At 63.7% G+C, this 193,819-nt stretch carries 184 protein-coding genes, 1 tRNA gene and 3 pseudogenes (1 of these 188 only partly in view); 87 read left to right on the plus strand and 101 right to left on the minus strand.

Annotated features, from left to right (window positions below):
- The 17 genes and pseudogenes from tssE to KUW17_RS14120 form a co-directional block, all read left to right on the plus strand.
- Positions 1-85 carry the 3' end of a type VI secretion system baseplate subunit TssE gene (gene tssE / locus KUW17_RS14045; RefSeq protein WP_222480169.1) on the plus strand. Its footprint begins 413 nt before the window's first position, so only the last 85 of its 498 coding nucleotides appear in the window; its start codon lies beyond the left edge, outside the window; it ends in the stop codon at positions 83-85.
- On the plus strand, positions 85-1,962 hold the full coding sequence (tssF, locus tag KUW17_RS14050) for a type VI secretion system baseplate subunit TssF (RefSeq protein ID WP_222480171.1): 1,878 nt from the start codon (positions 85-87) through the stop codon (positions 1,960-1,962). Before tssE ends, tssF begins: the two co-directional genes overlap by 1 nt.
- Positions 1,926-2,981 (plus strand): type VI secretion system baseplate subunit TssG, encoded by a 1,056-nt coding sequence (tssG, locus tag KUW17_RS14055; RefSeq protein WP_222480173.1) that lies wholly within the window; start codon positions 1,926-1,928, stop codon positions 2,979-2,981. Before tssF ends, tssG begins: the two co-directional genes overlap by 37 nt.
- A 1-nt stretch (position 2,982) precedes the next feature.
- Positions 2,983-5,706 (plus strand): type VI secretion system ATPase TssH, encoded by a 2,724-nt coding sequence (gene tssH, locus KUW17_RS14060; protein WP_222480175.1) that lies wholly within the window; start codon positions 2,983-2,985, stop codon positions 5,704-5,706.
- A gap of 36 nt (positions 5,707-5,742) precedes the next feature.
- Positions 5,743-6,990 carry a hypothetical protein gene (locus KUW17_RS14065; RefSeq protein ID WP_226431468.1) on the plus strand — a complete coding sequence of 416 codons (1,248 nt, stop codon included), beginning with the start codon at positions 5,743-5,745 and terminating at the stop codon, positions 6,988-6,990.
- 66 nt (positions 6,991-7,056) lie between these two features.
- Positions 7,057-7,911 carry an ion transporter gene (locus tag KUW17_RS14070; RefSeq protein WP_222480177.1) on the plus strand — a complete coding sequence of 285 codons (855 nt, stop codon included), beginning with the start codon at positions 7,057-7,059 and terminating at the stop codon, positions 7,909-7,911.
- Positions 7,904-8,401, plus strand: a pseudogene (gene tssB, locus KUW17_RS23355) (type VI secretion system contractile sheath small subunit); the annotation flags it as partial. The gene KUW17_RS14070 and the pseudogene tssB, both read left to right, overlap by 8 nt.
- 1,026 nt (positions 8,402-9,427) lie before the next feature.
- The gene (locus tag KUW17_RS23520) at positions 9,428-13,153 is read left to right on the plus strand and encodes a type VI secretion system contractile sheath domain-containing protein (RefSeq protein WP_409996779.1); all 3,726 of its coding nucleotides are present in this window, start codon (positions 9,428-9,430) and stop codon (positions 13,151-13,153) included.
- Between the two features lie 64 nt (positions 13,154-13,217).
- The gene (locus KUW17_RS14080; protein WP_222480181.1) at positions 13,218-15,329 is read left to right on the plus strand and encodes a type VI secretion system Vgr family protein; all 2,112 of its coding nucleotides are present in this window, start codon (positions 13,218-13,220) and stop codon (positions 15,327-15,329) included.
- 10 nt (positions 15,330-15,339) lie between these two features.
- Complete coding sequence (locus KUW17_RS14085) at positions 15,340-15,948, plus strand: DUF6931 family protein (protein WP_222480183.1); 609 nt, start codon at positions 15,340-15,342, stop codon at positions 15,946-15,948.
- A gap of 17 nt (positions 15,949-15,965) precedes the next feature.
- Entirely contained in the window at positions 15,966-16,268 is a 303-nt protein-coding gene (locus KUW17_RS14090) for a PAAR domain-containing protein (RefSeq protein WP_222480185.1), read from the plus strand.
- A 7-nt stretch (positions 16,269-16,275) separates the two neighbouring features.
- Positions 16,276-17,742, plus strand: coding sequence for a type VI secretion system-associated FHA domain protein TagH (gene tagH, locus KUW17_RS14095; RefSeq protein ID WP_222480187.1), 1,467 nt, complete (start codon positions 16,276-16,278; stop codon positions 17,740-17,742).
- A gap of 47 nt (positions 17,743-17,789) precedes the next feature.
- Positions 17,790-19,130: a type VI secretion system baseplate subunit TssK gene (gene tssK, locus KUW17_RS14100; protein ID WP_222480190.1), complete on the plus strand. Its 1,341-nt coding sequence runs from the start codon at positions 17,790-17,792 to the stop codon at positions 19,128-19,130.
- 14 nt (positions 19,131-19,144) lie between these two features.
- Positions 19,145-20,572 carry a type VI secretion system protein TssL, long form gene (tssL, locus tag KUW17_RS14105; RefSeq protein WP_222480192.1) on the plus strand — a complete coding sequence of 476 codons (1,428 nt, stop codon included), beginning with the start codon at positions 19,145-19,147 and terminating at the stop codon, positions 20,570-20,572.
- Complete coding sequence (tssM, locus tag KUW17_RS14110) at positions 20,569-24,141, plus strand: type VI secretion system membrane subunit TssM (RefSeq protein ID WP_222480194.1); 3,573 nt, start codon at positions 20,569-20,571, stop codon at positions 24,139-24,141. Before tssL ends, tssM begins: the two co-directional genes overlap by 4 nt.
- Positions 24,141-24,824, plus strand: coding sequence for a type VI secretion system-associated protein TagF (tagF, locus tag KUW17_RS14115; protein WP_222480196.1), 684 nt, complete (start codon positions 24,141-24,143; stop codon positions 24,822-24,824). The genes tssM and tagF overlap by 1 nt, the downstream gene beginning before the upstream one ends.
- On the plus strand, positions 24,821-25,543 hold the full coding sequence (locus KUW17_RS14120; protein WP_222480198.1) for a PP2C family protein-serine/threonine phosphatase: 723 nt from the start codon (positions 24,821-24,823) through the stop codon (positions 25,541-25,543). Before tagF ends, KUW17_RS14120 begins: the two co-directional genes overlap by 4 nt.
- Before the next feature lie 85 nt (positions 25,544-25,628).
- Here KUW17_RS14120 and KUW17_RS14125 read toward each other — a convergent pair whose 3' ends face one another.
- Both KUW17_RS14125 and KUW17_RS14130 read right to left on the minus strand, forming a co-directional pair.
- Positions 25,629-27,785 (minus strand): serine/threonine protein kinase, encoded by a 2,157-nt coding sequence (locus KUW17_RS14125; RefSeq protein ID WP_222480200.1) that lies wholly within the window; start codon positions 27,783-27,785, stop codon positions 25,629-25,631.
- A gap of 44 nt (positions 27,786-27,829) precedes the next feature.
- Entirely contained in the window at positions 27,830-28,405 is a 576-nt protein-coding gene (locus tag KUW17_RS14130) for an OmpA family protein (RefSeq protein ID WP_222480202.1), read from the minus strand.
- Between KUW17_RS14130 and KUW17_RS14135 the strand changes: the two genes are divergently transcribed.
- Positions 28,404-28,559, plus strand: a complete 156-nt coding sequence (locus KUW17_RS14135; protein ID WP_222480203.1) for a hypothetical protein — start codon at positions 28,404-28,406, stop codon at positions 28,557-28,559. The two genes, KUW17_RS14130 and KUW17_RS14135, sit on opposite strands and share 2 nt — an antisense overlap.
- A 30-nt stretch (positions 28,560-28,589) precedes the next feature.
- The gene (locus KUW17_RS14140) at positions 28,590-29,432 is read left to right on the plus strand and encodes a M15 family metallopeptidase (protein WP_222480205.1); all 843 of its coding nucleotides are present in this window, start codon (positions 28,590-28,592) and stop codon (positions 29,430-29,432) included.
- 19 nt (positions 29,433-29,451) lie between these two features.
- Here the strand turns inward: KUW17_RS14140 and KUW17_RS14145 are convergent, their stop codons facing one another.
- From KUW17_RS14145 to KUW17_RS14185, 9 genes are all read right to left on the minus strand, one after another.
- The gene (locus KUW17_RS14145) at positions 29,452-30,393 is read right to left on the minus strand and encodes a hypothetical protein (protein WP_222480207.1); all 942 of its coding nucleotides are present in this window, start codon (positions 30,391-30,393) and stop codon (positions 29,452-29,454) included.
- A 72-nt stretch (positions 30,394-30,465) separates the two neighbouring features.
- Positions 30,466-31,965, minus strand: a complete 1,500-nt coding sequence (locus KUW17_RS14150) for a caspase family protein (RefSeq protein WP_222480209.1) — start codon at positions 31,963-31,965, stop codon at positions 30,466-30,468.
- Between the two features lie 127 nt (positions 31,966-32,092).
- Positions 32,093-32,419, minus strand: coding sequence for a hypothetical protein (locus KUW17_RS14155; protein WP_222480211.1), 327 nt, complete (start codon positions 32,417-32,419; stop codon positions 32,093-32,095).
- A 2-nt stretch (positions 32,420-32,421) separates the two neighbouring features.
- Positions 32,422-32,808: a response regulator gene (locus KUW17_RS14160; protein ID WP_222480213.1), complete on the minus strand. Its 387-nt coding sequence runs from the start codon at positions 32,806-32,808 to the stop codon at positions 32,422-32,424.
- 39 nt (positions 32,809-32,847) lie between these two features.
- Positions 32,848-33,705 carry a CheR family methyltransferase gene (locus KUW17_RS14165; protein ID WP_222480215.1) on the minus strand — a complete coding sequence of 286 codons (858 nt, stop codon included), beginning with the start codon at positions 33,703-33,705 and terminating at the stop codon, positions 32,848-32,850.
- The gene (locus tag KUW17_RS14170) at positions 33,702-34,184 is read right to left on the minus strand and encodes a chemotaxis protein CheW (protein WP_222480217.1); all 483 of its coding nucleotides are present in this window, start codon (positions 34,182-34,184) and stop codon (positions 33,702-33,704) included. Before KUW17_RS14170 ends, KUW17_RS14165 begins: the two co-directional genes overlap by 4 nt.
- Positions 34,174-36,333, minus strand: a complete 2,160-nt coding sequence (locus tag KUW17_RS14175; RefSeq protein WP_222480219.1) for a chemotaxis protein CheA — start codon at positions 36,331-36,333, stop codon at positions 34,174-34,176. The genes KUW17_RS14170 and KUW17_RS14175 overlap by 11 nt, the downstream gene beginning before the upstream one ends.
- A gap of 1 nt (position 36,334) precedes the next feature.
- A complete protein-coding gene (locus KUW17_RS14180) occupies positions 36,335-36,709 on the minus strand; it encodes a response regulator (protein ID WP_222480221.1) in 375 nt (124 codons plus the stop codon).
- Positions 36,706-36,993 carry an STAS domain-containing protein gene (locus KUW17_RS14185; RefSeq protein WP_222480223.1) on the minus strand — a complete coding sequence of 96 codons (288 nt, stop codon included), beginning with the start codon at positions 36,991-36,993 and terminating at the stop codon, positions 36,706-36,708. Before KUW17_RS14185 ends, KUW17_RS14180 begins: the two co-directional genes overlap by 4 nt.
- A gap of 415 nt (positions 36,994-37,408) precedes the next feature.
- On the opposite strand from KUW17_RS14185, the gene KUW17_RS14190 reads away from it, so the two are divergent.
- The 4 genes from KUW17_RS14190 to KUW17_RS14205 all read left to right on the plus strand — a co-directional run bounded on the left by KUW17_RS14190 (position 37,409) and on the right by KUW17_RS14205 (position 42,643).
- Complete coding sequence (locus tag KUW17_RS14190) at positions 37,409-39,769, plus strand: methyl-accepting chemotaxis protein (RefSeq protein WP_222480225.1); 2,361 nt, start codon at positions 37,409-37,411, stop codon at positions 39,767-39,769.
- Positions 39,770-40,247: 478 nt separating this feature from the next.
- Positions 40,248-40,979, plus strand: a complete 732-nt coding sequence (locus KUW17_RS14195; protein WP_261397212.1) for a response regulator — start codon at positions 40,248-40,250, stop codon at positions 40,977-40,979.
- Between the two features lie 109 nt (positions 40,980-41,088).
- Positions 41,089-41,580: a response regulator gene (locus KUW17_RS14200; RefSeq protein ID WP_222480228.1), complete on the plus strand. Its 492-nt coding sequence runs from the start codon at positions 41,089-41,091 to the stop codon at positions 41,578-41,580.
- Positions 41,552-42,643, plus strand: coding sequence for a sensor histidine kinase (locus KUW17_RS14205; RefSeq protein WP_222480230.1), 1,092 nt, complete (start codon positions 41,552-41,554; stop codon positions 42,641-42,643). Before KUW17_RS14200 ends, KUW17_RS14205 begins: the two co-directional genes overlap by 29 nt.
- Positions 42,644-42,723: 80 nt before the next feature.
- Here KUW17_RS14205 and KUW17_RS14210 read toward each other — a convergent pair whose 3' ends face one another.
- On the minus strand, positions 42,724-43,338 hold the full coding sequence (locus tag KUW17_RS14210; RefSeq protein WP_222480232.1) for a helix-turn-helix domain-containing protein: 615 nt from the start codon (positions 43,336-43,338) through the stop codon (positions 42,724-42,726).
- 173 nt (positions 43,339-43,511) lie between these two features.
- Here KUW17_RS14210 and lpdA point away from each other — a divergent pair, with 173 nt between their 5' ends.
- The 7 genes from lpdA to KUW17_RS14245 all read left to right on the plus strand — a co-directional run bounded on the left by lpdA (position 43,512) and on the right by KUW17_RS14245 (position 52,829).
- Positions 43,512-44,894 carry a dihydrolipoyl dehydrogenase gene (gene lpdA / locus KUW17_RS14215; RefSeq protein WP_222480234.1) on the plus strand — a complete coding sequence of 461 codons (1,383 nt, stop codon included), beginning with the start codon at positions 43,512-43,514 and terminating at the stop codon, positions 44,892-44,894.
- Between the two features lie 16 nt (positions 44,895-44,910).
- Positions 44,911-45,855, plus strand: a complete 945-nt coding sequence (lipA, locus tag KUW17_RS14220; RefSeq protein WP_222480236.1) for a lipoyl synthase — start codon at positions 44,911-44,913, stop codon at positions 45,853-45,855.
- 25 nt (positions 45,856-45,880) lie between these two features.
- Positions 45,881-47,251 carry an alanine/glycine:cation symporter family protein gene (locus KUW17_RS14225; RefSeq protein ID WP_222480238.1) on the plus strand — a complete coding sequence of 457 codons (1,371 nt, stop codon included), beginning with the start codon at positions 45,881-45,883 and terminating at the stop codon, positions 47,249-47,251.
- 68 nt (positions 47,252-47,319) lie between these two features.
- Positions 47,320-48,417: a glycine cleavage system aminomethyltransferase GcvT gene (gene gcvT, locus KUW17_RS14230; RefSeq protein WP_222480240.1), complete on the plus strand. Its 1,098-nt coding sequence runs from the start codon at positions 47,320-47,322 to the stop codon at positions 48,415-48,417.
- A gap of 21 nt (positions 48,418-48,438) precedes the next feature.
- On the plus strand, positions 48,439-48,804 hold the full coding sequence (gene gcvH / locus KUW17_RS14235) for a glycine cleavage system protein GcvH (RefSeq protein WP_222480243.1): 366 nt from the start codon (positions 48,439-48,441) through the stop codon (positions 48,802-48,804).
- A 61-nt stretch (positions 48,805-48,865) separates the two neighbouring features.
- A complete protein-coding gene (gene gcvP, locus KUW17_RS14240; RefSeq protein ID WP_222480245.1) occupies positions 48,866-51,718 on the plus strand; it encodes an aminomethyl-transferring glycine dehydrogenase in 2,853 nt (950 codons plus the stop codon).
- A gap of 106 nt (positions 51,719-51,824) precedes the next feature.
- Complete coding sequence (locus KUW17_RS14245; protein ID WP_261397213.1) at positions 51,825-52,829, plus strand: helix-turn-helix domain-containing protein; 1,005 nt, start codon at positions 51,825-51,827, stop codon at positions 52,827-52,829.
- A 71-nt stretch (positions 52,830-52,900) separates the two neighbouring features.
- Here the strand turns inward: KUW17_RS14245 and KUW17_RS14250 are convergent, their stop codons facing one another.
- The 4 genes from KUW17_RS14250 to KUW17_RS14265 all read right to left on the minus strand — a co-directional run bounded on the left by KUW17_RS14250 (position 52,901) and on the right by KUW17_RS14265 (position 57,516).
- Positions 52,901-54,196: an ABC transporter permease gene (locus KUW17_RS14250; protein ID WP_222480249.1), complete on the minus strand. Its 1,296-nt coding sequence runs from the start codon at positions 54,194-54,196 to the stop codon at positions 52,901-52,903.
- Positions 54,193-55,113, minus strand: a complete 921-nt coding sequence (locus tag KUW17_RS14255) for an ABC transporter permease (RefSeq protein ID WP_222480251.1) — start codon at positions 55,111-55,113, stop codon at positions 54,193-54,195. Before KUW17_RS14255 ends, KUW17_RS14250 begins: the two co-directional genes overlap by 4 nt.
- 12 nt (positions 55,114-55,125) lie before the next feature.
- The gene (locus tag KUW17_RS14260; RefSeq protein ID WP_222480254.1) at positions 55,126-56,238 is read right to left on the minus strand and encodes an ABC transporter ATP-binding protein; all 1,113 of its coding nucleotides are present in this window, start codon (positions 56,236-56,238) and stop codon (positions 55,126-55,128) included.
- Positions 56,239-56,391: 153 nt separating this feature from the next.
- On the minus strand, positions 56,392-57,516 hold the full coding sequence (locus KUW17_RS14265) for an extracellular solute-binding protein (RefSeq protein WP_222480256.1): 1,125 nt from the start codon (positions 57,514-57,516) through the stop codon (positions 56,392-56,394).
- Positions 57,517-58,185: 669 nt separating this feature from the next.
- Between KUW17_RS14265 and KUW17_RS14270 the strand changes: the two genes are divergently transcribed.
- A complete protein-coding gene (locus KUW17_RS14270; RefSeq protein ID WP_222480258.1) occupies positions 58,186-60,621 on the plus strand; it encodes an FAD-dependent oxidoreductase in 2,436 nt (811 codons plus the stop codon).
- A 69-nt stretch (positions 60,622-60,690) separates the two neighbouring features.
- On the opposite strand, the gene KUW17_RS14275 is transcribed toward KUW17_RS14270, so the two are convergent.
- The 3 genes from KUW17_RS14275 to KUW17_RS14285 all read right to left on the minus strand — a co-directional run bounded on the left by KUW17_RS14275 (position 60,691) and on the right by KUW17_RS14285 (position 63,855).
- A complete protein-coding gene (locus KUW17_RS14275) occupies positions 60,691-61,956 on the minus strand; it encodes an ABC transporter permease (RefSeq protein ID WP_222480260.1) in 1,266 nt (421 codons plus the stop codon).
- A complete protein-coding gene (locus KUW17_RS14280; RefSeq protein ID WP_019294822.1) occupies positions 61,953-62,759 on the minus strand; it encodes a taurine ABC transporter ATP-binding protein in 807 nt (268 codons plus the stop codon). The genes KUW17_RS14275 and KUW17_RS14280 overlap by 4 nt, the downstream gene beginning before the upstream one ends.
- Before the next feature lie 100 nt (positions 62,760-62,859).
- A complete protein-coding gene (locus KUW17_RS14285; protein WP_222480262.1) occupies positions 62,860-63,855 on the minus strand; it encodes an ABC transporter substrate-binding protein in 996 nt (331 codons plus the stop codon).
- 207 nt (positions 63,856-64,062) lie between these two features.
- Here KUW17_RS14285 and KUW17_RS14290 point away from each other — a divergent pair, with 207 nt between their 5' ends.
- Together KUW17_RS14290 and hisD are read left to right on the plus strand one after the other, a co-directional pair.
- A complete protein-coding gene (locus tag KUW17_RS14290) occupies positions 64,063-65,034 on the plus strand; it encodes a LysR family transcriptional regulator (RefSeq protein WP_222480265.1) in 972 nt (323 codons plus the stop codon).
- A 154-nt stretch (positions 65,035-65,188) separates the two neighbouring features.
- Entirely contained in the window at positions 65,189-66,466 is a 1,278-nt protein-coding gene (gene hisD, locus KUW17_RS14295; protein WP_222480267.1) for a histidinol dehydrogenase, read from the plus strand.
- A 13-nt stretch (positions 66,467-66,479) separates the two neighbouring features.
- Here hisD and KUW17_RS14300 read toward each other — a convergent pair whose 3' ends face one another.
- Genes KUW17_RS14300 through KUW17_RS14325 form a run of 6 tightly spaced genes read right to left on the minus strand, consistent with a single transcriptional unit; the run spans position 66,480 to position 74,087 of the window.
- Positions 66,480-66,998 (minus strand): nitrous oxide reductase accessory protein NosL, encoded by a 519-nt coding sequence (locus KUW17_RS14300; protein WP_222480269.1) that lies wholly within the window; start codon positions 66,996-66,998, stop codon positions 66,480-66,482.
- Positions 66,995-67,816, minus strand: a complete 822-nt coding sequence (locus tag KUW17_RS14305) for an ABC transporter permease (RefSeq protein ID WP_222480271.1) — start codon at positions 67,814-67,816, stop codon at positions 66,995-66,997. Before KUW17_RS14305 ends, KUW17_RS14300 begins: the two co-directional genes overlap by 4 nt.
- Positions 67,813-68,715 carry an ABC transporter ATP-binding protein gene (locus KUW17_RS14310; RefSeq protein WP_222480273.1) on the minus strand — a complete coding sequence of 301 codons (903 nt, stop codon included), beginning with the start codon at positions 68,713-68,715 and terminating at the stop codon, positions 67,813-67,815. The genes KUW17_RS14305 and KUW17_RS14310 overlap by 4 nt, the downstream gene beginning before the upstream one ends.
- Positions 68,708-69,976, minus strand: a complete 1,269-nt coding sequence (locus KUW17_RS14315; protein WP_222480276.1) for a nitrous oxide reductase family maturation protein NosD — start codon at positions 69,974-69,976, stop codon at positions 68,708-68,710. The genes KUW17_RS14310 and KUW17_RS14315 overlap by 8 nt, the downstream gene beginning before the upstream one ends.
- Before the next feature lie 2 nt (positions 69,977-69,978).
- Positions 69,979-71,886, minus strand: a complete 1,908-nt coding sequence (gene nosZ / locus KUW17_RS14320; RefSeq protein ID WP_019294814.1) for a TAT-dependent nitrous-oxide reductase — start codon at positions 71,884-71,886, stop codon at positions 69,979-69,981.
- A gap of 11 nt (positions 71,887-71,897) precedes the next feature.
- A complete protein-coding gene (locus tag KUW17_RS14325) occupies positions 71,898-74,087 on the minus strand; it encodes a NosR/NirI family protein (RefSeq protein WP_222480278.1) in 2,190 nt (729 codons plus the stop codon).
- Positions 74,088-74,266: 179 nt separating this feature from the next.
- On the opposite strand from KUW17_RS14325, the gene KUW17_RS14330 reads away from it, so the two are divergent.
- Positions 74,267-74,608: a hypothetical protein gene (locus KUW17_RS14330; protein ID WP_222480280.1), complete on the plus strand. Its 342-nt coding sequence runs from the start codon at positions 74,267-74,269 to the stop codon at positions 74,606-74,608.
- Between the two features lie 72 nt (positions 74,609-74,680).
- Here the strand turns inward: KUW17_RS14330 and KUW17_RS14335 are convergent, their stop codons facing one another.
- Genes KUW17_RS14335 through KUW17_RS14350 form a run of 4 tightly spaced genes read right to left on the minus strand, consistent with a single transcriptional unit; the run spans position 74,681 to position 77,796 of the window.
- Positions 74,681-75,442: an ABC transporter permease gene (locus tag KUW17_RS14335; protein WP_222480282.1), complete on the minus strand. Its 762-nt coding sequence runs from the start codon at positions 75,440-75,442 to the stop codon at positions 74,681-74,683.
- The gene (locus KUW17_RS14340) at positions 75,439-76,185 is read right to left on the minus strand and encodes an ABC transporter permease (RefSeq protein WP_222480284.1); all 747 of its coding nucleotides are present in this window, start codon (positions 76,183-76,185) and stop codon (positions 75,439-75,441) included. Before KUW17_RS14340 ends, KUW17_RS14335 begins: the two co-directional genes overlap by 4 nt.
- Positions 76,186-76,194: 9 nt before the next feature.
- Complete coding sequence (locus KUW17_RS14345) at positions 76,195-76,959, minus strand: transporter substrate-binding domain-containing protein (protein ID WP_222480286.1); 765 nt, start codon at positions 76,957-76,959, stop codon at positions 76,195-76,197.
- Between the two features lie 39 nt (positions 76,960-76,998).
- Positions 76,999-77,796 (minus strand): ABC transporter ATP-binding protein, encoded by a 798-nt coding sequence (locus KUW17_RS14350; protein WP_222480288.1) that lies wholly within the window; start codon positions 77,794-77,796, stop codon positions 76,999-77,001.
- A 97-nt stretch (positions 77,797-77,893) separates the two neighbouring features.
- Between KUW17_RS14350 and KUW17_RS14355 the strand changes: the two genes are divergently transcribed.
- The 8 genes from KUW17_RS14355 (at position 77,894) to KUW17_RS14390 (ending at position 86,193) form a co-directional block, all read left to right on the plus strand.
- Entirely contained in the window at positions 77,894-78,535 is a 642-nt protein-coding gene (locus tag KUW17_RS14355; RefSeq protein ID WP_315899401.1) for a TetR/AcrR family transcriptional regulator, read from the plus strand.
- Positions 78,535-79,719, plus strand: coding sequence for a pyridoxal phosphate-dependent aminotransferase (locus KUW17_RS14360; protein ID WP_222480292.1), 1,185 nt, complete (start codon positions 78,535-78,537; stop codon positions 79,717-79,719). Before KUW17_RS14355 ends, KUW17_RS14360 begins: the two co-directional genes overlap by 1 nt.
- Positions 79,716-81,320: a 5-guanidino-2-oxopentanoate decarboxylase gene (locus KUW17_RS14365; protein ID WP_222480294.1), complete on the plus strand. Its 1,605-nt coding sequence runs from the start codon at positions 79,716-79,718 to the stop codon at positions 81,318-81,320. Before KUW17_RS14360 ends, KUW17_RS14365 begins: the two co-directional genes overlap by 4 nt.
- Before the next feature lie 4 nt (positions 81,321-81,324).
- Positions 81,325-82,107, plus strand: a complete 783-nt coding sequence (locus KUW17_RS14370; RefSeq protein WP_222480296.1) for an arginine deiminase family protein — start codon at positions 81,325-81,327, stop codon at positions 82,105-82,107.
- 227 nt (positions 82,108-82,334) lie between these two features.
- Positions 82,335-82,952 (plus strand): paraquat-inducible protein A, encoded by a 618-nt coding sequence (locus tag KUW17_RS14375; RefSeq protein ID WP_222480298.1) that lies wholly within the window; start codon positions 82,335-82,337, stop codon positions 82,950-82,952.
- Positions 82,919-83,563, plus strand: coding sequence for a paraquat-inducible protein A (locus KUW17_RS14380; protein WP_222480300.1), 645 nt, complete (start codon positions 82,919-82,921; stop codon positions 83,561-83,563). The genes KUW17_RS14375 and KUW17_RS14380 overlap by 34 nt, the downstream gene beginning before the upstream one ends.
- Positions 83,550-85,634: an MlaD family protein gene (locus tag KUW17_RS14385; protein ID WP_222480302.1), complete on the plus strand. Its 2,085-nt coding sequence runs from the start codon at positions 83,550-83,552 to the stop codon at positions 85,632-85,634. Before KUW17_RS14380 ends, KUW17_RS14385 begins: the two co-directional genes overlap by 14 nt.
- Position 85,635: 1 nt before the next feature.
- Complete coding sequence (locus KUW17_RS14390; protein ID WP_222480304.1) at positions 85,636-86,193, plus strand: membrane integrity-associated transporter subunit PqiC; 558 nt, start codon at positions 85,636-85,638, stop codon at positions 86,191-86,193.
- Between the two features lie 137 nt (positions 86,194-86,330).
- Here KUW17_RS14390 and KUW17_RS14395 read toward each other — a convergent pair whose 3' ends face one another.
- The 7 genes from KUW17_RS14395 to KUW17_RS14425 form a co-directional block, all read right to left on the minus strand.
- The gene (locus KUW17_RS14395) at positions 86,331-86,669 is read right to left on the minus strand and encodes a RidA family protein (RefSeq protein WP_222480307.1); all 339 of its coding nucleotides are present in this window, start codon (positions 86,667-86,669) and stop codon (positions 86,331-86,333) included.
- Positions 86,670-86,678: 9 nt separating this feature from the next.
- Positions 86,679-88,073 carry an NAD(P)/FAD-dependent oxidoreductase gene (locus tag KUW17_RS14400; protein WP_222480309.1) on the minus strand — a complete coding sequence of 465 codons (1,395 nt, stop codon included), beginning with the start codon at positions 88,071-88,073 and terminating at the stop codon, positions 86,679-86,681.
- The gene (locus tag KUW17_RS14405; RefSeq protein WP_222480311.1) at positions 88,060-88,371 is read right to left on the minus strand and encodes a (2Fe-2S)-binding protein; all 312 of its coding nucleotides are present in this window, start codon (positions 88,369-88,371) and stop codon (positions 88,060-88,062) included. Before KUW17_RS14405 ends, KUW17_RS14400 begins: the two co-directional genes overlap by 14 nt.
- A complete protein-coding gene (locus KUW17_RS14410; RefSeq protein ID WP_222480313.1) occupies positions 88,346-89,446 on the minus strand; it encodes an NAD(P)/FAD-dependent oxidoreductase in 1,101 nt (366 codons plus the stop codon). The genes KUW17_RS14405 and KUW17_RS14410 overlap by 26 nt, the downstream gene beginning before the upstream one ends.
- 69 nt (positions 89,447-89,515) lie before the next feature.
- The gene (gene dctP / locus KUW17_RS14415) at positions 89,516-90,508 is read right to left on the minus strand and encodes a TRAP transporter substrate-binding protein DctP (protein ID WP_222480315.1); all 993 of its coding nucleotides are present in this window, start codon (positions 90,506-90,508) and stop codon (positions 89,516-89,518) included.
- Between the two features lie 45 nt (positions 90,509-90,553).
- Positions 90,554-91,852, minus strand: coding sequence for a TRAP transporter large permease (locus KUW17_RS14420; protein ID WP_222480317.1), 1,299 nt, complete (start codon positions 91,850-91,852; stop codon positions 90,554-90,556).
- Positions 91,849-92,319: a TRAP transporter small permease gene (locus KUW17_RS14425; RefSeq protein WP_222480319.1), complete on the minus strand. Its 471-nt coding sequence runs from the start codon at positions 92,317-92,319 to the stop codon at positions 91,849-91,851. Before KUW17_RS14425 ends, KUW17_RS14420 begins: the two co-directional genes overlap by 4 nt.
- A gap of 112 nt (positions 92,320-92,431) precedes the next feature.
- Here KUW17_RS14425 and KUW17_RS14430 point away from each other — a divergent pair, with 112 nt between their 5' ends.
- The 9 genes from KUW17_RS14430 to KUW17_RS14470 all read left to right on the plus strand — a co-directional run bounded on the left by KUW17_RS14430 (position 92,432) and on the right by KUW17_RS14470 (position 105,163).
- Positions 92,432-93,394, plus strand: a complete 963-nt coding sequence (locus KUW17_RS14430) for a LysR family transcriptional regulator (protein WP_222480321.1) — start codon at positions 92,432-92,434, stop codon at positions 93,392-93,394.
- 125 nt (positions 93,395-93,519) lie between these two features.
- Complete coding sequence (locus KUW17_RS14435; protein WP_222480323.1) at positions 93,520-94,104, plus strand: ANTAR domain-containing response regulator; 585 nt, start codon at positions 93,520-93,522, stop codon at positions 94,102-94,104.
- A complete protein-coding gene (locus KUW17_RS14440) occupies positions 94,101-95,279 on the plus strand; it encodes a CmpA/NrtA family ABC transporter substrate-binding protein (RefSeq protein ID WP_222480325.1) in 1,179 nt (392 codons plus the stop codon). Before KUW17_RS14435 ends, KUW17_RS14440 begins: the two co-directional genes overlap by 4 nt.
- A gap of 266 nt (positions 95,280-95,545) precedes the next feature.
- Positions 95,546-96,913 (plus strand): CmpA/NrtA family ABC transporter substrate-binding protein, encoded by a 1,368-nt coding sequence (locus KUW17_RS14445; protein WP_222480327.1) that lies wholly within the window; start codon positions 95,546-95,548, stop codon positions 96,911-96,913.
- An 82-nt stretch (positions 96,914-96,995) separates the two neighbouring features.
- Positions 96,996-98,069: an ABC transporter permease gene (locus KUW17_RS14450; protein WP_222480330.1), complete on the plus strand. Its 1,074-nt coding sequence runs from the start codon at positions 96,996-96,998 to the stop codon at positions 98,067-98,069.
- Positions 98,070-98,075: 6 nt separating this feature from the next.
- On the plus strand, positions 98,076-99,758 hold the full coding sequence (locus KUW17_RS14455; protein ID WP_222480332.1) for an ABC transporter ATP-binding protein: 1,683 nt from the start codon (positions 98,076-98,078) through the stop codon (positions 99,756-99,758).
- Positions 99,759-99,762: 4 nt separating this feature from the next.
- Entirely contained in the window at positions 99,763-102,204 is a 2,442-nt protein-coding gene (gene nirB, locus KUW17_RS14460; RefSeq protein ID WP_222480334.1) for a nitrite reductase large subunit NirB, read from the plus strand.
- A complete protein-coding gene (gene nirD / locus KUW17_RS14465; RefSeq protein ID WP_222480337.1) occupies positions 102,201-102,533 on the plus strand; it encodes a nitrite reductase small subunit NirD in 333 nt (110 codons plus the stop codon). The genes nirB and nirD overlap by 4 nt, the downstream gene beginning before the upstream one ends.
- Complete coding sequence (locus KUW17_RS14470) at positions 102,533-105,163, plus strand: nitrate reductase (protein WP_222480339.1); 2,631 nt, start codon at positions 102,533-102,535, stop codon at positions 105,161-105,163. The genes nirD and KUW17_RS14470 overlap by 1 nt, the downstream gene beginning before the upstream one ends.
- A 44-nt stretch (positions 105,164-105,207) precedes the next feature.
- Here the strand turns inward: KUW17_RS14470 and KUW17_RS14475 are convergent, their stop codons facing one another.
- The 3 genes from KUW17_RS14475 to KUW17_RS14485 form a co-directional block, all read right to left on the minus strand.
- Complete coding sequence (locus KUW17_RS14475; protein ID WP_222480341.1) at positions 105,208-106,758, minus strand: TRAP transporter large permease subunit; 1,551 nt, start codon at positions 106,756-106,758, stop codon at positions 105,208-105,210.
- On the minus strand, positions 106,758-107,252 hold the full coding sequence (locus KUW17_RS14480; protein ID WP_222480343.1) for a TRAP transporter small permease subunit: 495 nt from the start codon (positions 107,250-107,252) through the stop codon (positions 106,758-106,760). Before KUW17_RS14480 ends, KUW17_RS14475 begins: the two co-directional genes overlap by 1 nt.
- 63 nt (positions 107,253-107,315) lie before the next feature.
- Positions 107,316-108,401: a TRAP transporter substrate-binding protein gene (locus tag KUW17_RS14485; protein WP_222480345.1), complete on the minus strand. Its 1,086-nt coding sequence runs from the start codon at positions 108,399-108,401 to the stop codon at positions 107,316-107,318.
- A 198-nt stretch (positions 108,402-108,599) separates the two neighbouring features.
- Between KUW17_RS14485 and KUW17_RS14490 the strand changes: the two genes are divergently transcribed.
- From KUW17_RS14490 to KUW17_RS14520, 7 genes are all read left to right on the plus strand, one after another.
- Positions 108,600-109,301, plus strand: a complete 702-nt coding sequence (locus KUW17_RS14490; protein ID WP_222480347.1) for a GntR family transcriptional regulator — start codon at positions 108,600-108,602, stop codon at positions 109,299-109,301.
- Between the two features lie 272 nt (positions 109,302-109,573).
- A complete protein-coding gene (locus KUW17_RS14495) occupies positions 109,574-109,963 on the plus strand; it encodes a hypothetical protein (RefSeq protein ID WP_222480350.1) in 390 nt (129 codons plus the stop codon).
- Between the two features lie 304 nt (positions 109,964-110,267).
- Positions 110,268-111,728, plus strand: coding sequence for a TolC family protein (locus tag KUW17_RS14500; RefSeq protein ID WP_222480352.1), 1,461 nt, complete (start codon positions 110,268-110,270; stop codon positions 111,726-111,728).
- Between the two features lie 14 nt (positions 111,729-111,742).
- Entirely contained in the window at positions 111,743-113,101 is a 1,359-nt protein-coding gene (locus KUW17_RS14505; RefSeq protein ID WP_222480354.1) for a multicopper oxidase family protein, read from the plus strand.
- Positions 113,102-113,142: 41 nt separating this feature from the next.
- Positions 113,143-113,841 carry a copper-binding protein gene (locus KUW17_RS14510; RefSeq protein ID WP_222480357.1) on the plus strand — a complete coding sequence of 233 codons (699 nt, stop codon included), beginning with the start codon at positions 113,143-113,145 and terminating at the stop codon, positions 113,839-113,841.
- Positions 113,842-113,899: 58 nt separating this feature from the next.
- Complete coding sequence (locus KUW17_RS14515; RefSeq protein WP_261397214.1) at positions 113,900-115,162, plus strand: ABC transporter ATP-binding protein; 1,263 nt, start codon at positions 113,900-113,902, stop codon at positions 115,160-115,162.
- On the plus strand, positions 115,159-115,599 hold the full coding sequence (locus KUW17_RS14520) for a c-type cytochrome (protein WP_222480359.1): 441 nt from the start codon (positions 115,159-115,161) through the stop codon (positions 115,597-115,599). The genes KUW17_RS14515 and KUW17_RS14520 overlap by 4 nt, the downstream gene beginning before the upstream one ends.
- Positions 115,600-115,701: 102 nt before the next feature.
- Here KUW17_RS14520 and betI read toward each other — a convergent pair whose 3' ends face one another.
- The gene (gene betI / locus KUW17_RS14525) at positions 115,702-116,343 is read right to left on the minus strand and encodes a transcriptional regulator BetI (RefSeq protein WP_222480361.1); all 642 of its coding nucleotides are present in this window, start codon (positions 116,341-116,343) and stop codon (positions 115,702-115,704) included.
- 109 nt (positions 116,344-116,452) lie between these two features.
- Between betI and choX the strand changes: the two genes are divergently transcribed.
- The 8 genes and pseudogenes from choX to KUW17_RS14565 all read left to right on the plus strand — a co-directional run.
- Positions 116,453-117,379, plus strand: coding sequence for a choline ABC transporter substrate-binding protein (gene choX / locus KUW17_RS14530; protein ID WP_222480363.1), 927 nt, complete (start codon positions 116,453-116,455; stop codon positions 117,377-117,379).
- A gap of 5 nt (positions 117,380-117,384) precedes the next feature.
- The gene (locus KUW17_RS14535) at positions 117,385-118,317 is read left to right on the plus strand and encodes an alpha/beta fold hydrolase (protein ID WP_222480366.1); all 933 of its coding nucleotides are present in this window, start codon (positions 117,385-117,387) and stop codon (positions 118,315-118,317) included.
- Positions 118,304-119,137, plus strand: a complete 834-nt coding sequence (gene choW / locus KUW17_RS14540; protein WP_222480367.1) for a choline ABC transporter permease subunit — start codon at positions 118,304-118,306, stop codon at positions 119,135-119,137. The genes KUW17_RS14535 and choW overlap by 14 nt, the downstream gene beginning before the upstream one ends.
- 1 nt (position 119,138) lies before the next feature.
- A complete protein-coding gene (gene choV / locus KUW17_RS14545) occupies positions 119,139-120,170 on the plus strand; it encodes a choline ABC transporter ATP-binding protein (RefSeq protein WP_222480369.1) in 1,032 nt (343 codons plus the stop codon).
- Between the two features lie 125 nt (positions 120,171-120,295).
- The gene (locus KUW17_RS14550; RefSeq protein ID WP_222480371.1) at positions 120,296-120,760 is read left to right on the plus strand and encodes a MarR family winged helix-turn-helix transcriptional regulator; all 465 of its coding nucleotides are present in this window, start codon (positions 120,296-120,298) and stop codon (positions 120,758-120,760) included.
- Positions 120,753-121,127 carry a hypothetical protein gene (locus tag KUW17_RS14555; RefSeq protein WP_222480373.1) on the plus strand — a complete coding sequence of 125 codons (375 nt, stop codon included), beginning with the start codon at positions 120,753-120,755 and terminating at the stop codon, positions 121,125-121,127. The genes KUW17_RS14550 and KUW17_RS14555 overlap by 8 nt, the downstream gene beginning before the upstream one ends.
- Before the next feature lie 59 nt (positions 121,128-121,186).
- Positions 121,187-121,507, plus strand: coding sequence for a monooxygenase (locus KUW17_RS14560; protein WP_222480375.1), 321 nt, complete (start codon positions 121,187-121,189; stop codon positions 121,505-121,507).
- 284 nt (positions 121,508-121,791) lie between these two features.
- Positions 121,792-121,881 (plus strand): annotated as a pseudogene (locus tag KUW17_RS14565) (IS5/IS1182 family transposase); the annotation flags it as partial.
- Positions 121,882-121,900: 19 nt separating this feature from the next.
- Here KUW17_RS14565 and KUW17_RS14570 read toward each other — a convergent pair.
- From KUW17_RS14570 to gcvA, 6 genes are all read right to left on the minus strand, one after another.
- On the minus strand, positions 121,901-122,560 hold the full coding sequence (locus KUW17_RS14570; RefSeq protein WP_222480377.1) for an FMN-dependent NADH-azoreductase: 660 nt from the start codon (positions 122,558-122,560) through the stop codon (positions 121,901-121,903).
- A 95-nt stretch (positions 122,561-122,655) separates the two neighbouring features.
- A complete protein-coding gene (locus tag KUW17_RS14575) occupies positions 122,656-123,927 on the minus strand; it encodes an amidase family protein (protein ID WP_222480380.1) in 1,272 nt (423 codons plus the stop codon).
- Positions 123,924-124,811, minus strand: a complete 888-nt coding sequence (locus tag KUW17_RS14580; protein WP_222480382.1) for a polysaccharide deacetylase family protein — start codon at positions 124,809-124,811, stop codon at positions 123,924-123,926. The genes KUW17_RS14575 and KUW17_RS14580 overlap by 4 nt, the downstream gene beginning before the upstream one ends.
- Before the next feature lie 15 nt (positions 124,812-124,826).
- A complete protein-coding gene (locus KUW17_RS14585) occupies positions 124,827-126,338 on the minus strand; it encodes an amidohydrolase family protein (protein WP_222480384.1) in 1,512 nt (503 codons plus the stop codon).
- A complete protein-coding gene (locus KUW17_RS14590; protein ID WP_222480385.1) occupies positions 126,328-127,011 on the minus strand; it encodes a DUF1989 domain-containing protein in 684 nt (227 codons plus the stop codon). The genes KUW17_RS14585 and KUW17_RS14590 overlap by 11 nt, the downstream gene beginning before the upstream one ends.
- Positions 127,012-127,108: 97 nt before the next feature.
- Positions 127,109-128,035 carry a transcriptional regulator GcvA gene (gene gcvA / locus KUW17_RS14595; protein ID WP_222480387.1) on the minus strand — a complete coding sequence of 309 codons (927 nt, stop codon included), beginning with the start codon at positions 128,033-128,035 and terminating at the stop codon, positions 127,109-127,111.
- A gap of 163 nt (positions 128,036-128,198) precedes the next feature.
- On the opposite strand from gcvA, the gene KUW17_RS14600 reads away from it, so the two are divergent.
- The 4 genes from KUW17_RS14600 (at position 128,199) to KUW17_RS14615 (ending at position 132,789) form a co-directional block, all read left to right on the plus strand.
- Positions 128,199-129,728 carry an ABC transporter ATP-binding protein gene (locus tag KUW17_RS14600; RefSeq protein ID WP_222480389.1) on the plus strand — a complete coding sequence of 510 codons (1,530 nt, stop codon included), beginning with the start codon at positions 128,199-128,201 and terminating at the stop codon, positions 129,726-129,728.
- Complete coding sequence (locus KUW17_RS14605; protein ID WP_222480391.1) at positions 129,725-130,810, plus strand: ABC transporter permease; 1,086 nt, start codon at positions 129,725-129,727, stop codon at positions 130,808-130,810. The genes KUW17_RS14600 and KUW17_RS14605 overlap by 4 nt, the downstream gene beginning before the upstream one ends.
- Before the next feature lie 3 nt (positions 130,811-130,813).
- On the plus strand, positions 130,814-131,746 hold the full coding sequence (locus KUW17_RS14610) for an ABC transporter permease (protein WP_222480393.1): 933 nt from the start codon (positions 130,814-130,816) through the stop codon (positions 131,744-131,746).
- 89 nt (positions 131,747-131,835) lie between these two features.
- Positions 131,836-132,789 carry a BMP family protein gene (locus tag KUW17_RS14615; protein ID WP_222480395.1) on the plus strand — a complete coding sequence of 318 codons (954 nt, stop codon included), beginning with the start codon at positions 131,836-131,838 and terminating at the stop codon, positions 132,787-132,789.
- Positions 132,790-132,899: 110 nt separating this feature from the next.
- On the opposite strand, the pseudogene KUW17_RS14620 reads toward KUW17_RS14615, so the two are convergent.
- The 5 genes and pseudogenes from KUW17_RS14620 to KUW17_RS14640 form a co-directional block, all read right to left on the minus strand.
- Positions 132,900-134,121, minus strand: a pseudogene (locus KUW17_RS14620) (IS3 family transposase).
- Between the two features lie 277 nt (positions 134,122-134,398).
- Positions 134,399-134,475, minus strand: a tRNA-Arg gene (locus tag KUW17_RS14625).
- 100 nt (positions 134,476-134,575) lie between these two features.
- Positions 134,576-135,961 carry a sensor histidine kinase gene (locus KUW17_RS14630; protein WP_222480396.1) on the minus strand — a complete coding sequence of 462 codons (1,386 nt, stop codon included), beginning with the start codon at positions 135,959-135,961 and terminating at the stop codon, positions 134,576-134,578.
- 15 nt (positions 135,962-135,976) lie between these two features.
- Positions 135,977-137,395: a dihydrolipoyl dehydrogenase family protein gene (locus KUW17_RS14635; RefSeq protein ID WP_222480398.1), complete on the minus strand. Its 1,419-nt coding sequence runs from the start codon at positions 137,393-137,395 to the stop codon at positions 135,977-135,979.
- Positions 137,396-137,397: 2 nt separating this feature from the next.
- Entirely contained in the window at positions 137,398-138,174 is a 777-nt protein-coding gene (locus tag KUW17_RS14640) for a TVP38/TMEM64 family protein (protein ID WP_261397215.1), read from the minus strand.
- A gap of 331 nt (positions 138,175-138,505) precedes the next feature.
- On the opposite strand from KUW17_RS14640, the gene rpmH reads away from it, so the two are divergent.
- From rpmH to yidD, 3 genes are all read left to right on the plus strand, one after another.
- Entirely contained in the window at positions 138,506-138,640 is a 135-nt protein-coding gene (gene rpmH / locus KUW17_RS14645) for a 50S ribosomal protein L34 (protein ID WP_008554144.1), read from the plus strand.
- Between the two features lie 23 nt (positions 138,641-138,663).
- On the plus strand, positions 138,664-139,089 hold the full coding sequence (gene rnpA, locus KUW17_RS14650) for a ribonuclease P protein component (protein ID WP_222480402.1): 426 nt from the start codon (positions 138,664-138,666) through the stop codon (positions 139,087-139,089).
- Positions 139,090-139,152: 63 nt separating this feature from the next.
- Positions 139,153-139,389 carry a membrane protein insertion efficiency factor YidD gene (gene yidD / locus KUW17_RS14655; protein ID WP_222480404.1) on the plus strand — a complete coding sequence of 79 codons (237 nt, stop codon included), beginning with the start codon at positions 139,153-139,155 and terminating at the stop codon, positions 139,387-139,389.
- 6 nt (positions 139,390-139,395) lie between these two features.
- Here the strand turns inward: yidD and KUW17_RS14660 are convergent, their stop codons facing one another.
- Positions 139,396-140,349, minus strand: a complete 954-nt coding sequence (locus KUW17_RS14660) for an alpha/beta fold hydrolase (RefSeq protein ID WP_222480406.1) — start codon at positions 140,347-140,349, stop codon at positions 139,396-139,398.
- Between the two features lie 151 nt (positions 140,350-140,500).
- Here KUW17_RS14660 and ttcA point away from each other — a divergent pair, with 151 nt between their 5' ends.
- The 7 genes from ttcA (at position 140,501) to KUW17_RS14695 (ending at position 148,174) form a co-directional block, all read left to right on the plus strand.
- A complete protein-coding gene (ttcA, locus tag KUW17_RS14665) occupies positions 140,501-141,388 on the plus strand; it encodes a tRNA 2-thiocytidine(32) synthetase TtcA (RefSeq protein WP_222480408.1) in 888 nt (295 codons plus the stop codon).
- A 66-nt stretch (positions 141,389-141,454) separates the two neighbouring features.
- Positions 141,455-142,996 (plus strand): putative bifunctional diguanylate cyclase/phosphodiesterase, encoded by a 1,542-nt coding sequence (locus KUW17_RS14670; protein ID WP_222480410.1) that lies wholly within the window; start codon positions 141,455-141,457, stop codon positions 142,994-142,996.
- A 133-nt stretch (positions 142,997-143,129) separates the two neighbouring features.
- Positions 143,130-144,935 carry a membrane protein insertase YidC gene (gene yidC / locus KUW17_RS14675; protein ID WP_222480412.1) on the plus strand — a complete coding sequence of 602 codons (1,806 nt, stop codon included), beginning with the start codon at positions 143,130-143,132 and terminating at the stop codon, positions 144,933-144,935.
- A complete protein-coding gene (locus KUW17_RS14680) occupies positions 144,935-145,687 on the plus strand; it encodes an MOSC domain-containing protein (protein ID WP_222480414.1) in 753 nt (250 codons plus the stop codon). The genes yidC and KUW17_RS14680 overlap by 1 nt, the downstream gene beginning before the upstream one ends.
- The gene (gene yihA / locus KUW17_RS14685; RefSeq protein ID WP_039151083.1) at positions 145,687-146,334 is read left to right on the plus strand and encodes a ribosome biogenesis GTP-binding protein YihA/YsxC; all 648 of its coding nucleotides are present in this window, start codon (positions 145,687-145,689) and stop codon (positions 146,332-146,334) included. Before KUW17_RS14680 ends, yihA begins: the two co-directional genes overlap by 1 nt.
- Positions 146,335-146,339: 5 nt before the next feature.
- Positions 146,340-146,705: a DUF2946 family protein gene (locus KUW17_RS14690; RefSeq protein ID WP_222480416.1), complete on the plus strand. Its 366-nt coding sequence runs from the start codon at positions 146,340-146,342 to the stop codon at positions 146,703-146,705.
- Positions 146,706-146,776: 71 nt separating this feature from the next.
- Positions 146,777-148,174 (plus strand): PepSY-associated TM helix domain-containing protein, encoded by a 1,398-nt coding sequence (locus tag KUW17_RS14695; protein ID WP_222480418.1) that lies wholly within the window; start codon positions 146,777-146,779, stop codon positions 148,172-148,174.
- A gap of 101 nt (positions 148,175-148,275) precedes the next feature.
- Here KUW17_RS14695 and KUW17_RS14700 read toward each other — a convergent pair whose 3' ends face one another.
- Complete coding sequence (locus KUW17_RS14700; RefSeq protein ID WP_222480420.1) at positions 148,276-149,004, minus strand: SDR family NAD(P)-dependent oxidoreductase; 729 nt, start codon at positions 149,002-149,004, stop codon at positions 148,276-148,278.
- A 134-nt stretch (positions 149,005-149,138) separates the two neighbouring features.
- Between KUW17_RS14700 and argB the strand changes: the two genes are divergently transcribed.
- Positions 149,139-149,999 carry an acetylglutamate kinase gene (gene argB, locus KUW17_RS14705; RefSeq protein WP_222480422.1) on the plus strand — a complete coding sequence of 287 codons (861 nt, stop codon included), beginning with the start codon at positions 149,139-149,141 and terminating at the stop codon, positions 149,997-149,999.
- Between the two features lie 101 nt (positions 150,000-150,100).
- On the opposite strand, the gene KUW17_RS14710 is transcribed toward argB, so the two are convergent.
- Positions 150,101-150,433 (minus strand): GYD domain-containing protein, encoded by a 333-nt coding sequence (locus tag KUW17_RS14710; RefSeq protein WP_222480424.1) that lies wholly within the window; start codon positions 150,431-150,433, stop codon positions 150,101-150,103.
- Positions 150,434-150,606: 173 nt separating this feature from the next.
- On the opposite strand from KUW17_RS14710, the gene KUW17_RS14715 reads away from it, so the two are divergent.
- The 4 genes from KUW17_RS14715 to KUW17_RS14730 all read left to right on the plus strand — a co-directional run bounded on the left by KUW17_RS14715 (position 150,607) and on the right by KUW17_RS14730 (position 153,267).
- Complete coding sequence (locus KUW17_RS14715; protein WP_222480426.1) at positions 150,607-151,401, plus strand: sterol desaturase family protein; 795 nt, start codon at positions 150,607-150,609, stop codon at positions 151,399-151,401.
- Positions 151,402-151,513: 112 nt separating this feature from the next.
- Positions 151,514-152,215: a ferredoxin gene (locus tag KUW17_RS14720; RefSeq protein WP_222480428.1), complete on the plus strand. Its 702-nt coding sequence runs from the start codon at positions 151,514-151,516 to the stop codon at positions 152,213-152,215.
- Positions 152,212-152,709, plus strand: a complete 498-nt coding sequence (locus KUW17_RS14725) for a SixA phosphatase family protein (RefSeq protein ID WP_222480430.1) — start codon at positions 152,212-152,214, stop codon at positions 152,707-152,709. Before KUW17_RS14720 ends, KUW17_RS14725 begins: the two co-directional genes overlap by 4 nt.
- A gap of 105 nt (positions 152,710-152,814) precedes the next feature.
- The gene (locus tag KUW17_RS14730; protein WP_222480432.1) at positions 152,815-153,267 is read left to right on the plus strand and encodes a DUF411 domain-containing protein; all 453 of its coding nucleotides are present in this window, start codon (positions 152,815-152,817) and stop codon (positions 153,265-153,267) included.
- Between the two features lie 115 nt (positions 153,268-153,382).
- On the opposite strand, the gene KUW17_RS14735 is transcribed toward KUW17_RS14730, so the two are convergent.
- The 36 genes from KUW17_RS14735 to KUW17_RS14910 form a co-directional block, all read right to left on the minus strand.
- Complete coding sequence (locus tag KUW17_RS14735; RefSeq protein ID WP_039173494.1) at positions 153,383-154,174, minus strand: amino acid ABC transporter ATP-binding protein; 792 nt, start codon at positions 154,172-154,174, stop codon at positions 153,383-153,385.
- A 12-nt stretch (positions 154,175-154,186) separates the two neighbouring features.
- Positions 154,187-155,491, minus strand: coding sequence for an amino acid ABC transporter permease (locus KUW17_RS14740; protein WP_222480434.1), 1,305 nt, complete (start codon positions 155,489-155,491; stop codon positions 154,187-154,189).
- 1 nt (position 155,492) lies between these two features.
- Positions 155,493-156,740 (minus strand): amino acid ABC transporter permease, encoded by a 1,248-nt coding sequence (locus KUW17_RS14745; protein ID WP_222480436.1) that lies wholly within the window; start codon positions 156,738-156,740, stop codon positions 155,493-155,495.
- A gap of 126 nt (positions 156,741-156,866) precedes the next feature.
- Complete coding sequence (locus tag KUW17_RS14750; RefSeq protein ID WP_222480438.1) at positions 156,867-157,883, minus strand: amino acid ABC transporter substrate-binding protein; 1,017 nt, start codon at positions 157,881-157,883, stop codon at positions 156,867-156,869.
- 232 nt (positions 157,884-158,115) lie between these two features.
- Positions 158,116-158,820, minus strand: a complete 705-nt coding sequence (locus tag KUW17_RS14755) for an ATP12 family chaperone protein (protein WP_222480440.1) — start codon at positions 158,818-158,820, stop codon at positions 158,116-158,118.
- Positions 158,821-158,823: 3 nt separating this feature from the next.
- The gene (locus tag KUW17_RS14760) at positions 158,824-159,492 is read right to left on the minus strand and encodes an HAD family hydrolase (protein WP_222480442.1); all 669 of its coding nucleotides are present in this window, start codon (positions 159,490-159,492) and stop codon (positions 158,824-158,826) included.
- Positions 159,489-160,535, minus strand: coding sequence for an RluA family pseudouridine synthase (locus tag KUW17_RS14765; protein ID WP_222480443.1), 1,047 nt, complete (start codon positions 160,533-160,535; stop codon positions 159,489-159,491). Before KUW17_RS14765 ends, KUW17_RS14760 begins: the two co-directional genes overlap by 4 nt.
- On the minus strand, positions 160,532-160,912 hold the full coding sequence (gene crcB / locus KUW17_RS14770) for a fluoride efflux transporter CrcB (protein WP_222480445.1): 381 nt from the start codon (positions 160,910-160,912) through the stop codon (positions 160,532-160,534). The genes KUW17_RS14765 and crcB overlap by 4 nt, the downstream gene beginning before the upstream one ends.
- Positions 160,913-161,059: 147 nt before the next feature.
- Complete coding sequence (locus tag KUW17_RS14775) at positions 161,060-162,382, minus strand: replication-associated recombination protein A (protein WP_222480447.1); 1,323 nt, start codon at positions 162,380-162,382, stop codon at positions 161,060-161,062.
- Positions 162,382-163,788 carry a trypsin-like peptidase domain-containing protein gene (locus tag KUW17_RS14780; protein ID WP_222480449.1) on the minus strand — a complete coding sequence of 469 codons (1,407 nt, stop codon included), beginning with the start codon at positions 163,786-163,788 and terminating at the stop codon, positions 162,382-162,384. Before KUW17_RS14780 ends, KUW17_RS14775 begins: the two co-directional genes overlap by 1 nt.
- A gap of 197 nt (positions 163,789-163,985) precedes the next feature.
- The gene (locus tag KUW17_RS14785; RefSeq protein ID WP_222480451.1) at positions 163,986-165,065 is read right to left on the minus strand and encodes a 3-deoxy-7-phosphoheptulonate synthase; all 1,080 of its coding nucleotides are present in this window, start codon (positions 165,063-165,065) and stop codon (positions 163,986-163,988) included.
- Between the two features lie 295 nt (positions 165,066-165,360).
- Positions 165,361-167,784: a CHASE3 domain-containing protein gene (locus KUW17_RS14790; protein ID WP_222480453.1), complete on the minus strand. Its 2,424-nt coding sequence runs from the start codon at positions 167,782-167,784 to the stop codon at positions 165,361-165,363.
- A 171-nt stretch (positions 167,785-167,955) separates the two neighbouring features.
- A complete protein-coding gene (gene rplQ, locus KUW17_RS14795) occupies positions 167,956-168,384 on the minus strand; it encodes a 50S ribosomal protein L17 (protein WP_222480455.1) in 429 nt (142 codons plus the stop codon).
- A gap of 136 nt (positions 168,385-168,520) precedes the next feature.
- Positions 168,521-169,537 (minus strand): DNA-directed RNA polymerase subunit alpha, encoded by a 1,017-nt coding sequence (locus tag KUW17_RS14800; RefSeq protein ID WP_019298014.1) that lies wholly within the window; start codon positions 169,535-169,537, stop codon positions 168,521-168,523.
- Positions 169,538-169,650: 113 nt separating this feature from the next.
- Positions 169,651-170,040: a 30S ribosomal protein S11 gene (gene rpsK / locus KUW17_RS14805; protein WP_019298013.1), complete on the minus strand. Its 390-nt coding sequence runs from the start codon at positions 170,038-170,040 to the stop codon at positions 169,651-169,653.
- Positions 170,041-170,054: 14 nt separating this feature from the next.
- Entirely contained in the window at positions 170,055-170,423 is a 369-nt protein-coding gene (gene rpsM / locus KUW17_RS14810) for a 30S ribosomal protein S13 (RefSeq protein WP_222480457.1), read from the minus strand.
- Between the two features lie 223 nt (positions 170,424-170,646).
- On the minus strand, positions 170,647-171,042 hold the full coding sequence (locus KUW17_RS14815) for a hypothetical protein (RefSeq protein WP_222480459.1): 396 nt from the start codon (positions 171,040-171,042) through the stop codon (positions 170,647-170,649).
- Between the two features lie 72 nt (positions 171,043-171,114).
- Positions 171,115-171,762, minus strand: a complete 648-nt coding sequence (locus KUW17_RS14820; RefSeq protein ID WP_222480460.1) for an adenylate kinase — start codon at positions 171,760-171,762, stop codon at positions 171,115-171,117.
- Entirely contained in the window at positions 171,759-173,123 is a 1,365-nt protein-coding gene (gene secY, locus KUW17_RS14825; RefSeq protein WP_222480462.1) for a preprotein translocase subunit SecY, read from the minus strand. The genes KUW17_RS14820 and secY overlap by 4 nt, the downstream gene beginning before the upstream one ends.
- A 111-nt stretch (positions 173,124-173,234) precedes the next feature.
- On the minus strand, positions 173,235-173,705 hold the full coding sequence (rplO, locus tag KUW17_RS14830; RefSeq protein WP_222480464.1) for a 50S ribosomal protein L15: 471 nt from the start codon (positions 173,703-173,705) through the stop codon (positions 173,235-173,237).
- Between the two features lie 726 nt (positions 173,706-174,431).
- Positions 174,432-174,647 carry a DUF1127 domain-containing protein gene (locus KUW17_RS14835; protein WP_222480466.1) on the minus strand — a complete coding sequence of 72 codons (216 nt, stop codon included), beginning with the start codon at positions 174,645-174,647 and terminating at the stop codon, positions 174,432-174,434.
- Positions 174,648-174,912: 265 nt separating this feature from the next.
- Positions 174,913-175,125 (minus strand): DUF1127 domain-containing protein, encoded by a 213-nt coding sequence (locus KUW17_RS14840; protein ID WP_222480468.1) that lies wholly within the window; start codon positions 175,123-175,125, stop codon positions 174,913-174,915.
- A 263-nt stretch (positions 175,126-175,388) separates the two neighbouring features.
- A complete protein-coding gene (locus KUW17_RS14845; protein ID WP_222480470.1) occupies positions 175,389-176,315 on the minus strand; it encodes a hypothetical protein in 927 nt (308 codons plus the stop codon).
- Positions 176,316-176,494: 179 nt separating this feature from the next.
- Positions 176,495-176,683, minus strand: a complete 189-nt coding sequence (rpmD, locus tag KUW17_RS14850) for a 50S ribosomal protein L30 (RefSeq protein ID WP_019298002.1) — start codon at positions 176,681-176,683, stop codon at positions 176,495-176,497.
- 13 nt (positions 176,684-176,696) lie between these two features.
- Positions 176,697-177,266, minus strand: coding sequence for a 30S ribosomal protein S5 (rpsE, locus tag KUW17_RS14855; RefSeq protein ID WP_222480472.1), 570 nt, complete (start codon positions 177,264-177,266; stop codon positions 176,697-176,699).
- Between the two features lie 113 nt (positions 177,267-177,379).
- Positions 177,380-177,739, minus strand: a complete 360-nt coding sequence (gene rplR / locus KUW17_RS14860; protein WP_222480474.1) for a 50S ribosomal protein L18 — start codon at positions 177,737-177,739, stop codon at positions 177,380-177,382.
- Positions 177,740-177,750: 11 nt separating this feature from the next.
- Positions 177,751-178,284: a 50S ribosomal protein L6 gene (gene rplF / locus KUW17_RS14865; RefSeq protein ID WP_039191295.1), complete on the minus strand. Its 534-nt coding sequence runs from the start codon at positions 178,282-178,284 to the stop codon at positions 177,751-177,753.
- Positions 178,285-178,296: 12 nt separating this feature from the next.
- The gene (rpsH, locus tag KUW17_RS14870; protein ID WP_008554600.1) at positions 178,297-178,689 is read right to left on the minus strand and encodes a 30S ribosomal protein S8; all 393 of its coding nucleotides are present in this window, start codon (positions 178,687-178,689) and stop codon (positions 178,297-178,299) included.
- A 13-nt stretch (positions 178,690-178,702) separates the two neighbouring features.
- Positions 178,703-179,008 (minus strand): 30S ribosomal protein S14, encoded by a 306-nt coding sequence (gene rpsN, locus KUW17_RS14875; RefSeq protein ID WP_222480476.1) that lies wholly within the window; start codon positions 179,006-179,008, stop codon positions 178,703-178,705.
- Positions 179,009-179,028: 20 nt separating this feature from the next.
- On the minus strand, positions 179,029-179,592 hold the full coding sequence (gene rplE, locus KUW17_RS14880; protein ID WP_222480479.1) for a 50S ribosomal protein L5: 564 nt from the start codon (positions 179,590-179,592) through the stop codon (positions 179,029-179,031).
- The gene (gene rplX, locus KUW17_RS14885) at positions 179,592-179,897 is read right to left on the minus strand and encodes a 50S ribosomal protein L24 (protein WP_019297995.1); all 306 of its coding nucleotides are present in this window, start codon (positions 179,895-179,897) and stop codon (positions 179,592-179,594) included. The genes rplE and rplX overlap by 1 nt, the downstream gene beginning before the upstream one ends.
- Before the next feature lie 2 nt (positions 179,898-179,899).
- A complete protein-coding gene (gene rplN / locus KUW17_RS14890; protein ID WP_005621870.1) occupies positions 179,900-180,268 on the minus strand; it encodes a 50S ribosomal protein L14 in 369 nt (122 codons plus the stop codon).
- 98 nt (positions 180,269-180,366) lie between these two features.
- A complete protein-coding gene (rpsQ, locus tag KUW17_RS14895) occupies positions 180,367-180,597 on the minus strand; it encodes a 30S ribosomal protein S17 (protein ID WP_174148064.1) in 231 nt (76 codons plus the stop codon).
- An 11-nt stretch (positions 180,598-180,608) separates the two neighbouring features.
- Positions 180,609-180,809 (minus strand): 50S ribosomal protein L29, encoded by a 201-nt coding sequence (gene rpmC / locus KUW17_RS14900; protein WP_039125973.1) that lies wholly within the window; start codon positions 180,807-180,809, stop codon positions 180,609-180,611.
- Positions 180,810-181,011: 202 nt separating this feature from the next.
- On the minus strand, positions 181,012-182,055 hold the full coding sequence (locus tag KUW17_RS14905; RefSeq protein WP_222480481.1) for a succinylglutamate desuccinylase/aspartoacylase family protein: 1,044 nt from the start codon (positions 182,053-182,055) through the stop codon (positions 181,012-181,014).
- A gap of 65 nt (positions 182,056-182,120) precedes the next feature.
- Complete coding sequence (locus KUW17_RS14910) at positions 182,121-182,741, minus strand: 2OG-Fe(II) oxygenase family protein (RefSeq protein WP_222480483.1); 621 nt, start codon at positions 182,739-182,741, stop codon at positions 182,121-182,123.
- A 207-nt stretch (positions 182,742-182,948) separates the two neighbouring features.
- Between KUW17_RS14910 and KUW17_RS14915 the strand changes: the two genes are divergently transcribed.
- Together KUW17_RS14915 and KUW17_RS14920 are read left to right on the plus strand one after the other, a co-directional pair.
- Entirely contained in the window at positions 182,949-185,105 is a 2,157-nt protein-coding gene (locus KUW17_RS14915; protein WP_222480485.1) for a methyl-accepting chemotaxis protein, read from the plus strand.
- Between the two features lie 98 nt (positions 185,106-185,203).
- Positions 185,204-186,436, plus strand: coding sequence for an adenylate/guanylate cyclase domain-containing protein (locus KUW17_RS14920; RefSeq protein ID WP_222480487.1), 1,233 nt, complete (start codon positions 185,204-185,206; stop codon positions 186,434-186,436).
- Positions 186,437-186,525: 89 nt separating this feature from the next.
- On the opposite strand, the gene rplP is transcribed toward KUW17_RS14920, so the two are convergent.
- The 11 genes from rplP to KUW17_RS14975 all read right to left on the minus strand — a co-directional run bounded on the left by rplP (position 186,526) and on the right by KUW17_RS14975 (position 193,590).
- Complete coding sequence (gene rplP / locus KUW17_RS14925) at positions 186,526-186,939, minus strand: 50S ribosomal protein L16 (protein WP_019297988.1); 414 nt, start codon at positions 186,937-186,939, stop codon at positions 186,526-186,528.
- A 12-nt stretch (positions 186,940-186,951) separates the two neighbouring features.
- The gene (rpsC, locus tag KUW17_RS14930) at positions 186,952-187,662 is read right to left on the minus strand and encodes a 30S ribosomal protein S3 (RefSeq protein WP_222480490.1); all 711 of its coding nucleotides are present in this window, start codon (positions 187,660-187,662) and stop codon (positions 186,952-186,954) included.
- Positions 187,662-188,042: a 50S ribosomal protein L22 gene (gene rplV, locus KUW17_RS14935; protein WP_008557868.1), complete on the minus strand. Its 381-nt coding sequence runs from the start codon at positions 188,040-188,042 to the stop codon at positions 187,662-187,664. The genes rpsC and rplV overlap by 1 nt, the downstream gene beginning before the upstream one ends.
- A gap of 3 nt (positions 188,043-188,045) precedes the next feature.
- Entirely contained in the window at positions 188,046-188,324 is a 279-nt protein-coding gene (gene rpsS, locus KUW17_RS14940) for a 30S ribosomal protein S19 (protein ID WP_008554066.1), read from the minus strand.
- 3 nt (positions 188,325-188,327) lie between these two features.
- On the minus strand, positions 188,328-189,170 hold the full coding sequence (rplB, locus tag KUW17_RS14945; RefSeq protein ID WP_058285584.1) for a 50S ribosomal protein L2: 843 nt from the start codon (positions 189,168-189,170) through the stop codon (positions 188,328-188,330).
- Positions 189,171-189,423: 253 nt separating this feature from the next.
- A complete protein-coding gene (locus KUW17_RS14950; protein WP_222480492.1) occupies positions 189,424-190,344 on the minus strand; it encodes a hypothetical protein in 921 nt (306 codons plus the stop codon).
- 396 nt (positions 190,345-190,740) lie between these two features.
- Positions 190,741-191,037, minus strand: a complete 297-nt coding sequence (locus tag KUW17_RS14955) for a 50S ribosomal protein L23 (protein WP_039188990.1) — start codon at positions 191,035-191,037, stop codon at positions 190,741-190,743.
- Positions 191,034-191,651 carry a 50S ribosomal protein L4 gene (rplD, locus tag KUW17_RS14960; protein WP_222480494.1) on the minus strand — a complete coding sequence of 206 codons (618 nt, stop codon included), beginning with the start codon at positions 191,649-191,651 and terminating at the stop codon, positions 191,034-191,036. The genes KUW17_RS14955 and rplD overlap by 4 nt, the downstream gene beginning before the upstream one ends.
- The gene (gene rplC, locus KUW17_RS14965) at positions 191,648-192,373 is read right to left on the minus strand and encodes a 50S ribosomal protein L3 (protein WP_222480496.1); all 726 of its coding nucleotides are present in this window, start codon (positions 192,371-192,373) and stop codon (positions 191,648-191,650) included. The genes rplD and rplC overlap by 4 nt, the downstream gene beginning before the upstream one ends.
- An 18-nt stretch (positions 192,374-192,391) precedes the next feature.
- Positions 192,392-192,706, minus strand: a complete 315-nt coding sequence (gene rpsJ / locus KUW17_RS14970; protein WP_019298501.1) for a 30S ribosomal protein S10 — start codon at positions 192,704-192,706, stop codon at positions 192,392-192,394.
- Between the two features lie 302 nt (positions 192,707-193,008).
- Complete coding sequence (locus KUW17_RS14975) at positions 193,009-193,590, minus strand: hypothetical protein (RefSeq protein ID WP_222480498.1); 582 nt, start codon at positions 193,588-193,590, stop codon at positions 193,009-193,011.
- Between the last annotated feature and the right edge of the window lie 229 nt (positions 193,591-193,819).

Genomic DNA, 193,819 nt, shown 5'->3' on the forward strand with positions numbered 1-193,819 from the left:
GGCGCAGCCGATGCCGCTGGAGCTGTATCTGCGCAGCAAGGTCGATCTGACCACCGGCGAAGTGGAAATGGAAAGGGCCATGTGATGGATACACGGCTGCTGACCCATTACGAGAACGAGCTGAACTACCTGCGCGACATGGGCGCGGAGTTTGCCGCCGCCTATCCCAAGATCGCCGCCCGGCTGGGCATGGAAGGGGTTGAGGTTCTTGATCCTTATGTGGAGCGGCTGCTGGAGGGGGCTGCCTTTCTGACCGCGCGGGTGCAGCTGGAACTGGAACTGCAGTATCCGAATTTCACCTCCAACCTCTTGGAGATCATCTATCCGCATTACCTGGCGCCGACGCCGTCGATGATGATCGCGGCGTTTGAGCCGGATGTGGCGAACTCGGCGGTCAAAAGCGGCTATGTGCTGAAGCGCGGCTCCACCCTGCGGTCGCGGCTGACCGAAGGCGAGCAGACCCCTTGCGAGTTCCGCACCTGCGCCGATCTGACCATGTGGCCGATCCAGATCACCGAGGCGCAGTATATCGACGGGCGCGGCGAGCTGGTGGCGGCAGGGGTTGCCACCGGGTATGACGCCCGCGCCGGCATCCGGCTGCGGATCAAGCGGATCGACGGCGACCCGATCAGCAAGCTGGAGATGGACAAGCTGACGCTGTACCTGACTGGCGAGGCGGGCAACAGCTGGCCGCTGCTGGAACTGCTTTGCACCCAGGTGCAGGGGATCGTTGCGCGCTCCACCGACCGGCGGGCGGACTGGCAGCTGCCGCTGCGCGGAGCCCGGGTGGTGCAGAAGGGGTTCAGCCCCGAGGAGGCACTGCTGCCGCTGCCGCGCCGGGTCTATGACGGCTACCGGCTGCTGCAGGAATATTTCGCGATGCCGGAGCGGTTCCGCTTTGTCGAGCTGCAGGGGCTGCAGGCGGGCTTGCAGAAGTCCGAGGGCAATGAGGTCGACCTTTATATCCTGCTGCGCGAGGGGATGCCGGAAGTCGCGCCGATCGTGGTGCCGGAGGTGTTCAAGCTGAACGCGGTGCCGGCCGTGAACCTGTTCGAGAAACGCTGCGACCGGGTGCGGATCGCGCCGATTGATACCGAACACCATGTGATCCCGAACCGCACCGCGGGTCTCGATTTCGAAATTTACGGGCTGCAGAGCGTGACCGGCATCAGCGGCGAGGGCGAGGACGACGTGATCTTCCGCCCGTTCTACTCCGCCAACGATTTCACCGCCGCGGGTGAAAGCCACCCGGCCTATTACACCGTCAAGCGGCGGATGCGGCAGCGCTCGGAGAAGGAGCGGCTGCGCGGGGTGCGCAGCTCCTACCTCGGCTCGGAGGTCTATCTGACGCTGGTCGACCGGGCGCAGGCGCCGTACTCGGCCGGGCTGGAGCAGCTGGCGGTCAATGCGCTGTGCACCAACCGCGACCTGCCGATGCTGCTCGCGACCGGCAATGACAATGTGTTCCACCTGCCGGAGGGCGGACCGGTGCAGAAGGTGACGCTGCCGGTGTCGCCGACCCGCCCGCATCCGACGCTGGCGCAGGGCGATACCGCCTGGCGGCTGATCTCGCACCTGAGCCTGAACTACGCGTCGATTGCCGAAACCGGCAAGGGCCAGTCGGCGGAGGCGCTGCGCGAGCTGGTCGGGCTGTATGCGCCGCTGGGCGACCGGGTGACGGAAAAGCAGCTGGAGGGCATCCTGTCCGTCGGTGCCCGGCCCATCGTGCGCCGGATGAGCGACGAGGTGCTGTCCACCGCGGTGCGGGGGCTGGAGATCACCCTGGGCTTTGACGAGAGCTTCTTCGAGGGCAGCAACATCTATGCGCTGGGGGCCGTGCTGGAGCGGTTCTTCCGCGGCTATGCCAGCATCAACTCATTCACGGAGACAGTCCTAAAGACTGAAAAACGCGGGGAAATTGCCAGATGGCGACCGGAAAAGGGCCTTGGCCGGATGATCTGAGCCTGTATGGCCGACTGGCCATTGAGCCTGAAAAGCACCACGTTTTTCAGGCTCTGAGGGTATTGGAGGCGCATTTCGATGACGCCCCGCGCCTTGGCGAAAGCCGCCGCCCGCGCCAGGACATGCTGCGTCTGGGGCAGGAGGCGGAGCTGGCGTTTCCGCCCTCGACCATTGCGGCCTTCAAGCCGGCCGAGGGCGGCAAGCCCGCGGTGCTGACAAACCGGTTCTTCGGGCTGTTCGGCCCGCAGGGCCCGCTGCCGCTGCATCTGACCGAATACGCCCGCGACCGGAAGCGCAACCACCGCGACCCGACGATGGTGGCCTTTGCCGACATGCTGACGCACCGGTTGATGAGCCTGTTGTACCGGGCCTGGACGCAAGGCTCGCCCGCGGTGAGCTTTGACCGGGCCGATGACCCGATGTCGCGCAAGGTGGCGTCGCTGATCGGCTACAACGGCTTCAAGTTCCGCGACCGGGACGACATGCCGGATCTGGCCAAGCTGCATTTCGCGGGCCACCTGGCGAAGGGGGCCAAGAACGCCGAGGGGCTTGTGTCGATCCTGTCGGCGTTTTTCGAGGTGCCGGTCTCCCTGGAGGAATATGTCGGCAGCTGGCTGGAGCTGGAGCCGGACGACCGCTGGCAGCTGGGCTACGGCGGGCTGGGGCAGGCCACCAGCATCGGCGACAAGGTCTGGAGCCGGTCTGCCAAGTTCCGCATCCGCATCGGGCCGCTGACGCTGAAGGATTACGAGCGGCTGCTGCCGGGCGGCGCAGCCTTGAACCGGCTGCGGGCGATTGTGCGGTCCTACGCCGGCGACGTGCTGGACTGGGACGTGAACCTGGTGCTGGCGGGCGACGAGGTGCCGCGGGCGTCCTTGGGCGGCACCACCCGGCTGGGCCACACCAGCTGGGTGCGGTCGCGCCCGGACCCGGATGCCGACCAGCCGGACGTGAATGATTTGTACCTGTACCCGGGATTAGGCGCCGGGGCTGAAGAGCGAGTAGAGGGAGGGATTTGAGATGACCGAGATCAGCCGCGTGGCGCTGTTTGGCAAATTGAACAAGCTGGGGTACCAGGCCGTCGAAAGCGCAACCGTGTTCTGCAAGATGCGCGGGAACCCCTATGTCGAGCTGGTGCATTGGATGCACCAGCTGTTGGCGCAGCAGGACAGCGACCTGCACCGGATCATCCAGCATTACGACCTGGATGCGGGCAAGATTGCCACTGAACTGACCCGGGCGCTGGACATGCTGCCGCGCGGGGCCTCGACGATCTCCGACCTGTCGGACCACCTGATGGACGCGATGGAGCGCGGCTGGGTCTGGGGCTCGCTGCTTTATTCCTCGGGCCAGGTGCGCAGCGGCCATCTGCTCTTGGGGATGCTGAAGACGCCGGCGCTGCGCAACATCCTGTCTTCCATGTCGCCCGAGCTGGCGAAGATCGGCGCCGATGATCTGGCGGACCATTTCAACGAGGCCACCGACGGCTCGCCGGAGGAGCGGCAGGGGGCGCAGGACGGCTCCAACGTGACCGGCGGCGGGGCGGAGCCGGGCGAGGCGTCCGGCTCGATGGCGCCGGGCGCGATGGGCAAGGGCGAGGCGCTGGAGCAGTTCTGCACCGACCTGACCGAACAGGCCAGGAATGGCGAGATCGACCCGATCGTGGGCCGGGACGAGGAAATCCGCCAGATCGTCGACATCCTGATGCGGCGGCGGCAGAACAACCCGATCCTGACCGGCGAGGCGGGTGTCGGGAAAACCGCGGTGGTCGAAGGCTTCGCCCTGCGGATCGCCCGCGGCGACGTGCCGCCCAGCCTGAAGGATGTGCGGCTGATGGTGCTGGATGTGGGCCTGCTGCAGGCCGGTGCCAGCATGAAGGGCGAGTTCGAGAACCGTCTGCGGCAGGTGATCGACGAGGTGCAGGCGAGCCCGGTGCCGATTGTGATGTTCGTCGATGAGACCCACACGCTGGTCGGGGCAGGGGGCGCGGCCGGCACCGGCGATGCGGCGAACCTGCTGAAACCGGCGCTGGCGCGCGGGACGCTCAGGACCATCGGCGCCACCACCTGGGCCGAGTACAAGAAATACATCGAGAAGGACCCGGCGCTGACCCGCCGCTTCCAGGTGGTCAAGGTCGACGAGCCGGGCATCCCGAAGGCGATCCTGATGATGCGCGGCATCGCCTCGATGCTGGAGAAGCACCACCGGGTGCAGGTTCTGGACGAGGGGATCGAGGCGGCAGTAAGCCTGTCGGCGCGCTATATCCCGGCGCGGCAGCTGCCGGACAAGTCGGTGAGCCTGCTGGACACGGCCTGCGCCCGGGTGGCCGTCAGCCAGCACGCGGTGCCGGCCGAGGTCGATGACAGCCAGCGCCGGATCGAGGCGCTGACCACCGAGCTGGAGATTATCGGCCGCGACGAGACCGCAGGCTACGAGGTTGCCGACCGGCGCGAGGCGGTGGAAGCCGCCAAGGCCGCCGAGGAGGAGCGGCTGGCCGGGCTGACCGAGCGCTGGGACAAGGAAAAGGCGGTGGTCGAAGGCATTCTGGAATTGCGCGCCAAGCTCCGGGAGGGGGCCGCGCCCGTGGACGCTCCGGCGGATGCCGGGGATGACGCGGCGGAGGGCGCCGCCGATAGCCCGCTGTCGGACGAAGAACGCGCCAAGCTGATGCAGGAGCTGAAGGACAAGAACGCGGAGCTGGAGGCGCTGCAGGGTGATTCCGCGCTGATCCTGCCGATTGTCGACCATCAGGCAGTGGCCTCCGTGGTGGGCGATTGGACCGGTATCCCGGTGGGCCGCATGGTCAAGGATGAGATCGAGACCATCCTGAACCTGGAAGAGCGGCTGGCCCAGCGGGTGATCGGCCAGGACCACGCGATGAAGATGATCGCCAAGCGCATTCAGACCAGCCGCGCAGGCCTCGACAACCCGAACAAGCCGATCGGGGTGTTCATGCTGGCGGGGACCTCTGGTGTCGGCAAGACCGAAACCGCGCTGGCGCTGGCCGAGGTGCTGTACGGCGGCGAGCAGAACGTCATCACCATCAACATGTCGGAATACCAGGAGGCCCACACCGTCAGCTCGCTGAAAGGCGCGCCGCCGGGCTATGTCGGCTATGGCGAGGGCGGGGTGCTGACCGAGGCGGTGCGGCGCAAGCCCTATTCCGTGGTGCTGCTGGACGAGGTCGAGAAGGCGCACCCGGATGTGCATGAGATCTTCTTTCAGGTGTTCGACAAGGGCGTCATGGAGGACGGCGAGGGGCGCGTGATCGACTTCAAGAACACGCTGATCCTGCTGACCTCTAACGTGGGCACCGAGACGATCATGGATCTGTGCTCCGATCCGGAGCTGATGCCGGACCCGGAAGGCATGGCGAAAGCCCTGCGCGATCCGCTGCTGAAGGTGTTCCCGCCGGCGCTCTTGGGGCGTCTGGTGACGATCCCCTATTATCCGCTCAGCCCGGAAATGATCGGCGAGATCACCAAGCTGCAGCTGGGCCGCATCCAGAAACGGGTGCAGGAAGCGCACGGGGTGCCGTTCGAATACACCGATGCGGTGGTCGGGGAAATCGTCAACCGCTGCCAGGAGCTGGACTCGGGCGGGCGGATGATCGACGCGATTGTCACCAACACCATGCTGCCGGAGATTTCCAACGAGTTCCTGCGCCGCCTGATGGAAGGCGCGGAAGTCGAGAAAGTGGCCATCGGCGTCAAGGACGGAGAATTCACCTACGCATTCGATTGATCACGCCCAAGGGTATTCAGTGGGGAAGGAGTTCCTATGGTTAAACACATTGTCATGGACATGAAGAACGTCGATGTCGGCGCTTCGGGGCTGGAGATGGTCAAGCCGCCCCAATTGTCCTTCAAGGTCGTGGTCGAACTGGACAAGAAAATGGAGAAGGGGGTCGAGAAGGACCCGCTTCTGCAGCAGGAGTTCCATGCCGGTGCCAGCGAAGTCTTTGAGCAGACCCGCGACACCATCGCGAAGAAGTGCAAGGTGTTCGACAAGGCCTTTGTCGAGATGGCCAACAAGGGCGCTGACAAGAAAACGATGGAAAAGCAGCTGAAGGGGCTGAACGACGCCATCAAGAACGACATCAAGGTCGGCGAAAAGGCGGCAGAGCTGGCGGCGCAGAAGGCCTGGACCAATCTGCAGAAGAAGAAAAAGGAATGGTCCAAGTTCAAGATCAAGGTTGGCGTGTCCATCGCGGGCACCCTGGCCGGGCTGGCGGTGAGCATCGCGGCAATGGCGTCCTCGCCGTTTTCCGGCGGCGCGGGCGCGGCCTTTGGCATCATCGGGCTGATCAAGTCCGGGGTGTCGCTGGCCAAGGACATCGGCAAGCTGGCGATCAATATCGATCAGTCCAAGACCATCCTGGTGAAGAACCTGGTGGTGGTGGAAAAGGCGGCCTCCAACAAGGCGCTGAACGCGGCAAACGAGGTGTCGGCGGCGGTGTTCCAGGAGTTCCTCGGCATCTCCCAGCCCTCGGTCAAGACGGTGGAGGATGCGGCTGATACCCTGAAGGCGAAATACGCCCAGATGGTCGTCAAGATGCATGACCTGTCGAAGACCCTGAACAAGATCCTGAAGCAGCAGGAGAAGCTGAAGAAGGAGTTTCTGGGTGAGGTCGGCAAGAAGCTGAAGAAGCACCCGGTGCAGGACAAGAAGGCGCAGCTGGTGATGATCAGCAAGGCGCTGGATACGGCTTTGGCGAATAACTATGCCGAAGTTCAGAAGGCGATCGACAAAATCCAGATCATGTATGCCGATGCGCGCGGCTGGGCCAACAACATCAAGGACCTGATGAAGCGGGTGAAGGCGCTGACGATCAAGGACCCGAAGGCGCTGAAGGTGTTCCGCGAAGGGCTGAAGTTCGCGGCCCTGGCGCTGGCGCCGCTTGATGGCAACTCGATTGCCACCGGCGCCAAGGATCTGGCCCTGGGCGTGGGCGGCGCGGTGGGCGGCTATGCCTATGACAAGATCACCAGCAAGGTGCTGGACGGGACCGTGTTCGACGCGGCCTGAGACCGAAGGAAAGACACCGGGCGCTGCGCGCGCCCGGCCAATGGAAAGACCGGCTGGAGAAAGACCGTGGACAGCAGCGCGCAGACCGCAGATACGCTTCGGGACCGGGCCCGCGAATTTGTCGAGCGCCCGTGGGTGACCAATGCCATTCTGGGCGTCATCATCTTTAACGCCATCACGCTGGGCCTTGGCACTTCGGCGGCGGTGCGGGCGCATGCGGGCGGGCTGCTGGATGTGATCGACACCACGGTGCTGACCATCTTCGTGCTGGAGCTGGCGCTGAAGCTGTTTGCCTATGGCTGGCGGTTCTTCTCCTCGGCCTGGAATATCTTCGACCTCGTCGTTGTCTCCTTCGGCCTGTTCCCGGACAGCCAGGGCCTGTCGGCGCTGCGCGGCCTGCGGGTGGTGCGCGCCTTGCGCCTGCTGTCCGTCATTCCGCAGATGCGCGCGGTGGTGCAGGCACTGTTGGACGCGCTGCCGGGCATGGGCGCGGTGATCGTGATGATCTCCATCGTGTTCTACGTCTTCGGGGTGATGGCGACGATGATGTACGGTGCCGTCTTTGACGAATGGTTCGGCACCCTGGGGCGGTCGCTGTATTCGCTGTTCCAGATCATGACGCTGGAAAGCTGGTCGATGGGCATCGTGCGCCCGGTGATGGAAGAGTTTCCCCTGGCCTGGTCGTTCTTCGTGCCGTTCATCGTGATCACCGCCTTTTCGGTGCTGAACCTGTTCATCGGCCTCCTGGTCAACACGATGCAGTCGGCGGTGGAGGCCGAAGCCGAGGCGGAATTCGAGAAACTGCGCGACCTGGTGAAATCGGAGACCGATGTGGTGGACGCGCATGTGCTGGAGCTGCACGAGGAGATCAAGGCGCTCAGGGCGGAGATTGCCCAGCTGAAGGGGCAGGGCAATGGCTGACAGCTCGCAGAAGTTCATCGCAAGGAACCGGGCGCCCAGGGTTCAGATCGAATATGACGTGGAGCTGTATGGCGCCGAGAAGAAGGTGCAGCTGCCGTTCGTGATGGGCGTGATGAGCGACCTGGTGGGCAAATCCGAAGTGGAGCAGCCTGCGGTGGCGGACCGCAAGTTCCTGGAGATCGACGTAGACAATTTCGACGAGCGCATGAAAGGCCTGGCGCCGCGCGCGGCTTTCACCGTGCCCAACACGCTGACCGGCGAGGGCAATCTGGCGGTGGATCTGACGTTCGAGAGCATGGAGGATTTCTCGCCCGGCGCAATTGCCGCCAAGGTCGACGCGCTGCGCCCGCTGCTGGAGGCGCGCACCCAGCTGCAGAACCTGATGGCCTATATGGACGGCAAGACCGGTGCCGAGGCGCTGATCGAGACGATCCTGAACGACCCGTCGCTGCTGGCCGCGGTGTCGGCGCCGGCTGCAAATGCGGAGAGCGCCGCGGCGCTGGACAGTTTGCGCGATCTGGAGCTGCCGGAGGATGAAGCGGACACCACGGGTGACGTGCTGGCCGGTCTCGCCGCGCAGGCGCCTGAGGATGCAGCGCCTGAGGATGCCTCAGGCGGCGTTCTGGATGCATTGCGCGAAGCGGCGCCTGAGGAGCAGGCCGAGGAGGATGCGTCGGCAGGTGTGCTGGAAGGGCTGCGCTCTGCAGCGCCAGAGACTGCGGAGCCGGAAGACACCTCCGCGGATGTGCTGGCGGGCCTGAGCGCGGCGGCCCCTGTGGAAACGGAACAGCAGGACGAGGCCGCGGATGCCTTGGCGTCGCTGGCAGCGGCTGAGGTTCAGGAAACTGTTGAGGAAGACACATCTGCTGCGGTCCTGGAAGGGCTGGCCCAGGCTGACGTTCCGGAGCCGGAAGCCGAGGATGCCTCAGCCGGGGTGCTGGAAGGGCTTGCGGCCCAGGTGCCGGAGGAGACCGAAGCGGAAGATGCCTCCGGCAGCGTGTTGGACGAGCTGCGGGCGGCGGAACCTGCCGAGGCGGTGGCGGATGATGGTTCTGCGGAGGTGCTGGCGGGCTTGAGCGCCGCAGCGCCGGACGAGGAAGACCAGGGCGATGAAGCCGGCGAGACGCTGGCGTCGCTGGCTGCGGCGGAGGTCCCGGAAACCGAAGCGGACGATCAGACCGGATCCGTTCTGGAAGGATTGGCGCAGGCGGAAATCCCTGCGCAGGAAGAAGACACCTCGGGCGATGTGCTCGCCGGGCTGGCGGCGCAAGAGCCGGAGGAAGCTGCCGAAGAGGATGCCGCAGGCGCGGCGCTGGAAAGCCTGACGGCGGTTGAGGTGGCTGAGGCCGAGGACGAGGATCACTCCGGCGTGCTGGATGCGCTGGCGGATCTGGATGTTGCCGAGGAGGCCGATACCGCCGCTGACGACGCGCTGGAAAGCCTGGCGTCTGTCGAGATTTCCGAGGACGAGGAGGAAGATCCTTCCGGCGTCTTGGACGCGCTGGCGGATATTGCAGTGGATGAAGCCGAGGACACCGCGGCCGATGACGCGCTCGAAAGCCTGGCTGCGATAGAGACTGAGGAAGAGGCTGCGGAAGACCAAGCGGGTGTTCTGGAGAACCTTTCCGGTCAGGCGCCCGGAGACGCTCCGGAAGAGGACACAGCCGGCGCGGCCCTGGAGAGCCTGGCGGCCTTGGATGTGCCGGAGGCGGAGGCGGAAGAGGATACCTCCTCGGTTCTGGATGAGCTGGCCTCGGTCGAGGTGGAGGATGAGGCAGAGGACGCCGCGGGTGCGGCGCTGGAAAGCCTTGCCGCCGCTGAGGTGGAGGAGCCGGACGCCGAGGATCATTCGGATATTCTGGAGGGGCTGGCAGAGCTGGAGCCGCAAGCGGCTGAAGATGAAGACGACTCTGGCGCGGCTTTGGAAAGCCTGGCTGCGGTGGAGGTCTCCGAAGAGGCGGATGAGGATGTTTCCGGCGTTCTGAGCGGGTTGGCGGATCTGGAACAGGACGAGGAGGACGGCGGCGAAGAGGCCGCGGCAGCCTTGGAGAGCCTGGCGGAGGCGGCCGTTCCGGAGTTGGAGGAAGACGAGGGCTTGGACGATGTGCTGGGCGGCCTGCTGGAGGATGCGCCCGAAGAGGAAGAGGCCGCCGGTGAAACAGAGGATGCGCTGGAGAGCCTGGCCGCTGTTGAGGTGGAGGGCGCTGAAGACGATGGCGCCGACGGCATTCTGGACGGGCTGCTGGACGCCGCGCCGGAAGCGGAAGAGGTGGCGGGTGAAGACCTGAGCGCCGTTCTGGACAGCCTGGATGCGCCGGAAGAGACCGAAGCGGCGGATGCCGCTGCGGATGTGCTGGCCGGGCTGGCGGATGATCTGCCGGAGGACGAACCGGACAGCGGCGCGGATCTGGACGGTATTCTTGGCAGCCTTGATGAACCGGACGAGGACACCGGTGAAGAGGACCTGAGCGCTGTGCTTGATACGCTGGAGGCTTCTGAGGAAACGGAGGCCGGGGACAGCGGGCTGGATGATCTGCTGTCGGACCTCGGAGGCGATGAACCGGAGGAGAGCACGGCACACGAGGCTGCTGATGTGCTGGAAGGCTTGGGAGCTGATGCCGTCGGCGCAGACCCGGAAGAGGCTTCAGATCCGGACCTGGATTCGCTTCTGGCGGATGCGGACGATGCCGGTGACTCCGAGCCGGACGACGATCTCGACAGTCTGCTTGGGGATCTGGAGGAGGATGAAGAGCCTGCGCTTTCGGATGATCTGGATGCGCTTTTGGGGGACGCCGCAGACGAACCGGCTGCAGCGGCTGAGGAAGACGAGAGCGGTTTGGATGATCTGCTCGGCGATCTGGATGCCGCGGAGGATGAAGACGGGGACAATGCCGGCCTGGATGCGCTGCTGGCTGGCGGTGAAGGCTCCGAAGAAGACGGCGGCGATGATCTGGACGCCTTGCTGGGCGGCCTTGATGAGGCGGAAGACGATGCCGATGAGGCATTGGATGACCTGCTTGGCGGTTTGGAAGACGACGCCAGCGCCGGGCCTGAGGATGCGGCAGAGGAAGACCTGGACGCGCTGCTGGGCGGGCTGGACGGCGAGGATGCTGAGGACGACGCCAGCCTGGATGACCTGCTGGGCGATCTCGGGGCTGATGAGGATGAGGACGGCGATCTGGACGGTCTGCTGGCCGGGCTTGGTGAAGAAGCGGAGGCCGAAGAGGCGGCGGATGCGGAGAGCGCCGAGGACGATCTGGATGCGTTGCTCGGCGGTCTGGAAGAGGACGGCGACCTGACCGAAGACGACGGGGACATGGACCTGGACGATCTGCTTGGCGATCTTGGCGGTGAAGATGAGGACGCCGCGGAGGACGGCGGCGATGATCTGGATGCGCTGCTGGGGGATCTGGACGAAGGCAGCGATGCGGCGGCGCCGGAGGCAGCCGCGGCAGAGGTCTCGGAGGAGCCGGAGTTTGCCTATGGCACCATGAGCGCGGAACGTCCCGCGGCGCAGAAGCTGGAGCGCAAGCGGTTCCGGCTGGCTATCCTGGGCGATTTTTCCGGCAGGGCCGCCAAGGGGCAGCTGGAGACCGGCGATACCTTGGCTGCGCGCAAGGCGATCCTCTTGGACCCGGATACGGTCGAGGATGTGATCGAAAGCTTCGCCACCGAGCTGGTGCTGCCGATCGGTAAGGAGGGCGCGGGCATTGCGGTCAAGCTGGAGGATCTCGACGGGCTGCACCCGGATGAGCTTTATGAAAACGCCGAGCTGTTTTCCGAGCTGGTGGGCTTGCGCAAGCAGCTGCAAAGCGGCGCGACGGCGGATCACGCCGCCAAGATGCTGAAGGCCTGGGCGGAGAAATACGGCACCAAGGCACGGGCGCCGAAGCGGACATCGGCAGGGAACGCGGTGCCTGCGGACAAGCGGTTGAGCGCCTTTCAGCAGCTGATCAAGGACACCGGCATTAGCCCGCGCCCGGCGACGCCGGTTGAGGAATTGCTGGCGCGGGTGGTGGGCCCGCATATCCGGGCGCTGCCGGACCCGGATGTGGCGGCAATGCAGAAGGCGGTGGATGAGGCGCTGTCTGACGCCATGCGGCTGGTGCTGCATCACCCGGAGTTCCAGTCGGTCGAGGCGCAGTGGCGGTCGCTGGATCTGATGGCGCGCTCGATTGAGGCGGACGATACGCTGGATGTGATGCTCTATGACATCTCGGCGGAGGAGCTGGCGGCGGATCTGGCGGCGGAGGACGATCTGTCGAAAACCGGCTTTGTGCGGCTCTTGACCGAGGAGCCGCTGGACGAGGAGAACGGGCGCGGCGGCTATTCGGCGCTGATCGGAATGTACCAGTTCGAGGAAACCCCGCCGCATGCGGAACTGCTGGGCCGGATCGCGCGGGTGGCGGCGCATGTCGATGCGCCCTTCTTTGCGTCGATATCGCCGGAGTTCCTGAAAACGCCCAAGGCGGAGCGGCCCAAGCTGGTGGCAGAGGCCTGGGACACCCTGCAGGGCATGGCGGAAGCCGGGCATCTGGGGCTGGCCAGCCCGCGGTTCCTGCTGCGCCGCCCCTATGGGGAAAAAACCGAGCCCTGTTATGAGTTCGATTTCGAGGAGTTCACCGAAGCGGAAGGCCTGCGCGGCATGCTCTGGGCCAATCCGGTGGTGCTGGTGGCGATCCTGCTGGCGCGGTCGTTCAAGGAGAACGGGCCGTCGCTGCAGCTGGGAAAGATTATGTCTCTGGGCGGGATGCCCTATCATTATGTGAACGACAAGTTCGGCGATCAGGTGGCGCTGCCCTGCACCGAGCGCAACATCGACCTGGACAAGATCGCGCTGGCGCAGGAGCGCGGCTTTATGGCGGTGAGCGCAGTCAAGGGGCGGGACGAGGTGCGGCTGACCTCCTTCAACTCGCTGAAGGGCAATGAGATCCTGGGGCCCTGGACCGGCTTGCCGGCGCCGGAGCCGTCGCCGCCGGACCCGCGCGGACTGCCCGCGGCCAAGCCGCCTGCGGACGGCGGCGATGAAGATGATGACCTGGATCTTGATTTGGATTTGGGCGGGGATGACGACGATGATCTCGGCCTGGATGACCTGGATTTCGGAGGCGGCGACGGGGATGACGACGGCCTCGGGGATCTGGACGATTTGTTGTCGTCGTTTGGGGACGGCGATGATGACGATGACGGGGATGACGACGGAATGGATGCGGACCTCGCCGCGCTTTTGGATGATTTGTGATGCGAATGTTTGAGAACACCGCCGGCAATTTCCGGCCCGGTTCCCTTCGCGGAAAGGAGGAGTCATGGTTGTAAGCAAGGGCCATGAAAACGACCTCGCCTGGATGTCGGGGACATACTCCACCGACGGGCTGATGATGAGCCGGGCGATTGTGCGCGAGGGGCTGAGCAAGCTCACCGAAACCACCATCGAATTTGCCGCAACCAAGGCCCAGCCCAAGCTGGAGGATCTGGTCGGCAAGCAGATGAACGTGCATGTGATGCGCCAGGAGACGGAGCATCAGTTCAACGGATTTTGCGTTTCGGTCGAGCATCTCGGGTTCCGCAACGGCTATGAGATGTATGTGGCCGAAGTGCGCCCCTGGTTCTGGATGCTGACGCGGACCTGCGACCTGCGGGTGTTTCAGGAACTGACCACGGTTGAGATTATCAAACAGCTGTTCGGCGAATACGGTTTCAGCGATTTCACAGACAAGCTGAGCGAGAGCTACGAGAAGCGGGAGTATTGCCTGCAGTACCGCGAGAGCGACTTTGATTTCCTGTGCCGCCTGATGGAGGAGGAGGGGATCTATTACTATTTCGAAAGCCCGGTCGGCGAGACCACGCGGGAAAAGCTGATACTGTGCGATGGGGTCAGTGGCCATTCCCCGATCAGCGGCGGCTCAACCGTCGAGTTCCATTCCCGCGATGACAGCGACCGGCGGCGGGAGGAGCATATCTCCGAGTGGACCAAGGATGAGCGCGTCACCCGCGGCAAGGTCACGCTGAACGACTTCGATTTCCTGACACCTTCGGCGGATCTCAAGGCAACCTCTGCGATCGCCAAGGGCAAGCATTCCTACAAGGACTATGAGGTCTACGACTACCAGGGCCATTACCGTAAGAATTCCAGCCTCGGCAACAAACTGGCGCGGGTGCGGATGGAAGCGGAGGCGATCAAGCACATCCGCTGGCGCGGCGCCTCCAGCGTGCCGACGCTGGTGACCGGCTGCACCTTCACCATGTCGGAGCACCCGGTGCAGGAGCACAACAAGGAATACTTGGTGATTGATGCCGAGCATCACATCAAGGTGGCCTGGGATTACGGCGAGAGGGAAAGCCAGAGGCAGAAGAAGATAGCTGACCAAGGGTCGATGCGCCGCGATCTGAAGCCGAAGAACATGGATGTGCCCGAGGAGATGGAGCACGACGTTTACGCTTCGACCTTTAGTGCGATCCTGAAGTCCGACCAGTTCCGGGCGCCGCTGGTGACACCCTGGCCCGAAGTGCAGGGCCTGCAGACCGCAACCGTGGTCGGGCAGAGCGGCGAGGAAATCTGGACCGATGAGCACGGCCGCATCAAGATCCAGTTCCATTGGGACCGCGAGGGCAAGGAGAACGAAACCTCGTCCTGCTTTGTGCGGGTGATGACGCCGTGGTCCGGCAAGAACTGGGGCATGGTGGCGATCCCGCGGATGGGCCAGGAGGTTGTGATCCAGTTCGAGGACGGCAACCCGGACCGGCCGATCTGCACCGGCATGCTTTACAATGCGGAAACAATGCCGCCCTATACCTATCCTGACGACCAGACCCAGCTGGGCATCAAGACCAATTCGTCAAAGGGCGGGGGCGGCTATAACGAGCTGATGTTCGACGACAAGAAAGACAGCGAACTGATGCGGGTGCAGGCCGAGAAAGATCACCAGATGCTGGTCAAGGACCGCTCGACGGTGACGGTGGGCATGGATGCGCCCGACCCTGAAGTCACCTCGGCGGACGAGAAGAGTTATGTGTTCACGGTTCAGCAGCACATGACGGAAACCGTGCATCAGGGCGACAGGACCGAAGTGGTGGAGACCGGAGACAAGTCGGAGAACATCCAGACCGGCAACATGACCCTGGACATCGACACCGGCAACCTGACCGAAACCATTGCCCAGGGCAACCACTCGGAAACCGTGTCGCTGGGCAATCTGACCGTGGATGTGACCGCGGGCAAGATCGCCATGAGCGCGGGCCAGGAAATCAAGCTGACCGTGGGCGCGTCTTCGGTCAAGATCGACAACTCGGGCGTCACCATCAAGGGGCCGATGATCAAGATCGAAGGCACCGGCATGGTTGAGGCAAAAGCGCCGATGACCACCGTCAAAGGCGACGCGATGCTGACCCTGAAGGGCGGCCTCACGATGATCAACTAGGTGGGCGCAGATGTCGGCAAGATTTGAAAAGCTGGTGAAAATGCCTGCTGACCCGGTGGCAAAGCTGCTGTCGCGGGCAAATGTCATCCTGAAAACCCCGCTGGAGGCGCCGCCGACGGCGCAGGCGGGGGTTGTGCTGGAGGAGCTGGAGCGCAAGGGCGCCCTGGTCGATCTCCTGCGCACGCTGGCGGTGCTGCTGCCCCCGCGCGAGCGGGTGTGGTGGGCCTGTCTGGCGGCGCGCGATTACATCGGGCCGCGCTCGGACCAGGACCCGGCCTCGCTGACCGCGTCCGAGGCTTGGGTGTTCGACCCCAGCGAGGAGAACCGCGACAAGGCGCGGATCACACTGGATCATGCCTATGTGGACGATGACACGGTGAATTGCGCGCTGGCGGTGCTTTATGCGGCGGGAACGCTGGGACCCGGAGAATTGAATCAATATCCTGCCCCGGCAGGGGCCTCTGAGGCGGCCGCCTTTGCCATGAATATGGTGGCCTTGGGTCAATTGTCTGATAAGTTTGAAGAACACGGCGGCGTTCTGGTGGAGCGCGCGCTGGATATCGCGCGCGGCGGCAAGGGGCAGGTGATCGAAGTCCCGCAGCACGCGGCGCAGGACTGACAGGGAGGATGTAACAGATGGGAATGCCACAGGCCCGGGTGACGGATCTGCATGCCTGCATGCTGCCCTCCACCCCGCCGCCGCCGGTGCTGCCGGTGCCGACGCCGATCCTGCCGCCCTGCGCGGTGACCGTGCTGGTGGGCAAGCTGCCGGCCGCGCGGCTGACCGACATGTGCACCGCGGCGCCCGCGCCGCACCCGATCATCAAGGGTTCGGCAACGGTGCTGATCAGCAACCTGCCGGCCGCGCGGATCCTGGACAACACCGCCTGCGGCGGCATGGTCGTCAAAGGGGAATTCACTGTGCTGGTGGGAGGATAAGCCCAGCATGGGAGTGACACTGAAATTCCAGAGCTCGGGCGCGATGCCCGGCGATGCGGCCCCTGTTCCGATGCGGGGGCCAAGCCTCACCGTGGGGCGCGGCGCCAGCAATGACCTGGTGCTGCCGGACCCGGACCAGATGCTGTCGCGCAATCACTGTGTGATCGAGGATCACAACGGCAATGTAGTGGTGGTCGATCTCAGCTCCAACGGCACCTTTCTGAACTATTCCAAGATCCCGCTGGGCCGCACCCCGACGCCGCTGAACAACGGCGACGTGCTGTGTGTCGGCAATTACGAGCTGGTGGTGGAAATCCGTGACGACTTGGCCGATGTGGGCGGCATGATCGCGGCGCCTGCGGCGCAGGCGCCGGCCTCGCACGGCAATGCCGCCAATGCGCCCGACCCTTTGCAGCTGCTGGAGGATGCCGGGCCGGGCGGCGATTTTCTCGATGATCTCCTGGGCGAGGGGCCGAAAGGCCCTGCGCAGTTCAACCCGGTGGACCCGATCGACGAGCTGCTGCCGCCGCTGGGCGAGGAGGAGGATCCGTTCTTCCAGAAGGCCAGCGACGGGCGCGAAGGCGAGGGGGCAAGCCTGCCCAACCACAACCCGACCGCCTCGGACGGGTTTGCCGCACCTGCGTCCCAGCCGAACATGATCCCGGACGACTGGGACGATGAGTTCCTGTCGGGCATCGGCGAGCCTGAAGTCCCGGTGCCCCAGCCCGACCCGCAGCCTGCCACGCCGCCGCGCGAGATGCCGCAGCCGCCGACGGAGGTGCCGCCGGTGGCGCCGCCGCAAGAGGCCCCGCCGCCGCCGCCTCAGGAAATCCCGCCGCAGCAGGATACCGGAGAGAAGACAGTGGCGCCGGCAGCCGCGCCCTCGCAAGAGGCGCAGGAGGCTGTTGCCGCCTTCCTCAATGGGGTTGGTGCGGAGCTCAGCATTGATCCGGCAGAGCACGCCAGCACCATGGCGCGGATGGGCCGGGTGATGAAGACGCTGGTCACGGGTCTGCGCGAAATCCTGATGACGCGGACCTCGATCAAGTCGGAGTTCCGCATCGAGCAGACGATGATTTCCGCCGGCGGGAACAACCCGCTGAAATTCTCGATCACCCCGGAACAGGCGGTGGAGGCGATGGTGCGCCCGGCCACCCGCGGCTACCTCAGCCCGGAAACCGCTGCCGAGGAGGCGCTGCGGGACATCAAGGCGCATGAGGTGGCGATGGTCACCGGCATGGAGGCGGCGCTGAAGGGCGTGCTCAAGCGGCTCGACCCCAAGGCGCTGGAGGCGCAGATCGAGGACAAGGGCGGCTTCACCGGCCTCTTGCGCGGCAAGAAGGCGCGGTACTGGGATGTTTATGAACAGCTCTATGCGGAGATTTCCGACCAGGCTGAGAATGATTTTCACGACCTGTTCAGCCGCGAATTTGCGCGGGCCTACAAAGACCAGCTGGACAGGCTGAAGGAATGACCGGCACCGCGCCCCGGGCGCGTGCCCGCAAGTAAGAGGAGATCCCGGTGTCCTGGGACAGCAAGGTACTTTGGACGGAGGGGCTGTTTCTGCAGCCGCACCATTTCCAGCAGTCCGACCGCTACAACGAGGCGCTGGTCAGCGGCCTGGCGCGGCGGCTCAACCCCTATGCCTGGGGCGTGAACGGGCTGGAGATCGACCATGAGGCGCTGAAAATCGGCCAGTTCGCGGTCAAGTCCTGCGAGGGGCTGACCCATGACGGCACCGTGTTCCGGGTGCCGATGGCAGACCCGCATCCGCCCGCGATGGAAGTGCCGACCACCGTCAAGGACTGCATCGTCTATCTGACCGTGCCGCAGCGCCGCCAGGGCGCCACCGAAGTCGACCTGAGCGGCGCCGAACGCTCTGCCAGCCGGCTGCGCCCGGACAAGGTGGAAGTGACCGACGTGACCTCCACCGAGCGCAAGCCGGTGGAGCTGGACGTGGGCAAGATGCGCCTGCAGTTCGCGCTGGAGGTGGATGATCTGGCCGACCTGCTGGCGATCCCGGTGGCGCGCATCATCGAGGTGCGCCCGGACAAGGAGATCGTGCTGGACCAGGCCTTTATCCCGTCCTGCCTGGATGTGCGGGCGGCACCGGCGCTGAGCGGTTTCCTGCGGGAGCTGGAGGGGCTGTTGGCGCACCGGATGGAGGCGCTGGCGGGCCGCCTGTCGGAAGCGGGCGGCGCCCGCGGGGTGGCGGATGTGTCGGACTTCATGCTGCTGGCGGTGGTGAACCGGCTGCTGCCGCAGGTGCGCCACCTGCGCAACATCGAGAACCTGCACCCCGAACGGCTGTTCACCGCCTGCGCCGGCCTGGCGGGGGAGCTGTCGGTGTTCATGTCGACCGAAAAGCAGGCGCCGGAATTTCCGCCCTATACCCATGACAACCTGGTGGCCTGCTTTGCGCCGGTGATCCGGGTGCTGCGGCAGTATCTGAGCTCGGTGCTGGAGCAGACCGCAATTCCGATCAAGCTGGAGGCGCGCAAATACGGCATCTCGGTCGGGGTCATCGCCGACCGCAAACTGCTGGGCAACGCGGGCTTTGTGCTGGCGGTCAGCGCCGACATCCCGGCCGAGGACGTGCGCAAGCATTTCTCCGGCCAGGCCAAGATCGGCCCGGTGGAGGAAATCCGCCAGCTGGTGAACTCGGCCCTGCCGGGGATCACCCTGCGCCCCTTGCCGGTGGCGCCGCGGCAGATTCCCTATCACTCCGGCGTGGTCTATTTCGAGATGGATGCGGACAGCCCCTATTGGCGCAAGATGACCACTTCGGGCGGCATCGCGGTGCATGTGTCGGGCCAGTATCCGGGGCTCAAGATGGAGCTTTGGGCGATCCGTAATGCATAAGGGAAGGCGCTGAGATGGCTGATTATGACGATCCCTTTGCTGAACCCGGGGATACCGACAAGACGGTGATCAAGCCGAACCCGGGCGGGCGGCGCACGGCCACGCCGATGCAGCAGCCGGAGGTGCCGCAGCAGGCCCAGCCGGTGCCGGAACAGCCGGCGGAGCCGGATCTGGATGCCTATGGGGTGCCGCAGGCGGCAGCGCCGAAACCGCAGGCCGCGGCCGGCGGCGCCAAGGCGCCGAAAATGGCGCTGACGGGGATGAACCAGCTGACGGCCTGCGCCTCGACCCTGTTTGCGCTGATTTCCCGCATCCGCAACCGGGCGCAGCACATGGACCCGGACGGGCTGCGCAAGAATGTGGTGGCCGAGGTGCGCGCGTTTGAAAACCGCGCCCTGCAGGCTGGCATTGCCGCGCAGACGGTGAAGGTTGCGCGCTATGCGCTGTGCGCGACGCTGGACGATGTGGTGCTGAACACGCCCTGGGGCGGGCAGTCCTCCTGGGGGCTGCAGTCGATGGTGGCGACCTTCCACCGCGAGGTGGTGGGCGGCGACCGCTTCTATGACCTCCTGGCGCGGCTGGAGAAAGAGCCGGGCAACAATATCGACATGCTCGAGTTCCTCTATATGTGCCTGTCGCTGGGGTTCGAGGGCCGCCTGCGGGTTGAGCAGGGCGGTTCCGAGAAGCATTTGCAGATCCGCGGCGCGCTGGCCCGGATCATCCGCAACCAGCGCGGCCCCGTCGAGCGCGATCTGTCGCCGCATTGGGAAGGCATCGTCAAACCGTTCAAGGCGCTGTCGGTCTGGCGGCTGGTGTGGATCACCATGGCCGCCACCTGCGCCATTCTGGCACTGCAGTTCCTCGGCCTCAACTGGATGCTGTCGAACCAGACCGAAAATGTGGTCGGGCAGCTGACCATTGTGGATTCCGGCCCCAAGCCGGAGCTGGAACGGCGCGCGCCGCCACCGCCGCCGCCGCCGCTGGCGCCGACCACCGAGGAGCAGGTTGCCAAGGTTGCGGGCTTCCTGGAGCCGGAAATCAAGGAAGGCATCGTGCAGGTCTTCCAGAAGGGCAATACGCTGATCATCCGGCTGGCCGGCTCCGGCATGTTCGGCTCCGGCTCTGACCAGCTGAGCAAGGCGTTCCGCAACCCGGTGAACCGGGTGGCCGAGGCGCTGAATGACGAAAAGGGCAAGATCATCGTGGCAGGGCATTCCGACAACGTGCCGATCCGCTCCTCCCGCTTCCCCTCGAACATGGCGCTGTCGCTGGCGCGGGCGAAATCGGTGATGGCCGGTATGGCCAGGGTGATGACCGATCCGGACCGGCTGTCGGCCGAGGGCCGCGCCGATAAAGAACCGATTGCAGACAACAGCACCCGCGCCGGGCGGGCCAAGAACCGCAGAATCGAAATCCTGCTGGTTCAGGAGGTTGAAGGATGATCCGCCGTTATATCATTCCCCTGTTCCGGTCGATCTACACCGTTCTGCTGATCCTGGCGGCGGTGCTGTCGGCCTGCGTGTGGTTTTTCGCGCCCTTCATCGGCAGCGATGACTGGCGCCCGTTCGACGGCGTGATGGCGCGGCTGATCACCATCGGGGTGATCTTCCTGCTGTATTTCATCACCATCGGCATCATCTTCTGGCGGCGCCGCCGCAAGGACAAGGAGATGACCGAGGAGATGGCGGAAACCGTCGACACCTCGGAAGATGACGTGCTGTCGGAGGAAATCGGCGAGCTGCGCGGCAAGTTCAAGGACGCGATGAAGGAGCTGCGCAAGTCCAAGGGCGGGCGGCGCCACCTGAACGACCTGCCGTGGTACATCATGATCGGCCCGCCCGGCGCCGGTAAGACCACCGCGATCGTGAACTCCGGCCTGCAGTTTCCGCTGGCCGAGAAGATGGGCAAGGCGGCGATTGGCGGTGTCGGCGGCACCCGCAACTGCGACTGGTGGTTCACCAATGACGCAGTGCTGATCGACACCGCCGGGCGCTACACCACGCAGGAGAGCGATGCCGAGGCCGACAATGCTGCCTGGCTGGGGTTCCTGGGCCTGTTGAAGAAGTACCGCAAGCGGCAGCCGATCAACGGCGCGATCATTGCGATCTCGCTGTCGGACCTCAGCTTGCAGGACGAGATCACCCAGAAAAGCCACGCTGCCGCCGTGCGCCGCCGCCTGGCGGAACTGCGCGAGAAGCTGGGTGTGCGCTTCCCGGTCTATGTGCTGTTCACCAAGGCGGACCTGATTGCCGGCTTCCAGGAGTTCCACGACGCCTTGGGCAAGGAGGACCGCGAACAGGTCTGGGGCTTCACCCTGCCGCTGCCCAAGGGCAAGAAGGAGCAGCCGCCGATTGCCGGGTTTGACGAGGAGTTCGGCCTGCTGCTGGGGCAGCTCAACGCGCAGCTTCTGGAGAAGATGCAGACCGAGACCGACCATCAGCGCCGGGCGCTGATCGCGGGCTTCCCGGCGCAGGTGGCCTCGATGCGCGCGGTGGCGCGCGAGTTCCTGATGGAGGTGTTCCAGGACAACCGCTATGAGCAGCGCCAGATGCTGCGCGGTGTCTATTTTACCTCCGGCACCCAGGAAGGCACGCCGATCGACCGGCTGATGCTGGGCATGGCGCAGACCTTCGGCATCGGGCGCCAGGCGATCGGCTCGGGGCAGGGCACCGGGCGCAGCTTCTTCCTGACCCGGCTGTTCGAAGGCGTGATGTTCCCCGAGGCCGGACTGGTGTCGGCTGACGACAAGGTCGAGCGCCGCTACCGCTGGACCCGGCGGATTGCGATTGCGGCCACCGTGCTGGTGGCCATTGCGATGGGCACGCTGTGGGTGCGGTCTTACTTCAAGAACACCGACCTGATCGCCCAGGCGGACGGGCAGGTCGCGGCCTACCAGGCGGCGGCGGCGCAGCTGCCGCCGAGCCCGGTCGGCGATACCGATCTGGTTCCGGTGGCCGCGGCGCTGAACAACCTGCGCGACATGCCGGGCAATCCGGTGCTGTCCGACCCGGATCCGGACCGGGCGATGACCTATGGCCTGTACCAGGGCGAGGTGATCGGCACCCAGGCGGCGCAGACCTACCGCGGCGCGCTGAACCGGCGCCTGCTGCCGCGGCTGCTGGTGCGGCTGGAGCAGCAGATCGAGGGCAATATCAACAACCCCGATACGCTGTATGAGGCGCTGAAGATCTATCTGATGCTGGGTCTGCAGGGGCCTATGAACCAGGATCTGGTCAAGGAATGGATGCGGCTCGACTGGGAAAACATTGCCTATCCCGGCATTGCCCGCAATCAGCTGCGCGCTGATTTGATGGACCACCTGACCGCGCTGCTGTCGCAGCCGATGGAGGAAATCGCCCTCAACGGCCCGCTGATCGCCCAGGCACAGAATATCCTGTCGGAAATGCCGCTGGCGCAGCGGGTCTATAACGGCATCCTGAACTCGCAGCAGGCCACGGCGCTGCCGAAATGGCGGATCACCGACGTTGGCGGCCCCTCGGTCAGGCGGGTGCTGGTGCGCAGCTCCGGCAAGCAGCTGAACGACGGGATCGAGGGCATCTTCACCTATGACGGCTTCCACAACGTGTTCCTGCCGGAGGCGGTCAGCGTCGCCGAACGGGTCCACCGCGAGGCCTGGGTGCTGGGCGAGCAGAACGAGGCGGCCCAGAACCAGGCGGTGCTCTTGAAGCTCAGCCGCGATGTGCTGGACCTCTATTACAATGACTACATCAGCCGCTATGACCAGTTGCTGGGGGATATCGACATCATCCCGCTGGAATCGCTCTCGCACGCGGTGGAAGTGACCAATGTGCTGTCCGGGCCGACCTCGCCCATCGTCAACATCCTGACCGAGGTCAGCAATGAGACCCGGCTGAACGAGGACAAGTCGGTGCTGGACTCCGGCTCACTGGCAGAGGGCGCGCAGCAGGTCGCGGCGATCGAGTCGCGGTCAAACCTGTCCATTCAGGGCCAGATCCTGCTGGAGGCGCTGGTCAATTCCGCCGCCAATGCGCCGGGGCAGGCCGCCAAGCCGCCGGGAGCCTATGTGCAGGAGCGGTTCCAGTGGCTTTATGATCTGGTGAACCGGCCCGAAGGCCAGCCGTCGCAGCTGGACGATCTGATGGGGCAGTTGCAGCTGGTCTATCAGGAGCTGAACAAGATGTCCTTCTCCGGCGTGGCAACCGGCGGCCAAAGCGGCCAGGCGCTGCTGCAGTTCCAGCAGACCGCCAGCCGGATGGGCGGGCCGCTGCCCCGCTGGGCGACGCAGATTTCTGCGGGTTCGTCGGGCATCACGTCTGAGGGTACCCGGGCCTCGATCAATGCGCGCTGGCAATCGGCGGTGCTGCCGTTCTGCGAAAAGGCGCTGGCGAACCGGTACCCGTTCAACCGCTCGGCGCGCGCCGACGTTGCGATGGCGGATTTTGCCAAGCTGTTTTCGCCCGACGGCATGATCGACAGCTTCTTCAATGAGCATCTGCTGAAATATGTCGATACCCGCAGCCGCCCCTGGACCTGGAAACGGGTCAACGACGTGGATCTGGGGATCAGCCCTGCGGTGCTGCAGCAGATGCAATATGCGTCAGAGATCAAGGAGGCTTTCTTTGCGGGCGGCGCGCAGCCGGCGGTGAGCTTCCAGATCACCGTCAATGCGCTGGACCCCAAGGCCAAGGAAGTGCTTTTGGAGATCGACGGCACCAAGGTGGCCTATAATCACCGTTCCGGCGCGCCGACGCCGGTGGCTGTGACCTGGCCCGGCTCGGTCGGGCTGGCGCGGCTGACCCTGCTGCCGCAAAAGCGCGATGCTGAGAACGTGCTGTCGCGGGACGGGCCCTGGGCCTGGTTCCGGCTGCTGGATGCGGCAGAGGTGCGGCGCACCAATGTCTCCGACCGGCGGCGGGTGAATTTCCGGGTCGGCGGCCGGCTGGCGCTGTTCGAGTTGCAGTCCGGGTCGGTCATCAATCCCTTCGCCCTGCCGGCGATGGCAAAGTTCAGCTGCCCGAAGTCGATGTGATGGCGGGGTTCGGCGCATTCGGCAAGATGCCTTCGGCCGGGGATTTCTTCCGGCTGAACACGCCGGGCGGGTTTGTGCGGGTCTGGGACGCCTGGCTGCAGCGGGTTCTGCTCGACGGCAGGACCGCCTATGGGTTCGGATTCGACGCGCATTACATGACCGCGCCGATCTGGCGGTTCACCCTGCCTGCGGGCCTTGCCGGGGCTGCCAGAACCGCGGGGGTGATGATGCCCTCGGTCGACCGGGTGGGGCGGCGGTTTCCGCTGACGCTGATGGCGGCGCTGCCCGGGACGGACCCGGCGGGGCTGGGCCATCTGGGCGCGGAACGGGTGTTTGAGCGGCTGGAGGACCTGGCACTGGATGCATTGGAGGACACGATGACCAAGGACAGCCTGGCAGAACGGCTTGCAGCCATTCCGGTGCCCGATGCGGCAGTGGCCGCGGCACCTTTGGCCGATGCCATGGAAGTGGTGCTGGCCGGGCCGCAGGGTTCCGAGCGGCTGGGTGCAGCAGGGGCGGAAGGACAGCTGAACCCGCGGCTGTCCGGCTGCAGCCTGTGGACGGCGCTGCTGGATGGCGGGCCGCGGACGCTGGCCTGCAAGGGCCTGCCGGCGGGGGCTGCAGCGCTGGCGCTGTTCGATCTGGGGGCGCCGGTCTGGACCGGCGCTGAGGTGGCGGGATGAACCAGCTGCGCAAATACCGCTACGTCGCAAAGACCCATGTGGGATTGAAACGCAAGGTCAACGAGGACGCGGTGCTGGCGCTGCCGGAGCACGACATCTGGCTGGTTGCCGATGGCATGGGCGGCCATGATGCAGGCGATTTCGCCAGCCGGCTGATCGCCGATGCGGTGGCGATGATCCCGCTGGGCCTGGATCCCGCGGCGCGGATGCACGGTCTGCGCGAGGCGATCCAGAATGCCCACAAGGCGATCCGGGCTGAGGCCGAGGCGCGCGGCGGCGGCACCATCGGCTCAACCGTTGCGGCGCTGATCATGGCGAACCAGCATTTTGTCGGCCTCTGGGCCGGCGACAGCCGCATCTACCGGCTGCGCGATGGCCATATCGAGATGCTGACCGAGGATCACTCCGCGGTGGCGGAATATGTTCTGGCCGGCAAGATGACCTGGGACGAGGCAGAGCAGCACCCGCATTCCAATGCCATCACCCGCGCGGTCGGGGTAGGGGAGGAGCTGGAGATCGACAAGATCCGCGGCAGCACCGAACCCGGCGACCGGTTCCTGGTCTGCTCTGACGGGCTGACCAAATACGCCACCTTCCAGATCCTCGAGGACGTGCTGGGCAGCACGCCGCTGGAAACCGTGGGGGACCGGCTGATCCAGCTCGCCCTGACCGGCGGCGGGGCGGACAACATCACCGTTATCGTGGTGGACGTGCTGTAGCGGGACCGTGTCCCGGCCAAAGAAGGGGCTCCGGAGGACAGATGTTTCCCGGGCCGGAATTCCCGCAAACCTCCGATGCTCCGGGTCAGGGCTTGGCAGTGACCAGGATACGGCTGTCGAGGGAACGGATGCGGCTGGAATCCGCCTCGTAACTGGCTTTCAGGGCTTCGGCGAACCCCACTGCGCTTTCCGACGTCGGCCGCATGCCGTCAAACAGCGGCTCTGCCGAATGCAGCACCAGAACCTTGCTTTTGCCCAGCGTGCTGTCATCGACCTTGAACGCGATGCCGCCATTGGCCGCGGATTCCTCCAGGCTGTAGGCGACCCGTACCGGAACCTCCCCCTCGGTGCCGCCGCGCAGGCTGGCAACCGCGTTGTCCCCGCGCGAGATATTGGGCAGCAGGTGGAACACGTTGCCGGAGACATCGAGGATCGAGACGGTCAGGTAGCCGTCTGTCACGTCATCCGGCAGCACCACGTCGATCACCGGGTTTTCGCCGACAAAGAAGCGGCCCGAGGGGTTCGGCTCCTCGGTATCGCCGCCGACCGCAAACTCTACCTCGGCACCGCCGGAGGGGGCCTTGGGCAGGTGCTGTTCCACCACGCATAGCGCGTCGTTCAGCACCTCGACATCCAGTACCACCTGCCGTTCATGAGCCAGCGCGCGCAGCGCATCGAACAGCTCGAGCCGGGTGGCGGTGCTGGCGACCCGGCCGCTGATCAGGATCGGATCACTGGGGCCGTAACCCTCGAAATGGCCGTTGCCCTGCCGCACCAGCGGGCCGCAGTCGGCAAAGGACTCCATGATCGCCTTGACCTCTGCCACCGGCAGCATCGGTAATTCGAACCGGATCTCGGCCATGCCTTCCAGGGCGCCGGGCAGGCCGTTGCGGAACCTCTCGTTGAGCATTTCCGCGACATTGGGGTCATCGGTGCTGCCGCTGAGCCGGGCCTTGTTGTTGCTGATGACCAGGCGCCATTCGCGGAGACCCTCCAGCGGCTGCACGGTGTCCAGCACATCGGCCCCCCAGGTCTCTGCGATGGCGCCGGAGGCCAGTGTCAGGTCGGCGTCTTGCGACAGCGCCAGCAGCCCGTCGCGCACCGTTTCGGACGGCACGTTGCCGACGATCTGCACCGGGCCGTCTGGCTGTTTTTCGGCAATCAGCGAATAGGGGCGGACCTCTGGGTAGCTGGGTCCGAGGAAACTGTCGAGGAAGCCGCCGAAATAGGCACCGGCCCCGCCGCCGCCAAGCAGCAGCAGAACCGCCAGCGCCGCCCAGAGCCCGCCGCCTTTTTTCGGCTTTTCCGGCGCCGGTTTCGAGGCGGGCGGCGGCGGCGGTGCGGGTTTGCTGGTCTTCGGCACGATGATGGTTGCGTCTTCGGCCGGGGCATCCGGCACCTCCCGCTGGCTGCCGCCGTCGGGATTGTCGAGGAACGCCAGGACCTCGCCCGCGCTCTGGAACCGGTCGGCCGGATCCGGTGCGCACATCCGGTCGATCAGGGTCTTGAGCGGTTCCGGCACTCCGCTAGTGTCCACTGGTTTCTGCTTGTTTTCAACCACTTCCATCGGGTTGGCCCCAAGCTTGGGCGCTGCACCGCGAAAGTTGGCCAGCAGCAATGCCCCCAGCGAATAGATGTCGGAGCGGGCATCGGTGTCGCCGCTCATCTGCTCCGGCGCGGCATAGGAGTACTTGCCGGCGAATTCATTGCCGACAATGGTCTGGGCGCCCGGGTTGGTGTCCTTGGCAATGCCGAAGTCGATGATCACCGCCTCTGCCGGATCGCCGCCGCGCAGGATGATGTTGTCGGGGCTGAGATCGCGGTGGACGATATTGCGGGCATGGGCCGCCTGCAGCCCTTCGGCCACGCGGCGGCAGATCACCAGCAGATCCTCGGCCGCCATCGGCCCCTGTTTCAGGCGCTTGTCGAGGCCGGGGCCGTCGACATAGTCCATCAGCAGATAGATATGGCCGTCGGGCGTGCGGTGGTTCTCCGAGTAGCGCACCACGGCGGCATGGCGGATTTCGCGGATGTTTTCCTCGCGCGCCATCAGGACGGTGAAATCCTCGTTGGCGGCGAGCTCCTGCTTCAGCACTTTCAGGGCCACAAGGTTGCCGGAAATTTCCGAGCGCGCCTTGTAGACGTCGGAGGTGCCGCCGCGGCCCAGCAGGCATTCGATCCTGTAGGTGTTGTTGAGCAGGTCACCCGGCTGGAACAAGTCGCCAGGGCGCGATTCAAGCATGGAGGTCTCCCTGGCCTTGGATCCGGCGCGGGCCTGGGCTGTTGTCAGCCCAGAGCCTGGAATTCGACGCGCCGATTTTCATCGGCACGGGTGTTTTCCTGATTGAAGGGTGCAGTTTCGCCCATGCCGATGGCCTTGAGCATATCCTCGGGCACGCCGCAGGAGCTGATCAGGTGGCGGCGCACTTCCTGCGCGCGCAGCAGCGACAGGCGCTCGTTGTAAGCCGCCGAACCGGAGCTGTCGGTGTGGCCGATGATCTGGAACACGGTGCCGTCAAGCGCTTTCATCGATGCGCACATGTTGGCCAGCTTCGGTTCCTGGTCCGCGCGCAGGGCAGCGCTGTCGAAATCAAAGGAGATCTGGACGTTGATCTGGGTCTGGCGGTCGACTGGATTGTATTCCTCCGCCGCGGCGGCAACGGTCGCGGTTTCCTCTGCCGTGTTCTCAGCCGCGCCCGCGCTGCTGGGCACGATCACCAGGCCGCGGGTTTTCTGCTTCTTGAAGGCTTCGGTGATTTCCTCGACCGAAAGTTCGCCGCTGTTCGACTGCGCCTGCGCCAATGGAGCGAAAATCAGCCCGGCCCCCAGAACACTTGCAAAAATTCCTTTCAGGCGGATCATGCTCGGCGCCCTCCCCTACCGTTTCAACATTGCGGGCAGTTTATACCAGCACCTGCAGCCTGCCAATGGCGGGCGGCGGCCAGCCCGGGAAAAAAACACGGTGTTTCCGGCAAGTTGTAAACAGGGGCTTTACTGGCGGCAGGTGAAAGTTTGAAAATAGGCGCGAAACCGGATGGGAGGAAAGATGCGGGTTCTGCCAGCTGTGATTATCGCCATTGGCCTGGTGCTGGCCCCGGCCATCTGGTTCGGGCTCAGCTGGCTGCTGAGCGAAGAGGACTACCAGGGGGCCGGCGGGGTGGATTCTACTGCCCGGATCGAGATCGAGATGCTGCGCCAGCAGGTCGAGGATCTGCAGGCCAGGATGACGGATTTGCAGAACGAAGTCGCCAGCCTGCCCGCGGGAGGGGCAGGCGCCGGCGGCCCTTTCACTGATGATGCGGCCGGCGAGGCCGCGATCTGGAACCAGACCGGCGGCGCCGACCTGGACTATGCCCAGGTGGTGCTGATTGCCGACCGGCTGAACGTGAACCGGGGCCTGCGGGTGACCGGCGGCTCTTATCTGACCGAGAAACTGGGCCGCCCGCGGGAAGATCTGAACGACACCTGCCAGCCGATGACCAACCCGGAGCTGAAGGACAAGCTGGTGACAGAACAGGTCGGGCCGATCCGGGTCAGCATGCTGCGCCCGGCGATCGAAAGCCTGAAAGTGGTGTTCGAGAACATCCGCCAGGCTGATCCGGACCTTTACGCCCGCATCAATACAGCGGGTGCGCTATGTGTGCGCCGGATTCGCGGCACCGCAAATTCGCTGTCCACCCACAGCTATGGCCTGGCGGTGGATCTCAACATCGACGGCAAGCTGGACAATTTCACCGACGGCAAGACCCAGCTGGGCCTCACCATCATGGCTGATTTCTTCTACGATCAGGGCTGGGTCTGGGGCGCCGGGTTCCGGCGCGAGGACAGCATGCATTTTGAAATCAGCCGCCGCCAGCTGGATGAATGGCTGGCGAACGGGCTTCTGTAAGCCGCTTTGCAGCCTGCGGTCAGGCCGACCGCAGCAAGACCTTGCTGGAGTCGATTGCCGCCGCAATCCGCTGGTAGCGCACCACCGACCTGGTGGGCGAGCTTTCAGCCGAACGCAGCAGTTTGGTCTGGGTTTCTTCCAGCACGGCCAGCGCCTGGGCAACCGCGGTTGCCTGCCGTTCCGGTGCCACCGCCACAATCGGACGGTGTGACCGGTCTGTGCTGTTCAGGGACCGTGCCTTGCCTCGCGGCCGCGACGGGTCGCGGTTCTCCCGCGCGATCTGCCGCAGATCCCGGGCTGTCTCCTGCAGGATTGCGCGCAGGGGCTCATGCCCGGGCAGGCCTGCCAGGTCTTTCTCCAAGGCTTCAAAGCGTTCCGCCAGGCAGTCGATCAGATAGGGGCCCACGATGCCGCACAGGTCCTGGAACCCAGCGACGCGGTCCACCACTTCATCGGCTGACCGGACGCGGTCAATAAAGTGCCGTCCGCTGCCAGTGGAACCTCCGAAGGTACTGCCTTCGCCTTCACCGCCGCCATCGCGGCCGCCATTGCCGCCATTACCGCCGCTGCCACCGCGTGAGCCGACTCCGCTAGCGCCGCCGTCACCGCCGCCGTCACCGCCGCCGTCACCGCCGCCGCCGTCACCGCCGCCGCCGTCACCGCCGCCATCGCCGCCGCCGCCGTCACCGCCGCCATCGCCGCCGCCATCGCCGCCGTCACCGCCGCCATCGCCGCCGCCGCCATCACCGCCGCCATCGCCGCCGTCACCGCCGCCATCGCCGCCGCCGCCATCACCGCCGCCATCGCCGCCGCCATCGCCGCCGCCGTCACCGCCGCCATCGCCGCCGCCGTCACCGCCGCCATCGCCGCCGCCGTCGCCGCCGCCGTCACCGCCGCCGTCACCGCCGCCATCACCAGCGCCGCCTCCTCCGCCATAGCCGCCGGCGGCTTGGCTATCCAAGGGTGTGTTCAGGAAACAGGTGAGCAGGACGAGGAACAAAGCACGATGTAACATCGGCTTGAAGTAGCCCGGTTATCCCTCCAGTCCATAGGCTTGGCGGATTCCGCGCTGGGTTCCTGGGCCGAAATCCCCGTCAATCGCGCCGGCGTAAAAGTTGTTCTCCTTCAGCTTCTGCTGCAAGGCGCGACGAGTTTCGGGCGTGAACATCTTCGGCCGTTCGCTGAGCAGGTTCAGCACGTCGGAACTCCCGCTGCGCAGCGCTGCGTAAAGGTAATGCGCTGAATCTGCAGGACCTTTCGACGGTATCAGACCATCGTCGATCAGCGCTGCAAAATTGAACTGCGCCTGCGGATGACGCAGGTCGGCAGCCCGCTCAAAGAAGGTCAGCGCCTTTTTCGGGTTGGAAGGCAGGCCCAGCCCGCCCTGATAGTGCAGGAAACCGAGATCGTTGATTGCATCGGCAAAATCCTGGGCCGCGGCGGCCTGGTACAGTTCCAGCGCCCTGGGCTGATCGACTTCCACGCCGGTGCCGCGCTCATACAGCTTGGCCAGCTCGAACTGGGCCTCGGGCGAGCCCGCATCGGCGGCCCGCTGCAGGAAATCCACTGCCGCCTTGGGGTCGAACCGGCCTTCATTCGGGTTCAAGCGGATATAGGCAAGACCCAGCATCGAGCGGGTGTCGCCCAGTTCGGCCAGTGCCAGCAGCTGCTCCTCCTGGTCGGGCTTTAGCGCTGCCCATGCAGCAGAGGCATCGGCAACCGCCACCGGGGCGTCATTCTCGCCGGGGCCGGCCAGATAGAACGGCACGCCGGTCAGCGAGCCGTAAGTATGCGGCTCCTGCAGGTTGGCGGTGCTCTGCAGCACCTGGTCGCGCACCTGGCGGAACATCAGGCTGATCTCCAAACCCGGCTGCACCATTTTCTCCATCAGCGCGGTGGCATAGGGCGAGTTGCTGCCGCTGCCGTCCAGCGCCACCTGGCCGTCCTTGGCGGCAAAGGCCACAAGAGTGCCGCGGTCCGGATCGGCAGGCGCCATGCCGCCGCCGCCGCGGGTTGCTTGCCCGGTATCGGCGGTCTGGCCGCTGCTCTGATCAAGGGCAATAGAGTCGCCCAGCGGGTTGTCGCGGCAGCTGTCGAGGATCACGATCCGCATCTTGCGGGCCCGGTCCACCGCATCCAGCAGCTGTTTCAGCGACAGCGACTGGCGCTGCACATCGCGGTTGCTGGCCACTTTGGCGTCAGCGGGGATCAGGAAATTCTCGCCCTGCACCTCGATCCCGTGGCCGGCGAAATAGACCAGCGCCAGATCGGCGACCTCGGAGCGGAAGGCGAAATCATCCAGCAGCTGTTCCATTTCAGAGGTGCCCGGATCCAGCGCCAGGCTGACGTCGAAGCCGATCCCTTCCAGCGTGTCCGCCATCGCAACCGCATCGTTGCGGGTATTCTCCAGTGGCGGCAGGTGCTGGTATTCCGCCACCCCGATAACCAGAGCAATGCGGTCGCTGGCAGCCTGCGCCCCTGCCGCAAGCAGAAGGCAGGTTGTGAAAATCAAGGGTTTGAAAAGAAAAGACATGCGGATACCCGGGGTGGCAGTTTCTGCTGGACCCAATGTAATCCGCCGCGGCGTCAAAGAAAAAGGAAATTCGCCGCGCCCGCGGCGCAGCAGGGCCCCGCCCCCGAAGGGGCGGAGCCTTGTGATATCAGGTGCTGGCCATGCTGCTGGCCGAACGCAGCCGGTCGCGCAGCTTTTCCAGAGTGACCCCGGCCGCAGCGGCCGGCAGGTCCGCGGGGCCGGCCTCGTCAACCTGGGCCTGAACCCGCCGGTAGAACCCGGAGAGCCCCGACAGGGTCTGGATCACCAGGTCGAAGTCCTGCAGCGATCGCAGCTCCTGGCTGGTCGGGGCGGTGCCCCGCTCCAGCACATCCAGGACGACGTCCTCCAGCGCTTGCATCTGGCTGCGCAGCTGCTCCATTTCCCAGGCCGATGCGGCGCACAGTTCGCCCAGGGCTTTGTCGGGACGTTCCATGATCAGAGCCGCCCGACGACCTGTTCGATGGCCTGCTTCATGGTTGCCACCGTGAACGGCTTGCGGATGATGTTGTTCAGGCCAAGCTGCTTGCCCACCTGGATGATTTCCGGTGTCGGCTTGCCGGTGACCAGGATGAAGCCGACGCGCTGCGTCACCTGGTGGCTGCGCAGCGCCTTCAGCAGTCCCAGCCCGTCCATGCCCGGCATGTTGTAGTCCGACAGCACCAGGTGCACCGGGGTCTGGGTCAGCTTCTGGTAGGCGGACTGGCCGGCGTTTTCGACCATGTAGTTCTTGATGCCGATCTCATCCAGGCTTTGTGTGATGATCCCCCGGCTCGTCGACATGTCATCGACAACCATGACGCGGAGAGAGTCTTTCAAGCTCATTTTTGTTTCCTTCTGCTCTGCTTGCAGCCGTGGACAGGGTTACCTGCCAGCGGGTGAGTTGACATAAGTGGTGATCCCGGCCGTCTTCAGGTGCTGCGCAGCCGGGCCAGACATGCGCTCGGAGTGACCGATGAAGAGGGTGCCGCCCGGGTTCAGGGCATTCTGGAAGGCGCTCCAGACTTTCTGCTGGGTCGGGTTGTCGAAATAGATTGCGACATTCCGGCAGAAGATCGCATCGAATTTGCCCCGGAACGGGAACGGTTCGATCAGGTTCAGCACCCCGAAGGTGATCAGCTGGCGCAGGCTCTCCGGCAGCCGCCCGTCCGGATCGCGCTTGGGCACCAGCTTGCTGTATTTCGCATCGATCTGGGCCAGCTCGTCCTCGGGGTATTTGGCCGCCTGGGCATGGCGCACCACCACCGGGTCGATGTCCGTGCCCAGGATCTTGATGTCCAGCTTGGCCGCTTCCGGACAGACATCCAGCAGCGTCATCGCGATCGAATAGGGCTCCTGCCCGTTGGAGCAGCCCGCCGACCACAGCCGCACCCGGCCGCCGCGCCGGGCCTGTTCCACCAGCGGCGGCAGCACCTCGTTGCGCAGGGTTTCGAAATGATGCGGCTCCCGGAAGAAATGGGTCACATTGGTGGTCAGCAGCGACAGCAGCCCGCTGCGCTCCTGGTCGGCATTGGGGCCGTCCAGGCTGGCGAGGTAGTCCTTGAAATTGGTGATGTTGCGCTGGCGCAGCTTGCGGGCCAGGCGCGACGACACCAGCGGCTTCTTGCTTTTCGCCATCGCCAGGCCGAAGTGCTTGTGCGCGAACTGCGCAATCGCTTCGAATTCCTGGTCGCTGAGCGTGAAGCTGCCGGCCGGGGCAGTGATGGTTCCTTCTGCGCTCACGGCATCACCTGCTCCGGCGCTGAGATCACCGCATCCAGGTTGATGATGCGCACCATGGTGTCATCATGCGAGATGATGCCCTGGATGTACTCCATCGTGTTGCGGCTATCCACCGGCGGGGTGTCCTGGATGTCGTCCGGGTTGATCGAGATGATCTCGGAGACCGACTCGGCCAGCAGGCCGACCGGCTTGCCGTGCACCGAGACGACAATGACCACGTTGCGCTCGCTGGCTTCGGTCTGCTGCAGGCCGAACCGGGCGGAGAGGTCGTAGATCGGGATCACCGCGCCGCGCAGGTTCATCACCCCCAAAACGTCGGCCGGGGCATGCGGCAGGATGGTCACCGGCGACCAGCGCCGGATCTCCCGGATCTGGGTGATCTTCAGGCAGAAGGCCTGCCCGGCCACAGTGAAGCTGACAAACTCGCTGTGTTCAGCGTGTTTCACTTCCTGATCAGATTGCTTCACTTCAGCTTGCATTGCTCATTCTCCGCTCGGTGTCAAAGGCGGCCGCAGTGGGCGAGGCCGCAATGATGCTTTCAGGGTCCAGGATCATGGCAATCTTGCCGTCGCCCAGGATGGTGGCCGCGGCGACGCCGGGGATTTCCCCGCAGACGCCGTCCAGGCTCTTGATCACCACCTGGCGCTGATCGTGGATGTCATCGACTGCCAGCGCGCAGCGCTGGCCGGTTTCGGTTTCCACCAGCAGGTAGACGCCGGCCTGCTGATCGCTTTCGCGGTAGAGGCCCAAAGCGCCGGCGACATCGCAGATCGGCACGAAGTTGCCGCGGATCGACAGCAGGGTACCATCGGCGCCCAGGCTGTTGATCATGTCGTCGCTGCCGCGCATGGTTTCGACGATCGAGGTGATCGGCACCACCATGGTCTGATCGGCCACCGACACCACCATGCCGTCCATCACCGCCAGGGTCAGCGGCAGGATGATGGTGAAGGTGGAACCCTTGCCCGGGGCGGAAGAGATGTTGATGCGCCCGCCAAGGCCGGTCACCGCATTCTTGACAACATCCATGCCGACGCCGCGGCCGGACAGGTTGGAAATCTCCTTGGCCGTCGAGAAACCCGGTGCAAACAGCAGGTTGTCGATTTCGCCGTCGGTCAGCTCTGCGTTCTCCGGGATCAGCCCTTTTTCGATCGCGATCTGCTTGACCCGCGGGCGGTTCACGCCGGCGCCGTCGTCCTTGATCTCGATGCAGACACTGCCGGAGCGGTGCGATGCCGACAGCCGGATTTCACCGGTTTTCGACTTGCCAGCCGCCTCGCGGTCATCGGGATTTTCGACGCCGTGGTCGACCGCGTTGCGCAGGATGTGCGTCAGCGGGTCGGACAGCCGTTCGATCACCGTCTTGTCGACCTCGGTGTTCTCGCCTTCGGTGACCAGCTTGCAGGTCTTGCCAGTGGCGGCAGAGGCCTCGCGGACGATCCGCGCCATGCGCTGGAACAGCGGCTTCACCGGCTGCGCACGGATGGCCATGACGCCTTCCTGGATGTCGCGCGCCAGGTTCTTGAAGCCTTCCAGCTCGGTCTCGACGTCCCGGGTGTCGGGCACGTTGAGATTGGCGATCTGCTGGGCCAGCATCGAATGGTTGATGATAAGCTCCCCGACTGCGTTGATCAGCCGGTCCACCCGCTCAAGCTCGACACGGAGCGTGGGCTTGGGACCGCCGCGCTGCTCCTGTTTGCCGCTCTCGGCTTTCGGGGCCGATGCCTTTTCCTCGGCGGCTGCCGGCTTGGCTTCGGGTTCAGGTGCGGGGACCGGCGCTTCAAAAGGGGCGGCAGGGGTGTCCCCGTCTGCAGCCTCAGCGGCGGGCGGCGCGGCGAACATCGCATCGAGCGCGGCCAGCGCATTGGCTTCCGCCTCTGCATCGCCGTCGCCTGCGATCGACAGCTCGCACAGGCCTTCGACAAATTCGAACACCGCTTCGACCACCGAGCGCGGCTCCTTGGTGACCAGCACTAGGTCCCAGGCCAGATAGCTTTCGCCCATGTCCATCGCGTCGAAACCGGGCAGCTCGTTCTCGTCCAACTGGACGGTCAGCTCCCCCATGTCCTTCAGCGCTTGGAACAGGAAGAACGGCTCGTTTCCGGTGCCGTACATTTCCTTCAGCGGCTGGAAGCGGATCCGGTAGGTCTCCTCCTGCGGCACTGCCGGGGCGGCGCCGAGATCGCCGAGGTCCATCATCGGCGCCGGGCCGCCAAGGCCCATCGGCTCGAAGGTGAGGTCTTCCTCTTCTTCGGGGATGTATTCATCCAGCGCAGCCAGCAGGGTGTCGTGATGCGCCTCGTCGATCTGGCCGCCGTCGCGGGCGGCTTCGACCAGCGCCGACAGATGGTCGCTGGCGCGCAGCAGCAGCTGGATCAGCTTCTCGTCCAGATCCAGCCGGTTCGAGCGCACCTCGTCAAACACGGTCTCGAACCGGTGGGCAAAGGCCACCAGGTCATCGAGGCCGAAGGCCCCGGCGCCGCCCTTGATCGAGTGCACGGCCCGGAAGATCGCGTTGACAACCTCAGGGTCGTGATCGCCTCCTTCGATGGCGGTCAGCCCCTCATCCGTTGCTTCGAGGAGCTCTTCGCACTCCTCAAAGAAGGTATCCTGAATCGACCCCGACATCTTAGGCCGCGGCTCCGGTCACGCGCTTGAGGGCAAAGATCAGCGACGCGTCGTCGAACGGCTTGGTGATCCAGCCGGTGGCGCCGGCGCCGCGGGCGCGGGCCTTCAGCTCCGGTGCGCTTTCAGTGGTCAGCACCAGGATCGGCACCTTGGAGTTGATGCCGTCGCCGCGCAGCTCCTCGATCACGCCGAAGCCGTCGAGGTTGGGCATGTTGATGTCGGTGATCACCACATCCGGCGCCACGTCGGGGTACATGTCCACGCCTTCGCGGCCGTCGACCGCGCAGTGGTATTCAAAGCCGGCTTCTTCCAGGGTTGCGGCCAGCAGATTCCTGATGGTGCGGGAATCGTCGATTGCCAGAACTTTGGTCTTCATGCTGTTTCCTCGTCTTCAAAACGGTTGGGCTCCAGCCCCAGAAGCGTCAGGGACTTGCGGCAGGTTTCGGTGATGTTGGTGACTGAGAAGCCTACCCCCTCGGACCGCCACTGCTGCTCCGCGCCGAGCAGAAGCTGCAGGCAGCGCGACGGCATCAGGGCAACGCCGCGGCAGTCGATTTCAACTGCCTGGGCGCGGGCGCCTTGCAGAAAGGCGATCAGCGGATCCAGCTCCGCGAAAGCGTTTGGCAGGTCCAAAATGTGCTTTTGCGTTTCCGTAGTCATTTTCGGCGATTCGCACCCCCCGTTGTCGGCGATCAGTTCGAGTTCGATGAGGCAATTCTTATGCGGCGGGCCTTAACATTTGATTGCCGCAGCCTGCGCCCGGGCGGGGATTCATAAGGAGGCCCGCGGCAAATCCGCGGCAGAAATAGCGTCAATTTTTATCAGTGGTTTTACGGCCGGCAGAATCACCTGCCGACGCGGCGGCAGGCGTGTTTTTGGCACCGCGCACAGCCTGCGGATGCATCTTTACCGGACCTTCAGAAAGTGACGCCGGAGCGCGGCAGAATCCGGCGGTTTTCTGCACCGAAATGCGGCAGGCAGCCTGCCCCGTAAGCGGCAAATTAACATATGCGCCGCAATCTGGCTGGCATCACTTTTGCGGTGGCCTAGACCGCATTGCTCTTAGGAGGACGGAATGAAAGCGTTCAAATCGCTCAAGCTGGCACATAAATTGCCGCTGTTTGTTGTTGGGTTCGGTGTGCTTGTGACGGCGATTCTCGTCACCATCAGCACCATCAGTTTCCAGCGCAGCGCCGAACAAAATGCCGAGGACCAGTTCCGGTCCATGGTGGCGGACCGGAAATACTCGGTCCAGACTCTGCTGACAGGGATCCGTGCGGATGTGCAGACCCTGGCCGCGGTGCCCTCCACGGCGACTGCCATCGAATGGCTGACGATGACCTGGAATGACCTCGACGGGAACCCGGGCCAGATCCTGCGCCAGGCCTATATCGGCGACAACCCGAACCCGGTCGGGCAGAAGCATCTGCTGCTGCGCGGCAAGGGTGAGTCGCCGTACCACATGCATCACGAGACCTTTCATCCGGCCTACAAGACCCTGATCGAAAGCAAGGGCTACTATGACGCCTTCCTGATCAACCTCGCGGGCGACATCGTCTACTCGGTGTTCAAGGAAAACGACTTCGGCACCAACATGATGACCGGCCCGTTCAAGGATTCAGGCCTGGCCGATGTTTACCGCAGCGCGCTGGAAGGCAGCCGCGGCGAGGTGTTCTTTGCCGACATGATGCCTTATGCGCCCTCTGGCGGTGCAGCAGCGGCTTTTGCGGCCTCGCCGGTTGTGAATGACGCCAACCTCACCGTCGGTGTGCTGGCAGTGCAGATCCCGGTGGACCTGCTGGGCGCCATCGTCAACAACGAGCAGGGCATGGGCGGCACCACCCAGATCTATCTGGCGGGTGAGGACATGCTGGCGCGGACCAACTCCCGGTTTGAAGGCGGCTTTGACGTGCTGTCGCAGCTGCCGGACACTGAGCAGGTGCAGAAAGCCTTTGACGGAGAATCCCATGTTCTGCGCGGCGTAAGCGGTCTCAACGGTCAAAAAGTTCTGGCCTATTCCGAGCCGCTGCCGCTGGCCTTCGCCAACTGGGCAATCATTGCCGAACAGGACTGGGCGGAACTGATGGCGCCGGCGGCCGAGAAGCGCAACATGCTGCTGCTGGCATCGCTGATCTGCGCCGGCGGCATGTCGATCTTCGGCTGGCTGTTCGCGCGGTCTGTGACCAAACCGATCGACCGGATCTGCGCCGATATGGAGGCGGTGTCCTCCGGCGAGCTGGACATTGAGGTCGCGGCAGCCGGGCGCGGCGACGAGATCGGCAAGATCGGCAAGACGCTGGTGTCGATGCAGGACGACCTGAAGCTGGCCCGCGCCGCCGAGGAGGAGCGCGCCGAGATGCAGCGCCAGCAGCAGCAGGTGGTCGAAAGCCTGAGCAGCGGCCTGGTGCAGCTCGCCGGCGGCGATTTCTCGCAGCCGATCACCTCTGCCTTCCCGGCGGAATACGAGCAGCTGCGGCAGAACTTCAACAGCACCGTCAGCAACCTCAGCGCCACCGTGCAGCAGGTGATCGAGGCCTCCGGCAGCATCCGCAACGGCGCCGCCGAGATCAGCCAGGCCTCCGACGACCTGTCGCACCGCACCGAAAGCCAGGCGGCGACGCTGGAGCAGACCGCGGCGGCGCTGGACGAGCTGACGGCCTCGGTGAAATCCGCCGCCGACGGCGCCCGCAGCGTCGAGGCGACCATGGCCGAGGCCCGCACCGAGGCGGAGAACAACCGCGAAGTGGTGCAGAGCGCGGTCTCGGCGATGACCGAGATCGAGCAGTCCTCGAACCACATCAGCCAGATCATCTCGGTGATCGACGACATCGCCTTCCAGACCAACCTGCTGGCGCTCAATGCGGGCGTCGAGGCGGCGCGGGCGGGCGAGGCCGGCAAGGGCTTTGCGGTGGTGGCCAGCGAAGTGCGCGCCCTGGCGCAGCGCTCCTCGGATGCGGCGATGGAGATCAAGACGCTGATTTCCGACAGCTCCAAGCAGGTGGAGCGCGGCGTCGACCTGGTCGGCAAGGCCGGCGAGGCGCTGCAGAGCATCGTCGAGCAGGTAACCCATATCTCGCAGCTGGTCTCCGGCATTGCCGAAGGCGCCGCGGAGCAGTCCACCGGCCTCAACGAGATCAACACCGGCGTCACCCAGCTCGATCAGGTCACCCAGCAGAACGCGGCGATGGTGGAAGAGGCCACCGCGGCGGGCCACATGCTGAACACCGATGCCGCCAAGCTGGCCGAGCTGGTGGCGCATTTCCGGGTCTCCGGCGGGACCCTGACGGCCCGCCCGGCGGCGGCCGCCAAGCCTGCCCCCGCCGCCAGGCCGGCGCCCTCGGCGCACGGCGAGGACGACTGGCAGATCGAGGCCAGCCCGGCCCCCGCCGCCGCCGCGAACGGCAACGCCGCCCGCGATCTCTGGCAGGACTTCTAAGGCCAGCCGCTGTTGGGCGCCGGTCCGCCGGCGCCAAACCGCTGCCCCTGCAGGTTTCGCACGGGGCGATGGATGTTGCGGCAATTCCTGCAGCGGGAGAACCGGCCAGCGGGCAGCTAAACTGCCGTACACCGCCCCAAATGGCAAAGCTGCAGAAAACCCGGGCCGGGCCCCCGTCTGGTCCTGCACCAGCAGCCGCTCCGCCCCTTCATTTAGTACAAATTTTCAACAGTCTGGCGGCGCCAGAACCGGTGGCGACCGGCGGCCTCCCGCCACATAAAGTTTTCGCAAATTCCTGCGGACCACCGCATAGGCACCGCAAAATAAGGCAAGCATCTGCAATTACTTAGTTTTCTTTAAGTAAATCCCCTCAGATAATAAACCTTAAAGAGATGCGTATGGCTAAACACTACCTATGGGTGTAGATCTCTGTCTAATCCCGGATCCGGGAACAGTGCAAATTTAAAGGGGTATCTGGATGAACAACAACCATTTTACGGACGTGGCCGCACCGCCGTTCATGCAGCCCGTCGTCCTGAACATCCTGTCGGTTGATGACGACGAGATTGACAGGCTGCGCCTGAAGAAGCTGTGCCGGAAGGCCGGGATGGAGGCTGAATTCTTTGAAGCTGCCAATCTGGATGAAATGAGCCTGCTGCTTGACCGGGAGCAGTTCGACCTGGTGTTCCTGGACCATAACCTGGGCATGGACACCGGCCTGGACGCGCTGAAGCTGCTGCTGACCCATGAAGAGCAGGTTCAAGCGGTTCCCATCATGCTGACCAGCGTCACCAGCTATTCCATTGCTGTCGAGGCGATGCGGCGGGGCTGCGCGGATTACATCGTCAAGGAAGAACTGTCCACGGACGCCCTGATCAAATCCATTGCCTCGGCCATCGAACGGCGGGCGCTTTACGGCCAACTGTCCAGCGCGCGGGCATCGGAAAAGGAGCTGAAACGGATCTTCCAGCGCTTCATCGTTGGCTGCGGCCCCGACCTCAGGCTGCTGCTGAGCCGGACACTTGCGGGGGTCCGTGTGGTCAAGTCGCAGGCACGGCAGGATGACAGCGTGCCGCCATCAGTACTGTCGGATGTCTCGATGCTTGAGCGCAGCTGCAAGGACCTGGTGGCGTTCATGGACGATCTGGACAGCGTGATCGAGGACACCCGGCACGTTACCGCCCGCGTTTCACCGAACCTGCTTCAATAGCGGCCTGCGGCTGCCGGCAGCCTGTCAGGCCGCAGCACCGCAGGATTTGCCCGGAGCCCCCTGCCGGGCCAGGCCGCTGAAGCGGCCTGCAACAAGCAATGGAAAAGAGATGCAGCGTTCGCCCACCGCCACCCGTCCCGCCCTTAACATCATCCTGGTGGAGGATGACGACGGCGACGCAAAGGCCCTGCGCCGGGCTTTCGAGCGGGCGAAAATCGCCAATCCGATCACCCGGTTTGTGGACGGGGTCGAGGCACTGGCCTTCCTGCGCGGAGAGATGAGCCAGGTTCCACCGCCGCATTTCGTGGTGCTGAGCGACATCAACATGCCGCGCAAGAACGGTATCGAACTGCTGCGGGAAATCCGTGCCGACCCGGTTCTGCACGACATTCTGTTCATTGTGCTGACGACCTCGGACGACCAGCGCGATATCTCTGACGCCTACGCCAACAATGTCGCCGGCTACATTCTCAAGTCCAAGGCTGGCGAGATGTTTTCCGACCTCATGACAACACTCGACAGCTACTGGCGCATTGTCGAACTGCCAGAAATTCACATTAAGAAGGTATCCGATGACGGCTCTCAACATCCTGATCGTTGACGATGACGCCGGTGACCGGAAACTGATGCGCAGGCTGCTGAAGCAGGTGCACCAGGACGCAAGGATCACCGAAGCTGAAAGCGGGGAACGGGCGCTGAGCCATGCCGGGCGCCCGGCTGATGTGATCTTCCTGGACTACCTCCTGCCGGACGGCACCGGGCTTGATCTGATTTCCCGGCTCAATGAAACCTGGCCGCGGGCGGTTCTGTTCATGACCACCGGCCACGGAGACGAGGAGATTGCAAAAAGCGTCATCCTGGCCGGGGCCAGCGATTACATCCCCAAATCGGCTCTCAGCGCGGAAGCGCTCAAGCGGATGATCGCAAACGGGCTGAATGTCGCGGACATGCGGTGGCGGATCCAGGAACAGCAAAATGAGCTGCGGCTGTTCTCCGACGTGCTGGTTCACGACATGCGGGCGCCGCTGCGGGCGATCAAGTTCCTGAGCGATCAGATCCAGGAGGAGTACCTTGAAGGCGACCTGGACGAGGTTGCCCGGCAGTTCGACCTGATGAAGAAATCCGTGAACAAGACCTCAGAACTGATCGAACGCCTGGCCAGCCATATCAACCCGCACAGCGAAGGCCGGGCAGAGCGTGTCACAGTCGACAGCCTGTTCGACAGCCTGCGTGCGGTTCTGGCGCAGGACCTGGCGGCATCCGGCGCCCGGATCGACTGGCAATCTGGCGGGCTGAGCGTGTTGTGCTTTCCGCCGGAAATCGTCCAGCTGCTGCAGAACCTGATCGGCAACGCCATCAAGTACAGCGGCGGCAGGACACCTGAAATCACCGTGACCGCCGAACCGGCCCATCCGGGCGTGATGATCTCTGTCGCAGACAACGGGATCGGCGTGCCGCCGGAGTACCGGGAAAGGATCTTTGAGCCGTTCAAACGCTTGCAGCGCGGCAGCGAGCAGCCCGGCACCGGCCTCGGTCTGGCAACTTGCGCCAAGATCGCCAAGCGCCACAAGGGGCTGATCTGGTGCGACCTGCAAAGGGAAAACGGCACGACAATCCGTTTCACGATCAGCCTGGACACCAGTCAGGCCCGTGAGCCTGCCTGACTGCGGCGGCGTGTCTTGGCCGACCGAGGCCCGCTGCGGCCCGCTGCCTCTGGCGCACCCGCACCTCAGGGACCAGCCGCCTACCCTTCCAGCGACACCCAGAGGACCCTGGCGTCTTCCTTGCTGACCGAGACACAGCCATGGCCCATGCCGCTGTCGTAATAGACCGAGTCGCCCGGCCCCATGCGCAGCGGCCGGTAGTGTTCGGTGTAGAGGATCAGCTCGCCGCTCAGTACGAACATGAACTCCTCCCCCTGGTGGCGCACCCAATTGTCAAACTCGGTCACATCCCGCGCCTTGATGGTGCTGATATAGGGCACCATGCGTTTGCTGGTCAGCTCGCTGCACAAGAGCTCGTGGTCGTAGGTGGTGGTTTCCTTGTGCTCACCCTCGCCGGTGCGGGTGAAATCCCGGCGCCCGGTGACACCGCTCTGGCTGGACTGCACAAACAGCTGCGGCGTTTCCAGCTCCAGGGTCTGCATCAGGCGGCGGATGATCTCGAAACTTGGGCGGGTCTGGTTATTCTCGATCTTCGACAAGGTGGACCTTCCGATGGCCGCAGCCTTGGCCGCTTCCTCCAGCGTCAGCCCCTTCTCCTTGCGGGCGTCGCGAATCATTTTGCCGAGAATTTCCCCGTCCGGGGCCTCGGCAGTGTCGGGACCCAGTCCTGTTTCTTCAGAGGGAATTGGTTCCATTTATGCGAAATCTCCTGATCCGCAAATACCTTAGCTTTGATGCATCTGCGGGTCAAAATTTCCGTGATCATACTTTTCGTTTGCAAAAGGGAAAAAGTTTCCTATAGGGAACACAGCGTCGCATACGACGGGACACGTGCCGGTCCTGGACCGCTTTTCGGAGGAGAAACCACATGAGTGCATATGATCTGATCGTGATCGGAGCCGGTCCGGGCGGTTATGTCGCAGCGATCCGCGCAGCGCAGCTGGGCCTTAAGGTTGCCTGCGTCGAAGGCCGCGGTTCTCTGGGCGGCACCTGCCTGAACGTCGGCTGCATTCCCTCCAAGGCGCTGCTGACCTCCTCGGGCAAATATGCCGAACTGTCCCACCTTGCCGCGCATGGCATTGCCGTTGAGGGCGCCAGCCTGGATCTGGGCGTGCTGATGGCCCGCAAGGACAAGATTGTCGGTGACCTGACCAAGGGCATCGCCTTCCTGTTCAAGAAGAACGGCGTCGACCACATCGAAGGCTGGGCCAGCATTCCGGCCCCCGGCCAGGTGCAAGTGGGCGACGATACCTACACAGCCAAGAACATTCTGATTGCCACCGGTTCGGAACCCAGCCCCCTCCCTGGCGTGGAGATCGACGAGGTGGACGTGCTGAGCAGCACCGGAGCGCTGGCGCTGGAAGCCGCGCCGGAGCATCTGGTGGTAATCGGCGCCGGCGTGATCGGGCTTGAACTCGGTCAGGTCTGGTCACGCCTTGGTTCCAAGGTGACGGTGGTGGAATACCTTGACCGCATTCTGCCCGGCATTGATGGCGAGATCGCCAAACTGTCCCAGCGCGCACTGAGCAAGCGCGGTCTGAAGTTCCAGCTGGGCCGCGCGCTGAAAGCTGTCGAAAAAGGCGAAAACGGCCTGACCCTGACCGTGGACCGCGTCGGTAAGGACAGCCAGGAGCAGATCGAGGCGGACAAGGTTCTGGTTGCCATCGGCCGCCGCCCGGTGACCCGCGGCCTCGGCCTGGAAGGCCTGGGGGTCTCGATCAACGCACGCGGCTTCATCGAGGTGGATGAAACCTTCCAGACCTCGGTTCCCGGTGTCTATGCCATCGGCGACTGCGTGCCCGGCCCGATGCTGGCGCACAAGGCCGAGGAAGACGGCGTTGCCTGTGTCGAGATGCTGGCAGGCGAACACGGCCATGTGGATTACAACACCGTCCCAGGTGTGGTTTACACCGATCCGGAGGTTGCCTCCGTCGGCCAGACCGAGGAAGCGCTGAAAGAGGCGGGCACCGAGTACATCTCCGGCAAGTTTGCCTTCATGGCCAACTCCCGCGCCCGCTCGACCGGTGAAACTGACGGTGCGGTGAAGGTGCTGGCAACGCCGGAGGGCAAGATCCTCGGCGCCCATATCTGCGGCGCGCATGGCGGCGACCTGATTGCCGAGCTGGTGCTGGCAATGACCAAAGGCGCTACCATCGAGGAAGTTGCACGAACCTGCCACGCGCACCCTGCGATGGGCGAAGCGGTGAAGGAAGCCTGCCTCGACGCGCTTGGCCGCGCCATTCACGCCTAATCCGGAGGTCCGCCAGATGACAATCCAGCTGCGCCCCCGCCACCCCGAAAAGGCCCACAGGGCCGACAGCGCCATCCCGCGCAAACCCCAGTGGATCCGCACGAAAAAGATCGAAAGCGCGGAATACTATGAGACCCGCAAACTGATGCGGGAACATGATCTGGCCACTGTCTGCGAAGAGGCCGCCTGCCCCAACATCGGCGAGTGCTGGTCGAAGCGCCACGCCACCATGATGATCATGGGCGAGATCTGCACCCGCGGCTGCTCTTTCTGCAACGTGACCACCGGCAAGCCGGACACTCTGGATGCGTTCGAGCCGGGCCGGGTGGCAGCGGCGGTCAAGAAGCTGGGCCTGCGCCATGTTGTGATCACCTCCGTAGACCGCGATGATCTGGCGGACGGCGGGGCGGAGCATATCGCCCAGACGATCCGCGCCACCCGCCACCAGAATCCGGGCACCACCATCGAGGTGCTGACCCCGGATTTCCTGGGCAAGGGCGAGGCGGCGCAGACGGTGTTCGAGGCGGCGCCGGATGTGTTCAACCACAACCTGGAAACCGTGCCGCGGCTGTATCCCCGCGTGCGCCCCGGCGCGCGCTATTACACCTCGCTGCGGCTCTTGGATGACGCCAAGCGCGCCAACCCGCAGCTGTTCACCAAGTCCGGCATCATGGTCGGCCTCGGCGAAACACTGGAAGACGTGCGCCAGGTGATGGACGACCTGCGCGCGGCCCAGGTCGATTTCCTGACCGTCGGCCAGTATTTGCAGCCCACCCCCAAACACCACCCGATCGACCGTTTCTGGTCGCCGGAGGAATTTGCGCAACTGGAACAGATCGCGCGCTCCAAGGGCTTTTTGCATGTGTCAGCCACACCGCTGACCCGCTCTTCGTTCCACGCGGATGAAGATTTTACCGCCCTGAAAGAGGCCCGTCAGATGGCCTTGGCAAAGGGCAAATAACCTTAACGCAAGCGGGAGGAGACCCATGGAAGCGTTAAATTCAATCGTAGGAGCCGTAAACGGCGTGGTTTGGGGGCCGATGATGCTGGTCCTCATTCTGGGCGTCGGCTTCTTCCTTCAGGTCGGCCTGAAGTTCATGCCGATCCGGAAACTGGGCATGGGCTTTGGCCTGATGTTCAAGGGCCGTGAAGGCACCGGCGAAGGCCAGATCACCCCGTTCAACGCGCTGATGACCGCGCTGTCGGCCACCATCGGCACCGGCAACATTGCAGGCGTCGCCACCGCCGTGTTCCTCGGCGGCCCCGGCGCGCTGTTCTGGATGTGGATGACCGCGCTGGTCGGCATGGCCACCAAGTATTCCGAGGCCGTCTGCGCCGTGAAATACCGCGAGCGCGACGAAGAGGGCAACTATGTCGGCGGCCCGATGTACTACATCAAGAACGGCCTCGGCGCGAAATGGGCCTGGCTGGGCGTTGCCTTTGCCGTGTTCGGCTCCATCGCGGCCTTCGGCATCGGCAACGGTGTGCAGGCCAACGGCGTGGCGCAAGTGCTGGAAACCAACTTCGGCTTCAACACCTCTGTCACCGGCGTGGTGCTGATGGTGCTGACCGGCGCCGTGATCCTGGGCGGCATCACCCGCATCGGCGCGGTGGCAGGCAAGCTGGTTCCGTTCATGGCGGTCAGCTACATCATTGCAGGCCTGATCGTGCTGGTCGTCAACGCTGACGCCATCGGCTCCGCGTTCGGCCTGGTCTTCACCCATGCCTTCACCCCGTCGGCAGCCGAAGGCGGTTTTGCCGGTGCGGCAGTCTGGGCGGCAATCCGTTTTGGTGTGGCCCGTGGCGTCTTCTCCAACGAAGCAGGCCTGGGTTCCGCCCCGATCGCCCACGCAGCGGCTGAGACCAAAGGTCCGGTCAACCAGGGCCTGATCGCAATGCTGGGCACCTTCATCGACACCATCATCGTCTGCTCGATCACCGGCCTGGCGATCATCGCCTCCGGCGCCTGGACCTCGGGTGAATCCGGTGCGGCGCTGACCTCGCTGGCGTTCGAGACTTCGCTGCCCGGCTTTGGCGGCTACCTGATCGCCATCGCGCTGTCGATCTTTGCCTTCACCACCATCCTGGGTTGGTCCTATTATGGCGAGAAGTGCATGGAGTTCCTGTTCGGTGTGAAGGTCATGCTGCCCTACCGCATCCTGTGGATCGTCGCGATCTACTTCGGTGCCACCGCCGACCTGGGCTTCATCTGGCTGCTGGCTGACACGCTGAACGCGATGATGGCCATCCCGAACCTGATCGCCCTGGCCCTGCTGAGCCCGATCGTCTTCAAGGTGACGAAAGAGTTCTTTGCCACCGGCGGGAAATCGGAAGAAGCCAGCCACGCTGCTGAATAACCTCTCCGGGAGGGCGCGTCCTGCGCCCTCCTCCACCCCGAAACCATACAATTCAAAGGCTGCACAGGATGACCGACGCACCCAAACGCACCCCGCTTTATGACCTGCACGTCGAGCTTGGCGGCAAGATGGTCGACTTCGCCGGCTGGGAAATGCCGGTCCAGTATCCCATGGGCATCATGGGCGAGCACAAGCAGTGCCGCGAAAAGGCCGCGCTGTTCGATGTCTCCCACATGGGCCAGGTGATCCTGCGCGGTGAAAACGTGGGCGAGAAGCTGGAAACGCTCTGCCCGCAGGCCTATGCCGGTCTTAAAGAAGGCAAGGCGCGCTACGGCTTCTTCACCAACGAGGACGGCGGCATCATGGACGACCTGATCGTCTCCAACGCCGGCGACCACTACTTTGTCGTGGTGAACGCCGCCCTGCGCCACCAGGACATTCCGCACATGCGGGCCAACCTGGACGGCGTCGAAGTGACCGAGATCTTCGACCGCGCGCTGGTTGCCGTGCAAGGCCCCAAGGCCGAGGACGTTGTGGGCGAGCTGTGTCCCGCCGCCCGTGAGCTGAAGTTCATGGAAACCACCATTGCCGAGATCGGCGGCGTCGAATGCCGCATCTCGCGCCTGGGCTACACCGGCGAGGACGGCTACGAGATCTCGATCCCGGAAGCCGACGCGATCCGCGTGTCGAAACTGTTCCTGGCCCATGACGACTGCGAGCCCGCAGGCCTGGGCGCCCGCGACAGCCTGCGCCTGGAAGCCGGCCTCTGCCTCTATGGCAACGACATCGACCAGTCGACCTCGCCGATCGAGGCGTCGCTGTCCTGGGCGATCCAGAAGCGCCGCAAGGAAGAAGGCGGCTTCCCCGGGGCTGCCCGCATCCAGAAGGAACTGGCCGAAGGCGCCGCCAAAAAACTCGTCGGCATCAAGCCCGAAGGCCGCGCTCCCGCCCGCCAGGGCGTGGAAATCCAAAGCGAAAGCGGCGATACTCTGGGCGCCATCACCTCTGGCAGCTTCGGCCCCACCGTCGGCGGCCCGGTTGCCATGGGCTACGTTGCGGCAGATCAAAGCGCCGCAGGCACCAAGGTGAACCTCATCATCCGCGGCAAGGCGCAGCCGGCAGAAATCGTCGCCCTGCCATTCGTTACTCAGAACTACAAACGCTAAGACATCATCAGGAGAGTCAACATGGCCACCTATTACTCTGAAGAGCATGAATGGATCACCGTCGAAGGTGACGTGGCAACCCTGGGCATCACCCAGCACGCCGCCGACCAGCTGGGCGAAGTTGTCTTCGTCGAGCAGCGCGAAGCGGGTGAGGAGTTCGAAAAGGGCGGCGAGATCGGCGTCATCGAGTCGGTGAAGGCCGCCTCCGAGATCTATGCGCCGCTGGACGGCGAAGTGATCGAGGTGAACGAAGCCCTGGCCGACAACCCCGGCGCCCTGAACGAAAGCCCGGAAGGCGATGCCTGGATCTACAAGATCAAGCTGTCGGACGCGTCCCAGCTGGACGATCTGATGGATCTGGACGGCTACAAGGCCCTGATCGGCTAAGCTCCCCTTCCCCGCCGGACCGCCCGGCGGGGTCCATTGCCCCTCACAAGGACCCATAGACATGGCCTTCAAACTTACCGATTACGAAGCCTATGACTTCGCCAACCGGCGCCATATCGGCCCGTCTCCGACCGAGATGCGCGATATGCTGCAGGTGATCGGCTTTAAAACCCTGGACGAGCTGATCGACGCCACCGTGCCGCCCGCCATCCGCCAGAAAGAGGCGCTGGACTGGGGTCCGGCAATGACCGAGCGCGACGCCCTCTTCCACATGAAGCAGGTGGCCTCCAAGAACAAGGTGCTGACCTCGCTGATCGGCCAGGGCTACTACGGCACCACCACCCCGGCGCCGATCCTGCGCAACATCCTGGAAAACCCGGCCTGGTACACCGCCTACACCCCCTACCAGCCGGAAATTTCCCAGGGCCGTCTCGAGGCGCTGCTGAACTTCCAGACCATGGTCAGCGACCTGACCGGCCTGGACATCGCCAACGCATCGCTGCTGGACGAAGCCACCGCTGCAGCCGAAGCCATGGCAATGGCGCACCGCGGCTCGCGCTCCAAGGCGAACAACGCGGCCTTCTTCGTCGACAAGAACTGCCACCCGCAGACCGTCGCCGTGATCCAGACCCGCGCCGAGCCCCTGGGCATCGACGTTGTGGTTGCCGATCCGGACGAACTGGACCCGGGCGCGGTCTTTGGCGCGATCTTCCAGTATCCCGGCACCTACGGCCATGTGCGCGATTTCACTCAGGAAATCGAAGCCATCCACGAGCACAAGGGCATCGCCGTTGTTGCTGCTGACATCCTGGCGCTGGCGCTGCTGAAGTCGCCCGGCGAGATGGGCGCTGACATTGCCATCGGCTCCACCCAGCGTTTTGGCGTTCCGATGGGCTATGGCGGCCCGCACGCCGCCTATATGGCAACCACCGACAAGCTGAAGCGCGCCATGCCCGGCCGCATCATCGGCGTGTCGGTCGATGCGCGCGGCAACAAGGCCTACCGCCTGGCGCTGCAGACCCGCGAACAGCACATCCGCCGCGAAAAGGCCAACTCCAACGTCTGTACCGCACAGGCGCTGCTGGCTGTCATCGCGTCGATGTACGCGGTCTACCACGGCCCTGACGGCATCAAGGCAATTGCCCAGTCGGTGCACCGCAAGACCTCGCGCCTGGCCGCAGGCCTCGAGGAGCATGGCTTCAAGGTGCAGCCGGAAGTCTTCTTCGACACCATCACCGTCGAGGTCGGCCCGCTGCAGAAGACTGTCATGGAAGCAGCGGTTGCCCGCGGCGTGAACCTGCGCAAGATAGGCGACAGCCACATCGGCATCTCGCTGGACGAGCAGACCCGCCCGGAAACCATCGAAGCGGTCTGGGGTGCCTTTGGCATCGAGAAGAAAGACGACAGCGTCAAGAACCGCGCCTACCGCCTGCCCGACTATGCGCTGCGTGAAAGCGAATATCTGACCCACCCGATTTTCCACAAGAACCGGGCCGAGGCAGAGATCACCCGCTACATGCGCCGCCTGGCCGACCGCGACCTGGCGCTGGACCGTGCAATGATCCCGCTGGGGTCCTGCACCATGAAGCTGAACGCGACCATCGAAATGATCCCGGTCACCTGGCCGGAATTCGGCAACCTGCACCCCTTCTGCCCGGAAGACCAGGCGCAGGGCTACCACCAGATGATCGCCGATCTGAACGACAAGCTTTGCCAGATCACCGGCTATGACGCGATCTCCCAGCAGCCGAACTCCGGTGCGCAGGGCGAATACGCGGGCCTGCTGACCATCCGCAACTACCACGCGGCCCGGGGCGAAGCGCACCGCAACATCTGCCTTATCCCGACCTCCGCGCACGGCACCAACCCGGCGTCGGCACAGATGGTGGGCTACAGGGTGGTTCCGGTGAAATCGGACGACAGCGGCAATATCGACGTCGCCGACTTCCGCGCCAAAGCCGACGAGCATTCCGCGAACCTGGCGGCCTGCATGATTACCTACCCGTCGACCCACGGCGTGTTTGAAGAAACCGTGCAGGAAGTCTGCCAGATCACCCACGATCACGGCGGCCAGGTCTATATCGACGGCGCCAACATGAACGCCATGGTGGGCCTGGCCCAGCCGGGCAAGATCGGCGGCGACGTTTCGCACCTGAACCTGCACAAGACCTTCTGCATTCCGCATGGCGGCGGCGGCCCCGGCATGGGTCCGATCGGCGTCAAGGCGCACCTGGAAGAGCACCTGCCGGGCCATCCGGAATACGGCACTGCAGTGGGTCCGGTTTCGGCGGCTCCGTTCGGCTCGCCCTCGATCCTGCCGGTCAGCTGGGCCTATTGCCTGCTGATGGGCGGCGCGGGGCTGACTCAGGCGACCAAGGTTGCGATCCTGAACGCGAACTACATCGCAGCCCGTCTCAAGGATGCCTACAAGATCCTCTACACCTCGGAAACGGGCCGTGTGGCGCATGAGTGCATCCTGGACACCCGTCCGCTGGACGAAGAAGGCAAAGTCACCGTTGACGACATCGCCAAGCGTCTGGTCGACTCGGGCTTCCACGCCCCGACCATGTCCTGGCCGGTGGCCGGCACGCTGATGGTGGAGCCGACCGAGTCCGAGCCCAAGGATGAGCTGGACCGCTTCTGCGATGCCATGCTGTCGATCCGGCAAGAGGCGCAGGACATCATCGACGGCAAGATTGACGCCGACAACAACCCGCTCAAGCACGCGCCGCACACGGTGCGCGACCTGGTCGGCGAATGGGACCGCCCCTACAGCCGCGAGCAGGCTTGCTTCCCGCCGGGCAACCTCGGTGTCGACAAATACTGGCCGGTGGTGAACCGGGTGGACAACGCCTATGGCGACCGTCACCTGGTCTGCACCTGCCCGCCGATGTCGGACTACGAAGAAGAGTAAGCCCAGGACGTCCTGGCTTGCTGCCCCGCCGGTGCGTCCGGCGGGGCATCCCTGCAGCCTAACTTTACCGCTGCATCCCTGCATGTCCCGCTCAGAGGAGAGAATGATGTCCCGTCTCGAACCGCTGACCGTGCCAGCTTCCCGGCAAACCGCTGACAGCGCGGCCCTGGCCCGTTTTCACGATGTCGAAATCATTCTGCCGCAGCCGGATTCGCCCGCCGCGGCCCAGATGATCTGCGAAGTCTTCCGCGCCGCCAACGATCTGTTTCCCGACAGCGGCTACCGCACCGCCGTGCGTAATCTGGCATCGCAGATGCGTACCGTGCCGGACGGCTGGAAGCCGCAGACTGTCATTTTCCTCGGCGGCATCTCCAGCCGCTGGCCGCTGAACTCAGGCGAGAAAGCCAGCCTGCAGCGGATCTGCCGCCAGGCGCAGCGCTGCCTGTTTGCTGGCAGCGCCATTTTCCTGCTGCCGGAAACCGGCCTGAATGCCGCGGTCGAGACCGCGGTGCATACGAATTTTGCCGCCGCGGCGGAAGAGGAGCAGATGATCTGCGCCCCGGCTGGCACCCTGACCACCACGTCAGGCCGCATCAGCACCGCCGTCAGCAGCTTTGCCGCGCTGCGGCTGCTGGCCAATTTCCTGCGCACCGACCGCGGCGCCTTCATTGCAGATGCGGTCTGCGATTACCTGGGCCTCGCCTTTGGCCCGGCCTCGGAACAGTCGAAGGTCTCCTTGCAACTGCGCCAGACCGCCGGCGGCGATGCGCTGGTGGTCAAGATCCTCGACCTGATGCAGCAGAACCTGGAAGAACCGCTTCTGATCCGCGACATCGCCCAGCAGGCCGGGGTGTCGCCGCGCAAGCTGGAGCGCCGGTTCCAGCAGAAGGCGCAGACCAGCCCGCTGGCGGCCTACCGCAAGCTGCGCATTGAAAAGGCGCGCCAGCTCCTGCTGCACACCACTCTGCCGCTGGCCGAGATCGTCGCCGCCACCGGCTTCGGCTCACGCAGCAGCCTGACGGAATGGTTCAAGCGCGAGTACAAGACCAGCCCGCAGGCCTTCCGCAAACAATATTATGCCGACCGCCACCCCGCGGGTTCCCTGGCCTGACAGCAGCCGGTCCCGGCAACGTAAAAAGGCGGCCCCGTAGGGCCGCCTTTGGTGTTTCAGGGCGGAGGAGGTCAGTTTCCGGAACCGCTGTCCTCGCCGTCGCCCGACAGGGCATTCGGGTCAAAGATATTGCCGAAGCCGGAGCTGTTGCCTTGCGGCTCTTGCTCTGCTTCAGGCGCCGCCTCGCCGTCGCCCGACAGGCTGCCCGGGGCAAACACGCCGCCAAAGCCGGAGTTGTTGCCGGAGCCGGTGGAGGGCGCGGTTTGGGCCGGGGCGGCGTCGCCCTGCTCTTCCAGCTGCTGCTGACGGCGCAGTTCGCGCTGTCGGCGCAGCTCCTGGATGCGCTCCTCAGTCTCCAGGCGTTTCTGCTCCTGAACATCGGCAATGCACTGCGCCGGGCTGTACACCGTCGCGGTGCCAACGACCGCCACCGTCGCACAGGCCACAACCACCAGCGCCACCGCCGCCGCATTGGAGCTGAGGAAGCCAGGCAGCCGCAGCTTGCCGCTTTCCAGCTCTTCCACGGTTGCCTTCTTGCGTGCCTCGGCCACCAGCTGCTTGCGGCGGATGCTGGCCTCATTGAACAGCGCTGCAAACACCGTCAGCACCACGATGATGAAGGCCAGCGCCGAAATCGCCGGCGTGATGCCATAGCGGACCTTCTGCGCCAGCTCGATGGTCAGCGTCGGGTATTCGCCGAAGGTGAAGGTGGTGGTGTTGTAGTTCTCGAAGCTTGCCAGGAACGCCAGCACCGCAGCGCTCGCAAGGGCCGGCCGCATGAACGGCAAGAGCACCTTGCGGAAGGCCTGGGCATGGGTGGCACCCAGATCCAGAGCCGCCTCGGTCAGCGCGATGTCATAGCGCTGCAGACGCGCCACCAGCACCAGCATGCAGTAGCTGGCGATAAAGGTGGACTGGCCGATGATGGTCAGGAACAGCCCGTTCGACAGGAAGCTATCGGCGCCAAGTCCCAGCATCCGGTTGATCCGGTCCCAGAACACCAGGGTCGAGATACCGAGCACGACGCCGGGGATCAGGATCGGTGCGATGATAACGGTATAGTAGGTCGCCCGAAGCTTAGGCCAGATCTGGGTGAGCATCAGCGCCCCCGCCAGGCCCATCGCCACCGACAGCACCACCGTGCCCGCCCCCACCAGGATCGAGTTCCAGATGCCGTTCAAAATCCGCTCATCCTGGAACAGCGCCGAAAACCATTCAAATGTCAAGCACTCCCAAGGTGTCATCCGCGGGAACGAAGGCGAGTTGAAGGCGGTCGCCGACATGATCACCAGGGGGCCCAGCAGATAGGCAAAGAAGATCGCCAGGTAGACCCAGAGGCTCAGGCGCATAAAGGTGAAGTTCTTCATTTGCCGATATCCCCCATGTTCACCTTGAACAGGCGCATGACGGCCAGCACCAGCAGAATACAGGTGACCAGCAGCACCACCGCATAGGCGGCACCCTGCGGCCAGTCTGAGTTGTCATTGAACTGCTGATAGATCAGCTGCGTAAACCACAAGGACGATGGCCCGCCCAGGATCTGGGGTGCCGCCAGGGCACCGGCCGATAGCATGAACACCATGGTGCAGCCCGAGGAGATGCCCGGCTTGGCGTAGGGGATGACCACCCGGCGGTGGATCTTGGTCCAACTCGCCCCCATGTCCCGCGCCGCCTCAATCTGGTTGCGGTCCAGGCTCTCGATCACGTTGTAGATCGGGAAGATCATCAGCAGGATGTAGGCGTAGCCCAGGCCCGCATAGAGCGCGATGTCATTGCGGATGAAGTCGAAGGGCGTATCGAAGATCCCCAGCCCCACCAGCATGTTGTTCAGAACCCCGGTCTCGCCGAAGATGATGCGCAGCGCAAAGGCACGCAGAATCTCGTTGATCCAGTAGGGGATGATCAGCATCAGCGCGAAGATGCGGATGTGGTTGCCCTTGGTCTGGGCCAGGTAATAGGCAATCGGGTAGCACAGGATCAGGTTGAAGACGGTGACGCAGACCGCTGCCACCAAGGTGCGGAAGAACACCTTGAGGTCCACCGCGTTATAGTCCTGGCTGCCGCCCTCGGGGCCGTAGATCAGATATTTGTAGTTCTCCAGCGTGTAGACGTCCTTGGGCCCGCCGATTTCTGGCGGCGGCAGGTTGGGACGGAACGAAAAGTCGAGCATCGACAGCTGTGGCAGGATGATGAGGCCAATGGTCCAGAACAGGACCAGGCCCAGCATCAAGCTGCCCATGCCGGTGCCGTTGCGTTTGAAGAATTCCTTCAGGAAGCTTGGCATGGCGTGGCCTCCTTATTCCGCGGCCAGCTCACCCGCGGGCACGATGACGGCGTTTTTCGTCTCGTATTCCAGGGTGATGTTCTGGCCGGTGTGATCCTCAAAGGACTGGCCGAGGTTGGGGATCGAGACTTTCAGCTCCTTGCCGCCGTCGCCTTCCATGAAGATGTTGAAGACATTGCCTTCGAATTCCTCGTGATTGACCTTGGCCGTCACGAAATGGTCGCCCGATGCCCCCGCTGGCGCCAGTGCAAAGGCTTCGGGGCGGATGAACATCATGGCCGCGTCGCCTTCCTTCATCCGGCCCTGATTGGCAGAGGAAATCCGTGCCACCAGCTCGCCGGAGCGGTTGGTCTGGATCAGCGCCTCCTCTCCCATGATCCGCTTGACCTTGCCGCGGAAGACGTTGTTTTCGCCCACAAAGGACGCCGCAAACGCGGTGGACGGGTCATTGTAGATGGTCTTGCCGTCGCCGATCTGGTCGATCACGCCCGCCTTCATCACCGCAATGTTGTCGGACATGGTCAGCGCCTCGCCCTGGTCGTGAGTGATATAGATGAAGGTGATGCCGACCCGTTGCTGGATCTCGCGCAGCTCGGTGCGCATGTGCTGGCGCAGCTTCAGGTCCAGGGCCGACAGCGGCTCGTCAAGCAGCAGCACATCCGGTTCGGCGCACAAGGCGCGCGCAATGGCCACCCGCTGGCGCTGGCCGCCTGACAGTTCGGAAGGCAGCTTGTCGCCCTGCCCCGGCAGCGCGATCATGTCCAGAAGCTCGTCAGCACGCTTGCGCCGCTCCTTGGCGGAGGCGCCCTTGATCTCCATCGAGAAGGTGATGTTCTCCCAGATCTTCATAAGCGGGAACAGCGCCAGATTCTGGAAGATCAGCGCGGTGGGGCGCTTGTTCGGCCCGATCCCCTTCATGTCGTTGCCGCCGATCAGCACCTTACCGTCGCTGGGCTCCAGGAAACCCGAGACCGCGCGCAGAATGGTGGTCTTACCGCAGCCCGAAGGCCCCAGGAAGGAGAAGAAGTCCCCCCCATTGATGTTCACATTGGCATCGCGCACGGCGACAAAGTCACCGAAGCGGATCCAGAGGTTCTCGAGATTAACGCCGACCCCTGCACTCATTTGGCTTCTCCCTGGGATGCAAACCTCCATTCCGGTGGCACGCCACCGGCCCCGCAAGACCTGCTATCCGTATCTGTTCGTATGTAATGGTGCCGCAAGATGCGCGGCTGGCCCCCGGTGTGCCCCGGGGGCCAGGTTACTCAAGCGCGCTGCTTAGGCGCTCTTGAACTTGTTGACGAATTCGGTGCGCACATCGGCGTACCACGGCGCCTCGGCCGGCCAGGGGTTCAGGTTGGCCAGCGAGTCGCCCGGATAGGCTTCGGCAAAGTTCTTCTTGTAGACATCGCCCGAGAAGCTGTCCGCGCCGAGAACCGGCGAGTTGTAGCCGTGGCTGTCAATCGCCTTGCCTGCCGGCTCTTGCTTGTAGGCATAGTCGATGAAGGCGTAGACCTGCTCTTCGTTCTGGGCACCGACCGGCATCGACATGCCGTCGACCCAGGCCATCGCACCTTCGACAGGCGCCTGGTAGTGCACCGGCTCGCCCGCGGACTTCAGCGCCAGCGGCGGGCCGTCCCAGGTCTGGCCAACCACCACGCCTTCGTTCAGGAGACCGTTTTTCTGGGTGTCGGCGTCGTTCCAGATCAGCTTGATCCGGTCCTTGCGCGCGACGCACCAGTCGGTGACCTGGCCCCAGACCTTGCGCATGGTTTCCTCGTCGTCGTAGGCCGCCCAGATAGAGCCCGGCTCCATCTCGCCCGTGCGCTCCATGTAGAGGCCCGCGCCCAGCATCATCGAATGCGCACGGCCCATGGTCTTGCCGGCATTCTCTTCCGACCAGACGTCGCCGTAGGAAGGCGCGTCACCTTCCGGCAGCCACAGGTCTGTGCGGTAGGCGATGCCCTCGGTGCCCCAGATGTGCGGCAGCCAGTGCACGCCTTCACCGCCAAAGTTCCAGGCGTCGGTGCCGATCTTGGCCATCGCCGGGTTCACTGCGTCGATGTTGACCTTGTTCATGTCGAAAGGCCGCAGCAGTTCCAGCGGCCCCCACTGCAGCGAACGGTTGTTGGTCGGCGACACGATGTCGAAGCCCTGGCCCTTGGTGGCCTTCATCTTGTTGATGATTTCTTCGTTCGACCCGATGCCGGTGTAATTCACCTTGATGCCGGTCGCGGCTTCAAAGCCCGAAATGAATTCCGGCGGCAGGTAGTCCGACCACATCAGAATGTTGACTTCGCCCGAAGACGCCAGTGCGCTTTTGGAATAAAGCGGTGCCGCCAGGGCTGCAGCGCCTGCGCTTTTCAGCAAAGTGCGGCGGGTAACCGTGTTCTTTCCAGTCATTCTTAAACTTCTCCCATTGGACTGTTGATTGTTCTTGTTGTTTCAACTGTGAAACCTTGCAAAGGCTTGCCTGCCTTCGACAGTGACAGTTTTGGATATTGATAAGACCAGTTTACTTGCCAATCCGCTTCACATGGCGCCAGTTTCGGCGCGTATAGAGATCCTCCACGGCATCTGCACCTTTACCTGAAACCATCGCTGTGGGCGCAGTTTGCGCGCCGAGGCGCAAGCCGTCAACGCTCCTGCGCCTCATGCCAGCAGAAAGCTGTATCCTACAGGCAGGTAAAAACATCGTGACACGGGCAGGGGTTAACGAAACCGGGCCTCTGGCAAAGGGCTATCCACCAGGGCCAGAGCGCCCTGGCAAATGGACAGGTGCAAGCCGAGCGCGGTCCCTGCCGCAGCGGAAACCGCCGCCGGATTTCACGCGCTATCTGACTTCTTCGGCCTTACCCGCGACCGAGTGCCAGTTGCGCTAATGACGAGCCGCACCGCAGCCTGCCACGGTGTTTTTTGCCGCCGCTTGCGCCCGAAGCCGGATCGTTGCGGCTCCATCTTCGCAATTCGCTCAAGCTTGCTTTCTATTTTCTGCAAAATGCGCCTGCCTGGCTTGCCGCCGCAGCCGCCACGCCGCTTAGTCATTTTGGATCTATGCGGGAGGGACCATCCATGAAATCGCGCACCAAGGTTGTGGTGATCGGCGGCGGCATCGCCGGCTGCTCCACCCTCTACCACCTCACCCAGGAAGGCTGGAGCGATGTTGTTCTGGTCGAACGCAACGAATTGACCAGCGGCACCACCTGGCACTCGGCAGCGCAGGTGACGAATTTCGGCATGAACCAGACCATGGTCGGGCTGAAAAGCCATTCCATCGCGCTCTACAAGAAACTGGCCGAAGACCCGGGGTATCCGATCAACTACCACCACGGCGACGGCGGCATAAGGCTTGCCAACACCGAGGCGCAGATGCAGGGCTACCGCCACTTCGCCTCCATGGCGCGCGGCATGGACGTGCATCTCGAAGTGATCGACGCGGAGGAATGCGCCCGCCGCCACCCGCTGATCTCGACTGACAACATGATCGGGGGTCTCTGGGACCCGCTGGACGGCGACATCGACCCGGCGCAGCTGTGCCAGGCGCTGGCCTATCACGCCCGAAAAGCAGGCGCCGAGGTCTACCGCAACACGCCGGTCACCGCCCTTACCCAGCACCAGGACGACACCTGGACCGTGCATACGGAACATGGCGACATCGACTGCGATGTCGTGGTCAATGCCTGCGGATACCGGGTGAATGAGGTCGGCGCTATGATGGGTGTGCACCATCCGGTCGCCTCGATGGAGCATCAGTATTTCCTGACCGAAGACATCCAAGGCATCATCGACGCAGGCCACCGGATGCCGCTGATCCGCTGCCCGATCTCAGACTACTACTGCCGCCAGGAAAAGAACGGCCTGCTGATCGGGTTCTACGAACAGGACTGCAAGACCTGGGGCATGGACGGTATCGACCCGAATTTCGTCAACGCCCTTTGCCCCGATGACCTCGAAAGGGTGATGGACGTGCTGGAGGGTGCGTTCGAGCGGATGCCCGCGCTGCGCGAAACCGGCATCCGGTCCATCGTGAACGGCCCGATCACCTATACCATCGACGGCGCGCCGCTGATCGGCCCGATCCCGGGCAAGCGCAACGCGTTCTGCGCCATCGGTTTGCGCGCAGGCCTGGGTGAAGGGGGCGGCCACGGCTGGCTTCTGGCACAGATGATCGTGCATGGCGAAGCCTGCTATGACACCTGGTGCATCGACCCGCGCCGCTTTACCACCCACACCAATGTGGAGCTGACCGCGCTGAAGGCGATTGAGGATTACCAGAACGAATTCCGCTTCCACTTCCCGCATGAGCACCGCCCGGCCGGCCGCCCCGCCAAGACCACGCCGCTCACTCCTGCGCTGGCAGCCGAGGGGGCGGAGTTCACCGTGGTAAACGGCTGGGAAAGGATGGACTACATCAAGCCCGCGCCGGACTTCCACCCCTCGCTCAGCTTCAATTTCGACGAAGCCTTTGATGTTATCGAAGCCGAAGTGAAGAACGTGCAAGAGAATGCCGGCCTGTGCGAGGTCAATGGCTTCAACCGGTTTGAGATCACCGGCGCGGACCGCCACATCTTCCTTGACCGGATGTTCTGCGGTGCCGTCGCCAAGCGCGGCGGCCGCGTCGGCCTTGGCTATTTGCTGAACCACCAAGGTATGGTCAAAGGCGAGGCCACTGTGGCCAACCTGCCTGCCTCGGACCGCGGTCCTGCGCGGGTCTGGTACGGCTCAGCGGCGGCCAGTGAATACCACGACATGGACTGGCTGACCCAGCACATCCGCGCGGATGAGGACGTGCAGATCCGCTCGCTGACCAATGAGCAGACCATTCTGGTTCTGGCTGGCCCCAAGGCGCGCGATGTGCTTTCGGCCTGTTCCCGCGGCGACTGGTCCAAGGATGCGTTCCCTTGGCTGTCGGTGCGCGAATGCTTCATCGGGTTCTCGCCGGCGACCGTCCTGGGCGTCAGCTTCTCGGGCGAGCTGGCCTATGAGATCCACGTGCCCAATGCCTCGCTCTACGCGGCTTATCTCGCATTGCGCGAGGCAGGGAAAGCCCATGGCCTCAAACTGTTCGGTGCGAGGGCGGTGGACTCGATGCGCATGGAAAAAGGTTTCCTGCATTGGAAGGCCGACATTCTCACCGAATTCGACCCCTATGAAACCTCACTGGATCGTTTTGTGAAAACCGGCAAGGGTGATTTCATTGGCAAGGAAGCCCTGCTGAGGCGCAGGGAAGAGGGCCTTCGCAAGAAGCTGGTCACTTTGAAAGTGGACGCGACCCATGCGCCGGCCCACGGCGGCGCCTCGCTGATGCAAGGCAGCAAGGTCGTGGGCACCGTGACCTCTGGCGACTGGGGGCACCGGGTGGGCATGAACCTGGCCTATGCCTTTGTCGATCCGGATCAAGCAGCGGAGGGCAGCACCATGCAGCTTGATCTCTGCGGAACAATGGTTTCGGCCACCGTCATTGCGCCGTCCCCATACGATCCGGGCTTTGCACGCATCCGCGGCTGAACCGTTTTCCAAAAAATAAAACGCCCAGGGAAATCCCTGGGCGTCTTCCTTGCCAAAGCCAATGTCAGATCAACTGCGGCCTTTCCACGGCACCAGCAAATTCTCCGCTTTGCGCATCAGGATGTCGATGCCGTATCCGATGATACCGATCAGCACGATGCCCATGATCACGATATCGGTCAGCTGGAACTTGGACGCGGCGATGATCATCATGCCCGCACCCTTTTGCGCGGCAACCAGTTCGGCGGCCACAACCGTGCCCCAGCAAACCCCCATCGCCACCCGGGCGCCGGTGAAGATCTCCGGCAGCGAGTTCGGCACAATCACATGGCGCATGATCTGCCATTTGGAGGCACCCAAGGAATAGGCTGCGTGGATCTTTGAGATGTTCACGCCTGACACCCCGGCCCGCGCCGCAATGGTCATGATCCAAAGCGCCGCAAGGAACAGCAGAACAATCTTGCCGGTTTCCCAGATGCCGAACCAGATGATCACCAGAGGGATCAGCGCCAGCGGAGGCACTGGCCGCATGAATTCGACAATCGGGTCGAACCAGCCGCGGAACCAGCCGGAAAGGCCCATCGCGTAGCCCAGCGGGATGCCAACAATAGCGCCGGTCACAAAACCCGCCACAACCCGCAGAAGCGACCATCCCAGGTGCTGCCACAGCGAGAAGTTCTGATAGCCCTCATTGGCGATCTCAAAGAACCGCGACACCACGGTTTCCGGGGCCGGCAGCCAAATCGGGTTCATCTGCATGCCGCTGTCCGGGGTAAAGCTGATTGCGCCCTTTCCAGTCAGCGTCACGGTGCCGTCTCCGGTGTCAACTGCGCCGCCAATCGCAATCGGCTCGCCGTTGATCGCCACGATCTTTGCGCCGTCCCGGCGCTTGGCCTCGTCGTTCTTGTCAAACAGCAGCGTGGTCGAACGCCCTGCTTGCGCCGCCAGCGCGTCATTCGCGGCAAAGCCGCCGCCGCCCTCGACCTCGAACTTCTGGACGTCCTCGCCAAACCCGAAGACCCGCACGGTGACATCGGCGTCATCCGTGGCGCCATCGGCGTTTTCCAGCGTGTAGGTGAAGGTGGTCTCACCGGTGAATGGCCCTGGGACGTGGATCGGAAACAGTTTGGAGCCGGTGAACGCCGCCCAGATCACGAAAATCACCAGAACCGATATGATCGACGCCGCCCGGTCCGGCGTGACCGCGCTTTCGTCGCCGAAGGTCACGGTCTTGAGGCTGGTGAAGTCCTGCCGCGACTGCATCCCTTTGCGGATAACCTGGACCAGGAAAAAGGCTCCGGCAAACAGCGCGATATAAAACAGAAGTACGCTCATGCCACTTGCTCCGTCCGGCCCATGATCTCCTCTTCCATCTCCCAGATCATCGAGAGGATCTCATCGCGGGTCTCGGCAAAGCCTTCGGATTTCTTGACGTCGCGCAGGTCCGCATTCACGCCGCGCTCAGCAAAGGGCAGCTGGTATTCGCGGTGAATGCGGCCCGGACGCGGCGCCATCACGATCAGCCGCTCGCCCAACAGCAGCGCTTCCTCCACCGAGTGGGTGATCAGGATGATGGTCTTGCCGGTCTCCTTCCACAGCTTCAGCACCAGGCCTTGCATCTTCTCCCGTGTCAGCGCGTCAAGCGCGCCCAGCGGCTCGTCCATCAGGATCACGTCCGGCTCATTCGCCAGGCAGCGAGCCAGCGCCACACGCTGCTGCATGCCGCCCGACAGTTCATAAACCGCCTTTTCCTTAAAGTCCTGCAATCCGACGATTTCCAGCAAGTGGTCCGAGATTTTTTCCCGCTCCGCCTTGCCCATACCCTTCATCCGGGGGCCGAATTCCACATTGTCGCGGACGTTCATCCATTCAAACAAGGCGCCCTTCTGGAACACCATACCGCGTTCGGCATCGGGGCCGGTCACTACGTGGCCGTTCAGTTCCACCTCGCCCTCGGTAGGGGCCAGGAACCCGGCCAGAATATTCAGCAGCGTGGTCTTGCCGCAGCCCGACGGGCCCAGCACCGACAGCAGCTCCCCCGCCTGCAAATTCAATGAAACGTCTTTCAGCGCCTGAACCGAACTGCCGTTGGGCAGGTCAAAACGCATGGAGACACTCTTGATGTCCAGTCCCGACATCGCTTCCCCTTCCTGTTAGCGCCAGTATGCAGCCGCGCTGCAACCGCGGGAGCGGACGCCCCGGCAGGCGGGCCGTCCGGTATCGCCGGTTTCTTCCAGCTCAGTTCAGCGCAGCTTCCAGCGGCGCGCTGTTCACCGCACCGTCATAGGAGTCGAGCGCGGCCTCGATGCTGCCCGCGTTCACGAACACATCCGCCACGCCCTTCATGAAGCTCTGGGCGCCGCCGCCCAGCCACTTCCCGGACAGCTGGTCCTCAGCTGAGGGGAAGCTGAAGGTCGCGATGGTGGCCTCGGCATCGGCCAGGTCCATACCTGCGTCCTTGGCAATCACCGGCAGCATCTCATCCTTGCTGTCGCCCGCATTCCACATTGCATTGGCATCTGCGGTCACTTTCAGGAACTTGCTCAGAAGCGCACCCTCCTCCGCGATGAAGCCCGCAGGCGCGCTGGTCACGTCAAACACCAGAATGCCCAGCTCTTCCTTCTCGGCACCGGTCAGCAGAACGTTGCCGTGCTCCAGCATCCGCCGCAGCGCGCCGCCCCAGCCGCAGACCATGTCCAGATTGCCCTGGGCAAAGGCCGCCGCACCGTCGGCGGGGGCCATGTCGACGATTTCCATCGACCCGACATCAACCCCGAAATGCGCCATCTGCGACAGGAAGCCATAATGCGCAGCGGTGCCGATGGGCACGCCCACCTTCTTGCCGTTCAATTCACCGGCGTTTTCCTTGTCGATCTCCAGCGCCTCGGCGACAACGCAGTTGTCATTGTCCGAATAGCTGACCGCCACATCCACGGTCTGGATGTCCTGCCCGGCAGAGGTCGCAACCACGAACGGCGGCACGCCCTGGCTGACGGCAATCTGCACGTCGCCCGAGGCCATCGCCGCCGACATCGCGGTGCCGGTATCGAAGGAGACCCAGTTGATCTTGACGCCCATCTCTTCTTCATAGGTGCCATTGGCCTTGGCGAACTGGAACGGCATCGGCCACTCAAGAAAATAGGCCACGGTAATTTCGTCGAGTGCCGAAGCCTGGGTCGCCGGAATCGCGGCCGCGGCTGCACAGGCTGTTGAAAGCAGATACTTTTTGATCATATTAATGGTTCTCCCAGTTGATACACCGGACCCGTTCTCCGCGGGCCTTCAGGTTTGGATTTTTGCACGGCAAACCATATCCGGGAAGCAATTTGGCAGTAGAATAAAGTTACTCTTCCGGCGAATGTAAAACTTAGTTTCGTTTTTTACGGATGTAATGGCGTGCAGCTGCTGATAGCATATGCAAACCACAAGGGAGGAAGGCATATGCAAAAGACGCTGAGTCTGCGCTGGCTGGAGGTATTCCAGCTGATCTCCAAGTCGGGATCAATCCAGAAGGCCGCTGCGGAAACCGGCCTTTCGATCAGCACCGTGTCAAATCACTTGCGCAGTCTGGAAAACGCCCTTGGCGTAGAACTGGTGGACCATACCCGCCGCCCGATGGGGCTGACGCCGGCCGGGGTGGTCTTTGCCCGCTATGTCTACGACGGGCTGATGACGCTGAGGCGCGGCGAGGCGGAAATCCGCTCCGGCAGCTGGCAGCACGCCACCGATCTGCGGATGGCGCTGCTGGATGATTTCGACAATGAGGTCGGCCCGGAGCTGTTCCAGTTCCTCTCCACCGCGCTGCCCCGGTGCAGCTTCCGCCACTACACCCGCCCCAGCCACGAGATCATTGAGAAGCTGCAGGCCCAGAAGCTGGATGCAGGCGTTGCCACCCGCCCGTCCGGGCTGTTGCCCGATCTGATCGAGTACCCGCTGATGCGCGATCCGTTCATCCTGGTGGTGCCGGCAGGCTACACCGGCAGCATCGAAGAGCTGACCAAGGCAGACGCGCCCCTGCCTTTCCTGCGCTATTCCCGCGACCACACCATCGGCAAGCAGATCGAAACCCAGCTGAGCCGCCTCAAGATCGCCCTGCCCAACCGGTTTGAGCTGGAATGCAACCAGTCGATCATCGGCCTGGTGTCCGAGGGCAGCGGCTGGACTGTCACCACCGCTGCCAGCTACCACCGCGCCCAGCGTTTCCATGAGAAGATCAAAGTGGTGCGTTTTCCAGGCAAAAGCTTTGCCAGAACGGTCTCGCTGTTCACCACCAGCGTCTATCCCGCTGCCACTTCGCAACTGATCCACGAGGCGCTGCAGAAATCCCTGCGCCTCCACTTCACCGACCCGATCAGCCAGCGCTTCCCGTGGTTGGGGGAAGAATTCCGGACGCTGCCCGCCAAAGACGCCTAGGCCCCCCGGCAATTAGAAACAAACATCCGTGTTTTTCGAAATCTGCCGGCCATAGCTTGACGGTTTGGCCGCTGGGGCGCTGTTTTAGGCGCATCCCGCGCCGTGCCCTTGCAGCACATCCGGCGGCCCGCAAACGGAAAATGAGCTGACCCAAATGGCAATCACCTATCTGAAACAGGCCCAGCCCCGCCCCGCCGCCGAGAACAGCGGCATCCGCGACACCGTCGCCGTGATGCTTGCCAGTATCGAGCGGGAGGGTGAGGAAGCGGCCCGCCGTTATGCCGAAAAGCTCGACGGCTGGACCGGCCCGGCTGTGGTGAGCGATGCCCAGCGCCGCGCCGCCTGCAACCGGGTGCCGGATCAGCTCAAGGAGGACATCCGGTTCGGGCACGCCAACATCCGCCGCTTTGCCGAGGCGCAGAAGGCCACGATGGGCGAATGCGAGGTGGAAGTGATCCCTGGCCTGATTGCGGGCCAGAAGCAGATCCCGGTGTCCAGCGCCGGCTGCTATGTGCCGGGCGGGCGCTACAGCCATATCGCCAGCGCGCTGATGACGATCACCACCGCCAAGGTGGCTGGCGTGCCCCATATCACCGCCGTCTCACCGCCGCGCCCCGGCACCGGCATCCCCGATGCGATCATCTATGCGATGGACCTCAGCGGTGCCGACCTGATCCTGAACCTGGGCGGGGTGCAGGGCATTGCAGCCATGGCGCAGGGCCTGTTCGGATCGCAGCCCGCCGACATCCTGGTCGGCCCCGGCAACTCCTACGTGGCGGAGGCCAAGCGGATGCTGTTCGGCCCGGTCGGCATCGACATGTTTGCAGGCCCAACCGATTCACTTGTAATCGCCGATCACACGGCTGACATTGAAACGGTCGCCTGGGACCTGGTCAGCCAGGCGGAACACGGTGCCGACAGCCCGGTCTGGCTGGTCACCACCAGCGAGCCGCTGGCCAAGGGCGTGATGGCCCGCGCACAGGCGCTGATTGAAAAGTTGCCCGAGCCCAATCTCTCTGCCGCTCATCGCGCCTGGCACGAACGCGCCGAGGTCGTCCTGTGCGGCAGCCGTGAAGAGGCCGCGCAGGTGGCTGACCGTTACGCGCCGGAACATCTGCAGGTGCAGGCAGAGGGTCTGGACTGGTGGCTGGAACGCCTCACTGCCTATGGTTCGCTGTTTCTGGGCAAGGAAACCACGGTGTCCTTCGGCGACAAGACTTCAGGCCCGAACCACGTGCTGCCGACCAGCGGTGCCGCGCGTTATACCGGCGGGCTGTCGGTGCACAAGTTCACCAAGACCGTGACTTGGCAGCGCTGCAATGCCGCCGCCTCGCATGAACTGGCCCAGCGCACCGCCCGCATCAGCCGGATGGAAGGGATGGAAGGCCACGCCATCGCCGCCGAGATGCGGCTGCAGCCCGAAACTGTCTGAAGCTGCTTCGCGCTCAGGACGGGGATTCCAGCTGCTGGTCCAGATCAACCGGCCCCAGCACCGCCTCGTCAGGGATACCCTCGAACCCGGCGACGGTGCCGCCATAGCGCTGCGTAAACCGCGTGGCCGCCTCAGGCGAGGCGAACGGCACAACCTCCGGCGCGCCCATGCCGCCCGCGACGTTGGAGCCGACCACGAAATGCGCTTCATTTGCGTTAATCCAGTTGTCGGTGCCGGGATGTTCCCAGCTCGCCGCTGCGCCCATGTCGCTCACATAGATCGCGGTGATCTCCGCATCCCGTTCCGGGCTTTTCACATAGGCCGCCAGATCGCGCACCTGGGCAAAGAACAGGGGTGCCGGAAAACCGTCCAGATGGATCTGCCCCTTGGGTCCGCCGTGCTCCGCGACATTCATCTGGCAGAAGTAGCTGAGCGCCGCCTCCGTCAGCTCCACCGGCGCAGGCGGCGCCTTGGCCTCCTCCTCCTGGCAGGCGGACAGGACCAGAGCAGCCGCAAGGATAAGGCGTTTCATGGCTCCACCCTCCGGAATGCGGCACAGGCCAGCAAAAAGCCCAGCGCGGGCCACAGCAGCAGCGACAGCGGTGCGGCCCAGCCGGGCAGCGCACTGGCTGCGCCTGCCATGCCGCTGGACAGGGCCACGCTTTCCGAGGCCGCCACGTTCCACAACCGGAACGCATCTGCCGGATTGGCAACCATCACCCAGGGGAAAATCTTCTGGGTAAAGACCCCGCCGCTGTCCATCACCACGGCCCCCAGCAGTCCCAAGTCATAAAGAACCACAAACACCAGCCAGACTCCCGCAGACAGACCCGCGGCAGCTGTTGCACCGCTGCTGAGCGCCGACAGCGCATAGCCCAGCACCAGGAACACGGCCCCCAGCAGGATCGATGTCAGCACCAGCCGCCCCAGCGCCATTAGGCTCTCTGTGCCTGCACCGCCGAACCATGCGGCAACGGCCCCCGCCGCGCCAAATCCGATGCACATGGCGACAGCCAGGGCGGCCAGATGCGCCATCAGCTTGCCCAGCAGAATCTCGGCCCGCCCCGCGGGGTAGGCCAGGAGCAGGGCAAGACTGCCCCGGTCGCGGTCGCCTGCCACCGCGTCAAATCCCATCATCAGCGCCAGGAGCGGCGCCAGGTAGACCGACAGGGTGGTCATCGAGGCGACCGAAACGGTCAGCATGTCCACCCCCAGCGTTCCCGTCGGCGCCGATCCGGCAAAGGACAGCGCCAGCGCAAAGGCCAGCATGATCAGCGTCGCCATGAACAGCCAGCGGTTGCGGCGCAGGATCAGCATCTCGGCGCGGGCAATGGCAAAGGCACGTCTCATTTGCGGTCCTCCCCGGAGTAATGGCGATAGAGGTCTTCCAGCCGCGGCGGCACCATGTCGATATCGGCCACCGCATCGCCCATGGCGGCGATCTTGCGCAGCTCGGCCATCTTTTGCTGCGGCGAGCACAGGATCTCGACCGAGGCGCCGTTGATCCGCCGCCCGCCGGTCTCTGTTGCGATCCGGTCGGTGTGCGCGCCGCTGGCCTGCACCCGCAGTTTGACCGGCAGCCCGGCCTGGGCCGACAGGCCCGCCAGCGTGTCATCCGCGACCTTCACGCCCTTGCGCAGAATGGCAATACGGTCGGTGCGCGCCTCCACTTCTGTCAGCGCGTGGGAGGCGATCAGCACCGCCGCCCCCTGCTCCGCCAGCTCGTTGATGATGGCATAGAGGTCCTGGCGCGAGATCGGGTCCAGGCCGCTGGTGGGTTCATCCAGCAGCGCCAGCTTCGGGCGGCCCAGCAGGACCTGTGCCAGCCCCAGCCGCTGCCGCATCCCCTTGGAATAAGCGCCGATGCGGCGGTGCATTGCCTCGCCCAGCCCGACCCGTTCCAAGAGGCCCTCGATGTCAGCGCGTTCACCGGAAAGGCGGGCAAACAGCGCCAGCTGTTCATGCCCGGTCAGCGCCGGGTGGAAACTGACCGCCTCTGGCAGAAAGGCAGTGGCCGCCCGCGCCGCGGCGCTGCCGGGCGCCGCACCGCAAATGCGGATGCTGCCGCCCTCATGCCGGATCAGGCCCAGCACCGCCTTGATCATCGTCGACTTGCCCGCGCCGTTGTGGCCCAAGAGCGCCAGCCGCTCGCCCGGCGCGATGTCCAGGTCGATGCCATGCAGCACCTGGGTCCTGCCGCGGAACTTGTCCAGCGCGCGAATTTGCAGCGGGCTGTTTGCGTTATCCATCTTGTTCAACCTTTCTGGCGGCCCCGGGCCGCTCTGGCCGCATCAGCGGGTGGCTGTCGATCACCCCGCCGGGCAGCAGCGCCGGGAACGCCGACTGCGACCAGCGCACCAGCTGCACCGCGGGCGATCCCATCAGCAGTTTCGCCGCCGGCTGGGTCCACAGAACGTGGTCCATGCTGTCATTCGGACGGTAGGGCGCATCGGCGATGCCATCCCCGTCCACATCAAAACCTGCGAAATCGGACCAGTAGTTGCCCTGGCCTTCCTCGCTCCACTCCACCCATTTGGTGGAGACAAATTTCACCTGATGCCGGTTGCCGACAAAGGCGTTCCCGACCATCCGGTTGCCGTCGCTGCCCGCGGTGAAGTGGATGCCGATGCCGCAGCCCTCGAACCAGTTGCCGGAGAAATCATTCTTGTGCGCGTTGTAGAGGAAAGTGCATTTGTCCTTGGCGCCCTTCACATAGTTGCCGCGCACCTCGCCCTGGTTGGCATAGTTCAGCATCACCCCGTGATCGCGGTCGTTCAGCGACACATTCCCGGTCACCTTGACCCGCTTTGAGAACATCACCGCATAGCCCAGGTGATTGCCGATCGAGACGTTGCCCGATACTTCGGAATTGTCGGCATACATGTAATGCACGGCAAACCGCAGGTCGCGGAATGTGTTGTTGGTGAAGGCGTTTTTTTTGGAACTGTTCACAAAGATCCCGTCGCGGCCAAATCGGATGTCGTTGCCGTCCACGACCGCGCCCGGCGCGTTCCAGACATAGACCCCGTTGCCGCGGGCATTCATGTGCCGGTCGAGACGCCCCTCGATCCGGTTTCCTTGCACTAGGCTGTCCCGGGCGCCGTGAATATCCACGCCGTAAAGGTTGCCTAGCAGCACATTGTTCAGAATCTGCGGCGCCTTAGCGGTCTTGGTCAGTTTGATGCCGCTGTCGATCTCCTGATGCGAGGAACCGGAGCCAACAACGGTTAGGTTCTGAACGGTCACGCCCGGCCCGGTCACGGTGATCACCGATCCCTTGCCCTGCCCGTCCAATGTGGCCTGGCCCTGCCCGTCCAGAATGACAGGCCGGTCCAGCACCAGGGTTTCGGCGTATTCGCCGGGGGCGAGGCGGAGGGTGTCGCCATCCGCCGCCTGCGCCAGTGTTTCAGCGATGGCCCCTGCCCGGTTGGGCACATCCCAATCCGCCGCCCAGACGGGCGCCAGGCCGGCAAGGGCCGCAACCAGGGATATGGGCAGGAGCCGTTTCATGGTTACGCGCTCCGCGGCTCGACCAGCATCCGGCCGCGCATTTCCATGTGCAGCGCGTGGCAGAACCACTGGCAGTAGTACCAGTGCACGCCCGGACGCTCCGCCTTGAAGGTGACAGAGGCAGTTGCCAGCGGGCCGACCTCCATCGCGATGCCGAAGTTCGACAGGCAGAAGCCGTGGGTCAGGTCGTCGATGTCGTCCAGGTTGGTGACATAGACGGTGACCTCATCGCCTTGCTTCACCGTGAACTTCTCCAGGCTGAAGTTCGGCGCCTGGCTCGACATGTAGACGCGCACCTTGTCGCCGTCGCGGATGATGGTGTCCTGATAGTCGTCCAGATCGACACCATCCGCCTCGGCCTGCTTGCGCGCGTCTTCCCACATCGGGTCGTTGCGCTGCCAGGTGCTGGCCGGGTTCACCTTGGAACGGTGAACAAGGATCGAGTCATGCGGCTCGGCAAATGTCGGGCCATCGTGCACCACCTTCATCTTGTCGCCGGAGATATCGATCAGCTGCTCGTTCTCGGGCTTCAAGGGGCCCACGTTGAGGAACCGGTCCTTGGAGAACTTGTTCATCGAGATCAGCCACTTGCCGTCCGCCTCGGCAGTTTCACCCATGGAAGTGGAGTTGTGGCCCGGCTGATACTGCACATCGACCTTGTCCATGATCGGGTCCACATCGGCGCCCGCATAGGCCTCGATTGCCTTGGCGATGTCCCATTTCACCACCTGGCTGTCCAGGAACAGGGTGGTGTAGGCATAGCCGCGGTTGTCGAAGGCGGTGTGAAGCGGGCCAAGGCCCAGCTGCGGTTCTGCCACAATGGCAGAGCGCGGATCGGCGTTGTCGCTGAACAGCGCGTCGACCTTCTCCACATCAATGACCGAAACCGTCGGCGACAGCTTGCCGTTGATCATGATGTGCTTCTTGTCGGGTGCAGCGTTCACACCGTGCGGCGAGTTCGGGATCGGGATGTAGCGGGTGAAGTTCTTGCCGGACTCCTTGCGCCCGTCCACGACTTTGGCCCCGTTCAGCTCCTGATAGTCGCCTGCCGCAATTGCCTCTTCAATCGCCTTGATGTTGAAGACAACAACGTGGTCCAGCTCGCTCTCGGTCATCTCGGCTAGGTTCATGCCCATTTCCGAGTTGTAAGAGGTCGAGAAGGCGTATTTGCCCTGATAATCGCAGTCGGTGTTGTCCAGGTTGCCCGAGACGATCACCTGCCAGGCGACTTCCATGGTGTCGCCGTCGATGGCAGAGAAGATGTTCACATATTGCGACGGATCATCCAGGATCTGGCCATCGTTGATCAGCGGCGCTTCGTGCTCGCCGTTGGCAAAGACATAGCCGGTGCGCGGGAACTTCTGCGGACGCAGGCCGTGGATGTCCTTGGCATTCGGGATCTCGATGATCTTGTCGCACTTCATCACGTCGCAGCGTACGCGGGCGACGCGGGTGTTGGCCTTATCGTTCATAAACAGGTAGCGGCCGTCATAGGTACCGTCAGTGAACGACATATGCGGGTGGTGCAGGTCGCCGTTGTCATAGGTGACCTTGCCGTTGGCGGCCAGGAATTCCTTGGTCTCCGGCAGCAGGCCTTCGGTCAGGATTTTCAGGGACTCATTGGTCTGGCCCCAGCCGGTGGCAGAGCAGCGGTTGAACACCGGCACCCGCATCAGCTCGCGCATGGACGGAACGCCCATGATGCGCAGTTCGCCGGTCTGGCCCGACGACCAGAAGCCGTAGTATTCATCCAGTTCGCCCGGCTCCAGGCCGAAACCAGCAGCCTGCGCGGGCTTCGCGCCCAGCAGTGCGGAACCGGCGCCAGTGGCCGCCAGAACGGCACCGGAGGCAGTGGCCCCCAGAAGGCCGCGGCGGGTGACGGGCAGTTTGTTTTTCAGTTCTTCAGACATAACGTCCTCCTTCAGGAAACTTTTGTCCTGTTCGCGTTGGGGTGATTGGCAGGCGGCCTGCCCAGAGCAATCTCCGGACCCGGGCTGCCGGTCTTGGCCCGGCGTTTCAGCTGTTTGATCACAACCGGGCATTTGGCTTCGGATTGGTACAGAACCTGGCAATGCAGGCAGTCAACACATTCGTTCGGGTTGATCTCACCGGTTGGGTGGATAGCCTGAACGGGGCACTCGTTGGCACAAGTCTGGCAGGGGCTGCCGCATTCCTTGTAGCGGCGCAGCCAGTCGAACATCCGCACCCGCGCCGGGATCGCCAGCGCCGCGCCCAGCGGGCACAAGTAGCGGCAGTAGAACCGTTCGATGAACAGGCCCGCCAGCAGCAGCGCCAAGGCAAAGACCACGAAAGGCCAGTCGCGCACGAACTTCAGGATGATCGCGGTCTTGAACGGCTCAACCTCGGCATAGGTTTCGGCCAGCGGGATCGAGATCATCGAGATTCCGAACAAGCCAAGGAAGATCATGTATTTCGCAGGCCAAAGGCGCTCATGCAGGCCCCAAGGCAGGGTGATCTGCGGCACCTTGAACGCTCGGGCGATCTTGTTGGTCAGCTCCTGCAGCGCGCCGAACGGGCACAACCAGCCGCAATAGGCGCCGCGGCCCCAGAACAACAGCGCTGCAGCAACCGCAAACCACTGGATGAAGACCAGCGGGTCCAGAAGGAAGGCGTCCCAGGAAAAGCCGCCGCGCAAGCTGCCCGCCAGGGCCATCAGGTTCACCACGCTAAGCTGCGCATTGGCGTACCAGCCCAGGAACACCAGGGTGACGGTCAGGTATCCGATGCGGAACCAGTAAAAGGTGCGCGCGTTCACGGTCGCGTGGAACTGGAAGAAGAACACCCCCGTCAGCACCAGCAGCATTACGCCCAGCACACCGATCTCGAGGGTGCGGTCCTTCCAGATCCGTTGCCACAGCGCGGCCTTGGCGGCTGCCTCGCCGGTGTCGTCCTCAACCACTTTGGGCGCAGGCGCAGCGGGAAGCAGGTACTGCTCGGGCAGATTGTAACCCAAGTCAAAGGTCAGGAATGCCCGCTCCAGCGCTCCGACGGACCGCTGCACCAGCAATTGCAGGCGGAACGGTTCAGCCGGGTCAAACTCCGCATCTGCCGGGATCTTGAACAGGTCCAACTCGCCGAAACTGGGGCTATCCGCCGTCGCCAGTTCGCCCAGCCGCTTGTGCTGGTGGTCAAAGAACCGCACCGAGGCATCGCCCTGGATCAGCTGGATGCGGTCGAAGATACCGCCGCGCACATAGCCGGACCCCTTGAAGCTGTAGCTGCCACGCCCGAGCACCAGGATGGCCTGCTCGCCTTCCTTCAGCCAGGACCGCAGGTTTTGATACTCCGCCTCGCCCAGCAGCGACTTGCCGATGGAGGGCACGGAAACCAGCGCCATGTGCATGTCGATGAAAGTGTCGTCCGGGGCACCCGGCTCCGGCCGCTTGATCGCGCGCTGATCGCCGGTGGCCTCAAAGGCCGCGTTGATCTGGCCCACGTCCAGCGTCATCCGGCGCACGGACCCGTCGCCCGCCAGCGTGGTCCAGTCCGCGACTTCCTCGCGGGCCATGTCGACCTCGCGCTTCGGCCCGTCCGGCTGCACCGGCGACAGCCCGCCCAGCCCCAGCGCTCGGGCCACCTTGATACCCGCCCGCACCAGGCTGTCGTCGATCACCATGATCGTCACCGTCGCACCCGAGATGATGTCGAGGTCATGGGCATCGCCGCCCGCCGCCGCCTCGGCCTTCAGGTCGAGACCCGCATAGCTCTCGGTCAGCTTGACCATCTTGGAATTGGGTATCCCGATCAGCACGATCGGCTCTGAATGCTTGACCAGCTTCACGCCTGTCAGCACCGCATCGGTGTCAATTGCTGCCACCACATGGATCGGCTTGCCGCTGTAGCCGGTGGTGCCGACGAAATCGGAGGTCAGGAAAGCATAGGCAACTGTCTCGCCCGCCTTCAGCACCGGTGCCACCGGCACATCCGTGCGCACCGGGCCAAACGCCTCGGCGCCGGGCACCAGGTCTGCAGGTGTCAATTCTGTCAGGAAGCTGTCGAGGCTGTCGGCCTCAGCCGCCGCGGCAATTACGGCGGCGATCGTTATCACAAGGGCTGTCAGCCAGCCCCGGAAGGCGCGTGTCAGGACCATGGCGCCTCTCCCTTATTTTGAGTGGCTGCCACGGACGCGCGGAATGCGCGTTCGGATTCTATCTCAGTGACCAGCGGAGGCCCACGGCCATCGTGCCAGTATTGTGCCGGGTTAGGCTGCACCGCAGTGCCCGCAGGCAGCAGCACAGTGCAGCCCGCCGCCCGGCTCATGCCAGTTGTATGAATGCCTGCCGGCCCGGCCCCGGTCTCAGCCGCGCAGAGAGCGCAGGTGCTGCATTTGGGGCAATCCTGCCCCTCTTCGCTGTCTTCGCCAGCGATCTGGATTTCTACTACGCCAAACTCGCCGCAGATCTCTATCCATTCACCACCGCTCGCCGCCTGCCCCGCACCGGGAAAGGCCACTTGCAGTACCAGCATGAAAACCGCGCACAGCCCCGCCAGCCGCCGGAACAGGCCGGCGCGGCAAGCAGAGGATATGAAAAGTGTGCGCGGCATCTGTTACAAGAATCTCTTGATGCATTCGCCGCCGACACTAGAGGGAACTTCAGTGCCGTTATTTGATGTATGTCACATTAATCAGAAATTTCGGGCCATTTCCCAGCGGCCCGAAAAACGCGTTAAATGTCTGCCACTTCAGCCTTTCTCAAGCCGGCGGAAGGCCAGGGCAATCACGCCGGCAATCGCCATATAGACCAGCGCCAGCAGCAACAGCGGCTCATAAACGATGAAAGTATCGGCCCGCACGCGCGAGGAAACCGCATAAATTTCCATCACCGTGATTGTCGCCACCAGCGGTGTTGCCTTCAGCTGCAGGATGGTCTCCCCGCCCAAGGTCGGCAGCACATTGCGCACTGCCTGCGGCAGCCAGATCCGGCGGAACATGGTGAAGCGCGGCATGCCAAAGGACTTCGCAGCCTCCAGCTGCCCCTTGGCAACGCCGGAAAACGCCCCGCGCATCACCTCCCCCTCATAGCCCGCATAAGACAGGGTCAGCGCCAGCACCGCATAGGGCCAGGCCTGCCGCAAGTAGGGCCACAGCTCGGAGGAGCGGATCCAGGGAAACTGCGGGAACAGCGACCCCAACCCGTAATAAAGCAGCCAGATCTGCAAAAGTAGCGGCGTGCCACGGATGATGGTGCAGAAGGTGCGCGCCGGGATCGACAGGTACCAGGGTCCCACCGCCTGCGCCAATCCCAGCGGCACCGCCAGCATGAAGCCGAAGAAAGTCGAGACGGCCAGGATCCACACCGTGGCCCACAGCCCCTCCAGCGCCAGCGGCGCGTATTTCGGGATCCAGTCCCAGCGCAGCGCAATGGCGCACCAGATCACGATACCCGCAAACACCAGCATCATCACGATGCGGTGCGGCTGCATCAGGTCCTTCAGGCTGATCATCGCGCGCCCCCCTTCAGCGAGGGCTGGCCGCGCCGAGCCCATTTCTCAACCCGGGCAAAGACCGCGCCGGAGCACAGCGTCACCATCAGATAAAGGAAGCCGGCCGCGAGGAAGAAAGTGAAATAGGCCCGCGTGCTGCTCGCCGCCTGCCGGGTTTCCAGCGTCAGCTCGTTGAAGCCGACCACCGCCAGCAGCGCCGTGTCCTTGGTGGCGATCAGCCACAGATTCGCCAGCCCCGGCACCGCAAAGCTCATCATTGCCGGGATCGTCACCCGCCGCATGATCATAAAGGCCGGCATGCCATAGGATTTCGCCGCCTCGATCTGCCCCACCGGCACTGCCTTGATGGCGCCGCGCAGCACTTCGGTGGCATAAGCCCCCTGCACCACGCCCAAGACCCAGATTCCGGCCGCAACGCCGTTGATCTCGACCCGGCCGCCGCCCATCGCCTCGGAGATCTTGTTGATGATATCGCTGCCCACATAATAGAGGATCAGGATCAGCACCAGTTCCGGCACCGCCCGGATCACCGTGGTGTAGATGGCGAGAAGATCACGTGTGACCTTTCCGCCGTAGAGTTTGCCATAGGCCCCGAACAGCCCGATCACCAGCCCCAGCCCAAAAGCGCCAAAGGCGATCTGCAGGGAGTTGGCAAGCCCGCGCAACAGGTTGCCTCCCCAGCCTGACAGCGACAGCAGCTCTGCGCTGGCGCCGAGGCCCAGTAGTTCGAACAGTCCGGTCACGGCAGCACCTTAGTAGATGCTGGTGGTGAAGTATTTGGCAGTGATCTTCTCGTGGGTGCCGTCGGCCAGGATCGCCGCGATGCCCTTGTTCAGCGCCTCGCGCAGCGCGTCGTCGCCCTTGCGCACGCCTGCACCTACACCACGGCCCAAAATCGCCGGGTCATCCGCCACCGCGCCCTTGATCTCGCAGCAGCTGCCGGTATCGGACCCGACAAAATCCGCCATCGCGATGCTGTCTGCCTGGGTCGCGTCGATGCGGCCCGCAAACAGATCTTGGTTGGCTTCATCCTGAGTCTGGTAAACCTTCAGCTCGGCATCCTTGAAGTATTCCTGCGCATAGGCCTGGTGGATGGTCGAGGCCTGGATGCCGACAATCTTGCCCGCCAGCGATTCCGGCGTCGGCGCGATGTCCATCGACTTGTCTGCCACGATCACCGCCGGGGTGTTGTAATAGGGATCGGAGAAATCGATTGTCTTCATCCGCTCCTCGGTGATCGACATGGAAGCCATGATGGCGTCGATCTGCTGGCCGGTCAGCGACGGAATGATGCCGTCCCAGGCCACCGGCGTGATCACGCAGTCCAGTTCAGCCGCGCCGCAGACCGCACCGATCACCTCGACTTCCCAGCCGACCCAGTTGCCCGAGCTGTCGAGCGAGGCAAACGGCGGGTAGGGTTCCGCGGCGATGCCAATTTTCACCTGTTCGGCAGCAGCCGCACCAGCGGACAGAGCGGCAGCCGCGGTTGCCGCGGCAAGCAATGCTTTCAGTTTCATGTTATTCTCCCAGTTGGTTTTTATTTTGGTGGTAGTGGATCAGGCGACCGAGCTCAGAAATTGCTTCAGACGGTCTGATTGCGGATTGCCAAAGACCTCGGCAGGCGGCCCCTGCTCTTCGATGCGGCCCTGGTACAGATAGACAACGTGGTTTGCGACTTCGCGGGCGAATTTCATCTCGTGGGTCACCAGCAGCATGGTGCGCCCCTCGGCGGCCAGGTCGCGGATCACTGTCAGCACCTCGCCCACCAGTTCCGGGTCCAGCGCTGAGGTCGGTTCGTCAAACAGCATCGCCGACGGGTCCACCGCCAGCGCCCGCGCAATCGCCGCCCGCTGCTGCTGCCCGCCGGACAGATAGGCGGGATAGGTGTCCTCCTTGCCGCCCAGCCCCACCCGGTTCAGCAGCTCGTGCGCCCGCGCGATGGCCTCGGCCTTTGGCACCTTCAGCACATGCACCGGCACCTCGATCACGTTTTCCAGCAGCGTCCGATGGGTCCACAGGTTGAACTGCTGAAACACCATCGCCAGCTTGGTCCGGATTCGTTCGATCTGCTTCTGATTGGCCGGGCTGCCGTCGCCCCGCATTACCACTTCCTCGCCGCCGATCACGATTTTTCCTGAGCTCGGCGTCTCCAGGAAATTGATGCAGCGCAGCATGGTGGATTTGCCGGAGCCGGAGCCGCCGATGATCGCCACCACATCCCCCTGATGCGCGGTCAGATCCACACCCTTCAGCACTTCCAGATTGCCGAAGGACTTGTGCAGATCCTCGACCCGGATTGCCTCCCGGCGCGTGTCTGTCTCCGGCGAGGATGCGGCTGCTGCGGCTGTGTCCATCTTTGCGTCTTCCCGAATTTTCCGATTGCAGTAAGCCGCGACTCGAGTAATTATGCAAGTGTATAATTTCTCCGCCAGCACAAAAACAGGAGCTGAGGTGACCGACGAGCGCCGCAAATTCAAACGCGAATCCGCCGAAGCCCGGAAGGAAGCGCTGATTCTCGCCACGCTGGAACTGGTGGCGGAGAACGGTGTGCGCGGCGCCACGGTGCGGGGCATTGCCGAGCGTGCCGACGTCACCCAGGGGCTGATCCGGCATTACTTCAGCTCCAAGGAAGAGCTGATCATCGCGGCCTATGAACACCATATGAACCAGATGACGGACTTGACCTTTGCACCCGGGGCAGCGGCAGGCAGCGCCCGGGCGCGTCTCAGGGCTTTTGTCGACGGCTCGCTGACCCCGCCGGTGGTCGATCCGCGCGCGCTGGCGCTCTGGGCCAGCTTCCTCAACAAGGTGCAGAACGATCCGCAGATGAAGGAAACCCACCAGCGCACCTATGCCTACTTCCGCGACCGGCTGGAGGCGCTGATCGCCGCCGCGCTGGAAGAGGCCGGGCACCCCGCCCCGGCGGCGCGGCTGCGCCAGCTGGCGATTGCCTGCAACGCGGTGATCGACGGGCTGTGGCTGGAGGGCGGCGCCCTGCCGGATGCCTTCGCAGCTGGCGAACTGGTTGAAATCGGACGGCAATCGGTTGCCGCCATTACTGGATTGGATTTGGAGCAGGAGGCTGAAACCTGATGAGGCTGACAGCAATCACTGAACGGCTGGCCGGGCTTGGCGGCGGCAAATGGGAAGTGCACGCAAGGGCACGGCAACTGGCAGCAGCCGGCGCCGACCTGGTGGAGATGACCATCGGCGAACCCGACGTGCCAACCCCGCCGGAACTGGTCGAGGCCGCCGCGCAATCCATGCACGCGGGCCGCACCGGGTATTCCGACGGCCGCGGCGAGGCGCATCTGCGCGCTGCTCTGGCCGAGGCCTATACCGCCACCCGCGGGCGGGATTTCGGGCCGGAAAACATCCTCTGCTTTCCCGGCACCCAGACCGCGCTTTATGCTGTGCTGCAAGGCGTGGCCGAACCCGGCACCGAGGTGCTGGTCGGCGACCCGATGTATGCCACCTACGAAGGCGTGATCCGCGCGTCCGGCGCCGGCATGGTGCCGGTGCCGCTGCGGCCCGAGGCCGGCTTCCGGATGCAGGCCAGCGACATCGCCGCCCGCATCACCCCGCGCAGCCGCGCCATCCTGCTGACGACCCCGCACAACCCGACCGGCGCCATCCTGACACCGCAGGACCTGCGGGAAATCGGCGAGCTGGCGGTGAAACACGATCTCTGGATCATCTCCGACGAAGTTTATGAGCACCTGGTCTTTGAGGGCGCGGAATTTGTCTCCCCTCTCTCCGATCCGGCCCTGGCGGAGCGGGTGATCGCAGTCTCCTCGATTTCCAAGTCGCACGCCGCGCCGGGCTTCCGCAGCGGCTGGTGCGCCGGGCCTGCCAACTTCTGTGCAGCCCTGCTGCCGGTCTCGGAAACCATGCTGTTCGGCAACCAGCCCTTTATCGCCGACATGACCGAAAAGGCGGTGCGCGAGGGCTCTTCCGTCGCCGCAGGGATGGCCGCCCGCTTTGCCGCCCGCGCCGCCCTGCTGGAACAACGCCTGCACGCTGAGACCCGCCTGCGCGTCCACCGGCCCGAAGCCGGCATGTTTGCTCTGATCGACGTCTCCGCCACCGGGATGGACGGCGACGCCTATTCCTGGGACCTGCTGGACAGCGGCGTCGCGGTAATGCCAGGTTCCGCCTTCGGCGACGGCCTTCGCAACTGGGTGCGGGTTGCCCTCACCATCGACGACAACAGTTTTGCCACCGCGCTCGACCGGATCGCCGCCCACGCAAACCGCAATGCAAGAGGCGCCGCATGACCACGAAAACCGTTGGCGAAGCCCTGGTTGCCGGGCTGAAGGCACGCGGCGTCACCTGCGTGTTCGGCATCCCTGGCGTGCACACCGTGGAGCTCTATCGCGGCCTGGCCGCCTCTGGCATCCGTCATGTCACCCCCCGCCACGAACAAGGCGCGGGCTTCATGGCTGACGGTTTTGCACGGGTCTCCGGCCAGCCGGGCGTGGCCTTTGTCATCACCGGCCCCGGCCTGACGAACACGCTGACCCCGATGGCCCAGGCCCGCGCGGATTCAGTGCCGGTGCTGGTGGTTTCCGGCGTTAACACCAGCACCACGCTCGGCAAGGGCCACGGCCACCTGCACGAGCTGCCGGATCAGCACGCGCTGGCCAAGACCGTGGCGCTGGCCTCTGAACACGTTGCCCGGCCCGATGAGCTGGAGGCCTCGCTGGACCGCGCCTTTGCCCCCTTTGCCGCTGGCCGCTCCGGCCCCACCCACATCCAGATCCCGCTGGACGTGGCAGGCACAGCATCGCAGGAAGGCTTTCCCGCCCCGGCTTCCACTCAGCCGCCGCTCGACAGCGGCCAAATTGCCAAGGCAGCGGCCCGCCTGTCCAAAGCAGGCAAAGTTGTGATCCTTGCTGGCGGGGGTGCCAAGTGCGCAGGCGCAGGCTTGCAGGCCCTGGCCGAACGCCTCGACGCGCCTGTGGTGCAAACCGTCAACGCCCGCGGGCTGATGCACGGCCATCCGCTGACCATTCCTGCAAGCCCCAGCCTGCAAGCGGTCCGGGAGCTGATCCAAGATGCCGATTGCGTGCTGGCACTAGGAACCGAACTGGGGCCGACCGATTACGACATGTATGCCACCGGCGGCATGGCTGACATGGCCGGGCTGATCCGGGTCGACATCTGCGCCGAACAGCTGGCCCGACACGAGACAGACCTCGCCATCCACGCCCGCGCCGGCGAGGCTACTGCCGCGCTGCTCGCAGCCCTGCCTGCTGCGCCCAAGCAAAGCCAGGGCGCCCAGCGCGCGAACCAAACCCGAGCCGCCGCGTATGAGGAGATCGGCCCGGACTACCGCGAGCAGGTCGAGGTGCTGAACGCCATGCGCGACGCAGTGCCGAACGCCCTGATGATCGGCGATTCCACCCAGCCGATCTATGCCGGCAATCTCTACTATGATCACGAACGCGCCGGCGGCTGGTTCAATGCCGCTACCGGCTATGGCGCACTCGGCTACGGTATCCCCGCCGCGATCGGCGCCTCGATTGCCGATCCATCCGCACATGTCATCTGCATCGCCGGCGACGGCGGCGCCCAGTTCTCGCTGCCGGAGATCATGGCCGCCGTGGACGAAAACCTGCCCATCACCTTCGTGATCTGGAACAACCGCGGCTATGGCGAGATCGCAACCTCGATGGAGGCCGTGGACGTCCCCGTGGTCGGCTGCGACCCCACACCGCCGGAGTTCGGTCCCGCCGCCGCCTCTTTCGGCATCCCTTACACCCGCGTGCCGATGGAACCGCAGGCAATTGCCGCCGCGCTCCGGGAAGCCAGCAAACGCGGCACCCCATCCATCCTCGAAATCGACGTCACCGGAACCGTTCCGGGCCAGGAGTAACCCCATGCGAAACCCAACCTTTGAGTTCACCCGCGCCATCACCCGCCGCCCCGCCTCCACCATTGCCAAGGGCCTGCGCGCCGAGGATATCGGCAACCCCAGCCTCGACAGCATGCTGGCTGCCCACGCTGCCTATGTCGCTGCGCTGCGCAGCACCGGCGCCGAGGTGATTGAACTGGATCCGCTGGAGGCTTTCCCCGATGCCCAGTTCGTCGAGGACACTGCCCTTTGCTTGCCGCAAGGGGCGATCCTGATGCGCCCCGGCGCGCCGTCTCGGCTGGGTGAGGTGGCGGAAATGGCCCCCACCCTGCGCGCCTGCTACGATGACGTCCGCGAAATCGCCGGCCCCGGCCATATCGAGGGCGGCGACATTCTGGTGACCGGCAAGGAGATCCTGGTCGGCCGCTCCGACCGCACCGACGCCGAAGGCGTGGCCGAACTGGCAGAAATTGCCGCCGAATGGGGCCATTCGCTGCGCGAAGTTTTCACCCCCGAGGGCGTGCTGCATTTCAAGACCGACTGCTCGCTGATGGATGCCGAGACGATTCTGTCGACAAAGCGCCTCGATGCTTCCGGCTGTTTCGAAGGCTACCGGGTGCTGCATGTGGCCGACGGCGAGGAAGCGGCCGCCAACGCCATCCGTTTTAACAACCTTGTCCTTATGGCGGCGGGTTTCCCACGCACGGTGGAATTGCTGGACAAGGCCGGATACGAGATCGTCGAGATCGACAACACCGACTGCGCCAAGCTGGACGGCGGCATGTCCTGCCTGTCGCTGCGGTTCTGACCCTGGCTCTGCCGCGCAGCCGCACCACAGCTGCGCAGCCCCCTAGCCCTGCGTGCTGACGCTGCCCGCCCAGCGCCGCCTGCCCCCTATCCTTGATCGCCGCGGCCTGTCCCGCTGCACGAAGGCCATGTTCCGATTGCCATGATCCGCATTATCGTGATCATGAGCGCCAGCGGTTGCGCCCTCGCGCCGCAGCGCTCCAAGCGGTGAAACCGGACTTCAGAATCATGGATTCAGATCAGCTTATTGCCTGCCCGACCTGCGACGTTCTGAACCGCGACCAGGAAGTAAAGGCCCATACAGTGGCCCGCTGCGCCCGCTGTGGCACGGTGCTGGCGGCACCGAAATCGGGCGCCATGACCCGGATCGCAATGCTGTCGCTGACCGCGCTGATCCTGCTCGCCGCAGCGGCCGGCTTCCCGTTTCTTGAACTGAAGGCCCAGGGACTGTCGCACCAGGCCTCGGTGCTGGATGCGGTGCTTGCCTTTTCACGCGGACCGATGGCACCGTTGTCGCTGGCAACCGGCCTGCTGATCGTGCTGCTGCCTGCGGCGCGCTTTTGCGCGTTGATCTACACTCTGGCGCCGATGGCCCTGGGCTGGCACCCGGCGCCGCACGCCGCTACGGCCTACCGCTGGGCAGAGCGGCTGAAGCCCTGGGCGATGGCCGAGATCTTCATCATCGGCGTGGCGGTGGCCCTGGTCAAAGTCTCCGGCCTGGCCCGGGTCGGGCTGGGGCCGGCCTTCTGGGCCTTTGCCGCGCTGCTGATTGTGACCATCCTGACCGACAATTCCATTTGCAGGCTGACCGTATGGAAGACGCTGAAAACCCGCGGCCGTTCCTGACTGCCGCAGCCGCCGGGCTGACCGGCTGCCGCGCCTGCGGCACCGCCAATCCCGGCGGCGCCCGGGCCTGCGCCTGCTGCGGCAGCCCGCTGGAGCCCGCCGGCCCCGCCAGCCTGCAGCGCGTCTGGGCCTGGCTGGCGGCGGGGATGATCGCCTATGTTCCGGCAAATCTCTACCCGATGCTGCGCACGACAACTTTTGGCCGTTCTTCCGAAAACACGCTGATCGGCGGCATTGCCGAACTGTTCAGCCACGGCTCATACGGCGTTGCGCTGATTGTTTTCTTTGCCAGTATCGTGATCCCGGTGGCCAAATTCCTGGCCATCGCCTATCTCGCGATCTCCGTCCGCCAGCCTGCAGCCCTTGGCAGCCATAGCCGCCTGGTGCTTTATGAGGTGGTTGAATTTATCGGACGCTGGTCGATGATAGATGTCTTTGTGGTGGCGATCCTGACCGCCCTCGTCCAGCTTGATTTTGCCGCCGCCGTGGCGCCGGGCGCTGCTGCGGTCAGTTTTGCCTTGTCGGTTGCCTTCACCATGCTGGCAGCCCAGAGTTTTGATCCGCGCCTGATCTGGAACGCGGAAAGCGAGAATTTGAATGACCACGCCTGACCCCGCCCCGATGAAAATCTCCGCCCGGCGGCCCTCGCCCTGGCGCAATCTGTCGCTGGTCTGGCTGGTGCCGCTGGTGGCACTGGCGGTTTCCCTAGGGGTAGCCTGGAAAGCCTATTCCGACCGCGGCGTGCTGATCACCATCAGCTTTGAAAACGCCTCCGGCATCGCCGCCAATGAAACCGCTGTGCGCTACCGCGACGTGGTGATCGGCCGGGTGGAAAAAGTCGGCTTTGCCGGCGACCTGAGCAAGGTCTCCGTTCAGGCCCGCATCGACAAGGACATCGCCCCCTACCTGGATGCGGATGCCGCCTTCTGGGTGGTGCGGCCGGAAGTGTCAGCGCGCGGCATTTCGGGACTCAGCACGGTGCTGTCCGGCGTCTACATCGAAGGCAACTGGGACCAGAACCCCGGTCTTGCGCAAACCAGTTTTGAAGGCGCCGACCGGCCGCCGCTGGCGCAGCCCGGCCGTGGCGGCCGGCGGATTACCCTGCGCACCGATGACGGACGGATGATTTCCGAAGGGGCGCCGGTGCTGTTCCGCGGCATTGAGGTCGGCCGGCTGGAAAAGCCGCGCTTGACCGTCAGCGGCGACAGCATCGTCGTCGATGCCTTCATCGACGCGCCCCACGACCGGCGCATCAATTCCGCCACCCGGTTCTGGGACAGCTCCGGCTTCTCGGTCTCGATCGGCCCCAGCGGGCTGTCGCTGGACGTTGACAGCATCGCCTCCCTGGTGGCTGGCGGGATCGAGTTCGACTCCGTATTCGACGGTGGGCAGGCGGTTGGTCTCGGCACCGTCTTCGACATCCACGCCGACGAGGCCGCGGCCCGCCGCACTGCCTTTGCCCGCACCTTGTCCGGCGGGGTTGCCGTCTCAGTCGCCTTTGACGAGTCGGTGGCGGGTCTGGCCAGCGGCGCCGCGGTCAAGCTGCGCGGCGTCCGGGTCGGCGAGGTCAGCAGCCTCAACGCCGCCATCCAGAGCGGCAGCGACGAGGCTGAGGTGCGGCTGATCGCCAAACTGCTGCTTGAGCCCGCGCTGATGGGCCTGCCGCCCGGCTCCGGCGAGGCCGAGGCCCTCGATTTCCTGGAACAGGCGGTCGCAGGCGGCCTGCGTGCCCGGCTGGCCTCTGCCAGCCTGTTCAGCTCCGAGCTGATCGTCGAGCTGGTGACGCTGGAAGACGCGGCGCCCGCGCAATTTGCCCGTAACGCCGAACCGTTCCCGCAGCTGCCCAGCGCGCCCTCGAACCTGCCGGATTTCACCGCGACCGCCGAAGGCATGCTGGAACGCATCAACGCGCTGCCGGTCGAAGAGCTGATGGCGCAGGTCATTGCGACGCTGGCCAGCATCGAAAACCTGGCCTCTGCCGACAGCACCCGCCAGACCCCGGCGGCCGCCGTCGCCTTGCTGGAAGACGCCCGCGCCCTAGTGACCGACCCCGGCACCCGCGCCCTGCCCGGCGAATTGCACGCCGCGGTCGCTGACCTGCGCGCAATGCTGACGGAGCTGCAGCAGGGCAAGGCCGCGGCCAAACTGACCGCTGCCCTGGACCAGGGCAGCCAGGCCGCCGCCAGTCTTGCCGCGGCGTCGGATGAACTGCCCGCGCTGGTCGCCGACTTCCGGGCGCTGGCGGCCAAGGCGAATTCGCTGGAGGCCGAGGAGCTGATCCGTTCCGCCAGCCAGCTGATGGACAGCGCCGATGCGGTGATCGGCACAGAGGGCGCCCGCGCCCTGCCCCCGGCCCTGACCGCTGCGCTGGAGGAGATGCAGGCCACGCTGGAAGACATGCGCCAGGGCGGGTTGGTCGAGAACGCCAATGCCACCATGTCCTCTGCCCGCGGCGCGGCTGACGCGGTGGCCGCCGCCGCCGAAGGCCTGCCTGCGCTGTCCGCCCGGCTGGAGCGTCTCGTGGCCCAGTCTGAGGCGCTGATCGCCTCCTACGGCGCCCGCTCCAGCTTCAACTCCGAAACGCTGGACGCGCTGCGCGAGATCAGGACTGCCGCCCGTGCGGTTTCCCAGCTGGCGCGCAAGATTGAACGCGACCCGAATTCCCTGCTGTTTGGAAAATAAGATGATTAAAGCCCTGAAATTGCTGCTCCCCATTACCCTTCTGGCGGCCTGCGCCGGGAGCAACGATCCCCGCTATCTGATTTCCTCTGCCCCCGGCGAGACCGTCGCCAACCTGCGTTCCCGCACGATCGAAGTACGGCTGGTCTCCCTGCCCGCCTACGCCGCGGCATCGGACATCGTCGCGGAGGGTGAAGGCGGCGCACTTTTTTCGCTGAACGGCGCGCAATGGGCGGATGACCCGGCCCGCGGCATGACCGCTGCCCTGGCCCGCGGGTTGAACGAGCGCACCGGCGCAGCCGCAGCCATTGAACCCTGGCCGCTGAACACCGGCCCGGATGCGCGGCTGGATGTGCGAGTGGATCAGGTCTATGCCCGCGCCGACGGCATCTTTGAGCTGTCCGGCCAGTTCGCGGTTTCCTCGCCAGAGGGCACAGTGCGGGAGCTTGTGAAGCGGTTTGATATCAACACGCCCGTCACCGGGACGGGCCCGTCTGCCACCGCCGATGCGCTGGCCAATGCGCTGGCAGAACTGGCCCGGCAGGTCTCCCTGTCCCTTTAGAGCCCGCTGCCGCACAGGTTCAGGCGCTGGGGCTCCCCTAAAGGGCGGCCGCGCGCCCAGCAGGCGCCCCTATCCGGTTTCCGGACCGCGGGGGCGCCTGCCGCAAGGCTGATCAATACAGCATTGGAAATCCCGTATCAGCAGGCCGCTGTCACGATGATTTCCACCTTCAGTTCCTGCCGCGCCAGCTTGGCCTCGCCGCAGGCGCGGGCCGGGGCGTGGCCTTCGGGCACCCAGGCATCCCAGACCGCGTTCATTTCGGCAAAGTCCTCCATGTCGGCGAGCCAGACAATCGCCTGCAAGATCTGCTTCGGCGAGGACCCGGCCTTTTCCAGCAACGCCTCGACGCGGGACAGGCAGTCGCGGGTCTGCGCGGCCACATCTGCCCCGTCACCGACCTGGCCGCACAAATAGGCTACGCCGTTGTGCTTCACGATCTTGCTCATGCGGGTGCCGGTGTCGATCCGTTCGATCATTATTTTCTCCTATTCAGCGGCATTGGCGGATGGGTCTTCCATCGCAGCCAGTTCACCCAGTGTCACGGGTTTAATCGGCGGCCGGATCCGGTAATAGCCAGTTTCATCCGGCGTCTGCCCGTTGGCCTCGGCCAGCAGTGCGGTTACCGTCAGCCCGCAATAGCGGCCCTGGCACGGCCCCATCCCGGCGCGGCCGAAGGCCTTGGCCTGGTTCGGACCCAGGCAGCCAAGCTTGGCATAGCTGCGGATATCGCCCGCAGTGACTTCCTCGCAGCGGCAGACAATGGTGCTGTCCGCAGGCCGCAGGGCGCCTGAATAGGGCGGGTAGGCCGCATCCAGAAACGGCCGGACTGCGGTTTCCCGGCTGCGCTGGCTGAACAGCGGGGCAGCCCGGCGGTCGCGCTCCTGCGCGGTGATCCGGCCCAGCTCTTCCGCCGCTTTCAGCGCCGCGATCCGCCCGGCAAATTCGGCGGCCATGGCGCCGCCGATGCCGGCACCGTCACCGGCAATCAGGACGCCGTCTTTGCCCGTCTCGCCCCAGGTGCCGGTTTCCGGCACAAAGCACTGCTGCGCTTCGGACCAGGCATGCGGCACCCCGATGGAGCGCGCGGCCTGGGTGTTCGGCACCACCCCGTGATGCAGCAGGACGGTATCGCACGCGATGCTGTGCTCCTGCCCCTTGCTGCGGAAGGACACGGCTTCGGCCCGGGTGCTGCCCGTTACCGCGATGTTTGCCGCACCGGTAAAGCGCGGCACGTCGGCTCGTTTGATCTCCGCCAGCATTTTCAGGCCCTTGGCCAGATAGCGCCAGCCGCGCAGCGCACCCGGCAGGTGGCGGGTGGATGCCATCAGGCTGGCCGCGGTCTGGGTCTCCACCAGGGCCAGCGGCGGCGTGTCGGCACGCACCATCTGCGCTGCAATCAGATAGAGCAGCGGCCCGCTGCCGGTCAGCACGGCGCGGCGCGGCAGGACGCCGGATTGCTTCAGAAGAATCTGTGCGGCGCCTGCGGTCATCACGCCCGGCAGGGTCCAGCCGGAGACGGGCATCGGGCGTTCCAGCGCGCCGGTAGCAAGGATTACCCGTTCCGCCTCCACCTGCCCCGCCCGGCCATGCCGGGTGAAGGAAATGCGGAAACCGTCCTCGATGGCCCAGACAACAGCGCCAGACAAATGGCTGACACCCGATTGGCCCAGACCCGCAGTCAGGGTTGCGCCGTGCAGATACTCCTGCCCCAAAATGGCACCGCGCGGTCCGGCCGCGCGGTCCACGTCGCGGTAGATCTGCCCGCCGGGGCGGTTCTGCTCATCCAGAAGGGTGACGCTCAGGCCCGTTTGCGCGGCCTCGGCTGCGGCGGCCATGCCAGCCGGACCGGCGCCAATGATCGCCAAGTCATACTGTTGCATTGCCAGCCTCCGCTTCATGCGGGCGGGCAATCCGCATGCCCTCTTCCACTTCCAGCATACAGGCCTGCTGCACACGGCCGCCGGTCTCCACCAAGCATTCAAAACAGGCGCCCATCATGCAGAACGGCGCCCGCGGCGCGCCGGAGACCGGCGTATGGCGGAACACCTGCACGCCAGCGGCCAGCAGGGCGGCAGCCAGGTTGGCGCCTGCGGGCAGCTCAAGCGGCTGCCCGTCGAACCAGACCCGCACCCGGGGCGCGTCGCCTGCCAGCTCAAGAAACGGGGAATCGGTCTTCACTGAACACCTCCAGATCAGGGGCGGCCGCAGTGCCTTCGAGCCAGTCGGGCAGGAACAGCGCATGGGCCGCGGCCAGGGTGATGCCGCTGTGGCAGGTGACAAGGTAGGCGCCCGGCAGTTCGGGGCTTTCCTGATAGATCGGCAGCCCGTCGGGCGACAGGATTCGCAAGGCGCCCCAGCTGCGCACCAGCTGCGCGCGGGCCAGCGCCGGATAGGCCGCGATCGCCTCGGCGGCCAAACCGGACAGGCCCGGCTGCGTCACCCCGTCATCCAGCCCCACCTCTTCGTTGGTGGCGCCGATCTGGATGCCGCCCTCGTCCACCTGGCGGGCAATCAGCGAGGGGCGGTTGATCATCTTCGGCAGCTTCTCGGTGATCAGCACCTGGCCGCGCTGCGGCCGCACCGGCGCCTTGAAGCCCAGCTTGGGGCCAAGCTCCATCGCGCCGAGGCCTGCCGAGAGCACAACCTTTCCGGCCGTGACGGTGGTGCCATCGCTGCACTGGACCTTGAATGCATCCGGCTTGGAGACAGACGTCACAGTCTTGCCGTTCAGAACCGTGCCGCCCAGCCGCCGGACGTCCTCTGCCAGTGACACCAGCAGCCGCAGCGGGTTTGCGTGGCCGTCCTGGTGATGCAGGATCGCGCCTGCCACCTTGGGGCCGATGTGCGGCTCCTCGCGGCTGAGCGCATTACGGCCCAGCACCTCGTAGGGGTAGTTGCCGCCCAGCTTGTCCTTCAGCGTGTCATATTGCGCGACGGTCGCGTAAAGCGTTTCCTCGGAGAAATGCAGGTCATAGCCGCCGTTCTGCTGCAACCCGACAGAGCGGCCGGTGCCGTCTTCCAGTTCCGCCGCAAACCCGCCCCAGGCGGCGGCAGACTGCTGGCTCCAGCTGGCATAGCGCGGCTGCTTCATCCCCTTTGACTGGACCCAGACCAGGCCGAAGTTGCCGCGGCTGGCCCGGAAGGCGCCGTCATCGCCATCCAGCACCGTGATGCGCTTGCCGCGCCTCAGCAGCCCCCAGGCCACCGACAGGCCGACAACGCCGCCGCCGATCACTGCATAATCTGCTTCCATCCTGCCGATTCTCCGGGGATTGCTTTGTGTGCGGGGCGGCGCGCGGCCGCCCCGGTCCTTGATACGGGATTACTTGCCGATCTGGTCAAGAATGCCCTGACCCCAGTCGGCGCCAACGTCTTCCAGAACCACCGGCCAGACGTCCTCGCGCACCTTGGCAGCCATCGCGGCCAGTTCGTCGTCGCTGAGGTCCACTACCTTGGCACCCAGCTCATCGGCCAGACGCTGCTCCCATTTGCCCTGGTCCTCTTCGGCGACAGTCCAGCGCTGCGCTTCAAACTCCGCCGCGGCGGCTTTCAGCGCCTCCTGATCTTCTGCGTCCAGCTCAGCCAGCGAGCCGTTGGAGATGATCATGTACCAGACCTCAAAGTGGGTGTTGGCGGGCACATAAGCCTTGGTCACGTCGCGGAACGAGGCATAGTAGCCTTCGGCACCAGAGCCGATCACGCCGTCAACCACGCCGGTCTGGATCGCGGTAAAGGCCTCGGAGAACGGGATCGGCGACGGGATGTAGCCCAGGGCCTCGCCGGTCAGCTGGAAGCTCTTGATGCCGGGCACCCGCACCTTGATGCCGTTGGACTGCGACGGGTCGCCCGGGTTGACCGCGTCGGTGTTCAGCGCAATGCCGCCGAAATAGACCGGATAGGCCGCCAGCATGGTGATGTCCTGCTTGGCGTAAAGCTCTGCCATCACGTTGCGCACCGCGCCGCCGGGGCCGTAGATCTTGCGTGCCTCATCCCAGTTGTTGGCCAGATAGGGGAACGAGCTGATCTGCATCCGGCGGTCCGCCGCGGCGGCTGCGGGCTGGGTCGCCATGTCGATGGCGCCGACGCTGATGCGTTCCTGAACGGTGGTGTAATCGCCGAGCGCTGAGGCCGGGAAGATGTTGATCGACACGTCGCCGCCGGTAGCCTCATCCACCTGGGCTGCAAAGGCGCGCAGCTCCTTGTCGATGGTGGTGTCCTGGGGGCGCACGTGGCTCATCTTCAGGTCCGCGGCCGAGGCGAGGCCCGCCAGCGACATCAGGGCAGCAGCAGCGGTGCCGGTCAGAAAATGTTTCATGGGTAGTCTCCTCCGTAGGGTGTCAGGTGTTTGTCAGGGGTGGGGTCAGTAGCCGAAGAAACGCGGCAGAAAGAGCGACAGGTCGGGCCACAGCGAGGTCAGGAAGACCACCGGCACATAGCCCGTCAGGATCAGGATCATCGCGGGCGGGATCACCTTGGTGACCTTCACATTGCCGATCCGCGCGCCGAGGTAGAGGATCGAGGCATAGGGCGGGGTGACGCCGCCCATCGCGGTGTTGACGCCCATGATCGCGGCAAACTGCACCGGGGTGACACCGATCGCCTGCATCAGCGGCAGCAGCAGCGGTGCGATCAGGATGATGGCGGTGACGTCGTTCACGACCATGCCGACCAGGAACAGCAGGATATTGATGAAGATCAGCAGCAGCACCTTGTTCTCGGTGACCTCGAAGATCGCGCTGACCATTTTCTGCGGGATCGCCTCGTAGACGAACATCTGGCTCAGGATCATTGAGAACAGGATCATCACCATGATCGCACCCACGGCGGTGGCGGCCTCCTTGCCGGCCTCCAGGAAGCTGTCCCATTTCAGGCCCTTGTAGATGAAGAAGCCGACCGGCAGCGCATAGATCACCGACAGCGCGGCGGCTTCGGTCGGGGTCATGATGCCGCCGTAAATGCCGCCCAGGATGATCACCGGCATCAGCAGCGCCGGGGTGGCGTTGAAACCCTTCTTCGCCACATCGCCTGCCAGCTCCGAGAAGCTCGGCGCGTCATCCAGCACCAGGTCGAACTTGCGGCTCATCCACAGGTTCATGGCCGAAAAGTTGAACATGATCAGCAGGCCCGGCCCCAGGGTCGCCAGGAAGCAGGCGAGGATCGAGGTATCGGTCACCCAGCCATAGACGATCATGGTGACAGACGGCGGGATCAGCAGCCCCAGGATGGAGGAGTTGGCAATCAGCGCGGTTGCATATTCCCGCGGATAGCCGCGCTTTTCCATCTCGGGGATCAGCAGCGGGCCGATGGCAGCGATGCCGGTCAGTCCGGAGCCGGAGATCGCGCCGATGATGGCGCAGCTAACCGCGGCCACAACGCCCAGGCCGCCGCGGACATGGCCGATGAAGGCGTTGACGAAGTTCAAAAGCGAGGCAGCAATGCCGCTGGCCGACATGATGGTGCCAGCCAGCACGAACAGCGGAATGGCCAGCAGCACCGGGTTGCCCAGCTGCTGGGAACCCCACAGCATCATGCCTTTCATGGTCACATCGCCCAGGAAATACATGATCATCAGGGCGGCCCCGAAGCAGTAGGGCAGCGGCACGCCAAGGGTCAGGGTCAGCACCAGGACGGCGATGGCAAGAAGGGCAATCTCGATCATTTTGCGGCTCCGGCGCGCAGGGAATTGATATGGCGCAGCAGGTGCACCGCGGTGTAGAGCATCATCAGCGCCAGTCCGGCCGCCAGAGCCACTTCGGAATAGAATGTCGGCAGGTAGAGCGTCGGGCTCTCTTTCCAGACCCGCCAGGCGTACTGGGTGTACTCCCAGGCCCAGCTCAGCAGCCACAGGCCGACGGCCAGGCTGATGATTTCACCGATGATCGCCAGCACGGTGTGGCCGCGCTCTGTCTTGATGGCGATTTCCAGCACGTTGGCGCGGATGTGGGTGTCCTCGCGCGAGGCGTTCACGGCGCCAAGGATGTAGAGCCAGATGGTCGGGTAGAGCATGGTCTCCTCCAGCCCCATCACCGGGATCTGCAGCAGATAGCGTGTGACCACCTGGACGAACTGGCCCAGGGCCACCAGGCAGATCAGCCCTGTCAGCAGATATTTTGAGAATTTGTCCATCTGTCCTCCTTCCGGCGTCCCCTCGCCGGGTTTGGTGGATTTGGCTGGACAAGCCCCATAAGATCAATTTCAAAATATCTGTGACTCCATAAGCTGAATTGATACCCCTGCCATGAACTTCTCAATCCGCCAAATCTTCACCTTCCGCGAGGTCATGCGCAGCGGCTCCATTTCCCAGGCCGCGCGCACTGTCGGGCGCACCCAGCCGGCGGTCAGCACGATGATCTCGACACTGGAGGGCGAACTGGGCTTCAGCCTGTTCGTCCGTGAGCAGGGCAAACTCATCCCAACCCCGGAGGCCCGGTTCTTTCTCGAAGAGTGCGAAACCGTGCTGGAGCGCATCGAGCGGATCGAGCGCACGGTGAGCAAGATCCGCAGCCACGAGGCCGGCAAGCTGCGTGTCGCCTGCCACCCGGCGGCGTCCGGGCTGTTCATGCCGCGGATTCTAACGGATTTTCTGCAAGGCAAGGATGAGCTTGAGGTCTCTCTCATCATGCGGTCCTCGGACGTGATCGAGGACTTGATTGCCTCGCAGCAATTCGACATCGGCTTTGCTGAAACCCCGGCTCCGCGCCCCTCCGTCCGGCAGATGGATTTCGATCTCGAATGCGTCTGCGTGGTCCCGGCCAGCGACCCGCTTGCGCAGGCCGCGGAAATCACGCCGCAGGATCTGGACGGCAAGCCGATGGCGGTGCTGTTCGAAAAGCACCCCTTGACGGTCCAGACAGAGGCCGCTTTCCACAGAAGCGGCTGCCGGTTCCACAAGCGGCTGGAGCTGCGCACCTGGGCACCCGGCCTGCAGTTTGTTGCTGCGGGCATGTGCTACATGATTTGCGACATGATCACCGCCTACAGCAGTCTTCAGCAGCGCCAGACCAAAACTGAACTGGCGATTCGCCGGTTCCGTCCGCGAATCGGCACGGGCGTGTCGATTCTGACTCCGGGCTACGCAACACAGTCGCTGACCTCCAAGGCGTTCACGGCGCAGCTGTGCAGCTCCATCGAAAACATGCAGGCGGAAATGGAAACCTGCCTCGGCCAGCAGGCCGGGGTTCCCCTAGTGCCGCCGCATTAGCACCCTCGCCCAGTGCAAAAGAATTGGACGGAGCGCTCATTTTCTGTGCACTGCGAGCTTTCCTTCCGGCCGCGCCTGCCTGCCGGGCTTTACAGGTTTTGCCAGCACAGATCATGCTCTGCCGCATGCCAGATGCCCTGTCCATAATCGTCGTCGAACCCGACCGTGAGCGTGCATTCATGATCGTGGACGGGCTGCGCGGTGCCGGAAACTTCGACATTCAGGTCATCTCCGAGCCTTCGGGCCTTGCCCGCCAGATACAGGTGCGCGACCCGGACGTCGTCCTGATCGACATCGCCAACCCCTCCCGCGACGTGCTGGAGGAACTGACGCTGGCATCCGGACCCAAGGAACGGCCGGTGGCGATGTTCACCGACCGCAGCGGGGCCGGGCTGTCCGCCGCCGCTGTGGAGGCGGGTGTCTCGGCCTATGTGGTCGACGGGCTGCAGCCCGCCCGGCTGAAACCGGTTCTGGACGCCGCCATTGCCCGGTTCCGGCTGTTTCAGCGCATGCGCACGGAGCTCGCCGAAGCCAAACGCGCCCTGGAAGAGCGCAAGGTCATCGACCGTGCCAAGGGGATGGTCATGAAAGCCCGGGGCATTGGCGAGGATGAAGCCTATGCGCTGCTGCGCAAAGCCGCGATGGACCAGAACAAGCGCGTCGCCGAGGTTGCGCAGGCGCTGGTCACCGCTGCGGGGTTGCTGGCATGAGCATGACACGCATTCCTGCCGGCTATCTCCCGCTGACAGATGCGGCGCCGCTGATTGCCGCCCAGGAAATGGGCTTTGTCGCCGAGGAGCGGCTGACGCTGGATCTGCACCGCGCGCCCTCCTGGTCGTCGCTGCGGGACATGCTGGCCTTTGGCAAGGTGGACGCTGCACAGATGCTTGCACCGGTTCCGGTTGCCGCGGCGCTTGGCCTGGGCGGCGCCAGTGCGCCGTTTTCAGTTCTGTCCGTGCTCTCCGTCAATGGAACCGTCATTGTTGTCAGTAACAGCCTGTCTCGCAAAATGGCGGAAGCGGGGCACAGGTTTTCCTTTGATGATGCCGTGACAGCGGGCAAGGCCCTGATCGCCGCAGCCGGCCCGGACCTGCGGATCGGCGTCCCGTTTCCCTTCTCCATGCATACCGAACTGCTGACATACTGGCTGCGCGGGCTGGGGCCGGAAACGCCCCGGGGCATCAACATCCTGACGGTGCCGCCGCCGCGGATGGCAGAGGCGATCAAACGCGGTGAAATCGACGCCTTCTGCGTCGGAGAGCCTTGGGGGTCGATTGCCGTCGAGCAAGGCTCAGGCACGCTTCTGCTTCCCGGCAGGGCGATCTGGTCCTTTGCACCTGAAAAGGTGCTGGCCGTCCGCAGCGGCTGGGCAGAAACAGAACCCGGCCTGTCCGGCCGCCTGATCCGGGCACTGTGGCGCGCTGGGCGCTGGCTGGCCGACCCCGCCTCCCGCGGGCTGGCAGCGGAAATCCTGTCGTCCCGGCGGTATCTCGATCTGCCCGCCGAAATCATCGAACGCACGCTTTCCGGGAAGTTCACGGTTTCCGCTCAGGGCCTGCAGCGGGACGCGCCTGACTTCATCGAGTTTCACAACGGCGCGGCAGGCTTCCCCTGGCGCAGCCAGGCCCAATGGATCGCCCTGCAGCTTGCCGAGCGGAACGGCCTGGACCGCCAAGCGGCGCTGGAAACTGCCGGGTCCGTCTTCCGCAGCGACCTTTACCGTGCCGCCCTGCGGGGAACCGGGGCGAAGCTGCCGGGCGCCTCTTCGAAACTGGAAGGTGCGAACACCGCCAGCCTGCAGGCCGCAGGGGAATCGGAAACTGTCAGCTTGCTGCAGAACCGGTTTTTCGATGGCCGCGTTTTTGATCCCCTGGCCGCGGACTGATGAAAAATCAGGCAGCTTTCCGCGCAGCAACGCTGCAATGCAGAATTCTTTGCTGCACCCGCAAAGAAACCGTTGGCGCGGGACGGGCCTTCCGGCAGTCTGGGATCAGACAGGCAACGGAGCCTGACTGAGAGTTTTCCCGAAGACCGGGTTTCACTGAGCAAAGCCGCTCGACCCACCGCCACTCCTCCCGGCGGTGCGTGTCAGCGGCTTTTTTCTGTTCCGGCGCCCGCCGCCGGACACAGCTAGGAAAAGGAACCAACCCGATGAAACGACTGATGATGGCTCTTGCGGCCTCAACTGCCCTGACCGGACCGGCACTGGCCGCCACCCTGGAGCTGGAAAAGGATGTGCTGACCTTCGGCTTCATCAAGCTGACGGACATGGCACCGCTAGCAGTGGCCTATGAACAGGGATTCTTCGATGACGAGGGGCTGTTCGTCACCCTGGAAGCCCAGGCCAACTGGAAAGTTCTGCTGGATGGGGTGATCGACGGCACCCTGGACGGCGCCCACATGCTGGCAGGCCAGCCGCTGGCCGCAACCATCGGCTATGGCACCGAGGCGCATATCGTCACCCCGTTTTCCATGGACCTGAACGGCAACGGCATCACGCTTTCGAACGAAGTATGGGAGATGATGAAGCCGAACCTGCCCACAGACGCAGACGGCAAGATCGCCCATCCGATCTCCGCCTCCCATCTGAAGCCGGTGATCGAGGACTTCAACGCCAAGGGCAAGCCCTTCAACATGGGCATGGTGTTCCCGGTCTCCACCCACAACTATGAACTGCGCTACTGGCTGGCGGCCGGCGGCATCAACCCCGGCTACTACTCGCCCGAAAACGTGACCGGCCAAATCGGCGCCGAGGCGTTCCTGTCGGTGACACCGCCGCCGCAGATGCCCGCGACGCTGGAGGCCGGCACGATCTCCGGCTACTGCGTGGGGGAGCCGTGGAACCAGCAGGCCGTGTTCAAGGGCATCGGCGTTCCGGTCATCACCGATTACGAGCTGTGGAAGAACAACCCGGAAAAGGTCTTCGGCATCACTGCTGAATTCGCCGAGGAAAACCCGAACACCACGCTGGCAGTAGTCAAGGCACTGATCCGCGCCGCCATGTGGCTGGATGAAAACGACAACGCCAACCGCCCCGAAGCGGTCGAGATCCTGTCGCGCCCCGATTACGTCGGCGCCGACTATGACGTGATCGCCAACTCGATGACCGGCACCTTCGAGTACGAGAAAGGCGACAAGCGCGACGTCCCGGATTTCAACGTGTTCTTCCGCTACAACGCCACCTACCCGTTTTATTCGGATGCGGTCTGGTATCTCACGCAGATGCGCCGCTGGGGGCAGATAGCCGAGCCCAAGCCCGACAGCTGGTATGACGAGGTCGCCCGCTCGGTCTACAAGCCTGAAATCTACCTGGAAGCCGCACAGATGCTGGTGGATGAGGGCCTCGCCAACCCCGGCGACTTCCCCTGGGACAGCGACGGCTACAAGGCCCCGACGCCCGCAGAGGATATCATCGACGCCATTCCCTTCGATGGCAAAGCGCCCAACGCCTATATCGACAGCCTGCCGATCGGCCTGAAATCCAGCCAGACAGTTGTCGGCAGCACCGTGCAGGGCTGACCCCGGACGGGAGGGCGGGCGGGTCGATGCTCCCGCAGAAGCAAGCGCCGCTCCCCCCCAGAAATCCCCAGAGGACTACACTATGACCATCGCCGACCCCGACACGCTCAGTTCCGAGGCCCGCCAAGCGCGGCTGTTCACCCGGATCAACAAGCTGGACGCCTGGTTCCAGGTCTTCGGCCTGGCCTGGATCACCCCCGTCTTGAAGGCCGCCGCCGGAGACAACCCCAAGGCGCAGATGAAGGAAATCTGGCGCCTGCTTGCGGTTCCCGTTATCGCGATTGCCGCCTTCCTCATGCTCTGGGGCACACTGGCACCCAAGGTGCAGACCTCGCTCGGTGCGATCCCCGGTCCTGCTGCGGTCTGGACCGAAGCCGTGAACCTGCACCGCGACGCGCAGGCCAAGGCCGCCAAGGAACAGGCCCACTACGAGAAGGTGGAGGCCCGCAACCAGCGCTTCATCGACCGCGGCCAGCCGGAGCGGGTCAAGGACATCCCCTTTACGGGCGCGCCCTCCTACTACCAGCAAATCTGGACTTCGATCCAAACTGTCTTCTTCGGCTTCCTGATCGCCTCGGCCGTGGCCATTCCGCTGGGCATCCTTGCCGGGCTTTCACCGGCTGCGAATTCCGCCATCAATCCGCTGGTGCAGATTTTCAAACCGGTGTCGCCGCTCGCCTGGCTGCCGATCGTCACGATGATCGTCTCCGCCCTATATGCCAGCAACGACGGCTTGTTCACCAAGTCATTCCTGGTCTCCGCAGTCACCGTGACCCTGTGCTCGCTGTGGCCGACGCTGATCAATACCGCGCTGGGTGTGGCCTCCATCGACAAGGACCTGGTGAATGTCTCCAAGGTTCTGAAAATGAACACATATACCAAGATCACCAAGCTGGTGCTGCCGTCGGCGCTGCCGCTGATCTTCACCGGGCTGCGCCTGTCTCTCGGGGTCGGCTGGATGGTGCTGATCGCCGCCGAAATGCTGGCGCAGAACCCCGGCCTCGGCAAATTCGTCTGGGATGAATTCCAGAACGGCTCCTCCCAGTCACTGGCCAAGATCATCGTCGCAGTGCTGACCATTGGCATCATCGGCTTTCTCCTGGACCGGGTGATGTACGCGCTGCAGTCGCTCTTCACCTTCACAAACAACCGGTGAGCCGCCATGAGCATTCTTGAGTTCAAAAATGTCTCCAAGAGCTTCGGCGAGGGCACCAGCCGCACGCAAGTTCTGAAAAACATCAATCTCAGCGTTCAAGAGGGCGAGTTTCTGGTGCTTCTGGGCTTCTCCGGCACCGGCAAGACAACCCTGATCAACCTGATGGCCGGGCTGGAGAAGCCCGCACAGGGGTCGGTTACTTACCGGGGCAGAGAGATCACCGGCCCCGGTCCTGAGCGCGGGGTGGTCTTCCAAAATTATTCGCTGATGCCGTGGCTGACGGTGAACGGCAATGTGGCGCTGGCGGTGGACACCGTGTTTCCCGGCCTGCCCAAGGCGGACAAACAGGCGAAGTTGGATCATTACGTGAAAATGGTCGGCCTCAGCCACGCTGCGAACCACCGCCCGGCGGAGCTGTCGGGTGGCATGCGCCAGCGGGTCAACGTGGCCCGCGCGCTGGCGATGGATCCGGAGATGCTCTTGCTGGATGAGCCGCTGTCGGCGCTGGATGCGCTGACACGGGCCAATCTGGCGGATGAAATCGAAGCAATCTGGGAGGCGGACAAGAAGACCTGTGTGCTGATCACCAACGACGTGGATGAGGCCATTCTGCTGGCCGACCGCATCATCGTCCTGAACCCGGACGGCAGCCTGGGGGAAGAGTTCAAGGTCACCATTCCCCGCCCGCGCGACCGTTCCGCGATGAACACGAACGAGAGTTTCAAGCGCCTGCGGGCGGCGGTCACATCTTGCCTGATGGATGCGGGCATCAAGGCGCGGGCCGAGGGTTCGAAGATCCTTCCGGATGTGACACCGATCCACGGGCTTCCCTCGGCTGTGGCTGAGGCCGCGAAGTCGATGACCGAAGAGCGGTTTCTGGATTTCTCGCAGCTGCACAAGATCTATCCCACCCCCAAGGGGCCGCTGACGGTGGTCGAGGATTTCAACCTCAAGATCAACAAGGGCGAGTTCATCTCGCTGATCGGCCACTCGGGCTGCGGCAAATCCACGGTGCTGACCATGGCCGCAGGGCTGAACCCGATCTCCAAGGGGGCGATCAAGCTGGACCGCCGCCATGTAGAGGGTGCCGACCCGGAACGCGCGGTGGTGTTCCAATCACCCAACCTGTTTCCCTGGCTGACCGCACGGGAGAACTGCGCCATCGGCGTCGACAAGGTTTATCCCAAGGCGTCCCAGGCGGAGCGGCAGGACGTGGTCGAATACTACCTGGAGCGCGTCGGCCTGGCGGATGCGATGGACAAGCCTGCGCACGCTATGTCGAACGGCATGCAGCAGCGGGTCGGCATCGCCCGCGCCTTTGCCCTGTCGCCCAAGCTTCTGTTGCTCGATGAACCCTTCGGCATGCTCGACAGCCTGACCCGCTGGGAGCTGCAGGAGGTGCTGATGGAGGTCTGGTCCCGTACCAAGGTGACCGCCATCTGCGTCACCCATGATGTCGATGAGGCGATCCTGCTGGCCGACCGGGTGGTGATGATGACCAACGGACCCCAGGCCACCATCGGCAAGATCACCGACGTGAAGCTGCCGCGCCCGCGCACCCGCAAGGCGCTGCTGGAACACCCGGATTACTACACCTACCGGCAGGAGGTGCTCGATTTCCTGGAGGAATACGAGCACGGGGCGAAACCCAAGCCCAAACCGGCGGCAGACAAGATTGCAGCGGAGTAAGACCATGACCCAGAAACTCGTCATCATCGGGGCCGGCATGGCCTCTGGCCGGGTGATCGAGCATCTGCTCGACGCGGACCCCGGCGCCTTTGACATCACCCTGTTCAACGCCGAGCCGCGCGGCAACTACAACCGCATCATGCTGAGCCCGGTGCTGTCGGGTGAAAAGACCTATGAGGAGATCGTAACCCACAGCGACGAGTGGTACGCGGAGCGCGGCATCACCTGCAGGTTCGGCGAGCATGTGGTACGAGTGGACCCGGAGATGAAAGTGGTGGAGGGCGAAAACGGCCATGTGCCGTATGACAAGCTGGTGATCGCCACCGGCTCAGCCCCCTTTATCATCCCGGTGCCGGGGCACGACCTGCCGGGGGTGATTTCCTACCGCGACCTGGACGATACCAACGCGATGATCGACGCTGCCGCCAGCGGGGGCAAGGCGGTGGTGATCGGCGGCGGCCTCCTCGGGCTGGAGGCCGCCGCAGGTCTCAAGGAGCGCGGCATGGATGTGACCGTGCTGCACCTGATGGGCCACCTGATGGAGCGCCAGCTGGATGAGGCCGCGGGCTATCTGTTGCGCAAGGATCTGGAGGCGCGCGGCATCACCGTGAAAACCCAGGCCTCGACCAAGGCGATCCTGGGCGAAGACCGGGCGCAAGCGGTACTGCTGGAAAGCGGCGAAACGCTGGGGGCCGATCTGGTGGTGATGGCGGTGGGCATCCGACCGGAAACCCGGCTTGCCAATGACGCGCATCTGGATGTGGCGCGCGGCATCGAGGTGAACGCGCAGATGCAGACGTCCGACCCGGATATCTATGCCGTGGGGGAATGCGTGGAGTTTGACGGCCATCTGTTCGGCCTGGTGGCGCCGCTCTATGATCAGGCCAAGGTGCTGGCAGACAGCCTGCTGGACCAGCCCAACGCCTTTGCGGTCAAGGAACTGGCCACCAAGCTCAAGGTCACCGGCTGCGACCTGTTCAGCGCCGGGGATTTTGCCGAGGGCGAGGGGCGCGAGGACATTGTCTTCCGCGATCCCTCCCGCGGCATCTACAAGCGGCTGGTGATCGAAGGCGACCGGCTGGTCGGCGCGGTGATGTACGGCGATACCGCCGACGGCAGCTGGTTCTTCGGGCTGATCAAGGACGGCACTGATATCGAGGAGATGCGCGAGACGCTGATCTTCGGCCCGGCCTTCCAGGGGGGCGCCTCCGCGGACCCTCTGTCAGCCGTTGCAGCCTTGCCGCCTGAGGCGGAGATCTGCGGCTGCAACGGCGTCTGCAAGGGACAGATCACCAGCGCCATCGAAGGCGGCGCAACCGACCTCGGCGCGATCCGCGCCACGACCAAGGCCAGCGCCTCTTGCGGCACCTGCACCGGGCTGGTGGAACAGCTGCTGGCGGTGACGCTGGGCGATGGCTATGCCGCGCCGCAGGCGCAGCCCGTCTGCGGCTGCACCCATCACACCCACGAGGACGTGCGCCGCCTGATCAAGGCCCAAGAGCTGAAAAGCCAGGCGGCGGTCTGGCAGGAGCTGGGCTGGACCACCCCCAACGGCTGCCATGTCTGCCGCCCGGCGGTGAACTACTACCTGCTGGCGGACTGGCCGCTGGAATACCGCGACGATCCGCAAAGCCGCTTCGTCAACGAGCGCAAGCACGCCAACATCCAGAAAGACGGCACCTTTTCCGTGGTGCCGCGGATGTGGGGCGGCATCACCACCCCGGACGAACTGCGTGCGATTGCCGATGCTGCCGACAAATACGCGGTGCCAACGGTCAAGGTAACTGGCGGCCAGCGTATCGACCTTTTGGGCGTCAGGGGCGAGGACCTGCCTGCGATCTGGGGTGATCTGAACCGTGCCGGGCTGGTTTCGGGCCATGCCTATTCCAAGGGGCTGCGCACGGTGAAGACCTGCGTCGGCACCGACCATTGCCGGTTCGGCACCCAGGACTCGACCGGGCTGGGCATCAAGCTGGAAAAGCACCTGTGGGGGTCCTGGACGCCGCACAAGCTGAAACTGGCGGTCTCCGGCTGCCCGCGCAACTGCGCCGAGGCAACCTGCAAGGACATTGGCGTGGTCTGCGTCGAAAGCGGTTATGAAATCCACGTCGGCGGTGCCGCGGGCATGGAGATCAAGGGCACCGAGCTGCTGTGTAAGGTGGCAACCGAGGACGAGGCGATCGAGGTGATCTCGGCGATGACCCAGATCTACCGCGAGAACGCCCGGTACCTGGACCGGATCTACAAATGGCTGGCCAGGGTCGGGCTCGACTGGGTCAAGGCGCAAGTCGTCGAGGACGCGGAGAACCGCAAGGTGCTGGCGGAGCGGTTTCAGCTGTCGCAGTCCGTTTATCGCAAGGACCCCTGGGCGGAGCACGCGCAGGACAGCACCACCCGGGCGCAATACGCCCCCCTTGCCAATCTCACACTGGAGGCTGCGGAATGAACTGGATCGACATCGGCCATATCGACGATATCCCGCTGCATGGCGCGCGGGTGGTGAAAACCCCCGCGGGCTGCGTTGCCTTGTTCCGCACCGGCGCGGCAGAGGTCTTTGCCGCCGACGACCGCTGCCCGCACAAGGGCGGGCCGCTGTCTGAGGGCATCGTGCACGGCCAAAGCGTGACCTGCCCGCTGCACAACTGGGTGTTCGATCTGAACACCGGCGCGGCGCAGGGGGCGGATGAGGGCCGGATCGGCACCTATCCGGTCCGGGTGGACGGCGGCCGCCTGCTGATCGATGGCAATGCCATCGGCAAGCGGAGCGCTGCGTGATGGCAGGAGCGGCTTGCCAGGAGGTCCGGTCTACTTGCCCCTATTGCGGCACCGGCTGCGGCGTGCTGCTGCGCCCGGACGGCGCGGGCGGGCTGGCGGTGCGCGGCGACCCGGACCACCCGGCCAACCGCGGGCGGCTCTGCTCCAAGGGACTGGCACTGGGGGAAACCCTGGGGCTGGAGGGCCGCCTGCTGGCGCCGCAAGTGAACGGGCAGCAGACCGATTGGGACAGCGCGCTGGACCTGGTCGCCGCCAGGTTCCGGCAGGCGGTGGAGCAGCACGGCCCGGACAGCGTCGGTTTCTACCTGTCGGGCCAGATGCTGACCGAAGATTACTATGTCGCCAACAAGCTGATGAAGGGCTTTCTCGGCTCCGCCAATATCGACACCAACTCGCGCCTCTGCATGGCCTCCACCGTCGCGGGCCACAAACGTGCCTTTGGCACCGATACGGTGCCCGGCACCTATGAGGATCTGGACGAGGCCGATCTGATCGTGCTGGTGGGCTCCAACTTGGCCTGGTGCCACCCGGTGCTGCATCAACGCATTCTGGCAGCGCGCGAGGCACGCGGCACCAGGCTGGTGGTAATCGACCCGCGCCGCACCGCCAGCTGCGATCAAGCGGACATGCATCTGAAACTGCGGGCAGGCAGCGATGTGGCGCTGTTCAACCGCCTGCTGGCGGCGCTTCACGAAGGCGGCGCGCTGGATGCGGAATATCTGCGGCATGTGAACGGGCTGGGTGAGGCGCTGGACGCCGCCTTTGCTGCCGATGCCGCGGTGACCGGGCTGGAGAGTTCCGAGATCGCAGCCTTCTGCGAACTGTGGATGCGCACCGACAAGGTGGTGACGATCTTCAGCCAGGGGGTGAACCAGTCCACTTCCGGCACCGACAAGGTAAACGCGATCCTGAACTGCCATCTGGCCTCCGGCCGGATCGGCAAACCTGGCTGCGGCCCCTTCTCGGTGACCGGCCAGCCCAACGCCATGGGCGGGCGCGAAGTTGGCGGGCTGGCCAATATGCTGGCCTGCCACATGGACCTGGAAAACAGCGGCCACCGGGCCGCCGTGCAGGAGTTCTGGGACGCCCCCGCGATGCCCGAACGCGCAGGCCTGAAGGCGGTCGACCTGTTCCGTGCCGCGGGCGACGGACGGCTCAAGGCGCTGTGGATCATCCACACCAACCCCGCCGTCACCATGCCGGAGGCCGATGCTGTTGCCGCGGCCATCAAGACCTGCGAGTTCACTGTGGTCAGCGACATCACAGCCGCAACCGACACCGCCCGTCTGGCGGATGTGCTGCTGCCCGCTGCCGGTTGGGCGGAAAAGGACGGCACCGTCACCAATTCGGACCGCACCATCAGCCGCCAGCGCGCCGCCCTGCCGCCGCCGGGTGAGGCCCGCGCCGACTGGGACATCCTGGCCGATGCGGGCCGGCGCATGGGCTGGGGCGCTGCGTTTGATTATCAGTCTCCGGCGCAGATCTTCCGTGAACATGCGGCCTTGTCCGGGCTGGCTGGCAGCTTCGGGCTGGACTTCGATATCTCCGGCCTCAGCGGCCTGTCCGACTCTGACTACGAAGGGTTGCGCCCGGTCCGCTGGCCGGTCAGCCGCAGCCGCCAGGGCGGGCGCTTCTTTGCGGACGGGCAGTTCTTTCACCCGGACGGCAAGGCCCGCATGCTGCCCGTCCGCTGCCGACCGCCTGCCGCCTCACAAGACCGCCAGTATCCGTTCCGCCTGAACACCGGCCGCATCCGCGACCAGTGGCACACGATGACCCGCACCGGCAAAGCGCCGCGCCTGTCGGCCCACCTGGCGGAACCCTTTGCCGATATCCATCCGGAGGACGCCCGGCGGCTGGGGGTCCAGCCTGCGGACCTGCTGCGGCTCAGCAGTCCGCACGGGCAGGCCATCCTGCGCGCCCGTATCACAGCGGACGTGCAGCCCGGCGACCTGTTTGTGCCGATCCACTGGACCGGCGAAACCGCCCCTTCGGCGCGCATCGATACGCTTGTCGCTGCGGCGGTTGATCCGGTTTCGGGGCAGCCCGAAAGCAAGGCCGCCGTCGTCGCGGCGGAGCGCTGGCAGGCCGCCTGGTACGGCTTTGCAGTCTCGCGCCGACCGATGGCGCCCCGGACGGACTACTGGGCCATGACCCGCACCAAAACCGGATACCGGGCCGAATTGGCCGGATCGCCGCCCCTCGGCGACGCCGAAGCCGCGGCCCGGACCTTGTTCGCGATGCCGGACGCGGAGCTGCAGATGATGACGGACAGCAGCAGGGGCATTACCCGGCTGGCCCTGTGCCGGGACGGCAGGGTCCAGGCAGCGCTGTTCACCGCGCCGGAGCCAGTGGCCGTCAGCCGGGATTACCTGGCCGGGCTGCCAGGCACCTGCGCAAGCGGCATCCTGACTGGAGTTCCGGCGGCGGACCAGCCGGATCCCGGCCCGCTGGTTTGCGCCTGCTTCAACGTCGGCGCCAGCAGCATTCTTCAGGCCATCGAAACAGGCGGTTTGCTGAGTGTCGCAGATGTCGGCGCAGCCCTTCAGGCCGGCACAAATTGCGGCTCCTGCCGTTCCGATATCGCAGCCCTGCTGGCCCGGGCTGCCGTCCCGCATGCCGCAGAATAGAAGGCCGCGGCATGACAGCAGTCTCAAAAAATGGGCGCCCGCTGTCAGAAAATCGCGGCGGGCAGCCAGGTTGCAAGGCCGGGGATCAGCCAGACCAGCAGAACACCCAGCGCCTGCAGCCCGATGAACGGCACCACCCCCTGATAGATCTGGCGGGTGGTAACCTCCTTCGGGGCGGCGCCGCGCAGGTAGAACAGCGAAAAGCCAAAGGGCGGTGTCAGGAAGCTGGTCTGAAGGTTGATCGCGATCAGGATGCCCAGCCAGACCGGGTCATGTCCCATCAGGATCAGGGCCGGCGTCACCAGCGGCAGCACGATGACAGAGATTTCGACAAAATCGAGGAAGAAACCCAGCACAAAGATGAACAGCATGCAGAACAGCAGCGCGCCGGTCGGCCCGCCGGGCATGCTGCCCAGGAAGTGCGCCACCCGCTCCTCGCCGCCCAGGCCAATGAACACCAGGGAAAACATGCCCGCCGCCAGGATGGTGGCAAAGATCATCGCCGTCATCGTCGCGGTTGAGGTGACGGCATCATGCAGAATGCGCTTCTGCAAGCCGCTGCGCAGGGCGGCCAGGATGGCAAAGGCCCCTGCCCCGGCCAGCAGCGCATAGAAGACCCCTGCCGCCAGATCGCCGCCGCCCAGGTCGCTGCGCTGCAGCCGGACAGGATGGACCCCGGCGAGGATGCCCAGCAGGATCAGCGCCGCCGCTCCGAACAGGATCAGCCGGGCCGGGCCGCCCGCTCGCGCGCCCGCCATCAGCAGGGCACCGATGCCGCCTACTGACGCGGCCTCAGTCGGGGTGGCAACACCGCCCAGGATGGCGCCGAGCACGGCAAAGATCAGCAGGATCGGCGGCACCACCGCGCGCACAACTTCGCCGCCGTTCGGGCGGGCCACCCCGGCCGGAGCCGACGGCATGTCCTGCGGCCGCAGCAGGCCTCGGATCAGGATATACAGAAGATAAAGCACCACCAGCACCAGCCCCGGCACCAGCGCCGCGGCAAAGAACTGGCCCACCGACAGGGCCTCGACCGAGAACTTGCCCTGCTCGTACTGGGCCTGCTGGTAGGCGTTCGACATCACGTCGGCCAGGATGATCAAAAGCGTCGAAGGCGGAATAATCTGCCCCAGCGTGCCTGCAGTGCACACGATGCCCGAGGCCACCCGCGGATCATAGCCCGCGCGCAGCATGGCTGGCAGGGCGATCATGCCCATCGCCACCACTGTCGCGCCGACAATGCCGGTTGAGGCCGCCAGCAGCGCCCCCACCAGTACAACCGAAATGCCCAGACCGCCCTTCAGCTGGCCGAACAGCCGCCCCATGGTGTCCAAGAGCTCTTCTGCGATGCGGCTTTTCTCAAGGATCGCCCCCATCAGCACAAACAGCGGAATGGCGATCAGCACCTCGTTGCTCAGCAGGCCGAATGCCCGCTGGCCCAGCGCCCCCAGCAACGAGACGTCCATCACCCCCAGCACCCAGCCGAGGTAGGCAAAAACCACCGCAACCCCGGCAATGGAGAAGGCGACCGGAAACCCCATGAGGATCGCCGCCATCAGCGCGGCAAACATGATCAGGTCAAGGTAGGCGGTCATCAGGTGTCACTTTCGAAAAACAGGCGGATCAGCAGCGCCAGGGACTGCAGCATCACCAGTACGCAGAACGCCGGGATCAGCGATTTCAGCAGGAACACAGCCTCGATGCCGCCAACAGCCAGCGGGCCTTCAAGAATGGACCAGGAATTGCGCACCGACGGCCAGGACCAGTAGAGCAGCGCCGCCATCGAGGGCAGCAGCAGGAACAGGTGGCCGAAGATGTCGATGCGGCGCTGCGCCCTGCGGCTGAGGCCGGCATAGAACACATCCACCCGCACGTGCTTGTCGACCAGCAGCGTGTAGCCCGCAGCCAGCATGAACAGGGCGGAGTGCATGTAAAGGACACTTTCCTGCGCGGCGATCGAGTTCACACCGAATACATAGCGCCCGACCACGATGGCAAACTGCGCCAGCACCATGGTCAGCGCCAGCCATCGCACCACATGCGCCAGCCCCCGGTTCACCCCGTCCAGCGCATCTGCAACCCGTTGCATCCTGCTTTCTCCCCATCAAAAAACCGGCGCCCGCTGCGGCGGGCGCCGGCTGTCTTTCCGGTCTCAGTAGCCCATCACCGAGGCACGGGCGTTCATCTGGCCATTGTCGGCATAGCTCATGTAGCCGCCGACGCTGTCGCGGTAGGCCAGGAAGCTTTCGGTGATACGGCGCACCAGCTCATCCTCGTCCTCCTGCAGCTCTGCGACCACCTCCTTGGCGGCGGCGCCCATTGCGGCGATCACATCCTCCGGGAACATCTTCACCTGCACACCATCCTCGTCGACCATCTTCTTGAGGGCCAGCGCGTGTTTGGTGGTGTATTCGGTCCAGACCGGATTGTAGAGGCTCTCGCAGGCCAGCGACACCACCTGCTGCAGGTCCTCGGGCAGCTCGGCAAAGACATTGGCGTTGACGCCGCATTCCTCAGCCGAGGACGGCTCACCCACGCCGGGCCAGTAGTAGTTCTTGGCCACCTGGTAGTAGCCAAGCGCGCTGTCGGTCCAGGGGCCGATGAACTCACCGGCATCCAGCGCGCCGGTCTGCAGGCCCTGGAACATCGCCGGGCCGCTGGTGGCCTCTGCCGCCATGCCCAGTTTCGAGGCCATCTCCGACGCGAGGCCGGTGGTGCGGAATTTCAGACCCTTCAGGTCTTCGGCAGAGTTGATCTCGGTCTTGAACCAGCCGCCCCACTGCGGGCCGGAGTTGCCGCACAGGAACGGCTTGATGCCAAAGCGGCCGTACATCTCGTCATAGAGCGCCTGGCCGCCGCCGTGGTACATCCAGCCGAACTGCTCGTCCGCACGCAGGCCGAACGGCTGCGAGCCGAACAGCAGGATGCCCTTGGACTTGGACCCCCAGTAGGCCGGCACCGCGTGGTAGAGCTCAGCCGTGCCTTCGGACACCGCGTCGAACACGCCGCGGCCCGGCACCAGTTCGCCCGCGGCAAACAGCTTCACCTCGATCCGGCCGCCCGACAGGGTGGTGATCCGGTCGGCCAGCATCTGCGCCGCCACACCCGGTCCCGGCAGGTTCTTGGGCCAGGCCGTGACCATTTTCCACTGCATCTTGCCCTGGGCAATGGCCGGGCTCGCCAGCGTCGCCGCTGCCGCGCCCATTGCGCCGGCTTTCAAGAATGCGCGTCTTTCCATATCTCCAGTCCTCCGTCTGTCGGTGCATCTGCAGCAGGCCGGTGGCGGCAGTGCAGACTCATTTTTTGTACGCGCTTTACATTAATATGTAGCTACATATTATTGTCAATCACGGTTGCGCGGTTCCAAGTCGCCTTTCCGCGCAGGATGCAATATGGAGCGGCGAAGCGCATTTTCCCGTTTGGCCTGGGGAGGACGATGACGGATAAGCAGCGGCATTCCTGGGTGAGCATCCGGGACAGCATCCGGGAGATGATCCTGAACTCCACCTACGGGCCGGGGGACAAGCTGCCGCGGGACGAGGAGTTCGCCGCCCGCTTCGGCTGCGCCCGATCCACCGTTCACCGGGCGATGCGCGACCTGGCCCAGAGCGGTCTGGTGGAACGGCGCCGCAAGGGCGGCACCATGGTGCGGCGCGATCCGGTGACCCGCGCAACGCTCGATATCCCGATCACCCGGCTTGAGGTCGAGCAGAAGGGCAGCACCTACGGTTACCAGCTGATCCGGCAGTCTGTGCAGCCTTCCAGCCCGGCCATTATGGCCAATTTCGGCCTGCCGGAGGCCCGCCCGATGCTGCGCGTCGAAGCTTTGCACCTGGCCGACAGCCGCCCCTATATTTTCGAGGACCGCTGGATCTGTCTGGAAACCGTGCCGGAGATCACCTCGGTGGACCTGACCCGCGAAAGCGCCAACGAATGGCTGGTCCGCAACCGCCCTTACAGCCGCTGCGACCTGCGCCTCTACGCCCGTCCCGGCACCCCCAGCGATAGCGAAATCCTCCAGAGCTCCCCCGGTGATGCGCTTTTCGTAATGGAGCGCACCACCTGGATCGGCGACGCGCCGATTACCAGCCTCTGTGCCGTTGCCCACCCGGGCTACCAGCTTTTCACCCGGGGCTGACGGAAAGCACCGCGCCAGAGGCCGGATCCGGACTGCCGGTGCCATTGCCGCGCGCACCTCACGGCTGGCAGCCGTGCCCAGCCATTCAGCTTCCGAATCACTGCACCGCGCCCGCCGCGACCCTCCCGCGCGGGAGGGTTTGCACGGCAGTGCGGGCGTTAGCGGCCGCTGCGAAAAAAGCAGGGATAACAGGTCCGGAACACGCAAATTCGAGCTCCGAATGCATGATTACCGTCTTGACGCCGGTCGGACCGGTCAGGAGAAATAGCCCCATGGCGTTTCCGGCACATATCCTCCGGCTCATCAGGGTGGCTGCTGCATTTGCAGTGATCCTTGTACTGGGGTTTTCACTGCCATCCGCCGCGCATTCCATTGCGGGTCATCACGGCGATGCCGCGGTCTCGCATACCGGCGACAACCATGCCGGTGCAGCCATGCCCGGTGCGGCGCATGACGCTGCCGGCACCGGCGCGCAGGATGGCCAGGATGCGCCCCGGAATGCCGACGGCGCGAACTGCTGTGCGGGCGCCTGCATGGCAGTTGCTGTGCTGTCTTTGCAGCCGGAAGAAATCTCCGTGACCCAGTCTGTGCGCTGGAAGCAGGAGAATTCGCAGCTGCCGTCCAGGGAACAGCTCGCACTGCTGCGCCCGCCAAGAGCCTGAGACATCTGAACCGTTTCAACGGTCTCTAAAACCCTCCTGCACGCAGATGCAGGAGCCGTGCAGACATACCTCAGGAAAACCACATGAAATCTCTCTTTCTGGCCGGGGCGGGCGCCCTGCTGCTGGGGGCGTGCGCAAGGACACCGGCGGCACTGCCCGATACGGCAGCCTTGCAAACTGCCGCCGCACCTTCCGGCCCATACCGTTCCTTAAAGTACCAGTCTCCGCTCAAGGGGTTTGAAACATACCAGCCCAGCGGCCCCGCGTCCTGGCGCGGTGTCAACAAGCAGCAGGAGAGCCAATGATGACAGCGAAAACTTGGAGCGTCCTTCTGGCGCCGCCCCTGGTGCTGGCCGCCTGCTCGGCCGCGGTGCCGGAAAAATTCACCAGCCCGCAGGCCGGGTATCAGGAGGTCGCCAGCCAGACCTCGGCCGCCATCGGCAAGCGCACGGCCTTTGCCCAGACACAGGCGCAGAACGAGGCGCTGGCAAGGGAAGTCCGGCAACTGGTCCATGGCAAGACGATCTCCGCCGATACTGCGGTGCAGGCCGCGCTTTTGAACAACAAGGGCTTGCAGGCGTCGTATGCCGCGGTCGGCCTTTCGGCGGCAGAGGCCTGGCAGCAGATGACGCCGGAAAACCCTGTGGTCTCGATCGGCCTGATGGGGATCGGCGCGCCGGAACTGGGCCTGTACCGGGCGCTGGAATCGACCATCGCCGTGAACCTGCTGGACGTGAAGACCCGCAAGCAGCGCGTCGCCGTGGCTGAGGCGCAGTTCCAGCAGGCGCAGCTGAACGCGGTGAACGACACGCTGGCGCTGGCCGGGCAGACCCGGGCGGCCTGGATCAATGCCGTGGCCGCGTTTGAACGGCTGAGCTACTTGCGCCAGGCCAGCGGGACAGCGGCAGCGGGGGCCGAGCTGGCCAGCCAGCTGGGCAAGACCGGTGCGTTGAACAAGGCGGGCCAGGCGCGCGAGTTTGCCTTCAATGCCGAACTGGCCGGCCAGGTCGCCCGTGCCCGGCTGGAAGCGCAGCTCGCCAAGGAGGAGCTGACGCGGCTGATGGGCCTTTGGGGCAGCGACGCCAACTACTATGTGCCGGATGCGCTGCCGCCACTGCCAAAGTCCCTGCCGCGGGTCGCTTCGATCGAAGCGGCGGCATTGCGGAACCGGGTTGATCTGAAGGTCGCCAAGCTCGGGCTGGAGGCGCAGGCCCGCGCCTTTGGCCTGACTGACCGGACCCGGCTGGTCACCGATCTGGAACTGATTGCCGGGGCCGAGGCCGAGCGCGAGCGGGAAGACGGGGCGACGAACACCGAAACCCTGCCGCAGCTGGAGCTGGAGTTTGCCATTCCGGTGTTCGACACCGGCAAGGCGCGGATGCGCAAGGCGGAGCTCACCTACCTGCAAGCGGCCAACGTTCTGGCCGAACGGGCGGTCAGTGTCCGATCTGAGGCCCGCAGCGCAGAGCTGGCCTATCACTCATCTTACGAGATCGCGCGCCACTACCGCGACGTGCTGGTGCCGCTGCGCCGGACAATCGAGGAGGAAGGGCTTCTCAGCTATAATGGCATGATCACCAGCACCTTCGAACTGCTCACCGGCGTGCGCGACAAGCTGGCGGGCTCGCTGGAGGCGGCCAATGCCAAGCGCGATTTCTGGCTGGCCCAGGCCAATGTCAGCGCCGCGATCTATGGCGGCGGCACGGGTTCCGCACCGCAGAACGGCAGCGAACAGATTGCCGCCGCCGGCGGTGCAGGCCATTGAAAGGATCACATGACATGATGAACAGACGTCAACTGATTGGGGCCGGCGCCGCGGGTGCTGCGCTGGTGTCCAGCCAGGCCTGGGGCAAGACCCTAAACATGGGCCTGCCCGAAGCCGCCAGCATGGCCAGCGCCGCCACCCAGCCGCCGCTGGCTCCCACGACAGGGCCGGACTACAACCCTGTGGTCACCCTGAACGGCTGGACCCTGCCGTTCCGGATGAACAACGGGGTGAAGGAGTTCCATTTGGTCGCCGAGCCGGTCGAGCGCGAGCTGGCCGACGGCATGATCGCGCATCTGTGGGGCTACAACGGCCAGTCCACCGGCCCCACGATTGAGGCGGTAGAAGGCGACCGGGTCCGCATCTTTGTCACCAACAAACTGCCGGAACATACCTCCGTGCATTGGCACGGGATGATCCTGCCTTCGGGCATGGACGGGGTGAGCGGCCTCAGCCATCCGGGCATCCCGCCAGGCAAGACCTTTGTCTATGAGTTCGACCTGATCAAATCCGGCACCTTCATGTACCACCCGCACGCGGATGAGATGGTGCAGATGGCGATGGGCATGATGGGCATGTTCATCGTGCACCCCAAGGACCCGGCCTTCATGCCCGTCGACCGGGATTTCCTGATCATGCTCAACGCCTTCGATATTGATCCCGGGTCCTATGTGCCGCGGGTGATGGAAATGACGGACTTCAACCTGTGGTGCTGGAACAGCCGGATCTTCCCGGACATCGACCCGCTGGTGGTCAATCAGGGCGACCGTGTGCGCGTCAGGACCGGCAACCTGACCATGACCAACCACCCGATCCACATGCACGGCTACGACTTCGAGGTCACCTGCACCGACGGCGGCTGGGTGCCCGAAAGCGCCCGCTGGCCGGAAGTCTCGATCGACATTCCTGTCGGCGCCATGCGCGCCTATGAGTTCGATGCGGTGCATCCGGGCGACTGGGCGATCCACTGCCACAAGTCGCACCACACGATGAACGCCATGGGCCATGACATTCCGACTTTCATCGGCACCGACAAGCGCAAGCTGACCGGCCAGATCCGCAATCTGCAGCCCGAATACATGCCGATGGGCACCGCCGGCATGGCCGACATGGGCGAGATGTCGATGCCGCTGCCCGACAACACCGTTCCGATGATGGCCGGCTGGGGCCCGCACGGGCCGCTGGAAATGGGCGGCATGTTCTCGGTCGTGAAGGTGCGCGAAGGCATCGACGCAAACGACTACAGCGATCCCGGCTGGTACGAGAATCCGCCCGGCACCCAGGCCTATGAGTGGACCGGTGAACTGCCGGACTTTGCCCGCGCCGAAAACGCGCAGACCCGCATTACACCAAAACCAACCGCCAAGGGCTGAACGGCCCCTGGAACAAATCCAAACCTGACGAGGAGACAGACATGAACAAAATTCTTTCCGCAGCCCTTATTGGCGCTCTTTCCACCGCTCCGGCCTTTGCCGCCGGCACTCACGGCGGCGGCCACCATGATGAGATGGACGTCGGCAAGCCCGGCGAGGCCGCCCATGCGGACCGCGAAGTCGCTGTCACCATGAGGGAGACAGACGACGGCGAAATGCTGTTCGAGCCGTCCAGCTTTTCCTTTGCCAAGGGCGAGACGGTTAAATTCGTGATCACCAACGCGGGCGAGCTGGAGCATGAGTTCGTGCTGGATACGGCGGAACGCAATGTCCACCACAAGGCGATGATGGCCAAGATGGAGATGGAGCATGACGACCCGAACTCTGTGCGCCTGGACCCGGGCGCCAGCGGCGAAGTGGTCTGGACCTTCACCAACGCCGGCACCTTTGAGTTCGCCTGCCTGATCCCCGGCCACTACGAATCCGGCATGCACGGCCCGGTGGCGGTGCTGGACGGCAGCGGCGGCACCTTCACCGCGGGTACGGTCAAGAAGATCGACGCCAAGTCCGGCAAGGTCACGATCATTCACGAGGAGCTGGTTGATCTGGAGATGCCTGCGATGACCATGGTGTTCCGGGTCGCCGATGACGCGATGCTGGATCAGCTGAAAGCCGGCGACGCCATCGAATTCGTTGCCGAGCGGATCAAGGGCAAGCTGACCCTCACCGCGCTAAAGTAAGCCCCGGGGGCGGAAGGCAGGCCTGCCTGCCTTCCCCTAAGCGCAACAGAGTTCACCAATGCCGGAATTCCACACTCTCGCCCACGACGCGGCAGCGGCGCTGGGGTTCAGCTACGACAGCACGGCGCCCGCCTGGCTGCATCCGATGATGCACTTGGTGCTGGTCCTCGCCCCTGCTCTGCTGGCGTCGACACTGGCGGTTCAGGCGGCCTTGCTGCTGCGCAGGCGCTTTCAGGCTCCGGCAGCTGATCCCGCGGCACAAGAGCAAGCGGCGGGCATCTGGGCCAGCCTGCCGCGCTGTATCCTGCGCGCAACGGGACGGCAGCAGGCAGCCCTGGTCGTGCTCAGCCTGACCGCGATGCCGATCCTTTACCTGACTCTCGAATTGCCCAAGCAGATCGTGAACCGTGTCTTTGAGAGCCAGGACGGTGCGGGGCCAGTTCTGGGATTCGACCTGCCGCAAGTCTCGCTGCTGTTTCTGCTCTGCGGCGCCTACCTGGCGGCCATTTCGCTCAACGGTCTCAACAAATACTGCCTGAACATCCGCAAGGGCCGGGTTGCCGAAAGCTTTGTGCGCCGGCTCCGCCTTGCCGTCTACCGCCAGTGGAGGCGCGACCAGCCTGCACATCGCCAGCCTGCCATCATGCCCGTTCTCGGCCCCGAGGTGGAGCCGGTCGGCGGCTTTGCCTCTGAACTGCTGACCGTCCCGCTGCTGCAGGGCGGGACGCTGGCGACGATCCTTTTGTTCATGTTCGTGCAGGACCCGATCCTCGCCGCGGCTGCTCTGACGGTCCTGCCTTTGCAGTTGATCATCGTGCCGCGGCTGCAGCGGCGGGTGAATGCGGTCTCGCGCAAGCGGATCCGCGAGATGCGCCTGCTCGGCGGCCTTCTGGACCGGCAAATGCGGGCGGGCGGCCCGGGCGCGCTGCCGGTTGCGCGCAGCTTCCGGCAGCTGCAGGAACACCGCCTGCAGATCCACCGGCTGAAATTCCTGGCAAAGGCAATCAACAACTTCCTGACCGCCCTGACCCCGTTCCTGTTCTATTCCCTGGGCGGCTACTTCGTGCTGCAGGAGCGGGTTTCGCTGGGCGCACTTGTGGCGATGCTGTCGGCGCACAAGGAATTCTCATCCCCGCTGAAGGATCTGTTCCGTTTCTACCAGCAAAGCGAGGACGTGCGGATCCGGTACCAGGAGATCTGCGCTTTCGCGTTCCGCCCCGGCGGGCTGCCAGGAGCGGCCTCCGGTGCTGGCCGCCACCCGTATCAGCCCGCCCCGCGCGCGGCATTTCAGCCCCTCAATAAGAGAAAGCAAACCTCATGAACAAAAATATAGCCATCTCAGCAGCCGCGGCCTTGGCAGCGGCGGCAGCCTACTTCGTCTACAGCAGCACCGGCGGAAAGGATGCAACTTCGCCGCGCGCCGTTCTGGAACCCGGCGCCCCGCTTGCCGAAGTTCAGCTGCCGCCGGAACTGAGTGAAACCGCGATGACCGGGAAACGCGCCTTTGACGCGGTCTGCGCCGACTGCCACGGAGACAACGCAGCGGGCCGCAACGGCATGGGACCGCCGCTGGTTCACAAGATCTATGAACCTTCGCACCACGGCGACGCCGCCTTCCTGCTTGCGGTCCGCAACGGCGTGCGGGCGCATCACTGGAAATTCGGCAACATGCCCGCCCAGCAGGGTCTGACCGATGGCGACGTCAAAGGCATCACTCAATATGTGCGGGAACTGCAGCGCGCGAACGGGATCAATTAGCCGGCAAGTGAAAGCCGGGCAGGAAACAGCCCGGCTTCCGCCACCTGAGATGCCTTGCGCCCAGCAGCCGGACCGGATGGGTGAGATCCGAGAACACGTTGTTCAGCCCGGGTTCAGGATCGACTGGATCTCATCTATGCGGGCCTTTGCAGCCAACCGCTCGGGGCTGTTGGGGAACAGGGACTCCATAAGCAATTCCATTTGCTGCAGGGCGGTCTCGCGGCCGATGCCGCCTTCATGCAGCCCGCACCGCAGCCACAGCCCGTCAATCATTACCGAAATCGCCAAGGCGACCTCCTCAGCCCGTTCCCGCTCTGCCAGCTGTTCCAGCGCATGCATCAGGTTTGAGCGCATCCGCTGGTGAATGGCGGTCTGTATCCTCTGGTAGCTTGGATTGTACGGGATCTCCGCGAGCAGCGACAGCCAGGCATGCGCGATCTTGGGAGTGAAAAACTGGCGCGAGAAGTTGGCTTCGATCACTGAATAGACCCTCTCCCACGGCGTGTTTGAGCGAATCAAGAGCGCGCTGACTTCGCGGGCCAGGTCCGCGTTGCCGTAACGCATGGCCATTTCCAGCAGCCGGGCCTTGTTTCCGAAATAGTGCAGGACGTTGGTCTTGGAGACGCCTGCGCGCTTGGCGACCTTCTCCACGGTGGTTCCGGAAAGCCCTTCTTCACTAAGGGTTTCGAAGGCAGCCTTGGAATATTCCTCGGTCCGTAGCCTCCACAGTTTGTTCCGCTTCATCCGTCTCTCCCAGAGCTGGCCGGAGTAAATATTTCGTTGACTCGAGTGTCAATGTGTACCTATCAGACTATTTATAGACCAGTGAGTCTATAAAAATTGGGAGGAAAAAATGAAGGCATTCTCGATTTCAGCTGCCCTTGGCATTTCGCTTCTGGGGGCGGGTTTGGCTGAAGCATCCTGCGAAAAAGTCCGGATGGCGGAGCCGGGCTGGACGGACCTGGCGCTCACTTCAGGCGTGGCATCCGTGCTGCTGAAGGGGCTGGGGTATGAGGCGGAAACAAAGGTGCTCGGCACCACGGTCACCTATGAGGCGATGGTCAACGGCGATCTGGATCTGTTCCTGGGATACTGGGACCCTGCCATGGCAACCTATTTCGCGCCCTATATCGAGGGCGATGCCATCGAGACGGTGAACCAGAACCTGGAAGGGGCGAAGTACACCTTTGCCGTGCCGAAGTACGTGTATGAGGCGGGCGTCACCAGCTTTGCCGACCTGGCCGCCCACTCAGAAAAGTTCGGCAGCCGCTTCTACGGCATCGAACCCGGCTCAAACACGCAGATGATGGATATCATCGACACGAATGCCTTCGGGCTGGGCGGCTGGAATGTCGTTGAAAGCTCGGAGCAGGGCATGCTGGCGCAGGTGCGCAGGGCCGTATCGCGGGAGGATTGGGTCGTGTTCCTCGGGTGGGCCCCGCATCCGATGAACGTGGAATTCGACATCGAGTACCTGAGCGGCGGAGACGACTATTTCGGTCCGGACTTCGGGGCCGCGACAGTACATACCCAGACCCGCGCGGGCTATACCGAGGAATGCCCGAACATCGGGCGCCTGATCGCCCAGCTGGACTTTACCGTGCCGATGGAAAGCGAGGGCATGGGGTACATCATCAACGATGGCGAAGATCCCGAAGAGGCTGCGATGCGGCTGATCAAACAGCACCCGGACATGCTGGACGGTTGGCTGGACGGAGTGTCCACCCTTGCAGGCGGCCCGGGACTGCCCGCAGTCCGCACCTATGCCGGGCTGGAGTGACCATCATGGAGTGGCTCATTCCTCACACCGCCAAGGCAAATGGCCAGCCGGTGCAGCTTAGCTACTGGGAGGCCGGTGATCCGGCTGCCCATCCCGTTGTCCTCTTGGTCGGGCTAGGCATGCAGGCGATCGAGTGGCCCGCGGATTTTATCCGGCAGCTGTCGGAAACCCGCCGGGTCATCTGCATTGACAACCGCGATGCTGGAAAGTCGCCGTGCTGCGGTGAAGACAGCGAGCCGCTTGCTGCCGGGATCTGGATGCAGGGCGATACCGCGGCCGCCCAGGATCTGGCCCCTTACTCCCTCTTTGACATGCGGGATGATGTCCTGGCGCTGCTGGACCGCCTGCAGGTCGGCACCTTCGACATCATCGGGTTCTCCATGGGCGGCATGATCAGCCAGCTGGTTGCTGCCGCCGCGGGCCCGCGGGCCGGACGCTTTGTGCAGCTGGCCAGCAACGACGGAACCGCCGAAGTCGATGGCGACGCGGATTCCAGGTGCCGGATGGCGCGTTTGTTCACCCGGCCTTCGGATCCGGAACTGATCCGGACATACCTGCTGGAAGACGCTTTGGCCTATGGCGCGGGCCGCCTCACCGACACGCCGGAGCTTCGGAGCGAAGTCAACGCCGCTTTCTCCGCGGGGTATTCTTGCGGCGGTGCAGCCCGCCACGCACTTGCGGTTCTGACCACACCGGACCGGCGGCCGCTGCTCAAGTCAATCCAAAGCCGGACATTGGTTCTGCACGGCGACCGCGACAGCTGCATTTCCCCGCAACGGGGCGCGGCAGCGGCTGCGCTGATCCCGGAGGCCCGCTTCGAGCTGCTGCCGGGCGTCGGGCATGTTCTGGATCCCATGATGTGCGATGCCGCCCTCAACTGGCTGGAGCCGGCTGCAGGCACAAGGACAAGAATTGGAGAAAGCCATGGAGTGGCTTGAAACACATAAGATCCCGGTCGGCCATTGGGCAAAGCTGATGGTCGACTGGCTGACCGGCAACATGGCCTGGTTCTTTGACGGGCTGTCAGAGGTGATCGGAGCCATCGTCGCAGGCACTCTTTGGCTGCTGCAGATGCCGCATCCGCTGGTGCTGGTCGGCCTGGTTTCAGGGCTGGCCTGGTATTTGCACCGCTCGCTGGCCTTGACTGCCTTTGCGGCACTCGGCCTGCTTCTGATCATCAACCAAGGGTACTGGATCGAGACCACAGAAACACTTTCTCTGGTGCTCGCGGCAACCACTATGTCGATGCTGATCGGCGTGCCTGTCGGGGTTCTGGCTGCCGGGCGGCCTTGGCTCTACCGGCTTCTGCAGCCGCTTCTGGATCTGATGCAGACGATCCCCACCTTCGTTTACCTGATCCCGGCGCTGGTGCTGTTTGGTCTCGGTGCCGTTCCGGCCCTGATTGCAACAGTTGTGTTTGCCGTCCCCGCCCCGATCCGGCTGACTTACCTTGGCATCTCCTCAACGCCGCATGCGCTGGTGGAAACTGCGGATGCCTTTGGCGCCACCCCGGCGATGGTGCTGTGGAAGGTGAAGCTGCCCTGGGCCATGCCTCAGATCCTGGCCGGATTGACCCAGACCATCATGCTGTCGCTGTCGATGGTCGTTGTGGCTGCGCTTGTCGGCGCCAGCGGGCTGGGCGTTCCCACCCTGCGCGCGCTCAACCAGGTCAATGTCGGCAAGGGCTTCGAAGTTGGCATTGTAATTGTTATCGTTGCGATCCTTCTGGACCGCCTGCTGAAAGCCGGGAGGAGCTAATATGGAACAGCCGGTCATCAAGTTCGAATACGCCAGCATCGTGTTCGGCGACAATCCGAAATCCGCACTGCCGCTGATGGACGCGGGCCTGAGCCGGGAAGAGGTCCGGGCCGAAAGCGGGCAGATCCTGGGGGTCCACAACTGTTCGCTCGAGGTGCAGGAAGGTGAGATCGTGGTGCTGATGGGCCTGTCCGGCTCCGGCAAGTCGACCCTGCTGCGCGCCTCCAACCGGCTCAATCCGCTGGCTGCCGGCACCGTGCATCTGCGCAGCAAAGGCGGGCTTGTGGACCTGGCCGCCGCCTCTGCCGCAGAATTGCGGAGCCTCCGCCGCCATGACGTGTCGATGGTGTTTCAGCAGTTTGGCCTGCTGCCTTGGCGCAGCGTGCTGGAAAATGCGGCCTTCGGGTTAGAGGCTGCCGGTGTGCCACGGGAGGAGCGGCTTCAGCGGGCCATGCGGCAGCTGGAGAAGGTGCATCTTGGGCAATGGGCCAATACCAATGTCTCTGAGCTTTCGGGCGGTATGCAGCAGCGGGTGGGCTTGGCCCGCGCCTTTGCCACCGACGCGCCTCTCCTGCTGATGGATGAGCCGTTCTCGGCGCTGGACCCGCTGATCCGCAACGAGCTGCAGGACGAACTGCTGGAGCTTCAAGCAGACCTGAAAAAGACGATCCTTTTCGTCAGCCACGATCTGGACGAGGCGATCAAACTTGGCAACCGGATTGCGATCATGGAAGGCGGCCGCATCGTGCAGCTGGGCACACCGCAGGAAATCGTGCTGAAGCCGGCCACGGACTATGTGCGGAACTTCGTGTCCCACATGAATCCGATGAATGTGCTTCATGCAGCCGAAATCATGAAGCCGGTCAACGGTACCATCCCCTCCGGCGCGCGGGTGCGCGATGCCGGCACGACGGTAAAGGACCTGATGCGGGCGCAGCTGAACGACGGCGGAGAGTACTTCGTGTCCAATGGCCGCGACATCATTGGCAGGCTGGATCATTCCGATATCTTCAAGGCACTGCTGCGCGAATAGCGCAGCAGGGTTCCCCGGCGCAAATGCAACTTATTGCTTAGAAAAAACAAAGGTGTGGCGACCCGCTCCCATTTTCCTTAAAGGCGCAGCTTGAAATACCCCTACATAGGGATAAATACCAAAGCATGAAACGAAACACACATGACCGCGAAAACATGGCCCTGGTTCTGGCCCTCCTGCGCAGTGCCCAGCAGTTCCATCGGGCGATCGGCCCGGTGTTCCGGGCCGCAGGCCTGACCGCGTCGCAATGGGACGTGCTGGAAACCCTCAGCAACAAAGGCCCGATGACCGTGAATGCGCTGCTGGAAAGGGCACTTGGAACCTCCGGCAACTTGGATGTGGTGATCAAGAACCTGATCCGCTCCGGGCTTGTCGAAAAAACGGTCAGCGGTACGGACCGGCGCAGCCGCGTCCTGTCCCTGACAACCGAAGGCAGGGCAAAGGTCGAAACCTTCCTGCCCGCCCACAACGCCGCTCTGGCGGAGATCTTTGAAGGCCTGCCCGCCGACGGCAAGCGCCAGGCCATCCGGATGCTGAACCGGCTCCGCCGCAGCATGCACCACCCCCGAAAGGACCAACCCGATGAGTAACCGCACCTTCCTGACAGCGCACAGCGTGATCTACGCTTTCTTCGCGCTGGCGCTGTTCTTTGCGCCCGGCCTGTTGTGGCCGAACTACGGCGTCGAGCTGAACGACCGCTACGCCTGGTTCCTGTCGCAGCACAACAGCATCTTTCTGGGCGGCATCGCGGTCATCAGCTTTCTGTTCCGTGATGCGCCCTCCGGCAGCGGCGAGGGCCGCAAGATCCTGACCGGCCTGATGTGGACCAACCTTCTGGGCCTCGCTGTCACCTTCTACGCCGGTGCCGCAGGCATCTTCACCGGCTTCGGCTGGTCGGATCCGGCTTTCTTCGCCCTGCTCTCGCTTCTGTGCTTCCTGCAGCTCCGCAAGGGCTGACCCGCTACAACGCAAACACCGCAACACGTTTTCCCTCAACTCCTCAAAAGGACCCACGCATGAGCACTCAGAAAATCTGGGACATCCACCTCACCTATGATGGCCCCGTCACCGAAGAATTCCTTCAAGGCGCCAAACAGCTTGCCGAGAGCATTGCCCAGGAACCGGGCGTTGTCTGGAAAATCTGGACCCATGAGGCCGGCACCAATCACTTTGGTTCCACCTATCTGTTCAAGGATCTGGAGCATCTGGAGGCCTACAAGGCCATGCATATCCCGCGCCTGAACGCGATCGGCATCGAGGTCGTCAGCGACCACGTGTTCGACGTGATGGAAGAGCTCAGCCAGATCAACCGCGCGCCAGTTGGGACAAGTTCGTAGACTGGGCCGTTTCGTGTTCACGCCTCTCCTGAGCTCCACAGGAGAGGCGTCCTCTACCAGTAGATCAATGCCTGCACTGGAGAAGCCGCAATGCAGTATCGGTCCCACAAGTTGACGGCAGCTGTCGGCCAGGCCTGTCTCTCACAATTTCGCTGCGGCTGCGAAATGCTGCAACTGCTCGCTCGGCAAATTTGTCTCCTCGGTAGCTTTCGCTGCATTTCTGAAGACCAGCTGAAATGGTGGCAGGATGAGACTGCCGCCTTTTTTGTTAGGCCAGCGGGATTTGGGCTAGGCTCGCCACCCGTTACGACAGGTGCCCGAAGGTCTTTCTCTCAGCCGTCGCGCTAGCCGCCGCCGTCATCTTCTGGCTCTGAAACTTTATGAGTCTGGAGCCTAGGCAAGCTCACGCGCAATGTGACGTGCCTGGGCCTGAGCTGAGGCGACCGAAGCTTTGTGACGCTCATCGGCGAATTCCTGATACTCGGCCGCAGCTTCGAACATGCGTTCTGCGCCCAGGTACTTGCGCAATGTGCTGATATGCGCAGAAAGGTGACCCGAGTCATTGCGAATTCCACCCTCCTCAAAGCCGAATTCGCCAGCCGATGTCAGCAGCACCAGGGTTTTGCCGGACATGATCGGTTCCAGAGGGAAGTCGCCGCGCGCCAAATCAAACGTAAATGTCTTGTTGATCCGGATGATCTGATCAAACCAAGCCTTTAGGGCTGCGGGCATGCCGTAGTTGTACATGGGCGTCGAAATCAGAAGGATGTCGGAGCGGTCGAGCTCGTCAATCAGCGTATCAGACAAGCTGACCAAAGCGCTCTGTTCAGGAGTGCGTTCCTCTTCTGCTGTAAAGACGGACGCAATCCAATCGTTGGAAATAAAATCCGGCGGGGTCATTCCGACGTCACGCAGAATAATTTCGACGTCCGGATCAACCGTTTTCCATTCTTCCACGAAACTGTCCGCCAAAGCGCGGGAAATGGAGTTATAGGCCGCAACAGGGTTGTCGGTGCGGCGCACGCTGGCGTCAATTCTCAGGATTGTGGTCATCTTGTCACCTAGTCAGTTTGCAATGAACCATTCAAAGGTGAAGCCAGTGACGCGCAGGTACAAATGAAGAGAATTCTGAATAGAGTGAACTGACTTCACCCATCTCTAATCGCCGAAAAAATCTTCTCCAGATGAGACGCCGTCGCAAGTACATCCGCGTCCCTGTTTGCGCCGCCGCTCAAGGATAGGCTGCTCCCCGGTCTCCGTTCTCCAAATGGAATGGAAATTGTTGGGGCATTGAGGAAAGCGGCTTTCATCGATACCGACAGGATAAGGGCGTTTTCCCGTGCAAAGACCCCCTTATCGCGGGTCACGGCCTGAACAGACGGCGGGTACGACGGCAATGTCGGGTAAAGCAGCATCTTCCCTGCCAGTTCCCTGTCAAAGTCCGGGATGAGGGCCCGCCGGATTTCCAGCAATGCCTGCAGATCTGTGCCAAGGATTGAAGCCGCCTGAGCAAGGCGATCCTGCACATTTGGGTCCAGTCTGGCCTGCTGGTCTCCGACCAAACTTGGCAGAAGACGAAAGGCTTCGGCACTCACCAGCGTTCCATAGGTTTGGAAGATCTCCGTGACACAAGTGAAACTTCGGATGTCAACCCTTTCCAATTCGATGCCATGACCGGACAAATGCTGCAGGACATGTTCGTACATTGCTTTGATTTCCGGGGTAAATCCCGCTAGGGCATCTTCCCTCAGGCACAGAATTTGACGGCAGGCGTGCCCGGTTTCTTTGCAATCCGACAAAACGCGATCCACAGCGCAAATCTGACTGACGTTTAAAGCGAGTGAGCCTGGCGTATCCAGAGAAGGCGCCAGAGGTAAAATCCCGGCGCTTTCATAGCGGTCCATAGTTGGGCGAAACCCCACCAGGCCCTGACAGGCGGCCGGAATGCGCACGGAGCCGGAGGTATCTGTGCCCAAGGCGATGTCGGCCAAGCCCAAGGCAACGGCTGACGCCGATCCGCTCGAGGACCCTCCAGGCACCATTGTGCTATCCAACGCATTCAGAGGGGTGCCGAAATGCGGATTGACTCCGAGCCCGGAGAAGGCGAACTCCGACATGTTCACATGGCCCAGAATGATCGCGCCCGCAGAACGGAGCCTGGCCACGATCGGGGCGTCATTGTCTGCTGGCTGAGGATCGATGGCCAAAGATCCCGCATGGCTTCGGAGCGCTTGCACGTCGATATTGGCCTTCACCGCAAGAAACTGGCCGTCCAACGGGCCAAGCAGCTTCCCTGCGGCCTGCCGCGCGGCGGCGGATCGGGCATCCTGCAACAGTCTATCTGGCGCAACGCCAAGGAATACCTCGCGCTGCGCGTCGAGCGAAGCCAGGAAGTCGCGCGCTCGTTGAAGGATATTCATGTCGTCAGGACCGGAGCCTGATAATAGGGCAGCTCTTCAACCCGTACGCTTTGCCGGTCTGCCTCATATTGCGTGCGCACGTGCTGCGCGATCTCTCCGAGAGTGGCGAACCAGACGTCGCCCCTGTTCAAGATAGTTTCCATCCAGTCTTCCACCTGCCGCCACCGCGCCAAACGCCCGGTCAGGAAGGGATGCCAGATGCCAATCCAGAAGCCACCTTCTTCGTATTGGGCTTCGAATTCCTCCCAAAATGGGGTCAGCCCGGCGCGTGGCCCGGCGACGGGCATCATGTAGCCAATCTCCTCAAAATGGGCGAATTGCGGCCAGTCGTCGGTCCCCCAATGCGATGGAAGTTCGACCAAAGTCCGCCCGCCGGATCGCATGAGATATGGCACATCATCCGCCATCAGCGAACTGTCATAGTCGAATTCATGCTTGTTCAGCAAGTCGATGACGGCTTGCGTCACATTGTAAACCGGCGCGCGATAGCCTTTTGGCACATTGCCCAGAACCCGCTTATGCGACTCCAGCGCGCGTTCAAACCAATAGGCTTGTTCAGACGCGCTATGGTTTGTTGGATCTTCGTGCAAATAGCCATGATGGCCGATTTCATGACCATCATTCAGGATGGCTTGCATAGCATCTGGATATTGCTCCACGACCCATCCGGGGGCGAAGAAGGACTGTTTCAGCCCGAGACGTTTGTAGGTTTCCAGAATCCGAGGGATGGCAACCGTCGGCCCGTAGCGCCCCATGGAGATCGGATAGAGACGATCATGCCCGTCGACCGGCTTTGCGATATGGATCAGGCTGTCCGCATCGATATCAAAGGTGATCGCACAGGCGCATCGCGCGCCGTTCGGCCAGATAATTTTCTTCTGCATGGTCTTGCTCCTCTGTCACAATTGCGGGGCGTTGTTCGTCAGCCAATCGTCATACCAGCGCTGCAATGCGGATTTGACGGCGCCATATTCACTGGCGCTCAGCCTTTGATCCGCAGCGCGCTGCATGCCGTCGGTGATGTTCTGAAGAATTTTCCTTTCGTCGCACTTTTTGGCTTCGCCATGCGAAACGGCCAGTTGTCCGCCGGTGAAGACGCTCTGGATATCCGTGGATTTTGCCGAGCTGACCAACAGCTCAACCGGATCAATGCCGGGGTCCAACCAGGGCCCTTCAAGACGGCCCAGGCGCAGGATCACAAAGTCGGCGCGTTTGCCGACGGACAGGCTTCCGATGCTGTGATCCATACCCATCAAACGCGCGCCACCCATAGTGGCCATGTCGAAAACATCCTTCGCGGTCAGGCTGGGGTTCGCCCGATCACTTGACCAATAAAGGCTTTGCGCCAGACGCATTTCGGCGAACATATCGTCATCGCCTGCCAGGCTGGTCCCATCCATCCCCAGTGCGAGGTTAATGCCCATCCGCTTCATCAATGGCGCGGGTGCAATGCCGGACCGCAGCCGCAAATTGGAGCTGGGATTGCACACGATATGCGCGCGCGCCTCGGCCACTCGCGCCAGATCTTTTTCGTCCGCCCAGACCATATGCGCCAAGGATAAGCCGTCAGAGAGCAGGCCAGCTTTGCTCAGTTCTGCGATAGCACCCTGAAAACTCCAGGCCGTAGCGGACAGGTGTTGCAGCCGAGACTCCTCGGCATGGGTGTGAATGCGCTGGCCGCTTTCGCGAACCTCCCTGGCGATGTCGCGCAGGGTGTCTTGGCCCGTCCAATGCGGTGCCGTGGGGCCAAACCACACATCAGCGCATTCAGAAGCCCTGTATTCGGCATGCATCCGGGACAGAAGCCGCACAAAGCATTGCGGATCAATACGTGCGCGCGCAACGTGCTGGCGCTGCAGTTTGCATCGCAGAACCTCGGGCAAGGTGGTCAGAAACGACTGGCTTTGCCCGTATGGATGCACAAGCTGGTTGTGCCATCTCTCGCCCGGCGCGATGGCACAGGACAGGCCAAGCCCATTATATACCGCGATTTTGTCCCTTATCTTCGCTTCGGCAAAGGCCGCTGTGTGACCCGCGGTGCAGGCATCCACAACAGCTATTACCCCATTCTTCAGCAAGCGCATTGCCGCGTATTCGGTGGCGAGGCGCGGCGCAACGTCAGCTGCGCCAGCGGAGGCGAAAATCCAAGGCTCTAACAGGTCATCCCGTATCCCTTGGTTGATCAGGTTCACCCCATAGCAATGGTGATGCGCATTCACAAACCCGGGCTGGATCGCAGTGTTTGTGCCCGAGTGCACCCTTGCGCCGGGATAACGTGACTTTAATTCGGCCAGAGGCGCCAAGCCAGCTATTCTGCCGTCTAGAACATAAAGCGCGTAGTCGTTGTGACTGTGAAAGGCATCTTCGATGATCCAGCGGGCGGAAAATATGTCGCCGCCATCAGCCGTCATGAACAACAAATTCCAGCGCGCTCGGCTTGCCTTCGTCCCCGTTGACTGGAGTGATATCCTGCGGGCAGGCCGACATCACGGCGTAGACTGGCATCTCAGCTTTGAAGGTCATGCTGTCCCCCGGCTTTGACACTGGCGCAGCCCAGGCAAGGCTGCCATCAGGGTGAACCGGGACGTTCATCCACAGATTGAAGGGCGCAGGCACATGCGGTGCTTTTTTCCCGATAGCAAGCAAGGCCTGCCTCAAGTTGTCGGCGCAATTGTCGTGGTAATCAGTGACGCCCAATTGCTTGTACCGGTTGGCATCGCAAGCGGCGATCGTTGTGTCATGAACTCCCGGCGATGTGTCTTGGGTCAGCGTCAAGAGAGGATTGCGCAGATTGCTGACCAACCTGTCACCGACCTTTGGGAAAACAGACAGAAGATCCGTATGCACGTGCGGCATTGACATATATTCATGCAGCTCTGCCGCATTGAACGCCCAGAAATCGCAGACTTGCCAGCCGGTCGGATTGGTGATGGTCAAAGTCTGCCCGGCTGTCAAACGCACCGCGACACCGCAACGTGCTGGCACTGTATACCGTTCTGCAATGACCGGGACGCCGTCGGCAGAGACCGTGCTGTCCAGTGTTTGATTGAAACCATCGGGTTGGGAAGGGTCAAAACTTTGCATGCGCAAGAACTCCTGATTAGGGGTTCAGAAACGCATGCTTCTCGGCAATTTAGAAATGACAAAAATTCAAGCGACGGATTAGATCGTTGCCGACGCGCTAATCTTCAAAAAACCTTTGACCGACGGCGCTGTCGCGAAACTCATCTGCTTGGTCCAATAGCCATTCCCGGAACACACGAACGCGTGCACGATTGGCGTAAGTTTCCGGGCAGACGAGAAAATAGCTCTTGTTCTTCAATGCCGTGTCAAAGGGAGCGACCAGCATATTGCGTTCCAGAAAACGCGCGGCGGCCAAAAGACTGACCAGGGCCACACCATGACCATCGCTTGCCGTCAGCAAGCAGATGTGTTCCTCGGAATAGGTGACATAGGGCTCGACATCACCAGTCTGCAAGCCAGCCGCGTCCATCCAGCGCTCCCAACTCGGATCCGCATCGGAAAACCCGCTCCATCGGTATTCGATCAGACGAGACTTCAGAAGATCTTCGGGGGAGCTCAGTGACTTCGCCTTTTCCACGCTGCAGACAGGGGCCACCCAGTCATTCAAGACCCAAGCCACATTGCTGTCAGGATAATCGCCAAAGCCATACCGAATGGCCACATCCACATCGCTGGATTTGAAGTCCACCAGTTGATCGCTTGACAGAACCCTTACCGAAATCTCTGGGTATTTCTCGTAAAAGCCTCGCAGCCGCGGGCTAAGCCAATTGGCGGCAAAAGACCCGGTTGTGGAGATTGTCAATGTGCCCGCAAGGTCGTCTTCCTCCAGCGCGAGAGAGGCGGCTTCGATGTTCTTGAAGGCCTCGATGATGTGGGGCGCGTAATTGGCCCCATCCTCCGTCAGTTTCAAGGCGCGGGTCAGCCGGTGGAACAGGGGCACCCCAAGTTGATCCTCCAGCGACTTGATCTGATGGGAAATGGCAGTCGGAGTAACGCATAATTCTTCGGCGGCATCCTTGAAACTCAGATGCCGGCAGGCCGCTTCGAAGGCCTGAATGCTTTTCAACGACGGAATCTTCGCCATGACGCGCGGCTTTGCTCTCCTGATGCGACGCTATTTCGTCGCTCTACTCTAACCCGATTGCCAGTTCACATGTGGGCGAAATTCTCAGCTGTGAGGTGAAAACATCTAATTTGAGAAGATAGGGCATTCTCTCTTGAATTTGCGTGGAAGTTGGGAGGTTGTCTTGGATCCATTTTTGAAAGTCACCGGCATCTGCAAGTCGTTTGGCGCCGTTCGTGCATTGCACAACGTCAATCTGCTGGCCTCGAAGGGCGAGTGCATTGCGATTTTGGGCGAGAACGGAGCGGGGAAAACCACGTTCGCAAGCGTTCTGATCGGTTTGTATCAGCCCGATAACGGCGAAATCAAACTGGGCGGAACACCTGTTTCGGTGACCAGCCCGGCAAGAGCAATTGAGCATGGGATCGGCATGATCCACCAGCATTTCAGTCTGGTCGGCGCGATGACCGCCGAAGAGAACATTCTGATCGGCTTGCCCAGCACAAAGAGGGGTGCCGAAGCGCGGGCGCGCATTCGGCAGCTTTGCAGCGACTTTGACTTTAACATCGATTTCGACATCCGCGTCACGGAAATGCCTGTGGGCATGAAGCAAAGGGTGGAAATCCTTAAGGCGCTGTTTCGCGATGTATCGATCCTGATCCTGGATGAACCCACCAGCGTTCTTGCCCCGACCGAAGTCGCGCCGTTTCTCAAAGGGGTGCGCAAGCTGGTCGCCAACGGCTGCCTTGTTTTTTTCATCAGCCACAAGCTCGATGAAATCCGCGAAATTGCCGATCGCGTCATGATAATGCGCCATGGGCGTGTCGAGGGAGTTCTTCCGGTTGCGACCACGCCCATGGCCCATATGTCAGCGCTTATGATGGGAGAAAAGTCGACCGGCGAAACGGTCGATACGCCCAAGGCCAAAAAGGCGCGCAACGACACCAGCTCAGCACCGGACGCTCTGGTTGTCTCTGATGTCTGCCTGACCGATCCAGGCGGCGCGGAAATCCTGCAAGATGTGACCCTCTCCGTGAAAGCTGGCGAAATCCTTGGAATCGCCGGGATCGACGGCAATGGCCAGACGGAGTTGAGCGAGGTGATCACCGGCCTCAAAAGGCAAACCAGCGGCACCATCCACCTAAATGGCACGGAGATATCAAGCGCCTCCATCGCTTCGCGCATTGCAGATGGCATAGGCTTCGTGCCCGAGGACCGCCATGCCGAGGGCTTGGTCCTGTCGCTCAGTGTCGAAGAAAATATGGCATTTCGATCCATTGGCGAAGACAGGTTCATGTCTGGCGGTCTGATTTCCCGGCGCGCGATGCACGAGATCGCAAGCGACGTGGTCGCGGCCTTTGACATTAGGCCCCCAGACCCGAAATTGAACGCCTCGGCTTTATCCGGCGGCAATCAACAAAAAATCGTTCTGGCCCGTGAAGTGGCCCGGGCGCGCAATCTCTTGGTCGTCGTACAGCCGACTAAAGGGCTTGATGTCGGCGCAACGGAATTTGTTCAGAACCAGATCCGTGCTGTCGCCCAAAGCGGCGTGGGGGTTCTCTATATCTCCACTGAACTTGAACATGTGCTCGACATCTCTGACCGCGTCGCCGTGATGGCCTTTGGCCGGATCACGGGTGTTGTCGATCCAGAAAACACAACTCTTCAAGACATCGGGCTCTTGATGACTGCAGCGCCGGAGGAGGTACAATGAACAGATTTACCATGCAACGCCGGATTGCGATTGCTTTGCTTTTAGCACTGAGTGCTGGCGGGGTGCTGATCCTGCTGGACGGGCACAACCCGTTTGAGGCCTATAAGGTTCTGTTTCTGGAATCCTTCCTGAATTACTGGGGTTTCTCCAATACTTTGGTCAAAGCCTCGCCGATGCTTCTGGCGGGGCTGGCCGTGATCATTCCGATGCGCGCCGGTGTGTTCAACATCGGTGGCGAGGGACAGATCTATATTGGCGGGTTGTTCGGCGCCGTCTTTGCTTTGGCGGTCCCCGATCTGCCCGGTCTATTGGGCGTGCCGCTGATATTTTTCGCCGCCGCCGTCGGCGGGGCGTTCTGGGCGGCAATTCCTGCTTATCTCAAAGCCTATCGGGGCACGAATGAGGTCATTGTCACGCTGCTGATGAACTTCATTGCGATCCACATCGTCAGCTACGCCGTGGCCGGGCCGCTATTGGCCGAAGGCGCGCCATATCCTTATTCGGAGGAAGTCTCAGAAGCCTATCGCCTGCCTATTCTGATGCCGCGATCTGATACCCATGTGGGCTTTGTGTTCGGGCTGGCCATGACGGTCATCTTGTATTTCTGGCTGCGCTTCACGCCATCGGGTTTCCAGCTGGACCTTGTGGGGCGTAATGCGCGCGCTGCGGCCTATGCCGGTGTGGACCAGAAAAAGACCGTCATCCGCGCCATGTTGATTGGCGGCAGCCTTGCAGGCATGGCCGGCGCAATCGAGGTGATCGGGTTGAAGTACCGCCTGTTCCACCTGTTTAGCGATGGCTACGGCTATGACGGAATTGTCGTCGCATTCCTTGCGGCTCTTAACCCAATTGTCGCGCCTTTGACCGCGCTGTTCCTTGCCGGGCTCTCTGCCGGCGCGGGAACGATGCAACGTGCCGTCGGGGTCGACAGTTCCGTCATCGAAGTGGTCGAGGGGCTCGTCGTGGTTCTTGTCGCCGCCGCCCTCGTGACACCGCGAACCAGGTCAACATCCATTCTGAAACCCCTGGCAAGAAACCTGCGGCTGCGCCGCCAAACACAGCGCCAAAAGAAAGAGGCATAGGCTATGATTGATCTTGTTTTGCTGGGCGACGTCCTTGCCGGAACCGCCCGATTGGGTACGCCAATTGCTTTTGCTGCCCTTGGCGGGGTGATTGCGGAACGTGGCGGGCTGTACAACATCGGCCTCGAAGGTCAGATCCTAGCCGGAGCGCTTGGTGCTGCTGCTGGTTCTTTCGCAACGGGCTCCGCCGTGATCGGGCTCGGATGCGGGATCATTTGCGGCCTGATCTCTGGCCTGCTGCTTGGGTATATGTCGGTCCGGCTGCGCATCAACCAGCTGGTTGGCGGTATCGCGCTCAACCTGCTGCTGGCCGGTCTCACAGCTTTTCTGTCCCGTCAGATATTCGGGGCTCAGGCCGGAGGGGCGCGGGTAAAGGGGTTCTCGCAGATCGATATTCCCTTCTTGTCAGATCTTCCCGTCGTTGGCCCGTCCCTGTTTTCCCAGGATCCGCTGTTCTACCTTTTGATCGGATTGGCAATAGCAGCCTGGTTCTGGCTGATGAAATCCCACAAGGGTCTGGACCTGCGCGCCGTTGGCGAAAACCCGAAGGCTGCGGACTTGGCCGGGGTGCCTGTCTTTCGCATGCAATATCTCGCAATTGCAGTCAGCGGAGCCCTCGCGGCGCTGGCCGGGGTGCATCTGGTCTTGTCGCAAGTCTATGTGTTTGCGGAAGGCATGAGCGCGGGCAAAGGCTTCATAGCGCTTGCGGCAATCATCTTGGGACGTTGGTCGCCCATTGGCGCGATTTGCGCGGCGCTTTTCTTCGGCTTCTGTGATGCGGTGCAGTTCAAACTGCAATTCACCTCGCCAGAGATTCCCTATCAGCTCTTCCTGATCTTGCCTTACCTCGCATCGCTCATCGCACTCGTAGTCCTCGGCGCCAAGGCCAGCGCACCTGCAAGCGTCGGACTGCCCTACGACCGGGAGCATCGATAAATCTCAGCCGTGACGTGAGAAACCATCGTTTTTCACGTCGCGATCCTCCCGTCACCCTGACAACACATATCCAATATGGGAGAACAACAATGCAATTGATGTCCAAACTATTGGCGGGGCTTGCGGCACTGATGTTGGCCGGGCCTGCGGCCGCTGACGGGATCGAACGCGCCGCGATCGTTATGCCCGGATCGATTTCTGATAATGGCTGGAACCAAGCCGGATTCGAAGGTCTCACCAAGGCAGGTGAAGCGCTTGGCTTTGAAGCCGCCTTTTCCGAAAGCGTGCATCAGCCGGAACAAATCGAAGTCCTGAGTGACTACGCACGCCGGGGATATGACCTTGTGATCGGTCACGGCGGAGAATTCCAGGACGCAGTGGAACGTGTCGCAGCCCGCTTCCCGGAAACCATGTTTATGGTGAACAACGGACTGGGCACAAAAGACAACATTGCCAACGCGGATTTCTATTTCAGCCAAATCGCTTATCTGATGGGCTACGTTGCAGGCTCCATGTCAGACACAGGCACCATCGGCATCATCGCGGCGCAGCAGTTCAAGTTCACGACCGACACGGTTGCTGGCTACGAAGCGGGCGCCAAAGCGGCCAATCCGGACGTCAGAGTTCTGGTTACCTGGACCGGCGACTGGGATGACATCGCCAAGGGCAAAGAAGCTGCCTTGAACCAAATTTCCCAAGGCGCCGATGTCGTCTGGCCGACAATGGACAGTGCGACGCTGGGCTCCATGCAGGCCGTTCAGGAAAAAGGCGTGTATGGCATCGGCATCTATCGTGATGCGATCAACGAATGGCCGGAAATCCTGCAGTCCGCTATTCTGGATGTCCGAGGCAACATGCGGTCCTACCTGGAACTGGCAGCTGCCGGCAAACTGGAAGGTGCGCTCTACCGGGCGGATATGGGCAATGAATTGGCCATGCGGATCGGGTCGTTCCACCCAGATATCCCGGTGGGCGTTGTGGATGAAGTCAACAAACTGATCGACGCCATGAAGTCCGGCACTTTGGTTGTAAATCCACAATAATGCATCCCTAATAATCGCTCCTCCTTTTACCCTCGCCCCCAAGTCTGGGGGCTTTTTTATAGCTAGAGAAGTCAATTGATCAGCCCCACCTGAGTGGTCCGGTTTGATTGTTAGTGCATGACCGGCCTTTGATCCATCAGAACGATGGTTTCCGGCGCGGGTGGGCGATACCCCAGAGCACTGTGTGGTCGCTTGGTGTTGTAGTGTTTCCTCCACTTTTCGATCAGGATTTGAGCCTCGCGGAGGCTGTAGAATATCTCACCGTTGAGCAGTTCATCCATTGCCCGGCAGGCGCATGCAAAGCATGCTGCCGAAAGGGGCGGAGCCGGGCGTTGAAGCTTTCCCAGTACCCGTTCTCCCAGGGTGATCCAGGCTCGATGTAAGCGGTTTTGGCACCAACGGCTGCAATCCAGTCCCGGACAGCCTGGGCGACGAACTCAGGCCCGTTGTCAGACCGGATACAGGCCGGGATACCGCGCAGGATGAACAGGTCGCTCAAGGCGTCGATCACGTCACCTGAGTTCAGCTTGCGCTTCACCCGGATCGCCAGGCATTCCCGACTGAACTCATCGAGGATGTTCAGCGTGCGGAAGACCTTGCCATCCTCCGTCCGGCAATGGACAAAGTCATAGCTCCAGACGTGATGCCGGTATTCTGGCCGCAGCCGGACACAGGAGCCGTCATTCAGCCACAGACGCCCCTTCTTAGGTTGTTTCATTGGCACTTTCAGCCCCTCCCGCCGCCATAGTCGTTCGCCCCGTTTGTCGTTGACCTGCCAGCCTGCCCCTCTCAGCAATGCTGCGATCCGCCGATAGCCGTAGCGGCCATACTGGCGGGCAAGCACGATCATGTCCGCAACCAGGCGTGCTTCGTCCGCCCGGCTCTTGGGCGGCTTGCGCTGCGTGGATCTGTGTTGCTTCAGGGCGCGGCAGGCGCGCCGCTCAGACACCCTGAACAGGCTGCGCACATGGTCGAGGCAGGCCCGGCGGCGGGCGGGGCTCAGGGGCTCCGCCCGTTCAGGCCTGAATTGATCCACAGGATCAATTCCTAGACGGCCATCACTCCCTTCGCAGCTTCCGTCAGGATGAGCTTGTCCAGGGTCAGGTCCGAGACGGTACGACGCAGCCTTTCGTTTTCTTTCTGCAATCGTTTGAGTTCCCTGAGTTGGTCGGTTCCCTTCCCGCCATACTGTTTGCGCCAGTGGTAATAGGTCTGCTCGGTGATGCGCACTTCGCGGATCGCATCCACCCGCGCCATCCCTTGCCCGACAAGCACCTCAACCTGCCGCAGCTTCGTGACAATTTCTTCGGGTTTGTGCCGCTTCGTTCCCATTCTGATCCTCCGTTTAACTAAACATAACGGCGGACCACTTCACTGGGGGAGGATCAGGGGCGCGCGGATTGCATATCCCAGGAGTCGTGGCAGGGCATCGACGGGCTGCGCCCACCCTGCTTTGCCCTCCGGAAGACACGAGGTCTTCCGAAGTGAAAATCAGGGAAGGCTTCGCCACTGGCGGAACAGGAGGCGCGAGCGGGGATGTTGGAGACACGAAAAAGGAAAGGTTCTGTCTCTAATGGCAAAACTATGTGTCGCCCGACAAATTGGGAAGTGGCGGACCGAGGAGGATTCGAACCCCCGACCCCTTGATTCGTAGTCAAGTACTCTATCCAGCTGAGCTATCGGTCCACTGCGGCGGGGTTTAATCATAGCATCGCAGAGTCGCAACCCCAAAAACAAAAATAGTGCCCTGCCCTGCAACTTTCCGGCGCAGGCGCCCCAGACTGGGTCAAAGCGTGCCGTCCCCCTTGGGCAGGCAGATCTCGAACACGGTGCCCTCGGGGCCGGTTTTCTGCAGCTTCACGGTGCCGCCGTGGCCGCGGGCCAGTTCGTCGGCAATTGCCAGCCCCAGACCGGTGCCGCCCTTGCGGGCGCCGCCCTGGAACGGGGTGAACAGGTTGTCCTGCGCCCGTTTCGGCAGCCCCGGACCGGTGTCCGCCACAGTGATGTACCAGGCGTCTTCCTCTTCGCGCGCATCCACTGTGATCTGCCCCGGCTTGCCGGCCGCCGCGATGGCCTGGCGGGCATTGCGCACCAGGTTCAGGACGATGCGGAACAACTGCTCCGGGTCGGCGCGCAGCATCATCGGCTTGGGCACCGCGTTGACGATCTCCACCGTCTCGCTGTCCGCCGCCAGCAGCTCGCTCTCGGCGATATCGGCAGTGATTTCATGCAGGCAGACCACGCCGAAGGTCGGCGACGGCTCTTCTGCCCGGCCGAAGGCCAGGGTGCCCTCGCACAAGGACACCGCGCGGGTGATCGAATTCACCAGCTTCGGCGCCAGGCGGCGCACCAGCGGGTCCTCGCTCATCTCGATGCGGTCGGTGAACAGCTGCGCCGAGGTCAGGATGTTGCGCAGGTCGTGGCTCACCTTGGCCACCGCCCCGCCCAATTGCGCCAGCCGCTCGCGCTGCTTCAGCGCATGGGTCAGCTCGGTCTGCAGCTGCATCAGCGCTTCCTCAGCCTCGCGCAGCTCCGCCACGCTGGAGCTGGGATGGATGATGCCGCGCGCATCCTCCGGCGCCGCCGCATAGCGCTGCATGTAGCCGACCACGCTCTTGATCGGCTTCACCAGCACGATGCGCACCGCCCCGAACAAGAGCACCGCGGTAATGACAGAGATCACCGCCGACAGGATCAGGATCCGCACCCCGTAGTCGATCATCGCCGCGCGCAGCGGCGCGGTTTCCATGGTGACCTCGATCAGCAGGCCCGCCTCGCGCACCGGCGCGCCGATCACCCGGATGACCTCGTTGCCGGGCGTCACCAGCCGCAGCAGCGCATCGCGGATCAGCGTCATCGCCCCGGCCATGCGCAGGTCATAGGTGGCGGTGATCTGCCCCGGGATCGGCGAGGCCAGCATCAGCTGGCGGATCTCGTCGCGGCGCAGCACCACGTTGTAAACGCCCGCGTTCTCCAAGAGCTCCGCTTCCAGCTCGGTCTCCAGCATGTCATCGGCCAACAGCGCGAGCGACGCGATCTGCGCCCGTTCCAGCCGGTCGGCCAGGTAGTCCTCGCGGAACCGCGCGATCGAGGGGACAAAGATCAGCACCTCGGCCAGCATCACGAAGACCGTGGTCAGGATCAGGAATCTGCCCGATAGCGTGTTGAGCATGAAGCGGCCTTCAGTTCATGAAATCCAGCGCTGAACAAAGCGCACGGCGCGTTTAACAAAGTTACTCTCAAACAGGCGCGGAGAAAAATAGGCCCCCGCCGCCCGTTTGTTAATCTCGCTTATACTGGGATAAGGCGCAACCATTGCAGCAACTTGGCTCATTTTCAGATTGTTGGCGATGGCCATTGACCACAACCCGATCAGCTCTCCTGCCTGATGGCCCGCGATGGTGGCGCCGACCGGGCGGCCCTTGAACACCATCACCTTGATGAAGCCCGCGGCCTTGCGCTCGGCAATGGCGCGGTCGTTGTGGTTGTAGCCGAACCGCGCCACCTCCAGCTTGACGCCATAGCGGTCGCGCGCCTGCATCTCGGTCAGCCCAACCTGCGCCAGCTCAGGGTCGGTATAGGTGGCCCAGGGGATATGGCTGGTCTTCGTCTTCGACGGCAGGCCGAACAGGGCGGAGCGGATGATGACGCTGGCGTGATAGCCCGCCACATGGGTGAACTGCATCCCCCCCGCCACATCGCCGATGGCATAGACACGCTTGTTGGTGGTGAGCAGGCTCTCGTCCACCTTGATGCCATTGCTGTGCGTTTCGATTCCCGCCGCCGCAAGGTTCAGCCGCTCTATGTTGACCTTGCGCCCCACCGCCATCAGCAGATGCGAGCCTCGGAACATGCTGCCGTCCCTGGTTTCGACCTCGATCGCGCCCGCCTGCCCGCCAACGCGGGAAACCATGGCGCCCTCGGCAATCTCCACGCCTTCATTGCGCAAGGCATCCAGCACCAGCGCCGCGGCCTCCGGGTCGTCCTTGCCCAGCGCCCTGAAGCCTTCGATCACCGTCACCTTGCAGCCCAGCCGCACATGCGCCTGCGCCATCTCCATGCCGATCGGGCCGCCGCCGACGATCAGCAAATGCGCAGGCTTCTCGCGCAGGTCGAACAGCGTTTCATTGGTTTCATAGGGCACCTTGTCCAGCCCCGGAACCGGCGGCACCAGCGGCGACGACCCAGTGGCAATCACCACCCGCCGCGCGGTGATGCGGTAGTCTCCGGCGGCTACCTCAGTTTCCGAAATAAAATGCCCGTACTCGCGGATCACCCGCACGCCGAGACCCTCGAACCGCTCCTGGCTGTCGACCGGGGCGATGGTTTCGATGACCTGATGCACATGGTCCTTGGCCGCCGTGTAGTCCGGTTGCGCAGCCTGATCCGCAACGCCGAAATCCGCAGTATGCGACTGGCCATAAGCCGCCTTGGCGCTTGCCAGCAGCGCCTTGGAAGGCACACAGCCGTAATTCAGGCAGTCGCCGCCCATCTTGTGGCCTTCCAGCAGCACCACATCGGCGCCCATCTGGCTGGCCCCGGCCGCCACCGACAGCCCGCCGGAGCCGGCCCCGATGACCAGAAGATCGCATGTGATGCTATTCATGTTCAGCTGTCCTTCCGTGCTTGGCCGCGCAGGTTGCCGCGCACCGCTTTCACCAGGATCGGCATCGCCGCCAGCACGCACAGCCCCAGAATCGGCCCGATCACATGCGGCTCCCACAACAGGCTCAGGTCCGGATCGCCGCCGCGGTCAAAGACCGAGCCGACGCCGACACCAATCCAGGTAAACACGATGGCACCGGGAATGATGCCCGCCGCGGTGGTCCACAGGAAGTTGCGGAACTTCACCCCGACCAGCGCGGGCAAGAGATTCGCCACGAAGAACGGCACTGCCGGCACCAGCCGCAGCAGCAAAAGCACCTCGACCTCGTTTTCCCGCAGCGCCTGTTTCAGCATCTGCACCCGGCCCTCTGCCGCTTCGATCTTGGCGGTCAGAACCGCCCCCAGCCCCATGCGCGCCGCCAGAAAGATGCCCGCCGCGCCGATGGTGGCAGAGATCACGTTGAACGCGGTGCCGGCCGCCAGCCCGAACAGGAAGCCGCCGGTGACAGAGGCCACCGCCGCGCCGGGCAGCGAAAACACCACGATCACGATGTAAATTCCCATGAACAGCGCCACCAGGCCAAGATAGTTCTGGTCCCGGAAGCCCATCAGCGCCTCGCGGTTGTCGCGCAGCGTATCGAAGGTCAGGTAATCCTTCAGCACCACCGCGCCAAGCAGCGCCACCGCCACCACCGCAATCAGCGGCAGATGCCGCGCCAGGCCCGGCTTGGCGCCGTCCTGTTCCTTGGGCTGGGATTCGGTCTCCGGTATCTCTGTCATGCTGCTCATCAGGTCCGTTTCAATTGCGCTGTGTCTGTTGCTACGTGTTAAATGGCTGTTCCGCGAGGGAGGTTCCGCCTGCCTCACAGGTGCTTGATCGCATTCCCGGATTCCGTGAGGTTTATGGCAGAATCAGCCGCCCCATGTTACGTCCGCACCGTCCGGGCAGGCCGTCCGGGGGCGGATTTTGGCAGAAATGTTGCACTTTGCCCGGAAAAGGCGGCTTGCGGGGTTTGACTTAGCCGCCATTCCCTCCTAAAGACCGGGCTTCGAGATAGACCCCGGGCGGGCGATTCCGCGCACCCGAAGAAAAAATGTGGAGACCGGAGCGATGAAACGCACCTATCAGCCTTCGAACCTGGTTCGCAAACGCCGCCACGGCTTCCGTGCGCGCATGGCCACCAAGGCAGGCCGCAAGATCCTGAACGCACGCCGCGCCCGCGGCCGCAAAGAACTGAGCGCATAAGCTCAGTTCCCGTTCTGACGGACATGACACCGCCGGAGGCCCCCAAGGACGGCAACGCTGCCCGCGGGGACACGCCTCCGGCGGTGTCCGTTTGCGCATCTGATGCGCAAAAAATCGAGATCATGGCCAAGCGCCGTGATTTCCTCGCCTGCGCCCGCCCGCCTGCCCGCAAACAGGGCACCAAGGCGATGATGCTGCAGGGCCGGAACCGCCGTGATGACGGCGGCATCCGCATGGGCTTCACCTGCTCCAAGAAGGTCGGCAACGCGGTCGCCCGCAACCGCGCCAAGCGCAGATTGCGCGAGGCGGCGCGGATGATTCTGCCAACCCACGGCCGCCCCGGCTGGGATTACGTGCTGATCGGCCGCGCCAACGAGACCGCCCAGCGCCCGTTCGAGGAACTGAAGCGCGACCTGATCTACGCGCTGAAGAAGATCCACGGCCAGTAAGGCCGCGCAAGCCCGGCCGTTGGCCGCATTGCCACCCGGCCGCCCTGCCCCTATCTATCCGCCATGACCCCGCTGGCCCATCTCCTTGCAATTCCCGTGCGCGCCTACCGGCTGCTGTTCAGCCCCTGGGTCGGCTTCAACTGCCGCTACCAGCCCACTTGCTCGGCCTACGCCCTGGAAGCGCTGGAGAAACACGGGGCGCTGAAAGGCGCGTGGCTGACCGCGCGGCGCATCGGGCGCTGCCACCCTTTCGGCGGCGACGGCTTTGACCCGGTGCCGGACAATAAAGACAGCAAGTGACAACCGTCAGATCAGGGCACGTTTGCCTTGCGCCGTGAAGCCGCGCGACGGAATGGCGTCGCGGTCGATCTTGCCCAGCAAGCTGTGGTTCAAATCCTCGTAGAACCGGGACGCTTCGAAATACCAGCGATGAGACCAGCTTGCCGCCGCCCCCGGGTTCGCGATGTTGTCTTTAAAGTATTCCCCGCAGGACAGGTTGACGGCCTTCCGCGGATGCCCTGACGGCAGGCCGATGCGCCCCAGGCGCGGCGAAACGCCGACCCGCTTCACCTCCGAAACCGACAGGGTTTCATCATAGAGGCTGTAGTAATTCGTCAGCCGCGCGCAGCGGCGGTAAAGCGAGCTTGAATTCGCATTCCCCGCTCGCATCGACTTTTGCGAGATATCAGCCGCTACAAACGCCATCTGGCTCACCAGCCAGCCGGACTGCGCGGTTTCATGATCGTCGTCGGCATAATCGCAGGCCTCCCGCACCAGAAAGCAGCCCATCGAATGCGCCAGCACATGCACGTTATAAGCGCAATCCGCCCTCTGCATCCGGCCCAGCCAGCGGATCCCGTGAAAAAACAGCTCCTCAGCGGCCCGCCGCGCATCGCGGCGGTCGGATGCATAGCCGAGCACCGAGCCGTTGCTGGGCCAGTCGTAGCTCACAACGGCTCCCGGGAAGCCATGCGCCGCCAAGCCCCGCCGGATGAGCCGGTGCCGTTCAAGCATGTCGAACTGGTCCGTATTGAAACCATGCACAAAGATCAGGATGTGCCCCTTGTCCAGAACCGTCCCGTCGGCAAGGCGCTGGCACCCGGAGGCATCCTGCACCCCGGCCAGCCACTCCGTCCGCCGGACTTCCTGCCCCCGATGCAGATGGCCGGCCCCGCCCGGAACCGCCAGGAATTTCACCGCTCCTTCCCGATTGGAATATCCGGAGCCATCCCGGCCGCGCACAGACAAAAAGTAGTCCATCACCCTAACCCCTTACACTTGAAACCGCGCTCTCAGCGTCTCCCTCCGGCTGAGCATGTGTCAAGGTTGAAGAAAATGACGGTGCAGGCCGGCGGCCGGTCCTGCTCCTTTTTTCCTTGGCAAAACCGCGCGCCTCGGCTAGGGCGCGCCCATGCTTGATGATGATCTGGACGAAATCCACCCGCTGTTTGCCGGCGCCCCCTCGACCACTGAGTTCAAGAAGCTCAGGAAGCGCATCGTGCGCTATGCGCGCGAGGCGATCGAGCAATACGGCATGGTGGAGCGCCGCGAGGACGGCAGCACGCCGAAATGGCTGGTCTGCCTGTCGGGCGGCAAGGACAGCTATACTCTGCTGGCGGTGCTTTACGAGCTGAAATGGCGCGGCCTCCTGCCGGTGGATCTGCTGGCCTGCAACCTGGATCAGGGGCAGCCCGGCTTCCCGGCCACGGTGCTGCCGGAGTTCCTGGAAAAGATGGGCGTGCCGCACCGGATCGAATACCAGGACACCTATTCCATCGTCGTCGACAAGGTGCCGCAGGGGCGCACCTATTGCGCGCTGTGCTCGCGCCTGCGCCGCGGCAACCTCTACCGCATCGCCCGCGAAGAGGGCTGCTCGGCCGTGGTGCTGGGCCATCACCGCGACGACATCCTGGAAACCTTCTTCATGAACCTGTTCCACGGCGGCCGCCTGGCGACCATGCCGCCCAAGCTGGTCAACGAAGAGGGCGACCTGTTCGTGTTCCGCCCGCTGGCCCATGTGGCAGAGGCCGACTGCGAGAAATTCGCCCGGTCCATGAACTATCCGATCATCCCCTGCGACCTCTGCGGCAGCCAGGACGGGCTGCAACGCCAGCAGGTGAAACAGATCCTCGACCAGTGGGAATCAAACTCGCCCGGACGCCGCCAGGTGATGTTCCGGGCGCTGATGAATGCGCGCCCGTCGCACCTTCTGGACCCGAAATTGTTCGATTTCGCGGGTTTGGAACTGAAGAATGGCGAATCTGAGCCGGAAATTTCCGCAATTCCCAGGCTGCGTTAACTCCCGGGTTAGATCAGCGCCTTAGTCTCAGCCCCGAATGAACGGCTGCAGACGAAAGGTCTGAGAATGAAGATTACGGGTTCAGGCTTTCTGGAACGGCTCCGGCATTTCCTCGCCACGGCGCTTGTCGGACCGCCGATGCTCGCCTTTCTGCCTGCCCTGACCCTCGCGACCTTCTGGCTTGGCGGCGAAACGGCGCTGCTGGCCGTTGCCCTTGGCCTGCCGGTGCTGATTGCCGCGGCCGGCGGCTTCTCCAAGCGCGGCAGCAGCGTGCCGCGCGATGCCGTCACCGGCATGATGCTGCGCGATGGGTTTGAGCATGAGACCGCCCGGCTGTACCACGACTGCGCCGAGGCCGGCCTGCGGTCGGCGGTCTTTGTGCTGGAACTGGACGAGTACAAGGAACTGACCGACCGCCACGGCCAGGAGGCAGGCGACCGCATCATGCAGCACTGCGGCGCGCAGATCGTCTCTGCCCTGCGCCAGAATGACACCATCGCCCGGATCAGCGACAACCGCTTTGCCATCTGCCTGGCACCCACCCTGCAGCTGGACCTGGAGCTGTGCATCCAGTTGGCCGGGCGCATGCAGGCCGCGGCCGAGGAGCCGCTGGCGCTGGATGGCACCACCGTCTACATGACCGCCTCGATCGGCTTCTGCCAGCGCAGCCGCGCGCCGGGCAGCAGCAGCGCAGAATGGATCAGCGCCGCCGTTTCCGCCCTGTCGGAGGCGCATGGAAACGGCCCCGGCGGCATCCGCGCCTACTCCAGCGATATGCCGGCCCGCGGCAGCAGCCGCGCCAGCCTGCGCGAGGAAGCCGCGGCGGCGCTGGAAACCGGCCAGATCCAGGCCTGGTTCCAGCCGCAGATCTGCACCGACACCGGCCGGGTCTCGGGGTTCGAGGCGCTGGCGCGCTGGCTGCACCCGGTGCAGGGGCTGATCCCGCCCTCCACCTTCCTGCCCGCGCTGGAAGAAGCCGGACTGATGGACCGGCTGAGCCAGGTAATGCTCTACAACGCGCTGGTCGCCATCAAGGCCTGGGATGAGGCCGGGGTGACTGTGCCCTGCGTCGGCGTCAATTTCGCCACCCAGGAGCTGCGCAACCCAGGCCTCGCGGGGCGCGTCAAATGGGAGCTGGAGCGCTTCGGCCTGCCCGCGGACCGCCTCTGCGTCGAGATCCTGGAAACCGTGATGACCGACCAGCCCGACGATGTGGTCACCCGCAACATCCTTGCCCTCAGCGAGCTGGGCTGCCCGATCGACCTCGATGATTTCGGCACCGGCCATGCCTCGATCTCCGCCGTGCGCCGCTTCAACATCTCCCGCATCAAGATCGACCGCACCTTTGTGATGAAGGCGGACCAGGATCCCGAGCAGCAGAAACTGATCTCCGCCATCCTGACGATGGCAGAGCGGCTGGACCTCGACACCCTGGCCGAAGGGGTGGAAACCGCGGGCGAGCATGCGCTGCTGGCGCAGCTCGGCTGCGGCCACGTGCAGGGCTTCGGCATCGGCCGCCCGATGCCCTTTGATCAGACCCTGGACTGGATCACCGCCCACGAGGCCAAGCTGCAGGATGCGCCGGTGATCGGCCGCCAGACGCCCTGAACGCTCAATTCCTTTGATTTTCTGCCGCACCGGGACCGCTTGACGCCCCGGTGCACCGCGATTCTGCTTGACCTTTGCGGCCCACCTCTGTTGAACCCCTCGTGTCCTTCCCTACACGAGGTGGCAGTCCCCAATGGACGATCAGAACAAAAATCTTATTCTCGCAACCGTACTCAGCTTTCTGGTGATCCTCGGGTGGTATACCTTCTTCCCGCCGCCGGAACCGGAACAGGCGCCGGAAACCGCGATCAGCGAAACCGCCCCGGCAGGCGACACCGCCGCCGCGCCCAGCGCCGCGGGCGCCGATGCGGTGGCAGACACCGCCCCGGAACAGGCCGCCGCCCCGGATGCGCCGCGCGTTGCCATCGACACGCCCCGCGTCACCGGCAGCATTTCGCTGCAGGGCGGCCGGATCGACGACCTGTCGCTGAAGGACTACCGCGAGACGCTGGACGAAGATTCCCCGATCGTCAAACTGCTGAAACCGGTGGGCGAGGCCGGCGCCTATTACGCGCTCTACGGCTGGGCACCGGGTGCAGGCCTCACGCTCAGCGACGTGCCGGGCGCCAACACCCTCTGGTCGGCTGCGGACGGCGCCACCCTGTCCGCCGACAGCCCGGTCACGCTCACCTGGGACAACGGCAAGGGCCTGACCTTCTCGCGCACCATCGCGGTGGATGAGGACTACATGTTCTCGGTCACCCAGTCGGTTGCCAACGCCTCCGGCGGCACCGTGTCGCTGGCGCCCTACGGCACCCTGGCCCGCCACGGCCAGCCCGAGGGGCTGAAGAACTTCTTCATCCTGCACGAAGGCCTGGTCGGCATGACCGACGGCGAGCTGGCAGAGACCGACTATGACGACATGGCCGACTTTGAGCCCGACCCGCGCGACGGCTCCAAGTCCAGCGTCAAGCAGGTCGAGGCGAACGGCTGGATCGGCTTCACCGACCACTACTGGATGTCCACCCTGGTGCCCGCACCGGGCCAGGGCTTCCGCTCGATCGCCAAGTTCGACGAGCGCCGCGAAATCTACCAGACCGACATCGTGCTGCCGACCGTCACCGTGGCAGAGGGCCAGTCCTCGGAAGTCACCACCCAGCTGTTTGCCGGCGCCAAGGAATGGGAAGCCATCCGCGGCTACGAGAAGGCGGGCATCGAGGGCTTCCTGGACGTGATCGACTGGGGCTGGTTCTTCTTCCTGACCAAGCCGATGTTCTGGCTGCTGCACAACCTCAACGTCCTGATCGGCAACATGGGCTGGGCGATCATCGGCCTCACCGTGGTGATCAAGATCCTGGTGTTCCCGCTGGCCTACAAATCCTACGCCTCGATGGCCAAGATGAAAGAGCTTCAGCCGGAGATGGAGAAGCTCAAGGAGCGCGCCGGCGACGACCGCCAGAAGATGCAGAAGGAGATGATGGAGCTCTACAAGCGGGAGAAAGTGAACCCCGCCGCGGGCTGCCTGCCGATCCTGATCCAGATCCCGATCTTCTTCTCGCTCTACAAGGTGATCTTCGTCACCCTGGAACTGCGCCACGCCCCGTTCTTCGGCCCGTTCCAGGACCTCAGCGCGCCGGATCCGACCTCGATCATGAACCTCTTTGGCCTGCTGCCCTTTGCGGCTCCGGCGCCGGAAAGCGTGCTGGCGCTGGTCTTCATCGGTATCCTGCCGATCCTGCTCGGCATCTCGATGTGGCTGCAGCAGAAGCTGAACCCGGCGCCCACCGACCCGACCCAGCAGATGATCTTCGCCTGGATGCCCTGGGTGTTCATGTTCATGCTCGGCGGCTTTGCCTCCGGCCTGGTGGTCTACTGGATCGCCAACAACACGATCACCTTCACCCAGCAGTACCTGATCATGCGCAGCCACGGCTACACGCCGGACGTGTTCGGCAACATCAAGTCGAGCTTCAAGAAGAAGCCCAAGGCTGACAGCTGATGACGCACCAAGTTACAGACATCTGGCGCCACCCGCTCAAATCCCACGGGCGGGAAGCGCTGGAGAGAGTAACCCTGACCGCCGGGCAGACCATGCCCGGCGATCGCGTTTGGGCGGTTGCAAACGAGCAGTCCAAGGCCGACGGCAGCAAATGGGTGGTCTGCGGCAACTTCTCCCGCGGGTCGCAGTCCCCTGCCCTGATGGCCATTGATGCCCGGCTGGACGACGCCAGCGGCCAGCTGACGCTGACCCACCCGCAGCGGCCTGACATCACCTTTGATCCCGAGAACCCGGCAGACCTCCAGCGCTTTCTCAATTGGGAAAAGCCGCTGCTGCCGAGCACCGCCCGAGCCTCAGCCCGCATCGTCCGGGTGCCGGGCCGCGGCATGACCGACACCGATTTCCCCTCCATCACCCTGTGCAATTGGGCCTCCCACCGCGCGGTGGAGCAGGCCATCACCCACAAACTGTCGCCCCTGCGCTGGCGCGGCAACATCTGGTTCGACCTGGATGATCCTTGGGCCGAAAACGATTGGCTGGGCCGCGAGGTGCAGATCGGCACGGCCGTCTTTGCGGTGCGCGAGCGGGTGGTGCGCTGCCTGGCGACCACTGCCAACCCCGAAACCGGCGAACGCGACGCCGATACGCTCAAGACCCTGAAAGAGAATTGGGGCCACCAGGATTTCTCGGTCTACGCCGAGGTGGTGCGCGGCGGTGAAATCCGCCTGGGCGACGCGGTAAAGGTGCTGTGATGCAGATGCAATTTTCCCTGGCCGAAGCGCCGGACGACATTTCCGCCGAAAAGGGCCGCAAGCTGTTTGCGGGCGAGACCGAGTTCCTCAAGGGCGTGGTGGCGATGAACGGCCTGCCGGACGCTGACCGGGTGGAGGTCTGCTTTGCCGGCCGGTCCAACGTCGGCAAGTCGAGCCTGATCAACGCGCTGACCGGCACCAAGGGCATTGCGCGCGCCTCCAACACACCGGGCCGCACACAGGAGATCAACTTCTTCACCCAGGGCCCCGACCTGTACCTGGTCGACCTGCCCGGCTATGGCTATGCCAACGCGCCGCTCAAGGTGGTGGAGCAATGGCAGAAGCTGCTGAAACGCTACCTAAGCGGCCGCCAGAACCTGCGCCGCGCCTTTGTGCTGATCGACAGCCGCCACGGCGTGAAGGCGGTGGATGACGAGATCATGAAGCTGCTGGACAGCTCTGCCGTCACTTTTCAGTGTGTGATGACCAAGGCCGACAAGGTCAAGGAAAAGGACCGCGCCAAGGTGCTGGAGCAGGTGAAGGGCGCGCTGGCCAAACACCCGGCGGCCTATCCGGAGATCGTGCTGACCTCCTCCGAGAAGGGCGACGGCATCGCCACCCTGCGCTCGATCATCGCCGGGCTGTAACAGACGTGCTCAGCCGCCTGCCCTCCCTGCTGGTTGTGATCGCCCTGGCCGTGGCCGGGCTGATCCCGTCCGGCTGGATGCCGGGCACGGCGCAGGGCGGCAAGGTGCTCCTGGTGATCTGTACCGGCCACGGGCCGGTGGAAACCTGGGTTGATCTGGACAGCGGCGAACCCCACGCACCTGCCGAGCAGATGGAGGACCGCAGCTGTCCCTTTGCGGCCCTTGGCGCGGTGGCGCTGCTGCCGGACAGCCTGATTGATCTGAACCTGGAAACACCTCTCAGCGACCGCTGGTCGCGCGAGGCCTTCACCCATCACACCGCCGGTTTCCACTGGCGCTATGACGCCCGCGGCCCGCCCGCACTCTCCTGATTTTCTGAACACTTCTGACTTTTTCGCCGGCGCCCCGCGCGACCGACCCCGTTCCGGTATGGAGAGACCCAATGGCAACCAGCCAACCGCATTCCGCGGGCCAGATGCGCCCGCTTACCGAGAAATTTTACTTCGCCGTCTGGCGCTGGCATTTCTATGCCGGCCTGTTTGTGATCCCCTTCCTGATCATGCTGGCCGTCACCGGACTGATGATGATGTTCATCACCCAAGTAGACGGCCGCGACGGCGAGAAGATCACCGTCACCCAGGGCGCCGCCGAACTGAGCATCCCCGCGCAGGAGGCCGCCGTATTGGCCGCGCAGCCCGGCACCATCGCCGAATGGATCGGCCCCAAGGCCCCGGATCTGGCCACCGTGTTCCGGGTAAAAACAGATGAGGGCCAGCGCCTGGTCGCCCTTGACCAGTACAGCGGCGAGGTGATCAAGGTCTGGGACCGCCGCGCAGGCTGGTACGACTTTGCCGACAACATCCACTCCACCTTGCTGATCGGCGACACCGGCGACCGGCTGATCGAGATTGCTGCGGGCCTTGGCATCGTGCTGGTGCTGACCGGGCTTTACCTGTGGTGGCCGCGCGGCAATGCCGTCAGCGCCTTTGTCCCCAACGTCCGCGCGCGCGGCCGCGCCCTATGGAAGAACCTGCACGCGGTGACCGGTTTCTGGATGTCGGCGCTCTTGGTGATCTTCCTGATTTCGGGCCTGTCGTGGACCGGCATCTGGGGCGGACAGATGATGCAGGCCTGGAGCACCTTCCCCGCCGCGAAATGGGACAACGTGCCCTTGTCGGATGACATCCACGCCAGCATGAACCACGGGTCCACCAACGACGTGCCCTGGGCGCTGGAACAGACCCCGATGCCCGCTTCCGGCTCTGACGCGGGCATCACCGGCACGGCGGAGGGCGTCCCCGTCGATGCTGCCAACCTGATCGCCCTGGGCCGGAGCCTGGGGATGGAGGGCCGCTTCCGCCTCGCCTACCCCGGCGGCGAAACAGGCGTCTGGACCCTCAACCGCGACAGCATGAGCGGCGACGGCGACAGCCCCTTCATCGACCGCACCGTGCATGTCGACCAGTACAGCGGCAGGATCCTCGCCGACGTGAAGTACGAAGACTACTCCTGGGCGGGCAAGGCGATGGCCGTCAGCATCCCCTTCCACATGGGGCTGATGGGCACCTGGAGCTTCGTGCTGAACGTGGTGTTCTGTCTCGCGGTGATCTTCGTCTGTATCTCCGGCCTGGTGATGTGGGTCAAGCGCCGCCCCGCCGGTGCCGCCCGCCTGGCCGCGCCGCCGGAACCGGCAGAGATGCCGTTCTGGAAAGGCGCTGCGCTGATCGCCGTTCTGGTCTCGCTGGCCTTCCCGCTCACCGGCCTGGCGCTGCTGGCCGCGCTGGCCTTTGACGTGCTGCTGCTCGGCAACCTGCCGGTGCTGAAACGCGCGGTGAGCTGACGAAAAACTGAGGGCAGCGCCCGACCCTGGGTGGGTGCGAAAGCGCCCTCCCGCGGGGAGGGTCGGGCGCTGCCCGGCGCGCTTCGCGCTTGTTCCGGGCTTTAAACGTGCTGCGCGCCGTTCACCTCGATCTCGGTGCCGGAGATATAGGAACTCTCTTGCGAGCACAGGAAGTAGATCGCCGCCGCCACTTCCTCCGGCTGGCCCAGCCGCTGCATCGGCAGCTTCTCGACGATTTTCTCGGTGCCGGGCGACAGGATCGAGGTTTCCACCTCGCCCGGGGCAATCGCATTCACCCGCACGCCCAGCGGCCCGAAATCATGCGCCATCTCCCGCGTCAGCGCCGCCAGTGCCGCCTTGGAGGTGGCATAGGCGGCGCCGGCAAAGGGATGCACCCGGCTGCCCGCGATCGAGGTCACATTTACCACCGAGCCCTTGGCCGCCGCCAGTTCCTCCTTCAGGCCGCGGGCCAGCACCACCGAGGCAAAGAAGTTCACATGGAACACCTTGCCCCAGTCCATCAGATCGGTGTCCAGCGTGCTCAGCCGTTCGCCGTTCGGCCCCTTGGGCGAGATGCCCGCATTGTTGACCAGCGCGTCCAGCCGCCCGTCCAGCAGTTCCTGGATCTGGCCCACCGCGTTGATCGTGTCCGACGGGTCCGACAGGTCCAGCTGCACATGGTTCTCCTGGCCGCCGCCCCAGGGGCATTCCACGGGGAACGGATGGCGCGAGCAGGTGATCACCCGCCAGCCCTCGGCATTGAAGCGGCGCACGGTGGCATGGCCGATGCCGCGGCTGGCGCCCGTCAGCAATAGTGTCTTCTGGCGCATGGCGCCCTCCTGATGAGAGAATCTGCGCCGAGCCTAGCATCCGCGCCGCCATCTGCAACGGGGTGCGCCAAAGCCTCCCCTTGGCAGCGGCGCCGGAACCCCGTAACACATTCTGACCAAGGGATGATGCAGCAATGAAGAAACAAGATATGAACCGCGATTGGATTGCCACCGCCGAAACCCTCTCCAGCGCGCTGCCCTATTTCCAGCGCTTTGCGGGGGCGATTGTCGTCATCAAGCTCGGCGGCCACGCCATGGGCAGCGACGAGGCGATGGAGACCTTTGCCCGCGACATCGTGCTGATGCGCCAGGTCGGGGTGAACCCGGTGATCGTGCATGGCGGCGGGCCGATGATCAACGCGATGCTGGAAAAGCTGCAGATCAAATCCGATTTCGTGAACGGCAAGCGGGTCACTGATGCCGCCACCATGGAAGTGGTGGAGATGGTGCTGTCCGGCGTCGTTAACAAGCGCATCGTGCAGGCGATCAACAGCCAGGGCGGCCGCGCCGTCGGCCTGTCGGGCAAGGACGCGAACCTGATCACCTGCGATCAGGCCGACCCGGATCTGGGCTTTGTCGGCGCGCCTGCGGAAATGGACCCCAAGGTGCTGCACGGGCTGTTTGAGAAGAACATGATCCCGGTCATTGCCCCCATCGGCGCGGGCCGGGGCGGCGAGACCTACAACATCAACGGCGACACCGCTGCCGGCGCCATTGCCAAGGCGCTGCAGGCCGACCGCCTGCTGCTGCTGACCGATGTGGCCGGCGTCAAGAACGCCGACGGCGAAGTGGTCACCGAACTGAAGGCCGCGGATGTCGAGGAGATGACCGCCGGCGGCGTCATCGCCGGCGGCATGATCCCCAAGACCGAAACCGCGCTGGACGCGGTCCGGGGCGGCGTGCGCGCCTGCATCATCGTCGACGGGCGGGTGCAGAACGCGGTGCTGCTGGAGCTTTACACCGACCACGGCGCAGGCTCTATGATCCGCGCCTGACGGCGCGCCGCGCGAAACTCAAGAGGGGCGCTGCCCCTCTTGGTCACGCGGGCCATTCCGAGCCGGAAAATTTTCAGCCGGATGAGCAGGAGATCCTGCCCTCAGCTTCCCGGCGCCTTGTAAGCACCCGCGATGGAGCCCGCCTTTTTCTGGATTTCGGTGAATTCATCCGAGGTGAAGGCCCGGACGGTCTTGAGGTTGCTGACCGCGCCGCTGGCGCCGGTCGCCAGCAGGCCCGCCAGCAGGCTGGACACATCATCAATCGTGACCTTGATCGCGAAATCATGGTCCCCCGTGGTCAGATAGAATGTCTCCAGCTTTCCGCCCGCCGCCTCGACAAGGGCGCGGGCCGCGGCCTCGCGGTCGCTGGGGCTGTCGATCATCGCCTTCATCGCAGAAGACGTGTAGTTCCCGGTCACGATAAATCTTGGCATTCAGTCTCTCCCTGGGGCGGAAGATGCAGGCCAGCTGCAGGCACGATGCCGGATATTCCGGCCTGCATGCCCCGCGCGGATCATAGCATGGATCACGCTTCCGGCATATGAGGAAGCCCGGCCTTGCCTGCGGGGGGCTTGCCTTTGGCCCGATATTGCGCATCGCTGGCGTTATGGAGCATGAAACCCTGATCCGCCTTGCGATCTTTCTGGCCCTGTTTGCGCTGCTCGCCGCGGCAGAGGCCCGGGCGCCGCGGCGCGCGCGCAGCCTGCCGCGGCGCCGCCGCTGGCAGACCAATCTGCTGATGACCGTGCTCAACACGCTCACCCTGCGGGCGCTGGCCCTGGGCCTGCCGCTGCTGGCGGTGGGCGCGGCGCTGGACGCGGCAGAGCACGGCTGGGGGCTGCTGAATGCGCTGGCTTGGCCCGCCTGGGCAGAGCTGCTGCTGGCGGTGCTGGTGATGGATTTCGCGATCTGGCTGCAGCATCTGCTGACCCACAAGGTGCCCGTCCTGTGGCGGCTGCACCGGGTGCACCACGCCGACCGGGACATGGATGTGACCACCGCGGTGCGCTTTCATCCCGTCGAGATCGCGCTGTCGATGCTGGTGAAGATCGGGCTGGTGTACCTGCTGGGGCCGTCCGCCCTGGCCGTTGTCCTGTTCGAGGTGCTGCTGAACGGCACCGCGCTGTTCACCCACGCCAACCTGGCGCTGCCGCCGCGGCTCGACCGGGCGCTGCGCCTGCTGCTGGTTACCCCGGACATGCACCGGGTGCATCATTCGCAGCTGCGCGCCGAGCATGACAGCAATTACGGCTTTGCCCTGTCGGTCTGGGACCGCCTGTTCGGCACCTATGTGGCGCAGCCCGGCCGCGGCCACCACGGCATGACGGTGGGGCTGGAATGGCAGGACGGCCGCCCGGCGCAGCTGGGCTGGAGCCTGCTCTTGCCGTTCCGCCGCCGCTGAGAAGCGGCAGCGGGATGACGCCGGCAGGCCCCGTCCCGGCGCTTTTGCCCTGCACCGTCCGTGCGCCGCTGCTAGGCTGCTGCAAACCCACCCGCTCCGGAGCCCCGCCCAGATGAGCCTGACCGGCACCCCCGCCCCCCGCCGCAGCGGCGCCCCGTCTTATGCCGCCGCAGAGGCCGCCGCGGCAGAGGCCGGGCTGGCCGTCCAGGGTGCGCTGCACCCCGCCCGCCAGCCGGTCCAGGCGCTGGAGGGCGGCACCCTGCTGCTCCTGGGCACGGACCGCAGCTTCTGGCCGCTGCTGAAGGCTGCCCCGGAATACCGCGACGGCGCCCCGGACCCGGTCGACCGCTGGTCGGTGCGGGTGGTCGGGGCGCTGGCAGAAACTCTGGGCGGCAGCGCGTATTTTCCGTTCGGCGGGCCGCCCTACACGCCCTTCATCAACTGGGCGCTGGCGTCGGGCCGGTTTTTCACATCGCCGTCACAGATGATGGTGCATGATCAGGCCGGCATGATGATTTCCTTGCGGGGGGCCATTCATTTTGAACAGGAATTTGACATCCCCCCTCCGCCTTTGGCAAAGTCGCCCTGCCTTAGCTGCCCTACCCGTCCCTGCCTTGCCGCCTGCCCGGTTTCGGCGCTGTCGGACGGAGCCCCCTACGACCTGGCGGCTTGCCACGGCTATCTCGACACACGCGCAGGTGCCGGCTGCATGACCGGCGGCTGCCTTTCCCGGCTGGCCTGCCCGCTGAGCCGCACCGCCCGCCGGAACCCGGAACAAACCGCACACCATATGAGGCATTTTCACCCGCAATGACCTGCACCCTGATCCTGACCCGCCACGCCAAATCCGCTTGGGACACCAATGTGCCCAGCGACCACGCCCGCCCGCTGAACAAGCGCGGCCGCCGCTCCGCCCCGGCCATTGCCGCCTGGCTGCGCGACAACGGCTACCTGCCGGATCAGGTGATCTCCTCCTCCTCGCAGCGCACCCGCGAAACCTGCGAGCTGATGGAGCTGGGGGTGCCCGCGCGGTTCACCGAGCGGCTGTACCATGCCAACTCCGAGATCATCTTCAAGGTGCTGAGCGAGGCGGAGCAGAAGCGGGTCCTGCTGATCGGCCACAACCCCGGCATCGCCGCCTTTGCCCACACCATCGTGTCCAGCCCGCCGGACCATTCGCGTTTCGACGACTACCCGACCGGTGCCACGCTGGTGGTGGAGTTCGACATCGGCAGCTGGAAGGACCTCACCTGGAGCAGCGGCAGGGTGATTGATTTCGCGGTCCCGCGGGAGCTTCTGGGCGAGTAGTCCCTGTGGCAAGGCAGCGCATCCCGCGCAGGAGGCCTCTGGCGCCCGCGCACCTGCGTGACTAGATAATCAGCCGGACAGACATTTGCCGGACTGGAGACCGTCATGCACCGCCGTTCCCTGCTGCTGGCCGCAGCCGCCCTCCCCTTCGCCGCCCTGCCGGGGTTCGCCGCGGCAGCGGAGACCATCCGCATCATGAAGTCGCCCACCTGCGGCTGCTGCACCGCCTGGGCCGATCATCTGGCCGCCGCCGGTTTCCAGACCGAGGTGCGCAATGTGGCGGATGACGACCTGTGGGCGATGAAGGAGCGGCTGGGCGTCAGCGGCGATCTGGCCTCCTGCCACACCGCGATGGCCGGGCCTTACGTGATCGAGGGCCATGTGCCCGCGGCAGACATCCAGCGGCTGCTGGCGGAACAGCCCGCGGCGCTGGGGCTGACGGTGCCGGGAATGCCGATCGGCTCGCCGGGGATGGAGATGGGCGGCGAGCGCGAGGCGTTCGACACCCTGCTGATCCTGGCCGATGGCTCGACCGAAGTGTTTGCCAGCCATTCCTGACCCAAGCCGGCCTGATCAGGGCTTTTGAAACGAAGAAGGCCGGGCGCATTGCCCGGCCTTTCCGTTTGGTGATGCCGCGTAGGGTGGGCAATTCTGCCCACCGCCATGCGTTGCCTCAGTGGCCCAGGATCTGGCTGAGGAACAGCTTGGTGCGGTCGCTCTTCGGGTTGTTGAAGAACTCTTCCGGCTCGTTCTGTTCGACGATCTGGCCCGCATCCATAAAGATCACCCGGTTCGCCACCTGGCGGGCAAAGCCCATCTCGTGGGTCACGCAGAGCATGGTCATGCCTTCCTCGGCCAGTTCGATCATGGTGTCGAGCACCTCCTTGATCATCTCCGGGTCGAGCGCCGACGTGGGTTCATCGAACAGCATGATGCGCGGCATCATGCAGAGCGAGCGCGCGATCGCCACACGCTGCTGCTGGCCGCCCGACAGCATGCCCGGGTACTTGTGGGCCTGCTCCGGGATCTTCACCTTCTCCAGGAAGTGCATCGCCCGCTCTTCGGCTTCCTTCTTAGGCGTCTTGCGGACCCAGATCGGCGCCAGGGTGCAGTTCTCCAGGATGGTCAGATGCGGGAACAGGTTGAAGTGCTGGAACACCATGCCGACCTCGGAACGGATCTTGTCGATGTTCTTGAGGTCGTTGGACAGCTCCGTGCCATCCACCACGATCTTGCCCTGCTGGTGCTCTTCCAGCGCATTGAGGCAGCGGATCAGGGTGGATTTGCCGGAACCCGACGGGCCCGCGATCACGATCCGCTCGCCCTGGTTGACGGTCAGATTGATGTCGCGCAGCACGTGGAAGGACCCGTACCACTTGTTCATGTTGGTGATTTCGATGGCAACCTCGTCGCTCACCTGCATTTTGGAGCGGTCGATTGCGCGGTCAGACATAAGTTCAGACATATGTTGAACTCCTTAACGGTGGTCCGTCTTGAGCTTGCGCTCAAGGTACATGGAATAGCGGGACATGGAGAAGCAGACGACGAAGAACAGCACCGCGATGAACGCGAACAGTTCCCAGTAGATGCCGTTCCATGCGGTGTCTGCGCGGATCGCGCTGGCAAGGCCGATCACATCGAACAAGCCGATGATCGATACCAGGGTCGTATCCTTGAAGATCCCGATGAAGGTGCTCACGATGCCCGGAATGGAGATTTTCAGGGCTTGGGGCATGATGATCAGGCGCTGTGCCTGCCAGTAGTTGAGGCCGAGCGAGTCGGCGCCCTCATACTGGCCTCTGGGCAAGGCAGCCAGACCGCCCCGGATCACCTCAGCCATGTAGGCGGCGGAGAACAGGGTCATCATGATCATCACCCGCAGGATGATGTCAAAGTTGGTTCCCGGCGGCAGGAAGATGTTCAAGAGCAGCGACGCCACGAACAAGAGAGTGATCAGCGGCACGCCGCGGATGAACTCGATGAAGCCGACGCAGATGTACTTGACGATGATCAGGTCGGACTGGCGACCGAGCGCCAGCACGATGCCGATCGGCAGCGAGACACCAATGGCCACGACCCCCAGCATGATCGCCAGCATGAAGCCGCCGAACTGGCGGCTCTGGACCGCTTCGATGCCGATGGGCAGCACCGAGGACAGCGCCCCGGCAACCGGGCCAGCCAGGATAAACCACCAGATCAGCGCGGCAACAACACCGGCAATCATCGCCCACAGCTCACCAATCGCCGCGGCGGCGTGTTTGATGATCAGGAAACCGATGACAAAACCCAGCGCGGCGCAGACCGGCCCCCAGATGGTGCCGCCCCACATCAGGAACGGCATGATGAAGGGGTAGGCCGTGGTCAGGATCAGCATCTTGGACGAGACCTTGTCCGAGAACAGGATCGGGCTGAGGGCTGCCAGCAGCAACACCAGGGCCAGGATCGGGCGCCAGTACAGGTGGTTCGGGTAGAAGCCGAACAGCAGCTGCAGCCAACGCTCCCGGATCACGCCCCAGCAGGCGTGGCCATGGGTCGACTCCCAGGTGCCTTTCATGATCTCACGGCACTCGCTCAGCGAGTCCGCGTTCCAGACCGACTGGAAGATCCAGGGCAGGACGCCGGACAGCACATAGTAGATGGCGCCGATCGACAGAACCGTCAGGATGGCGTTCAGCCAGCTGGAGAACAGGTTGTGCCGGACCCAGCCGATGACCCCGACCTCGGAGGCCGGCGGGTCCTTCTCAGGAAGCATTTCGGTGCGGACAAATCCAATATCAGACATCTCAGCGCTCCTTCAGCTTCACGGCTTCGTTGTACCAGTTCATGATCGCCGAAATGGTCAGCGAGATACCCAGGTACACCAGCATCAGCATCAGAACGCATTCCAGCTCGCGTCCCGTTTGGTTCATGGTGATGCCGCCAAGGGTGCCGGTAATGTCCATGTAGCCCACGGCGATCGCCAGCGACGAGTTCTTGGTCAGGTTCAGATAGTTGGAGATCAGCGGCGGGATGATCACCCGCAGCGCCTGCGGCAGGATCACCAGCGACATGGTCCGGTTCGGGCGCAGGCCCAGGGCGGATGCCGCCTCGGTCTGGCCCTTGGAGATTGCCAGGATGCCGGCCCGCACGATTTCCGCGATGAAGGCCGCGGTGTACAGCGACAGCGCCAGCCACAGGGCGATCAGCGAGTTGCGCAGATGGGTGCCGCCCTGGAAGTTGAAGCCCTTCAGCTCCGGGTACCCCAGGTGGAAGCCCAGCGCGATCAGCAGAACAAGGATCGGCAGCACGATCACCGCGGTGCGCATATGCCAGGTCTTGGGCCGGTCGCCGGTGGTCTCCTGGATGTGGTCAGCGCGCTGGCGCATCTTGATGGAGGCGAAAATGCTCAGGCCCAGCACCACCAGGATTGCGATCAGATCCAGGGAAACATCGAACCGCAAAGGGGAGCTGCCGAACAGGTGAATGTCACCCAGCGAACGGGAGAACAGGGGTTCCGGAATATAGGTGCCGCGGTTGGTCACCACCATGGCGCCGGTCTCGACACCTCTGTAGACCTTGGGGTGCGGCGTCGCTTCGGTGACGATGGCGAAAATCAGCACGATCCACAACAGCACCGGCACGTTGCGGAACATCTCGACATAGATCGTCATCAGGCGGGCAACCAGCCAGTTGGACGACAGCCGCAGGACGCCGACCAGCACACCAATGACGGTGGCCGCGATGCAGCCGAGGAAGGCAATCACCAGCGTGTTCAAGAGGCCCAGGAAGGCGGCACGCAGGTGGCTGTCCTGGTTGTTGTAGTCGAGCAGACGCTGGTTGATGTCGTACCCGGCGGTTTCGCCCAGGAACTTGAAGGCGACCGGTTTGCCCAGCGTGTTGAGGTTGATGATCGTGTTGTTGATCAGCCAGGCTGCCAGAAGCATGAACCCGAACATGGCGATGACCTGGATGGTCGCCGACCGGTAGCGGGTGTCGTAAAGGAGCATGGACAGCCGGAACTGCTCCTTTGGCGGGTCAGTAAGCGTTGACATATATTGTGATCCCCTGACTCCGGTTTCCTGATCCTGGCGGGGTTGTCCCCGCTCCGCAGCTGGCCGGAGCTTTTTTCAGATAGGAAAAGGGCGCAGGAAACTCCTGCGCCCCTCCCGGTGGTGTGTTTAGCGGAACGGCGGAGCGTACAGCAGGCCGCCTTCGGTCCACTGTGCGTTCAGGCCGCGGGCCAGGCCGACCGGAGTGTCTTCGCCGATGTTCTTGGCAAAGATCTCGCCGTAGTTGCCCTGAGCGGCAATCGCGTTCTTGGCCCAGTCAGCCGACAGGCCCAGCATTTCGCCCAGGGTGCCTTCGGTGCCCAGCAGGCGGTTGATTTCCGGGTTCTCGGTGCCGGCTGCCATTTCGCCCAGGTTGGCCGAGGTGATGCCCAGCTCTTCTGCCGCGACCAGCGCGTTCAGGCTCCAGCGGACAACGTCGCCCCACTCGTGGTCGCCATGGCGGACCAGCGGGCCCAGCGGCTCCTTGGAGATGATTTCCGGCAGGATCACGTGGCCCGACGGATCGTCGAAGGTGGCGCGGGTTGCGGCCAGGCCGGAAGCGTCGGTGGTGTAGACGTCACAGGCGCCTGCCAGGTACTGCTGCTGCGCTTCGGCGTTGGTTTCGATCGGAACCGGCTCGTAGCTGATGTTGTTGGAGCGGAAGAAGTCCGCCAGGTTCAGCTCGGTGGTGGTGCCGGTCTGGATGCAGACGGTGGCGCCGTCCAGTTCCTTGGCCGAGGACACGCCCAGCTCTTTCGGGACCATGAAGCCCTGGCCGTCATAGTAGTTGACGCCCACGAATTCGAACTTCAGGTCAACGTCGCGGCTGAAGGTCCAGGTGGTGTTGCGGGCCAGCATGTCGATCTCGCCGGACGCCAGCGCGGTAAAGCGGGTCTTGCCGGTGGTCGGCACGAATTCAACGGCGTTCGAGTCGCCCAGCACGGCTGCAGCCACAGCACGGCACACGGCAACGTCAAAACCTTCCCATTCCCCGTTTGCATTCGGGGCCGCAAAACCGACCAGGCCGGTGGTGACGCCGCAGTTCAGCTTGCCGCGGGCCTTCACGTCGTCCAGCGTGCCGGCAGATGCTGCGCCAGCCGCAAGACCGGCAAAGGTCATTGCGCCCAAAATAACGGATTTTTTCATATTTACCTCTTCCTGATAGCCCGCCATTCGGCGGTTCTTATTTTCCGGCGATCCCCCGCCGGATATGAGACTGAAGAAGGGTTTGCCCCTAATTCGTCGCTGAGTTTGGGCGCATTCATCAGCAAACGTCAAGTGCGCTATCAGGAATTTCGATGTACGAATTCCGCACGCAGGGCCAGCGCACGGAATTTTGTTTCGGGTTCCCCCTGTGGAAAAGTAATTTCTTGTCCTCTCAGGAAAAATCGTAGAATCGCTTGGCGTGCAGGAATTCCAGCCGTTTCACTTCGGCTGCGGCCTGCGCTTCCTCGTCCACGCCCCACAGTTCCTCCTGCCAGCGCTCGTCCAGGCGCGACAGCTGCCAGATCTCCTCGGCGCTGCGGCAGCCCGCAGCAGCCGCAAATCCAAGGATCAAAGAGCCTGAAATGCCTACCAGATCGTGAAATGCGGCCAGCTGGAAGGCGGTCATGGCGCGGACCTTCTCCGCCAGCGCGGCCAGCGCCGCCGCCTCCTGCGGCTGGTGCAGCACCCCGGCGCGCAGCTGCAGGCGCACCCCCAGTTCCGCCTCTGCCCAGTCCAGCAGCGGATCCCATTCGGCGGCCTGCCGGGCCGCCAGTTCAGCCGGGGAGTCCGCCCGGTAGCACAGCAGATCGGTGTCGCCGTATTCAGCCAGCATCGCCGCAACTTCACTGTGCTGATGTGTCACCTTGTCAATCGCAGCGTTAGCCGACCGGGTGCAGGGCATGGTTTTCGGGTCAACTGATTCGCTTTGGGCGTCCCATTCGGCGGCAATTGCCTCGGCCATGCCCCGGGTCGGCACCATCAGCGGCGCCTTGGCGGGCGTCCGGACCCGGCGGCCGTCCAGCTCCACCGCAAAACCGTCTTCGGTCTCCGCCACGGTGACCTCTTTCCAGAACCGTTTCTGTGCCCAGCCGCTCATCTCTTAGCCTTTCCAGATTTCTGCCAGCAGCGGGCGCAGTTCCGCGAAATCGCGGATCAGGTAATCGGCGCCCAATGTCTCTGCCGGGTGATAGCCCCAGGGCACGGCGATGGTGGTGACCCCCGCTGCGCGCCCCATTTCGATGTCAAACCGCGTGTCGCCGATCATCACGGTGCTTGCCCGCTCCACCCCGGTCTCCGCCATCGCCGTCAGGATCATCGACGGATGCGGTTTCGACGGGTGGTGATCCGCCACCTGACGGGTCACGAAACAGCTCAGCCCATGCGCCGCGATCAGCGCGTCAACGCCGCGCTGGGATTTGCCGGTGGCAACGCCCAGCAGGTATTCCGGCACCTCGTTCAGCTCTGCCAGCATCTCCCGCGTCCCGGGGTAAAGCGGCGAATGCGCTGCGCCCGCCGCCTCGCGCGCCAGCATGTAAGAGGACTTGTAGCCCTCCACCAGCGCGTCCAGCGTTTCCGCGTCCTGCTCCGGCGCCAGCTCTGCCATCGCCAGCGGCAGCGACAGGCCGACGATGGACAGGATTCTCTCGCGCGGCGGCGTTTTCAGCCCGGCGCCCTCGAACGCCTCCGCCATGGCGCCGGTGATCGCGCCCTGGCTGTCGACCAGGGTGCCATCGACGTCGAACAGGATCAGCCGCAGCTCTGCGCTCACTTCAGGTCCTCGAACGGGTCGTCCGCTGCCAGGTCCTCACTCCAGCCAAAGGTGTCCCAGCTTTCCTTCATATGCTCCGGCAGCGGTGCCACCACGGCGATTTCCTTCTTGGTCACCGGGTGCTCGAACACCATCCGGCGCGCGTGCAGGTGCAGCTTCTTGGAGATCACGCCGCCGATCGAGGCCCCCCATCCGTCGCCCAGGTTCTCCTGCCCGGAACCGCCGTATTTGCCGTCGCCGGCGATCGGATGGCCCATGCCGGACATATGCGCCCGCAGCTGGTGGGTGCGTCCCGTAATGGGCTCCATCGCCACCCAAGCGGCGCGGCTGGCAACGCGGTAGAGCGTGGCATAGAGCGTATGCGCCCGCTTGGCGCCGGGAGTGTCGTCGATGTCGCGCGGATGCACGTTGATCATCTTCTCGCCTTCGCCGGACTTTCCGTGGCCCGGCGCCTTCACCAGCCCGTTCTTGATCTCGCCCAGGTAGGGCGTCGGCACGCCGGCCACCAGCGCCCAGTAGATCTTGCGGGTGTTCTTGTGGCGGAAGGCGGCGGTCAGCGCCTGCGCCGCCTTGCGGTTGCGCGCCAGCACCAAGACGCCGGAGGTGTCCTTGTCGATCCGGTGCACCAGCTTGGGTTTTTCCTCCAGCCCGAACTTCAGCGCCTCGGCCAGCCCGTCCACATGCTTGGTGGTGCCGGAGCCGCCCTGCACCGCCAGCCCCGCGGGCTTGTTCAGCACGATCACATCGTCGTCGCGGTAGATCACGCAGGACTGGATCATCTTGGCATCGGCATCAGAGATTTTCATCTCGCGCGGCGCGGCAGGTTTCAGGTCGCTGTCCGCCAGCGGCGGCACCCGCACCACCTGCCCCGCCTCGACGCGGGTATTGGCCTTCACGCGGGCACCGTCCAGCCGCAGCTCGCCCTTGCGGCACATCTTTTCGATACGGCCCTGGTTCACATGCGGAAACAGCCGCCGCAGCCAGCGGTCGATGCGCTGGCCGCTGTCGTCTTCGCTGACGGTAATCATCTGAACGCCGCTCATGCGAACACTCCTCTTGCGGCCATCAGGCCCAGAAACAATCCGCCGACCGACAGGCCCACGGACAAAGCTACATAGAGCGCCGCCTGCCCGAAGGCGCCGCGCTCGATCAGGTTGGCGGTCTCCAGCGAGAACGCCGAGAAGGTGGTGAACCCGCCCATCAGCCCGGTCATCACCAGCGGGCTGAGCCAGGTCAGGTCCCGCAGCGCTGCCGCCACCACGAACATCCCCATCAGGAAGGAACCGAGGATGTTTACCGTCAGGATCGCCACCGGGAAGTCGTGATGTCCCAGCAGCCGGATGATGCCCAGGCCGGACAGATAGCGGCACACCGCCCCGATTGCGCCGCCAAGGGCCACCATGGAAACCGAAGAAATCATCCCCGTCCTGTCGCCGGCGCAGGCAGGGATGTCAAGTTTTGCCCGTATTGCGCGGCGCGCAGGGCTGACGCAGGCACACGCCCTTCCCTTTCATCTTTCCCCAAACACTCCCGCCGGAGGCAGCGGCTTTCCCGCAGGATAGCCGCTTCACTTGTTCCGCTTCAGCCTAAGGTTCGCAAAGTAATCCGTGCGCCGCTTCAGCTCGCGCTCGAACCCGCGCTCCACCGGCTGATAGAGCACCGGCCGCTTCACCCCGTCGGGGAAGTAGTTTTGGCCGGAGAACCCGTCCTCGGCGTCGTGGTCATAGGCATAGCCGTCGCCATACCCCTGCTCCGCCATCAGCTTGGTCGGCGCGTTCAGGATGTGCTTGGGCGGCGGCGCGCTGCCGGTCTGCTTGGCCAGCCGCCGGGCGGCCTTGATGCCGACGTAGACCGCGTTGGATTTCGGCGCCAGCGCCAGGTAGACCGCGGCATTCGCGAGCGCCAGCTCGCCTTCCGGGCTGCCAAGCCGCTCATAGGTCTGCCAGGCATTGAGGCAAACCGTATTGGCCTGCGGGTCGGCCATGCCGATGTCCTCGGTCGACATCATCGTCAGGCGCCGGGCCAGGAACCGCGGGTCCTCGCCGCCCTCCAGCATCCGCGCCAGCCAATAGAGCGCCGCATCCGGATCGGAGCCGCGGATCGATTTGTGCAGGGCGGAAATGAGGTTGTAATGCTCGTCGCCGGACTTGTCGAACTTGGCCGCGCGGCGCATCAGCCGGTTGGACAGCGCCTCGCGCCCCAAGGGCGCCTCCACCTTCCAGGCGGCGACTTGTTCAATAAGGTTCAGGAGCGCCCGCCCGTCGCCATCGGCCATCTCGTGCAACGCATCGCGGGCATCGCCACTCAGCGGCAGGGCGCGGCCCAGCTCCTTCTCGGCGCGCTGGGTCAGGCGTTCGAGATCCGCAAGCGACAGACGCTCCAGCACCAGCACCTGGCTGCGCGACAGCACAGCGGCGTTCAGCTCGAACGAGGGGTTCTCCGTGGTCGCCCCCACCAGGAGGATGGTTCCATCCTCCATATGCGGCAGGAAACCGTCCTGCTGGGCCTTGTTGAAGCGGTGGATCTCATCCACGAACAGCAGTGTGCCCTGGCCGTTCTGGCGGCGGATCTTGGCGGCCTCAAAGACCTTGCGCAGCTCCGGCACGCCGGTGAAAATCGCCGAGATCTGCACGAAATGCAGGTCGGTCTCCTGCGCCAAAAGCCGCGCGATGGTGGTCTTGCCCACGCCCGGCGGCCCCCAGAAGATCAGCGAGGACAAGGAGCCAGAGGCCAGCATCACTCCCAAGGGCGCCTCCGGCCCCAGCACCTGTTGCTGGCCGATCACCTCCGCCAGCGACTGCGGCCGCAGCCGGTCGGCCAGCGGCCGGTTCACGCCGGCCTGCTGCGCGCCGCCGTCCGCGGGCGCTGGGCTGCCGAACAGGTCCGCCATCAGGTGCGGAACCGCAGGGTGACATGCTGGCCGCGGCGGTTAAGGTCCAGCTGAATCCAGCGGCCGCCGTTTGCCAGGATGGCGTATACATCATCAGTGCTGGTCACCGGCTTGCCATTGACCGCCAGCAGCGCATCGCCCGGCTGCACCCCGCCGCGCCCGGCATAGGGGCCGGGATCGGTGACCACCACGCCCTCCGCCGACAGCGGCAGGCCGAGGCGGGCAATCACCTGGGGATTGATCTGCGCCACCGTCAGGCCGGGCAGCGCGGTCTTTTCATCCAGCTGCAACGGGTTGGCGGGCGGCTGGTCCGGCGCGGTGATCATCGGCACTGCGACCACGTCGCGCTCAGCCCCGCGCAGGCGGGTGATTTCAGCCGTGCCGCCAAGGCCGGAGACCGACATGCGGAACACCATCTCGGACGGCGAATTCACCACCTCGCCGTCCACATGGGTGATCACGTCGCCCACCTTGAACCCCGCCTTGGCAAAGGGACTTTCCCGGTGCAGGTCGGAGACAACCATGCCCTCCGGCAGTTCCATCCCCATCGAGGCAGCCAGATCCGCATCCACCGGCTGTCCGGCCATGCCGGCCCAGGGGCGCTGGAACTCCTCAGCGCCGTTTTGCGCCTGCTCCACGAACTCCCGCACCAGGTTCGCCGGGATCGCAAAGCCGATGCCGTTAGAGCCGCCGGAACGGGACAGGATGCGGGTGTTGATGCCAATCAGATCGCCATTGACGTCGATCAGCGCGCCGCCGGAGTTGCCCGGGTTGATCGGCGCATCGGTCTGGATGTAGTAGCCAAAGCCGTCGCCCGCCCCCATGCCGGTGCGCGCCAGGCCGGAGATGATGCCGCTGCTGACGGTCTGCCCCACCCCGAACGGGTTGCCGATCGCCAGCGCCAGCTCGCCCACCTCAACCTCATCGCTGTCGCGCAGCTCCAGATACGGCAGGTCCGCAGCCTCTTCCAGTTGCAGGATCGCCAGGTCGCTGGCCTTGTCGCCCAGGATCACCCGCGCATTGTATTCGCGCCGGTCATTGGTCACCACGCGGATTTCGGTGGCGCTGCCGACGACGTGGTAGTTGGAGACCACGATGCCGTCCGCCGACAGGATCACCCCGGAGCCGAGCGAGTTTTCCACCCGCGGCTGCGGCTGGGAAAAGCCGCGGAAGAAATCATCGAAGAACGGGTCGTTCATGAACGGCGAGCGGCGGCGCTGCTGCACCTGGCGCACCACCTTGGCATAGATGTTGACCACCGCCGGAGACGCTTCCTTGACCAGCGGCGCAAACCCCAGCGCGATCTCCGCCTGGCTCTGCGGCACCTTGGTTTCGGCACCAGCGGGCAGGGCCAGCGCAGGCAGGGCAAGACACAGGGCAAGGGCGGTCAGGGCTGGGCGGATCATGCGGACTCCGTTTGTTGCTGCCCGAAGGATATGCGGAGCGCGCGCCCGGATTGCAAGGCTGGAGGCAAGCCTCATCCCTGCGGGGCGGAGGGGCGCTGCCCCTCTTGGCCTGACGGCCAATTCACCCCGGGATATTTTCAGCCAGATGAATAAAGGATCAGACCGCGCAATTCAGCGGCCTGTCCCCCTGGCAAACCTCAGGCCTCCGCCAGTTCCGCCTGCGGGGCAGCCGCGCGGCGCTTGGCAACCGCGGCGGCCAGATGCTCCAGCTCTGCCACGGTGTCCTCCCAGCCGAGGCAGCCGTCGGTGATCGACTGGCCGTAGGTCAGCTCCCCCTTGCCCAGGTCCTGGCGGCCCGCCACCAGATGGCTTTCGATCATCACGCCGGTGATGCGGCTGTCGCCGCCGGCGATCTGCGCCGCCACATCGCGCAGCACCGCGGGCTGCTGCATCGGATCCTTGCCGCTGTTGGCGTGGCTGGCGTCAATCATCACATGGCCGCGGATACCGTCTTTTTCCGCCAGCTGGCAGGCCGCATCGACGGAAGCCGCATCATAGTTGGTGCCGCCGCCGCCGCGCAGAATCAGGTGGCAGTCCGGGTTGCCGCTGGTGGCCGCAATTGCCGCACGGCCCGATTTCGCCAGCGCCATGAAATGATGCGGATGCGCGGCAGAGCGCACCGCATCCACCGCGATCTGCACATTGCCGCGGGTGCCGTTCTTGAACCCCACCGGGCAGCTGAGGCCGGAGGCCATCTCGCGGTGGATCTGGCTTTCGGTGGTGCGGGCGCCGATGGCGGCCCAGGCGACCAGATCGGAGATGTACTGCGGCACCGCGGTATCCAGGAACTCTGTCCCGACCGGCAGGCCCAGGGCGTTGATGTCCAGGCACAGGCGGCGCGCCAGCCCCAGGCCCTCGTTGATGCGGAAGGAGCCGTCGAGGCCGGGATCGTTGATCAGCCCCTTCCAGCCCGAGATGGTGCGGGGTTTCTCGAAGTAGACCCGCATCACGATCTCCAGTTCGCCCGCCAGCCGCGCGCGCAGCGGCGCCAGGCGGCGGGCATAGTCCATCGCCGCCGCGGGATCGTGGATCGAACAGGGGCCGACCACCGCAATAACGCGGCCGTCGCGGCCGTGCAGCACGTCCTGAATGGCGGTGCGGCTGGCCAGCACGGTATCGGTGGCCGCCGCCGTCGAGGGCAGCTGCGACGCGAGGTCCTCGGGTGAGATCAGTTCCTGCATGCCGGTGATGCGGAGGTTTTCGGTCTGGGGTGTCATGTTTCAGCTTCCTTGGCGGGAGGCCCTTGGCGCTGCGGCGGATACAAAAAAACCGCCTGCGGGCTGCGGGCGGTTGGTGGTATCCTGGTGCGTTCCGGTCTCTTAACTCAGAATGCGCTGACCCCTCCGTCCGCCATGTGGCGCGGATAAAAGAAATACCAGAATGCGGCATAGGTGCGGGTCATGGGCCGGACGCTAGCGGAGATTCGCGGGGCTGTCACCCCTGAATTTCCCCGGCAGAATGCAGAAGGCCCTCCGCGCGGGAGGGCCCTGTGCTTCATCTTGCAGGCGGGCCTCAGAAGTCCTGCCACAGATCACGTGCGGCGTTGCCGTCAGCCGGGGCCATGGCCACCGGCGCCGGGCTGGCCTCGATCTCCCAGTCCTCGCCGCCATGGGCGGTGGGCAGGGCGCCTGCCGCCGCCGGAGCCATGGGGGCAGCCGGGGCCGCAGGCGCAGCCGCGCTGCCATCGACCTGGAACCGCGCCACCAGGTCGGCAAGCTTCATCGCGTCGCTGTTCAGCAGATGGCCTGCGGCGGTGGCTTCCTCCACCATTGCGGCGTTCTGCTGGGTCACCTGATCCAGCTGGGTGACGCCGGTGTTGATCTCATGCAGGCCGGTGGACTGCTCCGCCGCGCCTTCGGCGATTTCCGAGACCAGCTGCGAGATATGGCTGACACGGCCGACGATGGACTGCAGCGCCTCGCCTGCCCGGCCGACCAGATCGACGCCCTGGTCCACCTGGCGGGAGCTGTCGGAGATCAGCGTCTTGATCTCCATCGCCGCATCGGAGGAGCGCTGCGCCAGCGCCCGCACCTCAGAGGCCACCACCGCAAAGCCGCGCCCGGCCTCGCCGGCCCGCGCCGCCTCGACCCCGGCATTCAGCGCCAGCAGGTTGGTCTGGAAGGCGATGTCGTCGATCACGCTGATGATCTGCGAGATCTTGTTGGAGCTGTCCTCGATCCCGCTCATCGCGGCGACCGCTTCCTGCACCACCTCGCCGCTGCTTTCGGCCTCCTGGCGGGCTTCGCGCACGGTGGTTTCCACGTTGCGGGCGCCCTCTGCCGCGGATTTCACCGAGGCCGTCAGCTCATCGATCGCCGCAGCGGTTTCCTCCAGCGTCGCCGCCTGGCTTTCGGTGCGGTTCGACAGGTCGTCGGAGGCCTGGCTGATCTCGGCAGCGCCGCTGCGGATGCTGGCGGCGGCCGCGATCACCTGCTGCACGGTGGCGTTCAGATTGTCGATGGAGCCGTTGAAATCGGCGCGCAGCTGCTCGTATTCCTCCGGGAAGGCCTCGGCGATGCGGATGGTCAGGTCGCCATGCGCCAGGCGCGACAGCCGCTCGCTCAGCTCCCGCACCACGCCGGCCAGCTCGGCGTCCTTGCTTTCGGCCTTCTTCTGTTCGGCTTCCTGCATCCGCACCAGCTCGTCGCGGAATTTCTCCAGCGCGCGGGCCATGTCGCCGACCTCGTCGCCGCGGTTCTGGCCGCGGATCTCCACCGCGTTGTTGCCCTCTGCCAGGCCGCGCATCGACACCACGATGCGGCGGATGCCGGAGGCGATGCCGGACGCGATCAGGAAGGCCATCACCGCACCGATCAGGATGGCGCCGCCGATGGCGGCAGGGATCATGGTGCGGGTCTGGGCGCCAAGCGCCTCATTGGCGGCGCGGCGCTCGGCCATCGCTTCGGTGCCTGCGGCCTGCAGGGCGGCCATGGTGCCGCGGAAGCTGTCGAAATACGCCTTGCCCTGGCCCTCAGCTACCAGGTCCGCCATATCGTCCATGGTTGCGGCGCTGCCGATCACCCGGCGCAGCTGCAGCATCGGCACAACCACGTCGTTGCGCCAGTTGCCGATAATCTCTGCCACCGCATTCAGCCGGTTGGTCTGCATCAGCTTGTCCGTGAACGCCTCGCGCAGGTCGGCCATGACCTCGTTGAAGCGTTCGTTGCCTTCCATGTAGGGATCGAGAAACGCCCGGTCGCCTGCCAGAAGGAAGCCGCGCACGCCGGTTTCCATGTCAACGGCGGCAGCCAGCAGGTCCTTGGCGGTGCTGATCACCTCATGGGCCCGCTCCACTTCCTCCAGCGAGGTGCTCAGATAGTCGGGATCGGCAATGCCGGCATTCACCAGCGAGGAGAAAATGTTGCGGCGGTTGGCAAGCTCCACCTCCTCATCCTCGATGATCTTGCCGACTTCGGCGCGGAATTCTTCAAACAGGACCCGGCCCTTGGACTCCTTCACCGCGTCGGCCATGTCGTTCATGCTCATGGCGTCGCCGATCTCGCGGCGCAGTTCGATGGCGCCGGCGGCCACGTTCTCCTGCCAGCCGGTCAGGATCTGCTCCGCCTCGTCCAGCGTGGCAAGCATCTCCGCATCATCCCCCGCCAGGCTGCGCAGGCTGGCCAGGGTTTCGGCCACACGGGTTTTGCCGTCCTCAAACGGGACCAGGTATTCCTCGCGGCCTGCCAGCAGATAGCCGCGCAGCCCCGCTTCCATCTGCGAGGCGGCCTCGGCCAGGGATTGCGAGCCGGTCAGGATTTCCTGGGTGTGGTCCACCGCCTTGGCCGATTGATCCATCCGGCCCAGGTTGAAGACCGCCAGCACACCTACGCCAAGCACCAGCAGCAGCGGCAGCACCGCAACGGAGACGATTTTCACCCTGGTGCTGAGGTTTGCCAGTGAGAACCGCCTGGCTGCGGAAGTCTTCTTTTTTGCCATCACATCTGTCCCGGAGGTTTCGGATGGCAAAGTTAAGTCAGAATAAAATTACGATTCCCTTTCTGCAAAGAGCGCCGGCCGCAGGCAGCGCCGGATGCCGTGGCGTAAAGAAAAACCCCCGCTCCGGGCGGAGCGGGGGCCAGACAGTAAACCCGAAAGGTTCAGTGCGTCTTATTCGTCTGCTTCAGCAGCTGCTTCTTCTGCTTCCAGGCGGGCCTTGTCGGCGGCGCCTTTGGCGGAAACGTCGCGGTCGACGAACTCGATGATTGCCATCGGAGCCATGTCGCCGTAGCGGAAGCCGGCCTTCAGAACACGGACATAGCCGCCCTGACGGTCCTTGTAGCGCGGGCCCAGAACCTCGAACAGTTTCGCGACGTCCTTGTCCTCTTTCAGCTTGGAAGCTGCCTGACGGCGGGCGTGCAGGTCGCCGCGTTTCGCCAGGGTGATCAGTTTTTCAACGATCGGGCGCAGTTCTTTTGCCTTGGGCAGGGTGGTCTTGATTTGCTCGTGCTCGATCAGCGAGCCGGCCATGTTGGAGAACAGGGCCTTGCGGTGCTCATGAGTACGGTTCAGGCGGCGGTAACCACGTGCGTGACGCATTTTTCAGTTCCTTATCTTGCGTTTTGCTTTGTCAGGCGGCTGATGCGTGTCAGCCGCTCTCCTTGGGGCGGATGCCCAGATTGTCCCCGGCAGTCCCGGGCATTGAAGAGGAGGGCCGGAGCCCTCCTCGAAAACCTTAGAAGCTGTCTTCGAACTTCTTGGCCAGATCTTCGATGTTGTCCGGCGGCCAGTCCTCGACGTCCATGCCGAGGTGCAGGCCCATGCCCGACAGAACCTCTTTGATCTCGTTCAGCGACTTGCGGCCGAAGTTCGGGGTGCGCAGCATCTCCGCTTCGGTCTTCTGGATCAGGTCGCCGATATAGACGATGTTGTCGTTCTTCAGGCAGTTTGCCGAACGGACAGACAGTTCCAGCTCGTCCACTTTCTTGAGCAGAAGCGGGTTGAACTCCAGGCCATCGTCCTCGTCCTGGCGGCCAGCCGATTCCGGCTCGTCGAAGTTGACGAAGATCGACAGCTGGTCCTGCAGGATGCGAGCGGCATAGGCCACGGCATCGTCAGGAGAGATGGAGCCGTCGGTTTCCACCTTCATGGTCAGCTTGTCATAGTCCAGCACCTGGCCCTCGCGGGTCGGCTGAACGTCGTAGGAGACCTTCTTGACCGGCGAGTAGATCGCGTCGATCGGGATCAGGCCGATCGGTGCGTCTTCCGGCTTGTTCTTGTCTGCCGAGACATAGCCTTTGCCGGTGTTCACGGTCAGTTCCATGAACAGGTCGGCGCCGTCGTCCAGGTGGCAGATCACGTGGTCGCGGTTCAGAACTTCGATGCCTGCGGTTTCGGCAATGTCGCCAGCGGTGACAACTGCCGGGCCCTTGGCATTGATCGACAGGCGCTTGGGGCCTTCGACTTCCATGCGCAGGGACACGCCCTTGAGGTTCAGGATGATGTCGGTGACGTCTTCACGGACACCGGCCACGGACGAAAACTCGTGCAGGACGTTGTCGATCTGCACGCTGGTGATGGCCGCGCCTTGCAGCGAGCTCATCAGGACGCGGCGCAGCGCGTTGCCCAGGGTCAGGCCGAAACCGCGTTCCAGCGGCTCTGCGACGACAGTTGCCTGGCGTGCAGGATCGTTGCCCGGCTTCACTTCCAGCTGTGCCGGTTTGATCAGCTCTGCCCAGTTCTTATGGATCATGCGTTCCCTCCATTCCTGTCCTTGCCCCATGTCCGAAAGGCCAAGGACGCCCGAGGTTTAAATGACGCACTGGGGCCCTGCGAATCAAGCGGGGCCCCAGCAAAAAATTCGAATTAGACGCGGCGGCGCTTCGGCGGGCGGCAGCCGTTGTGCGCGATCGGGGTCACATCACGGATCGAGGTGATGTTGAAGCCGACAGCGGCCAGTGCGCGCAGAGCCGATTCACGGCCAGAGCCGGGGCCCTGAACTTCGACTTCCAGGGTCTTCACACCGTGTTCCTGGGCTTTCTTGCCCGCGTCCTCAGCAGCCATCTGAGCCGCGTAAGGAGTGGATTTCCGCGAGCCTTTGAAGCCCATGGTGCCGGCGGACGACCAGGAGATCGCGTTGCCCTGCACGTCGGAGATCAGGATCTTGGTGTTGTTGAACGAAGAGTTCACGTGAGCAACGCCGGAGGCGATGTTCTTGCGCTCTTTACGCTTAATGCGGGTTTTATCGCGTGCCATTGATCAAGCCCCCCTTACTTCTTCTTGCCGGCGATCGGCTTTGCCGGGCCCTTGCGGGTGCGGGCGTTGGTGTGGGTACGCTGACCGCGGACCGGCAGGTTGCGGCGGTGGCGCAGGCCACGGTAGCAGCCCAGGTCCATCAGACGCTTGATGTTCATGGTCACTTCACGGCGCAGGTCGCCTTCGACGGTGTAGTTGGCGTCGATGTGCTCGCGCACGGCCAGGACTTCTGCGTCGGACAGTTCGTTCACACGGCGGGTCTGGTCGATGCCCACGGCTTCGCAGATTGCTTTCGCCGAGGTGTTGCCGATACCGGTGATATAGGTGAGGGCGATGGGAACCCGCTTTGCAGTCGGGATGTTAACGCCGGCAATACGTGCCACGTGTCACTTTCCTTTTCGTTGCGGTTCCGTAACGCCGGAACCTTTTTTCACAACACTTGACCGTGGCAGTGTGGCCAGAGGGTCCAGCATTTCGAGGTGGTAAGGCAGACAGACGAATCCATCCGCCGGGAATCATTCCCAGAAGGGATGGGGTTGCCTATGTGGAATTGCCGCGGGGGTCAACCCGTGATCTGCGAAAACCCGGGGGCCGCCCCCTGCCCCGTCAGCTGCTGCAGGCAAAGAACTGCAGCGGCTCGGCTTCGCCCATCCAGACGGATACCGTGCCAGGCTCCTCCGGGTCCAGAACTACTGTGAACAGCTGCGGGAAATACTGCGGCCCAGGCAGCTCGCAGCGGCCCGTGTGGTCGCTGACCCGGTAGCTGCCCCATTCCAGGCTGAGCGCAGGCTGGAAGTTGCAGAAATACTCCATCGAGCTGAAGCCGTTTTCATGCAGGATCAGCCCGCCCTCATTGGCATAATCCGCAACCCCGTCCTGGCTGATCAGCACCCGGTCGCAGGCGGCGGCATCGTCAAGGTACAGCTGGTCCGCCAAAAGCGGGCCGGACAGGGCAGCCGCCGCGGCCAGAACGGCCGGGGCTTTCAGAAAATGGGCGGTCATCGGAACCTCCGGAAAAGAAAATGCCCCGCAGCTTTGCAGCACGGGGCACTTCAATCCGGTAAACGGGGCGGCTTATTCGCCCATGATCCAGGCCATGCTCTTGCGGACGTCCTCGATCGAGGCGAGGCCGTCGACGCGCTGCAGGTTGCCCTTGGCATAGTAGTAGCCGATCAGCGGCGAGGTCTTCTTGTAGTATTCCATCAGGCGGGTCTTGAGGCTGTCCTCATTGTCATCCGCCCGGCGCTGCACGTCACTGCTGCCGCAGTTGACGCATTTGCCGTCTGCCGGCCAGGGCTTGGTCTGGTCGTGGTAGACCTCGCCGCAGCCGCCGCAGGTGGAGCGGCCGGTGATGCGGGCGACCAGCGCCTCGTCGTCGACCTGCATCTCGATCACGGCGTCGAGTTTCAGATCCATCTCGTCCAGCAGCTTGGCCAGCGCGTCGGCCTGGGCCAGGGTGCGCGGGAAGCCGTCGAAGATGAAGCCGCCGGCGGCGCCCTCCTGCAGCTTCTCGCGGATCAGGCCGATCACGATCTGGTCGGTGACCAGCTTGCCCTCGGCCATGATGGCGGCAACCTTCTTGCCCATCTCGGTGCCGGAGGTCTGGGCGTCCCGCAGCATGTCGCCGGTGCTGAGCTGCACCATGCCGCGGGATTCAACCAGGTAACGCGCTTGGGTGCCTTTGCCCGCACCAGGCGGGCCAAGGAGAATAATGTTGGTCATCGGCGAGAGGGTCCCCGTTTTGTCCGTTTCTTGTTGCGCCCGCGCAGCTGGCTCTTCTCGATAAGGCCCTCATACTGATGCGCGAGGAGGTGGCTTTGCACCTGCTGGATGGTGTCCATGGTGACGGATACCACAATCAGAACGGACGTGCCGCCAAAATATACCGGGATGGCGAATTGGCCGCGGAGCACCTCTGGCAGCAGGCAGACCAGCGCCAGGTAGCCGGAGCCCAGAACCAGGATGCGGTTGACCACGTACTCAATATACTCGGCGGTCTTCTTGCCCGGGCGGATGCCGGGAACAAAGCCGTTTTGGTTCTTCAGGTTGTTCGCCACGTCGTCCGGTTTGAAGGAGACGTTGAAGGTGTAGAAATAAGCAAAGAACACGATCATCGCGACGAAGAACAGCAGGTACAGCGGCTGGCCGGGGCCGAAGTTCGCCAAGAGCCAGGACATCACCGGACCGGTGGCCGCGCCCGAGGAGAACGCCGAGATGGTGGTCGGCAGCAGCAGCAGCGAGGAGGCGAAGATCGCCGGGATCACGCCCGCCGGGTTCACCTTGACCGGCAGGTGCGAGGAGCCGCCGTCATAGACCTTCATGCCGACCTGGCGGCGCGGGTACTGGATGTGGATCTTGCGCAGCGCGCGTTCCATGAACACCACGAACATGATCACCGCAACCACCATCACCATCACGCCGATGATCACGGCGGGGCTGATCGCGCCGGAGCGGCCGGAGGCGAAGAACTGGGCAATCGCTGCCGGAACCTCGGCGATGATGCCGACGAAGATGATCAGCGAGATGCCGTTGCCGATGCCGCGCTGGGTGATCTGCTCGCCCAGCCACATCAGGAACATGGTGCCGCCGACCAGGGTGATCATGCAGGCCATGCGGAAATACATGCCGGGATCGGTCGCCAGGTCGCCCTGCTCCAGCGACACGGCAAGGCCGTAGGCCTGCGCGGTCGCCAGCGCCACGGTGCCGTAGCGGGTGTACTGGTTGATCTTCTTGCGGCCCTGCTCGCCCTCTTTCTTGAGCTGCTCAAGCGAGGGAACCATAGACGTCAGAAGCTGAACGATAATGGAGGCGGAGATATAGGGCATGATGCCAAGGGCAAAGATCCCCATGCGGCCAAGCGCGCCGCCGGTGAACATCGACACCATGCCGCCGATGCCCTGGCCCGCCTGCTCCATGAACTGGCGCAGGGCGGCTGCGTCGATGCCGGGAACCGGAATAAAGGTGCCCAGGCGGTAGACAATCAAAAGGCCGATGGTGAACAGGATGCGGTTGCGCAGATCCGTAGCCTTGCCAAGGGCAGCCCAGCTGGTGTTTGCCGCCATTTGTTCTGCTGCTGATACCATGAAAAGGTCTCTTCTTTAGCGAAAACGCCGCCCGGAACCGTTTTCCGGCTCGGGCGGCGTTCTAGGAAAACTGAGGACTATGTAAGCGGCATTTGCGCCGCTCACAAGCCGTTACTCTGCGGCGGTGGGGGCTGCCACAGTCAGAGTGCCGCCGGCTTTCGCTACAGCATCAACAGCAGCAGCGGATGCGCCGGTGACGGAGATGGTCGCTTTGGCGGTGATTTCGCCCTTGGCCAGGACGCGGACGCCGTCCAGCTTGCGGCGCACCAGGCCGGAGGCAACCAGCGAATCCTCGGTGATGGAGGCTGCGTCCAGCTTGCCTGCGTCGATGAACTTCTGGATCAGGCCCAGGTTCACAACGGCGTATGCCTTGCGGTTCGGCTTGTTGAAGCCGCGCTTGGGCAGACGCTGGTACAGCGGCATCTGGCCGCCTTCGTAGCCGTTGATGGCCACGCCCGAACGGGATTTCTGACCCTTGATGCCGCGGCCGCCCATTTTGCCTTTGCCGGAACCCGGGCCACGGGCCACACGGGTGCGTTTCTTGGCGGCGCCGGGATTGTCGCGCAGTTCGTGAAGTTTCATGTCGCTTCTCCTTGCCGGATGTGGCCCCCGAAGCGTGATGGGCCAAACACGGCGTTTCTTGATTGGTGATTCCGTGGCGCGGAACGCCACCGGGTGCCTATAGACGGGATGGGGAATGGGATCAAGCCCTGCGGCCGGACAGGGCTGAAGGAATGCAGCAAGGGCCGCCAAGGCCCCTGCCCTGCCGGTTGCACGCTGTTCCGTCTGTCTCTGTTTCCGTTCCGCTGCTGGCCGTCCGTTAAAGGGTGGCGGCGCCGCCGGGGTGGAGATGGGATGGGGATGACCCCATGCGAAAACGCGTCTGCGCGCTCCGGGTGCCAGACCGGAGCCCAGTTCCAGGTGCCGGGGGTGTCAGGCCCGGCGGGTGATCATGACCGGGGATGATCCTGCCAGAGCCGGGTTAAAACCCCGTAGGCGGTGCGTACGGTGGGTGCGCAACGGGTGCTTTGGCCTTTTACTACTCGGCTTCAGTTGCGGGAACCCTGAGGGCAGCGCCCGGCCCGGCGGGGTGGGAAGCGAAGCGCCCGCCCTGTTTTGCCGGAGGCAAACCTTCGGTTTGACGGGGGCGGGACGGGCGCTGCCCGGCCTTGCGGCCGGACGAGAACGCTCAAGTTGGGTGCCGCCCAGCTAGCAGAACGGAAAACAAAACGCCCCCGCCGGATGGCGGGGGCGTTTTGGGGCCGGGCTGTTGGAGAGGGAGGAGGATCCGCCAGCCGGCCGGGGAGATCACTTGCCGTAGACGTGCTCGCGGGCGGCGCCGGGGATGGCGCAGCGGCTGAGACCGATGTCGGCCAGGTCGCGGGCCGAAAGCGCGCGCAGCGCGTGGACGGTCTGCCGGTATTCGCGGCGCATCCGCCAGTTCCGGAACAGCCCGGACAGGATGCCTGCCAGCCGGGCGGGGATGCCGGCAGAAACCGGCGCGGTGAGAGTCGAATAAGCCATTGTTCTTGTTCCTTCGCGCCCGCCCGGAACGTGCATCCGGCGCGCCGCTTGATCTGTTCGTCTGAAGTGACAGGGAGATAGGGACGGCCCGGCGGGGCCGCAACGGCTGCTTTGGTCTGGCAGCTATGCAGCACCCGCATAACACCTTCGCGTGAGGGGTCTTGAACCCCGCCAAAAGAAAACGCCCCCGCCCCGGAGGGGCAGAGGCGCTTTGGCCCGGGCATGAAGAGGAGGAGGAGAGGAGCGCCCGGGAGGAAGGGAATTCTCAGCCGTAGACGTGCTGGCGCGCGATGTCGGCGATATCGCTGCGGCGCACGCCGATGTCGGAGAGCTCATGATCGCTCAGCGCGTCCAGCTCGTTGAAGGTGCGCTGGAATTCGCGGGCTTTGGTCCAGGAGTCCACCAGGCCTTCGACGGTCGCGCGGAGGCGGGCGGTGAGGCTGTGGCCGGTGTGTGCAGCGGAAATAACATGTGCCATCGTTCAGGTCCTTGTCTCTGAAGCCGGGCCTATTCCCGGCGGTCTCTGTATGGTCGTTTGCTGTGACACCGAGATAGGACCGGGGGATGAGTCGAACAACTGACGGATCGGACTGCCCGCTATGCAGGCATTGCAAGGGGTCGTGCCTGCCGTTCACCCGCCCTGCCCCCGGTGCAGGCTTTCGCTCCATTTGGAAATCTCCGCAAAGAATGCCGGGCCGCCAGCCGGGATAGGCATCACCTGCGCGGCGGCCCGTTCAGGCGTCATCCGCCGGCCCCCGGGCGCTGAACGGCCCGGAGCAGCGACAGCGCCCCCCACAGCAGGAAGACCGGCAGCACGAGCATCCGCAGCGTGAAAATGCCGATCAGTGTCAGGGATGAACGCAGGATAGTGTCGGCTTCCTCCACAAAGACCTGCGCCGCCTCGAGATAGCGGCCGCTCTGCTCAAAGACGCCGCTGATGCCATTGCTGACGCCGGCGACCTGGCTGCTCAGCCAACCCAACACCCCGGCATCCCCTTCCGTTTCCAGTGCGGTTTCAGGCGCCGTATCCTCCTCCGCCCCGATGAGAATTTTCGCTTGCTGCGCGACTGCATCAAGCTCGGCCATTGCCGCGCTCATCTGGGCTTCGGTGGCGCGCTCTCCGGCCCAGACGCCGAGGGAAAAGACCAGGGGCACGGCAAGGCCAACGGCAAAGCCAATGGCGATCCCCTGGTTGCAAAGCGCTGTCACCGGTCTCACGGCAGCGGGATACAGGCCCGCGGCAACCCGGCCCAGCAGCCCGGCGCCGAGAACGGCAAGCCCGACGGAAACCACTGGCGCGAGGCCAACCGTGGCCAGTGCAGCCCCTGCCGCAACGAGAAAGACGGCATCGGCAACGCGCTCCACCGTATCGTCAACCGGTTCCAACACCTTCAGCGGCTGGAGGCTCGCTTGGCCGACGACGGAGGCGCCCACCTCGATCTCCTGCGCGGTGGAAAGCGCGGCATTGATCACGCGCAACGAGACATACACGGCCACTGAGGAGGTTGCGATATCTTCCGCCGTGTGTTCCGCCGCCGAGACAAGCGGGTTCCAGTCGCTGCGCCCAAACAGGCCAAAGATCCCGGCGCAGAGAAGGAACAGGCCGGCAGCCGCACAGGCAGCCGCCTTGGCGCTTTTTCTCATTGGATTGCGGGCCGGGTTGGTCATTGCTGGGTCACTGATGCGTTCTGAAAGGCTGCACACACGCATACCACGCAAGAGCCGCGGCACAACACCTGTGCTCCGCCCCAGAACCGGACCGGCACGATCTGCGGGCGCTTCCTGCCGAAACGAAAAACGCCCCCGGCGGACCGGAGGCGTTTTCCAAAGTCAGTGCGAAAAGGGGCTTAGCCGCGCTCTTCGATGATCTGAACCAGGTGCGGAATCGAGTTGACCATGCCGCGTACGGAGGGGGTATCCTCCAGCTCGCGGGTCTTGTGCATCTTGTTCAGGCCCAGGCCAACCAGGGTTGCGCGCTGTTTGGCGGGGCGGCGGATCGGCGAGCCGATCTGCTTGACGACGATGGTTTTTGCCATGTCTCTCTACTCCTTACGCTTCAGCTTCGGCAGCTGCCGGTGCGTCGTCCCGCTTGGGCAGGATGTCGGCGACCTTTTTGCCGCGGCGCTGAGCCACCGAACGCGGGCTCTGCTCTTTGGACAGGCCGTTCAGGGTGGCGCGGATCATGTTGTAGGGGTTCTGCGAGCCGATCGACTTCGAAACGACGTCCTTGACGCCCAGCATTTCGAAGACAGCGCGCATCGGACCACCTGCGATGATACCGGTACCTTCCGGAGCGGTGCGCATCACAACTTTGCCTGCGCCGTGACGGCCGGACATGTCGTGGTGCAGGGTGCGGCCCTCTTTCAGCGGCACGCGGACCATCTGGCGCTTGGCCTGCTCGGTCGCCTTGCGGATCGCCTCGGGCACTTCTTTCGCCTTGCCCTTGCCAAAGCCCACGCGGCCTTTCTGGTCGCCAACGACAACCAGGGCTGCGAAGCCAAAGCGCTTACCGCCTTTTACGGTTTTCGACACGCGGTTGATCGCGACCAGGCGATCTGCAAATTCCGGTGCCTCTTCACGCTCACGGCGGGGGCCGCGGCGGTTTTCACGTTCTGCCATCAGGCATTCCTTTCATAGGGCGCTAGGCGCCTGTTTATCCGATCCTTGGTGAACCCGGCGGAAACCGGGCTCCCGGATCATCGGGGCGGCCCCGAGAGGCCGCCCGCATGGGATTAGATCTTCAGGCCGCCTTCACGCGCAGCGTCGGCCAGAGCCTTCACCTTGCCGTGGAACAGGAAGCCGCCGCGGTCGAAGTAAGCTTCGGTCACGCCAGCCGCTTTTGCGCGCTCGGCGATCGCTGCGCCCACTTTGGTCGCTGCTTCGATGTTGTTCTTGCCAACAACACCCAGATCTTTTTCCAGGGTCGAAGCGGCTGCCAGGGTCACACCGCGCAGGTCGTCGATCAGCTGAACAGAGATGTTCTTGTTCGAACGGTGCACGGACAGACGCGGACGGCCTGCGTTCACTTTGCGAAGCTTGTTCCGGACGCGCAGCCGGCGCTTCAGAAACAGGGTACGTTTGCTGTTTGCCATTTTGCTGGTCCTTACTTCTTCTTGCCTTCCTTGCGGAAGATGAACTCGCCCTTGTAGCGGATGCCCTTGCCTTTGTACGGCTCGGGACGGCGCCAGTCGCGGATTTTCGCCGCCACTTCGCCCACCTGCTGCTGGTCGATGCCTTCCACAACGATTTCGGTCTGCTTCGGTGCGGTGATGGTGATGCCATCGGGTGCAACGAAGTCGACGTCGTGGCTGTAGCCCAGGTTCAGCTTCAGGGTGTTGCCCTGCATCTGCGCCCGGTAACCCACACCCTGGATCTCCAGCTCTTTCTTGAAGCCCTGGGTCACGCCGGTCACGAGGTTGGCCACCTGAGTGCGGGACATGCCCCACTGCTGACGGGCACGCTTGGACTTGCCGCGCGGCTCGATGGTGACAACGTTGTCGTTCACGGAGAGGGTGACGTCGTCGGTTGCGGTGAAGGTCCGGGCGCCTTTCGGGCCTTTCACTTCGATGGTCTGGCCGGACACAGAGGCGGAAACGCCGCTGGGCAGTTCGACCGGTTTCTTACCAATACGGGACATTGCGAGGCCTCCTTAGAAGACGGTGCAAAGCACTTCGCCGCCAACGTTGGCTGCGCGTGCGTTTGCGTCCGACATCACACCCTTGGGGGTGGAGACAATCGACACGCCCAGGCCCTGGCGGACCGACGGGATGTCATTGACGCCCATGTAAACGCGGCGGCCGGGCTTGGAGACCCGCTTGAGCTCGCGAATGACAGGTTCGCCGTCGAAGTACTTGAGGCTGATTTCGATGGCCGGGTGGCCATTTTCACCAGTGGTTTTCTCATAACCGCGGATGTAGCCCTCGTCTGCCAGCACGTCCAGCACCCATGCCCGCAGCTTGGACGCCGGGGTCATGACGGTGGATTTGCCGCGCATCTGAGAGTTACGGATACGGGTGAGCATATCGCCGATAGGATCGTTCATATCAGTCTCTCCCTTACCAGCTCGATTTCACCAGGCCGGGGATCTGACCAGCAGAGCCCAGCTCGCGCAGCGCGATACGGCTGATCTTCAGCTTACGGTAGTAAGCGTGCGGACGGCCGGTCAGCTGGCAACGGTTGTGCAGACGGGTTGCCGACGAGTTGCGCGGCAGTTTCGCCAGTTTCAGACGCGCCTTGAAGCGCTCTTCCATCGGGCGAGATTCGTCGTTTGCGATTTCTTTCAGCTCGGCACGCTTTGCGGCGTATTTTGCCACCAGGCGCTCGCGCTTCTTCTCGCGTTCGATCATGCTTTTCTTAGCCATGGTCTCTATCCTTCCCGCGCTTAGCTGTTGAAGGGCATGTTGAAAGCTTTCAACAGCGCCTTTGCTTCCGCGTCGGTTTTCGCGGTGGTGGCGATCACGATGTCCATGCCCCAGGCTTCGTCGATCTTGTCAAAGTCGATTTCCGGGAACACGATGTGCTCTTTCAGGCCCATGGCATAGTTGCCGCGGCCGTCGAAGGAGGTGCCCGAAACACCGCGGAAGTCGCGGATACGGGGCATCGCAATGGTGATCAGACGGTCGAGGAATTCGTACATCCGGTCACCGCGCAGGGTCACCTTGGCGCCCATCGGCATGCCTTCGCGAACGCGGAAGCCGGCGATGGAGTTCTTTGCCACGGTGGTCAGAGCCTTCTGGCCCGCGATCGCGGTCAGGTCGGCCTGGGCGGATTTGGCTTTCTTGCTGTCTTTGACAGCAGCGCGGCCGCAGCCGATGTTCAGAACGATCTTGTCCAGCTTGGGGATCATCATCTCGTTCTTGTAGGCGAACTCTTCTTTCAGGGCGCCACGGATGGTGTCCTTGTAGAGAGTTTTCAGGCGCGGGGTGTAAGTTGCAGCGTCAAGCATCAGACGGTCTCCCCGGTGGTCTTGGCGAAGCGCACCTTCTTGCCGTCTTCCTCGCGGAAGCCGACGCGGGTTGCTTTGCCGTTGCTGTCCAGCAGTGCCAGGTTCGACAGGTCGATCGGCAGTGCCTTGGGCAGACGGCCGCCCTGGCTGTTCTGGGTCTGGCGGGTGTGGCGGATTGCCATGTTCACGCCTTCGACGACGGCTTTGCCGGCTTTCGGGTCAACGGAGGCGATGGTGCCTTCCTTGCCCTTGTCGCGGCCTGCCAGCACGACGACCTTGTCGCCTTTACGGAGTTTAGCAGCCATGATTACAGCACCTCCGGAGCCAGCGAGATGATCTTCATGAAGTTCTTCGCGCGCAGTTCACGAACAACCGGGCCAAAGATACGGGTACCGACCGGCTCGTTGTTGTTGTTCAGGATGACAGCTGCGTTCCGGTCAAAACGGATCGCGGTGCCGTCTTCGCGGCGGACTTCTTTGGCGGTGCGCACGACAACGGCCTTGCGGACGTCGCCTTTTTTCACGCGGCCGCGCGGGATGGCTTCCTTGACCGAGACGACGATAATGTCGCCAACGGATGCGTATTTACGCTTGGAGCCACCCAGAACCTTGATGCACTGAACCCGGCGGGCGCCGGAGTTGTCAGCTACATCCAGATTTGTTTGCATCTGGATCATGTGGTTTCTCCCGACCTATGGGGCAGCGATGCGTGCTGTTATCCCCCAGGGTTTCGACTGACTGTTAAGTCTGTCGCCAGGAGTCTCTTGCGAGACTCTTAGGCTTCCAGAACTTCCCAGCGTTTCGTTTTCGATTTCGGCGCGCATTCGATGATGCGTACGGTGTCGCCGACCTTGAAAGCGTTCTTTTCATCGTGAGCCCGGTATTTCTTGGACTTACGGATGGTTTTCTTCAGAACCGGGTGCGTGAAGCGGCGTTCGACCGAGACGGTGATGGTCTGAGCGTTTGCGTCGCTGGTCACAACGCCTTGCAGGATACGTTTGGGCATTGTGTCGCTCCTTATTCGGCCGCTGCTGCGGCTTTTTCGTTCAGGATGGTCTTGACGCGTGCAGCATTGCGGCGGGCCGCCTTGATGCCTGCGGTCGATTCCAGCTGACCGGTTGCCTGCTGAAAGCGCAGGTTGAAGCTCTCTTTTTTCAGGGATGCGAGCATATCGCGGAGTTCATCCACGGTCTTCTCGCGCAGATCATTGGCGTTCATCGCCTTTGTTCCTTGTCCAAAGCACCAGAAGGCCCCTGACGGGTCACCTTTGAACCTGGTGGGTTATGTCAACCGCCCGGAACGGGCAGCAAAAAAGAATCACTTGCCCCTGATCCATGCCGGACCGGGCACAAGCGATGGGTCCCTATAGAGGAGAAGGGTGTGAGGGGCAAGGGAAAGATTGGCGGGCCGCCGGGGGCGGTCAGATGATCTCGTCCTCGTCGAACATCGCCGCCCCGTCCAGCTGCGCGTTCAGGCTTTCGATGCGGGTTTCGGCCTCTTCCGGCGCCGACACCTTGGCAATGTGGAACAGCGCATCGCCTTCGTTGACAATGGGCATGTTGGCGCGGCCGATGATCAGGCCCGGCTGGCTGGCGGTCAGCTCCACTTCCTCCTCGCCGAAGGGGTCGGCGACGATGCCCAGCACGTCGCCCTCCTCCACCATCTCGCCAGTGGTCTTGTAGGCGCGCAACAGGCCGCCTGCCGGCGCGCGTTCCCAGCTGCTGTCGGAGGCGCGCACGGGCACCGCCTCAGCCAGCGGCACGCCGTCGTCGGGGATCATGCCGAGCGCGTGCATCACCCGCAGGATGCCCGCCACGCCGACGCGGGCGGACTGTTCGTCGAACCGAAGCCCCTCCCCCGCCTCATAGAGCAGAATATCAACACCCGCCTTCTGCGCCTCCTTGCGCAGGCTGCCGTCGCGCAGGGAAGAGCGGATCACCACCGGCGCGCCGAAGGCATCGGCATAACCCAGCGTCTCCTGCGACTTGGGCGACACCCGGATCTGCGGCATGTTGGTGCGGTGGATGGCGGCGGAATGCAGGTCGATGCCCAGATCGCAGCGCGCCACCACCTCTGTCATAAACAGATGCGCCAGGCGGCTGGCCAGGGAGCCACCCTCGCTGCCCGGGAAGGAGCGGTTCAGGTCGCGGCGGTCCGGCAGGTAGCGGGAGTGGTTGAGGAAGCCGAAGGTGTTGACGATCGGCACCACGATCAGCGTGCCCTTGAGGCGCGAGAACTGGCGGCTGCGCAAGAGGCGGCGGGCGATTTCGACCCCGATCACCTCGTCGCCGTGGATGGCAGCGGAGACAAACAGCGCCGGCCCCTCCTCCGCGCCGTGGATCACATGGGCGGACATGGTGACCGGCGTGTGGTCCGACAGCACGCTGACCGGCAGGTCCACCGTGCGGCGGGTGCCGGGCGGGATGTGGAAGCCGCCGATTTCAAAAGGAGAACGCCGCGCCATCTAAACCTCCCGCAGTGCCGTTCCGGGAGGCTAAGCAGCTTTGCGGGCTTTTACAATTGCGGTGCTCAGTCCCAGCGGTAGTTGAAGCTGACGCTGATCCGCTCGTCCTCAGCCATGTTCATCGGCACCTCGTGGCGCAGCCAGCTTTCCCACAACAGCACGTCACCCGCGTCCGGCTTCATGTAGATGAAGGGCTGCAGCTCGCGCCGGGCCTGTTTGGTGCGTGTAGGCGCCGCCATCATCCGGGCCGAACGCGGGTCCTCCAGCTTGAGCGCGCTGGCGCCTTCCGGCATCGACACATAGGTGGTGCCGGAGATCACCGAATGCGGGTGCAGGTGGCTGGAATGGGTGCCGCCTTCCGGCAGGATGTTGATCCAGAGATCCTCCAGCTTCAGCTCGCGCCCGTCCAGATCGAACTCCAGATCCTTGGCAAAGGCGGCGACATGCTGGTCCAGCGATTTCACCAGGTCCGCAAAGATCGGGAAGCGCCAGGGCAGATCGGTCAGCGAGGCATAAGAGGTATAGCCGGGATAGCCGTTCTCCTCGCACCAGTCCTGGCCGGCATCGTCGTCGCCGGCGATGACAAGGCAGGAGTTTTCCAGTTCCTGCGCGTCAACCTTGGGTCCGAATTCGGACAGCTGCGCGCGGTAGAGACGGGTCACGAAGAACGATTCAATCTGGGCCATGGCGCCGTCTTAGCGCAGACCGCCGGCAAGCGCGAGACCCTCTCGGATCGCTGATCCGGCGAAGCATCCCCGTCTCCCCGCAGGCCAGAGCTGCTGCCGCGCGGAAAAGTTCAATTTTCAATCCTAAAGCTCACGCTGCTTTAACGATTGCGCACCATCTTGGGTCAAAAAACACCAACAAACCTCACTCAGGAATGGCCCGGTCACATGAAGATAAAACTTGCTGTCAGTACTGCTATCCTCTCCATCATTGTCCTGGCCGGCGGCCTGATGGCCGCCCTGGCCGGCCTGCTGCTCTATTCGCATGGCGTGCGCGACGACATGCAGCGGCACGTCGCCGAAATCGAGGAAATCTACCTCAGCCTTGATGAAATCGAGCTTGAGTTCCTGATGGCACGGCGCGCCGAAAAGGATTTCCTGCTGCGCCGCGACGAGAAATACACCGCCCGCCACGCGGAAACGATGACCCGGATCAAGGCGGCTTATGACTCTCTCCGCCGGAAATTGCCGCAGGTGGCGGAACTGTCCGGATCAGCCCGGCAGCTGAAAGACATCGGCACGTCGATAGACGCCTACGAAGCCAGCTTTGCCGCGCTGGCCGGCAGCAACAAGCGGCTGGGGCTCGATGAGAACAGCGGCCTGGAAGGCCAGCTGCGCACGGCGGTGAAGAACGCCGAGGGGACGCTGAAGACGCTGGACCAGCCGGTCATGCAGGTGAAAATGCTGATGATGCGGCGGCACGAAAAGGACTTCATCATGCGCCAGGCCCCGAAATACCTGGACCGGCTGAACGCCCGTGTGGAAGAGTTCCGCGCCTTCCCGGCCAGCCTGTACAGCAGCGCCGCCCAGCAGAAGGAGATCCTGGGGCTGATGGATACCTACCAGAAGTCGTTCTCCGCCTATGTTGAGGAGTCGCTGAAGGAGCAGCAGCTGCGCAAGGAGGTGTCCAGCCATTACGCCGATGCCGAGCCGCTGCTGGCCGCGGTCCACGAGGAGGTGCGGGCATTGCTGGACCAGGTTCGGAACCAGGGCAAAACCATCAGCGCAGAGGCCCAGACCAACGCGCTGCGGGCAGCCATCGGCGGTTCGCTGCTGTTCGTTGCCGTCGCCCTGCTTCTGGCGCGCAGCATCGCCCGGCCGCTCAAGCGCGTGGATATTGCTTTGAAGAAAATGATGCAGAACGACTTCAGCGCCGAAATTCCCAAGACAGGCATTCGCGAGATTTCGGCGATTGCAACCGCGGTTGGCGAATTCCGCGCTGCGGAAGCCGCCAAGCAGCAGCTGACTGAGGAGATATCGGGTGTGATCGCCGCCTGCGGCCGGGGCGACTTCTCGCGCCGCATCGCCGGTGGCGGCAGCACCCGGGACGGCGGGCTGAGCAACGGCGTCAATATGATCGGCGAAGTCGCGGAGAAGGGCTTGGGCGATGTTCTGACCGTGCTGGACGCGCTGGCCGAGGGCGACCTGACCCGGCGTATGCCGGCCGGCCAGCAGGGCGTGTTCAAGGATATCTCCGCCGCCATCGACAACCTTGCCGACAGCCTTGATGCCATTGTCCGGCAGCTGGCAGGCAGCAGCGAGACGCTGAACGATACTTCGCAGGAAATCGCCTCTTCAGTCGCCGATGCCTCGCAGCGCGGCGAATCCTCTGCCGCGGCGCTGGAGGAAACCGCGGCGGCGCTGCAGACGGTGCGCGATACCGTCCAGGACACCGCCAGCAGCGCGCAGGAGGCCCGCCAGTTCGTCAACGGCGCCCAGACCAAGGCCGAAGCCACCCGCGAAGTTGCCGAGCAGACCGTCGCCGCCATGCAGCGCATCAAGGACTCCTCCGATGCGATTTCGAAGATCACCAGCCTGATCGACGACGTCGCCTTCCAGACCAACCTCCTGGCGCTCAACGCGGGGGTGGAGGCTGCCCGGGCCGGCGAAGCCGGCCGCGGATTTGCGGTTGTCGCCTCGGAAGTGCGGGCGCTGGCGCAGCGGTCCTCGGACGCGGCCAAGGAAATCAGCGCGCTGATCACCAGCAGCCAGGCTGAAGTGACCGGCGGGGTGGAACTGGTGGATGCCGCAGGCGAGGCGCTGGCGGCCATCCTTCAGACCGTCACCCAGGCGGCGGAAAAGGTGAACGAAATCGCCGAGAACACCACCGAGCAGGCCAACAGCATTTCCGAGGTGAATGTGGCGCTGGAAGCGCTGGACAAGGATTCCCAGCGCAGCGCCGCAATGCTGGAGGAAACCGCGGCAGCGGGCCAGATGCTGCGGGACGAGGCCGCCAGCCTGACCCGGGCAATCTCCGGCTTCCGCATCGATCCCGACAGGCCGGCGGCTGCGGGTGCGGCTGCCGCCGGAGCAAAAGCAGCCTGAGCACTGCCACGTTGCGGCGGTTGCGCGGCGCGCAACCGCCCGTTTCTTGACATTGCTGCGCGACTTGCCGGAAACTGGCCGCAAGCACCGCGCACGGGATGAGCGTACGACCGAAACTGCACCTCTCGACCGAGTGGGTGACCCGTGCCCCCGAGGGATCCACCCGGGCCATGGCACGCGGTTACGGCCTCGCCCGCATCGGCTATCCTCTGGGGCTGTTTTCCCATGCCTGCTATCTCGTCCTGTTCTGGCACCTCGGCCAGACGGAGATGGCGATCTTCAACATCGCGTCGGTGCTGCTGATCGGCTGGGGCCTTGTTGCGGCCTGGACGCTGCGGGACATCAAATGGCCGACCCTGCTGACCTTTGTGGCGGAGATCCCGCTGCATGCGGCGCTGTGCACCTATTTCATGGGACTCGCTCCGTTCTTCCTTGGCTATATCCTGTTTCCGGTCCTGCTGTTTCCCCTGCTTCCCTACTACCAGCCCCGGACGCGCCTGTTCTGGAGCCTTGGCATCGGGGCCACCTTTGTCGCGATCGGCGCATGGGCGATCGCCTATGGTCCGGCACGCCCGCTGCCGGACGGCTGGACCCTGTTCTTCTTTCTTTTCAACGCAGGGCCGATCGTTCCCTTCCTCGGCATTTTCACCGCGATTTACGCCACGGCCGCAGAAACCGCCGAGGACCGGCTGGAGCACGAATTCGAGCGCGCCGAAGGGCTGCTGCTCAACATCCTGCCGCAGCCCATCGCCGAACGCCTGAAGGACGATCCGCACCTGATTGCCGACGAGTATCCAAGCGTGTCCGTGCTGTTCGCCGACATCGTCAATTTCACTGAAACGGCTGGCCGGCTGACGCCACCGGAACTTGTCCGGACCCTGAACACGGCGTTTTCCCGCTTCGACACGCTGGTCGAAAAGCACGGCTGCGAAAAGATCAAGACGATCGGCGATGCCTACATGGTTGTCTCCGGCCTGCCGGAGCCGCGCCGGGACCACGCCGAGGCGATGGTCGCGCTGGCCCTGGACATGATCGATGCGGCCAAGGACATAAATGACTCGGGCGCATTTCCCTTCAGCATGCGGATCGGCATCAGCTCCGGCCCGGTGGTGGCCGGCGTGATCGGGGAACGCAAGTTCGCCTATGACTTGTGGGGGGACACGGTGAACGTCGCCTCCCGCATGGAATCGCACGGGCAGCCAGGGATCATCCAGATCACCGAAGCAACACGCGCCTGCCTGGGCAAGGGCCTGAACATCAATCCGCTCGGCAATGTCGAGGTGAAGGGCAAAGGCAGCATGCCCACCTACTCGGTTTCCCGGCGGAACTGACGCGCCCCCCCTCCCTGCCCAACAGAAAAGCCCCCGCCGGTTTCCCGGCAGGGGCTGCAGTATTCAGAAGAATGGGAGTGTTCCCGTTCTTACCAGTCTTCGCGGACCACGACGCGGGTCTTCACCGGCAGCTTCATCGCGGCCAGGCGCAGGGCCTCGCGTGCGATTTCATCGCTGACGCCGTCGATCTCGAACATCACGCGGCCAGGCTTAACCTTGGCTGCCCAGTAGTCCACGGAGCCTTTACCTTTACCCATACGGACTTCGGTCGGCTTCGAGGTCACCGGAGTGTCCGGGAAGATACGGATCCAGACACGGCCCTGACGTTTCATGTGGCGGGTCATGGCGCGGCGGGCAGCCTCGATCTGGCGTGCAGTCACACGCTCAGGCTGGGTTGCCTTCAGGCCATAGGTGCCGAAGTTCAGGTCGGAACCGCCTTTTGCCAGGCCGTGGATCCGGCCCTTGTGCATTTTGCGGAATTTAGTGCGCTTTGGCTGAAGCATCTCAAATCCTCCTTAGCGACGGCCGCCACCAGCACCACGGGGTGCAGGGCCGTCCTGGATTTCTTGTGCTTTACGGTCACGCGCCGAAGGATCGTGCTCCATGATCTCGCCTTTGAAGATCCAGACCTTGATCCCGATGATCCCGTAGGGGGTCATCGCTTCGGAGTGTGCGTAATCGATGTCGGCACGCAGGGTGTGCAGCGGCACGCGGCCTTCACGGTACCATTCGGTACGCGCGATTTCCGCACCGCCCAGACGGCCGGCGACGTTCACCCGGATGCCCAGGGCGCCCATGCGCATGGCGTTCTGCACGGCCCGCTTCATGGCGCGGCGGAAGGACACACGGCGCTCCAGCTGCTGAGCGATCGACTCGCCGACCAGCTGGGCGTCCAGTTCCGGCTTGCGCACTTCAACGATGTTGAGGTGCAGCTCGGAGTCGGTCATCTTGGCCAGCTTCTTGCGCAGGACTTCGATGTCCGCGCCTTTCTTGCCGATGATGACGCCCGGACGGGCGGTGTGAATGGTCACGCGGCATTTCTTGTGCGGGCGCTCGATGATCACGCGCGCAACGCCTGCCTGCTTGCATTCTTCCTTGATGAACTCGCGGATTTTCAGGTCCTCGAGCAGCAGATCACCGTAGTCTTTGGTGTCGGCGTACCAGCGGCTGTCCCAGGTGCGGTTCACCTGCAGGCGCATGCCGATCGGATTGACTTTCTGACCCATTAGGCTTGCTCCTCAACTTGACGCACCTTGATGGTGATCTCCGCGAACGGCTTCAGGATTTTGCCGAACCGGCCACGGGCACGCGGGCGGCCGCGCTTCATGGTCAGGTTCTTGCCAACCCATGCCTCGGCGACGATCAGTTCATCGACGTCCAGGTTGTGGTTGTTTTCCGCATTCGCGATGGCGGACTGAAGGCACTTCTTCACGTCCTGCGCGATCCGCTTGTTGGAGAAAGTCAGGTCGGTCAGCGCCTTCTCGACTTTCTTGCCGCGGATCATCTGAGCCACCAGGTTCAGTTTCTGCGGGGAGGTACGGAGCATGCGCAGTTTTGCCATTGCTTCGTTGTCTGCCACGCGGCGGGGGTTCTTTTCCTTGCCCATGACTTACTTCCGCTTCGCTTTTTTGTCTGCGGCGTGGCCATAATAGGTGCGGGTCGGCGAGTATTCACCGAACTTCTGACCGATCATGTCTTCCGAGACGTTGACGGGGATATGCTTCTGGCCGTTGTACACACCAAAGGTCAGGCCGACGAACTGCGGCAGGATGGTGGAACGGCGCGACCAGATCTTGATCACTTCATTGCGGCCCGATTCACGCGCTGCTTCGGCCTTCTTCAGGACATAAGCATCAACGAAGGGGCCCTTCCATACGGAACGTGCCATGGATTAGCGGCCTTTCTTCTTGGCGTGGCGCGAGCGGATGATGAGCTTCTGCGACGCCTTGTTTTTGTTGCGGGTCCGTTTGCCCTTGGTCGGCTTGCCCCATGGGGTCACCGGGTGGCGGCCACCGGAGGTCCGGCCTTCACCACCGCCGTGGGGGTGGTCGATCGGGTTCATGACGACACCACGCACGGAAGGACGCTTGCCCTTGTGGCGCATACGGCCGGCTTTACCGAAGTTCTGGTTCGAGTTGTCCGGGTTCGACACGGCACCGACGGTGGCCATGCATTCCTGGCGGACCAGGCGCAGTTCGCCCGAGGACAGGCGGATCTGGGCGTAACCGCCGTCACGGCCAACGAACTGAGCATAGGTACCGGCTGCACGGGCGATCTGGCCGCCTTTGCCGGGCTTCATTTCGATGTTGTGAACGATGGTACCGATCGGCATGCCCGAGAACGGCATTGCGTTGCCCGGCTTGATGTCGGCCTTCGCGGATGCGACAACCTTGTCGCCAACAGCCAGACGCTGCGGCGCCAGGATGTAGGCTTGTTCGCCGTCTTCGTATTTGATCAGCGCGATGAATGCGGTCCGGTTCGGGTCGTATTCGATCCGCTCAACGGTGGCCGCTACATCAAATTTGTTCCGTTTGAAGTCAACGATCCGGTAGAGGCGCTTTGCGCCGCCGCCACGGCGGCGTGCAGTGATCCGTCCGGTGTTGTTCCGGCCGCCCGATTTGGTCAGGCCCTCAGTGAGGGATTTGACCGGACGCCCTTTCCAAAGCTCCGAACGGTCGATCAGAACCAGCCCACGCTGGCCCGGCGTCGTCGGTTTATACGACTTGAGTGCCATGCTTTCTGTCTTCCGTTTAGCGTGCCAGGCCTTAGGTTCTTGTCTTTGGCCCAGCTATGTTGAAGGCCCCCGTAGGTGCCTGAGTTATAGGGCCCCGAAGGTCCCCGAGTTCGAACATCCTGACAAACGTAACGACCCCGGAACGAATCCGGGGCCTTCAGGATGGGTGGCGTGTAGCAGTGATGGAGGGGGGTGTCTAGAGGTAAGCTTCATGCCCCCTTGCAGACCAATTCAATTTCCACCTTCACAAACCTCATAAGTTCCAGTTCATTCGCTTTTCAAAGTCGGCTGCTCCGAAAACCCACTCCGAGGCAGCCTGTAGGTCTTCGTCAGCGACATTCAGTGTCTTCCTGATATAGTAGTATGCTCTTAGAAATATGATGTCGGCCAAAGTTGCTTCACTGTAGTTGAGATCCAAGTTCAATGCGCTCGGCACATTTCCTTTAAAGGGATATAACCCAGCCACCAAAAGAAGCTGCTTCGAAAGGCAGGCTTCTAAATCCTCATACGGGGTGAAGATATATGCCCGCCCTTCGGCTTCTCGCTTGATCAGCGAAACGGTACAGCTGGTGCCAGAAAACAGCTGCGCAATGAAAGCTTCATTTGAATGGACCGGCGCCTGATCTGTGCGCCCGCTTGAGTAAAGCCGGATCACCTGTTGATCCGCTATTTCACGCGCTTTCCTCAAAAGAAAGTCGCTGTCGCCGACAAAGACAACCAAGTTCGCTTTATCACGTTGCCTCTCAGGAGAAGCCTTGATCCCGGCCTCGCTGAAAACGTCATACACTTCCTCCCCGCTCTTGAAGAAAAATAAAGGGGTTTTTGCCTCCTTGGTCACTACGAAGTGATAAGTTAACATTGCTTCCGGCCAATAGAACGGTGGGAATTCGCAATTTTCGCACCCCAGGACTGATCTCACGAAATCCTTTGCCAGCGTCGCATCACTTAGAAGAGGCGAATAATCAATCGGCTCCCCCCGTGACACCCTAAACCCATTCCGGATATATCCTGAGGCGTCTATCGAGAAGCGCTTGTAGCCGTAGCTCTCCACTCTTTCTTTGGAAAACACTTCCGAATGAACATTGACTGGTGCTTGGTCGCTTTCCTCTTGAGCAGCCACTAGCCCAACAGAAGAAAGAAAAAGGGAAAGAGCTATCGCAGCAAATCTGTGCATCCACACCACGCAAGTTCTCTCAATGCAAAGCTTTATTTTTGGAATAGCCTCTATCGGCGTCAGGCGCCAGCGCCGTCCCGCGGGGTGGCGCTCTCAACGTGGCGTTTGGCAGTTTATCCCGGCCAAATCCGTACGACCTCACCGACACGCAGAACACCAGCGAAAAGCGCCGCCCCATGGGGGCGGGACGGCGCTGGCGCGGCGGGCTGCGCCCTCGATTCCGCGCCGGGGTCCAGCCGCCTCTGCAGCGCTACTAGGGCGGGTTATGCCGGTGGCCTGCTCTCAGATTGACACTGGTGGGGCCGCTTTGTCGCCGCGCGGGGGCTTCACTCCCCTGCCCCAACGAAAAAGGCCCCCGCTTGCGCGAGGGCCTTCCAATAGTCAGAGAGGCAAATCTCAGAGTCCGGTGGACACGTCGATGGTGTTGCCTTCTTCCAGGGTCACATAGGCTTTCTTCACGTCTTTACGCTTGCCCATCTGGCCGCGGAAACGCTTCACCTTGCCCTTGGTGACGGTGGTGTTGACCGCTTTCACCTTGACGCCAAAGAGAGCTTCGACAGCTTCCTTGATCATCGGCTTGTTGGAGTCGATTGCCACCTCGAACACCACTGCGCCGTTTTCGGACGCCATGGTGGATTTCTCGGTGATGATCGGCTTGCGGATCACGTCGTAGTGTTCTGCCTTCACGCTCATTTCAGACGAGCCTCCAGTGCTTCGACACCCGCCTTGGTGATCACCAGGGTGTCACGCTTCAGGATGTCATAGACGTTGGCACCGATGGTCGGCAGGATGTCCAGACCTTCGATGTTGCGCGACGCTTGCAGGAAGCCTTCGTTGACCGATGCGCCGTCGATGATCAGCGCGCGCTTCCAGCCCAGGTTCTTCACCTGCTTGGCCAGAGCTGCGGTCTTGCCTTCGGCAGCAGCGTCCTCGATGATGACCAGCTCGCCCGCTTTCGCTTTGGCGGACAGCGCGTGGCGCAGGCCCAGCTTGCGGAACTTCTTGGTCAGCTCGTGGCCGTGCGAACGCGGGGTCGGACCCTTGTAGATACCACCCTTGCGGAAGATCGGCGCGTTGCGGTCGCCGTGGCGTGCGCCGCCGGTGCCCTTCTGGCGGTAGATCTTCTTGGTCGAGTAGGAGGTCTCGGAACGGGTCTTCACCTTGTGGGTGCCGGCCTGCGCGTTGTTGCGCTGCCAGCGGACCACGCGGTGCAGGATGTCCGCACGCGGCTCCAGGCCGAACAGCTCTTCGGACAGTTCGATGTCGCCCGCTTTGCCGCCGTCCAGTTTGATCACGTCAAGTTTCATGCTTCACCACCTTCCGCGGGGGCTTCTTCAGCCGGTGCTTCGGTTGCTGCGCCTTTCAGGGCGGCCGGGAACGGCAGGCCTTCGGGTGCTTTCTTCTTCACGGCATCCTTGACGGTAACCCAGCCGGATTTCGGGCCCGGAACGGCGCCCTTGATGAAGACCAGGCCGCGCTCGGCGTCGGTTTTCACCACTTCCAGGTTCTGGGTGGTCACGCGGGCTGCGCCCATGTGGCCGGCCATTTTCTTGCCTTTGAAGACCTTGCCCGGGTCCTGACACTGACCGGTCGAACCGTGCGAACGGTGCGAGATCGACACACCGTGCGAGGCGCGCAGGCCGCCGAAGTTGTGCCGCTTCATGGCACCGGCGAAACCTTTACCGATCGAGGTGCCGGTCACGTCCACTTTCTGGCCAGCCAGGAAGTGTTCGGCCGAGATCTCGGCGCCGACTTCGATCAGCGCGTCAGCAGGCACGCGGAATTCGACCAGCTTGCGCTTGGGTTCGACCTTGGCTGCTGCGAAATGGCCGCGCATGGCTTGGCTGGTGCGCTTTGCCTTGGCGGAGCCTGCACCCAGCTGAACGGCGGTGTAGCCGTCTTTTTCCTCGGTGCGCTGTGCAACAACCTGCAGGCCGTCCAGGTGGAGAACGGTCACAGGGATCTGCTTGCCGTCTTCCATGAACAGCCGGGTCATGCCGACTTTCTTGGCGATAATACCGGAACGCATAATCTATACCCTCCGATCTTACGACTGCAGCTTGATTTCGACGTCAACGCCGGCGGCCAGGTCGAGCTTCATCAGCGCGTCCACGGTCTGCGGGGTCGGGTCGACGATGTCGAGAAGGCGCTTGTGGGTGCGGATCTCGAACTGGTCGCGGGATTTCTTATCCACGTGGGGGCCACGCAGAACAGTGAATTTCTCGATCTTGTTCGGCATCGGGATCGGGCCGCGCACTTGCGCGCCGGTCCGCTTGGCAGTGTTGACGATCTCTTGCGTGGACGCATCCAGCACGCGATAGTCAAATGCCTTCAGCCGGATACGGATGTTTTGGCTTTGCATCGTACAGCCTTATTTTCAGGCGTTGGGGTTGAGAGGAGGGCCTGCGACCACCGCAACCCCTCATCGAACCCAAAAGGCGGGAATCATCCCGCCCCTATTCGCACTCGGCGAACCCGCGCCCTATACGCCCTATGGCCCCATGTGGCAAGGGGGTTTGCCGCGAAACCGCTGCGTTTGCGGCGCGCGGTACGTTTGGGGTTTATTAGGGGGGGGTAAACAGGCAGTTAGGCAAGGCAGATTGCAGCGAGCCATAACATAAGGGATGAGAGGCATTCTGATAAACTCGAGCGGCTTCAGCAGCCTCACCGGTCGACGTCATCCAACACTCTCTTCGCATTGAGCATCGCTGTATGGCGCTTTAGAGATTGGTACCTTACAGATCGCAAATCTGTTTCGACTCTTAGAACAAGTAAGAGTAAAGCGTGAGCGAATTTCTTTCCAGGCAACAGCCCCTTCTCGTCATACTTAGAGAAACCATCCACGAATTTCGTGACTTCTCCGTCTTCTACTTCAAAATTCAACCTATGTGCCAAGCCATTTCTGACGCTATTTAGTCTTCGACACCAGCTTAAGTTTTCTCTGCTTAGGCACCCTAAAGAAAAAAGAAAATTTGCTTTTTGCATGAAGTACATTCGCTCAAGGTTCACTGTAGGATTTGGCAAAAACTGCTCTTCCAGAAATATCTCAAGTACATGATCCAAGGCCAAATGGGCTGTGAGTACTTGAGAACCTCGGTTGCGCAGCCTCAAACGTCTGGCGATCTGTTTAACGTTGAAACAACTCGCCTCGGTAACCTTCCTCAAGTCTTCTTCAGTTGCGTCCAAGGGGTTCACAAACCCAGCGGCCTTTAGTGCTTCTAGCATCTTGATAAGGCCTTGGTTCATGCTTCAGGTTTCCATCTATTTAACGCAGCAGGTCTTCTTTTAGCTTGTCACACTTCAAATTGGTAAGCCAACCAATGAATGCAACTTACACAGGACGCAAAACGAAAAAGGGCCTCCCGGAGGAGGCCCTTTCTACCAAGTATCAGGAGACCTGATTACTCGATGATTTTGGACACAGTCTTAGTGCGCGCGTCTCGGGATCATCGCGTTCAAACAAAAAGGGCGCCGC

Origin of the sequence: Leisingera aquaemixtae (assembly GCF_019801145.1) — a bacterium.
In the GTDB taxonomy this organism is placed as follows: Bacteria; Pseudomonadota; Alphaproteobacteria; order Rhodobacterales; family Rhodobacteraceae; genus Leisingera; species Leisingera aquaemixtae_A.

Excerpts from the sequence above, each read along its gene's own strand:
- tssF (WP_222480171.1), top strand. The coding sequence starts at position 85 with ATGGATACACGGCTGCTGACCCATTACGAGAACGAGCTGAACTACCTG.
- tssG (WP_222480173.1), top strand. The coding sequence starts at position 1,926 with ATGGCGACCGGAAAAGGGCCTTGGCCGGATGATCTGAGCCTGTATGGC.
- tssH (WP_222480175.1), top strand. The coding sequence starts at position 2,983 with ATGACCGAGATCAGCCGCGTGGCGCTGTTTGGCAAATTGAACAAGCTG.
- KUW17_RS14065 (WP_226431468.1), top strand. The coding sequence starts at position 5,743 with ATGGTTAAACACATTGTCATGGACATGAAGAACGTCGATGTCGGCGCT.
- KUW17_RS14080 (WP_222480181.1), top strand. The coding sequence starts at position 13,218 with ATGGTTGTAAGCAAGGGCCATGAAAACGACCTCGCCTGGATGTCGGGG.
- KUW17_RS14085 (WP_222480183.1), top strand. The coding sequence starts at position 15,340 with ATGTCGGCAAGATTTGAAAAGCTGGTGAAAATGCCTGCTGACCCGGTG.
- KUW17_RS14090 (WP_222480185.1), top strand. The coding sequence starts at position 15,966 with ATGGGAATGCCACAGGCCCGGGTGACGGATCTGCATGCCTGCATGCTG.
- tagH (WP_222480187.1), top strand. The coding sequence starts at position 16,276 with ATGGGAGTGACACTGAAATTCCAGAGCTCGGGCGCGATGCCCGGCGAT.
- tssL (WP_222480192.1), top strand. The coding sequence starts at position 19,145 with ATGGCTGATTATGACGATCCCTTTGCTGAACCCGGGGATACCGACAAG.
- tssM (WP_222480194.1), top strand. The coding sequence starts at position 20,569 with ATGATCCGCCGTTATATCATTCCCCTGTTCCGGTCGATCTACACCGTT.
- tagF (WP_222480196.1), top strand. The coding sequence starts at position 24,141 with ATGGCGGGGTTCGGCGCATTCGGCAAGATGCCTTCGGCCGGGGATTTC.
- KUW17_RS14120 (WP_222480198.1), top strand. The coding sequence starts at position 24,821 with ATGAACCAGCTGCGCAAATACCGCTACGTCGCAAAGACCCATGTGGGA.
- KUW17_RS14125 (WP_222480200.1), bottom strand. The coding sequence starts at position 27,785 with ATGCTTGAATCGCGCCCTGGCGACTTGTTCCAGCCGGGTGACCTGCTC.
- KUW17_RS14135 (WP_222480203.1), top strand. The coding sequence starts at position 28,404 with ATGCTCGGCGCCCTCCCCTACCGTTTCAACATTGCGGGCAGTTTATAC.
- KUW17_RS14130 (WP_222480202.1), bottom strand. The coding sequence starts at position 28,405 with ATGATCCGCCTGAAAGGAATTTTTGCAAGTGTTCTGGGGGCCGGGCTG.
- KUW17_RS14140 (WP_222480205.1), top strand. The coding sequence starts at position 28,590 with ATGCGGGTTCTGCCAGCTGTGATTATCGCCATTGGCCTGGTGCTGGCC.
- KUW17_RS14150 (WP_222480209.1), bottom strand. The coding sequence starts at position 31,965 with ATGTCTTTTCTTTTCAAACCCTTGATTTTCACAACCTGCCTTCTGCTT.
- KUW17_RS14155 (WP_222480211.1), bottom strand. The coding sequence starts at position 32,419 with ATGGAACGTCCCGACAAAGCCCTGGGCGAACTGTGCGCCGCATCGGCC.
- KUW17_RS14160 (WP_222480213.1), bottom strand. The coding sequence starts at position 32,808 with ATGAGCTTGAAAGACTCTCTCCGCGTCATGGTTGTCGATGACATGTCG.
- KUW17_RS14170 (WP_222480217.1), bottom strand. The coding sequence starts at position 34,184 with ATGCAAGCTGAAGTGAAGCAATCTGATCAGGAAGTGAAACACGCTGAA.
- KUW17_RS14175 (WP_222480219.1), bottom strand. The coding sequence starts at position 36,333 with ATGTCGGGGTCGATTCAGGATACCTTCTTTGAGGAGTGCGAAGAGCTC.
- KUW17_RS14180 (WP_222480221.1), bottom strand. The coding sequence starts at position 36,709 with ATGAAGACCAAAGTTCTGGCAATCGACGATTCCCGCACCATCAGGAAT.
- KUW17_RS14185 (WP_222480223.1), bottom strand. The coding sequence starts at position 36,993 with ATGACTACGGAAACGCAAAAGCACATTTTGGACCTGCCAAACGCTTTC.
- KUW17_RS14190 (WP_222480225.1), top strand. The coding sequence starts at position 37,409 with ATGAAAGCGTTCAAATCGCTCAAGCTGGCACATAAATTGCCGCTGTTT.
- KUW17_RS14195 (WP_261397212.1), top strand. The coding sequence starts at position 40,248 with ATGAACAACAACCATTTTACGGACGTGGCCGCACCGCCGTTCATGCAG.
- KUW17_RS14200 (WP_222480228.1), top strand. The coding sequence starts at position 41,089 with ATGCAGCGTTCGCCCACCGCCACCCGTCCCGCCCTTAACATCATCCTG.
- KUW17_RS14205 (WP_222480230.1), top strand. The coding sequence starts at position 41,552 with ATGACGGCTCTCAACATCCTGATCGTTGACGATGACGCCGGTGACCGG.
- KUW17_RS14210 (WP_222480232.1), bottom strand. The coding sequence starts at position 43,338 with ATGGAACCAATTCCCTCTGAAGAAACAGGACTGGGTCCCGACACTGCC.
- lpdA (WP_222480234.1), top strand. The coding sequence starts at position 43,512 with ATGAGTGCATATGATCTGATCGTGATCGGAGCCGGTCCGGGCGGTTAT.
- lipA (WP_222480236.1), top strand. The coding sequence starts at position 44,911 with ATGACAATCCAGCTGCGCCCCCGCCACCCCGAAAAGGCCCACAGGGCC.
- KUW17_RS14225 (WP_222480238.1), top strand. The coding sequence starts at position 45,881 with ATGGAAGCGTTAAATTCAATCGTAGGAGCCGTAAACGGCGTGGTTTGG.
- gcvT (WP_222480240.1), top strand. The coding sequence starts at position 47,320 with ATGACCGACGCACCCAAACGCACCCCGCTTTATGACCTGCACGTCGAG.
- gcvH (WP_222480243.1), top strand. The coding sequence starts at position 48,439 with ATGGCCACCTATTACTCTGAAGAGCATGAATGGATCACCGTCGAAGGT.
- gcvP (WP_222480245.1), top strand. The coding sequence starts at position 48,866 with ATGGCCTTCAAACTTACCGATTACGAAGCCTATGACTTCGCCAACCGG.
- KUW17_RS14245 (WP_261397213.1), top strand. The coding sequence starts at position 51,825 with ATGTCCCGTCTCGAACCGCTGACCGTGCCAGCTTCCCGGCAAACCGCT.
- KUW17_RS14250 (WP_222480249.1), bottom strand. The coding sequence starts at position 54,196 with ATGAAGAACTTCACCTTTATGCGCCTGAGCCTCTGGGTCTACCTGGCG.
- KUW17_RS14255 (WP_222480251.1), bottom strand. The coding sequence starts at position 55,113 with ATGCCAAGCTTCCTGAAGGAATTCTTCAAACGCAACGGCACCGGCATG.
- KUW17_RS14260 (WP_222480254.1), bottom strand. The coding sequence starts at position 56,238 with ATGAGTGCAGGGGTCGGCGTTAATCTCGAGAACCTCTGGATCCGCTTC.
- KUW17_RS14265 (WP_222480256.1), bottom strand. The coding sequence starts at position 57,516 with ATGACTGGAAAGAACACGGTTACCCGCCGCACTTTGCTGAAAAGCGCA.
- KUW17_RS14270 (WP_222480258.1), top strand. The coding sequence starts at position 58,186 with ATGAAATCGCGCACCAAGGTTGTGGTGATCGGCGGCGGCATCGCCGGC.
- KUW17_RS14275 (WP_222480260.1), bottom strand. The coding sequence starts at position 61,956 with ATGAGCGTACTTCTGTTTTATATCGCGCTGTTTGCCGGAGCCTTTTTC.
- KUW17_RS14280 (WP_019294822.1), bottom strand. The coding sequence starts at position 62,759 with ATGTCGGGACTGGACATCAAGAGTGTCTCCATGCGTTTTGACCTGCCC.
- KUW17_RS14285 (WP_222480262.1), bottom strand. The coding sequence starts at position 63,855 with ATGATCAAAAAGTATCTGCTTTCAACAGCCTGTGCAGCCGCGGCCGCG.
- KUW17_RS14290 (WP_222480265.1), top strand. The coding sequence starts at position 64,063 with ATGCAAAAGACGCTGAGTCTGCGCTGGCTGGAGGTATTCCAGCTGATC.
- hisD (WP_222480267.1), top strand. The coding sequence starts at position 65,189 with ATGGCAATCACCTATCTGAAACAGGCCCAGCCCCGCCCCGCCGCCGAG.
- KUW17_RS14300 (WP_222480269.1), bottom strand. The coding sequence starts at position 66,998 with ATGAAACGCCTTATCCTTGCGGCTGCTCTGGTCCTGTCCGCCTGCCAG.
- KUW17_RS14305 (WP_222480271.1), bottom strand. The coding sequence starts at position 67,816 with ATGAGACGTGCCTTTGCCATTGCCCGCGCCGAGATGCTGATCCTGCGC.
- KUW17_RS14310 (WP_222480273.1), bottom strand. The coding sequence starts at position 68,715 with ATGGATAACGCAAACAGCCCGCTGCAAATTCGCGCGCTGGACAAGTTC.
- KUW17_RS14315 (WP_222480276.1), bottom strand. The coding sequence starts at position 69,976 with ATGAAACGGCTCCTGCCCATATCCCTGGTTGCGGCCCTTGCCGGCCTG.
- nosZ (WP_019294814.1), bottom strand. The coding sequence starts at position 71,886 with ATGTCTGAAGAACTGAAAAACAAACTGCCCGTCACCCGCCGCGGCCTT.
- KUW17_RS14325 (WP_222480278.1), bottom strand. The coding sequence starts at position 74,087 with ATGGTCCTGACACGCGCCTTCCGGGGCTGGCTGACAGCCCTTGTGATA.
- KUW17_RS14330 (WP_222480280.1), top strand. The coding sequence starts at position 74,267 with ATGAATGCCTGCCGGCCCGGCCCCGGTCTCAGCCGCGCAGAGAGCGCA.
- KUW17_RS14335 (WP_222480282.1), bottom strand. The coding sequence starts at position 75,442 with ATGATCAGCCTGAAGGACCTGATGCAGCCGCACCGCATCGTGATGATG.
- KUW17_RS14345 (WP_222480286.1), bottom strand. The coding sequence starts at position 76,959 with ATGAAACTGAAAGCATTGCTTGCCGCGGCAACCGCGGCTGCCGCTCTG.
- KUW17_RS14350 (WP_222480288.1), bottom strand. The coding sequence starts at position 77,796 with ATGGACACAGCCGCAGCAGCCGCATCCTCGCCGGAGACAGACACGCGC.
- KUW17_RS14360 (WP_222480292.1), top strand. The coding sequence starts at position 78,535 with ATGAGGCTGACAGCAATCACTGAACGGCTGGCCGGGCTTGGCGGCGGC.
- KUW17_RS14365 (WP_222480294.1), top strand. The coding sequence starts at position 79,716 with ATGACCACGAAAACCGTTGGCGAAGCCCTGGTTGCCGGGCTGAAGGCA.
- KUW17_RS14370 (WP_222480296.1), top strand. The coding sequence starts at position 81,325 with ATGCGAAACCCAACCTTTGAGTTCACCCGCGCCATCACCCGCCGCCCC.
- KUW17_RS14375 (WP_222480298.1), top strand. The coding sequence starts at position 82,335 with ATGGATTCAGATCAGCTTATTGCCTGCCCGACCTGCGACGTTCTGAAC.
- KUW17_RS14380 (WP_222480300.1), top strand. The coding sequence starts at position 82,919 with ATGGAAGACGCTGAAAACCCGCGGCCGTTCCTGACTGCCGCAGCCGCC.
- KUW17_RS14385 (WP_222480302.1), top strand. The coding sequence starts at position 83,550 with ATGACCACGCCTGACCCCGCCCCGATGAAAATCTCCGCCCGGCGGCCC.
- KUW17_RS14390 (WP_222480304.1), top strand. The coding sequence starts at position 85,636 with ATGATTAAAGCCCTGAAATTGCTGCTCCCCATTACCCTTCTGGCGGCC.
- KUW17_RS14395 (WP_222480307.1), bottom strand. The coding sequence starts at position 86,669 with ATGATCGAACGGATCGACACCGGCACCCGCATGAGCAAGATCGTGAAG.
- KUW17_RS14400 (WP_222480309.1), bottom strand. The coding sequence starts at position 88,073 with ATGCAACAGTATGACTTGGCGATCATTGGCGCCGGTCCGGCTGGCATG.
- KUW17_RS14410 (WP_222480313.1), bottom strand. The coding sequence starts at position 89,446 with ATGGAAGCAGATTATGCAGTGATCGGCGGCGGCGTTGTCGGCCTGTCG.
- dctP (WP_222480315.1), bottom strand. The coding sequence starts at position 90,508 with ATGAAACATTTTCTGACCGGCACCGCTGCTGCTGCCCTGATGTCGCTG.
- KUW17_RS14420 (WP_222480317.1), bottom strand. The coding sequence starts at position 91,852 with ATGATCGAGATTGCCCTTCTTGCCATCGCCGTCCTGGTGCTGACCCTG.
- KUW17_RS14425 (WP_222480319.1), bottom strand. The coding sequence starts at position 92,319 with ATGGACAAATTCTCAAAATATCTGCTGACAGGGCTGATCTGCCTGGTG.
- KUW17_RS14430 (WP_222480321.1), top strand. The coding sequence starts at position 92,432 with ATGAACTTCTCAATCCGCCAAATCTTCACCTTCCGCGAGGTCATGCGC.
- KUW17_RS14435 (WP_222480323.1), top strand. The coding sequence starts at position 93,520 with ATGCCAGATGCCCTGTCCATAATCGTCGTCGAACCCGACCGTGAGCGT.
- KUW17_RS14440 (WP_222480325.1), top strand. The coding sequence starts at position 94,101 with ATGAGCATGACACGCATTCCTGCCGGCTATCTCCCGCTGACAGATGCG.
- KUW17_RS14445 (WP_222480327.1), top strand. The coding sequence starts at position 95,546 with ATGAAACGACTGATGATGGCTCTTGCGGCCTCAACTGCCCTGACCGGA.
- KUW17_RS14450 (WP_222480330.1), top strand. The coding sequence starts at position 96,996 with ATGACCATCGCCGACCCCGACACGCTCAGTTCCGAGGCCCGCCAAGCG.
- KUW17_RS14455 (WP_222480332.1), top strand. The coding sequence starts at position 98,076 with ATGAGCATTCTTGAGTTCAAAAATGTCTCCAAGAGCTTCGGCGAGGGC.
- nirB (WP_222480334.1), top strand. The coding sequence starts at position 99,763 with ATGACCCAGAAACTCGTCATCATCGGGGCCGGCATGGCCTCTGGCCGG.
- nirD (WP_222480337.1), top strand. The coding sequence starts at position 102,201 with ATGAACTGGATCGACATCGGCCATATCGACGATATCCCGCTGCATGGC.
- KUW17_RS14470 (WP_222480339.1), top strand. The coding sequence starts at position 102,533 with ATGGCAGGAGCGGCTTGCCAGGAGGTCCGGTCTACTTGCCCCTATTGC.
- KUW17_RS14475 (WP_222480341.1), bottom strand. The coding sequence starts at position 106,758 with ATGACCGCCTACCTTGACCTGATCATGTTTGCCGCGCTGATGGCGGCG.
- KUW17_RS14480 (WP_222480343.1), bottom strand. The coding sequence starts at position 107,252 with ATGCAACGGGTTGCAGATGCGCTGGACGGGGTGAACCGGGGGCTGGCG.
- KUW17_RS14485 (WP_222480345.1), bottom strand. The coding sequence starts at position 108,401 with ATGGAAAGACGCGCATTCTTGAAAGCCGGCGCAATGGGCGCGGCAGCG.
- KUW17_RS14490 (WP_222480347.1), top strand. The coding sequence starts at position 108,600 with ATGACGGATAAGCAGCGGCATTCCTGGGTGAGCATCCGGGACAGCATC.
- KUW17_RS14495 (WP_222480350.1), top strand. The coding sequence starts at position 109,574 with ATGGCGTTTCCGGCACATATCCTCCGGCTCATCAGGGTGGCTGCTGCA.
- KUW17_RS14500 (WP_222480352.1), top strand. The coding sequence starts at position 110,268 with ATGACAGCGAAAACTTGGAGCGTCCTTCTGGCGCCGCCCCTGGTGCTG.
- KUW17_RS14505 (WP_222480354.1), top strand. The coding sequence starts at position 111,743 with ATGATGAACAGACGTCAACTGATTGGGGCCGGCGCCGCGGGTGCTGCG.
- KUW17_RS14510 (WP_222480357.1), top strand. The coding sequence starts at position 113,143 with ATGAACAAAATTCTTTCCGCAGCCCTTATTGGCGCTCTTTCCACCGCT.
- KUW17_RS14515 (WP_261397214.1), top strand. The coding sequence starts at position 113,900 with ATGCCGGAATTCCACACTCTCGCCCACGACGCGGCAGCGGCGCTGGGG.
- KUW17_RS14520 (WP_222480359.1), top strand. The coding sequence starts at position 115,159 with ATGAACAAAAATATAGCCATCTCAGCAGCCGCGGCCTTGGCAGCGGCG.
- betI (WP_222480361.1), bottom strand. The coding sequence starts at position 116,343 with ATGAAGCGGAACAAACTGTGGAGGCTACGGACCGAGGAATATTCCAAG.
- choX (WP_222480363.1), top strand. The coding sequence starts at position 116,453 with ATGAAGGCATTCTCGATTTCAGCTGCCCTTGGCATTTCGCTTCTGGGG.
- KUW17_RS14535 (WP_222480366.1), top strand. The coding sequence starts at position 117,385 with ATGGAGTGGCTCATTCCTCACACCGCCAAGGCAAATGGCCAGCCGGTG.
- choW (WP_222480367.1), top strand. The coding sequence starts at position 118,304 with ATGGAGTGGCTTGAAACACATAAGATCCCGGTCGGCCATTGGGCAAAG.
- choV (WP_222480369.1), top strand. The coding sequence starts at position 119,139 with ATGGAACAGCCGGTCATCAAGTTCGAATACGCCAGCATCGTGTTCGGC.
- KUW17_RS14550 (WP_222480371.1), top strand. The coding sequence starts at position 120,296 with ATGAAACGAAACACACATGACCGCGAAAACATGGCCCTGGTTCTGGCC.
- KUW17_RS14555 (WP_222480373.1), top strand. The coding sequence starts at position 120,753 with ATGAGTAACCGCACCTTCCTGACAGCGCACAGCGTGATCTACGCTTTC.
- KUW17_RS14560 (WP_222480375.1), top strand. The coding sequence starts at position 121,187 with ATGAGCACTCAGAAAATCTGGGACATCCACCTCACCTATGATGGCCCC.
- KUW17_RS14570 (WP_222480377.1), bottom strand. The coding sequence starts at position 122,560 with ATGACCACAATCCTGAGAATTGACGCCAGCGTGCGCCGCACCGACAAC.
- KUW17_RS14575 (WP_222480380.1), bottom strand. The coding sequence starts at position 123,927 with ATGAATATCCTTCAACGAGCGCGCGACTTCCTGGCTTCGCTCGACGCG.
- KUW17_RS14580 (WP_222480382.1), bottom strand. The coding sequence starts at position 124,811 with ATGCAGAAGAAAATTATCTGGCCGAACGGCGCGCGATGCGCCTGTGCG.
- KUW17_RS14585 (WP_222480384.1), bottom strand. The coding sequence starts at position 126,338 with ATGACGGCTGATGGCGGCGACATATTTTCCGCCCGCTGGATCATCGAA.
- KUW17_RS14590 (WP_222480385.1), bottom strand. The coding sequence starts at position 127,011 with ATGCAAAGTTTTGACCCTTCCCAACCCGATGGTTTCAATCAAACACTG.
- gcvA (WP_222480387.1), bottom strand. The coding sequence starts at position 128,035 with ATGGCGAAGATTCCGTCGTTGAAAAGCATTCAGGCCTTCGAAGCGGCC.
- KUW17_RS14605 (WP_222480391.1), top strand. The coding sequence starts at position 129,725 with ATGAACAGATTTACCATGCAACGCCGGATTGCGATTGCTTTGCTTTTA.
- KUW17_RS14610 (WP_222480393.1), top strand. The coding sequence starts at position 130,814 with ATGATTGATCTTGTTTTGCTGGGCGACGTCCTTGCCGGAACCGCCCGA.
- KUW17_RS14615 (WP_222480395.1), top strand. The coding sequence starts at position 131,836 with ATGCAATTGATGTCCAAACTATTGGCGGGGCTTGCGGCACTGATGTTG.
- KUW17_RS14630 (WP_222480396.1), bottom strand. The coding sequence starts at position 135,961 with ATGCTCAACACGCTATCGGGCAGATTCCTGATCCTGACCACGGTCTTC.
- KUW17_RS14635 (WP_222480398.1), bottom strand. The coding sequence starts at position 137,395 with ATGAATAGCATCACATGCGATCTTCTGGTCATCGGGGCCGGCTCCGGC.
- KUW17_RS14640 (WP_261397215.1), bottom strand. The coding sequence starts at position 138,174 with ATGACAGAGATACCGGAGACCGAATCCCAGCCCAAGGAACAGGACGGC.
- rpmH (WP_008554144.1), top strand. The coding sequence starts at position 138,506 with ATGAAACGCACCTATCAGCCTTCGAACCTGGTTCGCAAACGCCGCCAC.
- rnpA (WP_222480402.1), top strand. The coding sequence starts at position 138,664 with ATGACACCGCCGGAGGCCCCCAAGGACGGCAACGCTGCCCGCGGGGAC.
- yidD (WP_222480404.1), top strand. The coding sequence starts at position 139,153 with ATGACCCCGCTGGCCCATCTCCTTGCAATTCCCGTGCGCGCCTACCGG.
- KUW17_RS14660 (WP_222480406.1), bottom strand. The coding sequence starts at position 140,349 with ATGGACTACTTTTTGTCTGTGCGCGGCCGGGATGGCTCCGGATATTCC.
- ttcA (WP_222480408.1), top strand. The coding sequence starts at position 140,501 with ATGCTTGATGATGATCTGGACGAAATCCACCCGCTGTTTGCCGGCGCC.
- KUW17_RS14670 (WP_222480410.1), top strand. The coding sequence starts at position 141,455 with ATGAAGATTACGGGTTCAGGCTTTCTGGAACGGCTCCGGCATTTCCTC.
- yidC (WP_222480412.1), top strand. The coding sequence starts at position 143,130 with ATGGACGATCAGAACAAAAATCTTATTCTCGCAACCGTACTCAGCTTT.
- KUW17_RS14680 (WP_222480414.1), top strand. The coding sequence starts at position 144,935 with ATGACGCACCAAGTTACAGACATCTGGCGCCACCCGCTCAAATCCCAC.
- yihA (WP_039151083.1), top strand. The coding sequence starts at position 145,687 with ATGCAGATGCAATTTTCCCTGGCCGAAGCGCCGGACGACATTTCCGCC.
- KUW17_RS14695 (WP_222480418.1), top strand. The coding sequence starts at position 146,777 with ATGGCAACCAGCCAACCGCATTCCGCGGGCCAGATGCGCCCGCTTACC.
- KUW17_RS14700 (WP_222480420.1), bottom strand. The coding sequence starts at position 149,004 with ATGCGCCAGAAGACACTATTGCTGACGGGCGCCAGCCGCGGCATCGGC.
- argB (WP_222480422.1), top strand. The coding sequence starts at position 149,139 with ATGAAGAAACAAGATATGAACCGCGATTGGATTGCCACCGCCGAAACC.
- KUW17_RS14710 (WP_222480424.1), bottom strand. The coding sequence starts at position 150,433 with ATGCCAAGATTTATCGTGACCGGGAACTACACGTCTTCTGCGATGAAG.
- KUW17_RS14715 (WP_222480426.1), top strand. The coding sequence starts at position 150,607 with ATGGAGCATGAAACCCTGATCCGCCTTGCGATCTTTCTGGCCCTGTTT.
- KUW17_RS14720 (WP_222480428.1), top strand. The coding sequence starts at position 151,514 with ATGAGCCTGACCGGCACCCCCGCCCCCCGCCGCAGCGGCGCCCCGTCT.
- KUW17_RS14725 (WP_222480430.1), top strand. The coding sequence starts at position 152,212 with ATGACCTGCACCCTGATCCTGACCCGCCACGCCAAATCCGCTTGGGAC.
- KUW17_RS14730 (WP_222480432.1), top strand. The coding sequence starts at position 152,815 with ATGCACCGCCGTTCCCTGCTGCTGGCCGCAGCCGCCCTCCCCTTCGCC.
- KUW17_RS14735 (WP_039173494.1), bottom strand. The coding sequence starts at position 154,174 with ATGTCTGAACTTATGTCTGACCGCGCAATCGACCGCTCCAAAATGCAG.
- KUW17_RS14740 (WP_222480434.1), bottom strand. The coding sequence starts at position 155,491 with ATGTCTGATATTGGATTTGTCCGCACCGAAATGCTTCCTGAGAAGGAC.
- KUW17_RS14745 (WP_222480436.1), bottom strand. The coding sequence starts at position 156,740 with ATGTCAACGCTTACTGACCCGCCAAAGGAGCAGTTCCGGCTGTCCATG.
- KUW17_RS14750 (WP_222480438.1), bottom strand. The coding sequence starts at position 157,883 with ATGAAAAAATCCGTTATTTTGGGCGCAATGACCTTTGCCGGTCTTGCG.
- KUW17_RS14755 (WP_222480440.1), bottom strand. The coding sequence starts at position 158,820 with ATGAGCGGCTGGGCACAGAAACGGTTCTGGAAAGAGGTCACCGTGGCG.
- KUW17_RS14765 (WP_222480443.1), bottom strand. The coding sequence starts at position 160,535 with ATGAGCGGCGTTCAGATGATTACCGTCAGCGAAGACGACAGCGGCCAG.
- crcB (WP_222480445.1), bottom strand. The coding sequence starts at position 160,912 with ATGATTTCTTCGGTTTCCATGGTGGCCCTTGGCGGCGCAATCGGGGCG.
- KUW17_RS14775 (WP_222480447.1), bottom strand. The coding sequence starts at position 162,382 with ATGGCGGACCTGTTCGGCAGCCCAGCGCCCGCGGACGGCGGCGCGCAG.
- KUW17_RS14780 (WP_222480449.1), bottom strand. The coding sequence starts at position 163,788 with ATGATCCGCCCAGCCCTGACCGCCCTTGCCCTGTGTCTTGCCCTGCCT.
- KUW17_RS14785 (WP_222480451.1), bottom strand. The coding sequence starts at position 165,065 with ATGACACCCCAGACCGAAAACCTCCGCATCACCGGCATGCAGGAACTG.
- KUW17_RS14790 (WP_222480453.1), bottom strand. The coding sequence starts at position 167,784 with ATGGCAAAAAAGAAGACTTCCGCAGCCAGGCGGTTCTCACTGGCAAAC.
- rplQ (WP_222480455.1), bottom strand. The coding sequence starts at position 168,384 with ATGCGTCACGCACGTGGTTACCGCCGCCTGAACCGTACTCATGAGCAC.
- KUW17_RS14800 (WP_019298014.1), bottom strand. The coding sequence starts at position 169,537 with ATGATCCATAAGAACTGGGCAGAGCTGATCAAACCGGCACAGCTGGAA.
- rpsK (WP_019298013.1), bottom strand. The coding sequence starts at position 170,040 with ATGGCACGCGATAAAACCCGCATTAAGCGTAAAGAGCGCAAGAACATC.
- KUW17_RS14815 (WP_222480459.1), bottom strand. The coding sequence starts at position 171,042 with ATGACCGCCCATTTTCTGAAAGCCCCGGCCGTTCTGGCCGCGGCGGCT.
- KUW17_RS14820 (WP_222480460.1), bottom strand. The coding sequence starts at position 171,762 with ATGACCAACATTATTCTCCTTGGCCCGCCTGGTGCGGGCAAAGGCACC.
- secY (WP_222480462.1), bottom strand. The coding sequence starts at position 173,123 with ATGGTATCAGCAGCAGAACAAATGGCGGCAAACACCAGCTGGGCTGCC.
- rplO (WP_222480464.1), bottom strand. The coding sequence starts at position 173,705 with ATGAAACTTCACGAACTGCGCGACAATCCCGGCGCCGCCAAGAAACGC.
- KUW17_RS14835 (WP_222480466.1), bottom strand. The coding sequence starts at position 174,647 with ATGGCTTATTCGACTCTCACCGCGCCGGTTTCTGCCGGCATCCCCGCC.
- KUW17_RS14840 (WP_222480468.1), bottom strand. The coding sequence starts at position 175,125 with ATGGCACATGTTATTTCCGCTGCACACACCGGCCACAGCCTCACCGCC.
- KUW17_RS14845 (WP_222480470.1), bottom strand. The coding sequence starts at position 176,315 with ATGACCAACCCGGCCCGCAATCCAATGAGAAAAAGCGCCAAGGCGGCT.
- rpmD (WP_019298002.1), bottom strand. The coding sequence starts at position 176,683 with ATGGCAAAAACCATCGTCGTCAAGCAGATCGGCTCGCCGATCCGCCGC.
- rpsE (WP_222480472.1), bottom strand. The coding sequence starts at position 177,266 with ATGGCAGAACGTGAAAACCGCCGCGGCCCCCGCCGTGAGCGTGAAGAG.
- rplR (WP_222480474.1), bottom strand. The coding sequence starts at position 177,739 with ATGGCAAACAGCAAACGTACCCTGTTTCTGAAGCGCCGGCTGCGCGTC.
- rplF (WP_039191295.1), bottom strand. The coding sequence starts at position 178,284 with ATGTCCCGTATTGGTAAGAAACCGGTCGAACTGCCCAGCGGCGTTTCC.
- rpsH (WP_008554600.1), bottom strand. The coding sequence starts at position 178,689 with ATGAACGATCCTATCGGCGATATGCTCACCCGTATCCGTAACTCTCAG.
- rpsN (WP_222480476.1), bottom strand. The coding sequence starts at position 179,008 with ATGGCTAAGAAAAGCATGATCGAACGCGAGAAGAAGCGCGAGCGCCTG.
- rplE (WP_222480479.1), bottom strand. The coding sequence starts at position 179,592 with ATGCTTGACGCTGCAACTTACACCCCGCGCCTGAAAACTCTCTACAAG.
- rplX (WP_019297995.1), bottom strand. The coding sequence starts at position 179,897 with ATGGCTGCTAAACTCCGTAAAGGCGACAAGGTCGTCGTGCTGGCAGGC.
- rplN (WP_005621870.1), bottom strand. The coding sequence starts at position 180,268 with ATGATCCAGATGCAAACAAATCTGGATGTAGCTGACAACTCCGGCGCC.
- rpsQ (WP_174148064.1), bottom strand. The coding sequence starts at position 180,597 with ATGCCCAAACGTATCCTGCAAGGCGTTGTGACCAGCGACGCAAACGCT.
- rpmC (WP_039125973.1), bottom strand. The coding sequence starts at position 180,809 with ATGAACGCCAATGATCTGCGCGAGAAGACCGTGGATGAACTCCGCGAT.
- KUW17_RS14905 (WP_222480481.1), bottom strand. The coding sequence starts at position 182,055 with ATGGCGCGGCGTTCTCCTTTTGAAATCGGCGGCTTCCACATCCCGCCC.
- KUW17_RS14910 (WP_222480483.1), bottom strand. The coding sequence starts at position 182,741 with ATGGCCCAGATTGAATCGTTCTTCGTGACCCGTCTCTACCGCGCGCAG.
- KUW17_RS14915 (WP_222480485.1), top strand. The coding sequence starts at position 182,949 with ATGAAGATAAAACTTGCTGTCAGTACTGCTATCCTCTCCATCATTGTC.
- KUW17_RS14920 (WP_222480487.1), top strand. The coding sequence starts at position 185,204 with ATGAGCGTACGACCGAAACTGCACCTCTCGACCGAGTGGGTGACCCGT.
- rplP (WP_019297988.1), bottom strand. The coding sequence starts at position 186,939 with ATGCTTCAGCCAAAGCGCACTAAATTCCGCAAAATGCACAAGGGCCGG.
- rpsC (WP_222480490.1), bottom strand. The coding sequence starts at position 187,662 with ATGGGTCAGAAAGTCAATCCGATCGGCATGCGCCTGCAGGTGAACCGC.
- rplV (WP_008557868.1), bottom strand. The coding sequence starts at position 188,042 with ATGGGCAAGGAAAAGAACCCCCGCCGCGTGGCAGACAACGAAGCAATG.
- rpsS (WP_008554066.1), bottom strand. The coding sequence starts at position 188,324 with ATGGCACGTTCCGTATGGAAGGGCCCCTTCGTTGATGCTTATGTCCTG.
- rplB (WP_058285584.1), bottom strand. The coding sequence starts at position 189,170 with ATGGCACTCAAGTCGTATAAACCGACGACGCCGGGCCAGCGTGGGCTG.
- KUW17_RS14950 (WP_222480492.1), bottom strand. The coding sequence starts at position 190,344 with ATGCACAGATTTGCTGCGATAGCTCTTTCCCTTTTTCTTTCTTCTGTT.
- KUW17_RS14955 (WP_039188990.1), bottom strand. The coding sequence starts at position 191,037 with ATGAGCGTGAAGGCAGAACACTACGACGTGATCCGCAAGCCGATCATC.
- rplD (WP_222480494.1), bottom strand. The coding sequence starts at position 191,651 with ATGAAACTTGACGTGATCAAACTGGACGGCGGCAAAGCGGGCGACATC.
- rplC (WP_222480496.1), bottom strand. The coding sequence starts at position 192,373 with ATGCGTTCCGGTATTATCGCCAAGAAAGTCGGCATGACCCGGCTGTTC.
- rpsJ (WP_019298501.1), bottom strand. The coding sequence starts at position 192,706 with ATGCAAAGCCAAAACATCCGTATCCGGCTGAAGGCATTTGACTATCGC.
- KUW17_RS14975 (WP_222480498.1), bottom strand. The coding sequence starts at position 193,590 with ATGAACCAAGGCCTTATCAAGATGCTAGAAGCACTAAAGGCCGCTGGG.